Source organism: Rhodococcus sp. B50 (assembly GCF_013602415.1).
Taxonomy (GTDB): Bacteria; Actinomycetota; Actinomycetes; order Mycobacteriales; family Mycobacteriaceae; genus Rhodococcus.
Map to the genome: position 1 here is coordinate 3502302 of NZ_WPAG02000002.1, position 230686 is coordinate 3732987.

At 68.0% G+C, this 230686-nt stretch carries 204 protein-coding genes and 1 tRNA gene (1 of these 205 running past the window's edge); 95 read left to right on the forward strand and 110 right to left on the reverse strand.

Annotated elements, in window-relative coordinates; genetic code table 11:
* Positions 1-200, reverse strand: partial view of a cysteine desulfurase-like protein gene (locus GON09_RS16550; RefSeq protein WP_213932729.1) — the 5' portion only. The gene continues 1000 nt to the left of window position 1, outside the view; 200 of the gene's 1200 nt are visible here — the first part of the coding sequence; its start codon is at positions 198-200; the stop codon falls past the left edge of the window.
* A gap of 147 nt (positions 201-347) precedes the next feature.
* On the opposite strand from GON09_RS16550, the gene GON09_RS16555 reads away from it, so the two are divergent.
* From GON09_RS16555 to glfT1, 3 genes are all read left to right on the forward strand, one after another.
* Complete coding sequence (locus GON09_RS16555) at positions 348-932, forward strand: bacterial proteasome activator family protein (RefSeq protein ID WP_213932730.1); 585 nt, start codon at positions 348-350, stop codon at positions 930-932.
* A gap of 77 nt (positions 933-1009) precedes the next feature.
* A complete protein-coding gene (gene wzt, locus GON09_RS16560; RefSeq protein WP_213934485.1) occupies positions 1010-1861 on the forward strand; it encodes a galactan export ABC transporter ATP-binding subunit Wzt/RfbE in 852 nt (283 codons plus the stop codon).
* Positions 1854-2744: a galactofuranosyltransferase GlfT1 gene (gene glfT1, locus GON09_RS16565; protein ID WP_213932731.1), complete on the forward strand. Its 891-nt coding sequence runs from the start codon at positions 1854-1856 to the stop codon at positions 2742-2744. Before wzt ends, glfT1 begins: the two co-directional genes overlap by 8 nt.
* A gap of 24 nt (positions 2745-2768) precedes the next feature.
* Here the strand turns inward: glfT1 and GON09_RS16570 are convergent, their stop codons facing one another.
* Complete coding sequence (locus GON09_RS16570) at positions 2769-3257, reverse strand: hypothetical protein (protein WP_213932732.1); 489 nt, start codon at positions 3255-3257, stop codon at positions 2769-2771.
* Positions 3254-5713: a molybdopterin oxidoreductase family protein gene (locus GON09_RS16575; RefSeq protein ID WP_213932733.1), complete on the reverse strand. Its 2460-nt coding sequence runs from the start codon at positions 5711-5713 to the stop codon at positions 3254-3256. Before GON09_RS16575 ends, GON09_RS16570 begins: the two co-directional genes overlap by 4 nt.
* Positions 5714-5867: 154 nt before the next feature.
* Between GON09_RS16575 and GON09_RS16580 the strand changes: the two genes are divergently transcribed.
* Positions 5868-7643 carry an AMP-dependent synthetase/ligase gene (locus GON09_RS16580; protein ID WP_213932734.1) on the forward strand — a complete coding sequence of 592 codons (1776 nt, stop codon included), beginning with the start codon at positions 5868-5870 and terminating at the stop codon, positions 7641-7643.
* Between the two features lie 123 nt (positions 7644-7766).
* Positions 7767-8186, forward strand: coding sequence for a DUF732 domain-containing protein (locus tag GON09_RS16585; protein WP_213932735.1), 420 nt, complete (start codon positions 7767-7769; stop codon positions 8184-8186).
* 7 nt (positions 8187-8193) lie between these two features.
* Here GON09_RS16585 and GON09_RS16590 read toward each other — a convergent pair whose 3' ends face one another.
* Entirely contained in the window at positions 8194-10677 is a 2484-nt protein-coding gene (locus GON09_RS16590; RefSeq protein WP_244865537.1) for a response regulator, read from the reverse strand.
* 218 nt (positions 10678-10895) lie between these two features.
* Between GON09_RS16590 and GON09_RS16595 the strand changes: the two genes are divergently transcribed.
* Positions 10896-11240: a spore germination protein GerW family protein gene (locus GON09_RS16595; protein WP_213932736.1), complete on the forward strand. Its 345-nt coding sequence runs from the start codon at positions 10896-10898 to the stop codon at positions 11238-11240.
* 4 nt (positions 11241-11244) lie between these two features.
* On the opposite strand, the gene GON09_RS16600 is transcribed toward GON09_RS16595, so the two are convergent.
* A complete protein-coding gene (locus tag GON09_RS16600) occupies positions 11245-12531 on the reverse strand; it encodes a TerD family protein (protein ID WP_213932737.1) in 1287 nt (428 codons plus the stop codon).
* 104 nt (positions 12532-12635) lie between these two features.
* Between GON09_RS16600 and GON09_RS16605 the strand changes: the two genes are divergently transcribed.
* Positions 12636-14189, forward strand: a complete 1554-nt coding sequence (locus GON09_RS16605; RefSeq protein WP_213932738.1) for a hypothetical protein — start codon at positions 12636-12638, stop codon at positions 14187-14189.
* A gap of 116 nt (positions 14190-14305) precedes the next feature.
* Here GON09_RS16605 and GON09_RS16610 read toward each other — a convergent pair whose 3' ends face one another.
* Together GON09_RS16610 and GON09_RS16615 are read right to left on the reverse strand one after the other, a co-directional pair.
* On the reverse strand, positions 14306-14953 hold the full coding sequence (locus GON09_RS16610) for a trimeric intracellular cation channel family protein (protein WP_213934487.1): 648 nt from the start codon (positions 14951-14953) through the stop codon (positions 14306-14308).
* Between the two features lie 22 nt (positions 14954-14975).
* Positions 14976-16223 (reverse strand): amidohydrolase, encoded by a 1248-nt coding sequence (locus GON09_RS16615; RefSeq protein ID WP_213932739.1) that lies wholly within the window; start codon positions 16221-16223, stop codon positions 14976-14978.
* 188 nt (positions 16224-16411) lie between these two features.
* Here GON09_RS16615 and wzm point away from each other — a divergent pair, with 188 nt between their 5' ends.
* Entirely contained in the window at positions 16412-17260 is an 849-nt protein-coding gene (gene wzm, locus GON09_RS16620; protein ID WP_213932740.1) for a galactan export ABC transporter permease subunit Wzm/RfbD, read from the forward strand.
* On the opposite strand, the gene GON09_RS16625 is transcribed toward wzm, so the two are convergent.
* The 3 genes from GON09_RS16625 to rfbB all read right to left on the reverse strand — a co-directional run bounded on the left by GON09_RS16625 (position 17248) and on the right by rfbB (position 21812).
* Complete coding sequence (locus GON09_RS16625; RefSeq protein WP_213932741.1) at positions 17248-18753, reverse strand: glycosyltransferase family 39 protein; 1506 nt, start codon at positions 18751-18753, stop codon at positions 17248-17250. The two genes, wzm and GON09_RS16625, sit on opposite strands and share 13 nt — an antisense overlap.
* Before the next feature lie 3 nt (positions 18754-18756).
* Positions 18757-20661: a glycosyltransferase gene (locus tag GON09_RS16630; protein ID WP_213932742.1), complete on the reverse strand. Its 1905-nt coding sequence runs from the start codon at positions 20659-20661 to the stop codon at positions 18757-18759.
* Positions 20662-20804: 143 nt separating this feature from the next.
* Positions 20805-21812 (reverse strand): dTDP-glucose 4,6-dehydratase, encoded by a 1008-nt coding sequence (rfbB, locus tag GON09_RS16635; protein ID WP_213932743.1) that lies wholly within the window; start codon positions 21810-21812, stop codon positions 20805-20807.
* 33 nt (positions 21813-21845) lie between these two features.
* Here rfbB and rfbA point away from each other — a divergent pair, with 33 nt between their 5' ends.
* From rfbA to GON09_RS16650, 3 genes are all read left to right on the forward strand, one after another.
* Positions 21846-22721 (forward strand): glucose-1-phosphate thymidylyltransferase RfbA, encoded by an 876-nt coding sequence (rfbA, locus tag GON09_RS16640; RefSeq protein ID WP_213932744.1) that lies wholly within the window; start codon positions 21846-21848, stop codon positions 22719-22721.
* Entirely contained in the window at positions 22722-23303 is a 582-nt protein-coding gene (rfbC, locus tag GON09_RS16645; protein ID WP_213932745.1) for a dTDP-4-dehydrorhamnose 3,5-epimerase, read from the forward strand. It abuts the gene before it with no gap.
* Positions 23304-23395: 92 nt separating this feature from the next.
* The gene (locus GON09_RS16650; RefSeq protein ID WP_213932746.1) at positions 23396-23839 is read left to right on the forward strand and encodes a hypothetical protein; all 444 of its coding nucleotides are present in this window, start codon (positions 23396-23398) and stop codon (positions 23837-23839) included.
* A gap of 47 nt (positions 23840-23886) precedes the next feature.
* On the opposite strand, the gene GON09_RS16655 is transcribed toward GON09_RS16650, so the two are convergent.
* Both GON09_RS16655 and GON09_RS16660 read right to left on the reverse strand, forming a co-directional pair.
* On the reverse strand, positions 23887-24762 hold the full coding sequence (locus tag GON09_RS16655) for a DUF559 domain-containing protein (RefSeq protein ID WP_213932747.1): 876 nt from the start codon (positions 24760-24762) through the stop codon (positions 23887-23889).
* Between the two features lie 94 nt (positions 24763-24856).
* Positions 24857-25369, reverse strand: a complete 513-nt coding sequence (locus GON09_RS16660; protein WP_244866612.1) for a GtrA family protein — start codon at positions 25367-25369, stop codon at positions 24857-24859.
* A gap of 40 nt (positions 25370-25409) precedes the next feature.
* Here GON09_RS16660 and GON09_RS16665 point away from each other — a divergent pair, with 40 nt between their 5' ends.
* Together GON09_RS16665 and GON09_RS16670 are read left to right on the forward strand one after the other, a co-directional pair.
* A complete protein-coding gene (locus GON09_RS16665; protein WP_213932748.1) occupies positions 25410-26834 on the forward strand; it encodes an FAD-binding oxidoreductase in 1425 nt (474 codons plus the stop codon).
* Positions 26834-27595: a decaprenylphospho-beta-D-erythro-pentofuranosid-2-ulose 2-reductase gene (locus GON09_RS16670; protein ID WP_213932749.1), complete on the forward strand. Its 762-nt coding sequence runs from the start codon at positions 26834-26836 to the stop codon at positions 27593-27595. The genes GON09_RS16665 and GON09_RS16670 overlap by 1 nt, the downstream gene beginning before the upstream one ends.
* A 62-nt stretch (positions 27596-27657) precedes the next feature.
* Here GON09_RS16670 and GON09_RS16675 read toward each other — a convergent pair whose 3' ends face one another.
* Entirely contained in the window at positions 27658-27978 is a 321-nt protein-coding gene (locus GON09_RS16675) for a hypothetical protein (protein WP_213932750.1), read from the reverse strand.
* 155 nt (positions 27979-28133) lie between these two features.
* Here GON09_RS16675 and GON09_RS16680 point away from each other — a divergent pair, with 155 nt between their 5' ends.
* The gene (locus GON09_RS16680; RefSeq protein ID WP_213932751.1) at positions 28134-30080 is read left to right on the forward strand and encodes a galactan 5-O-arabinofuranosyltransferase; all 1947 of its coding nucleotides are present in this window, start codon (positions 28134-28136) and stop codon (positions 30078-30080) included.
* On the opposite strand, the gene GON09_RS16685 is transcribed toward GON09_RS16680, so the two are convergent.
* Both GON09_RS16685 and GON09_RS16690 read right to left on the reverse strand, forming a co-directional pair.
* Positions 30055-30495, reverse strand: coding sequence for a DoxX family protein (locus GON09_RS16685; RefSeq protein WP_213932752.1), 441 nt, complete (start codon positions 30493-30495; stop codon positions 30055-30057). The genes GON09_RS16680 and GON09_RS16685 overlap by 26 nt on opposite strands.
* Positions 30496-30584: 89 nt before the next feature.
* Entirely contained in the window at positions 30585-33362 is a 2778-nt protein-coding gene (locus GON09_RS16690; RefSeq protein ID WP_213932753.1) for an FAD-binding and (Fe-S)-binding domain-containing protein, read from the reverse strand.
* Between the two features lie 153 nt (positions 33363-33515).
* Between GON09_RS16690 and GON09_RS16695 the strand changes: the two genes are divergently transcribed.
* The 4 genes from GON09_RS16695 to GON09_RS16710 are packed head-to-tail and all read left to right on the forward strand — an operon-like array spanning position 33516 to position 41351.
* Entirely contained in the window at positions 33516-36812 is a 3297-nt protein-coding gene (locus GON09_RS16695) for an arabinosyltransferase domain-containing protein (protein ID WP_213932754.1), read from the forward strand.
* Between the two features lie 44 nt (positions 36813-36856).
* The gene (locus GON09_RS16700; RefSeq protein ID WP_213932755.1) at positions 36857-40165 is read left to right on the forward strand and encodes an arabinosyltransferase domain-containing protein; all 3309 of its coding nucleotides are present in this window, start codon (positions 36857-36859) and stop codon (positions 40163-40165) included.
* 49 nt (positions 40166-40214) lie between these two features.
* Positions 40215-40649, forward strand: a complete 435-nt coding sequence (locus GON09_RS16705) for a hypothetical protein (RefSeq protein WP_213932756.1) — start codon at positions 40215-40217, stop codon at positions 40647-40649.
* A 60-nt stretch (positions 40650-40709) separates the two neighbouring features.
* Entirely contained in the window at positions 40710-41351 is a 642-nt protein-coding gene (locus tag GON09_RS16710) for a TetR/AcrR family transcriptional regulator (RefSeq protein WP_213932757.1), read from the forward strand.
* A 25-nt stretch (positions 41352-41376) separates the two neighbouring features.
* Here the strand turns inward: GON09_RS16710 and GON09_RS16715 are convergent, their stop codons facing one another.
* The 14 genes from GON09_RS16715 to GON09_RS16780 form a co-directional block, all read right to left on the reverse strand.
* Positions 41377-42918 (reverse strand): acyl-CoA carboxylase subunit beta, encoded by a 1542-nt coding sequence (locus GON09_RS16715; RefSeq protein WP_213932758.1) that lies wholly within the window; start codon positions 42916-42918, stop codon positions 41377-41379.
* A gap of 8 nt (positions 42919-42926) precedes the next feature.
* Positions 42927-47873: a polyketide synthase Pks13 gene (gene pks13 / locus GON09_RS16720; RefSeq protein WP_213934489.1), complete on the reverse strand. Its 4947-nt coding sequence runs from the start codon at positions 47871-47873 to the stop codon at positions 42927-42929.
* 53 nt (positions 47874-47926) lie between these two features.
* Entirely contained in the window at positions 47927-49816 is a 1890-nt protein-coding gene (gene fadD32 / locus GON09_RS16725; RefSeq protein WP_213932759.1) for a long-chain-fatty-acid--AMP ligase FadD32, read from the reverse strand.
* A gap of 684 nt (positions 49817-50500) precedes the next feature.
* Entirely contained in the window at positions 50501-51460 is a 960-nt protein-coding gene (locus tag GON09_RS16730; RefSeq protein ID WP_213932760.1) for a cutinase family protein, read from the reverse strand.
* A gap of 26 nt (positions 51461-51486) precedes the next feature.
* Positions 51487-52047: a DUF732 domain-containing protein gene (locus GON09_RS16735; protein WP_213932761.1), complete on the reverse strand. Its 561-nt coding sequence runs from the start codon at positions 52045-52047 to the stop codon at positions 51487-51489.
* Positions 52048-52179: 132 nt separating this feature from the next.
* Positions 52180-54096 carry an alpha/beta hydrolase-fold protein gene (locus GON09_RS16740; RefSeq protein WP_213932762.1) on the reverse strand — a complete coding sequence of 639 codons (1917 nt, stop codon included), beginning with the start codon at positions 54094-54096 and terminating at the stop codon, positions 52180-52182.
* A gap of 258 nt (positions 54097-54354) precedes the next feature.
* On the reverse strand, positions 54355-55365 hold the full coding sequence (locus tag GON09_RS16745; protein WP_213932763.1) for an alpha/beta hydrolase: 1011 nt from the start codon (positions 55363-55365) through the stop codon (positions 54355-54357).
* 268 nt (positions 55366-55633) lie between these two features.
* Positions 55634-57580, reverse strand: coding sequence for a flagellar motor control protein ZomB (gene zomB / locus GON09_RS16750; protein WP_307854396.1), 1947 nt, complete (start codon positions 57578-57580; stop codon positions 55634-55636).
* A 4-nt stretch (positions 57581-57584) separates the two neighbouring features.
* Positions 57585-58490, reverse strand: a complete 906-nt coding sequence (locus GON09_RS16755; protein WP_213932764.1) for a decaprenyl-phosphate phosphoribosyltransferase — start codon at positions 58488-58490, stop codon at positions 57585-57587.
* A complete protein-coding gene (locus GON09_RS16760; RefSeq protein WP_213932765.1) occupies positions 58487-59020 on the reverse strand; it encodes a phosphatase PAP2 family protein in 534 nt (177 codons plus the stop codon). The genes GON09_RS16755 and GON09_RS16760 overlap by 4 nt, the downstream gene beginning before the upstream one ends.
* A gap of 46 nt (positions 59021-59066) precedes the next feature.
* The gene (locus tag GON09_RS16765; RefSeq protein WP_213934491.1) at positions 59067-60935 is read right to left on the reverse strand and encodes a glycosyltransferase; all 1869 of its coding nucleotides are present in this window, start codon (positions 60933-60935) and stop codon (positions 59067-59069) included.
* 65 nt (positions 60936-61000) lie between these two features.
* Positions 61001-62221, reverse strand: coding sequence for a UDP-galactopyranose mutase (gene glf, locus GON09_RS16770; RefSeq protein ID WP_213932766.1), 1221 nt, complete (start codon positions 62219-62221; stop codon positions 61001-61003).
* Between the two features lie 73 nt (positions 62222-62294).
* On the reverse strand, positions 62295-63050 hold the full coding sequence (locus GON09_RS16775) for a MerR family transcriptional regulator (protein WP_213932767.1): 756 nt from the start codon (positions 63048-63050) through the stop codon (positions 62295-62297).
* Positions 63051-63193: 143 nt separating this feature from the next.
* A complete protein-coding gene (locus GON09_RS16780; protein ID WP_213932768.1) occupies positions 63194-64753 on the reverse strand; it encodes a SpoIID/LytB domain-containing protein in 1560 nt (519 codons plus the stop codon).
* A 273-nt stretch (positions 64754-65026) separates the two neighbouring features.
* Between GON09_RS16780 and GON09_RS16785 the strand changes: the two genes are divergently transcribed.
* Positions 65027-67165 carry an N-acetylmuramoyl-L-alanine amidase gene (locus tag GON09_RS16785; RefSeq protein ID WP_213932769.1) on the forward strand — a complete coding sequence of 713 codons (2139 nt, stop codon included), beginning with the start codon at positions 65027-65029 and terminating at the stop codon, positions 67163-67165.
* 25 nt (positions 67166-67190) lie between these two features.
* Here GON09_RS16785 and GON09_RS16790 read toward each other — a convergent pair whose 3' ends face one another.
* Both GON09_RS16790 and GON09_RS16795 read right to left on the reverse strand, forming a co-directional pair.
* Complete coding sequence (locus tag GON09_RS16790; protein WP_374195334.1) at positions 67191-68054, reverse strand: HAD family hydrolase; 864 nt, start codon at positions 68052-68054, stop codon at positions 67191-67193.
* Positions 68055-68058: 4 nt separating this feature from the next.
* Positions 68059-68901: a lysophospholipid acyltransferase family protein gene (locus tag GON09_RS16795; protein WP_213932770.1), complete on the reverse strand. Its 843-nt coding sequence runs from the start codon at positions 68899-68901 to the stop codon at positions 68059-68061.
* 126 nt (positions 68902-69027) lie between these two features.
* Here GON09_RS16795 and GON09_RS16800 point away from each other — a divergent pair, with 126 nt between their 5' ends.
* Positions 69028-70578 carry an MBL fold metallo-hydrolase gene (locus tag GON09_RS16800; protein WP_213932771.1) on the forward strand — a complete coding sequence of 517 codons (1551 nt, stop codon included), beginning with the start codon at positions 69028-69030 and terminating at the stop codon, positions 70576-70578.
* Between the two features lie 20 nt (positions 70579-70598).
* On the opposite strand, the gene GON09_RS16805 is transcribed toward GON09_RS16800, so the two are convergent.
* On the reverse strand, positions 70599-71774 hold the full coding sequence (locus GON09_RS16805) for an MFS transporter (protein ID WP_374195396.1): 1176 nt from the start codon (positions 71772-71774) through the stop codon (positions 70599-70601).
* Positions 71775-71887: 113 nt separating this feature from the next.
* Here GON09_RS16805 and GON09_RS16810 point away from each other — a divergent pair, with 113 nt between their 5' ends.
* Positions 71888-72388 (forward strand): PaaI family thioesterase, encoded by a 501-nt coding sequence (locus GON09_RS16810; RefSeq protein WP_213932773.1) that lies wholly within the window; start codon positions 71888-71890, stop codon positions 72386-72388.
* Between the two features lie 22 nt (positions 72389-72410).
* Here GON09_RS16810 and GON09_RS16815 read toward each other — a convergent pair whose 3' ends face one another.
* The 4 genes from GON09_RS16815 to GON09_RS16830 all read right to left on the reverse strand — a co-directional run bounded on the left by GON09_RS16815 (position 72411) and on the right by GON09_RS16830 (position 78066).
* On the reverse strand, positions 72411-73757 hold the full coding sequence (locus tag GON09_RS16815; RefSeq protein ID WP_213932774.1) for a glutamate-1-semialdehyde 2,1-aminomutase: 1347 nt from the start codon (positions 73755-73757) through the stop codon (positions 72411-72413).
* A gap of 2 nt (positions 73758-73759) precedes the next feature.
* Positions 73760-75040: a GNAT family N-acetyltransferase gene (locus GON09_RS16820; RefSeq protein ID WP_213932775.1), complete on the reverse strand. Its 1281-nt coding sequence runs from the start codon at positions 75038-75040 to the stop codon at positions 73760-73762.
* On the reverse strand, positions 75027-76595 hold the full coding sequence (locus tag GON09_RS16825; RefSeq protein ID WP_213932776.1) for an oligosaccharide flippase family protein: 1569 nt from the start codon (positions 76593-76595) through the stop codon (positions 75027-75029). The genes GON09_RS16820 and GON09_RS16825 overlap by 14 nt, the downstream gene beginning before the upstream one ends.
* Before the next feature lie 79 nt (positions 76596-76674).
* Positions 76675-78066 (reverse strand): polysaccharide pyruvyl transferase family protein, encoded by a 1392-nt coding sequence (locus GON09_RS16830; RefSeq protein ID WP_213932777.1) that lies wholly within the window; start codon positions 78064-78066, stop codon positions 76675-76677.
* Positions 78067-78274: 208 nt separating this feature from the next.
* Here GON09_RS16830 and GON09_RS16835 point away from each other — a divergent pair, with 208 nt between their 5' ends.
* Genes GON09_RS16835 through GON09_RS16850 form a run of 4 tightly spaced genes read left to right on the forward strand, consistent with a single transcriptional unit; the run spans position 78275 to position 84712 of the window.
* Positions 78275-79780 carry a hypothetical protein gene (locus GON09_RS16835; RefSeq protein ID WP_213932778.1) on the forward strand — a complete coding sequence of 502 codons (1506 nt, stop codon included), beginning with the start codon at positions 78275-78277 and terminating at the stop codon, positions 79778-79780.
* Positions 79777-81282, forward strand: coding sequence for an O-antigen ligase family protein (locus tag GON09_RS16840; RefSeq protein WP_213932779.1), 1506 nt, complete (start codon positions 79777-79779; stop codon positions 81280-81282). The genes GON09_RS16835 and GON09_RS16840 overlap by 4 nt, the downstream gene beginning before the upstream one ends.
* A complete protein-coding gene (locus tag GON09_RS16845; RefSeq protein ID WP_307854397.1) occupies positions 81279-82364 on the forward strand; it encodes a glycosyltransferase family 4 protein in 1086 nt (361 codons plus the stop codon). The genes GON09_RS16840 and GON09_RS16845 overlap by 4 nt, the downstream gene beginning before the upstream one ends.
* Entirely contained in the window at positions 82343-84712 is a 2370-nt protein-coding gene (locus GON09_RS16850; protein ID WP_244865540.1) for a glycosyltransferase, read from the forward strand. Before GON09_RS16845 ends, GON09_RS16850 begins: the two co-directional genes overlap by 22 nt.
* Here GON09_RS16850 and GON09_RS16855 read toward each other — a convergent pair.
* Positions 84690-86027, reverse strand: a complete 1338-nt coding sequence (locus GON09_RS16855) for a putative glycoside hydrolase (RefSeq protein WP_307854398.1) — start codon at positions 86025-86027, stop codon at positions 84690-84692. The genes GON09_RS16850 and GON09_RS16855 overlap by 23 nt on opposite strands.
* Positions 86028-86092: 65 nt before the next feature.
* Positions 86093-87472 carry a phenylacetate--CoA ligase family protein gene (locus tag GON09_RS16860; protein ID WP_213932781.1) on the reverse strand — a complete coding sequence of 460 codons (1380 nt, stop codon included), beginning with the start codon at positions 87470-87472 and terminating at the stop codon, positions 86093-86095.
* A gap of 141 nt (positions 87473-87613) precedes the next feature.
* On the opposite strand from GON09_RS16860, the gene GON09_RS16865 reads away from it, so the two are divergent.
* From GON09_RS16865 to GON09_RS16875, 3 genes are all read left to right on the forward strand, one after another.
* Positions 87614-89737: an alginate lyase family protein gene (locus GON09_RS16865; protein WP_307854399.1), complete on the forward strand. Its 2124-nt coding sequence runs from the start codon at positions 87614-87616 to the stop codon at positions 89735-89737.
* Positions 89738-89762: 25 nt separating this feature from the next.
* Positions 89763-90767, forward strand: a complete 1005-nt coding sequence (locus tag GON09_RS16870; protein ID WP_213932782.1) for a glycosyltransferase family A protein — start codon at positions 89763-89765, stop codon at positions 90765-90767.
* A 71-nt stretch (positions 90768-90838) separates the two neighbouring features.
* Complete coding sequence (locus tag GON09_RS16875) at positions 90839-91438, forward strand: dTDP-4-dehydrorhamnose 3,5-epimerase family protein (RefSeq protein WP_213932783.1); 600 nt, start codon at positions 90839-90841, stop codon at positions 91436-91438.
* Positions 91439-91488: 50 nt separating this feature from the next.
* On the opposite strand, the gene GON09_RS16880 is transcribed toward GON09_RS16875, so the two are convergent.
* Positions 91489-92145 (reverse strand): PIG-L deacetylase family protein, encoded by a 657-nt coding sequence (locus GON09_RS16880; RefSeq protein ID WP_213932784.1) that lies wholly within the window; start codon positions 92143-92145, stop codon positions 91489-91491.
* A 304-nt stretch (positions 92146-92449) separates the two neighbouring features.
* Between GON09_RS16880 and GON09_RS16885 the strand changes: the two genes are divergently transcribed.
* From GON09_RS16885 to wecC, 3 genes are read left to right on the forward strand one after another with little or no spacing between them, the layout of a single operon-like run.
* A complete protein-coding gene (locus GON09_RS16885; protein ID WP_213932785.1) occupies positions 92450-93616 on the forward strand; it encodes a hypothetical protein in 1167 nt (388 codons plus the stop codon).
* A complete protein-coding gene (locus GON09_RS16890) occupies positions 93613-94428 on the forward strand; it encodes a WecB/TagA/CpsF family glycosyltransferase (RefSeq protein ID WP_213932786.1) in 816 nt (271 codons plus the stop codon). Before GON09_RS16885 ends, GON09_RS16890 begins: the two co-directional genes overlap by 4 nt.
* The gene (gene wecC / locus GON09_RS16895) at positions 94421-95677 is read left to right on the forward strand and encodes a UDP-N-acetyl-D-mannosamine dehydrogenase (protein ID WP_213932787.1); all 1257 of its coding nucleotides are present in this window, start codon (positions 94421-94423) and stop codon (positions 95675-95677) included. The genes GON09_RS16890 and wecC overlap by 8 nt, the downstream gene beginning before the upstream one ends.
* 59 nt (positions 95678-95736) lie before the next feature.
* On the opposite strand, the gene wecB is transcribed toward wecC, so the two are convergent.
* The 3 genes from wecB to GON09_RS16910 form a co-directional block, all read right to left on the reverse strand.
* Positions 95737-96894, reverse strand: coding sequence for a non-hydrolyzing UDP-N-acetylglucosamine 2-epimerase (gene wecB / locus GON09_RS16900; protein ID WP_213932788.1), 1158 nt, complete (start codon positions 96892-96894; stop codon positions 95737-95739).
* A 171-nt stretch (positions 96895-97065) separates the two neighbouring features.
* Entirely contained in the window at positions 97066-98328 is a 1263-nt protein-coding gene (gene serS / locus GON09_RS16905) for a serine--tRNA ligase (protein ID WP_213932789.1), read from the reverse strand.
* A gap of 11 nt (positions 98329-98339) precedes the next feature.
* Complete coding sequence (locus tag GON09_RS16910; protein ID WP_213932790.1) at positions 98340-98732, reverse strand: ankyrin repeat domain-containing protein; 393 nt, start codon at positions 98730-98732, stop codon at positions 98340-98342.
* A gap of 36 nt (positions 98733-98768) precedes the next feature.
* On the opposite strand from GON09_RS16910, the gene GON09_RS16915 reads away from it, so the two are divergent.
* Complete coding sequence (locus GON09_RS16915; RefSeq protein ID WP_374195397.1) at positions 98769-99827, forward strand: septum formation family protein; 1059 nt, start codon at positions 98769-98771, stop codon at positions 99825-99827.
* A 13-nt stretch (positions 99828-99840) separates the two neighbouring features.
* Positions 99841-100179 (forward strand): metallopeptidase family protein, encoded by a 339-nt coding sequence (locus GON09_RS16920; protein WP_213934496.1) that lies wholly within the window; start codon positions 99841-99843, stop codon positions 100177-100179.
* Positions 100180-100206: 27 nt separating this feature from the next.
* Here GON09_RS16920 and GON09_RS16925 read toward each other — a convergent pair whose 3' ends face one another.
* From GON09_RS16925 to GON09_RS16965, 9 genes are all read right to left on the reverse strand, one after another.
* Positions 100207-100368, reverse strand: a complete 162-nt coding sequence (locus GON09_RS16925; RefSeq protein ID WP_213932792.1) for a hypothetical protein — start codon at positions 100366-100368, stop codon at positions 100207-100209.
* Positions 100369-100490: 122 nt separating this feature from the next.
* Positions 100491-100778 (reverse strand): putative quinol monooxygenase, encoded by a 288-nt coding sequence (locus tag GON09_RS16930; protein WP_213932793.1) that lies wholly within the window; start codon positions 100776-100778, stop codon positions 100491-100493.
* Positions 100779-100865: 87 nt separating this feature from the next.
* A complete protein-coding gene (locus GON09_RS16935) occupies positions 100866-101294 on the reverse strand; it encodes an NUDIX hydrolase (protein ID WP_307854400.1) in 429 nt (142 codons plus the stop codon).
* 19 nt (positions 101295-101313) lie between these two features.
* Positions 101314-102072: an SDR family NAD(P)-dependent oxidoreductase gene (locus GON09_RS16940; RefSeq protein WP_213932794.1), complete on the reverse strand. Its 759-nt coding sequence runs from the start codon at positions 102070-102072 to the stop codon at positions 101314-101316.
* A 24-nt stretch (positions 102073-102096) separates the two neighbouring features.
* The gene (locus GON09_RS16945; protein WP_213932795.1) at positions 102097-103254 is read right to left on the reverse strand and encodes an acyl-CoA dehydrogenase family protein; all 1158 of its coding nucleotides are present in this window, start codon (positions 103252-103254) and stop codon (positions 102097-102099) included.
* A gap of 8 nt (positions 103255-103262) precedes the next feature.
* Complete coding sequence (locus GON09_RS16950) at positions 103263-104246, reverse strand: NAD(P)H-dependent flavin oxidoreductase (protein ID WP_213932796.1); 984 nt, start codon at positions 104244-104246, stop codon at positions 103263-103265.
* A gap of 38 nt (positions 104247-104284) precedes the next feature.
* Entirely contained in the window at positions 104285-104938 is a 654-nt protein-coding gene (locus tag GON09_RS16955) for a TetR/AcrR family transcriptional regulator (RefSeq protein ID WP_213932797.1), read from the reverse strand.
* A 31-nt stretch (positions 104939-104969) separates the two neighbouring features.
* On the reverse strand, positions 104970-105731 hold the full coding sequence (locus GON09_RS16960; RefSeq protein WP_213932798.1) for a 3-hydroxyacyl-CoA dehydrogenase: 762 nt from the start codon (positions 105729-105731) through the stop codon (positions 104970-104972).
* A 26-nt stretch (positions 105732-105757) separates the two neighbouring features.
* Complete coding sequence (locus GON09_RS16965) at positions 105758-106951, reverse strand: thiolase family protein (RefSeq protein WP_213932799.1); 1194 nt, start codon at positions 106949-106951, stop codon at positions 105758-105760.
* Positions 106952-107122: 171 nt separating this feature from the next.
* On the opposite strand from GON09_RS16965, the gene GON09_RS16970 reads away from it, so the two are divergent.
* Both GON09_RS16970 and GON09_RS16975 read left to right on the forward strand, forming a co-directional pair.
* Complete coding sequence (locus GON09_RS16970) at positions 107123-108100, forward strand: NADPH:quinone oxidoreductase family protein (protein WP_213932800.1); 978 nt, start codon at positions 107123-107125, stop codon at positions 108098-108100.
* A gap of 10 nt (positions 108101-108110) precedes the next feature.
* Entirely contained in the window at positions 108111-108890 is a 780-nt protein-coding gene (locus GON09_RS16975) for an enoyl-CoA hydratase (protein WP_213932801.1), read from the forward strand.
* 60 nt (positions 108891-108950) lie between these two features.
* Here the strand turns inward: GON09_RS16975 and GON09_RS16980 are convergent, their stop codons facing one another.
* Complete coding sequence (locus GON09_RS16980) at positions 108951-109529, reverse strand: TetR/AcrR family transcriptional regulator (RefSeq protein ID WP_213932802.1); 579 nt, start codon at positions 109527-109529, stop codon at positions 108951-108953.
* Between the two features lie 69 nt (positions 109530-109598).
* Between GON09_RS16980 and GON09_RS16985 the strand changes: the two genes are divergently transcribed.
* On the forward strand, positions 109599-110174 hold the full coding sequence (locus GON09_RS16985) for a dihydrofolate reductase family protein (protein WP_213934498.1): 576 nt from the start codon (positions 109599-109601) through the stop codon (positions 110172-110174).
* A gap of 12 nt (positions 110175-110186) precedes the next feature.
* Here GON09_RS16985 and GON09_RS16990 read toward each other — a convergent pair whose 3' ends face one another.
* The 4 genes from GON09_RS16990 to GON09_RS17005 all read right to left on the reverse strand — a co-directional run bounded on the left by GON09_RS16990 (position 110187) and on the right by GON09_RS17005 (position 113223).
* On the reverse strand, positions 110187-110822 hold the full coding sequence (locus GON09_RS16990; protein WP_213932803.1) for a TetR/AcrR family transcriptional regulator: 636 nt from the start codon (positions 110820-110822) through the stop codon (positions 110187-110189).
* 93 nt (positions 110823-110915) lie between these two features.
* Positions 110916-111575, reverse strand: a complete 660-nt coding sequence (locus GON09_RS16995) for a histidine phosphatase family protein (RefSeq protein WP_213932804.1) — start codon at positions 111573-111575, stop codon at positions 110916-110918.
* Between the two features lie 2 nt (positions 111576-111577).
* Complete coding sequence (pheA, locus tag GON09_RS17000; RefSeq protein ID WP_213932805.1) at positions 111578-112504, reverse strand: prephenate dehydratase; 927 nt, start codon at positions 112502-112504, stop codon at positions 111578-111580.
* 56 nt (positions 112505-112560) lie between these two features.
* Positions 112561-113223, reverse strand: a complete 663-nt coding sequence (locus GON09_RS17005) for a hypothetical protein (RefSeq protein WP_213934499.1) — start codon at positions 113221-113223, stop codon at positions 112561-112563.
* A 179-nt stretch (positions 113224-113402) separates the two neighbouring features.
* On the opposite strand from GON09_RS17005, the gene GON09_RS17010 reads away from it, so the two are divergent.
* Together GON09_RS17010 and GON09_RS17015 are read left to right on the forward strand one after the other, a co-directional pair.
* A complete protein-coding gene (locus tag GON09_RS17010) occupies positions 113403-113954 on the forward strand; it encodes a dihydrofolate reductase family protein (protein ID WP_213932806.1) in 552 nt (183 codons plus the stop codon).
* A gap of 89 nt (positions 113955-114043) precedes the next feature.
* Positions 114044-114811, forward strand: coding sequence for a DUF2470 domain-containing protein (locus GON09_RS17015; protein ID WP_213932807.1), 768 nt, complete (start codon positions 114044-114046; stop codon positions 114809-114811).
* 79 nt (positions 114812-114890) lie between these two features.
* Here the strand turns inward: GON09_RS17015 and GON09_RS17020 are convergent, their stop codons facing one another.
* Entirely contained in the window at positions 114891-116192 is a 1302-nt protein-coding gene (locus tag GON09_RS17020; RefSeq protein WP_213932808.1) for an MFS transporter, read from the reverse strand.
* Positions 116193-116383: 191 nt separating this feature from the next.
* On the opposite strand from GON09_RS17020, the gene GON09_RS17025 reads away from it, so the two are divergent.
* From GON09_RS17025 to GON09_RS17035, 3 genes are all read left to right on the forward strand, one after another.
* Positions 116384-117190 carry a CPBP family intramembrane glutamic endopeptidase gene (locus tag GON09_RS17025; RefSeq protein ID WP_213932809.1) on the forward strand — a complete coding sequence of 269 codons (807 nt, stop codon included), beginning with the start codon at positions 116384-116386 and terminating at the stop codon, positions 117188-117190.
* A 163-nt stretch (positions 117191-117353) separates the two neighbouring features.
* Entirely contained in the window at positions 117354-118625 is a 1272-nt protein-coding gene (locus tag GON09_RS17030; RefSeq protein ID WP_441347327.1) for an LCP family protein, read from the forward strand.
* A gap of 126 nt (positions 118626-118751) precedes the next feature.
* On the forward strand, positions 118752-119312 hold the full coding sequence (locus GON09_RS17035; RefSeq protein ID WP_213932810.1) for a ferritin: 561 nt from the start codon (positions 118752-118754) through the stop codon (positions 119310-119312).
* Between the two features lie 99 nt (positions 119313-119411).
* Here GON09_RS17035 and GON09_RS17040 read toward each other — a convergent pair whose 3' ends face one another.
* The 4 genes from GON09_RS17040 to GON09_RS17055 form a co-directional block, all read right to left on the reverse strand.
* The gene (locus GON09_RS17040; protein ID WP_213932811.1) at positions 119412-120329 is read right to left on the reverse strand and encodes a DUF5926 family protein; all 918 of its coding nucleotides are present in this window, start codon (positions 120327-120329) and stop codon (positions 119412-119414) included.
* Positions 120330-120417: 88 nt separating this feature from the next.
* On the reverse strand, positions 120418-121191 hold the full coding sequence (locus tag GON09_RS17045) for a glycerophosphodiester phosphodiesterase (RefSeq protein WP_213932812.1): 774 nt from the start codon (positions 121189-121191) through the stop codon (positions 120418-120420).
* The gene (locus GON09_RS17050; protein WP_213932813.1) at positions 121188-122249 is read right to left on the reverse strand and encodes a DUF4328 domain-containing protein; all 1062 of its coding nucleotides are present in this window, start codon (positions 122247-122249) and stop codon (positions 121188-121190) included. Before GON09_RS17050 ends, GON09_RS17045 begins: the two co-directional genes overlap by 4 nt.
* Positions 122249-122575 (reverse strand): rhodanese-like domain-containing protein, encoded by a 327-nt coding sequence (locus GON09_RS17055; protein WP_213934501.1) that lies wholly within the window; start codon positions 122573-122575, stop codon positions 122249-122251. Before GON09_RS17055 ends, GON09_RS17050 begins: the two co-directional genes overlap by 1 nt.
* 259 nt (positions 122576-122834) lie before the next feature.
* Between GON09_RS17055 and GON09_RS17060 the strand changes: the two genes are divergently transcribed.
* A complete protein-coding gene (locus tag GON09_RS17060) occupies positions 122835-123770 on the forward strand; it encodes an LLM class F420-dependent oxidoreductase (protein ID WP_213932814.1) in 936 nt (311 codons plus the stop codon).
* A gap of 22 nt (positions 123771-123792) precedes the next feature.
* Here the strand turns inward: GON09_RS17060 and GON09_RS17065 are convergent, their stop codons facing one another.
* The 3 genes from GON09_RS17065 to GON09_RS17075 form a co-directional block, all read right to left on the reverse strand.
* A complete protein-coding gene (locus tag GON09_RS17065; RefSeq protein ID WP_244865544.1) occupies positions 123793-124383 on the reverse strand; it encodes an Rv1733c family protein in 591 nt (196 codons plus the stop codon).
* A gap of 141 nt (positions 124384-124524) precedes the next feature.
* Positions 124525-125193 carry a peptide-methionine (S)-S-oxide reductase MsrA gene (gene msrA / locus GON09_RS17070; protein ID WP_213932815.1) on the reverse strand — a complete coding sequence of 223 codons (669 nt, stop codon included), beginning with the start codon at positions 125191-125193 and terminating at the stop codon, positions 124525-124527.
* Between the two features lie 9 nt (positions 125194-125202).
* Positions 125203-126297, reverse strand: coding sequence for an acyltransferase family protein (locus tag GON09_RS17075; protein ID WP_213934503.1), 1095 nt, complete (start codon positions 126295-126297; stop codon positions 125203-125205).
* A gap of 297 nt (positions 126298-126594) precedes the next feature.
* Between GON09_RS17075 and GON09_RS17080 the strand changes: the two genes are divergently transcribed.
* The 7 genes from GON09_RS17080 to GON09_RS17110 all read left to right on the forward strand — a co-directional run bounded on the left by GON09_RS17080 (position 126595) and on the right by GON09_RS17110 (position 132411).
* A complete protein-coding gene (locus GON09_RS17080) occupies positions 126595-127218 on the forward strand; it encodes a superoxide dismutase (protein ID WP_026002841.1) in 624 nt (207 codons plus the stop codon).
* A 170-nt stretch (positions 127219-127388) separates the two neighbouring features.
* Positions 127389-127922, forward strand: coding sequence for a peptidase (locus tag GON09_RS17085; protein ID WP_213932816.1), 534 nt, complete (start codon positions 127389-127391; stop codon positions 127920-127922).
* Positions 127923-128179: 257 nt separating this feature from the next.
* The gene (locus GON09_RS17090) at positions 128180-128884 is read left to right on the forward strand and encodes a TMEM165/GDT1 family protein (protein WP_244865545.1); all 705 of its coding nucleotides are present in this window, start codon (positions 128180-128182) and stop codon (positions 128882-128884) included.
* Positions 128885-128961: 77 nt separating this feature from the next.
* Positions 128962-129459 (forward strand): MarR family winged helix-turn-helix transcriptional regulator, encoded by a 498-nt coding sequence (locus GON09_RS17095; RefSeq protein ID WP_213932817.1) that lies wholly within the window; start codon positions 128962-128964, stop codon positions 129457-129459.
* A complete protein-coding gene (locus tag GON09_RS17100) occupies positions 129456-130703 on the forward strand; it encodes an MFS transporter (RefSeq protein ID WP_213932818.1) in 1248 nt (415 codons plus the stop codon). The genes GON09_RS17095 and GON09_RS17100 overlap by 4 nt, the downstream gene beginning before the upstream one ends.
* A gap of 57 nt (positions 130704-130760) precedes the next feature.
* Positions 130761-131528 carry an SDR family NAD(P)-dependent oxidoreductase gene (locus GON09_RS17105; RefSeq protein ID WP_213932819.1) on the forward strand — a complete coding sequence of 256 codons (768 nt, stop codon included), beginning with the start codon at positions 130761-130763 and terminating at the stop codon, positions 131526-131528.
* A 73-nt stretch (positions 131529-131601) separates the two neighbouring features.
* Complete coding sequence (locus GON09_RS17110; RefSeq protein WP_213932820.1) at positions 131602-132411, forward strand: alpha/beta hydrolase; 810 nt, start codon at positions 131602-131604, stop codon at positions 132409-132411.
* On the opposite strand, the gene GON09_RS17115 is transcribed toward GON09_RS17110, so the two are convergent.
* Together GON09_RS17115 and GON09_RS17120 are read right to left on the reverse strand one after the other, a co-directional pair.
* Positions 132395-133153 (reverse strand): IclR family transcriptional regulator, encoded by a 759-nt coding sequence (locus GON09_RS17115; RefSeq protein WP_213932821.1) that lies wholly within the window; start codon positions 133151-133153, stop codon positions 132395-132397. The two genes, GON09_RS17110 and GON09_RS17115, sit on opposite strands and share 17 nt — an antisense overlap.
* Complete coding sequence (locus GON09_RS17120; RefSeq protein ID WP_213932822.1) at positions 133150-134679, reverse strand: APC family permease; 1530 nt, start codon at positions 134677-134679, stop codon at positions 133150-133152. The genes GON09_RS17115 and GON09_RS17120 overlap by 4 nt, the downstream gene beginning before the upstream one ends.
* A gap of 352 nt (positions 134680-135031) precedes the next feature.
* Between GON09_RS17120 and GON09_RS17125 the strand changes: the two genes are divergently transcribed.
* From GON09_RS17125 to GON09_RS17160, 8 genes are all read left to right on the forward strand, one after another.
* The gene (locus GON09_RS17125) at positions 135032-135613 is read left to right on the forward strand and encodes a MauE/DoxX family redox-associated membrane protein (protein ID WP_213932823.1); all 582 of its coding nucleotides are present in this window, start codon (positions 135032-135034) and stop codon (positions 135611-135613) included.
* A gap of 21 nt (positions 135614-135634) precedes the next feature.
* Positions 135635-136249: a redoxin domain-containing protein gene (locus GON09_RS17130; RefSeq protein WP_213932824.1), complete on the forward strand. Its 615-nt coding sequence runs from the start codon at positions 135635-135637 to the stop codon at positions 136247-136249.
* Between the two features lie 102 nt (positions 136250-136351).
* The gene (locus GON09_RS17135; protein ID WP_213932825.1) at positions 136352-137020 is read left to right on the forward strand and encodes a methylamine dehydrogenase light chain; all 669 of its coding nucleotides are present in this window, start codon (positions 136352-136354) and stop codon (positions 137018-137020) included.
* Positions 137017-138321, forward strand: a complete 1305-nt coding sequence (locus tag GON09_RS17140; RefSeq protein WP_213932826.1) for a hypothetical protein — start codon at positions 137017-137019, stop codon at positions 138319-138321. Before GON09_RS17135 ends, GON09_RS17140 begins: the two co-directional genes overlap by 4 nt.
* Positions 138318-139913, forward strand: a complete 1596-nt coding sequence (locus GON09_RS17145; RefSeq protein ID WP_213932827.1) for a multicopper oxidase family protein — start codon at positions 138318-138320, stop codon at positions 139911-139913. The genes GON09_RS17140 and GON09_RS17145 overlap by 4 nt, the downstream gene beginning before the upstream one ends.
* Before the next feature lie 9 nt (positions 139914-139922).
* The gene (locus GON09_RS17150; RefSeq protein WP_213932828.1) at positions 139923-140264 is read left to right on the forward strand and encodes a cupredoxin domain-containing protein; all 342 of its coding nucleotides are present in this window, start codon (positions 139923-139925) and stop codon (positions 140262-140264) included.
* Positions 140261-140584, forward strand: coding sequence for a cupredoxin domain-containing protein (locus GON09_RS17155; protein ID WP_213932829.1), 324 nt, complete (start codon positions 140261-140263; stop codon positions 140582-140584). The genes GON09_RS17150 and GON09_RS17155 overlap by 4 nt, the downstream gene beginning before the upstream one ends.
* Before the next feature lie 60 nt (positions 140585-140644).
* Entirely contained in the window at positions 140645-141496 is an 852-nt protein-coding gene (locus tag GON09_RS17160) for a methylamine utilization protein (protein WP_213932830.1), read from the forward strand.
* 61 nt (positions 141497-141557) lie between these two features.
* Here GON09_RS17160 and GON09_RS17165 read toward each other — a convergent pair whose 3' ends face one another.
* The gene (locus tag GON09_RS17165) at positions 141558-143135 is read right to left on the reverse strand and encodes a TM0106 family RecB-like putative nuclease (RefSeq protein WP_213934505.1); all 1578 of its coding nucleotides are present in this window, start codon (positions 143133-143135) and stop codon (positions 141558-141560) included.
* A 149-nt stretch (positions 143136-143284) separates the two neighbouring features.
* On the opposite strand from GON09_RS17165, the gene GON09_RS17170 reads away from it, so the two are divergent.
* From GON09_RS17170 to GON09_RS17190, 5 genes are read left to right on the forward strand one after another with little or no spacing between them, the layout of a single operon-like run.
* Positions 143285-143968 carry a DUF6474 family protein gene (locus tag GON09_RS17170; protein WP_213932831.1) on the forward strand — a complete coding sequence of 228 codons (684 nt, stop codon included), beginning with the start codon at positions 143285-143287 and terminating at the stop codon, positions 143966-143968.
* Between the two features lie 25 nt (positions 143969-143993).
* Positions 143994-144485 (forward strand): hypothetical protein, encoded by a 492-nt coding sequence (locus GON09_RS17175; protein WP_213932832.1) that lies wholly within the window; start codon positions 143994-143996, stop codon positions 144483-144485.
* A gap of 34 nt (positions 144486-144519) precedes the next feature.
* Entirely contained in the window at positions 144520-145191 is a 672-nt protein-coding gene (locus GON09_RS17180) for a YcnI family copper-binding membrane protein (protein ID WP_213932833.1), read from the forward strand.
* Positions 145188-145721 carry a copper resistance CopC family protein gene (locus tag GON09_RS17185; RefSeq protein WP_213932834.1) on the forward strand — a complete coding sequence of 178 codons (534 nt, stop codon included), beginning with the start codon at positions 145188-145190 and terminating at the stop codon, positions 145719-145721. The genes GON09_RS17180 and GON09_RS17185 overlap by 4 nt, the downstream gene beginning before the upstream one ends.
* 5 nt (positions 145722-145726) lie before the next feature.
* Positions 145727-146665, forward strand: a complete 939-nt coding sequence (locus GON09_RS17190; protein ID WP_213932835.1) for a copper resistance D family protein — start codon at positions 145727-145729, stop codon at positions 146663-146665.
* 29 nt (positions 146666-146694) lie between these two features.
* On the opposite strand, the gene GON09_RS17195 is transcribed toward GON09_RS17190, so the two are convergent.
* On the reverse strand, positions 146695-147333 hold the full coding sequence (locus GON09_RS17195; protein WP_213932836.1) for a UdgX family uracil-DNA binding protein: 639 nt from the start codon (positions 147331-147333) through the stop codon (positions 146695-146697).
* A gap of 87 nt (positions 147334-147420) precedes the next feature.
* Between GON09_RS17195 and GON09_RS17200 the strand changes: the two genes are divergently transcribed.
* Positions 147421-148233 carry a class I SAM-dependent methyltransferase gene (locus tag GON09_RS17200; RefSeq protein WP_213932837.1) on the forward strand — a complete coding sequence of 271 codons (813 nt, stop codon included), beginning with the start codon at positions 147421-147423 and terminating at the stop codon, positions 148231-148233.
* 65 nt (positions 148234-148298) lie between these two features.
* Here the strand turns inward: GON09_RS17200 and GON09_RS17205 are convergent, their stop codons facing one another.
* From GON09_RS17205 to GON09_RS28740, 5 genes are read right to left on the reverse strand one after another with little or no spacing between them, the layout of a single operon-like run.
* Positions 148299-149051, reverse strand: a complete 753-nt coding sequence (locus GON09_RS17205) for an ABC transporter permease (protein ID WP_213932838.1) — start codon at positions 149049-149051, stop codon at positions 148299-148301.
* Between the two features lie 38 nt (positions 149052-149089).
* Positions 149090-149674 carry an isopentenyl-diphosphate Delta-isomerase gene (gene idi / locus GON09_RS17210; protein WP_213932839.1) on the reverse strand — a complete coding sequence of 195 codons (585 nt, stop codon included), beginning with the start codon at positions 149672-149674 and terminating at the stop codon, positions 149090-149092.
* Between the two features lie 52 nt (positions 149675-149726).
* A complete protein-coding gene (locus GON09_RS17215; RefSeq protein ID WP_213932840.1) occupies positions 149727-150695 on the reverse strand; it encodes a phytoene/squalene synthase family protein in 969 nt (322 codons plus the stop codon).
* Complete coding sequence (gene crtI / locus GON09_RS17220) at positions 150688-152310, reverse strand: phytoene desaturase family protein (protein WP_213932841.1); 1623 nt, start codon at positions 152308-152310, stop codon at positions 150688-150690. The genes GON09_RS17215 and crtI overlap by 8 nt, the downstream gene beginning before the upstream one ends.
* Positions 152307-152438: a hypothetical protein gene (locus GON09_RS28740; RefSeq protein WP_280521630.1), complete on the reverse strand. Its 132-nt coding sequence runs from the start codon at positions 152436-152438 to the stop codon at positions 152307-152309. Before GON09_RS28740 ends, crtI begins: the two co-directional genes overlap by 4 nt.
* A 193-nt stretch (positions 152439-152631) precedes the next feature.
* Here GON09_RS28740 and GON09_RS17225 point away from each other — a divergent pair, with 193 nt between their 5' ends.
* Positions 152632-153405, forward strand: coding sequence for a DUF427 domain-containing protein (locus GON09_RS17225; RefSeq protein WP_213932842.1), 774 nt, complete (start codon positions 152632-152634; stop codon positions 153403-153405).
* Positions 153402-154823 (forward strand): DHA2 family efflux MFS transporter permease subunit, encoded by a 1422-nt coding sequence (locus GON09_RS17230; protein ID WP_213932843.1) that lies wholly within the window; start codon positions 153402-153404, stop codon positions 154821-154823. Before GON09_RS17225 ends, GON09_RS17230 begins: the two co-directional genes overlap by 4 nt.
* Here the strand turns inward: GON09_RS17230 and GON09_RS17235 are convergent.
* Both GON09_RS17235 and GON09_RS17240 read right to left on the reverse strand, forming a co-directional pair.
* Positions 154801-157314 (reverse strand): bifunctional lysylphosphatidylglycerol flippase/synthetase MprF, encoded by a 2514-nt coding sequence (locus GON09_RS17235; protein WP_244865546.1) that lies wholly within the window; start codon positions 157312-157314, stop codon positions 154801-154803. The two genes, GON09_RS17230 and GON09_RS17235, sit on opposite strands and share 23 nt — an antisense overlap.
* On the reverse strand, positions 157281-158600 hold the full coding sequence (locus tag GON09_RS17240) for an alpha/beta hydrolase (RefSeq protein ID WP_213932844.1): 1320 nt from the start codon (positions 158598-158600) through the stop codon (positions 157281-157283). Before GON09_RS17240 ends, GON09_RS17235 begins: the two co-directional genes overlap by 34 nt.
* Positions 158601-158709: 109 nt before the next feature.
* Here GON09_RS17240 and GON09_RS17245 point away from each other — a divergent pair, with 109 nt between their 5' ends.
* Both GON09_RS17245 and GON09_RS17250 read left to right on the forward strand, forming a co-directional pair.
* Complete coding sequence (locus GON09_RS17245; RefSeq protein WP_213932845.1) at positions 158710-159372, forward strand: TetR/AcrR family transcriptional regulator; 663 nt, start codon at positions 158710-158712, stop codon at positions 159370-159372.
* On the forward strand, positions 159369-160934 hold the full coding sequence (locus GON09_RS17250) for an MDR family MFS transporter (RefSeq protein ID WP_213932846.1): 1566 nt from the start codon (positions 159369-159371) through the stop codon (positions 160932-160934). The genes GON09_RS17245 and GON09_RS17250 overlap by 4 nt, the downstream gene beginning before the upstream one ends.
* Here GON09_RS17250 and GON09_RS17255 read toward each other — a convergent pair.
* On the reverse strand, positions 160903-162456 hold the full coding sequence (locus tag GON09_RS17255; protein WP_213932847.1) for a succinic semialdehyde dehydrogenase: 1554 nt from the start codon (positions 162454-162456) through the stop codon (positions 160903-160905). The genes GON09_RS17250 and GON09_RS17255 overlap by 32 nt on opposite strands.
* 66 nt (positions 162457-162522) lie before the next feature.
* Complete coding sequence (locus tag GON09_RS17260; RefSeq protein WP_213932848.1) at positions 162523-163254, reverse strand: GAF and ANTAR domain-containing protein; 732 nt, start codon at positions 163252-163254, stop codon at positions 162523-162525.
* A gap of 134 nt (positions 163255-163388) precedes the next feature.
* Here GON09_RS17260 and GON09_RS17265 point away from each other — a divergent pair, with 134 nt between their 5' ends.
* Positions 163389-164876: an adenylate/guanylate cyclase domain-containing protein gene (locus GON09_RS17265; RefSeq protein ID WP_213932849.1), complete on the forward strand. Its 1488-nt coding sequence runs from the start codon at positions 163389-163391 to the stop codon at positions 164874-164876.
* Positions 164877-164892: 16 nt separating this feature from the next.
* On the opposite strand, the gene GON09_RS17270 is transcribed toward GON09_RS17265, so the two are convergent.
* Complete coding sequence (locus GON09_RS17270) at positions 164893-165519, reverse strand: SRPBCC family protein (RefSeq protein WP_213932850.1); 627 nt, start codon at positions 165517-165519, stop codon at positions 164893-164895.
* Complete coding sequence (locus tag GON09_RS17275; RefSeq protein ID WP_213932851.1) at positions 165516-165899, reverse strand: ArsR/SmtB family transcription factor; 384 nt, start codon at positions 165897-165899, stop codon at positions 165516-165518. The genes GON09_RS17270 and GON09_RS17275 overlap by 4 nt, the downstream gene beginning before the upstream one ends.
* A 68-nt stretch (positions 165900-165967) precedes the next feature.
* Here GON09_RS17275 and GON09_RS17280 point away from each other — a divergent pair, with 68 nt between their 5' ends.
* From GON09_RS17280 to rraA, 3 genes are read left to right on the forward strand one after another with little or no spacing between them, the layout of a single operon-like run.
* The gene (locus GON09_RS17280; protein WP_213932852.1) at positions 165968-167812 is read left to right on the forward strand and encodes an AMP-dependent synthetase/ligase; all 1845 of its coding nucleotides are present in this window, start codon (positions 165968-165970) and stop codon (positions 167810-167812) included.
* An 18-nt stretch (positions 167813-167830) separates the two neighbouring features.
* Positions 167831-168214, forward strand: a complete 384-nt coding sequence (locus GON09_RS17285) for a DUF5313 family protein (protein ID WP_213932853.1) — start codon at positions 167831-167833, stop codon at positions 168212-168214.
* Between the two features lie 47 nt (positions 168215-168261).
* Complete coding sequence (rraA, locus tag GON09_RS17290; protein ID WP_213932854.1) at positions 168262-168750, forward strand: ribonuclease E activity regulator RraA; 489 nt, start codon at positions 168262-168264, stop codon at positions 168748-168750.
* A 24-nt stretch (positions 168751-168774) separates the two neighbouring features.
* Here rraA and GON09_RS17295 read toward each other — a convergent pair whose 3' ends face one another.
* Entirely contained in the window at positions 168775-168996 is a 222-nt protein-coding gene (locus tag GON09_RS17295) for an RNA-binding S4 domain-containing protein (RefSeq protein ID WP_064064212.1), read from the reverse strand.
* 28 nt (positions 168997-169024) lie between these two features.
* Here GON09_RS17295 and GON09_RS17300 point away from each other — a divergent pair, with 28 nt between their 5' ends.
* From GON09_RS17300 to GON09_RS17310, 3 genes are all read left to right on the forward strand, one after another.
* Positions 169025-170380: a cryptochrome/photolyase family protein gene (locus GON09_RS17300; protein WP_213932855.1), complete on the forward strand. Its 1356-nt coding sequence runs from the start codon at positions 169025-169027 to the stop codon at positions 170378-170380.
* Between the two features lie 256 nt (positions 170381-170636).
* Positions 170637-172001 carry a TIGR01777 family oxidoreductase gene (locus tag GON09_RS17305; protein ID WP_213932856.1) on the forward strand — a complete coding sequence of 455 codons (1365 nt, stop codon included), beginning with the start codon at positions 170637-170639 and terminating at the stop codon, positions 171999-172001.
* Complete coding sequence (locus GON09_RS17310; RefSeq protein WP_213932857.1) at positions 171998-173461, forward strand: SDR family oxidoreductase; 1464 nt, start codon at positions 171998-172000, stop codon at positions 173459-173461. The genes GON09_RS17305 and GON09_RS17310 overlap by 4 nt, the downstream gene beginning before the upstream one ends.
* Positions 173462-173607: 146 nt before the next feature.
* On the opposite strand, the gene GON09_RS17315 is transcribed toward GON09_RS17310, so the two are convergent.
* Together GON09_RS17315 and GON09_RS17320 are read right to left on the reverse strand one after the other, a co-directional pair.
* Positions 173608-174198, reverse strand: coding sequence for a lipocalin family protein (locus GON09_RS17315; RefSeq protein WP_213932858.1), 591 nt, complete (start codon positions 174196-174198; stop codon positions 173608-173610).
* Between the two features lie 31 nt (positions 174199-174229).
* The gene (locus GON09_RS17320; protein ID WP_213932859.1) at positions 174230-174886 is read right to left on the reverse strand and encodes a fasciclin domain-containing protein; all 657 of its coding nucleotides are present in this window, start codon (positions 174884-174886) and stop codon (positions 174230-174232) included.
* A gap of 170 nt (positions 174887-175056) precedes the next feature.
* Here GON09_RS17320 and GON09_RS17325 point away from each other — a divergent pair, with 170 nt between their 5' ends.
* From GON09_RS17325 to GON09_RS17340, 4 genes are all read left to right on the forward strand, one after another.
* Positions 175057-175692, forward strand: a complete 636-nt coding sequence (locus GON09_RS17325; protein ID WP_244865547.1) for an alpha/beta hydrolase family protein — start codon at positions 175057-175059, stop codon at positions 175690-175692.
* A complete protein-coding gene (locus GON09_RS17330; RefSeq protein ID WP_213932861.1) occupies positions 175682-176305 on the forward strand; it encodes a DUF1365 family protein in 624 nt (207 codons plus the stop codon). Before GON09_RS17325 ends, GON09_RS17330 begins: the two co-directional genes overlap by 11 nt.
* Positions 176306-176382: 77 nt before the next feature.
* A complete protein-coding gene (locus tag GON09_RS17335) occupies positions 176383-176958 on the forward strand; it encodes a sigma-70 family RNA polymerase sigma factor (RefSeq protein WP_016932294.1) in 576 nt (191 codons plus the stop codon).
* The gene (locus GON09_RS17340) at positions 176948-177754 is read left to right on the forward strand and encodes an anti-sigma factor (RefSeq protein WP_213932862.1); all 807 of its coding nucleotides are present in this window, start codon (positions 176948-176950) and stop codon (positions 177752-177754) included. Before GON09_RS17335 ends, GON09_RS17340 begins: the two co-directional genes overlap by 11 nt.
* Before the next feature lie 22 nt (positions 177755-177776).
* Here the strand turns inward: GON09_RS17340 and GON09_RS17345 are convergent, their stop codons facing one another.
* Entirely contained in the window at positions 177777-178553 is a 777-nt protein-coding gene (locus GON09_RS17345; RefSeq protein WP_213932863.1) for a putative protein N(5)-glutamine methyltransferase, read from the reverse strand.
* A 60-nt stretch (positions 178554-178613) separates the two neighbouring features.
* Positions 178614-179114 carry a MarR family winged helix-turn-helix transcriptional regulator gene (locus tag GON09_RS17350; protein WP_213932864.1) on the reverse strand — a complete coding sequence of 167 codons (501 nt, stop codon included), beginning with the start codon at positions 179112-179114 and terminating at the stop codon, positions 178614-178616.
* Positions 179115-179160: 46 nt separating this feature from the next.
* Here GON09_RS17350 and GON09_RS17355 point away from each other — a divergent pair, with 46 nt between their 5' ends.
* From GON09_RS17355 to GON09_RS17375, 5 genes are all read left to right on the forward strand, one after another.
* The gene (locus GON09_RS17355; protein ID WP_213932865.1) at positions 179161-181275 is read left to right on the forward strand and encodes an MMPL family transporter; all 2115 of its coding nucleotides are present in this window, start codon (positions 179161-179163) and stop codon (positions 181273-181275) included.
* A gap of 131 nt (positions 181276-181406) precedes the next feature.
* Positions 181407-184739, forward strand: coding sequence for a bifunctional lysylphosphatidylglycerol synthetase/lysine--tRNA ligase LysX (gene lysX, locus GON09_RS17360; protein WP_213932866.1), 3333 nt, complete (start codon positions 181407-181409; stop codon positions 184737-184739).
* A gap of 44 nt (positions 184740-184783) precedes the next feature.
* Positions 184784-185389 (forward strand): histidine phosphatase family protein, encoded by a 606-nt coding sequence (locus GON09_RS17365; RefSeq protein ID WP_213932867.1) that lies wholly within the window; start codon positions 184784-184786, stop codon positions 185387-185389.
* A 96-nt stretch (positions 185390-185485) separates the two neighbouring features.
* On the forward strand, positions 185486-186127 hold the full coding sequence (locus GON09_RS17370) for an MSMEG_1061 family FMN-dependent PPOX-type flavoprotein (RefSeq protein ID WP_213932868.1): 642 nt from the start codon (positions 185486-185488) through the stop codon (positions 186125-186127).
* A gap of 46 nt (positions 186128-186173) precedes the next feature.
* Complete coding sequence (locus tag GON09_RS17375) at positions 186174-187085, forward strand: SDR family NAD(P)-dependent oxidoreductase (RefSeq protein WP_213932869.1); 912 nt, start codon at positions 186174-186176, stop codon at positions 187083-187085.
* A 29-nt stretch (positions 187086-187114) separates the two neighbouring features.
* Here GON09_RS17375 and GON09_RS17380 read toward each other — a convergent pair whose 3' ends face one another.
* The 5 genes from GON09_RS17380 to GON09_RS17400 all read right to left on the reverse strand — a co-directional run bounded on the left by GON09_RS17380 (position 187115) and on the right by GON09_RS17400 (position 196010).
* On the reverse strand, positions 187115-187957 hold the full coding sequence (locus GON09_RS17380) for a cutinase family protein (protein ID WP_213932870.1): 843 nt from the start codon (positions 187955-187957) through the stop codon (positions 187115-187117).
* 195 nt (positions 187958-188152) lie between these two features.
* Complete coding sequence (locus tag GON09_RS17385) at positions 188153-188923, reverse strand: hypothetical protein (protein ID WP_244865549.1); 771 nt, start codon at positions 188921-188923, stop codon at positions 188153-188155.
* Between the two features lie 185 nt (positions 188924-189108).
* On the reverse strand, positions 189109-190560 hold the full coding sequence (locus GON09_RS17390; RefSeq protein WP_213932872.1) for a glutamate synthase subunit beta: 1452 nt from the start codon (positions 190558-190560) through the stop codon (positions 189109-189111).
* Positions 190553-195148 carry a glutamate synthase large subunit gene (gene gltB / locus GON09_RS17395; RefSeq protein WP_213932873.1) on the reverse strand — a complete coding sequence of 1532 codons (4596 nt, stop codon included), beginning with the start codon at positions 195146-195148 and terminating at the stop codon, positions 190553-190555. Before gltB ends, GON09_RS17390 begins: the two co-directional genes overlap by 8 nt.
* 301 nt (positions 195149-195449) lie before the next feature.
* Positions 195450-196010, reverse strand: a complete 561-nt coding sequence (locus GON09_RS17400; protein WP_213932874.1) for a TetR/AcrR family transcriptional regulator — start codon at positions 196008-196010, stop codon at positions 195450-195452.
* A 68-nt stretch (positions 196011-196078) separates the two neighbouring features.
* Between GON09_RS17400 and GON09_RS17405 the strand changes: the two genes are divergently transcribed.
* Positions 196079-197122, forward strand: a complete 1044-nt coding sequence (locus tag GON09_RS17405; RefSeq protein ID WP_213932875.1) for an FAD-dependent monooxygenase — start codon at positions 196079-196081, stop codon at positions 197120-197122.
* Positions 197123-197251: 129 nt separating this feature from the next.
* Here GON09_RS17405 and GON09_RS17410 read toward each other — a convergent pair whose 3' ends face one another.
* The 10 genes from GON09_RS17410 to GON09_RS17455 form a co-directional block, all read right to left on the reverse strand.
* A complete protein-coding gene (locus GON09_RS17410) occupies positions 197252-199369 on the reverse strand; it encodes a catalase (protein WP_213932876.1) in 2118 nt (705 codons plus the stop codon).
* 316 nt (positions 199370-199685) lie between these two features.
* Complete coding sequence (locus GON09_RS17415; protein ID WP_213932877.1) at positions 199686-200342, reverse strand: superoxide dismutase family protein; 657 nt, start codon at positions 200340-200342, stop codon at positions 199686-199688.
* Between the two features lie 52 nt (positions 200343-200394).
* Positions 200395-201147 (reverse strand): Clp protease N-terminal domain-containing protein, encoded by a 753-nt coding sequence (locus GON09_RS17420; protein WP_213932878.1) that lies wholly within the window; start codon positions 201145-201147, stop codon positions 200395-200397.
* 56 nt (positions 201148-201203) lie between these two features.
* Positions 201204-202154 carry a DUF7065 domain-containing protein gene (locus tag GON09_RS17425; protein WP_213932879.1) on the reverse strand — a complete coding sequence of 317 codons (951 nt, stop codon included), beginning with the start codon at positions 202152-202154 and terminating at the stop codon, positions 201204-201206.
* Positions 202151-202411 (reverse strand): hypothetical protein, encoded by a 261-nt coding sequence (locus tag GON09_RS17430; RefSeq protein ID WP_213932880.1) that lies wholly within the window; start codon positions 202409-202411, stop codon positions 202151-202153. Before GON09_RS17430 ends, GON09_RS17425 begins: the two co-directional genes overlap by 4 nt.
* Positions 202412-202437: 26 nt before the next feature.
* A complete protein-coding gene (locus GON09_RS17435; protein WP_213932881.1) occupies positions 202438-203625 on the reverse strand; it encodes an amidohydrolase family protein in 1188 nt (395 codons plus the stop codon).
* A 61-nt stretch (positions 203626-203686) separates the two neighbouring features.
* Entirely contained in the window at positions 203687-204904 is a 1218-nt protein-coding gene (locus GON09_RS17440) for a cytochrome P450 (RefSeq protein WP_213932882.1), read from the reverse strand.
* Positions 204905-204996: 92 nt separating this feature from the next.
* Positions 204997-206469, reverse strand: coding sequence for an aldehyde dehydrogenase family protein (locus GON09_RS17445; RefSeq protein ID WP_213932883.1), 1473 nt, complete (start codon positions 206467-206469; stop codon positions 204997-204999).
* Between the two features lie 37 nt (positions 206470-206506).
* The gene (locus GON09_RS17450) at positions 206507-207367 is read right to left on the reverse strand and encodes a mycofactocin-coupled SDR family oxidoreductase (protein ID WP_213932884.1); all 861 of its coding nucleotides are present in this window, start codon (positions 207365-207367) and stop codon (positions 206507-206509) included.
* Positions 207368-207465: 98 nt separating this feature from the next.
* Entirely contained in the window at positions 207466-207654 is a 189-nt protein-coding gene (locus tag GON09_RS17455; RefSeq protein ID WP_213932885.1) for a ferredoxin, read from the reverse strand.
* Between the two features lie 229 nt (positions 207655-207883).
* Between GON09_RS17455 and GON09_RS17460 the strand changes: the two genes are divergently transcribed.
* Positions 207884-208570 (forward strand): TetR/AcrR family transcriptional regulator, encoded by a 687-nt coding sequence (locus GON09_RS17460; protein WP_213932886.1) that lies wholly within the window; start codon positions 207884-207886, stop codon positions 208568-208570.
* 12 nt (positions 208571-208582) lie between these two features.
* On the opposite strand, the gene GON09_RS17465 is transcribed toward GON09_RS17460, so the two are convergent.
* Both GON09_RS17465 and GON09_RS17470 read right to left on the reverse strand, forming a co-directional pair.
* Positions 208583-209812: a CaiB/BaiF CoA transferase family protein gene (locus tag GON09_RS17465; RefSeq protein ID WP_213932887.1), complete on the reverse strand. Its 1230-nt coding sequence runs from the start codon at positions 209810-209812 to the stop codon at positions 208583-208585.
* Between the two features lie 55 nt (positions 209813-209867).
* A complete protein-coding gene (locus GON09_RS17470) occupies positions 209868-211520 on the reverse strand; it encodes a thiolase C-terminal domain-containing protein (RefSeq protein ID WP_213932888.1) in 1653 nt (550 codons plus the stop codon).
* 191 nt (positions 211521-211711) lie between these two features.
* Between GON09_RS17470 and GON09_RS17475 the strand changes: the two genes are divergently transcribed.
* On the forward strand, positions 211712-213079 hold the full coding sequence (locus tag GON09_RS17475; protein ID WP_213932889.1) for a phosphotransferase family protein: 1368 nt from the start codon (positions 211712-211714) through the stop codon (positions 213077-213079).
* A gap of 5 nt (positions 213080-213084) precedes the next feature.
* Positions 213085-213837: a FadR/GntR family transcriptional regulator gene (locus GON09_RS17480; protein WP_213932890.1), complete on the forward strand. Its 753-nt coding sequence runs from the start codon at positions 213085-213087 to the stop codon at positions 213835-213837.
* Here GON09_RS17480 and GON09_RS17485 read toward each other — a convergent pair whose 3' ends face one another.
* Complete coding sequence (locus GON09_RS17485) at positions 213838-215265, reverse strand: wax ester/triacylglycerol synthase domain-containing protein (RefSeq protein ID WP_213934507.1); 1428 nt, start codon at positions 215263-215265, stop codon at positions 213838-213840.
* Between the two features lie 218 nt (positions 215266-215483).
* Between GON09_RS17485 and GON09_RS17490 the strand changes: the two genes are divergently transcribed.
* The 6 genes from GON09_RS17490 (at position 215484) to GON09_RS17515 (ending at position 221700) form a co-directional block, all read left to right on the forward strand.
* Positions 215484-216539: an ABC transporter substrate-binding protein gene (locus GON09_RS17490; protein WP_213932891.1), complete on the forward strand. Its 1056-nt coding sequence runs from the start codon at positions 215484-215486 to the stop codon at positions 216537-216539.
* Between the two features lie 21 nt (positions 216540-216560).
* Positions 216561-217964: an LLM class flavin-dependent oxidoreductase gene (locus tag GON09_RS17495; RefSeq protein WP_213932892.1), complete on the forward strand. Its 1404-nt coding sequence runs from the start codon at positions 216561-216563 to the stop codon at positions 217962-217964.
* Positions 217965-217989: 25 nt separating this feature from the next.
* The gene (locus GON09_RS17500) at positions 217990-218880 is read left to right on the forward strand and encodes an ABC transporter permease (RefSeq protein WP_213932893.1); all 891 of its coding nucleotides are present in this window, start codon (positions 217990-217992) and stop codon (positions 218878-218880) included.
* Positions 218856-219578: an ABC transporter ATP-binding protein gene (locus GON09_RS17505; protein WP_213932894.1), complete on the forward strand. Its 723-nt coding sequence runs from the start codon at positions 218856-218858 to the stop codon at positions 219576-219578. Before GON09_RS17500 ends, GON09_RS17505 begins: the two co-directional genes overlap by 25 nt.
* A gap of 57 nt (positions 219579-219635) precedes the next feature.
* Positions 219636-220352 carry an SOS response-associated peptidase gene (locus GON09_RS17510; protein ID WP_213932895.1) on the forward strand — a complete coding sequence of 239 codons (717 nt, stop codon included), beginning with the start codon at positions 219636-219638 and terminating at the stop codon, positions 220350-220352.
* An 88-nt stretch (positions 220353-220440) separates the two neighbouring features.
* Entirely contained in the window at positions 220441-221700 is a 1260-nt protein-coding gene (locus GON09_RS17515) for a glycosyltransferase 87 family protein (protein ID WP_213932896.1), read from the forward strand.
* Positions 221701-221716: 16 nt separating this feature from the next.
* Here the strand turns inward: GON09_RS17515 and GON09_RS17520 are convergent, their stop codons facing one another.
* The 7 genes from GON09_RS17520 to GON09_RS17550 form a co-directional block, all read right to left on the reverse strand.
* Entirely contained in the window at positions 221717-222715 is a 999-nt protein-coding gene (locus tag GON09_RS17520) for an MDR family oxidoreductase (protein WP_213932897.1), read from the reverse strand.
* Positions 222716-222761: 46 nt separating this feature from the next.
* Positions 222762-225044 carry a heavy metal translocating P-type ATPase gene (locus tag GON09_RS17525; RefSeq protein WP_213932898.1) on the reverse strand — a complete coding sequence of 761 codons (2283 nt, stop codon included), beginning with the start codon at positions 225042-225044 and terminating at the stop codon, positions 222762-222764.
* Between the two features lie 24 nt (positions 225045-225068).
* Complete coding sequence (locus GON09_RS17530) at positions 225069-226031, reverse strand: hypothetical protein (protein WP_213932899.1); 963 nt, start codon at positions 226029-226031, stop codon at positions 225069-225071.
* Positions 226028-226234 (reverse strand): heavy-metal-associated domain-containing protein, encoded by a 207-nt coding sequence (locus GON09_RS17535; protein WP_213932900.1) that lies wholly within the window; start codon positions 226232-226234, stop codon positions 226028-226030. Before GON09_RS17535 ends, GON09_RS17530 begins: the two co-directional genes overlap by 4 nt.
* 40 nt (positions 226235-226274) lie before the next feature.
* On the reverse strand, positions 226275-226631 hold the full coding sequence (locus tag GON09_RS17540; RefSeq protein WP_244865550.1) for a metal-sensitive transcriptional regulator: 357 nt from the start codon (positions 226629-226631) through the stop codon (positions 226275-226277).
* A gap of 254 nt (positions 226632-226885) precedes the next feature.
* Complete coding sequence (locus GON09_RS17545) at positions 226886-227092, reverse strand: hypothetical protein (RefSeq protein WP_006553307.1); 207 nt, start codon at positions 227090-227092, stop codon at positions 226886-226888.
* Positions 227093-227138: 46 nt separating this feature from the next.
* Positions 227139-227780 carry a dihydrofolate reductase family protein gene (locus GON09_RS17550; protein WP_213932901.1) on the reverse strand — a complete coding sequence of 214 codons (642 nt, stop codon included), beginning with the start codon at positions 227778-227780 and terminating at the stop codon, positions 227139-227141.
* A gap of 315 nt (positions 227781-228095) precedes the next feature.
* On the opposite strand from GON09_RS17550, the gene GON09_RS17555 reads away from it, so the two are divergent.
* Positions 228096-228959: a pentapeptide repeat-containing protein gene (locus tag GON09_RS17555; RefSeq protein WP_244865551.1), complete on the forward strand. Its 864-nt coding sequence runs from the start codon at positions 228096-228098 to the stop codon at positions 228957-228959.
* 120 nt (positions 228960-229079) lie between these two features.
* Here GON09_RS17555 and GON09_RS17560 read toward each other — a convergent pair.
* Positions 229080-229162 (reverse strand) — tRNA-Leu (locus GON09_RS17560).
* 202 nt (positions 229163-229364) lie between these two features.
* Here GON09_RS17560 and GON09_RS17565 point away from each other — a divergent pair.
* Positions 229365-230669 (forward strand): DUF3662 and FHA domain-containing protein, encoded by a 1305-nt coding sequence (locus tag GON09_RS17565; RefSeq protein ID WP_213932902.1) that lies wholly within the window; start codon positions 229365-229367, stop codon positions 230667-230669.
* Positions 230670-230686 lie beyond the last annotated feature (17 nt).

Sequence of the window (230686 nt, forward strand, 5' to 3'; positions counted from 1 at the left end):
CGCGCCTCCTCGAGGATCGCGGCGCTGCGACGCGACGACAGGTGCCGTCCCGTGGCCGAGGCGGCCGAGTTCCGGAACGCAGTGGACACGGTGCGTGACACCACGTCGGGGATCTGCATGCCGGCCCGTGGATCGAGATGGATCCAACCGTCGCCGAGCGAGGGGATGAGCCCCCGGATCCGGGCAACGTCGTAAGCCATGGCAGACACTCTAGGTCCCGATGTCAATCGGGACGCGCCGTACCTGCACTCGGTGTTGCCCTCTCGGTAGGCTCGATCGGGTACCCGGCACTCCCGGGACCATCGGGCAACCGGGCACCCCCGGGTGGGAAAGGGAAGAATGGAGTCATGACGCATCCGGACAACGACCAGGTTCTCGTGATCGGCCCCGACGGCCGGCCCATCCGTGTCTCCCGCGAGGAGGCCGCTCGTGTCGAGGTCGACACCGACTCGGAGGCCAAGGCGGACGAGAACGGCGGCGAATCTCTGGCCGACATGGTCGAGCAGCCGGCGAAGGTCATGCGGATCGGCACCATGATCAAGCAGCTCCTCGAGGAAGTGAAGGCCGCGCCGCTCGACGACGCCAGCCGCACCCGGCTCAAGGACATCCACCTCTCCTCCATCCGCGAGCTCGGGCAGGGACTCGCCCCCGACCTGCGTGAGGAACTGGAGCGGCTCGCGCTGCCCTTCGGCGAGGACTCGGTGCCCTCCGATGCCGAACTGCGCATCGCGCAGGCCCAGCTCGTCGGCTGGCTCGAAGGTCTGTTCCACGGGATCCAGACGGCCCTGTTCGCTCAGCAGATGGCGGCCCGCGCCCAGCTCGAGCAGATGCGTCAGGGAGCGCTTCCGCCCGGCGTCGCGCAGGGCGGTCACGGTCACACCGATCAACAGCTTCCCGGTCAGACCCACCCCGGGACCGGCCAGTACCTCTAGTCCCGGCGGGTACGCCCCGGGACTCCGGTATCGCCGCGACGGGTACGCTCGGGTCCCGTGTCAGCGTCTGGAGCAGCATCGTGAGTCGGGTCAGCATCGAAACGCGCGGCGCGTGCGTCGACTTTCCCATCTTCGACGCCAAGACCCGCTCCCTGAAGAAGGCCTTCCTGGGTAAGGCGGGCGGAGCGATCGGCCGCAACAACTCCGACGTGGTGGTCGTCGAGGCTCTGCGCGACATCACGATGTCGCTGAAGGAAGGCGACCGCGTCGGACTCGTCGGCCACAACGGTGCCGGAAAGTCCACCCTGCTGCGCCTGCTCTCGGGGATCTACGAGCCCACGCGCGGCCACGCTCGGGTGAAGGGCCGCGTCGCGCCGGTGTTCGATCTCGGCGTCGGCATGGATCCGGAGATCTCCGGCTACGAGAACATCATCATCCGCGGCATGTTCCTCGGGATGAGCCGCAAGCAGATGCTGGCCAAGGTCGACGAGATCGCCGACTTCACCGAGCTCGGCGATTACCTCAACATGCCGCTGCGCACCTACTCGACCGGCATGCGGGTGCGTGTCGCGCTCGGCGTGGTCACCAGTATCGATCCCGAGATCCTGCTCCTCGACGAAGGCATCGGCGCGGTCGACGCGGAGTTCATGAAGAAGGCGCGGGTGCGTCTGCAGGATCTCGTCGCCCGTTCGGGCATCCTCGTGTTCGCCAGCCATTCCAACGAGTTCCTCGCCCAGCTGTGCGACCAGGCGATGTGGATCGATCACGGACAGATCCGTGAGCAGGGCGACATCGAGCACGTGGTGCGGTCCTACGAGGGCGACGAGGCCGGCGACCACGTGCGCACGATCCTCCACGAGCTCGAGCGCGAGCGGACCGCGAAGTCCGCCCACGACGCCGCCGCCTCGACGGGTTCGAACGGTGGCTGACGAACGGATCATCGGCGTCGTCGTCACACACCGTCGCCGCGAACTGCTGGCCGACTCCCTGAAAGTTCTTGCCTCGCAGTCTCGTCCGCTCGACCATCTCGTGGTGGTCGACAACGGCGACGAGGACGCGGTGCGCGAACTCGTCGACGCGGTGGACCTGCCCACGAGCTATCTCGGCTCGAAGCACAATCTCGGCGGCGCGGGCGGCTTCGCCCTCGGCATCCTGTACGCGCTGTCGCTGGGAGCCGATAGGGTCTGGCTCGCCGACGACGACGGTCGCCCCGAGGGACCGGACGTGCTCGCGACGCTGCTGGACTGCGCGCGGCGCAACGGTCTGGCCGAGGTGTCACCGGTCGTGTGCGACATCGCGCAACCCGACCGCCTCGCCTTCCCGCTGCGCCGGGGCGTCGTGTGGCGGCGGTGGCGGCATGAACTCGGCGACGAGGACCTGCTCCCCGGCATCGCCTCGCTGTTCAACGGTGCGCTCTTCACGACCGCGGCGATCGACGCGGTGGGCGTGCCCGACCTGCGGTTGTTCGTCCGCGGCGACGAAGTCGAGGTGCACCGACGCCTCGTCCGTTCGGGCCTGCCCTTCGGCACCTGCCTGCAGACGGCCTACCTGCATCCCGACGGCGCCGACGAGTTCAAGCCCATCCTCGGCGGCCGGATGCACACGCAGTACCCGGACAACGACACCAAACGCTTCTTCACCTACCGCAACCGTGGCTACCTGTTGTCGCAGCCGGGACTGCGCCGGCTGCTGCCCCAGGAATGGGTGCGGTTCGGCTGGTACTTCCTCGTCACCCGCCGCGACCCGGCCGGGCTGCGCGAGTGGATCCGGTTGCGCAGGCTCGGACGCGAGGAGAAGTTCGAGCGTCCCTGACGCCTCCTCGGATACCCCTGACACTCACGCGGTCACGACGGTCTGGGCGGCGATCTCCTTGAGTTTCGCGTTCGCCCAGCGCAGTTGACGCAGGGTCTGGGGGTGGCAGCGTTCGGAGACGGCGAGCAGTTCGCGGTCGCTCAGGGCCTGTGCCGTCTGGGCGAGGATCTCCCAGTCGAGCGAGACGCCCGCCGCCATGCGGTGCACGGTGCGCAGGTCCCGCAGCAACAGCACGCTCGGCGCATGCCGACGTCCGAGCATCTCGCTGCCCTTCCGTCGCAGCCCGGCCAGCAGCTCGTGTACGTCGCCAGGGTCGTCGTCGAGGTCGAGTCCGTAGTCGTGACCTACACGGGCGAGTTCGCGGACGTGCTGCTGCGACCAGCCGGCGATGTCCCTGGCCACGTGGAAGATCTCGTGGTCGACCTTGTGCCGGTCGGCCGTCCGCAGCAGCTCCCCCGCCAGGTCGTTCTCCGAGCGGTGCAGTTCGCGGATCGCCAGGGACACCTTGTTCATCGCGGGCCTCCGTCGTCGAACATCTCGGTGGTCTCGGCGTCCGGTCCACCCGAGGTGGCGGGGGCGGTCCCGGAAACGGGTGCGGACGCGGTGGTGGTCGGCGCCGCGGAGGGCCCGTCGTCGGCGACGGCGACCCGTTCGACGCGGGCGGCACCTGATTTGAACAGTGGCTGCTTCGAGGCCGGATCCCAATCGGTGAAGGTCAGTTCGTTGGCCGCGCGACCCTCGAGCGCGGGTTCGTGACCGGCGGGGGTGTCCCAGTAGCCGTAGTGGAAGGGCAGGAACAGCACCCCGGTCCTGATCCCACTGATCCGCAGTCGCGCGGTGACGTGACCGCGCGGTGTGTCGATCCGCAACAGGTCTCCCTCCGACCATCCATGCCGCTCGGCATCGCTCTCCGACATCTCGACCCACACCTCCGGTGCGGCGCGCTGCAGTTGTGGGGCGCGGCCCGTCTTCGTGCGGGTGTGGAAGTGGTAGAGCGTGCGGCCGGTGGTGAGCAGGTAGGGATAGTCGTCGGAGACGGTCTCGTGCGGGGGAAGGTACTCACCGGCCTTGATGATCGCCTTGCCGAAGGGGTTCAGTGCCCGGTACTCGGTGGGTTCGACCGGCGCGCCGGTGACCATATCCCGCCCGTAGTTTTCGCAGTAATCCGGTGCGGCCCAGAACTTCTCGTCCTCGTAGAGACGTTCGGTCCCGTCGGGGGCGTCCGTATTGCACGGCCACTGGATCCCGCTTCCACCGCGCAACTTCTCGTAGGTGATGCCCGTGTAGTCACACGGTCGCCCGGCCGTGCACTCCTTCCACGCCTCGAACGCCTCCTCCGGCGTGGACCACTTCACGAGCGGATCGCCGTCCTTGTCCCGCAGGTCGAGCCGGCGCGCGTAGTCGACGAAGATGTCGAGATCGGGCCGGGCCTGCCCGGGCGGTTCGACGGCCTTCTCCGACAGGTGCACGGTCCGATCGGTATTCGTGAACGTCCCGGTCTTCTCACCCCAGGTCGCAGCGGGCAGGACGACGTCGGCGAGCTGCGCGGTCTCCGACAGGAAGATGTCCTGGACTACCAGGAAAAGCCTTTCCTGGGAGAGGATCTCGCGTACACGACGCAGTTCCGGCAGCGACACGGCCGGGTTCGTCCCACTCACGTAGAGGAAGCGGATCGAACCGTCCTCGGCGTACCGCATCATCTGCATCAGATGGGTGGGCGCGGTGTAGTGCGGGATCCGCATCGGGTCGATGTTCCACACGCGCGCGAGGTCTTCGACGTGCGCGTCGTTGGCCCAGTTCCGGAAGGCCGGCAGGTCGCCGTCGGCTCCGCATTCGCGGGTGTTCTGCGCGGTGGGCTGCCCGTTCATCTGCAGGATTCCGCACCCGGGCTTCCCCAGCATGCCGCGTACGAGATGAATGTTGTTCACCTGCACGGCGGCCGCGGTGGCCTGATGGGACTGGTAGAAGCCCTGCAGGACCGTCGAGAGCAGCCGCTTCGCGGTGCCGAGGAGCCGAGCGGTCTCCCGCAGATCCTCGAGCGGGACGTCGCAGATCTCGGCGGCCTTCCCGAGGGAGTAGTCGGTGACCTGGGTGCGCAGTTCGTCGAATCCGACGGTGTGGTTCTCGATGTAGTCCTCGTCGATCCACCCGCGCTGCAGGATCTCGTGCAGCAGCCCGTTCATGAGGACGACATTGGTGCCCGGACGCGGGGCCAGGTGCACCGTCGCGGCCCGCGCGACCGGCGTCCGCCGCGGATCCACACAGATCACCGCCGGGGGATTCGGGCCGGCGAGCCGGTCGAGGATCCGACTCCACGTCACCGTCTGCGTCTCGGCCATGTTGTGTCCGTAGAGCGCGATGACGTCGGCGTGATCGATGTCGGTGTAGGACCCGGGCTGGCCGTCGCATCCGAAGGACTGCTTGAGAGCGGCCGCCGCCGTCGCCGTACACAGGCGGGTGTTGCCGTCCATGTGGTTGGTGCCGATGCCGCCGTGACCGATCAGCGCGAGGGTGTAGTACTCCTCCAGGAACAGCTGGCCGGTGGTGTAGAAGCCGACCGAACTGGGGCCGCGCTCGTCGAGCAAGTGCTTCGTGCGCCCGGCGACGGCATCCATCGCGGTGTCCCAGTCCGTCTCGACGAGCGTGCCGTCGCGCCTGATCAACGGTGTCGTGAGCCGGTCCGCCGAGTGGTTCGCCTGCCAGCCGAACAGGTCCTTCGGGTCGAGCCGACCGTGATTGACCCGATCGACGGCACGTCCTCGTACCCCCACCATGCGCCCGTCCTTGACTGCGATGTCGAGTCCGTCACCGTTGGAATGCAGGATCGTCGCCGACTGCACCCACCTGTCGACGTCGTCCTCGGTCAGCCCCTCGGCGAGAAAGGTGTCGACGCGAGTGGGCCAGCGCCCGCCCGGTCCGTACGGGGTACGCGAGCCCCACGGGTCCGCGATTCGATCCACGGTGGCCATGACACGGCGGTACCCGGGAGGACCGCCGCGGAATCCTCATACGTGTCCCCGCTCCGGAAAAGAGTTCGGTCCTCGAACAACAATCCGGCAAATCCGACCACATGCGTTGCCAGTTCGCCTTACGCTGTCGCCACACTCGACCTCTGGAGTAGTGATGACCCCTCGCACCACCACCCCGTCGACCCTCTGCGAAGCCTTTCAGACCACCGCCGCGGCGTACCCCGACAAGGTCGCGCTGCGCACGCCCGACGACTCGGTCCGCTACACCTGGCGCCAGTACGCGCAGCGCGTCGAGCGCCTTGCCGCGGGGCTCGCCGGTCTCGGAGTGAAGCGCGGCGACACCGTCGGGCTCATGCTCACCAACCGGCCCGAATTCCACCTTCTCGACACCGCCGCACTCCACCTCGGCGCGGTGCCGTTCTCGATCTACAACTCGCTGACTGCCGAGCAGATCACGTACGTACTCGGCAACGCCGGGAACCGGGTGATGATCGCCGAGGAACAGTTCGTTCCCGTCCTGCGGCAGGCGATCGGCGACACGAAGGTCGAGCACCTGGTGTGCATCGACGGCAAACCCGAGGGGACCATGTCCCTCGACGACCTCGAGGCCTCCGCCGAGCCGTCCTTCGACTTCGACGCCGCATGGAAGGCCGTGCAGCCGTCCGACCTGCTGACCCTCATCTACACCTCGGGCACCACGGGTCCGCCGAAGGGTGTCGAACTCACCCACGCCAACCTGCTCGCCGAACTCGAGGCGACGAGTTCGTATCTGCCCACCGGCCCGGACGACCGGATCCTGTCGTATCTGCCCGACGCACACATCGCCAACCGCTGGGGTTCGCACTATTCGAGCTTGTACAGCGGCATGCAGATCACCACACTCGACGATCTCAAGCAGGCCATCACGGTGCTGCCGAGCCTGCGGCCGACACTCTTCGGCGCCGTCCCGCAGGTCTGGTACAAGCTCAAGGCTGCGATCGACAAGACGCTCGCCGAGGAGTCGAGCCCGGTCAAGAAGAAGCTTGCGCTGTGGGCGATCGACGTCGGACGCAAACGCGCCCGGCTGCAGTCCGACGGCAAGCCGGTCCCCCGTACCCTCGAAGTGCAGCACGCGGTCGCCGACAAGCTGGTGCTGTCCGCGATCCGCGGCAAGCTCGGCCTCGACCAGGTCCGCGCCGCCGTCACAGGTGCCGCCGCGATCTCGCCGGAAGTCCTCGAGTTCGTTCTGGCCCTGGGTATCCCGTGCTCCGAGGTATGGGGAATGTCGGAGACCTCGTGCGTGGTCACCATGAACCGGCCGGGCGCCATCCGCATCGGCACAGTCGGCCAGGCCGTGCCCTGCGCGAAGATCAGGATCGCCGAGGACGGCGAGCTGCTCGTCTCCGGCCCGTTGCTCATGAAGGGCTACCGCAACGATCCGGAGAAGACGGCGGACGCAATCGATTCCGATGGTTGGTTGCACACCGGTGATATCGGGGAGATCGACGCGGACGGCTACCTGCGGTTGATCGACCGCAAGAAGGAGATCATCGTCAACGCGGCGGGGAAGAACATGTCTCCCGCCAACATCGAAGGCGCCTTGCGTGCCGCCTGCCCGATGCTGGGCGGTGCCGTCGCCATCGGCAACGACCGTCCCTACAACGTCGCACTGCTCGCGCTCGATCCCGATGCCCTGGCCATTTTCGCCGAACAACACGGCCTCAGCGGCAGCCACGAGGAACTCACGCACCATCCCGTCGTCCTCGAGTCGATCGCGAAATCGGTGGAGGAAGCGAACACCAAGCTGTCGCGGGTCGAGCAGATCAAGAAGTACACGGTACTGCCGACGATCTGGGAACCCTCGGGCGACGAACTGACCCCGACGATGAAGCTCAAGCGCAAGCCCATCGACGCGAAGTACGCGGAGGAGATCGACAAGCTCTACGCGTAGCAGGCCCGATTCGTCACCGCGCTCACGACGAGTACCCCCTGCACGGTCCCGTAGCCGCATGTGCATAATTCACGGGACCGTTCAGGGGGAACGGCGGCTCGACGGAGAGAGAATGCGTTGACGATGCGCACGTTCGTTTCGATCGCCCTCGCGAGCGCGACCGCGCTCGCCCTGGCAGCCTGCGGCGGCAACGGTGGAGCCGAAGGCGGGGAGGACACCTACATCGCCCGTCTCGGAGAGGCGGGGATCGACACCGGCGACCGCGACGCCCTGCTCGCTGTGGGCGAGGAGATCTGCGACCACCTGCGGACGAATGCCGACAGCGCCGACGGGAATGCTTCGGCGACAGATCTGGTCGTCGGCTTCACCGAACCGGCCCGGAAGGCCGGCTACGACCCCCTCGACGCCGTCACCATCAGCATGGCGAGCGTGACGAGCCTCTGCTCGGATGCCCTGGGAGAGGAGACATCCCAGGAGATCCAGAAGCAATGGGACGAGTTCGTGACCGGACGGAACGCCCTGTCGGATTCGCTCGGCGGCTGAGCCCGAGCTATTTCGACGAATTCGTGAGCGAGGCGGTGTAATCACCGACGATCTGCTCGGCGATCTCCCGTACCTTGACGTTGCGGTGCTGGGAGAAGGCGACGAGCTTCTCGAACGCGGTGTCGGCGTCGCACTTGAACGTGGCCATCATCAACCCGACCGCCTTGCTCATCGTCGACCGCGTCTCCAACGCCGTCTTCAACTGGTCGGATTCGCGTTCCCGCGCGGCAAGTAATTGCTCACGCAGCCAGGACAATTCGAGATTGACGCGGATACGGGCGACGAGCTCGCCGGGGTTGAACGGTTTGGTGATGTAGTCGTCGGCGCCGGTGCGCAGCCCACCGATCGTGGCCTCCGTGCCGGCCCGGGCGGTCAGGAGGATGACCGGCAGGCGAGACGTTGCCGGGTCCTTGCGGATCTCCTCGAGAAGCGCCACCCCGTCCCGGCCGGGCAGCATGATGTCGCTCAGGACGAGGTGTGGCGGTTGCGACCGGATTCGCTCGAGCGCGGCGTCGCTGTCCCCCACCGCATCCACGTGCCAGTTCTCACGACGCAGCAACTGCGTCAGGTAGTCGCGCATGTCCGCGTTGTCCTCGATCACGAGGATCTGCGGCAGCTCCTTCTCCTGCCCGGAAGATCCGGCCTCGGCGACGATGTCCCTGTCCCACTGGTGCGCTTCCCCGACGTACAGGGCACTCAGGTCCCCCGGGACGGTTCCGGCCGGGGATTCCGACACCGGACCGAGAACGCGGGGAACAGACACGGTGAAGGTACTGCCGCGCCCGAGCTCGCTGGACACGGTCACACTTCCGCCGAGTGCGTGGACCCAGTCCGAGACGAGGGACAGACCCAGCCCGATGCCCTCCTGACTGCGTCCTCCGACGCTCTCGATGCGATGGAAGCGCTCGAAGATACGACCGAGTTCCGCCTCCGGAATACCGAGGCCGGTATCGGCGACCGTCAGGACCAGTCGATCGTCCTCGACGTCCAGATCCAGATCGATCGACCCGGCCGGGGTGTACTTGACCGCGTTGGAGAGCAGGTTCAGGACGATGTGAGCCCACAGCTGGGGATCGAGCTGGGTCTGCTCGGCCGCAGCCTCGGCGATCCGGCTCCGCAGGTCCAGACCCGCACGGTGCGCCGCATCGGCGAACAGCTCCACACATTCGGCGGTGAGCGCCGCCGGATCGCTCGGTTTCAGGGATTTTCCCGACGGATCGGCTTCGGCACGCGTCACCTCGAGCAACGCGTCGACGAGTCGCCGCAACCGGACCGCAGCGCGCTGCGAGGCCTCCAGTGATTGCCGCTGCGCATCCGTCAGTGCCGGCGCCTCGTCGAGCACGCTCTGCAACGGACCGAGGAGCAGCGTCAACGGTGTGCGGAACTCGTGGCTGATCGACTCGAGGAACCGCGTCTTGGCGGCGTCCAGCGCAGCGAACGCATCGGCCCGGCGACGCTCGGCGTCCATCGCCGACGCATCGCGCAGCAGCCCCGAGATCTTGGTGACGACGAGTTCGACGAAGGTGGCGTAGGCGTCGTCGAACACCCGATACGGGCTCAGCCCCACCGCGAGAACACCGAGTGGGGCATCGTGTCCCGACGCTCTCAGCGGCGCGAGCAGGATGCTGTCGATCGGATGGTCGCCGAGAGCCCGCCGCTGGTCGAGCAGGTCCGGGGAGCGCTCGGCGATGTCGGAGACGACGATCGGCTCGAAGGCCGTGACGGCCTTCGACAGCAATCGATCCTCGTCCGGACCGAGCAGCGCGCCGGAAAAGCCGGGCTTCGTGCCGATCGAGGCGAGCCGCTTCCAGTTCGATTGCGTATCTTCGGGATCCACCACGCGGGCGTCGAGGAAGAGCGCAGCCAGTGGAATGTCCTGCCGGCTCGGAGCGAGCGCGTCCAGCGCGTTCCGGCACGTGTCGATCACCGACATGCCCGAATCGGTGATCGCCACCGTACCCAGGCGGCTCAGAGCCTCCAGGCGACGCTCACCGAGTACCCGTGAGGTCACGTCGGTGGTCGCGACGAAGACCCCCGCGACCTCGCCGGACTCGTCGCGGATCGGGCTGTAGGAGAAGGTCCAGTAGGTCTCCTCCTCGTAACCGTGACGCTGCATGAACAGCAGTTCTTCCTCAGCGAAGGTGGCGGTACCCGCCATCGCCCGCTCTACGCGGGCGCCCACCTCGTCCCACACCTCGTGCCAGCATTCCGGCGCCGGTTGCGCGACCGCCGCGGGGTACTTGTCGCCGAGGACGGGGATGATCGCGTCGTTGAAGATCTGCACCAGCTGCGGCCCCCACCACAGGAGCATCGGCACCTCGGACGGCAATACCGTCCGCACCGCCATGCGCAGTTCCGGCGGCCAGGACTCCACCGGCCCCAGTGGGGTGGCCGACCAGTCGGCCTTCCGGAACCGTTCCAGACTTTCTCCCGGCCCCGCGAACAGGCGTTCCGCCGACCACGTCTCGTCCGACTCGGCTGTCGCCCTCATGCCCCGTCACTCCCATCTCCGGTACTTCCCGCCGCCATTCTCCCCCGATACCGCGTAGGACGACGCCACAAAGAGGACATATGTCCTCCTTCCCCATGGTTCGATCATCGGCGTCTGCGCGCACTGGCCGCGGGAGCCCCCCACGTCTGGTCTCCCTCACTCTCGTCGCCGACAATGGATTCGACCCGGCTTACACGACCGAGCAGGGAGGCACCGGGATGAGCATCGCAGAACTCATGAGCACCGTTCGGGACACCGTGACCGCCGAACGGGTCTTCTCGAAGCCGTTCGAGAAGGACGGAGTCACGGTGATCACCGCCGCGGCGATCTCGGGAGGCGCCGGCGGCGGTGGCGGCTCGTCGGCGGAGGGCGAGAACGGCGAGGGTGGCGGCCTCGGCGTCGGAGCCCGGCCGGCCGGCGCCTACGTCATCAGGGACGGGAAGGTGTCGTGGCGACCGGCCGTCGACGTCAACAGAGTGGTGAGATCGATTGCGGGGGTGGTGATCACTTTCCTGATCACGCGCGCCATCGCCCAACGCAAGCAGGGCGGTAGGCGGCGATAACTTTCTACTTCGGGCACGCCCCGCTGTAGCGGTCCAGACCGAGACCGTTGTTACGCTTCTTGCTGCGACCGGTCGGACCGCCCTTCGGGGCGCGCACCCAGTTGCTCGACGAGTCCAGTCCCGGCATGCGTTCGCTCCCGAACCGGCTGTACCGGGTCTCCCCGTCCACGGTGAGCACGCCGTCCTGCACGTCGATGTGTGCGACGGTCGCCCAGTACGAATTCTTGCCGTTACCGACGTACACGAGGATCTCGTCGGCATCGGGTCCGGGCAGACCGTCGCGCCCGGCGCGGCCGTATCGGATTGCCACACGCGGCTTTCCGAACTTGTCGATCGCGCCCGCGCCGTTGTCGATGCTCTGATAGATGTTGACCAGAAGGTCGCCGTTCTCGTTCGGCAGCACCCGAACCTGTTCGACCGCAGGCCTCTTCCCGTTTCCCGGGCCCTTGCTGTCGCCGTAGTGATGGATGTACGGCCACGTGTCGAGACTCCCACGATGACCGGGATCTCCGCTGATGACGACGTAATCGTTCGTGTGCTCGTTGCGGCAGTAGAAGTAGACGTCGAGATCTCCGCTGCCGTACTTCTTCACGTTGCCGTTGCGGTCGTATGTCGCTCCACGACCGTCCCATTCGAGTCCGACGGTGAGCACCCAGTTCGGATCGCCCTGGGACTTGCGCAGATCGATCCGAGCCGTCTGCGTGGGCGAATCCTTGGTGAGCGAGATCTGCACCTTCTCGAACGAGATCGGCTCCGATGCAGGGGAAGCCTTCGACGCAGGAGCGTTCACCACGGGCTCGTCCGAATCGTCGACGACGATCCCGTGATCGGAGGCGAACGCCGCGAGTCCGTCCTGATAACCCTGACCGACGGCGTCGAGACGCCACCCGCTTCCGCGCCGGTACAGCGCGACCACCTGCAGGACGGTTTCGGTGGTCAGTCCGGGCGGGACGAACTCGAGCGCCTGACCCGGGCCACCGACCTCGACGCTGACACCCGGCACCTCACCGAAGGTGCGTCCTTGCGCTTCGGTGCTCGCGGCGACGAGCACCCGCTGAACATCCGACGGCACCGCGGTCAGGTCGACGGTGACGGAGGTGTCGGAGGTGAGGTGGACGCCCGGCGCCTTCGGGTTGTTGAAGAACACGAAGTCGTCGTCGTTGCGCACGCGGCCGTCGTCAGTGAGCAGGACGGCCATCAGGTCGACCACTCCGTCCACTGCGGAACCGAGCTTCACCTCGTATCGAAGATCGGTGAGATCCGTCTTCGATCCCTTCGCTACCTCGACCATGCAGTCCTCCTGTCCGTGCGAGCGGCAACGAGAAGTCTTCCTCGTTCGCTCCTCCACCATCGCATCCTTTACATTCGAGGCAGTCGGCAACGGGAGTCCCGCGGATGCGACAGGGACAGTGGAGGCGGTGGTGGCCGCTCGCGGCCGGAGCGGCGTTCGTCGTGCTGCTCGCCGCGGCGAACGTGATCCCGACCTGGCCCGGTTTGATCCATCTGATGGCCCTGCCGCCCCTGGACCAGTTCACCGACCTGCGGGTTCTGATGTCGCGGGCGTCGTCGTGGCCGGCCTTCCTGGTCTTGTTCGCTCTGGTGGCCGTAGCCCGGGTCGTGCTCATGGCATGGCTCCTGGGCGGACTCGACGCCCGGCGGCTGCGCTTCGCGGCTCTGTTCTATGCGGTCGCGTTCGGGCCGGTGCTGGTGGCGGCGTGCGCCGACGCGGGGGCATTCGCCGTTCTGTATGCCCGGATGTTCTGGCCCGCCGTCGCCCTCATTGCGATGATGGCGCTCGTCCTCGGACCGGTCCCTTGGCAGGGCCGATTCCGGTTGCGGGAGGCCGGCGCACTGACGTGGCGTCGTGGGCTGCGGATCGAAGTGATGGTGCCGTATTGCGCAGTCGTCGCGACGCTGGGTGTAGTGGCAGACCGGCTTCCCACCCTCACGGTGCCGCTCGTACCGGTCTCGGCCCTCGCGACCGGCCTGGCGATCGCGATGATGGATCGTCCCTCCCTGCGCAGACCGAGGTCGGTCCTGGCCGCGTTCGTCGCGGTGCTCGTCGCCGTGTCGATAACGTTCGTCACGACCCACGAGTCCGACAGGCCCGAACCCGGCCCGCCGCAGCCGGGTTCGCTGATGATCCTGTCCGGGATCAACTCGGCCTCGGGACAGGGCAGGATCCACGCGACGGACGTCCACCGCCTCGGTTACGACTGCGAGCAGGTGTACTACTTCTCGTATGCCGGACCGGGCGTCGGACAGCCGCAGCACGACGCGACCTGCCCGATCCGCACGGGTGCGCCCTACGGGCCGAGCGACACCCAACGTCCGTTCGAAGAGCAGGTCGACCTGTTCGCGCAGCAGGCGTCCGCGCTTCCTCGCCCGCTGACGGTCGCGGCGCATTCGCACGCCGTATGGGTGGTGTGGGAAGCGGTCACAACCGGGCGGGTCGGCGCCGACGTGCTCCTGCTGATCGGACCGTTTCCGAGCACCCCGACCGGCTACCCTCCCCCACATGTGAACGAGCCGGGGCGGGTCGTGGGCGACCTGCTGCGCGCCGCCGTCCCCGTCACCGACCTGTTCCGCCTGCACTTCGATCCCGAGACCCCCGCGGCTCGGGGACTGCTCGGCACCGCGGGGGCGGCCGAATCCATTCTCGCCCGGCCTCTCCCTGTGGGAGTCCGGGCGACGACCCTCCCGTCGGTCACCGACCTACCCCTGGCGAGCGAGTGGCACTTCGACGTCGAACGAAACGGATGCCCGGCCCGGACTGCCCACCCCAACCTTCCGTTGTCACCGGCCTTCGAGGACGCAGCCATCCGCTTCCTGAACAATCGCCCTCCTCCGCCGTGCCCAGCATGGCGGGGGTGGGTCGCGGCGATCGCGCGACCGTTGGGGATGCCCACGGCAGCGGCCACGATGGACCGGTTCACGTACAACCCCTGACACCGGCGCCGAAGCGCGCAGAGCCGAACCGAATCGAACAGTCGGAGCGATTTGACGCCGAGTACGGCGTTGTGTGCGAGAACCCGCCCGAGAATCGACAACCACGTCGGTTTCGATCACACCCGCTTCGGCGGGTCGGGACCGTCGAACCCGCGCGGCCCAGGAGCGTTGAGGTCGTAGCGAACTCCCACCATCCGGATCACGAAGCACAGCGCCGCGGCACCGAGCGCCGCCGGCAGGGTCGCCACGTCGAGACTCTCGCAGACGACGAGGACGGTCGCCGCAACCATCGCGGGGATGGCATAGAGCTCACTGTTCAACACGACCGGCACCCGACGGATCAGCACGTCGCGCAGCGTGCCGCCGCCGACGCCGGTGATCGTGCCGAGGATGATCGCCTGCACCGGACCGAGGCCGAAATCGAGTGCCTTGCCCGCTCCGGTGACGGCGAACAGGCTCAGACCGGCCGCGTCGAACATCGTGATGGGGGTGGCCAGTCGCTCCAGCTTGCGGGCGAAGAAGGCGAGGAGACTCCCCGCCGCGGCGACCGCGAGGTATCGCCAGTCGCTGAACGTCGCGGGTGGCAGGTCGTCGATGAGGATGTCGCGGATGATGCCGCCGCCCAGCGCGGTGATCATTCCGAGCGTCACGACGCCGACGATGTCGATGCGGGTGACGCGGACGGCGGTGAGCGCTCCGTTGAGGGCGAACGCGAACGTACCGAGCAGGTCGAGCACGAGCAGCGCCGTGCTCTGCGTGTTCACGTCCACGCGAGGCCTCCGCTCGTCACGCGTCTTCCAGGAACGTTCGCGCAGCGACGACCAGCGCTGTCGTCCCGGTGTCGAGAGTCGGCTGGATCAACGGGGCGAACGTCGCCGAGTGGTTGACCGGTACATCGTCGGCGATGCGTCCTTCGATTTCGGCCTGCCGGTAGAGATCGGGATCGACGCCACCGATCCCCCAGTAGGTGTAAGGAATGCCGAGGGCACGCGGGATGTCGCTGAAATCCTCGCTCGCCGTCTGCAGCGGAAGTTCGCCGGCGTCGTCCCCGAAGTGATCGGCAAACGCCGCAGCGACCTTCGCGGTGACCACGGGGTCGTTGTCCGTCATCGGGTACTGGTCGAACAGTTCGAACTCGGGGGGTCGCGGCGAGCGGGACGCCTCGCACTCGGCGACGACGATCCGCTTCACGGCGGCGAGAATCGAGCGGCGGGTGTTCTCGTCGTAGGTGCGGATGTTGAGCAGGATCGTCGCCTCGTCCGGGATGACGTTGCTCTTCGTCCCGGCCTGGACACTGCCGACGGTAAGCACCGCCGGCTCGCCGGGCTGTGTCTCGCGGGCGACGATCGTCTGCAGCCTGATGACGATCATGGCGGCGAGCACGACCGGGTCGACGGATGCCTGCGGCATCGACCCGTGCGCGCCTCGGCCGTGGACGGTGATGCGCATGCTGTCGGCGGCCGAGAGGGTCGGGCCGCTGCGCGTACCGACGAGACCGGCGGGAAAGGCGAGCACGTGCTGGCACAGCGCCACGTCGACCTTCCCGGCGATCCGGGCGAGTCCGTCGTCCACCATGCGCCGCGCGCCGTCCGCGACCTCCTCCCCGGGCTGGAACACCGCGACGAGCCTGCCCCTCCACTGCTCGGTGGACCGGGCCAGCAGTTCCACCGCGCCGACCAGGCACGCGACGTGCACGTCGTGCCCGCACGCGTGCATGACAGGAGTCTCGTTACCGTCCGCGTCCGTCGCCGTCGCCGCGCTGGCGTAGTGCAGACCTGTCTTCTCCCGGACAGGCAGTGCGTCCATATCGGCGCGCAGCAGCACACCGGGGCCGTCCCCGTTCTGCAGAACGCCCACCACGCCCGTGCCGCCCACATCGGTGTGCACCTCGCACCCCGCGGCCTGCAATCGTGCGGCCACCTCGGCCGCGGTGCGCGTCTCCTGATGCGACAACTCCGGATGGGCGTGCAGGTCGCGGTAGAAGTTCTCCTGGTCCGCGCGGATCTCGTCCAGACCCTGCAGAGCAAGCGTCATGATGTCTCCCCGGTGGTCGGATCGGTAGTGCCACGGTCCGGATACCGCACCGGACCGCGATCGACACCGGCGTGCAGTTTTCGTCGAGAAAATCGTGCAAGATCGACAGGACCTGCGCATCCGGTGGGAGTCCCGCTCACCCCGCGCCCCGGCAGGTCACATTTCCGCCGCGGGTAGGCTCGGGATCCGTGTCTGATGCCCTCACCGTCGACGATGAACCCATCGAGTCGTCCTCACGCTCGTTCCGGCGTGCGTTCCAGGATCTGCGCGAAGGCTTCAACCACCGCGAACTGTGGTTGCTGCTCGGCTGGCAGGACATCAAGCAGCGCTACCGCCGGTCGGTGCTCGGCCCGTTCTGGATCACGATCGCCACGGGTGTGTCGGCAATCGCGATGGGTGTGCTCTACGGCACGCTGTTCAACCTCGACGTCCCGGAGTTCCTGCCGTACGTCGCACTCGGCTTCATCATCTGGAATCTGATCCAGGGGTCGATCCTCGAGGGCGCGGACGTGTTCATGTCCAACGAGGGCCTGATCAAACAGTTGCCCACCCCGCTGAGCGTGCACGTCTACCGGCTGGTGTGGCGGCAGATGATCCTGTTCGCGCACAATATCGTCATCTACATCGGCATCTTCATCGTCTTCCCACGTCAGCTGCATTGGACGGCGTTGGCGGCGATACCCGGCCTGGCCCTGATCGCGATCAACGCGGTGTGGGTGTCACTGGTGTTCGGCATCCTCGCAACCCGCTACCGCGACATCGCGCCACTGCTCGGCAGCATCGTCCAGCTGCTGTTCTTCATGACGCCGATCATCTGGACCGAGAAGACCCTCGAAGGCACCGGCAACGAGGACCGCGCGCGGATCGCCGAGCTCAACCCGCTGTACCACTTCCTCGACATCGTGCGGACCCCGCTCCTCGGCGGCGACCAGCAGCTCTACCACTGGGTCATCGTCCTGATCATCACCGTCGTCGGCTGGGGTGTGGCTTTGCTCGCGATGCGCAACTACCGGTCGCGCGTCGCCTACTGGGTCTGAGCCGGTTCGAGCCGGATCAACTGCGAGCGGTGGATCGGCTCCCTGTCGGTGATCCGGAAACCGACGGACTCTAGCGCCCGGTAGGTCTCGGTGTCGGTGAACCGGTGGGGGTCGAACCGCCACCACACGTTGTTCGGGTGCAACACCCGGAAGCCGGTCGCGCGCTCGCCGTCGGCGATCACCCATAGCACCTCGCACCGCGCCGCCGCACGCTCGGCGAGCTCCGCCGGCGGGGCGTCGGTCGACCACAAGTCGACACGGTCGACAGCGTCGTATCCGAGCCCCACGTCGTCGAGGCCCTCCACCGCGTCGGGCCGGGCATCGGCAACCGCACGCAGTGAGGTGGGCGCCCACGAGACGCGTGGTTCGAACGCGACGCAGTCGCCGGGTTCGGAACGTTCGACGAGCCGGTCGGCGATCACGCTGTAGTCCATCCCGCCGGGCTTGCCGAACGGCTGTCGCTGCTGCACGTAGGCGGGGGCGACACTGACGGCAACCGCCGTGAACACCACCAGCGCCGACCACCAGCGCGTCGCAACACGGGCTGCGGCCCAGCCTACGAGCAGCACCATCGCGGGAACGGTGAACGAGAGATAGCGGTCGAGGTACATGTTGTCGGCGAGCAGCGAGTACCCGAGCAGCAACGCCATCGGCACGGCGAAGCCCGGTACCGCAAGCCACAGCAGAGTGCGCTCCCCCGGTGCCACGCCGCGACGAGCAGCGACGATCACACCGGCGACGATGATCGCCGCGCACAGCACGGCCGTCCACGGCGCTCGGGGGAACCACTGGTCGAGGGCGATGGTGCGGATGATCGTCGAGTCGAGCGGCGGAATCCACGCGACCTGCTCGGCCTGCGCGTAGGCGAGCAGCACAAACGATGTCGACAAGGCCGCGCCCACACCTGCGGACAGCAGGAACGCGACGCGCCCACGACCACGGACGAGCACGGTGAGAAGATGCGCGACGACGACCGTCGCGGAGTACACGAACATCACCGTCGCGACCGGCAGGACGACGGCGTAGAGCGCCCACCAGCGTCTACGGCCGGTCGTGCAGCCGAACGCGACCAGCAGCGACAACACCGCGACCAGTGCCGCAGCGAACGCATAGGACCGGGCTTCGGTGGCTGCCCAGGTCACCCTCGGCGACAGGGCGAACAGCACCCCGGCAGCGACCGCCACGCGACGGCCCGCCAGCGCCTGGCCGGTCGCAGTGACGGCGGCGGCACCCACCCCGAGCGCGAGCACACCCGGCAGGCGGGCGGTGAACTCGTCGACGCCCACGAGGGAGAACCAGTAGTGCAGCAGAAGGTTGTGGAGGCCGTGTACGGCGTCGATCCGGGTGTGGACGCGGAGCAGCCCCTCGACGGGCCGGTCGGCGCTCGAGATCGTTGCGGCCTCGTCCCACCACAGCGAGGGCACCCACGAGAACGCCCCCGCGACGAGCACGGTCGCAACCCCGATCAGCAGGGGAAGCGACCATGCCCTCACGGTCTACCCGTCGATGCCGTACAGCCGCGCCCAGTTCTCCCGGCTCGTGAGCTTGGGCAGCGCCTCCTGCCAGACCGTCTTCATCCGGGGCGCTTCCTTGCGGAGCTGCCAGCACACCTTCGCGGCCTGCTTCGCGAGGTCGACGGCGGTGTCCTTGTCGCGGTGACGCACCCGCACCGCGTTCTGCGAGGCGTCGGTGACGACGGCCTTGTCGAACAACGACACATGCCACCACGACGCGAAGTGCGCGGGAACGGTGACCGTCCGGCGATCGACCTTGCCGGCGAACTGCTGCACGGCACGCTTGAGCAGCACCAGGCCCTCGCGCTTCTTGTCGGGCTCGAACTCCCACACCGACATCTGCGTATGAGGATCGGATTCCTTGCCCACCTGCGCGGCCGGCAGCGGCTTCGTCTCGGGATACCGGTCGCGCAGGTCGCGCAGTTCCTTCAGCACGGACTGTCCGCCGTCGTAGAGGAAGTCCGGTCCGGCGAGGAAGTCCTCCGCAGCCTTGATGAAAGTCGCGGCAAGACCGTACTGCATCGAGACGATGAGCTCACTGATCTTGCGGAACAGGTACTTCGACATGTCGTTGCCGTCGAAGCGCCCGTAGATGGACGAGACGATCAAACCGTTGCGGATGCTGAAGTAGCGCGCCCAGTCGTCGTAGTCCTTGAGGTAGAAGTCCGCGTGCCACACACCCGCATTGGGCAGGGTGACCGTGGGGTGACCCGCATACCGGGCGCGGATGCCGTATTCGATGTCGTCCCACTGGAAGAACAGCGGGATGGGCAGACCGCAGTCGGCGATGATCTCGGCGGGCAGCAGGCAGGTCCACCAGCCGTTCCAGCCGGCGTCGAAACGCATGTCCTGCTTCTTCTTCACGAGGTCGATGCCCATACGCGCACCCGGAGTCAGTGCGCCGGCGGTGATCTCGTCGAGCACCTCGCGCTCGGCCGAGACGTGCAGGACCTGCGGGTTGCTCAGCGACAGCATCTGGGCGCCGACGATCGTCGGCTGCACCGTCATGTTCGCGAAAGCGTTGAGACGCAATACCGATTCGGGTTCGCACAGGATGTCGTCGTCCATGACGATGACGTTGGCGTGCTCGGCCTTGGCGGACCCGGTGATCTCGTACATGCCACGCGAGAAGCCACCCGCGCCACCGAGATTCGGCTGGGTCAGGTAGATGAGCTTGTCGCCCAGCTTGTCGGCGACCTCGGCGAACGCCGAGCGCGAGCGCACCTGATCGGTGCCCTGGTCGACGATGCACACCGCTTCGATGTCGGCCATCGCCCCGTCGTCCGAAGCGAGGGTGCCCACGGTGACGGTGCAGTCGTCGGCGCGGTTGAACGTGCAGATGACGACGGCAGCGGGTCGCAGGTGCTCGGGTGCGGCAACCGTCCAGCGCGCGTCGGAGACGAGCACCGATCCGTTACTGGCATCGATGGAGAACCACATCGCACCACCGTCGACGAACCGCTCGATGGGGAGTTCGAGGTCGAGTTCACCCGAACCCGACACCGTCTCGACCGTCACGATCCTCTCGCGTCCACGGGCGTCGGACGCCCACACGGTGAACTTCGCGGTACCGGAGCAGCCGTAGGTGAGCTGCAGGTTCACCGTCTTCACGTCGGTCCAGCGCTGCCAGAACGTCGCGGGAAAACGCCCGAAATAGGTGTTGGTGTGGGCGGTCGCGCCGTCGGCGAGCTGCAGCCCGTAACGGTCGGACGCGGCGTCGCCCTTCGTGTGGACGTACATCTTCTCCGGCACGCGCGGCGACAGAGATGCGAAGACGCCGCGCTGAACGATCAGCCGATCACGGCGGACCGGTTCGGTGAGAACCTCGTCCAGCGTGTCCGCATCGTGTCCGATCGTGCTTGTGTCGCCGGCAGCTGCCTGCTCCATCGGGCTACTCCCCGCTCGTGGTCGGTCCGCTGTTTTCGATGCGACAGTAGCAGCGGAAACAGGAGCTCCACGGTTGTGTGCGTCGTGCACCAGTGTTTCGACCCATTCGCGAATTGTGCCGGGATCACCCCGAACGGCGCAGATTATCTGCCCAGAACGCGTTCGGTGCGGCTGTAGGCGGCCTCGGTGGCCCGTTTCTGTGGCGTCCACCACTGCTCGTTGGCGCGGTACCAGTCGATGGTGGCGGCCAGGCCCTCACGGAAGTCGCGGTAGCGGGGCTGCCAGCCCAGTTCGGTGCGCAGGCGGGTCGCATCGATGGCGTACCGCAGGTCGTGGCCGGGGCGGTCGGTGACGAAATCGAACGCGGTCGTGTCCTTGCCGCACAGCTCGAGGACGGTTTCGACGACGGTGCGGTTGTCGGTCTCGCCGTCCGCGCCGATCAGATAGGTCTCGCCGATCTGCCCGCGTTCGATGATCGTCCACACCGCGCTGTTGTGGTCGTCGACGTGGATCCAGTCGCGCACGTTGGCGCCGGTGCCGTACAGCTTCGGTCGCACGCCGGTGAGCACGTTGGTGATCTGGCGGGGGATGAACTTCTCCACGTGCTGGTAGGGGCCGTAGTTGTTGGAGCAGTTGGACAGGGTCGCGCGGACGCCGAACGAACGCACCCAGGCGCGCACCAACAGATCCGAGCCGGCCTTGGTCGACGAGTAGGGACTCGACGGGTTGTAGGCGGTGGCCTCGGTGAACTTGATCGGATCGTTCAGTGGCAGGTCGCCGTAGACCTCGTCGGTGGAGATGTGGTGATAGCGCACGTCGTGCGTGCGGACGGCCTCGAGCAGGGTGAAGGTGCCCACGAGGTTGGTGTGCACGAACGGCGCGGGGTTGGCCAGCGAGTTGTCGTTGTGGGATTCGGCGGCGAAGTGCACCACCAGATCGGTGCCGGCGACGAGCCGGTCGACCAGCTCGGCGTCGGCGATGTCGCCTTCGACGAAGGTGATCTTGTCGGCGACGGGGTCGAGGGAGGCGCGGTTGCCGGCGTAGGTGAGCTTGTCGAGCACGGTGACCTGCGTGTCGGGTCGTTCCCCGACGGTCTGATGGACGAAGTTCGCGCCGATGAAACCGGCACCACCGGTGACGAGCAGCCTCATTGGGGCAAGCCTACTCATGCGAGACTGTCCGACATGCGCGGAATCATCCTCGCGGGTGGGACGGGCTCGCGTCTGCATCCGATCACCCAGGGCGTCAGCAAGCAGCTCGTGCCCGTCTACGACAAGCCGATGATCTACTACCCGCTGTCGACGCTCATGCTCGCCGGGATCCGCGACATCCTCATGATCACCACCCCGCACGACGCCGAACAGTTCCGGTGGTTGCTCGGCGACGGCTCCCAGTTCGGGGTGAACATCACCTACACGATCCAACAGTCGCCCGACGGTTTGGCGCAGGCATTCGTCCTCGGTGCCGACCACATCGGCACCGAGCCGGTCGCATTGATCCTCGGCGACAACATCTTCTACGGCCCCGGCCTCGGCACCCAGCTCAAGCGCTTCGCCCACGTCGACGGCGGTGCGGTGTTCGCGTACCGGGTGTCCGAGCCGTCGGCCTACGGGGTGATCGAGTTCGACTCCACCGGTCGCGCCCTGTCGCTCGAGGAGAAACCCGACGACCCGAAGTCGAATTTCGCGGTGCCGGGGCTGTACTTCTACGACAACGACGTCGTCGAGATCGCCCGAGGATTGAAGCCGTCGGCGCGGGGCGAGCTGGAGATCACCGACGTCAACCGCACCTACCTGGAGGCGGGGAAACTGCAGGTCGAGGTGCTGCCGCGCGGCACCGCCTGGCTCGACACCGGCACCTTCGACTCTCTGCTCGACGCGTCGAACTACGTGCGCACCATCGAACAGCGCCAGGGACTGAAGATCGGCGCGCCCGAGGAGGTCGCGTGGCGCCTCGGGTTCATCGACGACGAACAACTGCGCGCCGCAGCGCAGCCGCTGGTGAAGTCGGGATACGGCAGCTATCTGCTCGATCTGCTCGAACGAGGAAAGGACCGGTAGGTGCAGTACCGCGAGCTCGCGATCGCCGGGGCGTGGGAGGTCACGCCGAAACAGTTCGGCGACGACCGGGGCGTGTTCCTCGAATGGTTCAAGCAGGAGAGTTTCACCGACGCGTCCGGCCGGCCCCTGCAGTTGGCGCAGGCGAACTGCTCGGTCTCCGCCGCCGGGGTGCTACGCGGCATCCACTACGCGGATGTGCCTCCGGGACAGGCGAAGTACGTCACGTGCGTGTCGGGGTCGGTGCTCGACGTCGTCGTCGACCTGCGGGTCGATTCGCCGACCTTCGGGCAGTGGGATTCGGTGCTGCTCGATACGACGGACCGTCGCGCGATCTTCCTGTCCGAGGGCCTCGGTCACGGTTTCCTCGCCCTCGAGGACAACTCGACCGTTGTCTACCTGTGCTCGACGGGCTACAACCCCGACCGCGAGCACGAAGTGCATCCCCTCGATCCGGAGATCGGGATCGATTGGCCCACAACAGGTGCCGATGGGAGTCCGCTCGAATACGAGTTGTCCGCGAAGGACCGGGTGGCACCCACCCTTGCCGATGCCCGCGAAGCGGGCCGTCTCCCGCACGTATAGGGATCAGCCACCGGTTCGTAACATCTTGGGACTCTTGCCGATAGCCAGAGCAGCGCTTCCGCACCGACATACCGAAGAGACAGGATCCGACCGTGAAGTTGAATACCGCCCTCGGACGGGTAGCGAGCGTCGGCGTCGCAGCCGCCGTTACCGCCGGCCTCGCTGTTGCCGGAACTCCCACCGCTTCCGCGGACTCGAACTGGACCACGTTCACCAATACGGTGGGTCTGCACCTCGATACGGGTTCGAGCGGGTATGCCGGCAACGCAACCCCGTTCATCGATGCGCCGGTCGTGCTCCGAACCGACCCCGCCTCTCCCGAACTGCCGTTCTGGATCGGGGGAATCGGATCACCGTTCTGCCCCTGCACCGTGCACTGGCACAACGAGACCACAGGTGAGCGCGGGAAGGTACGTGCCAACAGCACTCTGCTCCCCTCGGAAACGGGTGCCGGGGAGATCTCGGCATACGTCACCATCGACGGCAACGTCAGCGTCACCGCCGTTCGTGGCGTCGCCAACTGGACCGCCCGATAGCAGATCTGGTTGTTCCGACGGCGTTCAGCGCGGTCGGAACAACCAGATCATCGGGTGCGGCCGAGTGCCGCACGGATCCGGCGTACGACGCCGCCCGGGTCCTGCGTCAACATGTGCCAGGTGAATCGCAGAACGTGCCATCCTGCGTTGATCAGGACGTTCTGTCTTTCGATGTCGTGGCGGTGACGGTCTGCGTCGCGATGCCACGCCCATCCGTCGATCTCTATCGCCACCCGTTCGGCCTCGAACGCGACGTCGATCTCGTATCCACAGCTCATCACGTGTGCACGCCAGCCGGTGAGCCCTGCCTGACGTAGCAGCCGATGGAAGATGCGTTCAGCCTGGGAGTGCCCGCCGTCCCGGGCGGTGCACAACAATTTCTCCGCAGCGCGCGACCCACGACGTCCCGGATTCCGGCGGTGGGACCGCTCCAGCAGAGCCAATGACGTGTGTCGTTGAAGTGCTCTATCCATGAGGACGGAACCCTCCTTCAGTTCGACCGCTGCCTCCAACACCGTGAGAGGTACACCTGTGACCCGCAGCCCGCGCACGGTCACGATGTCGTCGGCGGGCAGGTCCCTGCGACGGAGGTGCACATTCCCGTTCCTCACAATCGCCCGCCCGTGTGGGACGGTGACGAAGTAACGGGCGGGAGGCCTGTCGAGGATGCCGTGCCACCACGCGGCGCTCGGACCCCATGCCGTCGCCGCACGTCCCGCGCTGTAGACCGCGGTGCGCAAATGCACCGACGGAGTACGCTCCCGGTCGGCGCGCAGGTAGATACCGGGCGCCAGGGAGACCCATTCGCCGGATCGCACGTAATGGTCGATGATCGCGATGCTCAGTCCGCATCTCACGGCCTGATCTCGGGTGACGACACCGTCCTGCCGGGCCATGATCGCGTGCGCTCGGGAGCGTGACATATCCGGTTCGACGCCACAGGCTTCCGAACGGTTCCCCACCTGTGCGATTTGGTTGGATCAACCGCGCATACCGCCGTCGAACCAACCAAATCGGTCATCGGAGGCGGAAGATCACGACCCGCTGGACGACGAAGTTGATCACCGTCGCGGTGCCCTGGGCGACCACGAAGGCGAAGGGGGTGACCCACCACTCGTCGCCGAGGGATTCGTTGAGTACACGGTTGATGCCGACCTGTGCGGCGAAGGTCACGGCGTACAGGACCACCACGGCAGCGAAACGGACACGACTGGGCGGGGCCTTGAAGGTCCAGCGGCGGTTGATCAGGTAAGCGGTGGTGGTGCCGGCCACGAACGACAGGGCTTTCGCGGCGTCGCGGGTCACACCCAACGCCATGAGCAGGACGTACAGGCCGTAGTCGACGATCGCCGAGAATCCGCCGGTCAGGACGAACCGCGTGAGCTGCGTCTTCAGGTCCAGCGCTTCGTCGGCCGTCGAATCGGTCAACGGCAGTTCGGGAGCCAGTGGGGCGTGGTGCTCCGGCAGCGGCTGCACATGGTCGTGGGATTCCGGCACGCAGACGAGGGTAACGCCCGTGAGGAACAGCATCTTGCCGGGTGACCAGGACACACGGGTAGCCTTTATCCCGATGTCCACGACAGCTACGGAGCAGGCGAGCGAGCCGCTCCCCACCCAGACCCGCACCCTGACCGGCTGGGGGCGCACCGCGCCGACCACCGCAGAGGTGCTGTCCACTCCCGACGTCGAAGTGATCGCGAAGGCCGTTGCGCGAGTCGCGGAAGACAACGAGGCGAAGCCGTCGCACCTGCGTCGCGGTGTGATCGCACGCGGGCTCGGGCGCTCTTACGGCGATCCCGCGCAGAACGCCGGCGGGCTCGTCGTCGATATGACGGCGCTGAACAAGATCCACAGCATCGACCGCGACTCCCGCAAGGTCGTGGTGGACGGTGGCGTGAGCCTCGACCAGCTCATGCGCGCCGCGCTGCCGTTCGGTCTGTGGGTTCCCGTCCTGCCGGGCACACGCCAGGTCACCATCGGTGGTGCGATCGGTGCCGACATCCACGGCAAGAACCACCACAGCGCGGGCAGCTTCGGCAACCATGTGCGGTCCATCGATCTGCTCACCGCCGACGGTCAGGTCCGCACGTGCACGCCCACCGGACGCAATGCGAAGCTGTTCTGGGCGACCGTGGGCGGTATGGGCCTGACAGGCATCATCCTGCGCGCGACCATCGAGATGACCCCCACGGAGACGGCGTACTTCATCGCCGACAGTCGCCGCACCGAGTCGCTCGACGAGACGATCGCCCTGCACAGCGATGGTTCGGAAGCGAACTACGACTACTCCAGCGCGTGGTTCGACGCCATCTCGCCGGAGCCGAAGCTCGGCCGCGCCGCAGTCTCGCGAGGCAACCTCGCGAAGCTCGACCAGCTGCCGAAGAAGCTGCAGAAGGACCCGCTCAAGTTCGACGCGCCGACGTTGCTGACCCTGCCCGACGTGTTCCCGAACGGGCTGGCCAACAAGTTCAACTTCTCGGTGATCGGTGAGCTGTACTACCGGAAGACGAAGAATGCCGACAATCAGGTTCAGAATCTGACGGCGTTCTACCACCCGCTCGACCTGTTCGGGGAGTGGAACCGCGGCTACGGACCCAACGGCTTCCTGCAGTACCAGTTCGTGGTGCCGCCGGAAGCGGTCGAGGAGTTCAAGAAGATCATCCGCGACATCCAGGCGTCGGGACATCACTCGTTCCTCAACGTGTTCAAGCTGTTCGGTGAGGGGAACAAGGCTCCGCTCAGCTTCCCCATCCCCGGCTGGAACATCTGCGTCGACTTCCGGATCAAGCCGGGACTGAACGAGTTCGTGCGCGAGCTCGACAAGCGGGTCCTCGAATTCGGTGGTCGCCTCTACACCGCGAAGGATTCGCGGACAGACGCGGCGACCTTCCACGCCATGTACCCGCGGATCGACGAGTGGTTGAAGGTGCGCCGCTCCGTCGACCCCACGAACGTCTTCGCCTCCGATATGTCCAGAAGGTTGGAACTCCACTGATGATCAATGCCGTCGGCAATCCCCAGACCCTGCTGCTGCTCGGTGGCACCTCCGAGATCGGCCTGGCCATCGTCGAGGAGTACCTGCGCAAGGCACCGGCTCGCGTGATCCTCGCGGCCCTGCCCGGCGACCCGCGCCGTGAGGACGCCGTCGCCCAGGCGAAGACCGCGGGTGCGACGCAGGTCGACCTGATCGACTTCGACGCACTCGACACCGCCAGCCACCCCGCCGTCATCGACCAGGCGTGGAAGGACGGCGACGTCGACATCACGATCGTCGCCTTCGGCCTCGACGCCGACGCCGAGGAGCTGTGGCAGAACCAGAGCAAGGCCGTGCGGGTCGCGGAGGTCAACTACACCGCCGCCGTCTCCGTGGGTGTGCTGGTGGGCGAGAAGATGAAGGCGCAGGGCTTCGGCCGCATCATCGCGATGTCGTCCGTCGCAGGCGAGCGCGTGAAGCGCGCCAACTTCGTCTACGGCTCCACCAAGGCAGGTCTCGACGGCTTCTACCTCGGACTCGGTGAGGCACTGCGGCCGTTCGGTGCGCGCGTGACCGTCGTGCGCCCCGGCCAGGTGCGCACGCAGTTCAGCGCGCACGTCGACGAAGCCCCGCTCACCGTGAACAAGGAAGACGTCGCAAAGCTCGCGGTCGCGGCCTCCGATCGCGGCAAGGAGATCGTCTGGGCGCCGGGAACCTTCCGGTTCGTGATGATCGTGCTGCGCCACCTGCCGCGCGCGATCTTCCGCAAGCTGCCGATCTGACAGTCGTGCACCCCGCTGCCCCGCCGGACCCGATCCGGCGGGGCAGTCGCCTTTTCAGGGGGTTACCTGACGTACCCGGTTCCACTGTGGATCATCCCGGGTGGCCCGTAGCACCAGTGGTTGATCGATCCTTCGTTCACGAAGACACCGTTCACGGTGCCGTCCTGTCCCGCCTCGTTCGTGGCGTAGCCGACACCCGGTGTCCCGAGGACGATGCACTGGTAGGGGTCGACACCGCGGTGGTCGTACAGGCGGCCGTCGATGGGACCGCCGGGCGCACCCGGTTCGATCACCGGATACGCCGAGGCCTGCGCCGCCCCGAAGACGAGAAAAGGTGCCGTCGCGAGTGCCGCAAGTGCCGCACGAACCGCTTTACCTGTCATGATCTGAGCCTTTCGTTCGGATTCCCCGGGCCGTACCGACGGCCCGGTTTCCCGACGCAACTTCCAGAATGAGGGTCGCGACGGGAAAAATGTGGGAGTTTGCGGCTCGGATCGGGCCACCGTTCGCCTCGCGGACGCATCTCTATGCTCGTGGGGTGCTCGTCGACACTCCTGTAGCAGTAGCCCCGTTACGCCGTGCCATCTCGACGCTCGTGCAGTTCGCCTGCGCAGCGCTCATCGCAGCACTCGTCGCGGCGGTGGGACTGTTCGCCTTCGACCGGGTGCAGTGGCCGGCGTTCAATTCGTCGAATGTGACGCAGGCCGTCACCACCGTCATGCAGTTCGCGGCGCTCGCTGCCCTCGGCCTGTCGATCTATCTGCTGCGTCGCCGCAGATGGGTGACGGGTGCGCGCGTGCTGTCGTGGGCGGCACTGTCCGGCCTGGTCACCGCGACTCTCGGAATGCCGCTCGCCGCGACCCGCCTCTACCTGCACGGCATCTCCGTCGACCAGGAGTTCCGCACCCAGTTCCTCACGCGGCTGACGGACAGCGCGGCGCTGCGTGACATGAACTACGCCGACCTGCCGTCGTTCTATCCGGCCGGGTGGTTCTGGGTCGGCGGCCGCGTCGCGAATCTGCTGGGCATGGACGGTTGGGAAGCGTTCAAGCCGTACGCGATCGGTTCGCTGGCGGTCGCAGCGGTCGTCGCACTGGTGCTGTGGTCCGAGCTCGTCCGCTCCGACCTGGCGGTGCTCGCGGCCACGGCGACGACGCTGGTCGTGCTGGCCTACGGCTCGCCGGAGCCGTACGGGGCGGTGATCGCCGTGCTGGTCGCGCCGGCGCTGGTGCTGGCCTGGGGCGCGTTCGCACCCGTGCGCGTTTCTGGTAGTTCCGACTACCGAAAGCGCGCACGGCAGGGCTGGGGTGCCGTCGTGGGCACGGGCCTGTTCCTCGGCATCGCCGCGACCTTCTACACCCTCTATCTCGGCATCGCGGCCTTCGCGGTGACAGTGATGGCCGTCGTCGCGGCGTACCTTGCGCGTCGCGCCGGTGGATCGTGGCGCGCGGCTCTTCCCGTCCTCACGCGTTTCGTAGCGATCGCGGCGATCGCGATGCTTGTGGCCCTGATCGTATGGGCGCCGTTCGTGTTCGAGGTGCTCGGTGGCAACACTCCGTCCGAATCCGGTACCGCGACGCACTATCTCCCAGACGCCGGTGCGCGACTGCCGTTGCCGATGTTCCACATGTCCCTGATCGGACTGCTGTCTCTGTTGGGCACCGTGTGGCTCGTGGGCCGGGCGTCGTCGTCGCATCGGGCGCAGGCGCTCGGCCTCGGCGTGATCGCCGTCTACCTGTGGTACCTGGCGTCGATGGCGGCGACCGCAGTGGGCAACACCCTGCTCGCGTTCCGTCTCGAAGTGATTCTGCTCGTGCTCCTCGCTGCTGCAGGCGCATTCGCCTTCGTCGACTTCTCGCGGTGGATCAGTCTGGCGACCAGCGAGAACCCGCGCGTGCGTAGGGTTCTCGTGGCAGTGGGCGCTCTCGGCGCACTGGCGTTCACCCAGAACATTCCGCAGGTGCTCGCCGGCGAGATCACCGTCGCCTACACCGACACCGACGGGGCCGGTGAACGCGCCGACCAGCGTCCCGCCGGCGCCGCGTCCTACTATGCCGAGGTGGACGACGTCCTGCTGTCGCAGTTGGGCGGCGATCGTGACGACCACGTGGTCCTCACGGCCGACACGTCCTTTCTCGCCTACTACCCGTACTTCGGTTTCCAGGCCCTGACCTCGCACTACGCCAACCCGCTGGCTGAATTCTCCGCGCGCGCGACGGCGATCGAGGAGTGGTCCGAGCTCTCCTCCCCCGACGAACTGCTCGCCGCGTGGGAGGAGCTGCCGTGGCGAGCCCCCGACGCCGTCGTCTTCCGACAGGGCGCCGAGGGTTACACGCTGCGTCTGGCCGAGGACGTCTACCCGAACGATCCCAATGTGCGGCGGTACACGGTGACCTTCCCCAAGGAACTGTTCGACGATCCGCGATTCACCGTGACCGAGGTGGGTCCGTTCGTCGTCGTCACCGCGACGGGCGAACCGGCATGATGCGACGAACTCCGATGTCGCGCAACCACAATCCGCCCCACACCAGAATTCCGGTGTAGATCGGGAACAGGGTCGTGCTGACGATCGGCTGTTCGGTGAGCAGATTCGTCGCGACGGCACCGCCGAGATAGCCGGTGAGGAGTACGGCGCCGAGGATCGCGGTAGGCGGCAGGACGTAGGCGATCAGGCAGACGAGCAGGACGACGCCGAACACTCGGTTGAGGCTCGGGTCGAATCCGAGATCGGCCATCGCTTCCTGCACCTGCGAAACGTTGGCGATGTGGATGATCGAGTCCCACAGCAGGAACAGGACGACGAGACCACTGACGATCAGACCTGCGATGCGGGCGGTGCGTGAGGGCGCCGCGGCGGTGTCGTCGCGGGTGCCGGGGGTGGATGCGGTGAAGGTGTTCATGACGTCCTCCTGGTAGACGGAGCATCGGTGCGGTCGCAGATACCGACCGGAGTCCGCACGAAAACTCATCGCCGACGACCGGCTCGCCGTCAGGGCAGTCGTGAGGCGAGCAACTCGGCCAGGTGGGTTCCGCGCCGCGTCGTGAGATCGTCGAGCTGGGTACGGCACGAGTACCCGTCGGCGAGGATCACCGCATCGTCCGACGCGGCCTCCACCGCCGGGAGCAGCTGGGTCCGCGCGACCGCCACCGACACGTCGTAGTGCCCGCGTTCGACGCCGAAGTTCCCGGCCAGGCCGCAGCATCCGCCGAGCCTCTGCACGTCGGCACCCGCGCGTCGCAGCAGGGCTGCGTCGGCGCCCCACCCCATGACGGCGTGGTGGTGACAGTGGGGTTGCGCGACGATCTGTGTGCCGTCCAACGACGGCGGTTCCCAGTCCGCGAGGAGTTCGGCGAGGGTCGTGGTGCTGTCGGCCACGAGACGAGCAGGTGCGGAACCGAGCAGTTCGACCGCATCGGAGCGCAGGACGGCGGTACAGGACGGCTCGAGCCCGACAATCGGCATGCCGCTGCGGAAGAGCTCGGCGACGGTGCGACCCAGGATCTTTCGTGCCTGGTCGAGCTGACCGGTGGTGATCCACGTCAGTCCGCAACATCGGGGTTCGTCGGTGATGTGCACGCTGTACCCGGCCGCCTCGAGCACGCGCACGGCGGCGGCCCCGATCTCCGGGGTGAAGTACTCGGTGAACGTGTCGACGAACAGCAGCACCGGGTCGCCCGTGCGGGATCGTCGAGGGAGAGTGTCGGCGAACCACTTCCGGAAAGTCCGGGGCGCGAACGTCGGTACACGACGGCGTCGGTCGAGACCGGCGACCGTCAACCCGAGCGGGGCGACACCCGGGACCCGGGCCAGGGCGTTGACAGCGCGTGGCGCACGGGAGGCGATCGCAGCCCACTTCGGCAGTCTGCCGAGGCCGTAATGGCCGGCCGGACGTCGTCGCCCTCGGTAAGTCTGGTGCAGGACTTCGGATTTGAGGGTCGCCATGTCGACCCCGGTCGGACAGTCCGACAGGCATCCCTTGCACGCCAGGCACAGCTCGAGCGCTTCGTGCACCTCCGGCGACTGCCACGACTCGTCGACGAGGTGACCGTTGAGCATCTCCTGCAGCGCCCGGGCACGTCCTCGGGTGGAGTCCTTCTCCTCGCGGGTCGCGAAGAAGGACGGGCACATCACCCCGCCGGTGCCGGTGTTGTCGGCGCGGCACTTGCCGACCCCGGTGCACCGGTGCACGGCCTGCGTGAAGTCGCCGCCGTCCTCGAGATAGCGGAAGGCCAGACCCTCCCGGATCTTCCGGGCCGCCGGGACGCGGAGGTCGGCGTCGACGGGACGCGGGTCGACGAGCACGCCGGGGTTGAGGAGGTTCTCCGGATCGAAGACCGACTTCACGGCCCCGAACAGCGCGAGCGCGTCGGGTGAGTACATCACGGGCAGCAGTTCGCTCCGGGCGCGTCCGTCGCCGTGCTCCCCCGACATCGACCCTCCGTACTCGGCGACGAGTTTGCCGGCCTCGAAGAGAAATTCGCGGAACAGTCCCGGCACCTCGAGGGGGATGTCGAGGCGGATGTGGATGCAGCCGTCGGCGAAGTGCCCGTAGGGATAGCCGGTGACGTCGTATCCGGCGAGCAGTTCCTCGAAGTCGCGGAGATAGTCGCCGACGCGGTGAGCGGGGACGGCGGCGTCCTCCCATCCCGCGTGCGCGGGCAATCCCTTCGGACTTCTCGCCGACAGGCCGGACCCGTCCTCCCGGATACGCCACAGCGCAGCGGCACGCGCCTGATCCTCGACGTGCAGGACGTCGGTGGCAGCGGCGGCCTGAGCGAGTGCGCATGCCCGGTCGCGGACCTCGTCCGCGTCGTCACCGGCCAGTTCGACGAACAGCCATGCCGCACCCGAAGGGAGCGGCGGTACCGCGTCCGGTCCGCGCCGAGCGCGGACGATGTCGACGATCCGCGAGTCGAGCCCTTCGCACGCCGTGGGCCGGAAACCCAGCAGTCCGTGCGCGGCGTTCCCGGCGGCGACGATGTCGGGATAACCGAGCACGACCATCGTGCGGAAGGCGGGATCGACGACCAGCCGCACCGTCGCCTCGGTCGTGATCCCGAGCGTGCCCTCGCTACCGACGAACAGCTTCCGGACGTCGAAACCGTTCTCCGGCAGCAGATGCTCGAGCGCATAACCCGACACCTGCCGGCCGAAGCGGCCGAATTCGGTGCGGATGGTCGCGAGGTCGCGGGCGACGATCTCCCGCAACGGCTCCAGCATCGGATCCTCACCGGGCAGCGACAGGGGGTGGCCGGTGCCGGTGAGTACCTCGAGAGCGACGACGTTGTCGGACGTGCGGCCGTAACCGAGCGCACGCGCCCCGCACGCGTTGTTACCGATCATCCCGCCGATCGTGCACCGGTTGTGAGTGGACGGATCGGGACCGAAGCGCAGACCGTGCGGAGCGGCGGCGCGCTGCAGCTCGGCCTGCACGACACCCGGTTGCACCCGCGCGGTCCGGGTCTCGGGGTCGACGGAGAGAACTCGGTTCAGATGACGCGAGAAGTCGAGGACGACGCCGGGCCCGACAGCGTTGCCCGCGAGCGAGGTGCCGGTGCCGCGGGAGGTGAGGGGAACACCCTCGCGCCGGCACACGTCGAGCGTCGCGGCGACGTCGTCGATCGATCGGGCGCGCACCACCGCCTGCGGCGGAACGCGGTACAGGGAGGCGTCGGACGAGTACAGCGCGCGCGTGGTCGAGTCGTCGCAGACCTCCCCGATGCCCGCCGCGCGCAGAGCGCGCCCGATCGGGGTGGAGGTCTTCATAGACAGCGATGCTAGTGGCGGGGACGCCGTGCCGGAGGTGGTCGGGCAGAACCGCGGAAGTACGCCGGCAGTAGTGCGGCCACCCTGACACCGCAGCGCTCGTGCAGTGGCAGGACCCAGCCCCGTGACGCGACTCGCCTAGCATCGACGCTTGTGCCAGCCGATACCACTTCGCCCGGGAAAACCGATTCGTCCGATCCGACATCGCGGGTCCGCACCGCGCGGATCGTTGCGATCGTGTCGGGGCTGCTCGGGTTCGTGCTGGCGCTGAGCCTGCCCTTCCTGCCGGTCCGTCAGGAGACCGGTGAGCTGCAGTGGCCGCAGAACGGCACCGTCGACAGCGTCGAGGCGCCGCTCGTCACCTACACCCCGCTCACGCTGCGGGTGAGCGTGCCGTGTGCGGCGGCATCGCAACTCGGCTCCGACGGCGGCACCCTCGTCTCGACCATTCCGTCCGGCTCCCCCGACGCCACCGCCGAGGGCCTCGTGATCCGCGCGGTCCCCGGCGAGGATGGTGCCCCCGGCACCATCGAGGCCGTCCTGCGCAACTCTGTGCTCGTCGCGGCGCCTCTGGACACGCCGTGCACCGCGGTGACCGTCGCCTCCAACTCCGAACGCACCGCCGCCGAGATCGTGGGCGCGGACCCGCCGGTCACGGTCGAGCTGGAAGGCGACGAGCGCCCCCAGGTGGTGGGGGTCTTCAGCGAGCTCACCGGCTCTGCGGAGACCTTCGAACCCGACGGCAGCGACTCCGCCGAACGGCTGTCGGTGCGCGCCGAGCTCGACTCGCGGTTCACCTCGACCCCCACGGTCCTCAAACTTCTCGCGATGATCGTGTGTGCGCTCGCGACGCTGGTCTCCCTCGTCGCCCTGCATCGACTCGACGGGATCGACGGGCGCCGCGCGCGCCGGTTCCTGCCGGCCCGCTGGTGGCGGTTCACCCTCGTGGATGCCGTGGTCGTGAGCACTCTGCTGCTCTGGCACATCGTCGGCGCGAACACTTCGGACGACGGCTACATCCTCAACATGGCGCGGGTGTCCGGCGACGCCGGGTACATGGCCAACTACTTCCGCTGGTTCGGTGTGCCCGAGGCGCCGTTCGGCTGGTTCTACGACGTGCTCGTCGTGTTCGCGCAGGTCTCGACGTCGAGCGTGTGGATGCGGCTGCCCACGCTCGTCGCGGCGATTCTGTGCTGGATGGTCATCAGCCGCGAGGTCATCCCCCGGCTCGGTGTCGCCGTAAGGCACAGCCGGGTGTCGTTGTGGACGGCCGGACTGGTCTTCCTCGCCTTCTGGCTCCCCTACAACAACGGCCTGCGCCCGGAGCCGATCATCGCGGTCGGTGCACTGCTGACCTGGTGTTCGGTCGAGCGTGCCGTCGCGACCGGGCGCATGCTGCCCGCCGCGATCGCGGTGCTCGTCGCGGCCTTCTCGCTCGCCGCCGGCCCGACCGGCCTGATCGCGGTGGCCGCGCTCGTGGCGGGGCTGCGCCCCCTGGTGAAGGTGCTGGTCGCGCGCCGATATCTCGTCGGTGTCGTCGCGCCCCTCGCGCCGATCCTCGCGTCGGGCACCGTCGTGCTCATCGCGGTCTTCGCCGACCAGACGCTCGCGTCCGTCCTCGAGGCGACACGCGTGCGCTCGGCCGTCGGCCCGAACGTGCCGTGGTTCGACGAGCGGCTGCGCTGGGACGCGCTGCTCACCGTCTCCCCCGACGGTTCGCTGGCCCGCCGGTTCGGTGTGTTCGTGATGCTGTTGTGCCTGGTCGTGTGCGTCATGCTGATCCTGCGCAAGGGCCGCATCCCGGGCACCGCGATCGGACCGTCGCGGCGCATCCTCGGCATCGTCTTCGCGTCGCTGTTGCTCATGATGCTCACGCCCACGAAGTGGACGCACCATTTCGGTGTGTACGCGGGCCTGGCCGCGTCGGTGGCGGCGCTCGCCGCGATCGGGGTGGGATCCGTCGGTATCCGCTCGGCACGCAACCGGGCGCTGTTCACCGCCGGGGTGCTGTTCGTCCTGGCTATGGCGTTCACCGGCTCGAACGGCTGGTGGTACGTCTCGAGCTACGGCATCCCGTGGTGGGACAAGCCACCGTCGATCTCCGGCTACGCCTTCTCCACGGCACTGCTCGGACTGACGGTGCTCACGCTGCTCCTCGCCGCATGGTTCCACCTGCGCGAGCCGTTCACCACGCCGCGCCCCGACCGCAACGGCAGGGTCCGGGCGCTGGCGTCGGCGCCGCTCACGCTGGTCGCGGCGGCGGTGGTGTTGTTCGAAGTGTTGTCGCTGTTCAAGGGCGCGGTCTCGCAGTACCCGGCCTACTCGATCGCGAAGTCGAACGCGGCGGCGCTCACCGGCGACCACTGCGCGCTCGCCGACGAGGTGCTCGTGGAGACCGACCCGAACGCGACGATGCTGCAGCCCGTCGACGGTGATCCGGGTGAGGCACTGAGCGCGGGCACCGCAGTCGGCTTCACCCCGAACGGAGTGGCGCTCGACCTCACGGCCGACGCGGAGACCACCACGACCGGTGGCGCCAACACGGTCGACAGCGAGGAGGGTGGCACCACCACCTCCACCAGCGCCGGCACCGAGGGCGGACGCACCAGCGACGAGGGCATCAACGGCAGCACCGTGAAGTTGCCGTTCGGACTCGACCCGCAGACCACCCCGGTCCTCGGCAGCTATCGCGCCGGGGTGCAGCAGTCGGCCGAACTCGAATCCGGCTGGTACGCGCTGCCGGAGCGCACCGACGAGACACCGCTGCTGGTCGTGACCGCCGCTGGACGCGTGCGTTATGTCGACCCCGACGGTGTCATCACCCCCGGTCAGGAAGTCCTCCTCGAGTTCGGCACGACATCCGGCGAGGACGTGACACCGCTCGGTTCCGTCGCCCCGATCGACATCGGCCCGTCGCCCTCGTGGCGCAACCTGCGCGTGCCGAGCGACGCGATCCCCGCCGACGCCGACGCCGTCCGGATCGTCGTGAACGACGGTGACCTCTCCTCCGACCAGTGGGTCGCGGTCACCCCGCCGCGTATGCCGCGCATGGAGACCCTCCAGGAGGTCGTCGGATCCGACGCTCCGGTGCTGATCGACTGGTCGGTGGGTCTCGCCTTCCCGTGCCAACGCCCGTTCGGTCACCGCAACGGTGTCGCCGAGGTCCCCGAGTACCGCATCCTGCCCGACCGTGTCGGGGCCGACGCGACGAACGGCTGGCAGGACGACATCGGCGGTGGCCCGCTCGGCTGGATCCCGCTGCTGCTCAACGCCGAGACGGTGCCCACCTATCTCGATCACGACTGGGATCGCGACTGGGGATCGCTCGAGCAGTACCTCCCGATCGATCCGGAGGCCTCCCCCGCGGAGATCGGCACCGACGTGACGACCCGCTCCGGCCTGTGGTCGCCCGGCCGCATCCGTGACGGGGTACCGGTCCTGTTGGAGTAAGGGCGAGTGCCGTCACACCACGTCGCCGGATACCATCGACTCCCGTGCCCGACGACGTGACGACCTCACCCGCGCCCGCTCCGACCGCTCCACGGTCGATGGGCGAGGACCTTCGCACTCGGTACCGGACCGCGCGGCTCGTCGCCGTCGTCGCCGGGCTGCTCGGCATGATCTTGGCGCTGGCCACACCGTTCCTTCCGGTCCGCGTGACCGAGGCGACGATGTCGTGGCCGCAGGACGCAGCGGCGACCGACGTCGAATTGCCGTTGATGTCGCAGGTCCCCCTGCAGTTCCGCGCCACCGTGCCGTGCACCGCCATCGCGGGGATGCCCGCCGAGGGCGGCATGCTGCTCGCGACCGCCCCCACCAGCGGGCAGGACGCCGCGCTCAACGCGATGTTCGTGCGGGTCGGCGCCGAGAACGTCGACGTCCTCGACCGCAACGTGGTGGTCGCGACCGCGCCGCGCGCCGACGTCGAGTCGGGTGCGTGCAGCGAACTGCAGATCTTCTCCGACTCCGAACGCACCACAGCCGAGTTCGTCGGCCTCTCCGACGAGAACGGCAACCCGCGGGCCGGCGAGCTCACCGGCGACCTGCGGCCGCTCGTCGTCGGTGTGTTCAGCGACCTGCCGACCGCCGTTCCCGGCCTCGAGGTCACCGTCGACGTCGACTCCCGATTCACGTCGTCGCCGACACTGGTGAAATCCCTCGCGATGATCCTCGCGGTGCTGTCGACGGCGCTCGCGCTCGGCGCGCTGGCCAAGCTCGACGGCACGGACGGTCGTGGGCACCGCCGGTTCCTGCCGTCCCGTTGGTGGAAGTTCACCGGTGTCGACGTCGTCGTCGTCGTCACGCTCGTCGGCTGGCACTTCTTCGGCGCGAACACCTCCGACGACGGCTACCTGCTCACCATGGCCAGGGCGTCGGAGAACTCCGGCTACATGGCCAACTACTTCCGCTGGTTCGGTGTCCCCGAAGCTCCCTTCGGCTGGTACTACGACGTGCTGGCGGCGTTCGCGAAGATCTCCACGGCCAGCCCGTGGATGCGCATCCCGGCGCTGATCGCCGGAATCCTGTGCTGGATGGTCATCAGCCGTGAGGTGGTGCCGCGTCTCGGCCGGGCCGTGCGGCACAACCGCATCGCGCTGTGGACCGGCGGACTGGTCTTCCTCGCCTTCTGGCTGCCCTACAACAACGGTCTGCGGCCCGAGCCGATCGTCGCGCTCGGTGCGCTGCTCACCTGGTGCTCGATCGAACGCGCCATCGCGACCGGTCGTCTGCTGCCCGCCGCGACGGCGGTGTTCATCGGCGCCTTCACCCTCGCCGCGGCACCGACCGGCCTGATGTGTATCGCCGCGCTCATCGCCGGCATCCGGCCGATGACGCGGATCATCGTGCGCCGCCACCGTGAGGTCGGCACCCTGCCGCTGCTCGCCCCGATCGGCGCGGCCGGCCTGCTCGTGCTCGTCGTGGTGTTCTCCGACCAGACCCTCGCCGCGGTCCTCGAAGCGACCCGCGTGCGCACCATCATCGGCCCCAACGAAGAGTGGTGGAACGACTTCCTCCGCTACTACTACCTGATGGTGCAGACCGTCGACGGGTCGCTGCCGCGCCGCTTCGCGTTCCTCGTGATGCTGTTGTGCCTGTTCACGACACTGTTCGTGCTGCTGCGCCGCCGCCGCATCCCCGGGGTCGCCGTGAGCCCGACCTGGCGTCTGCTCGGCATCGTCTTCGGCACGATCTTCTTCATGATGTTCAACCCCACGAAGTGGACCCACCACTTCGGGGCGTACGCCGGCATCGCCGGATCGCTCGCGACGGTCACCGCCGTCGTGGTCTCCGCGAGCGCGTTGCGGTCGCGCCGCAACCGCACGATCTTCCTTGCCGGACTGCTGTTCATCCTGGCGGTGTCGTTCGCGGGTATCAACGGCTGGTGGTACGTCTCGAGCTACGGCGTGCCGTGGTTCGACAAGACGGTCTCGCTGAGCGGCTACCAGTCGAGCTCGCTGTTCCTGATCCTGTTCGGGCTCGCGCTGGTACTCGTCGCGTGGCAGTACCTCCGCGAGGGATACGCGCCGCCGCCGGAGTCGCCGGAGACGAGGAAGGGCCGCCGGATCCGCGCCCTCGCGGCCGCGCCGCTCACGGTCGTCGCCGCGGCGATGGTGCTGTTCGAGGTGCTGTCGCTGCTCAAGGGTGCGGTGTCGCAGTACCCCGCGTATTCGCTCGCCCGGTCCAACATCGGTGCGGTCGCCGGGCAGACCTGTGGTCTCGCGAACGACGTGCTCGTCGAGGCGGACCCCAACGAGGGACGTCTCGAACCGATCATCGATCCGGGTAATCCCCCGGCGGACGGCGATCCGCTCGCCGGTGCTGCGCCGCGCGGCTTCACTCCCGACGGCGTGCCGTCCGATCTGACCGCCGACTACGTCGAGGTGAAGCCCGGTCAGGGCAACACCGACAACCAGAGCGTCGGCCCCACCTTCGAGACCGGCGCGGGCGGCGGCACCACGGGCGGCTCGGGTGAGCAGACCGTCAACGGCAGCACCGTGCGCCTGCCCTTCGGACTCGACCCGGCCGTCACGCCGGTGCTCGGCAGTTACCAGGACGGCGTGCAGGAACCCGCCTCGCTCACGTCGAGCTGGTACGCCCTGCCGGAGATCACCGACGAGACGCCGCTGGTGATCATCTCCGCGGCCGGTCGCATCTGGTCGTACGACGACACCGGCGCACTGACCTACGGCCAGTCGCTGCTCGTCGAGTACGGCACCCGCCAGGCCGACGGCACTGTCGAGGCGAAGGGCACCTACCTGCCGCGCGACATCGGTCCCGCACCGTCGTGGCGGAACCTGCGCGTGCCGCTCGCCGACCTGCCCGACGACGTCGATGCCGTCCGCATCGTCGCCAACGACCCCAACCTCACCGGCGACCAGTGGCTGGCGTTCACGCCGCCGCGCGTCCCGACCCTCGAGCGGCTCGACGCCCAGCTCGGTTCCGAGCAGCCGCTCCTGCTGGACTGGGCCGTGGGTCTGCAGTTCCCGTGCCAGCGGCCGTTCGACCACTGGGCGGGCGTCGCCGAGATGCCGAACTACCGGGTCCTTCCCGACCGTCCGCTCGCGGTGTCGTCGACCGACACCTGGCAGTCCGCCGACAACGGTGGCCCGCTCGGCTTCGCGGAGGTCCTGGCGCGACCCGAGCAGGTGCCCACCTACCTGGAGAACGACTGGGGTCGCGACTGGGGTTCGGTGGAGCGGTACGTGCGCTTCTACCCCAACGCGCAGCCGGCGGAACTGACCACCACCGAGGTGACGCGGTCGGGTCTGTGGAAGCCCGCGCCGATGCGCGTCTACGAGTGAGGGGTGGGGCGCGAGTAACGGATGTGACGCTCCGGGCGACACGCAGGTCATGACGACCTCGAGGAAGATCGCATTCACGGCCGCCCTGGGCGCGGCTCTCGCGCTCGGCGTGGTCGCCGCTCCCGCGGCGTCCGCGGAGCCCGTCGTGGCCACGACCCTGAGCCCGGTGATCGGCGCGGCCGGTGGTACCGGGTCCGCGGGGTGGGGAGGTCTCCTCGTCAACGAGGGCGTGACCGTCGGTGTGGACCCCGAGCGTCCCGGCTTCTCGCGATTCGGCAGCAGCTTCCAGTGTCCGTGCCTCGTGAACTGGACGAACGTCACCACCGGACAGCGTGGCACCGTCACCCTGCCGATCTACCCGCCTATCCCCTCCGCAGGTTGGGAGTACCCCTGGTTCGAGACCGGGTCCGGACGTATCGAGGCGGTCGTGACGACCACCGACATCACCTTCCTGCCGGGCCGGGGCTCCTGGACGGTTCCCTGAGCACGGCCCCACGACGCCACGCGCTGCGAGAATGCGGTTCCTGCAATCTAGAATGAGCGGGTGACCACCGAGAATTCAGCTGGGTCGACCCTGTCGCCCCGCGCCTCCGAGGCCGTGAAGAGAAGCCTGTCGCCCCGGCAGGAGGCCGCGAGCCGCGACGTCGACACCCTGATCCGGTGCGGACGCGAACTGCTCACCCGGGGCGAACCCGCCCGAGTCGCCGACATCGTGGCCGCCGCGGGACTCTCCAACGACGCTTTCTACCGCTATTTCAAGAGCAAGGGCGATTTCGTCGACGCCGTCGTCGAGGAGGGCGGGCACCGCCTCGTCCGGTATCTGCGTCACAGGATCGACAAGGCCGCCGACCCCGACGACGCCTTGCGCGCCGGCATAGCGGCCGTCCTCAGCCAGGCCGTCGATCCCGAGATCGCCGCCGCCACCCGCAATGTCGTGTCCTCCGCCGGTGGCCGGTCGCACGCACCGAAGGTGCGCGAGGATCTGGAGAAGGCGGTCGCGGAGGTGCTCGCCGTCCCCATCACCGAGCTGGGATCGACCGACCCGCAACGGGATTCGCTCACCACCTCGATCCTCCTGCTCGCGGTGATGGAGCATCTGCTGTGGAGGGAGGCGTCCACCTTCGACGCCGACGCAGAGGTCGAGCAGATCGTCGGATACGCGCGACGGGGCCTGCGCACGTCCTAGTGCACAGGCCCCGTCGGCAACGGCTCTACAGCGGCAGCAGATGGTGCTTCCGCGGGTTCTTGAACACTTCCTTGTCACGAAGAAGGTTCAGCGCCTTGCGGATTTCGAGGCGGGTGGTCGACGGCTCGATCACCGCGTCGACATATCCGCGCTCGGCCGCGATGTACGGCGTCGCGACATGCTCGTTGTAGAAGTTGATGAGCTGCTGGCGAACCGCCGGAGCGTTCTCGCCCGCGGCCTCGATCTGCCGGCGGCCGATCACCGCGACGGCCGATTCGGCACCCATCACGGCGATACGCGCGGTGGGCCACGCGAAGTTGATGTCGGCGCCGAGCTGCTTGGAACCCATCACCGCGTAACCGCCACCGTACGACTTGCGAACCACGACGGTCACCTTCGGCACCGACGCCTCGACGTACGAGAACAGGAACCGGCCGCCACGCTTGATGACGCCGATCTTCTCCTGCTCGACACCGGGCAGGAAGCCCGGGGTGTCGACGACGAACACGAGCGGGATGTCGTAGGCGTCGCACACGCGCACGAAGTGCGCGGCTTTGTCGGCGGCTGCGGCGTCGAGCGCACCCGACAGGTACAGCGGCTGGTTCGCCACGACACCCACGGCACGACCGTCGACACGCGCGTAGCCGGTGATGATGTTCGGCGCGGTCTGCGAGCGGACCTCGAGGAAGTCGCCGTCGTCGAAGATCTTCAGCAGGATGTCGTGCATGTCGTAGCCGGAGTTGTCGGCGTCGGGCATGAACGTGTCGAGTTCGAGATCGTCGGGCGTGATCTCCGATTCGAGACCGGGATTGACGATCGGCGGCTTCTCCTGCGCGTTGGACGGCATGTAGCTCAGGTACCGCCGCACCCACTCGAAGGCGGCCTTCTCGTCGGGCGCGACGTGGTGCACGTTGCCGTACTCGGCCTGCTGACGGGCACCACCGAGCTCCTCGAGGCTCACGCTCTCACCGGTGACCGCCTTGATGACGTCCGGGCCGGTGACGAACATGTGTGAGCCCTCGGTGGCGACCACGACATCGGTGTTGATCGGCGCGTAGACCGCACCACCGGCGCAGTTGCCGACGATCACCGAGATCTGAGGACACAGACCCGACAGCGGCTCGTGACGCTTGCCGATCTCGCCGTACCAGGCGAGCGAGGTGACGGCGTCCTGCACGCGGGCACCACCGGAGTCGTTGATGCCGACGACCGGACAGCCGATCTTGAGCGCGAAGTCGAGGACCGCGGCGACCTTGCGGCCGAACATCTCACCGACGCTGCCGCCGAAGACGGTCTGGTCGTGGGAGAACACCGCGACCGGGCGGCCGTCGACCGTCCCGTGTCCGACGACGACGGCGTCGCCGTACATGGCGTCGTCGCGGCCGGGCGTCTTCATCAGCGCGCCGATCTCGACGAAGCTGCCCCTGTCGAGCAGCATGTCGATTCGCTCGCGGGCGCTCGGGATGCCCTTCTTCGCGCGCTTGGCGACGGCGAGTTCGCCCGCAGGCTCCTTCGCCACCTCCAGCTTCTCGCGCAGCTCGGCCAGCTTCTGTGCCGTGGTGCTCACTTGTTCGTTCAGCTCCTCGAGGCCTCGATGTCGGCCAGCTTGCGGGTCAGGTCTTCCCCCACCTTCGAGATGTACGGTTCGTCGACGATCTGCAGGTGATCGCCGCCGACGTGTACGACCTCGAGATCTTCGACGACCTCGCCCCAACCCCCATCGGGCTGCCGGGTGCCGAAGGCCGGCTCGAGATCGATCGCGTCGTCGTGGTACTTGTCGGCCATGTACAGCACGACCTTGCCGCCGTAGGGCGCGAGTTCCGCGGTCTGAATGGCACGGTTGTCGAGCCACGACGTGCGCTGGTGCTCGATGATGCCGCCGGGAATCTGCGCCCCGCTCAGCTCGAGCAGCCCCATCAGGATGCCGATCTGCTCCTCGTCGCTGCCGGCCTCGGCCAGCAGGTCGTAGGGCAGCGGCGCGTCGATCCCGTAGGTCTTCTTCGCGAACGCCGAGTAACGCTGCCAGCGCTTGCGGATCTCGTCGGGCGTGTCCTCGACCTTCTCACCGGCCATGACCGTGTCGATGAGGCCGACGAGGCGCACGTCCTTACCCTTCTCGCGCAGCAGACGGGCCACCGCGTAAGCGAGGACACCGCCGAGCGACCAGCCGCACAGTACGTACGGTCCGTCGCCCTGGATCTCTTCGATGAGTGGTAGGTACGCCTGGGCGCGGGTGTCGATCGGGCCCTCGGTGCGCTCGAAACCGAACACCGGGGTGTGCGCCGGGAGGCGGCGCAGCAACGGCTCGTATGCGACGGTCGATCCACCCGCGGGGTGGAAGACGAAGACCGGCACGGCGTCCGATCCTTCGACGCGGGGCCGCAGCGTGCGCACCAGTCCGTCGATGCGGTCGGCGGATTCGAGGTGCTGCCGGACGGTCTCGGCGAGCTGTTCGATGGTCGAGGCGGCGAGCACGTCGTCGACGGTGATCTCGCCCTCGGACCGCTCGGTCAGCCGGGCGGCGAGTCGCTCGGCGTCGGCGCGGTCGAGCTTCGGCAGCGGGTTGAAGATGCCCTTGGCCGACCTTCCGGTGATCACCGCCCAGGAGGCGAAGGTCAACCGTTCCGCGGCGTCGCGCGGCGGCACGTCGACTCCGCTCGACTCCTGTTCGGGCTCGGTCGCTGCCGATGCCTCGGCCGTGGTCTGTGCTTCGGCCTCGGCGAGGATCTGTTCGGCCTCGCCCACCGCGGTGGTGTCCTCGACCTGCGGGAGCTCGTCCTGCCCCGCGACCTGCGGGAGCTCGTGCTGTTCAGCAGCGGCGGCCCGTTCGGCTGCCTTCTCGGCGGCCTGCTGCTCGGCGAGCTGCGCGACCTCCTCGCGATTCTCGACGGCGTACCGCAGGTACTTCGCGACGTCGCGCAGACTCGCGTCCTTGACAGCCGACAGCTGCAGCTGGGGGATGTCGAACTCGTACTCGACGCGGTTCTTGATTCGGACGGCCATGAGCGAGTCGAGGCCCAGCTCGATGAGCGGGATCTCGGCCGGCAGGTCCTCGGGCGCGTAGCCCATGGACTCGGCGACGATCAGCCTCAGGCGGTCGTCGAGGGTCTGCGATCCGTTCGGATCCCACTTGTCGCCGAACGACTCGACGACCTCGGGCAGCTCCTCGGCCTGCGCGGCGGGCTTCGCAGCAGCCGCGACGGGTGTGGGCAGCGGCTCTCCGGAGGTGACGACACCCTCGTGGACGAGCGTGAAACCGTCGCCGGTGTTCGCGTGCACCTGCAGCGACGCGCCACCCGGATGCCGGGTGAGCGTCGTGGTGAGGGTGCCGGTCGCGGGGACGTCGGTGTGCGGGATGGACGCGGTGAGCGTGACGTCGGACAGCACCTGCGAGGCCGCCGCGACGAGCAGTTCGGCCGTGTCGGTGACGACGGAGGCCTGCACCTCCCAGACGTAGCGACCGTCGGGCAGGGCGACCCGGGCGCCCGGCACCCGGCCGTTGCCGGAGGTGCCGATGCTGGCGTCGACCCAGTACGGCTTGCGGAGGAAGGCGGTGCGCGGCAGATCGGCGTAGTCGCCTTCCGGCAGCAGGGTCTTCAGGTCGACCGACTGCCCGTGCACGTAGAGCTGCGCGAGGGCGGCGAGGACGCCGAGCGACTCGTCCTCCTTGCGCTTCAGCGTCTGGATGAACTGGCCGTCCTGCACACCGGCGTCGAAGGCCGTCGCCGCAACCGACATGAGCGTCGCGGGGTTGGCGTTGAGCTCGACGAAGGTGGTGTGCCCGTCGGACAGGGCCTGGCGGATCGCCTGCGTGAAGTACACGCTGTGGCGCATGCCCTTGGTCCAGTACTCGACGTCGTGGATGCCGTCGTGACCTGCGCGGTAGAGGGTCTCCTGATCGACCGAGGAGTACAGGTCGACCTTCAGGCGGTGCGGTTCGATACCGGCGAGCTCGGCCGCGAGTTCGCCGAGGATCGGATCGACCTGCGAGGTGTGGCTCGCACCCTTGGTCTGCAGGACCCGGGCGAACTTCTCCTCGGCCTCGGCACGCGCGACGATCGCGTTGACCTGCTCCTGCGGGCCACCGATGACGGTGTGGGTCGGCGCCGCGTAGACGCAGACCTCGAGCTGCGGAAAGTCGGGCAGCACGTCGGTGATCTCGGCGGCGCTGTACTCGACGAGGGCCATGAGACGGATGTCGTCGCCGGTCAGGCCGGACTCGGCCTCACCCATCAGACGCGAGCGTGAGCAGATGACGCGCACGGCGTCCTCGAGCGACAGTCCGCCCGAGATGTAGGCACCGGCGGCCTCACCCATCGAGTGGCCGACGACCGCGGAAGGCTCGGCGCCGTGGTGACGCAGCAGCGCGGCGAGACCGATCTGGATCGTGAAGATGCCGACCTGCGCGGTCTCGACGTCGTAGTCCTGCGCGTCGTCGAGGAACTTCTCCTTCATGGAGTAGCCCGACTCGTCGTAGATCAGCTCGTCGACCTCGTCGACGGCCGCCGCGAAGACCGGGTTCTCGAGGTACAACTGCTTGGCCATCTTGCGGTGCTGGGCACCGAAACCGGACAGCACCCACACCGCGCCCTTGGATGCCGGAGCGTCGGCGGTGAACACGCCCTGTGCGGGCTTGCCGGCGGCAACGGCACGCAGACCGGCGATCGCCTCGCCGTGGTTGCCCGCCACGACGATCGCGCGGGACCGGCCGTGGTTTCGACGCGCGAGCGTGCGGGCGACGTCGGCGAGCGGCGTCGTGCTGCCCTGCTCGGTCTCGAGCCAGTCGGCGAGGTCGGCGGCCGCACGACGGCGACGCGACGGCATCGCGGCCGAAACGGCAAGCAGGACGGGAAGTTCGCGAGCGGTCTCGGCCTGCTCCCCCAGGGTCGCCGGGATCTCTTCGGGCAGCACCTCGACCTCGGCCTCGGAAGCTTCGAAATCGGCGGGGCCGGTGTACTCGCGCACGACGACGTGCGCGTTGGTGCCACCGAAACCGAATCCGGACACGCCCGCGACGGCGCGGCCGGTGTAGCGCGGCCACGTCGCGCCCTCGGGGATGACCTTCAGGTGCGCGGTGTCGAACGGGATGTACGGGTTGGGCGCCGTGTAGTTGAGCGTCGGCGGGAGCCGGTCGTTCTGCATCGCGAGAACGACCTTGATGAGACCGGCCGCACCGGCAGCGGACTCGAGATGACCGAAATTGGTCTTGGCCGACCCGAGCAGGACCGGTTTGTCGTCCTCGCGGCTGCGGCCGACGACACGGCCGAGCGCGTCGGCCTCGATCGGGTCGCCGAGCACCGTGCCGGTGCCGTGCGCCTCGATGTAGTCGACACCGGACGGCAGGATCTGCGCGTCGCGGTAGGCGCGGCGCAATACGTCGACCTGCGCTTCGGGGTTGGGGGCGGCCAGACCGTTGGAACGACCGTCCTGGTTGACAGCCGAACCGGCGATCACCGCGAGGATGTCGTCGCCGTCGCGCTCGGCGTCCTCGAGACGCTTGAGCACCACGAGACCGCCGCCTTCGGCGCGGATCATGCCGTCGGCGTCGGCGGAGAACGCCTTGATGCGGCCGTCGGGGGCCATCACGCCGAGTTCGTCGAAGCCGAGGGTGCCGGCCGGGGCGAGCAGCATGTTGACGCCACCGGCGAGGGCGACGTCGGCTTCGCCGTTGCGCAGCGCGCGCACAGCCTGGTGCACGGCGACCAGCGACGACGAGCACGCCGTGTCGAGCGTGACCGACGGGCCGTGGAAGTCGTAGAAGTACGACACGCGGTTGGCGATGACCGCGGTGGAGGTGCCGGTGAGCGCGTAGGGATGCGCTGCGGACGGGTCGCCGACCGCGAGGAGCATGTAGTCGCTCGCCGAGCTGCCGATGAACACACCGACCGAGCCACCCTTGAGCTCGCTCGGCGGGATGTGCGCGTGCTCGAGCGCCTCCCAGGTCAGCTCCAGCGCGAGACGCTGCTGCGGGTCGACCATCTCGACCTCGCGCGGCGACATCGCGAAGAACTCGGCGTCGAAGCCCTTGACGTCGCCGAGATAGCCGCCCTTGGTGTTGGCGTTACGGATCGACTCCCACACGGCCGGGTCGTTCTCGAACTCCGACCAGCGGCCCTCGGGCAGATCGCTGATGCCGTCGCGTCCGGACGCGAGCAGCTCCCACATCTGTTCGGGGGTGTCGACGTTGCCCGGGAAACGGGTGGACAGGCCGACGATGGCGATGTCCTTCGAACCCGCCACCGCACCGACCGTGTACAGGGCGGAGTCGTCGTCGGCGGGTGCCTCGGGCTCGCCCTCGATGATGCGCGTCGCGAGGGACGCGATCGTCGGGTGCTGGTAGGCGATCGTCGCGTTCAGCGTGACACCGAGGAGCTCCTCGATCTCGCCCGCCATGGCGACTGCGTCCCGGGAGGACAGACCGAACTCCTCCATCGGACGATCGTCCGAGATCTGGGAGACCGGCTGACCGGTCGCGTCGGCGATCCAGTTGCGCAGCCATTCGCGCAGCTGCGCAACCGTCATTTCAGTGTCAGACATCAACCCACCACGCTACCCGGGAAAGAGGACATTCGTTCTTACACGCTGTCCGGGAAGGCCTGCTGCTGGTAACCACCGCGCAGCGTTCCCTCGACATATGCGGTCTTGCACGCCCGCCGCGCGATCTTTCCGCTGGACGTACGGGGGATGGAACCGGCCGGCACGAGCAGCACGTCGCGTGCGGTGACACCGTGCCGGGTGGAGATCGCGGCACGCACCGCGTCGGCGATCGGCTGCGGATCGGCCTTGCCGGCGCCGGGAGCGCGCTCGGCGACGATCACGAGCTGCTCCGAAGAATCGTCGGCGTCGAACTGCAGGCCGGAGGCGTCGTTGTCGAACACCTCGCGGGGCAGCTGGTTGGCCGGAACCGCGAAGGCCGCGACGAAGCCGGGGCGCAGGGCGGAGCTGGCCTCCTGCGCCGAGAACTCGATGTCCTGCGGGTAGTGGTTGCGGCCGTCGACGATCACGAGGTCCTTGACGCGACCGGTGATGTACAGCTCGCCGTCGATGTAGACGCCGTAGTCGCCGGTGCGCAGCCACTTGCTGTCGTCCGGGGTGCCCTCGGCGTGGCTGCCCTCGGGGAGACGCTCGGTGATGCGGTTGTGGAAGGTGTTGTCGGTCTCTTCCTTGCGACCCCAGTAGCCGATGCCCATGTTCTCGCCGTGCAGCCAGATCTCCCCGACGTGCTCGTCGGGCATCTCGGCGCCGCTCTCGGGGTCGACGATCGCGGCCCACTGGCTGCGCGCGACGTAACCGCAGGAGACCTGCGGGATGGCGTTCTCGGCGTCGGGCTCGACGCGCACGATCCGGCCGGCGTTGAGCGCGGCGCGGTCGACGTGGATGACCTTCGCCTCGTCGCTGTGGCGGGTGGAGGAGACGAACAGGGTGGCCTCGGCCATGCCGTAGGACGGCTTGATCGCCGTGCGGGGCAGGCCGTAGGGGCCGAACGCCTCGTTGAACTTGCGCATCGACGCGGTGGTGACCGGCTCGCTGCCGTTGATCAGGCCGATGACGTTGCTCAGGTCGAGTTCTTCACCCGGCTTGGGGACCGCACGGGCCGCGGCGTGCTCGAACGCGAAATTCGGCGCGGCGGCGAAGGTGCCGGCACCGTCGGAGACTGCGGCGAGCTCGCGGATCCAGCGGCTCGGGCGGGCCACGAAGGCACGCGGGCTCATGATGGTGATGTACTTGCCGCCGACCGCGGGGAGGATCACGGTGAGCAGACCCATGTCGTGGAACAGCGGCAGCCAGGTCACGCCACGCGACGACTCGTTCAGCTCGATGGAGTCGGCCATCTGGATGACGTTGGTGAGCACCGACCGGTGGGTGATCTCGACGCCGGCGGGAACCCGGGTCGAACCGGAGGTGTACTGCAGATAGGCGATGTCGTCGGTGCCGATGGGCGGCCGGTTCCAGGACTCGGCGACCGCGTCGGGAATGGCGTCGACGGCGATGACGCGGGGGCGCTGCGCTGCGGGGAGCGGGCGGAAGAACTGCCGCACGCCGGCTGCGGACGAGGTGGCGGTGAGGATCGCGCTGGGTGTGCAGTCGCCCAGAACGGCGTGCAGTCGATCGGTGTGGCCGGGCTCGTCGGGATCGAACAGCGGTACCGCGATGGTGCCGGCATAGATCGCAGCGAAGAAGGACACGACGTAGTCGAGCCCCTGCGGAGCGAGGATCGCGACGCGGTCGCCGGGGGCGGTGACCTGCTGCAGGCGCGCGGCGATGGCTTTGATGCGCACGCCGAACTGGTCCCAGGTCAGCTCGTGTACCTCGCCGTCGCGTTCCCGCGAGTAGTCGATGTACCGGTAGGCGAGGTCGTCACCGTTTGAAGCGAAGTTCTCTTCGAGGTGATCGAGCAGGGTCTGCCCTTGCGGCAGCCTGATCCGCCCGTTCTCATCGATGAACTCTTCGAACCCGACGCTCAATTCCTTCTCCCTGTCGAAGCGATCCCACAACCACTCGACATGGTTGCGCCACTAACTTTTCCTCCGCGCCGGCGGATCGTCGTACCGACACCGCCCCCCACGGCTTCCGGCGGTCCACTCGTCGAACGTGTCCATCGACCCCAGATCACGAATATGTTACAGATCGGCATCACTCGCACCCTTGCAAAGTGCGGTCGCCCGGAGGAACGCTCCCCCTTGCTTACGGGAAACACAAAGATACGACATGGTCGTCTTCACGCACACATTCCGCGCCCGTCGAACGAGAAGAGCGCACGATCCGATTGTGTGCGACGGTTTTTCGGCGCCGACACCGGCCGGCAGTGCTGCCCGTCGCCTGCGTCTGCCCAGGAACGGTGCCCGGATACGTACGACCGACCGACGCGAGAGCTCGTGACAAGGATCATTCCCCGTCGCGGGCCGTCGGTACACCCCCGGAGGGGGCCGGCCGTTCGCCGTGCCGTCGCTGGCACCATGAACCTCTTCTCCTGTGGCAGTCGTCGTGCGCCACGATCCCGGACGGCCGGGCACGCAGCCGAGGGATGAGTCTAAAGGCAGCCCGTCAATCGAGTGTACCGGGTGGTGAGATCGGACACTACCGACGAGTAATATGTGGGAAGGCTCACCTCGAGTGGAACCACCCCGCTCACCGGTGGCGCCGCCGCCTCATTCTTCTGCGGGTTCCGGTGCGCCGTCGATCTTCTCGGCCGCCCAGTTCGCAATCCACTGCGTCGCGGTGGTGCCGTTCTCGTCCACCACATAGGTGTTGTACATCGCGTGGATCGGATTGTTGACGTACTCGAGCAGCCGCGGAGCGGCCGACATCCAATTCGCGGGATTCAGCGCGTTCGGCGGTGCATCGCAGATGCTGTCGGTAGGTGCGCAGATCTGGACGGTGCGGTCGTCGAGCTCCCCGAATCCCCCGGGACGCGCACCGGTCATCGTGATGCCCGGCAGTCGTAGGCCGTCGAGCGACAGTTCGGCGCCCACCCCCGCGACGGGCGCACCGATGTCGGTACCCGACACCCCGTCGCGGCGACCGTCGGCGACGAGCGCGACACCGAGGACCCGATCTGCGGGGACCGGGCCGTTGCCGGCACCGATCTGCGCGGCGACGTCGCCCACGATCACCGCGCCCTGCGAGAAACCGGTGAGCACGTAGGTGGTCAGCGGGCACTCGGCCGAACGTCGCGCCAGGATGTCGGTGGTCGCCGCGAATCCCTCACTGCGACTGTTGTTGTAGGACTGCTGACCGTCCGGCGGGATCGCGACGGGATTCGAGAACTGCGCGACGTACGGCACGGTGTAGACGTCGGCACGCTGGGCGTCGAAACGCTCCTGCAGCGGCCTTGTCACGTTGAGCAGGAGCGAGTACGGGTTGGCGGCCGGAGCGTACGGATCGTCGCCCACTGCGGACTCCCACGTGCCCGGCACGGCGACGACCTGCACATCGGGGCACGAGGCCGGCTGCGACTGCGGCTCCTCCGGCCCCGGTGGCGTGGGAATCGGCGAGGGGATGTCCAATCGCCCTGCGAGCAGATACCAGAGCACCAGCACGATCGCCAGGACGAGCAGCGCCCCTACGACCACGATCCTGCGTCCGCGACGCTGCTTCGTCCTGACCATCTCGTGCTGTCCCCGCGTTCCTGGTTCTAGTTGCAGTACGTCTCGCCGGCGACGGCGATGTAGGTGTCGGCCGTCGAGGAGGCCTGCTCCTCCGACAACTCGACACCACCGGCTGCAGCATCACTACCCACGAGCGCCGTCACGAACACCTTGATCTCCTCCGGCGACCCGCCCTGCGCCTGGGCGCTGCAGATGTAATCGGCGATGTTCACCGCGCCGGTCTCGTCGCTGGGCTCGACTCCCTCCGCACGGAGAGCGTCCAGGAAGGCCTGCGCGCCGGGCGTGGGAGCGGGTGCCGCACCCGTACCGGCTCCCGTGTCGCCTTCGGCGCCGGGCGAGGCCGGGGCCGGGGACGCATCGCTCGTGTCGGTGTCGTCCGTGGTCTCCGTGCCGGCGGCGGTGGGCGTGGACGTTTCGGCCGCGGATGTCGAGGTCGACGTCGAGGTCTCCGTGGTGGCGGACGTCGTCGGCGTGTTCGTCGCCGTGGAGTCGTCGCTTCCGCACGCGGACAGAACGGCCGTGGCAGTCAGTGCCGCGGCGAGTGCGCCGAGGACGCGGGTCGAGCGCGAGCGGGTCCGTGCAGGCATGTGGTGGGGTCCTCACATCCGGATGTCGGTCGAACTAGGTCAGATGCGCCCCAGGCTACAGAGCGGCCCGTGCGGCCGGTGGGAGCGTCCCGCCTCCCCCGGTCGCACGGGCCGGACCCGCTTCGCGGTCTGTTACGGCTGCAGCTTCACCTCGTCGCCGTCGAGCGTGATGAAGCCGTTCTGGAAGTTCTGCTGGACACCCTTGCCGTTCTCGGCCGGGAACTCGTCGCTGATCGGCAGACCCAGACGTCCTTCGGCGCCCTTCTCGGCGAGCCAGGCCTCGAGGATCTTGCCCCGGACCGGCCAGGCGCCGGTGAGCGGACTCCAGTAGACGTGTCCGTGCTGGAACTCGTTGGCACGACCGTCACGCCCCGCGGGCCGCTCGCTGGTCGTCGGGTAGCCCAGGACACCCGTCTCGTAACCGAGCTCGGCGTACTTGCCGAGGATCATGCCCTGCACCGCGTGGGCGCCGGTGCCCTCGCTCCAGTACATGGCGCCGATCTCGAAGCCCTGGACCGCGCCGCGTCCGTCGGGGGTCGCCGCCTCGTCGAGGATCGGATAGCCGAGGGGGCCGCCCTCCCAGCCCTGGTTCTTCCATTCCTCGAAGATCTTGCCGCGGACCGCGTGGGCGCCGTGCTCGGGCGTCCAGTAGACAGCGCCACCCCGGAAGTGGTTGAACCGTCCGCGCCCGTCGGGAGCGACGCGTTCCTCGGTGGTCGGGAAACCGAGCTGCCCGGCCGGACCGCCCATGCCTTGGTAGGCGCCGCCGATCGCACCCGCGACCGGCACGGTCGTGCCTTCGGACGAGAAGACACGCCCGAAGCGGAAGTCCTGCACCGTGCCACCTGCGACGGCGTATTCGGAAGTGAGACAGTCGCCGAGCCAGGCGTTCGCGTTCGCGACGTCGCCGAAGGCGCCGGTCGGAGTGCACTCGGGCTTGTCGACCCCGACACCGAGGGTGTTGGCGAGCTGCGGCCACAGCTGGTGGAGTTCGAACTCCCAGTACTTCCACGTGTGGGTGCCCGACGGCCGGTACACGATCTGGGCGGGGATGCCCTGCTTCTTGAGTTTCGTCGCGAACGCCTGCGAGGTGAGGCGCGAGAGGATCTCGAGGCCCATGCCGGCGTAGTTGGTGCTGACACCGGGGATGCCCGAGGGATCGTCGTACGGCCCGGTGGTGCCGCTGCCGCTCGAGACGTACAGGCTCACACCCTTGAGCTTGTCGGCGAGCAGGTAGGGATCGTGCGACTCCCAGCCGTCGGAGCCGGGCGCACCCCACATCGCCTCGGAGTCGAAACCGCCGGCGTCCTGCATCGCGTAGTGGATGGCCTCGGGCATGCCGAGCGTGGTCGTGGTGAGGATGCCGGACAGCGACGCCGCGAACTGCGCGAAGCCCGGGTTGCGGGCGGGCAGGAACATCGCGGCGGTGCCACCCATCGACAGACCGACGACGCCGCGCTTGTCGGTGGTGCGCCAGTCACGTTCGAGGAGCGGGGGAAGTTCCTTCGTCAGGAAGGTCTCCCACTTGTAGTTCTGCCCGTTGTTCTGGTCGATCCAGTCGGAGTAGAAGCTGGACTGGCCGCCCACCGGGAGGACGACGTTGACGTTCTTGTCGGCGAAGAAGGCCTCCGCGTCGGTCTCGAGCGTCCATCCGTTCTCGTCGTCGCGCGCCCGCATGCCGTCGAGCATGTACACCGAGGGGAACTTCGCGTCGGGCTTGCTGTTCCAGTCGCGCGCGAGCAACAGCTGCACCTGGATCGGCGTCCCCATCGACGGCGAGTCGATCCACAGGGCGACGCGACGGTCGGTGAGCCAGTCGACGCTGCGGACGGTCGCGCCGGCGGTGCTCGTCGGGCCGGACTGGGCGATGAGCGGGTCGGCGGAGGCCACCGAGACGGTGGTCAGGCCCGCAGCGACCGGTGCGACGAGGGCTGCCGCGACCAGTGCGAGCACACGGGATCTGCCGCTCCGCGCACCCGCAATGCGAGCCGCTCTCCTGGCAGGCCCTGTCCGTCGCTCAGCGTGCTCGAGCTCAGTTCGCATCTGCATCGCTCACTTTCTGCGTTGCCGGATTTCCTGCCGTGGGGCGGCTCGGATGGACCGCGACGGCGGCAGTGGCAGGGCGTCCCGGCTGGGTGTGCCGACTCGGGGTACCGGAGTCCCGACTGTTGTTTCTACACCGGCGGCACCCGGAATCGAGGGTGCCGCGCTGTGACAGGTGAGAAAATTGTTGCGGAAAGTTACGACGCCGCCCACTCACCGGATCGGTGAGTGGGCGGCGTCGTTGCTAGCAGTGCGTACCGGAGATCAGAACGCGTTCAGCGCCTCGAGGATCTGCGGACGTGCCTTCCACAGCTGATCCTCCCAGTACTTCCATGCGTGCGTGCCGCGCGCCGGGAAGTCGAAGGTGGCCGGGATGCCGAGCGTGGCCAGCTTGATCTGGAACGCGCGGGTCTGGGCGAGGGACAGAGCCTCGAGAGCCATGCCGTTGGCGGTGTTGTAGTAGCCGACGAAGCCCTGCGGGTTGTCGTGCTCGCCCGGCAGACCGCTGGCGGCCGAGATGTACAGCGACAGGCCCTCCAGCTTCGGAGCGAAGACGAACGGGTCGTTGCGCAGCCAGGCCGGGCTCCACGGCGGGCCCCACATCGAGTCGACGTTGAAGCGGCCGGCGTCGAGCATCGCGACGCGGATGGCCTCACGCATGCCGGGAGCTGACAGGTTCAGGTAGCCGGACAGCGACGACGCGAACTTGAACTGGTCGCGATGGTAGGCGGCGAGCGTCAGAGCAGCGGAGCCACCCATCGACAGGCCGAGGATGCCGTTGTTGTTGCGCGAGACGCCACGGGTGGCGAGGTAATCGGGCAGCTGCTCCGTCAGGAACGTCTCCCACTTGTAGGTGACGTCCTGGCCGTTCAGGTTGGACGGCGCGTACCAGTCGGTGTAGAAGCTCGACTGTCCGCCGACCGGCATGATCAGGCTGACGTTGTCGTTGGAGAACTGCTGCAGGGCGTTCGTCTCCAACGTCCAGGCGTTCACGTCGTCCCGAGCGCGCAGGCCGTCGAGCATGTAGAGAGCCGCATCGCCGCCGCGCGCGGCCCACTGGATCTGGACCTTGATCGGGCCCATGTCGGACTCGACGAAGACCTCTTCGAAGCCCCCTGCGGGCGCGCGGTGCGACACCGGCGCTCCCTGCGCAGGCGCGGCGACCGCGGCGGTGGTTCCGACGAGGCCTGCAGCCACGGGGAGGACCAGAGCTGCGGCGGCGGTGCCGAGCAGTCGCCGGCGAAGGCCCTGCCTCAACCTCGGGACAAAACGCATGAACAATGCTCTCTTTCTCGTCTGCGGCGTCCGCGTTCGCGTCCCCCGGATTCCGGCGAAGACGGCCGCGGAAGGCCGCCCCAAGTCACACTGCGGTCAAAACTGTAAAGGACGACGTGATCTCTGACAAACCCTGGTTTCAACAGCTCTTGGGCACCCCTTGACCCGTAGGTCAAGGCGACGCTGCCGGAAAGTTACCCGTCCGTGATGCGCCGTGATCCTATCGAGACAGCCCTGAGCGGTCCAAGTTGATCTCGGAGTCCGGCCGTCACCCCCGCGGAGGCGGCATCGGCAGATCGCAGCGCTGGATCTCGTATTCGGGCACCCGTTCGATCCGGTACGAGGCGTAGTCGAACGCGTTCCGCAGATTCCGCTTGAACAGTGCCCACGTCAGTTCGGCGCTCGAGGAGTCGATCATCTCCCTGGTCTCGGGGCAGGTCAGCGCGGTCTTCGCCATCGCCACCCAGTCCTCGTCGAGATAACCGGGCAACCACGGATGCACGTCGACCATGCCCGAATCGGCGACCACCCAATCGGGGAACAAGATCTTGTCGTGCCCGATCCGCCCGTCCTCGAGACGCTCGGTGTGCGCGGCGAGCGGGTAGGCCAGACCCATCTGGTCGACGACCCGCACGTCCAACCCGGTGTTCATGCTGGTCATGCCCAGGTTCAGGAAGAAGACCGTGTGCCCGGTGCCACCCGGCGGGATGGGCTCGGGCGGCGGCACCACGTCCCACGCGTCGTAGGACGGAGTGGGCAGCAGCAGACCGCCGTTCGGGGTGTTCGCGATGGCCTCGACCATGGCACGCATGCGCGGGTAGTCGAGATAATCCTCCGCGCGGATCGGATGCAGATGCCCGGTGTTGAGGGCGTAGAACGCGCGCTCGTCGACGATGCCGGAGCGGCCCACCACGGCGCCCTCGGTCATGCCGGTGGTGTTGGCCGCTGCGGCCGTCCACACCACGGTGCCGAGCCACAGCACGGCCAGTACACCCGCGACCTGCGTCGGCCGGTTGTTGCCGATCTCCGCACGGTCCGGGATCCGCAGGGGAACGACCGCAACGGGCAGGAGCAGACAGAACAACGGCGGCAGCAGGACGCGGCCGTGCATGAAGTCGCCGCCCACGCGCAGCGAGTACAGCGCGAGCAACACACCGGAGCCGAGGAACAACACGACGACGGCAGTGGGTGTGCGCAGCAAGTTCTGCGCCCAGGACATCGTGGCCCGCACGTCACGCGGATCGGGGCGGGCCGCAGGGGCGGTGAGACGGGCGGTGTCGCGGCTGGTCGCGAGGACGAGCGCGGCGAGAAGCACGAGGAACAGCAGCGGCAACCACAGCAGATACGGCGAGACGAGGTTGCCGAGATATTCGAGGCCTTGCGACCACTTCGCGCCGCCGGCGTCCTTGGCGACCGCGGTGTTGGGATAGGGCAGCCCGTAGTAACCCATGCGCCAGATCTGGTAGCCGACCGGGATCGCTCCGGCCACCGCGACCATCACGACGCGGATGCGCACGTCGAGGCCGGGCGCGAGGAACAGCATCGCGAGCGTGAGCACCGCGACGAGCGCGAGTTCGGGTCGCACCAGCGGGCCGAGTCCGGCGACGAAGGCCGTGGCGAGGATCTGCCCTGTACCCGGGAGGGGTCCGCTTCCTCCCGGCGCCGGGGTCGCCCACCTGACCATGAGCAGCCACAACAGGCCGAGCCAGCAGATCACCAGGCAGGATTCGAGGCCCGAGGTCGCAAAGTCGCGGGCAGGGGGCACCGCGATGTAGACGAGGACACCGGCGGGCAACAGCAGCACGGTTCCCGAGGCCGCCCGCAGTCGCCACCGGTACAGGCGCGCCGCACCGAACATCGCGAGGACGATCGCGCTCGTCGACAACACGAGCGCGATGGCGAGCACCACGTATTCGAGGCGGATCCCGGTGAGCCATCCACCCGCGTAGACGATGTACGTCCACGCCGTGGAGGTGTTGGCCTCCACACGCTCCCCCGCGTTGAACACCGGTCCGTTGCCGGCGAGGAGGTTGCGCACGGTCCGCAGGACGATGAGCCCGTCATCCGCGATCCAGCGCCGTTCCCATGCCCCCCAGAACATCAGGAGCGCGGAGACGACCACGCCCGCGACGAACGCGCCACGGGCGAGGCGATCATGCCGAACGGGCCGGACCGTACGGGACGGTCCGGCCTCGGTGTCGTCGACGCCGCGCACGACGTCAGAAGAGGTAGACAGCACCGCCGACCACCAGGATCCACACCACTGCGAGCAACTGCAGCACCCGGTCCTTCAGCGCGATCTCCTCGGGTTCGCCGGCTTCACCCCCGTCGACATCCACCGCGTACCGCAGGATCGCGACGACGAACGGGATCATCGAGATCGCGTACCAGTTGGATCCGGCCACGTTGTCCTGCTCGAACGCCCACAGGCCGTAGCAGAGCACCACGGCGGTCGCCGCCACGGTCCAGACGAACCGCAGGTAGGTCTCCGTGTAGTACTCGAGCGACTTGCGGATCTTCGCGCCGGTACGGGTCGCGAGACGCAGTTCCGCGTAGCGCTTGCCCGCCGCCATGAACAGCGAGCCGAACGCCATGATCAGCAGGAACCACTGCGACAGCGGGATCTCGGCGGCCACACCACCTGCGATGGCCCGGATGAGGAATCCGGACGAGACGATGCAGATGTCGAGCACGGCCTGGTGCTTGAGTCCGAAGCAGTACGCCAGCTGGATGCCGATGTACACCGCCATGACGACGGCGAGCTGCCAGTTCGCAAGGAACGACAGCAGGATGGAACCCGTCAGCAGCACCACCGCGATGATGTACGCGAGTCGCACCGGGAGCACACCGGCCGCGATGGGCCGGAACCGCTTGGTGGGATGCGCACGGTCGGCCTCGACGTCCATCGCGTCGTTGACGAGATAGATGCCCGAGGCAGCCATGCAGAAGACGACGAAGGCGAGCGCGACGGGCAGCAGCACGTCGACCTGAGTGACCGAGCCGGCCGCCATCGGCGCCGCGAGCACCAGGACGTTCTTCACCCACTGCCGGGGGCGGACCGCCTTGACGATCCCGGCGCCCAGGCTCTTGGGCGCCTCCTTGACGGGCGCCGGTTCCTCGCTCATCGATCTCCCCACTTCGTCTCTGCCCGCGCCACGACGGCCGCGGACGCCGCACCGAGTGCCGCACCCGCCAGTACATCCGTCGGATAGTGCACGCCCAGCACCAGGCGGGACAGCATCATGGGCGGCACGAGCACCGCCGGAAAGGGTAGCCCGGTGGTGCGGGCGAGCAGCACGGCCGCCGCAGTCGTGGACGTCACATGCGACGACGGGAAGCTCAGCCGGCTCGGCGTGGACACGTTGACCTGCACGGTCGGGTCGACCGGCCGCGGACGGCGCACGACCCGCTTGATCACGACGGACGCCGCGTGGGCACCGAACGCGCCGACCGCCACGCTCGCCCACTTCCGGCGACGGGGACGGTCGACGAGGGCGCCGGCGGCGCCGATCGCGATCCAGCCGAGAGCGTGCTCACCGAAGTGCGACATGCCGCGGGCGATCGTCGTCGCGGCGGGCACGGCACCGGCGGTGGCCTGGACGGTCTGCAGGACCCGTACCTCGGTGTCGGTGCTCCTCCAGTGACGTGCAGCCACACTGTCTGCGACCGTGGACGCAGCTGCTGCGGACGCAGCGCCGCTGTCAGATGCCGATACCGAAGACACGCTCCCACTCCTCCTTGCTGGTCAGGGCGGGAACCGCGTCCCGGTACCGCTTCTTCATCTCGGGGAACCGGCGCGCGAGTTCGCGTCGCAACCGGAGCGCCTCCGTGAGCAGAGCCTGGGCCTGCGCACGGTCGCGCTTACGGTAGACGACGCCCCGACCGTCCGCCGTGGTGACCGTCACGCCGTCGACCTGCGAGAGCAGGAACCACCGCGCGTCGATGGTCGGCACGTTCAGCTGGGGTCGCTCGTGGTGCTCGCGGTTCTCGGGACGCACGTTGTGCAGCACCCCCTTCGCGAGGCGCTTGACCTTCGCGACCGCGCCTTCGGGCAGTCCCACGGCGCCGACCTCGGCGCCGGATGCCATCGGCAGTTCGGTCGACGACGGCAGCACCACCGCGTCGGGGAAGTTCTTCCGCAGCGCGTGCACCTCACCGAGGGCGCGCGGCAGCAGATCGAACAGGTTCTCCGGGCCGGCGAGGAAGTCCTCGATGGCCTTGTTCTGGATCGCGACCGTCGAGTACTCGAGGCACACGAGATGCTTGATCGTGGCCTTGATCGTGTCGAGCACCATGGGCTTGGCGTCGCCGTGCTGGTGCAGCGCGGCCACGACGAGCCGGTTGCGCAGGTGGAAGTACGCCTGCCAGTCGATGGCGTCGTCCTTGTCGCTCCATGCCATGTGCCAGATCGCGGCGCCCGGCATCGTCACCGTGGGGTAGCCGGCCTCGCGTGCCCGCAGGCCGTACTCGGCGTCGTCCCACTTGATGAACAGCGGCAGGGGCTGGCCGATCTCCTCTGCGACGACGCGCGGGATCATGCACATCCACCAGCCGTTGAAGTCGACGTCGATGCGACGGTGCAGGAGCTTCGAGTTCTCCCGGTCGCGCAGCGGCTTGGTGGAGAAGTCGTGGTCGTACTCGACGTTCGGCGCGGCACCCCACATGAAGTTCGAGCGGTGGATGACCTCGCCCATGGTGTGCAGGTGGCTGCGTTCCTGCAGGTTGAGCATCTGCCCGCCGACGAGCATGGGCTTCTTCGCGAACCGCGACAGGGCGAGCGCGCGCAGGATCGAGTCGGGTTCGATCTCGATGTCGTCGTCCATGAACAGGATGTACGGGCTGGAGGTGGTCTTCAGCGCCTCGTACATGATGCGGCTGTAGCCGCCCGAACCACCGAGGTTGCCCTGGTCGTGGATGACCAGACGGTCACCGAAGGGTTCGGCCGCCTCCGCGAAGTCGGCTTCGTCCTTCACCTTGCGGGTGCCCTGGTCGGGGATGATGACGGCGTCGACGACGTCCATCACCAGCGGGTCGGACGCGAGCGCACGCAGCGCCTTCACGCAGTCGGCCGGTCGGTTGAAGGTCGGGATGCCCACCGCGACCGATGCGCGTCCGGGTGCCTCGACGGGTGCGTACCAGCCGGCGGCGTGCAGCGTGACGTCACTGTCGGTCGTCACGTCGAACCACAGCCAGCCGCCGTCCTCGAACGGTCCCAGGTCGGCGTCGATCTCGACGATCGTGTCGGACCCGCGGAACTCGCGTCCGGTGACGTGGATGCGGCTCGAGTCGGCCTTGCTGCGGTACAGGTCGACACGGCCGTGGCCGGTGAGTTCGAGTCGCAGCACCACCGAGCCGAGCGTGCTCCAGCGACGCCAGTAGCTCGCCGGGAAGGCATTGAAGTAGGTGCACAGCGACACCTCGGACTCGGCGCCGATCGCCAGCGTCGTCCGGCTCGTCGCATGGGCGCGACGCGCGTTGGTGGGCGACTCCTCGAGGTAGAGGGTGCGAACGTCGAGGGGTTCGCCCGGTCGCGGCAGGATGATGCGCTGCAGCAGCGACCGGCCGAGCAGTTCGTCCTCGCCGGCGGGGGCACTCCCCGCCCCGGGCTTCGCGGCAGCGGCGTGCTTCGCGGCGCTCACGAGGCGTCCCCGGCGATGGGCGCTCCCGATTCGAAGTGCGGGGCGAGGACGTTGTCGAACATCGACAGCGCACTCGCGATCGCCATGTGCATGTCGAGGTACTGGTAGGTGCCGAGACGACCACCGAAGAGCACCTTGTTCTCGGCCGCTTCCTGCTTCGCGAGAGCGCGGTAGGCGCCTAGCTTCTCGCGGTCCTCGGGGGTGTTGATCGGGTAGTACGGCTCGTCGTCGTTCTCGGCGAAACGCGAGTACTCACGCATGATGACCGTCTTGTCGGCCGGGTAGGTGTCGCGCTCGGGGTGGAAGTGCCGGAACTCGTGGATCCGGGTGTAGGGCACGTCGGCGTCGTTGTAGTTCATGACCGGGGTGCCCTGGAAGTCGCCCGTGGGGAGCACCTCGGTCTCGAAGTCGAGGGTGCGCCATCCGAGGCGGCCCTCGGCGTAGTCGAAGTAGCGGTCGAGCGGGCCGGTGTAGACGACGGGAGCGTCGGGGCTCGCCGCGCGGATCTCGTCGCGCACCTCGAACCAGTCGGTGTCGAGCCGGACCTCGATCCGGTCGTCCTTCGCCATGTTCTCGAGCCACGCCGTGTACCCGGCGACCGGCAGACCCTCGTAGGTGTCGTTGAAATAGCGGTTGTCGAAGGTGTAGCGCACGGGCAGCCGGGTGATGTTGCCGGCGGGCAGCTCCTTCGGGTCGGTCTGCCACTGCTTGGCCGTGTAGTCGCGGACGAACGCCTCGTAGAGGGGGCGGCCGATCAGGGAGATGGCCTTCTCCTCGAGGTTCTTCGCCTCGGCGGTGTCGATCTCGGCGGCCTGTTCCTTGATGAGGGCGCGTGCCTCTTCGGGGCTGAAGTACCGGCCGAAGAACTGAGCCACGAGTCCGAGACCCATCGGGAACTGGTAGGCCTGGCCCTTGTGCATCGCGAAGACGCGGTGCTGGTAGTTCGTGAAGTCGGTGAACTGGTTCACGTAGTCCCACACCCTCTTGTTGGAGGTGTGGAACAGGTGGGCACCGTACTTGTGGATCTCGATCCCGGTTTCCGGCTCGGGCTCGGAGTACGCATTGCCACCGAGATGATGGCGACGCTCGATCACGAGCACTCGCTTGCCGAGCTGCGTGGCCGCGCGCTCGGCGATCGTCAGTCCGAAGAATCCGGAGCCGACGACGATCAGGTCGTACTCACCGGTGGAGGGCTGGGGCGCTGATGCAGCAGTCACGGGAGACCAGGGTATGCGACTCTCGCCCGGAGGTGCCCTCTCGGTCCGGGCGGACCGAGAGGGCGGTCACACCTCACACGTACAGGGTGAGTGCGTCACGGACGAATTCGGCTCCTGCCCTGCTTCCGTAGTTCGCCGCGAAACGCTCGTCCTCGACATACATGTCGGCGAGACCGAGCACGTACTCCCGCGGACTCCCCTCCGGAGTGCCGTATCCCGGGGTGCCCGGGACCGACGACAACCAGGCGACGTGGCGCCGCGCGAGTTCCTGCGCCTCGGGTCCGGCCGGGTCGAGTCCGGCCCGGGCCGCCGCGATCCACTCGCTGTTCAACCGGTCGAGTTGCCTCTTCCAGTCGTCCCGGGCGGTGTCGTCCATGCCTCGCCACCAACGGTCGCCTTCGTCGTAGGCGTCCTTGCCCCACCGTTCGATCACTTCGTCCCGGTACTGCGTGTGGTCGAACCCGTCGAACACTTCGTCTGCCACGAGTTCCTCCCCTCTCTCCGTCTTCGCCAGGGTGGTGCGAACCGCCGCGATTCGGCGCTCCAACTGCCGGCGCTCGTGTTCGAGCAGGTCGAGGTGGGTGCGCAAGGCGCTCGCGGGGTCGTCGTGCCCGGCGAGCACGTCGCGGATGACAGGCAGCGCCAGCCCCAGATCGCGCAGCAACAGGATTCGCTGAAGACGCACGAGAGCGTCCTCGTCGTAGAACCGCATGCCGTTGCTGCCGGTGCGGCTCGGGCGCAGCACCCCCACCTCGCCGTAGTGGCGCAGCGTGCGGCTGGTGACTCCGGCGGCGCGTGCCAGTTGCTGGATCGACCACTCCTGCCGCACCCTGTTCACCTCCTCGTTCCGGCTACGACCAGCGTGCATCGTGACGTTGCGTCAATGTCAACACCCGTCGGCGAGGGGCCGAACGCCGCCGGCCGGTCGCCCAGTGCGGGTGACCGGCCGGTCGTCGGTGGGTGGCCGTCGGGTTACTCGGCGCTACCCGTGCTCGGGAACCAGTCCTTCAAGAAGCTCGCGTCGATCACCTGGGCACCGAGATCCGGTGTCCACACGATCGCGCCGCCGGTGAAGATCCGGAACTTACCGATCTCGTCGGGCAGCATCAGTTCGGGGCCGATGGGCGAGCCGAGCACGCTGTCGACGCCGCCGAGGTCCAGATAGGCCTGCTCGATGGGCGAGGTGCCCGTGCCGCTGCCGAAGGGGTCGGTGCCGACCTCGGGGCCGGGCTCGGGTGCCGGAGTGATCTCCGGGGCGTCCTCGTCGATACCTTCCTTCACGGTGAACCAGTCGGAACGCAGCCCCAGCTTGGTCCGCGCCTCGGCGCCGGTCGTCTCGATGGTGCGGTCGGAGCCGATCACTCGGACCCGGGTCACGCGGCCGCCCTCGGCACCGAGGTTGTTCCGGGCGAGCACCTCGAAGGCCTGCAGGTCGCCGACACCGAACTTGCTGCCGATCTCGGCGGCGGTGAAGGTCTTGGCCCATTCACGGTTCGGGGCGACCTTGTCGCCCTCGTCCTCGACGGGCGGGAAAGTACCGCCGGCCGAGAACCCGCCGGTAGAGGCGGAGAACTCGCTGCGTACGACCTCACCGTCCTTCATCAGGACTGTTCCGCGCGTGGTGCGTACACCGTCGTCGGTGCGCGGATCCTCGACTCCCGACCCGCCGTAGACCTGGCAGTCGGTGGTGTCGCAGGTCTGCCACTTCTCGTGACGCTTCTCGGCGAGTGCATAGGACCGCGCGGCAATGGCCTGCGCCCGCAGGGCCTCGGCGCCACCGGTGTCCGCCCAGCCGGGCAGGGCCTCGGCGGGAACCACGCTGCGCAGATAGTCCTCGACGGGGAGGCGGTTGACGGTGCGCGGAGCGGTGCCGTCGAGCACCACACCGAGCGCGCCGCGGTAGGTCTTGTCGTCCGAGCACATCGTGAGATGTTCGTTCGCGGGCCGGTCCTCGGCGAGGTCGATCGGGTCGACCCACGGCAGGTCGGTGGCGGCCTGCCACAGCACTTCGCCGCTGCACCCCGCGGTGACGACGACATTCGCGCCGCCGTCCGGGGTAGGCGTCAGGTGGGCGGCCTCACCGGGCGCGAGCTGCTTTCCGGCGACGATCATCCCCGTGTCGGAGTAGACGTCGAGGGTGTGGTCGTCGCGGCCGACGAGGCGCACCGCGATCATCGGATCGTCGACCGTGCCGAGCTCGGTTCCGCCGTAGTAGTGGGCGATGATCCGTTCGGCGGTCCATCCGTCCTGGGCGTAGCCGTAGGCACCCCACTGCCCCATTCCGCGGCCGTGGCCGTGGCCGAAGCCGGTGAAGGTGAAGGGCGTGTCGGCCGAGACCGCCTGAACGACACCCGGTGTCGCCTGGTTGTTCTGTACGAGGGCACCCACACCCGCGCCGACGAGCAGTGCGGGGGCCACCCCGATCGCGGCAGCACGAGCGACGGAGGGACGCCATCCGTTGCGCAGCGGCCTGCCGAGAATGATGCGCCGCCTCCGGATCTTGCCTCTGCGCCCGATGGACTGTCGTGACATGACGTTGCTCCCTCGTTGTCGCTTTCGGCGCGAACTCGTGATCCGCGATATCGGACAATTTCGACCGATCCTCAAGCTCAGGTTGAGGCTTAAGGTTTGCTGCGTCTAGTGTGACAAGAGTGACGGAGCTAGGCAACAAATGTCACAGAAGCAACACAAGAATCACGCGTTACAGAACTTTCGTGTTCGATCCGGACTACGAAAGCGACACGTAAGGGACGATCCGAAGTCGGAACCGTCCGCTCGAGCACCAACGACAGGGAGTAGCAAACAGTGCCGCATCGCCGCCCCAAGCCGTCGATCGTCCTGGGTGCCGTCGCCGCCCTGGCCGTCGCGACGCCCTTCGCCGTCTCCGGGCTGACCAGCACCGCTCCCGAGATCCGGCCTGCCAACGACACCGTCGAGGCGGTGGCACCCGATATCGCGGAAGTCGTGCTCGCCTCGGTGCCCGACCTGATCATCCCGCTCGAGGAACTGACCGGTCTCAACCTGCCCGATCTCAGCCTGAAGGAGATCGTCGACGGGCTCCCCCAGATCACCACCGCGCCCGACCCGAACGGCGGGATCGTCCAGCAGGTCGGCGCGACCGTCAAGGAACTCACCCGCGACACCCCGTTCAGCCTCGTCGCCCTCGCGGCCGAGGATGTCGCCGCGACCGACGCGCTCATCCGCGCGCAGCACGACGACGGCAGCTGGGGTCCGTGGACCGCGACCGAACCGATCGAGACGCGTGCCGACGACGCCACCGAGGTAGGGCGGACGGGCACCGAGCCGATCTACGTCGGCGCCACGCGTGCGGTGCAGGTGCTGTTGACGCCGCGCCCCGGCCCCGAACCGAACCTCGCCGGAGCGGAGGCCCCGCCGGCAGCTCCGGCACCCGAAGCCCCCGCAGAGGCTCCCGCACCCGGAGCCCCCGCACCCGAAGCTCCTGCTCCGGAAGCACCGGCCGAGGCCCCGACCCCGGTCGACGAGGCACCGGCGCCGGTCGCCGCAGCCGACGCGCCCGACCTCGGATACGTGCCCGCGTCCTCGTCTCGGCCGCTGCGCGAGAACCCGCTGCAGGCGGCCGCCGAAGCGGTCAGCGCAGTGCTCATCTCGCCCGGCAGCAGCGAGTCGGACGCGCGACTGGAAGACATCGCGAGCCCGCTCGGCAGCTCCGGCCTGAAGGTCATCACCCGGCAGCAGTGGGGCGCCGACGAGTCGATGCGGTGCCAGAACCCGACCTTCGACGACTCGCTCGGAGGTGCGACCGTGCACCACACCGCGGGTAGCAACAACTACTCGAAGGCCGAATCGGCCGAGATCGTGCGCGCGATCTACGCGTACCACGCACGGACGCTCGGCTGGTGCGACATCGGCTACAACACCCTCGTCGACAAGTACGGCCAGATCTTCGAGGGTCGCGCCGGTGGTCTCGAGCGCAACGTGCAGGGCGCCCACTCGGGTGGTTTCAACGAGAACACCCACGGCATCGCGATGATGGGCGACTTCTCGACCCAGGCCCCGCCGCAGGCCGCGGTGGAGTCGGTCGGCAAGTTCCTCGGCTGGCGACTGGCACGGGCGGGGCTCGACCCCAAGGGCCGCACCACCATGTACTCCGAGGGCACGTCGTTCACTCCGTACCCGCGCGGCACGGCGGTCGACCTGCCGATCATCTTCGCGCACCGCGACGTGGGCAACACCAGTTGCCCGGGCGACGCCGGTTACGCGCAGATGGGGAAGATCCGCGACATCGCCGCAGCCACGGCGAAGGGTGGCGGTGGCAGCCCGCAACCGTCGAACCCGCAGCCCTCGAACCCGAAGCCGTCGAACCCGCAGCCCTCGAATCCGTCACCGTCGAACCCGTCGCCGAACGTGCCGGACATCAATGTCGGAGCACTGGCCTCGGGATCGGCCGACACGGCCGAGGGTGTGGTCGACGATCTGATCCGCCTCAGCGGTCACCCGCTGGTCCAGAAGTGGCTCGCCGAAGGCGGCGAACTCGGACGGCTCGGACAGGCGGTGACCTCGATCCTCCCCGCGATCAAGAACGGTTTCGAACGGGTCGATTTCGTCAACGGTGCCATCTACACATCACCGAACGGCGGAACATGGACAGTACTCGGCGAGATCTACAAGGCGTGGGAGAAGAACGGGCTCGACGCTGGTGAGCTGGGGTTGCCCACCAGCGACGAGTACCGGGTGCCGGACGGTTGGCGTTCGGACTTCGAGTTCGGCTCGCTGATCTTCAACGAGGTCACGGGTGTCGTCACGAAGGTGCTGCGCGCCTACGACGACGCCTACGACCAGGCGATGCAGGATCAGCCGGCCGACGTCGCAGGACCCGCACCCGAGGGTGCCCCTGCGCCCGAACCCGGACCCGAACCGGCACCTGCGCCGGAACCGGCACCCGAGCCGGCGCCCGCGGGCTGACCCGCAGCGCACCGGCAGGAACGAGTCACCGCCACCACCGTTCGAGAACGCGGGCCACTCCGTCCTCGACGTTGGTGGCGGTGACTTCGTCTGCGACCGACTTCGCGTCCGGATGCGCGTTCTCCATCGCCACCCCGTGACGCGCCATCGACAGCATCGGGATGTCGTTGGGCATGTCTCCGAAGGCCACGAGAGTCTCATGGGAGACACCCAGCAGCCGCGCCATCTCCTGTAGACCGGACGCCTTCGTGACCCCCGCCGCGGAGATCTCGATCAGTCCGTGGGTCGTCGAATATGTGACGTCGACCAGCCCGTGCAGCTTCGGCACGAGAGCCTCCGCCATCTCCCGGCTGGTCGCGCCGGGGAGCCGGACGAGCAGCTTGATGGCGGGCTCACCGATCACCTCGTGCTCGGCGAGCTCGGTGTTGTCCGGATTCAACCAGGCATGTTCGTATCCGGGAGCGCTGACGAACTGCGGCGTCGCCGCGTCGTGGGCCCGCTCCCCCACTCGCTCCGCAGCCAGACCACACCCCGGAAGCACCGATGACGCCACCTCGGCCAGCCATGCCAGTTCGTCCACCTCGAGCACCGCGGCGCTGAGCACGCGGTCGGCAGCACTGTCGTAGAGCACGGCACCGTTCGCACACACCGCCATCGGCGCGTATCCCAGTTCTTCGACCACCGGTGCGATCCAGCGCGGCGGGCGTCCGGTGGCCAGGACGAAGGGGGTGCCGGAGTCGACCACCGCATGCACCGCGGCGCGGGTCCGATCGGACACCTTCTCGGTGTCGTCGATCAGGGTGCCGTCGACGTCGGTCGCCACCAGACCGGGGCGCGGGGCGTCCGTCTCGTGGTCCCGACGTGGTTCTCGACTCGACTGTGCGTTCACTCCGTCATTGTGCCGAAGTACCGCGCTCGTCGCCCCCTGCGCTGCCGCGCTCGTCGTCTCCTGCGCTGCCGCGCTCGTCGCCGACAGTGCCTTCGCGCTCGGCACGTTCGCGTGCCTTGCGCGCCCGGCGCTCGGCGGCAGCGGCTTCGTCGAGAGCGGTCGCTTCCTCGAGGGTGGGCGCGGACCCGCCGAGGCGGCGAGGCACCCAGTAGGCGCGGGGCTCATGGACGTAACCGTCCTGCACCCTGTGGAGCATCTCCTCCATGGTCGCGTGGAGCTGCGCGGTCATCTCCGCTGCCGGCTCGTACGGCTGGACGGGAGCGCCCACCTCGATGGTGATCGGGGTGTTCGTCCGACCGAGCCGCTTCGGATGACCCTTCGTCCACACCCGCTGCGACCCCCAGATGATCATCGGGATCACCGGGACACCGGCTTCGTTCGCCATCCGCGCCGCGCCGGACCGGAACGCCTTGAGCTCGAAGCTGCGGCTGATCGTCTCCTCCGGGAACACCCCGACGAGCTGCCCGTCACGCAGGGCCTGCACGGCGAGGCGGTAGGACTCGCCGGCGTCGCCGCGGTCGACAGGGATGTGCTTCATCGCGCGCATCAGGGGACCGGAGATCTTGTGGTCGAAGACCTCCTTCTTCGCCATGAAACGGATGTACCGCTTGGTGGCCCGGGCGGGGATCCCCGCGTAGGTGAAATCCATGTAGCCGGTGTGATTGATCGCGATGACCGCACCGCCTGTCGCCGGGATGTTGTGCTCCCCGGTGATGTCGAATTTCAGCCCTTGCGCTGCGAAGAGCGTGCGAGCGACACCGACGATGGTCCGATAGAAGGGTTCCACGCCGGTCAGCCTAGCGGGGTGCCCGGGCCACGCCCACCGGATCCGCCGCCAGGTGCCGACGAACGTGCCGGTTCCGGCTCCCCCTACCCTGGAAGGTACGTAGGTCAGCACGTCAGGAGGCAGAAGGTGCAGATCACCAGTGTCGGACACGCCGGTTTCCACATCCGGACCGAGGCGGGGTCCATCCTGTGCGATCCGTGGGTGACCCCCGCGTATTTCGCGTCGTGGGTGCCGTTCCCCGACAACACGGGTCTCGACTGGGACGCCCTCGGTGACGTCGACTATCTCTACGTCTCGCACCTGCACAAGGATCACTTCGATCCCGACACGCTGAGCAAGCACGTGAACAAGGATGCGACCGTCCTGCTGCCCGACTACCCGGTGCCGGATCTGCGTCGCGAACTCGAGAAGCTCGGCTTCACGAAGTTCTTCGAGACCACCGACTCGGTCAAGCACACGGTGAGTGGTCCCAAGGGCGATCTCGACATCATGATCATCGCGCTGCGCGCGCCGGCCGACGGACCGATCGGCGACTCGGGCCTGGTCGTGTCCGACGGTGAGTCGACCGTGTTCAATATGAACGACGCGCGGCCGATCGACATGGACGTCATGCTCGACGCGTTCGGTCACATCGACATCCACCTGCTGCAGTACTCGGGCGCCATCTGGTACCCGATGGTCTACGACATCCCGAAGAAGACGAAGGCCAACTTCGGTAAGCAGAAGCGCCAGCGCGGCATGGATCGCTGCCGCAGCTACATCGACCAGGTCGACGCGACGTGGATCGTGCCGTCGGCCGGTCCGCCGGTCTTCCTCGACCGCGACCTGCGCGATCTCAACGACGACCACGGCGACGAGGGCAACATCTTCCCCGACCAGCAGGTCTTCCTCGAGCAGCTGCGCATCCACGGTCGCGACGGCGGGCTGCTCATGATCCCGGGTTCGGTGGTGGATCTGAAGGGCAGCGAGCAGATGACGCTCACGCACCCGATCCCCGACGACCAGGTCGAGGCAATCTTCACGAACAAGGCCGCCTACATCGAGGACATGGCACAGCGCTTCGCGCCGGTGATCGCGGCGCTGAAGGCCGGCTGGGCTCCCGCCGAGGGCGAGCCGCTGCTGCCCGCGCTCAAGGCGAAGTTCGAGCCGATCATGGCGCAGTCCGATCTCATCTGCGACGGCATCGGTTACCCGGTGGGCCTGGTGATGGGCGACGAGACCGTGGTGCTCGACTTCCCCAAGCGTGTCGTGCGCGAGCCCATCGATGGAGAAGGCAAGTACCGCTACGGTTTCCGCATCGCACCCGAACTGGTGCGCACGGTCCTGCGTGACGACGAACCCGACTGGGTCAACACGATCTTCCTGTCCACCCGGTTCACCGCGTGGCGCATCGGCGGATACAACGAGTTCCTCTACACCTTCTTCAAATGCCTGACCGACGAGCGCATCGCGTACGCCGACGGCTGGTTCGCCGAAGCACACGACGATTCGGCGTCGATCGAGTTGGGCGGCTACGAGATCCAGCGTCGCTGCCCCCACCTGAAGGCGGATCTGTCCAAGTTCGGTGTCGTCGAGGGCACGACGCTGACCTGCAACCTGCACGGTTGGCAGTGGGATCTCGAGTCGGGCCGGTGCAAGACGTCGAAGGGACACGAGCTGCGCAGCAGCAAGCTGTGATCCGCACCCGATAGAAACCCTCACGATCGATGCCGGGCGGATCGCGCCGGTGGCAACAGCCTCGGCGCGACCATGCCCAGCCCGATCAGTGGAAGCACCGTCACCGCGACCAGCACCGACATCGGCAACCACGGCGAGCCGAGCGCGTAGCCGGCGAAGATCGCGACCGACAGCACCTCGCTCGTCAAGCCGACGACGGACGAGACGGTCGCCCGTGCGCGACCGGACATCGTGTCCTGCAGGCGCGCCTCGGCGACGATCGCCGTATTGTGCAGCGCACCGTAACCCACACCGATTGCCGTGAATCCGGCGATCCCTCCGGCGAGCGCACCCCCTGCGATCAGCGCCGACCCGACCATCACGACGACGCCCATCGTGCGGCCGCTCATCGATGCCGTCCGCCCGGCGGTCGCGGCACCGACCACCTGACCGACCGCAGTCAGTGCGACCAGCACGGGTACGAATCCGGTCTCCGCCCCCGATTCGCGTGCCAGCAGCGCGAAGTACTCGTCGAAGGCGAGGCAGGCGAGCAGGGCCGCCGCGAGGACCACCGATCGTCGCACCGCCCGGTCGGTACGGATCTCGGACGTTCCCGCGCGCAGCGACGACATGTAGCGGGCGAGGACGGTATCGCCGCTTCCGGCGATCTCGTCGGTTTCCTCCACCCTCGGGGCGGCGGGAAGCGTTCCCACGAGCGCGATATCGACGACGGTGATCGCGACCGACACCCAGCCCACGAGTGCATATCCACCGAGTTCGAACAGCGGTGCCGCGGTGAGGATCGCGACGAAGACGCATGTCATCTCGCCCGCGTTGGCGTATCCCATGATTGCCGTGTAGCGGTGTTCGCTACCGCGCGCGGCGAGTTCGTCGTAGACGAGGGCCTCGAAGGTGCCGGATTTCATCGACTCACTGACGCCCCACAGGACGAAGCCGAGCGCGAACCCCCAGTAGCCGGGCCAGATCAGCCATGTCGTGAACGCGGCGGTGAACAACGCGCCGCTGCCGAACAGCAGACCGCGACGGGAGACGGTATCGGCCCAGGCACCCGAGGGCACCTCGGAGACGAAGGCGACGACCGACCACAGGACGAACAGCGACGAGATGGAGCGGGTGTCGAGACCGTGATCCTCGAACAACAGCGCGTACAGGCCGTAGAGCGGCACGAACTCACGGACGGACGCATATGCGACCACCCGCACGGACAGCGAGATCACCGGGTCGGATCAACATCGACGGCGCATGGAACGAGAATGGCACGCCCGGCTCCACATGTCACGCCCTCCACGGTGGGATACGGTCGGTCATCGTGAGCACGGACGAGCAACAACAGCGGCAGCGCACCTACACGTGGGAAGACCCGGCGCCGACGTCGGCGGCCAACCGCGACATGCACGGTCTCGACTTCCTGCGCGGGCTGATCGACGGGACGATCCCGCACCACCCCACCTCCCGCACGCTCGGCTTCACCGTCACCGATGCCGGCGAGGGATTCGCCGAGGTCACCCTCGAGCCGGAAGAGTTCCACGCCAACGCGGTGGGCAGCATCCACGGCGGCGTGCTCGCCACCCTCTTCGATACCGCCATGGGTTTCTGCGTGGCGAGCACCCTCGAGGCCGGGGTCGGCTACACGACCCTCGACCTGCAGGTGCGCTACGTCCGTCCGGTGCAGACCGGCAAGGGTGTCATCCGCGTGCAGGGATTCTGTGAGCACACCGGTCGTCGCACGGCGACCGCGCGCGGCGAGGCCCGCGACTCCGAGGGCCGGCTGCTCGCGACGGGTTCGACAACCTGCCTGATCCTGCGCTGACAACCCCTACGCCGACCGGCCTCTACGGCAGCCTGCGCGGTGCGGCGAACCGGCGGAGTGCCGGAGCCACCGGCCGTCCGCGCAGGAGACCTTCGACGCCACCGGCGTCGATCGCTTTCCGGTACACCACGAGTGCCGCTTCCACTGCGGAGACCGTGAGGTCGATGTCGTCGTCGGTGTGTGCCGCCGACACGACGAACGACTGACCGAGAACTCCTCGGTCGAGCAGTTCGGCGAGGAACAGCGTCCGGTACTCCTGCGAGGGCTTCAGATCGGGTCCACGGGTCGAGAAGACCAGGCACGACGGCCTGCCCTCCACCCGGACGTACTCCTCGAGTTCCATCTCGGCCGAGAGCGCGTTCACCGCGGCGGCGAGTCGTGTGCCGGCGACCTCCATCCGTTCGATCGGCCGCTCGGTCTCGTACGCCCGTACCACTGCGCGGAAGGCCGCGAGCGAGGCCGTTTCCGGTCCGTGCGTGGTCGAGAGCAGGAAGACCCGTTCCGAGTCGGTCCCCAGACCACCGAGTTCCATGTACTCGCGGCGACCCGCGAGTGCGGAGATCGGAAATCCGTTCCCCATCGCCTTTCCCCAGCACGAGAGGTCCGGCCGCACGCCGTAGACCGACTGTGCCCCGCGTTCCGACCAGCGGAAACCGGTGATCATCTCGTCGAGCACCATGAGCGCACCGTGACGATCGCACAGCTGCCGCACACCTTCGAGGAAACCGGGTGCGGGTTCGGCTGTCGCAGTGGCCGCTTCCAGGACGACGCATGCCACCGGGTGCGAGGTGAGGGCCGCCTCGAGCGAGGCGAGATCGTTGTAGCCGAACCGCAGGGTGAGCGAGCGCGCACTCTCCGGGATACCCGAGCTCATCGGTGTGGTGCCGATGAACCAGTCGTCGACGGAGAAGAAGGGGTGGTCGCAGACGGCGATGTGATCGCGGCCGGTGGCAGCGCGCGCGAGACGTACGGCTGCCGTCGTGGCATCCGACCCGTTCTTGGCGAACTTGACCATGTCGGCGCCGGGCACGAGTGACAGGAAGTCCTCGGCCGCTTCGACTTCGAGAAGGGTGGGACGACTGAAGTTGGTTCCGTGCCGGGCCGCGTCGGTGACGGCCTCGACGACCGGGCGGTATCCGTGCCCCAGCGTCACCGAACGAAGACCCATCCCGTATTCGACATAACGGTTTCCGTCGACATCCCACACGTGTGCGCCGTCGCCGTGGACGAGGATCGGCGTCATGTGTTCGGGATACTGGTCCGGTCCCCGGGCGTAGGTGTGGGCACCGCCGGGCACGAGTTCGTGGAGGCGCTGCTGGAGGTGCGCGGACCGTTCGAATTTTCTTGCTGTGGTCGCAGATTCGGTCATCATCATTCTCCCACGGGGGCAGCGTGATCGAGTCGGCACGTTTCGCTGTCGGTACCGGTGTTCGCGACCTTCGCCCACAGGTCGATATCGCGCAGGCGGTCGTCGCGTGTGGTGATGCCACGCATGCGCCCTTCCAGAGCGAACCCCAGGGCCTTCGCGAAGCCTGCCGCTGCCGCATTGCAGGAGTCGACGCCGGTCTGCACCCGTTCGATGTGCAGTACTTCGAAGGCGCGGTCGAGCAGCCAGGCCGCCGCCTGCAGCAGTGCCCGGTGACTGTCGTCGCCGGTCGCGTCGACGCGCAGTGTGGCGTCGTGCCGGACGAGGTCGACCGGCTCGAAACCGACCGTTCCGAGGTGCACACCGTTCTGCTCCACGCGGTATCCGAAGGCGTGTCCCGACCATCCCGCCCACGGTGAGGTCGGTTGCCACACCCCCTCCAGGACACCTCCCTCGTCTTCGCGCCGGCGTCGCCGCAGAGGGGGCGACAGGGCATGAACCGGTCGCAGGATCAGCCCCCCGACGTGGGCGGGTGCCGCCTGCAGCGCCGCTCGCCCGGGCGCGATCCGTTTTGCGGTGCCGAGCACGAAGCGACAGCTGGTGGCGAGGTTTCTCGGTGAGATCCGACGGTCGACCGGCTGTGGAGGGCGGATGACGGGGGCCGTGGGATCGGACCACCTCGCGGTCAGCCCCTCACCGGGCACCCGATCGGCCGTCATGGCGAACAGGATGTGGTCCTTGCGCCGGCCTCCTGCCCCGAACGACTTCTTCATCGTCGCCTCCCGGACGAATCCGATCCGGTCCGCGCCACGGGAGGCCGGAAGATTCTCGACACAGATCGGAGCGGTGAGCCGGTACAGGCCCAGCGTCGTGAAGGCGTGGTCCATCAGGATGGACACGGCAAGGTGTCCGATGACCCGACCACCCACCGCGGAATCCATCCAGATACCCAACTCCGCTGAGCGGCTCACGGAATCGATGCCGAACAGGTTGACCTGCCCCGCGAAGCGTCCGTCCACCTCGATGACGAAGCCGAGCGATCGACGATCCGATCGCAGATGCATGCACTCCTGCACCCATTCGTCCTGGGTGTGCCGCGCCTCCCAGGACAACGGACTCGATGCCCAGAACGGTTCGATGACGGCACGGTCGCGGAGGCGGATCCGACGCCAGTCCCGGTAGTCCGAGAACCGCGGAGGACGGAGCCGGATCACTTCTCCAGTCCGCGCTACCGCGGCGAGTTCTGTCGGTCCCTGTTTCACGGGATGGGTTCTAGGAATCGACATGGCTATCCCTCCTCGTCCTGACAGCGGCTGAGACAAGTCGGCGGACCGTGCCGACCAGTTCGGTCGTGGCGGGTCTCGCGAACACGCCGAGCGCCAGAAGATAGGCGACTGCGAAGACGAGTGCGTCGAGGGCCAGCAGAGCGACGGCGACGAGGGTCGGGTGCGTATCGCTCTGCGCGAGTTGGTGTTCGAACAGCCAGAGCACCACCGTCGCACACGCCGCGGCGGGGAGCGGCGGGAGGATCGCACCGGCGAGTTGGGAGAGCGACACGGGGATGCACCGTCTCGCGAGGGCCATGACGACGATCCCGACGACGATGGCCGTGATCGACACCGACAGCGCGGCTCCGACGAGACCGAAGAGTCCGACGAGGACGAGCAGGAGCACGAGGCCCACCCCGACCTCGGTGAGCGTGTACCAATTCAGCAGACCCGTCCGGCCGCATCCTTTGATGATCTCTTCGCTGACGCAGGTGAACGCCTTGCCGAGGCTGAGACCGGCCAGTGCCACGACCACCGGGCCGGCCCCGCGCCACGGTTCCCCCAGCACGACGACCACGGCGGGAGTACCGGCAGCGATCATCAGCCCGGAGCATGCGGCAGCGCCGATGGTCGCCCACTGCAGGGCACGCAGGTAGGCCGCCACCAGCCGGTCGGGTTCCTTCGCGATCCGGGAGAAGGCAGGAAACAGTGCGACCGAACCGATCTCGATGATCGCCATCGCCGGGATCCGGGCGATCCGCTGGCCGTACCGGAAGAATCCGAGGTCGGACGTGCTCAAACCTCGGCCGACCACCACCGCCTCCGTCGCTGCCTGCACGCGCGAGCCGATCATTCCCAGCACGAGAGGTGCTCCGTACCGGGCCAGTTCACGCCAGAGGGCGAACGAGGCGCGGCCACGACCGGGGCGCCAGTTCGTGATCGTCCAGACCGACACCACCAGGGTGATGTACGAGACGTAGGTACCGGCCACCATGCTCCACACACCCCACCCGAGGGCGGCCGTCGACACCGCGACCGTCGCGTAGCTGACGGCGACGGCGGGGCCGACGATCAGTCGCCTCTTGACGCTGAACTCACGTTGCAGCATGGCTTCCGGCACATTGGCGACCGAGTAGACCAGCAGCACTCCGGATGTCGCAGCGGCGACCAGACCCGCGGTGGTGCTGTCGAAGATCGCACCGATCACCGGTGCGGCTGCGAGCGCGCCGATACTCATGACGATCCCCGCCAGCAGCGTCACGCGGAAGACGGTCTCGGCTGCGTCGGCGACGTCGGTGTCGCGCTGGATGAGTCCCGACCGGAGCCCACCTTCGACGAATGTCCCGAAGAAGGTCGTCAGAACCGTTCCCGCAACGAAGGTTCCGATCTCCGCCGGCGTGAGCAGACGCGCGAGTGCGACGGTCTGTGCGAGGGAGACCATTTCGCAGAAGAGCAGTGCGACGGTCGATGCGCCGGCCACCCGGCCGATCGAGGACATCAGCGATCGCCCGGGCGGGCCGGTATCCACCGCCCGGTCCGCCGGGTCCGTCTCTTCGGGCGTCGTACTGCTCACTCCGTCGATATCCTTCCGGCCTGCACTCTGTTCGACAGCTCCCGAGCTCAGTAGTTCTCGAGCTCAGCGGTTCTCGAGCTCAGTGGTTCTCGACCCGTGCTCGTTCGGTGAGCGCGAAAACGTGTTCGAAGGCCACGTGCCCCAGGCGGATCTGCTCTCGGGCACGGGCACGCAGACGACCGCGAACCTCGTCGGCCTGTCGCCAGGAGGCGCGCATCGCGTCCGCGAGCTTCCTTTCGAGGGCGGGGTCGTCGAGGTGCAGCAGGGTGAGACCGCCGCCGAACACGTCCTCGAGACCGCGGAACTTGTCGTCGTAGTAGCGGGTCGACGAGAGGGCGACCACAGGAATTCCCCGGGATAGTGCGAACACCGCGAGGTGGTAGGCACCGGTGACGAGGACGCGGCATCCCGACACCTGTTCGACGAGTCGTCCGGGCGAGGTGTATCGGGGCAGCGGCTCGGCCACCGACGGGGCTCCACGCACGATGGGCAGTGTCGAACGGCGGTCCTGGGACCGATATTCCGCGATGATCAGCGGTACGAGGGTCGAGGAGTACTCGGTGGCCACGGCCTGCACGACCCTGCGGACGGTGTCGCGGGCACTGTCGGACACGGGTGCGTAGGCGGCCAGGCGCAGGCACACGCCGATGTCCGTCCCGATCCCGGTGTCGCATTCGGTGTAGGCGAGTTCGATCGCGTCGTCGCCGGTGACGAGGACCCGACCCTCCGGTAACCCGGCTCGCTCCAGGATGGCCGGCCCACGAAGGCTCTCCCTCAGGGAGACGAAATCCACGCGCGGCATCACTTCGGCTGCACGCCGCTGGAGTAGCGGGTCGTCGAGCGGACCGAGCCCCTGCCCGACCATGGCGACGGGAACGCCGTGGTCGCAGGCGTGCTCGATCAGATTGAACACGCGATGTGCCTGCGCGAAGTCGGAATCGGTGATGTAGCCGCCGCCGAGTACGAGCAGGAGGGACGCCTTCTCGACGGCGGCGGCGCTCCCGGGATGCACCGGCCGGCGGGCGGCCACCTCACCCGCGGAGACGGGCGCGGCCGCGGCGTGCTCGGAGGGGAAGCGGGTGCGTACGAGGCGCTCGAGCCGTCGGCGGAGACCGCGGGCCTTCTGCGGGAACCAGACCCGGAAACGGACCATCCCGAGAGCGACAGGGCCGACGATGCGCGGTCCCAGTGCGGCGAAGAAGTCCTCCGCGACGGTCGGCTCCGCCCAGGGGTCGGCCGCGAATACGGTGATCCCCTTCGCCGTGGGGTGGTAGGCGCGGAGCAGGAGGGGGACGTCGGTGAGCACGCCGATCTGCGCATCGGGCCATCGGCGGCGCAGGCGCGAGATCGTGACCTCGAGCATCGCCAGGTCGCCGTTGTTGCGAAGCCAATACTCGCTGCTCTCGATGAGAATGCGGACCGGCTCCGCGGCCGGCTCGTCCGAGTGCAGTTCGAAATGATTGTCGATCATCCGATGATCCGATCCTCGATGAGAGAGGGTCCGGGGAGTCCCCGGCGGTGCGGTGAAGCGAAGCATACTCAGAATCAGGCAGGTGCGGGCGATTCGATTCCATAATCCACCAAACATGGGATTTAACAAACTGCAACTCTGTTCTATTGTGTAAAAAGAAACCCTGAGATTGTTTTGTAGCGTCGTCTCCCGAGGACCTGGGGTACCCATGACACACACGACCACCACGACCGGCGCCGATACTCTCGACACGGCGACGACCGTCGGCATCCAACTGCAGCGCATCCGGCACTTCTGGCCCCTCGTCCTTCTCATCACGCTCGGTGCCGTGATCGCGTCGGCCGTGAGCGCCTACACCGCCGAACCGAGTTACACCGGTCGGACCGTTCTGATCGTCTCCTCACCGGGACGTGTCCCCGAGGAGGACGCCGTCATCGTGCGCGGCTATATCGACCTCTTCAACGATCCCGCCTACCAAGCGCGTCTGCGGGATTCGACCGATCTGCCCCCGGGCACGACGTTCGAGGCGCGCACCGCGGCAGCGAGCTCGATGATCTTCGTCGAGGCGACCACCGGTAGCGACGTGGGAGCGAAGGACGCCGCCCTAGCCCTGGCCACGAACTTCCGGTGGGACGTCGACGCCGTGCGGCGCGCCGAGAAGGACGCCTCACTCGATGCGCTCCGCAGCCAGCTGGACGAGCGGCGGCGACTCCTCGCCGAAGGCGCCGATCCCGTCTACACGACCCAACGGATCATCGAACTCGAGACGTTGATCCAGCAGTTGCAGGGTGATTCGACCAACCAGCTCCAGATTCTGCAGCCCGACGCCGGCATCGCGATGTCGGAACCGAGCATGATCCGCAACGTGCTGGTCGGATTCCTCGGCGGCCTCGTCCTCGGCTCCGTCGCCGCGGTTCTCGCAGCCCTGTTCTCCCCCACCCTCGGCACCTCGCACGACGTGCACACGAGGACGGGAGTGAATCCCGTCGTCGAGATCCCCCGCGGTGGAAACCGGCGCAGGGCCCGCGCGCGGCATCTCGGCTTCGTCCGCCTCGCGACCCGCGCCGGGCACCGCCAGGTACCGCGACCGGGGATCCTGGCCGTCGCATCCCCCACCCGGACCCCCGCGACCGGACAGGTGGCACGGGCGATCGCCGAGTTCTGGGCGGGAGAAGGCGAGCGCATCGTCCTGCTCCACGCCGACATGCGCACCGTCACGGTGCAGGAACGCACGGCGGCCGACGATGCCGTCACGGTGCGCACGGCGGTCGTCGAGGACCTCCTCGAGGACCCGGACGTACCGCTGAACCGCGAGCGGTTCACGCAACTCCTGCAGCGACTCCGGGCCGACGCCGACCTCGTGATCGTCGAGGCCCCGCCGCTCACCGAAGACCCGTTCGCCCACTCCGCGTGCGTGGTCAGCGACCGGACCGTACTCGTCCTGGATCGACGTTCGGGGCGGGTCGGGCCCACCCGCGAGGCCGTCGAATTGCTCGCCGACGCGGAACTGCTCGGCGCCGTCCTCGTCGACCCACGAGCAGGCACCGGGCGCTCCCTCTTCCGCCGCACGAAGCGGGGCGAGCCCGTCGCTGCGGTGCGCTACGAACGGATCGACAGCCTCGGTCCCGACACGACACAGATCTCGCCCAACGGACATCATCCCGATCGGGACGCCGCGACGCTGCTGTCCGGCAAGCCGGGTGGAACGCCGTGACCACCGCAGGAGCCGCCCGGCCGGGCATCCGTTCGTCGGGAGCCCGGCTCGGACGCGCTGCCGTGACGGCCGCGGCGGCCGCAGCACTGCTCGCGGCCGCGGGCGTCGCCGCGCTCGTCCTCCCGGGCGAACTCCTCGCGCTGATCCTGCCCGGGGCCGTGGGACTGGCCGTCATCGCCGCAGCGGTCTACCACCCCGCCACTGCGGTGCTCGTGCTGATCGTGGCCATGTTCTTCCGGCTCCCCACGCCCGAGATACCCATGCTCCCGGTGGATCTGTTCGTCTTTCTCTTCGCGGTCGCGCTGGGTTCGTTCGGGTTGTGGATCACGGTGCGTCCCGATCGCTTTCGCCAGCTGAGCATGCTCGAAATCTTCATGGGCCTGTTCGTCCTGTGGAACTTCTGGTCGATGTTCGCCTCCCACCGCTTTCCGGCGGTGGTCCCACTGACCGGTCAGCCCACGTCGGTGTCCCGCTTCATCATCATCGGCACGGTGATCCCCTTCGCCGTGTTCGTCATGGGCCGGCTGGCCTTCGATCGTGAGCGTGCGGTGCGGGGCATGCTCTGGACCGTCACGGGCATCGCGGCGTTCTCGGCGGCCATGAGCATCTTCCAACTCAAGGGCCCGACTGCACTGGTATGGCCGCGCTACATGCTCGAGAACGACCACTGGCCGGGACGCGCCGTGGGCGTCACCAACCAACCCGTGGGCAACGGGACGATCCTCATCTTCGGGTTCATCGCCACGGTCGTCCTGGCCTCGCAGAGATCCGAACCCGTATGGCTCCGGCGACTCGCCTCCCTCATCGCCGTGGCCTGCGCCTACGGCGTCTTCCTGACCTACACGCGCGCGGTGTGGCTGGCGTTCGGGATCGTCGTCCTCGCCGGACTGCTGTGCGCCCGCGGTTTCCGCCGTTTCTTCGCCCTGACGGCCACGGCGATGACCATCGCGGTGGTGCTGAACTGGTCGACCTTCACCAGCGCCGATCGGAAGGCCGGCGGGGTGGGATCGACGAGCGAGATCCACGACCGGCTCAACGCGATGGCGACGGCCGTCTGGGCGATCCGCGAGGAACCCCTGACCGGATGGGGGGTCGCGCGGTTCGTGTCCGTCAACACCTTCTTCCACCGGTCGTGGGGCCCGAGCATCCCCTGGGAAGGCGGGTTCGGTATCGACGCGCACTTCACCGAGATGGGTATCTTCGCCGAACTCGGTGTCGTCGGTGGACTCCTGTGGCTCACTGTGCTCGTGCTGCTCGTCGTGCAACTCGTGCGCGCCTACCGGCGGCTGCCGCCCGGCCGGCTCACCGGACAACCGCTCGCGATCGCGGCGGTCCTCACCGTACTCTGCCTGCTCGTCACCGGGGTCACCGCCGAACTCCGCAATTTCGATGTCACCAACGCGATGGCGCTGCTCATCGCGGGTGTGGCGATCGGATGGTCCGACCGGTTCGTCCCGCGGGACCGGATCCCCGGGAGATCTTCGGAGGAGGTCTCGCCGTGAAGCCGCAGCGGGCACTGTGGGTGTCCACCAGCACGTCGACCCGAGGTGGTGTCGCGTCGTTCGTCCGCACGATGCAGGGCACCGAACTGTGGAGCGACTGGCACATCGAACACATCAGCACCCATCGCAACGGCTCGATACCGCTGCGGATTGCCGCCTTCGCCGTCGGACTGGTCTCGTTCACCTACACGATGATCCGGAAGCGACCCGACGTCGTGCACCTGCACACCGCCTCGTACGGAAGCTTCGCCCGGAAGGCGACGCTGGCATGGATCGCACGCGCCGCCCGCGTTCCGGTGATCCTCCACGTCCACGGCGCCGAGTTCCACCGCTTCTACGCTCTGTGTCCCACACCCGCCCGGGCCGTCATCCGCGCGACGCTCACCGGCGCGGACGCGGTGGTCGCGCTCGGGGAGAAATGGGCGCGTCGTCTCCAGGAGATCGCACCACGCGCACGGATCATCGTCGTTCCCAACGCCGTTCGGCCTCGGACGCCCGTCTCCCAACTGCCGGACGGACAGCCGGTGAGCGTGCTCTTCCTCGGCGAGGTGGGTGAACGCAAGGGCACCTTCGTCCTGCTCGAGGCCTGGACACTCCTCGCGCGGGAAGGGCACGTCTCCGGTGCGCACCTGACGATCGCGGGGGACGGTGCAGTGGACGCAGCCGCACAGCAGGTCGTCGAGCTGGGCATCGCCGACAGCGTGACCATCGCGGGCTGGACCGCGCCCGAGAAGGTTTCGGGTCTGCTCCGGGAAAGCCGCATTCTCGTGCTGCCGTCGCGCAACGAAGGTCAGCCGATGGCGATCCTCGAAGCCATGGCGGCAGGACTGTGTGTGGTGGCCAGTCCGGTCGGCGGGATACCCGATCTCGTCGACAGTGAATCCGGAATCCTCGTCCCACCCGACGATCCGGACGCTCTCGCAACCGCCCTCCGTACAGTCCTCACCGACGACGCGGAACGGGCCCGCCTCGGGGCCGGGGCGTGGCGGCGCGTGTGCACGGATTTCGACGTCGACGTCGTCTCACGGCGTTTCGACGCCCTCTACAGAGAGGTCGGCAGATGTCCCGTCCCCTGCGACTGATGTACGTCGTGCCGGATCTCGGTGTGGGTGGCGCCGAACGTCACGTCACCACCCTGCTCCCTCGGCTGGACGCACAGCGTTTCACGTCGTGCGTCGTCTGCATCGGCGAACCAGGCGCACTGTTCTCCGACCTCGCCGAATCGTCCGTCCCCGCAACGGCCCTGCGCAGGAGCAAGCGGCAGATGGTGCGCGCCGTCGCCGAGTTGGTGCGGGAGATGCGCAGGTTCCGTCCCGACATCGTCGTCACGCGGGGATACAACGCCGAGACCCTGGGACGCGCGGCGGCCTTCCTCTCCCGCGTCCCGCACGTGGTGGTGTGGGTCCACCACTGCGGCGACCCCGAACCCCGCGGCCGGCTCCGACGGCTCGTCGACCGGTGCCTCGATCCGATCACCGACGCCTACTTCGGCGTGGCGGAGGCCCAGCGTGCATTCATGACCGACGACCTCGGCTACCCGCCCGAGAAGATCACCGTCGTGTACAACGGCGTCGACCCGTCCTTGTACGGCACCGCCGACGATCGCAGCGTGCTGCCGGAACTCGGCACGGCCGGGGACGCTCCTATCATCGGCATCGTCGCGGCACTGCGGCCGGAGAAGGACCACGCCTGCTTCCTCCGCGCGGCGCGGCGGGTGGTCGACGTGCGCCCCGACGCCCGATTTCTCGTCATCGGCGACGGCCCGTGCCGCGAGGACCTCGAAACGCTCGTCGACCGCTCGGGGCTGCGCGCGAACGTCGTCTTCACCGGTTCACGCGACGACATCCCCCGGATCCTCCGTGCCCTGGACGTCGTCGTCCTCTCGTCGTACAGCATCGAGTGCTTTCCCATGGCCCTGCTCGAGGCCATGGCGTCCGGGCGACCCGCGGTGTGCACCGCCGTCGGCGGCGTACCCGAGATGCTGGTCGACGGGGTCACCGGAAGGCTCGTCCCGGCCCGTGACGCGCGGGCGCTCGCGGACGGGATGCTCGAGCTGCTCGACGATCCCGAACTGGCCCGCAAGATGGGGCGGGCCGCCCGGGAACGAGTGGAATCGGAATTCACACTCCGGAGAAGCGTCGAGGGCGCCGAGGCTGCCCTCGAAGAAGCGGCACGGTCTCCGCTCGTGCGACCCGCACGGTTTCCGCTCGTGCGACCCGCACGGTTTCCGCTCGTGCGACCCGCACGGCCGACGGAGCGGACGGACCCCATCCGTCTGACGCTCGTACTGGACCAGACGTTCGTCGGGGGCGTCGAGGTCCTCATGCTCGAGGTGTTCCGGCACCTCGATCCGTCGGTCGTGCGTCCCCGCCTGGTGTGCCTGCGCGAAGCCGGCCCGCTCGCCGAGGAATACCGGCGCGCGGGATTCGACGTGGAAGTCGTCCCCCGGTCCGGTCGCTTCGATCCGCGCAGAGTGTCGCGGCTGGTGCGGATACTCCGAGCCGACCGGACCGACGCCGTGCTCGTCACGCATCACCATCACGCGGCGCTGGCACTCGGCAGACTGGCGGCACGATTAGCGGGCACACCCGCGAATCTGGTTGCCGCACACGACATGGACCTGACGAATATCGGGAAGCGGTGCCTTCCCCGGTGGGCGGTGTCCACCCTGTTCCTCTCCGATGCCCTCGTACTGCTGGGACCGCGCCAGGGAGAATATCTGCGCCGCGAGGAGGGCGTCGCTCGCAGACCGTGGTCGCGCACACGAGAAGTGGTCATCACCAACGGCATCGACGTGGCCGATCCACCCACCGAGGAGGATCGTGCCCGCGCCCGATCGGCCCTCGGACTGTCCCACGACGACTTCGCCGTCGGCATCGTCGCGCGGCTGAGCCGACAGAAGGCACACCAGGTGTTGTTCGAGGCGGTACGACTCGCAGCGCACACGCACCCGGAGCTGCGGCTACTGGTCATCGGTGGAGGCGACCGGGAGTGCGAACTACGTTCTCTCGCCTCTGATCTCGGAATATCCGACCGAACCGTGTTCACGGGGGTACGTCGTGATGTCCGGACGCTGCTGCCGGGGCTGGACGTGTCGGCACTGTCGTCGGTTCACGAAGGTGCACCCATCACAGTCATCGAAGCGATGGCCGCCGGCCTTCCGGTGGTGGCCACCGGATGCGGTTGTCTGCCCGACATGGTCGCCGACGGGACGGACGGTTTCCTCGTCCCGGTCGGAGACGCCGCGGCACTTGCCGAGCGGCTGTGCCGGCTGGCCGGCGATCGGCGCCTCGCTCGTCGTCTCGGCGCGAACGGGCGCGAGCGTGCGGAGCGCGAGTACCGGATCTCCCGGACCGCACGCGCGTTCGAGAGCCTACTCACCGATCTGTCGGGCAGGCGGGCGCGGGTCAGTCCGTCCGCAGGAGGATGAGGCCGTCCTGCGGTTCGAGCACGACCTCGTCGGTGACGGTGCCGTCGTTCACGCGCGGATCCTGCGTTCCCTGCAGGTGACGATAGGGCCTGTCCAGATACACCTGTTCGGCGGTCTCCCCGCTGTTGACGAGCACGATTCCGTTCTCGAAGTCTCGGCGGAGGACGGTTCTGCCCGCGTCGCCCTGCAGGCTTGCCTCGGAGACAGGCAGGCCCAGATAGCCGTGGCCGAGTCCCGCTCCGTCCATCTCGTCGTAGTAGGCGGTGCTGCCGTAGTGCAGGAGCATCGGCGCCCAGTAGCCGTCACTCAGGAGCGTGGCCGTGAGGAAGAAGCGGGCACGTCGATAGGTGTCCGCCACGCTCCCCCCGGCCCCCAGGCGGTCGATCGTCATCCACACTCCGGGGAGGCGGTGCCCCTCACCCGCGGTGGTCGCGAGGTAGCGTTCGAGGTCCAGACCCGGATCGCGTTCGGCCATCGGGTCCGCGAAGCTCTCCCAGGCGCGTCCGTCGAGCAGGCCGTCCACCAGGCTGCGGTCGCCGTTCGCGATGATGATCGCGTCGGGCATCCTCTCTCTCATGAGCCGTTCCGCCACGGAGACACCTCGTGCCCACGGCCCGTCGGGACCGTAGATCTGCGAGTCCGGTTCGTCCTCGCCGTCGCCGTCGACGTCCCACGCATCCGCGTCGGCCGAGTAGATCCGATCTCCCCAGACGTCGAGGAGAACACCGTCCCAGACGCCGGTGGACCAGACCTGGTCGACGACCCACTCCGCGGCGTACTCGGCATACATCTTCCCGTCGACTCGCGGCGCCAGGTCGGCAAGGTTGGTCATCGTCGTCCTGGGCCACTCGCTCACCGGTTCCCCGGACGCCGTGGTGGCGACCCATTCCTCGGGGAAGGCACTACTGTTCGGCCCGTCGAATTGCCACAGTGCGTACCGGTCGGCCCAGTATCCCGGTGAGCCCAACGCAGCCGGACGGTCGATGAGGTTTATGTACGCCAGCAGCCGGATACGCGGATTCCGCGACCGCAGGCCCTCGAAGTACGAGGTCGGAACACGATGCGCCCATTCGTGATCGAGAACCACGAGATCGTACCGAGCGAGCTCCTCCATCGGCGGGAGACGATCCTGGTCGAGAAAATAGGTGGCGGTTCTCGGGAAGGTCGGCTCGCCGGTCGCTCCCGGGCCTGTGGGGACACCCGGCACGGACATCACCGCCGTCGATGCCGCGTCCGCGGTGGTGTTGCGCGCGGTCGGCACCGCGCAGGACAACGACGACATCGACACGAGCACGACGAGCAGGATCCGGGACACTGTGCGGCGCTTCGATACCCGGGGTCGAAGGCGGTGTCGGGCGCTCCCGGACACGGGATCCCGCCTCACTCTCCCGGACCCAGGCGATAGCCGGTGAATGCATCCGCCACGGCCGCCGGAACGGCTCGGGCACCTCCGCCCTCCACCACGGCCGATTTGAGCTTGCCGGATGCGGTGCGTGGCACGGCCTCCAGGCTCACCACCCGGAGTTCCTGTCCGGGACCGAACAACCGCTCGACATTGCGTACGTACTGTTGCTCGACGCGTTCGGCGTCGAATCCCACGCCCGGGACCATCCGGATCTCGAACCGTCCGGGGGCGAGTTGTGCGATCTGGGCCTCGCGGACACCCGTGACGTCGTCGATCACGGTCGACGGCAACGGAAGTGGTCTGCCGTCCGCCGCGGTGAAGGCGTCCTCGACCCGTCCGTCGAGTTCCCCGAGGGCGGGGAACGCGCGCCCGCAGGCACACTCACCGGCCGGCGCCGGCCCGACCAGATCACCCGTCCGGTAGCGGAAGATCGGGAAACCCCAGTTGTGCAAGGGCGTTCCGATGATCTCCCACCTGTCCGGGACGCCGGGAACGGGTTCGAGTTCCACGATGCCGTAATCGGGGAAGATGTGCATCGTACCTGCCTCGCACGTGCCTGCCATCGCGACGCGCTCCGTTTGACCGTAGTGGTCGACGATCGGGCCCCGGAAGACCTCACGGATCAGGCCACGCTGGGCGGAGCGCATCGCTTCCGACGACGTGAGGACGGCGCGGACGGGGAGTCGTTCCCCTCGTTCGTACAGCAGTTCCGCGAGCAGGCAGATACTCGAAGGCCAGCCGTCGATCGCGTCGGGACGGAACCTGCGAATGTCCCCCACGATCATCGGCAGATCGTCGGGCGTGAGCCGGTAGCTCGACACCAGCAGTTGCCGTGCGCCAGGGACGATCCGGGTGGGGCTTCCGGGACGATCCGCCGCGAAATCGCTGCTGCCCAGAGTCACCCGGCGCGGCGTGCGCGGCAGTCCGAACCAACTCCACTGCCGCTCGAGCACACGCATCTCGTAGACCGACGAACCCGGCGTCCGGTAGACGGTGACGGCGCGACCGGACGTCCCGCTCGAGTGCGCCTCCCACATTGCCCGCGCGGGGTAGGCGCGGAACATCTCGGGGCGATCCATCAGGTCGGCGCGCCGGAGGACGGGCAGGCGCCGTAGGTCGTCGAGGGTACGGAACGTGCGCGGGTCCACCTTCTCGCGGCGGAACCATTGCCGATAGAAAGGAGAGGCGACGGCCGCCCATCGCGTCATCGCCCGGAGTCGACGCTCCTGGAAGGCACGGATCCCGTCGGGGCCCGCCGTGGCGACCCGGCGGAGTTCGCGGCTCATGGGGACGGCGAGCGGATGCATCCGCCGTGCGCGGTGCTGGACGGCGACGAGTTTCTTCGGAGGCGCCATGGGACCACCTTCGCTTCGGATACGCTCGGCGCTAAACATACCTGTAGTCTGATTAGGCGGCAATCTACATACTCTGATTTTGCTACGGTGGGGCATCCGGTCTGTGCCGATCCCTGTCGATCACCTCGTAACGGAGGTCTCGTGCAACGACTCACCTGGTACGCGCATCGCCTCCGCGCGATGGAAGCCGCCGAGATCGCGTGGCGGGTCCATCGCGTCGTCGGCCGGTGCCTTCCGTCCCGACCGCTCACCGACACGCAACTCGTCGGACCCGACCTCGACTGGCGTGGCGCCCTCGAACGTTTCCGCGTAGCCGAGGGTCGTCCCGTCCTCCTCGGCCCCGAGCGGATCGACGCACTCACCGGAACCGAGCCCGCCGCCGTCACGCTCGCTGCCGCGGATCGGGTGCTCGAACACCGGTTCACCTTCTTCGGTTATCCGGAAGCGGCTCTCGGACCCGAGATCGACTGGAACCACGATCCCGTCGGCGGGATCGAATGGCCGAACCTCCCGTCCCACCGAATCGATCACCGCACCGCACCGGGCGACCCGAAGTGGATCTGGGAATTGAACCGGCTGCAGCACCTTCCGTGGCTTGCGCAGGCCTGGCTCCTGACCCACGACGATCGCTATGCCGCCGAAGCGTTCGACCAGCTGGACTCGTGGATCGCCGGCAATCCCCCGGGGCGGGGCATCGCGTGGCGTGGAGCGTTCGAAGCGGGCATCCGCGCGATCTCGGTGGCCGTCGCGCTGCAGGGACTGCGGTACAGTCCGCGTCTCACCGTCGCCCGGTTCCGCACCGTGGTGTGCATGCTCGCGGAGAGTGCCCGCCGGTGCTGGGCCGAACGCTCGTTGTACAGCTCGTCCAACAATCACCTGATCGGCGAACTCGCGGGCCTGGCCACCGTCGCACTCCTTCTCCCCGATCTGCGGCCGTCGCCGCGGTGGGAGCGCGACGCCGTCACCGCCTTGTGCGCGGAGGCGGACCGGCAGATCCTGCCCGACGGCGGCGGCGCCGAACAGGCCGTGGGCTACCAGGTCTTCACAGCGGAGCTCCTGCTCCTCGTGGCCGAGATGCTCCGGCGGCGTGACTCGTATGCGCCCGTCCTGCTGACGAATGCCGTCACGCGCAGCGCCCGCTATCTCGCGGCGGTGGTCGGAGACCACGACCCGGCACCCCGCTACGGGGACGACGACGAAGGTTTCGCACTGCGTCTCGACCCGTACCCGGTGCGTACCGTCCGTGATCATCTCGGTCTCGTGGGTGCGGTCCTGGGCACACCCGAAGCGATACGGGCCGGCACCCTCCCGCCGGCCGCGGCGTGGCTGGCTCTCCGCACGGAGGCCCGCGCAGACGCACCCACCGGGAGCGAGCCCTTCGGCAGCTTCCACGCCCGCGACGGTGGTCTCGTGGTGCTGCGCTCCGGGCGACGCCGGATCACCATGGACGTCGGGCCCCTCGGGTACCTCTCGATCGCAGCGCACGGCCACGCCGACGCACTCGCGGTCACCCTGAGTGCCGACGGCCGCGAGCTCGTCGGCCATCCGGGCGTGACGAGTTATTACGGCCACCCCGACTGGCGGGCCGCACACCGGGGAACACGGGCCCATCCCACTGCCTCGGTGGACGGGCTCGACCAGTCCGTCATCGGCGGTGCCTTCCTCTGGCGGCAGCACGCGCGAGTACGCACCCACTCCGTGGACATCGCCTCCGGCTTCGTGGACGCCGAGCACGACGGCTACCTCCGCCTCGACGAACCCGTCGTGCACCGCAGGTGGCTCATCGCACCGCCCGACCGCGCCACCGCAGTAGTGGTGGACGTGTTCACCGGCACCGGTCACCACGAGTTCCGCACCGCCTGGCCGCTGCACCCGTCCCTCGACGCCCGGCCCGTCGGCTGCGGCCACCTCGTCCTCAGGGACGGCGCGCCGGTCCTGCAGCTCGCCTACGCGGCCTCTTCGGGGGATCCGATCCGCAGCGAGATCCGGGGCGACACCGATACGAACCTGGGCTGGTGGTCGCATCGGCTCGAATCCCGCGTCCCTGCATGGCTCGTCGGCAGCGTCGTGCACGCGACGCCTCCGGTCGCGCTGGTGACGACCTTGACACCGTGCGGCGCCGACGAGCCGGTGGTCTCGGGACTCGCCGTCGAACTGCACGACGCCGCGATCACCGTCCGATGGCACGACGGGGACGGCACCCACGTCCACACCCTCCTGCCGAGCAACGACCCCGTTCCCCACAACCTGATCCCCACAATCTGATTCGCACAGTCGGAGGAGTTCGAGCATGGAACCGACCTTCAGCTTCCTCACCACCGCCTACCGCACCGAGGATTACGTCGCCGAGACGATCGAATCCGTCTTCGCACAGAAACGGGACGACTGGGAACACGTGATCGTCGACAACGGAATGTCGGACGATATGGCACGCGTGATCGGACGGTATCTGAACGACCCGCGAATCATCCTGGTGAGACAGGAGAATCGAGGCTACGCGGGCGGGATCTCCGCAGCGGCGACGGCGGCACGAGGACGGTACCTGTGTGTCCTCGACAGTGACGATCACCTGATGCCCGGTTTCTGCACGCGGGTCGGCGCCGTGCTCGACTCGCGGCCCGAGATCGACGCCGTCGCGGTGGACGCCCACCTGTTCACCGATTCCGAGGGGCTGCTGCCCACCGGATACATGCGGTCGATCGGGGCGGGCGGGAATCGCCGGGGGCGCGGACGTCTCACGCTGCTCGACGTCCTCGGCGGCGAGGTTCCCTACTACACGGCGGCGGTTCGCCGCGAGGCGTGGTCCGCCGTGAACGCCTACGCCTCGGGCATCGACGACGTCGACGAATCGGTGATCGTCTGGCTGCGCCTCGCCGACCGTTTCGAGGTGCAGATGCTGCCCGACCGGCTCGCCCGGTACCGGCTGCGCGGCGACTCGGACTCGAGGGACGAGGCCACCGTCGCGACCTTCGAACGGCAGTTGATCCGGTCGTTCCAGGCAGGGGCGGCGTTGGCGAAGACCCCCGAGGAGCACGTGGCCCTGGAAGAGACGGTGGGCAGGCTCCGCTACGACCAGGCTCTGCGTCGGGCCCGGTCCGCTTTCCTCCGCAACGATCTGCCCACGGCTCGGATCGCGGCCCGGGACGCCTACACCTACCGGCGCTCGCTGCGCGCTGCCGTCGCGCTCGCGTCCGTCACGGTGGCCCCCGGTCCGATCCGGATGCTGTATCCGGCGAAGCAGCGGCTCGCGAGTGCCGCCGGGCGGGTCGCCGTCCGTCTCAACGCTCCGACCTGATGCGCCTCCCGATCCCGCACATCTTCCGATTCGACACGACTTCCGATCCACAAGTCCGAGGGGGGCCTGCGATGCGTATCGACACCACCGACCTGGCCGGTGTGCTCGTTCTCCGCCCCGAACCGTTCCGCGACGATCGCGGTCTCTTCACCCGCACCTTCGACGCGGCCGAATTCGACGCGTATCTCCAGAGCCGTTCGGATTCGCCGGCGGTCCGGGCTTCGGACTTCGTGCAGGACTCGCAGTCCCGCTCCGCGCGGGGCGTCATCCGGGGCATGCACGGACGGTCCGGAGAGGGGGAGGCCAAGCTGGTGCGCTGCGCGCACGGGGCGATCCACGACGTGCTGGTCGACATCCGCTACGGATCGCCCACTTTCGGCCGGTCGCAGGCGTTCCTGCTCGACGACGTCGAGTTCGCCCACCTCTTCGTACCACCGGGCTTCCTGCACGGCTTCCAGGCCCTGGCCGACGTCACCGACGTGTGTTACCGCATCGACCGGCCGCACGACCCGCGTGAGGATCTTGCGGTGGCACACGACGATCCGGACCTGGCAATCGTCTGGCCGCTCCCGGTGACGACGATCAGCGCGCGTGACGCGGCGGCGGGAAGCTGGAAGGAATTGCTGGCCGGGCTCCCCTCCTCGGAGAACCCGGCCGACGTGTTGTGGTGACCGCCCGGCGGCGCACCCTCGGGCGCACTGTCCGCCACATGCGCTGTCCGTCAGGTGCGCTGTCCGTCGAACCGGACCACCGCCTTCTCCAGGACGAAGGCCTCGGCGTGCGGGTACCGGCACTGCACTCCGCGGAGACGGGAGAGACCGAGGAATGCCTCCTCGTCGAACCAGTCGTGGTCGGTCTGCGAGGGATAGTGCTTGAGCAGCACGCGCGCCTTCTCCGCCGCGACATCCCTGGTGAGCGGGTGGTACACGGCGGTGGCCGGCATGTCCGCCTCCCACTTGAGGATCTCGTAGCCGAGCACCAGATGGTCGCGGAACACCGTCGGCACCATCTCGGCGAGCAATCGATGGTCCTGGTGCGCGTCGGCACGCTGCGGAGCGAACACCACGTCCGGGTCGGTGTGGTAACGGAAGGACTGGAGCGCGATCTTGATTCCCTCCCAATAGCCCGGGGCACGCCCGTCCGGGATGTCCAGCACGCGAACCATCACATCCGCGCCGGGACACAGGGCCCGCAGCGCGTGGTTCTCCTCGATCTCACGTGGGGTATCGCCGCCGGAGAGGACGAAGGCACGGACACGCAGATTCGGACACGCCGTCGACAGGGTCAGCAGCGTGCCGCCGACCCCCATCGCGATGTCGTCGCAGTGGGCGCCGAACAGGGCGACCTCACGGACGTTGCGCGGCATCAACTCGATCATGACTCCCGCACCTCCTCCGTCTTGCGGCCGGGAATGCGCACGGCGGCGGGTGGAAGCACTTTCATGATCAACACCTTGTCTTCGTCGACGGAGGCCAGGCTGACGGTGGACCCCGAAGACGAACGGAGCGGGCCGACATTCGATCGTGAACCCACTAAAACACATTCGAAGTCCGCCAACAAGGCATAAACAAACTCTAGGACTTTTTCTAGCCCATTAGCTATCCTTGCATCAGTTTATTTCCGCCATCCACAGACTTGCGTCCGCTCCACGACGACCGGCATTCGTCCGCGAAGGAGTTCCCATGAATAGTGCGGCAGGACTGCACAAGGACCACGGACCACCGCGGAGCGGTACTCGTCCGGAGACGACCGTGCGCGTCCTCCAGTTGACCGATCTCGCCGTACGCGGCCTCACCCGCATGTACGACGGGGACGGCTTCCCCCAGACGGCACGCGGCGTCAGGACCTCCTTCGGTACCGAACTCCGGCTCGAAGGGCGGAACACGCGCTACGCCTCCATCGCCGCCCTCGGGCTGCACCTGCTGCCCGAACACGTGCAGCGCAGTGTTTTGCACGGGGATACGGCCGTGGAGCTCGCCCGTCGCACCGCGAGCCGGGCTCGCAGCCACCGCGACACCGGTGCCGTCGCTCTCGCGGTGTGGGCCTGCGCCGAGATCACCGGCTCGATCGATGCCGCGCTGTACGCGGATCTCCGCAGCCGGTGCGAGAGCGGCAGCCCCCAGGCGACGGTCGACGCGGCGTGGGCACTCACGGCAGCACTCGCCGCACGCACACAGTTCGATTCCAGCGGTCTCGTGCGGACCCTGACCAGGCGGCTCCTCGCCGCCCAGGGTCCCGGCGGTCTCTTCCCCCACATGATCCCCGTCGGCACGGGCAGCAGACTGCGCCGGCACATCGGGTCCTTCGCCGACCAGGTCTATCCCCTCCAGGCACTCGCCCGGACAGCCGCGGCGACGAACGACGGCGTCGCGCTCGCCGCGGCGAATGCGTGCGCCACACGGATCTGCGCGTTGCAGGGTGAGGCCGGCCAGTGGTGGTGGCACTACGACTCGCGTGGGCACACGGTGGTCGAGCGCTTCCCCGTCTACAGCGTCCACCAGCACGCGATGGCACCGCTCGTGCTGTTCGACCTCGCGGCGGCCGGCGGCGATGATCACACGGCGGCGATCGAACTCGGGATCGACTGGCTCCACAGCCATCCCGAGACACTGGCGGATCTCGTCTGCGAATCCCAGGACGTCGTCTGGCGCAAGGTCGGCCGTCGGGAACCGCGCAAGGCCGCGAGATCGGTGGCCGCCGCGACCACCGCACTGCGCCCGGGCACCGTGCTTACGGGACTCGACCGGCTCCTGCCCGCCGGAGTCGTGGATTACGAATGCCGCCCGTACGAACTCGGCTGGATGCTCTACGCGTGGCTGCCGCGCAACGAACTCGGAGGTACCCGATGACCACCAACTCCACCACCGGCGTCCGCACATCGGCGACCCTGTTCGGGATGCCGCTCGATGCCGTCACGATGGACGAGGCTGTCGCGCGGTGCCGCGATGCCCTCGAGCGCCGCGACCGGATGACCATCGGAGTCGTCAACGCGGCGAAGACCGTTCGTCTGCGCAAGGACACCGCGTTGCGCGAATCCCTGCTCGAGTGCGATCTGCTCCTCGCCGACGGGCAGGCAGTCGTGTGGGCGGGGAATCTCCTGGGATACCCGCTGCCGGAACGCGTCGCCGGGATCGACCTGTTCACCTCGTTGCTCGCCGCGGCCGACGCCGAACACCGCTCCGTCTATCTGCTCGGCGCCGAGCAACAGGTGCTCGACGCGCTCGTGGACGTCCTCACCACGACCTACCCCGGTCTCCGGATCGCCGGCGCCCACCACGGATATTTCGAGGAATCGGAGGAGGAGGCGATCGCCCGGGCGGTCCGCGAGTCCGGCGCGGACATGCTCTTCCTGGGCATGCCGTCACCCCGCAAGGAGAACTTCCTGCGCCGGTGGGAGGACGTGCTGGGCGCCCCGATCCGTCACGGTGTCGGTGGCTCGTTCGACGTCCTCGCCGGGATCACCAAGCGCGCTCCCGAACACTGGCAGCGGGCCGGCATGGAGTGGGCGTACCGCCTCCTCCAGGAACCGCGCCGGATGTGGCGGCGCTATCTGACGACCAATACCGCCTTCTTGATCCTGCTCGCCCGCGAGCGGTTCCGCACCACACCGCCCTACCCGCGTCCCGAGAAGTTCCCGACCCCGAGGAAGCATCATGGCTGACACATTCAGCGGCACCGTGGCCGTCGTCGGACTCGGTTACATCGGACTGCCGACGGCCGTCGTCCTTGCGACCCGCGACATCGACGTCATCGGCGTGGACGTCGATCCCCGTATCGTGTCGGCGGTCTCGCGGGGCGAGGTGCCGTTCGCCGAACCCGATCTCGCGGTGAGCCTGGCCGGCGCCGTGGCCATGGGGACCTTGAGTGCGACCGACACCGTGCCCCTCGCCGACGCATACATCATCGCCGTGCCGACGCCGTTCAACGCCGACCACACCGCCGACCTGTCGTACGTACGACGCGCGACCGAGCAGATCGCCCCGCAACTGCGTGGTGGCGAGATCGTGGTCCTCGAATCGACATCACCGCCCGGGACCACCGAGAACGTCAGTCGATGGCTGTCCGAACTGCGACCCGACCTCCGTCTCCCCCACACCGACGAGGGTCTGCCCGACATCCATATCGCCCACTGTCCCGAACGCGTCCTCCCGGGCCGCATCATGATCGAGATGATCACGAACGACCGTGTGGTCGGCGGGATCACGCCGCTGTGCGCTCAACGCGCCGCGGCCATCTACCGGGTTTTCTGCCAGGGCGAGATCTGCCTGACGGATGCCGCGAGCGCCGAGATGGCGAAACTGGTCGAGAATGCCTACCGCGACATCAACATCGCCTTCGCCAACGAATTGTCTTATGTGTCGGACGAACTCGAACTGGATGTCTGGGAGGTCATCCGTCTCGCGAACCGGCATCCACGGGTGAACATCCTCAGTCCCGGGCCGGGGGTCGGCGGGCACTGCATCGCCGTCGACCCGTGGTTCATCGTCGGTGCGTCGCCGGGTTCGGCGAAACTGATCCGCACCGCGCGGGAGATCAACGATTCCAAGCCGAACTACGTGGCACAGCAGGTTATCGAAACCTGTTCGCGTTTCAAGAATCCCACGGTCGCGTGCCTGGGCCTGACATTCAAGGCCAATGTCGACGACATCCGGGAGAGCCCGGCCCTGCACGTCGTCGAACTCATCGCGAAGGCGCTTCCCGACGTCGAGCTGCTGCTCGCCGATCCGTTCGTGCACGAGGTGCCGGACACTCTCCTCGGGTACGAGAGTGTGCGCACCGCGCGGTGCCGGGAGGCCATCGCCGCTGCGGACATCGTCGTCGAGCTCGTGGACCACGACCAGTTCCGGTCCCTGTCGCGCAGTCTCCTGGCGGGCAAAGTCGTCTACGACACCCGCGGCGTGTGGCGCTGAACCGACGGAGAACGGCCGGTAGGTGTGAGAACACCTACCGGTCGTTCCGCTTCCGGAGTTCAGTAGGAGCGGACCGCCTCGACCGGGGCGAACTCCGCGGGACGGGGTCCGAGGCCGAAGAAGTGCTCGATCGCGTCGACGGAACGCTGCGCCGCGTTCCCGTCCCCGTACGGATTGACCGCGCGGGCCATCTCGTCGTACGCAGTGGGCTGGGTGAGCAGACGGGTGACCCACTCGACGATGAGTTCCTCGTCCGTCCCCACCAGCCGGACAGTGCCCGCCGAGATGGCCTCGGGTCTCTCGGTGGTCTCCCGCATCACCAGGACCGGCTTGCCGAGGCTCGGAGCTTCCTCCTGCACTCCGCCGCTGTCGGTCAGCACGATCGTCGACGCCGCCATCGCGAGGGCGAAGTCGCTGTAGGACAGCGGGTTCGTCACGACCACGTTGTCCAGATCGGCGAGGGGTGGCAGGAGTACCTCCCGCACGATCGGATTGAGGTGCGCCGGCAGGAGGAACGTCAGGTGCGGGAACGCGCGGGCCAGACGGGCGACGGCACGCGCCGACCGGGCCATCGGCTCTCCCCACGACTCGCGCCGGTGCGCCGTGACGAGAACCAGCGGACGCCCGAGCAGGGGCTCGAGATCCGGGTTGTCGAGCGACGGCTTCTGCGAAGTCACTGTGTAGAGCGCGTCGATCACCGTATTGCCCGTGACGACGATGTCGCCGGGATCGATTCCGTCCGTCAACAGGTTGGCGCGGGAGGTGGGGGTGGGGGCCAGGTGCAGCGACGCCAGTTGAGAGGTCAGACGCCGGTTCACCTCCTCCGGGAAGGGGTTGTAACGGTCCCCGGTCCGGAGGCCGGCCTCCAGGTGTACGAGCGGCACCTTGCAGTAGAACGCCGCGAGGGCCGCGGCGAAGCAGGTCGTCGTATCCCCTTGGACGAGAACCGCACTGGGCTCCTCGCGGGCGATCACCTCCGACACCCCGCCGAGAGCCTTGGCCGTGATGGCCTCGAGTCCCTGTCGGTGGGTGAGGATATCGAGGTCGTGGCTCGGTTCGATACCGAACAGGGTGTTGACCTGGTCCAGCATCTCGCGGTGCTGGCCGGTCACTGCGACAACGGGTTCGAGCACTTCCGATCTCTGCAAGGCGGTGACGACCGGCGCCATCTTGATCGCCTCGGGACGAGTTCCGTAGACCACCAAAACCTTCTCCATGGTCCAAGAATAGCGTCGAATAAGGACTTAGGGACTGTTTTTATTCTAGAAACCAACTTCTAGTTGGTTATATTCGGCCGGGCCCATGAGAACGGCTCCCCACCGCGGGTGCGATGAGGAGCCGGAGTCGAAGCGGAGCCGTACCGGTCGACCGGCCGGCCGGTGAACCGGTCAGCCGGCCGGTTCGAGCACCTCGCGTCCCACGAACGGCACGAGGGCCTCGGGCACCTTCACCGAACCGTCGGCCTGCTGGTGGTTCTCGAGCAGCGCGACGAGCCATCGGGTGGTCGCGAGCGTGCCGTTGAGGGTCGCGGCCGTCTGCGGCTTGCCGTTCTCGTCGCGGTACCGGACGTTCAGGCGACGCCCCTGGAAGGTCGTGCAATTCGACGTCGACGTGAGCTCACGGTAGCGCTCCTGCGTGGGCACCCATGCCTCGCAGTCGAACTTGCGGGAGGCCGAGGAACCGAGATCGCCGGCGGCGACGTCGATGACGCGGTACGGCACGTCGATGGCGGCGAGCATCTCGCGCTCCCAAGCCAGCAGACGCTCGTGTTCCGCCGCGGCTTCCTCGGGCCGGCAGTAGACGAACATCTCGACCTTGTCGAACTGGTGCACACGGATGATGCCGCGGGTGTCCTTGCCGTAGCTGCCCGCCTCTCGACGGAAGCACGACGACCAGCCCGCGTACCGCTTCGGGCCCTTCGACAAGTCGAGGATCTCGCCCGAGTGGTAACCCGCGAGCGGCACCTCGGAGGTGCCCACGAGATAGAGGTCGTCCTCCTCGAGCCGGTACACCTCGTCGGCGTGCTGACCGAGGAAGCCGGTGCCCTGCATGACCTCGGGACGCACGAGCACGGGCGGGATCATCATCGTGAACCCGTTCGAGGTGGCCTTCTGCGCGGCGAGCTGCAGCAGACCCAGCTGCAGCAGCGCACCGTAACCGGTGAGGAAGTAGAACCGGGCTCCGGAGACCTTGGCGCCGCGCTCCATGTCGATCAGCCCCAGCGACTCGCCGAGCGCGAGGTGGTCCTTCGGTTCGAAGTCGAAGGTGGGCAACTCGCCGACGGTCTCGAGCGTGACGAAGTCGTCCTCGCCGCCCGCGGGCACGCCGTCCTGCACAACGTTGGAGATCGCGAGGTGCGCGCGATCGAAGGCCTCCTGCGCAGCGTGCTGCTCGGCCTCGAGCTCCTTGACCTTCGCCGCCAGCTCCTTGGCGCCGTCGAGCAGCGCGGGACGTTCCTCGGGGGACGCCTTGCCGACCTTCTTGCCCAGGGCCTTCTGTTCGGCACGTGCATTGTCACCGGCGAGGACCGCGGCGCGACGAGAGGCGTCGGCCTCGAGCAGCACGTCGACGAGGCCCGGGTCCTCCCCCCGCATGCGCTGCGACTCGCGGACGGCATCGGGATTCTCGCGGAGGAACTTGAGGTCGATCACGGAATCGAAGCCTACCGCTGCCAGAGTTCCAGGTAGTCGTCGCGCCCGAACATCGTCGCGGTGTCCTCCGCGGTGGGATGTCCGTGACGCGGGTTCGCACCGGCCTCGGCGAGCACCCGCACGACCGACTCCGCGCCCTTGAAGACCGCACCCGCGAGAGGCGACTGACCGCGGTCGTTGAGCCGGTCGACGTCGGCCCCCCGGTCGACCAGGGCCTGTACGGCCTCGGCGTGTCCGTGATAGGACGCCAACATGAGCAGCGTGTCGCCGGTCTCGTTGGTGAGGTTCACGGGAACCCCGGCATCGACGTATGCGGTGAGTGTCTCGACGTCTCCCTGCCGGGCGGCGTCGAAGGTGTGCTTGGCGATCTCGAGAATCTGCGGATCGATCGGGTCGTCGGCCATGAGCCGAAACTACCTGCGTCCACTCGAACAGGCATGATGGAAGTGATGGCCGAAGACAACAAGCCCAAGCCCGACCGTCGCCCGCCCTCGGCGCGGTTGACTCGACGCGCCCTGGTGCTCGTCGCGGCCGGTGCCGTCCTGGCGGCGATCGCGACGTTCGTCGTCGCGGGGTTCCAGGGCACCGACGGCGGGGACGAGAACGGCGGCGCCGGCATCAGCACCACCGGCGCGGTCGCGGGGGAAGCGTTCGGTACCGCCACCGCCGGCGACTGCCTGAACTGGAGCGCTCTCGACGCGAGCGACCTCGCGAAGGTCGACTGCGCCGAGACGCACCTGTTCGAGGTGGCCGCCGACATCGATCTGAGTCTGTATCCCGGCACCGAGTGGGGACCGGGCTCGCGGTTCCCGTCGGTCACGCGCTTCACCGAGCTTCGCGACGAGCAGTGCGCACCGGCCGCGCTGGACTATCTCGACGGCCGGTTCGACCCGAACGGCAAGTTCAGTATCGGCCTGATCAATCCAGGTGAGGCGGGCTGGGCGGCCGGCGAACGCACCCTGCGGTGCGGCCTGCAGTTCTCGTCGACCACCGGCAACCTGCTGCCGATCAAGGGCCGGGTCGCCGACCAGGACCAGTCGCGCGCGTGGGACGTCGGTGTATGCATCGGCATCAACAACGGTGTGCCCGCCGATCCGGTGGAGTGCTCCAAGCCGCACGCTTTCGAGGTCGTCGCGGTGGTCGACCTGGGCGGACAGTTCCCCGGCGGCCTACCGAGCATCGAGGATCAGGACGGCTACCTCGAGGAGACGTGCACGCGCCTGGTCAACGAGTACCTCGGCAGCCCGGAGGCACTGCGGAACAAGACGCTGACACTGTTCTGGGACAACCTCGACTACGACAGCTGGCTCGCCGGCAGCCGCAAGGTGAACTGCTCGATCGGCAAGCAGGTCGAAGGTGGTGGCTTCTCGTCGATCACCGGCAGCGCCAAGGGCGACATCCTCATCGACGGCCAGCCGCCCGTGCCGCCGCCGCCCGTGCCGGAAGGCCGGTCGTTGCCGACGCCGCTGCCGGGCGCCGTCCCCCTGCCGGGGTCGTGACGTGCCGGTGCACATGGAGGACGAGCACTTCGAGGAGCTCGTCTCGGAAGCACTCGACGAGATCCCCCGCGAACTCGCGCGGGCGATCGACAACGTCGTAGTGCTCGTCGAACCACGCCACGAGGACGAACCGGACCTGCTGGGTCTGTACCAAGGTGTCGCGCTCACCGAGCGCGACAGCCACTATGCGGGATCGCTACCGGACATGATCACGATCTACCGCGACGCGATCCTCGACATCTGCGACAGCGACGACGACGTGGTGCACGAAGTGCTCGTCACGGTCGTCCACGAGATCGCACATTATTTCGGAATCGACGAAGAGCGCCTCCACCAGCTGGGCTGGGGCTGAGGCGCTCTTCGCGATCGGTACCCGGTGCTACTTGTTGCGCGCGGCGGTCGCCTTGTCGAGGCGCGGACCCTTGGCCTTGCGCTGACCGAAGTGCGGGCTGAGCGTCGAGACGACGAACATGATGACGGTTCCGACAACGACGACGGCCACGGTGAGCCACACGACGATGACGCCGAAGAGTTCCAACATGCCCGGTTACCTCCACAGTCGATGTCACTTCGAGGCAGACGGCACACGTCCGCCCCGGGGGTCACCCTACCGTCCGCGTTTCACCGGCTGACGACCGACTCCGCCCGCGCTCCGGTGAAAGCTCAGAGGGTGGTGAAGTGCCCGAGCTTGGGCGCTCCCGCCAGGAGGGGTCCGAGATCGGTGATGGCACCCTCGCCGGCGCGGAACTTGCGGTACGCGGCGTCGTGCTCGGCCGAGCGCCACTTCTCCACGACCACCCAGCGGGCCTCGTTCTTCTGGTCGACGAGGATCTCGATGCCGTCGCATCCGTCGAACTGTCGCGTCTCGTCGAGCACGCGCGTCATGACCTTCTTCGCGTCGTCGAGGGAGTCGGCCTTGAATTCGAGTTCGAGCAGAGCGGTGAGCGCCATGGGAGACCTTCCGTGATGTGCGATGTGACTGCCCTCACCACATTTCCCCATGGATGAGAACTGCGCAACAGCTTGCCGGAAACAGGATTACCGGGACGCCGACGTGAGTGCGGGGAGTACGTGGTGCTCGAGCAGCGGCGCGAGATCGTCGGGCAGCGGAAGGTCCGCCGGATCGAGCCAGCGCGTCTCGGCGATCTCCGCCGCAGCGCCGGCGACCTCCACGAGCGGATGCTCGTACACGGTTCCTTCGAGCCGGTAGCCGGGCTCGTTGGCGGCGTCGGCGTCGAAGACCCCGATCAGACGCAACGAGGAGAGGTCCAGTTCGGCGCCCAGCTCCTCGGCGCACTCGCGAACGGCGGTCTCGGCAGGGGTCTCCCCCGGATCCGGCTTGCCTCCGGGCAGCATGAATCGCGACGTGTTCCGCTTCCGCACGGTGAGCACCTCACCGGCGGCGTTGCGGAGAACGACGGCGCTCACCCGAATCACACGGTCACCGATCACGCGGTCCTGGGTCACCGGACCATCCTAGGACCCGTCAGAACATGCTGTAGCCACCGTCGATGAGCGTGGTGCTGCCCGTCTGGAAGGACGACGCGTCGCCGGCGAGGTAGACCGCGATTCCCTCGAAGTCCTCCGGGGTGCCCCACCGGCCGAGCGGCACGCGGCCGATGACGTTCGAGTTGAAGGCGTCGGACGCCTGCAGCGGACCGGTCATGTCGGTGGCGATCCAGCCCGGCAGCACACTGTTGACCCGGATCCGGTGACGCGCGAACTCGACGGCGCATCCGTTGGCGAGCGCGAGCACCGCGGCCTTGCTCGCCGCATAGGGCTGGTTGCGTCCGGCGCCCTGCAGCGCACCGAGGCTCGACGTGACGATCATCGAACCCCCGGTGCCCTGTTCGACGAGCACGCGTGAGGTCTCCCGCATCGTGAAGAACGCACCGTCGACGTTGGTGGCCATGACCGAGCGGTACCGTTCGGTCGTCGACTCGTGGAACTTCTGCAGCGACGATCCGATTCCGGCGTTGACCACCACGACGTCGAGCCCGCCGAAGTCCTCGACGAGGGCCGCGACACCGTCGGTCACGGCCCGCTCGTCGGAGACGTCCACCGATCGGGTGGCCACACGGCCGGCGAACCTCCCGATGTCCGCCGCCGCGTCCGCGAGTTTGTCCTCGCTTCGACCCCACAGGGTGACGTCGGCCCCGGTGCGGGCGAGACCTCGGGCCATGCCGAGACCGATCCCGGTGGAACCGCCGGTGACGAGAGCGCGCTTGCCTGTGAGGTCGAACATCGAATCCCTCTTCCCGTGAACCGATTACGCGTAGTGTGCAGCGATGTCGCGGCCGATGATCTCCTTCATGATCTCGGTGGTGCCACCGTAGATCGTCTGGATGCGCGCATCGACGTAGGCGCGGCCGATCGGGTACTCCATCATGTAGCCGTACCCGCCGTGCAGCTGCACGCAGCGATCGACGACGCGCTTCTGCAGTTCCGTCGCCCACCACTTGGCCTTCGACGCATCCACCGGCGTGAGCTCCCCGGCGTTGAGGGCGAGCACGCAGCGGTCGACATGCGACTCGGTGATCTCGATCTCGGTGAGCATCTCGGCAAGCACGAAGCGGGTGTTCTGCAGGTCGCCGATGGCCTTGCCGAAGGCCTTGCGCTCGAAGACGTACTGCGCGGTCCACTCGTAGGCGGCCCGCGCCGAGGTGATCGCGCTGACCGCGATACCGATGCGTTCGAGGGGCAGATTCTCCATGAGATGCACGAAGCCACGCCCCTCGGTACCGAGCAGGTTCTCCGCGGGGACGCGGGCGTCCTCGAAGACGAGTTCGGCGGTGTCCTGCGCGGCCAGCCCGACCTTGTGGAGCTTGCGGCCACGGCCGAAGCCGGGAGTGTCGCGTTCGACGACGATGAGCGAGAAGCCCTTCGAGCCCGCGCTCGGGTCGGTGCGGCACACCACGATGACGAGATCGGAGTGGATTCCGTTGGTGATGAACGTCTTCTGGCCGTTGATCACCCATTCGTCACCGTCGCGCACCGCAGTCGCCTTCACGCCCTGCAGGTCGGATCCGGCTCCGGGCTCGGTCATCGCGATCGCGCCGATGCGCTCACCGGTGGCCATCTTCGGCAGCCAGCGGGCCTTCTGCTCCTCCGTGCCGAGGTGCACGATGTACGGGATCGTGATGTCGTCCTGCAGCGAAAGGCCCGCACCGAACGAGGTCGTCCCGGTACGTGCGATCTCCTCCTGCACGACGTGACGGAACCGGTAGTCGGCCACGCCCGAGCCACCGAATTCCTCCGGCGCTCCCAGACCGACGATGCCGGACTTACCGGCGGCGATCCATGCCGAGCGGTCGACGAGCCGCTCTTCTTCCCACTTCTCGTAGTTCGGTTCGATCTCGCGGGCGAGGAATTCGCGCACGGTCTCCCGGTATGCCTCGTGGTCGTCGTCGAAATGGGTGCGTTTCATGGCTTCTCCTAGGCGTTCACGCGCGACATCATGCCGCTCAGACGCTCCGCGATGAGGCTCTCGGCGTCGGCGACGATGCGTTCGACCAAGTCCCCCGCGGTGGGGATGTCGTGGATGATTCCCTGGACGGTGCCGACCGTCCAGATGCCGGCCTCGGGATCGCCGTTCTCGTAGACGAGGCGACCGCGGGCGCCGGCGACGAGTTCACGCACGTCCTCGAACTGTCCACCGCGGTCGAGGATTTCGACGACCTCACGGCTGACGGTGTTGCTCGCCACGCGGGCGGTGTTACGCAGCGGACGGAAGATGAGTTCGGTGTCGGTCTCGTTCGCCGCGACGATCGCTTCCTTGATCTTCTGGTGGATCGGGGACTCGACCGTGCACATGAAGCGGGTGCCCATGTTGATGCCGTCGGCGCCGAGAGCCAGGGCGGCAACGAGACCGCGACCGTCGCCGAAGCCGCCGGAGGCGATCATCGGGATCGTGATCTTCTCGGCCGCGGCAGCGATGAGCACGAGACCGGGGACATCGTCCTCACCGGGATGCCCGGCGCATTCGAAGCCGTCGATGCTGATGCCGTCGACACCGATGTCCTGCGCCTTGACCGCATGCCGGACGCTGGTGCACTTGTGCAGCACCTTGATTCCAGCGGCGTGGAAGTCGGGCAGGTGCGGAGCCGGGTTGGATCCGGCGGTCTCGACGATCTTGACGCCGGAGTCGATGATGACCTGGCGGTACTCCTCGTAGGGCGGCGGAGTGATCGCCGGCAGGATCGTGAGGTTGACGCCGAACGGCTGGTCGGTGAGCTCGCGGGTGCGGGCGATCTCCTTCGCGAGATCCTCGGGTGTCGGCTGCGTCAGTGCAGTGATCATGCCGAGCGCGCCGGCATTGGCGACCGCGGCGACGAGTTCGGCGCGGCCGACCCACTGCATCCCTCCCTGCACGATGGGATGTCGGACGCCGAAGGTTTCGGTGAAGGCGGTGGTCAGCACGGCATGGACTCCTTGCAGTGGAGGGGGTTCGGAGACTCTCAGGCGGTCGGGTGGTGACCGACGATCCGCAACGCGATCACGATGTACCGCTGCGCGACCTGAGCGGGTGTGAGGGGCCCGTCGAGTTGGTACCAGCGGACGATGGATTGGAACATCCCGAGGAGAGCCCGCACGGCCTCCTCGACGTCGTCGACCTCGAACACCTGTTGCTCGACGCCCTCGCGCACCAGGTCGAGCATCATGAGTTCGAGGCGTTTGCGGGTCGCGGCATACGTGCGGCGGTTCTCGGGTGCGATGTGGCGCACTTCCGAGTCCAGGGCCGAACGCTGCGCGCGGTGAGTCATGTTGAGAACGATCGCCTCGACAGCGTTGGAGAATCGGGCGACCGGATCGTCGCCACCGTCCGCGACCGCAGCCGAGACACGGTCGATGAGGTCGAGGACGGCGGCGTCGAGCAGCGTGACGAGAACGGCTTCCTTGTTCTCGTAGTGGTAGTACAGCGCGGGCACCGTCACGCCGACCCGACGGGCCAGGTCGCGGACGGTGGCGCCATGGAAACCGTTCTCGCTGAACGCTTCCAGGGCGTGTTCGAGGATGGGGTCGAGCCCCAGAGGCTGGAACTCGCGCCAGTCCGCGGACTGCACGTCCGCGCGGGGCGCGCCGGATTCCTCGGCCTCGTACGGCAGGGTCATCGACCCCCTCCTCTCACAGTCGGTGCTCGGGTCAGCGCGGAGCCATGCGGATCGCGCCGTCGAGGCGGATGACCTCGCCGTTGAGCATCGGGTTGGAGACGATGTGCGCGGCGAGGGCACCGTACTCGGACGGATCGCCCAGACGCGCGGGGTGCGGCACCTGCTGGCCGAGGGAGTCCTGGGCCTCTTGCGGCAGCGAACCGAGCAACGGGGTCTTGAACAGGCCCGGCGCGATGGTGACGACGCGGATGAGCAGCGACGCGAGGTCGCGGGCGATCGGCAGGGTCATGCCGACGACGCCGCCCTTGGACGCCGAGTAGGCGGCCTGGCCGATCTGGCCGTCGAAGGCCGCAACGGAGGCGGTGTTGATGATCACGCCGCGCTCGCCGTCGATCGGCTCGGTCTTGGCGATCCGCTCGGCGGCCAGGCGGATGACGTTGAACGTGCCGAAGAGGTTGACGTCGACGACCTTCTTGAACGCGTCGAGCGGGAAGGCGCCCTTCTTGCTCACGGTCTTGATCGCGTTGCCGATGCCGGCGCAGTTCACCGCGACCCGCAGCGGGCCGAGCGACTCGGCGACGTCGAGAGCTTCGGTGACGGCGGCCTCGTCGGTGACGTCGGCGGCGACGAAGCGGACGCGGTCGCCGAGCTCCTTGGCGATGGTCTCACCGTTGGACGACGGCAGATCGATGATGACGATCTGCGCACCGTCGTTCAGCAGAGCCTTGACGGTGGCGAGACCGAGGCCGGAGGCACCACCGGTGACGACGGCGACGCTGTCGTTGACGATCATGTTCTTCCCTTCGATGTTGTTGTGACTCAGATACGTTCGATGATGGTGGCGTTGGCCATGCCCGCGCCCTCGCACATGGTCTGCAGGCCGTAGCGTCCGCCGGTGGCCTCGAGGTGGTTGACGAGAGTGGACAGCAGGCGGGTACCCGACGATCCGAGCGCGTGGCCGAGCGCGATCGCACCGCCCCGCGGGTTGAGCTTGGCCGGATCGGCGCCGAATTCGTGTGCCCACGCGAGCGGCACGGGAGCGAAGGCCTCGTTGACCTCGTAAGCGTCGATGTCGTCGATGCTCAGGCCCGCCTTGGCGAGGACCTTCTGCGTCGCGGGGATCGGCGCGGTGAGCATGAAGACCGGGTCGTCGCCGGCGACGGAGAACGAGTGGAAACGCGCCCGTGGCGTGAGGCCGAGCTTGTTCGCCAGTTCCTCGCTCATGATCAGTGCAGCGGAGGCACCGTCGGTGAGCGGCGAGGAGTTGCCGGGGGTGATGATCCACTGCGCCTCGGGGAAGCGGGCGGCATAGTCCTCGGTGTAGAACGAGGGCTTCAGACCGGCAAGACCTTCGGCGGTGGTGGTGGCGCGCACCGTCTCGTCGACGGTGTGCCGGACCTGCTCACCGGCGGCATTCGTCACGTCGATCGGGACGATTTCCTTGTCGAAGAAACCGGCCGCGATGGCCTCGGCAGCGCGCTGGTGCGAGCGCGCCGAGTAGGCGTCGAGCGCGTCGCGGTCGAGCTTCCACTTGGCGGCGATGAGCTCGGCGGAGATGCCCTGGTTGACCAGACCCTCGGGGTAACGAGCGCGGATGCTCGGGCCGTGGGTGTCCTTGCCCATCGACGAGGTGCCCATGGGGATGCGGCTCATCGACTCGACACCGCACGCGATGACCATGTCGTAGGCGCCGGCGATGATGCCCTGCGCGGCGAAGTGCGCGGCCTGCTGGCTCGACCCGCACTGGCGGTCGATGGTGGTCGCGGGCACGGACTCGGGGAATCCGGCGGCGAGCAGCGCGGTGCGCGAGATGTTGAGGGACTGCTCGGAGGCCTGGTTGACGCAACCGCCGATCACGTCGTCGACCTGCGCGGGGTCGATGCCGTTGCGTTCGACGAGGGAGCGGAGGACGTGGGCGAGAAGTTCGACGGGATGAGTGCCGGACAGGGCGCCACCCGGCTTGCCCTTACCGACGGCGGTGCGGACCACGTCGACGATGACAGCGTTGGTCATGACGATCCTTTCGAAGGTGCAGAGTGCGGGCCGGAGACGTTCCCAGCGACGTACTTATCGATCGCTAAAGCTTTATCACGGACTTAGCGCTCGGTCAACGGTCCCGGAGAGCTAGCGCACGCTAAGCGACTCTGATAGTGATTGAGCACGACCCGAGTCGAGGAGACGCCCGTGCGCGCAGCCCAACTGACCGAACACGCCGGCCCCGACGCCGTCCGCGTGACCGACATCCCCGAACCCGAGGCGGGCGACTCGCTCGTCCTCGTCGACCTGCACGCCGCCGGGGTGTCCTTCCCCGATCTGCTGCAGACGACCGGCGGCTACCAGATGGTTCGGCCGCTGCCGTGCGTCCTCGGCGCCGAAGGCGCGGGCATCGTCCGCAGCGCCCCGGAGGACAGTGGCCTCGCCGCCGGACAGCGCGTCGCCGTGCTGTCCATCGCCGGATCGTGGCAGCAGACCGTCGCGCTGCCGCCTGAACTGGTGTTCCCACTGCCCGACAGTGTGTCGCTGACCGCGGGCGCCGGGATGCTCATGAACTACCTCACCGCGCATTTCGCCCTCGACGAGCGCGCTCGGTACCGGGCCGGTGAGACCGTGCTCGTCCACGGCGCGGCGGGTGGCCTCGGAGTGGCGTCGCTGCAGGTCGCGGCGGCGCTCGGGCTCGAGACGATCGCGGTGGTGAGCACCGAGGAGAAGGCCGCGGTGGCCAAGGCCCACCGCGCGACCCACACCGTCCTCGCCGACGGCTTCAAGGACCGCGTCCTCGAACTCACCGGCGGTCGCGGGGTGGACATCGTGCTCGATCCCGTCGGCGGCGACCGGTTCACCGACAGCCTGCGCAGCCTCGCCCCGGGTGGGCGGGCCGTGGTCCTCGGCTTCACCGGCGGTAGCATTCCCACCGTGAAGGTCAATCGCCTTCTGCTGAAAAATATTTCGGTCGTCGGCGCCGGCTGGGGCGAGTACCTCCGCACCGTCCCCGACTACCCGGCGCGGCAGTGGGCCGCGCTCGAACCGCTGCTGCGCGACGGGACGCTCGTCGTGCCCGAACCCACGCTTCACCCCCTCGACGAGGCACCCACCGCGCTGCGTTCGCTCGAGAACCGTTCCGCGACCGGCAAGGTCGCGCTCGACCTGACTTCACGACCCTAGGAGCACAGCCATGACCGATGACCTGCCCGGTGTCGACACGACCGTCGACGACGGCGTCCTGCGCGTCACCCTGAACCGGCCCGCACGAATGAACGCCGTGAAGACCGAGACGCTCGACGCGGTCGCCGAGGCCTTCGAGAAGTACGCCGATGATCCGGCCGTACGCGTCGCGGTGCTCACCGGTGCCGGTCGCGCATTCTGCTCGGGTGCCGACATCGCCGGTCGCGATCTGAGCGCACCCCCGAGCGCCGACACGATCGACGCCGCCAACCGTGCCACCGCGGCGATCCGCGCATTCCCGCGCCCGGTCGTCGGCGCCGTCAACGGTGTGGCCGCAGGTGTCGGCGTATCCCTCGCGCTCGCATGCGATCTCACCGTCGCGAAGGAATCGGGATACTTCCTGCTCGCGTTCACGAAGATCGGGCTGATGCCCGACGGCGGAGCATCCGCACTGATCGCCGCGTCCATCGGACGCGCGCGGGCGTTGAAGATGGCCCTGCTCGCCGAGCGCCTCCCCACCACCGAGGCCCTCGCGGCCGGCCTCATCGCCGAGGTCTGGTCCGACGACGAATTCGACAGTGCAGTAGAAACTCTCGTACAGCGACTCGCCGGCGGCCCGTCGGCCGCCTTCGAGTCGACGAAGAACGCGATCAACGACGCGACGCTCACCGAACTCGACAATGCCTTCGCTCGGGAGCGGAAGGGGCAGCTCGTCCTGCTCGGCAGCGCGGACTTCGCCGAAGGTGTGACGGCCTTCCAGGAGAAGCGCCCCGCGAACTTCCGGCGCTGAGCCGTTGACGATTTCGGTGGAGCCGGCCCCGCTCAGCGGGGCCGGCTCCACCGAGATCTTTCAGGCGTCGTCGGGGATCACGCGTTCGACGGCCGCCCGCACCAACTCGGCGGCACGATGCTCGTCGACGATTCCGGGCAGGGTGAGCCTGTCGAGAACCAGCCAGTTCAGCGCGAGATAGAGCAGCACGACGGCGTCCTCGCCACCCGGCAGGCCGGACAGCCGGTAGTTGGCGATGTTGAAATCCAGGTCGGCGCGCACCCGTTCGGTGAGCAGTGCCTGCAGTTCGGGACGCCGGGTCGCTTCGAGGCGTAGTTCGAGGAGCGCGAGGTAGCCGGCGCGGAACCGCGTGAGCCGATCGACCACCTCCGTCATCAGCCCGATCATGGATTCGCGGGTCTGCGGTCCGTGCGATTGCGCCATGACCTCGTCGGCGGGCAGAAGTCGCTCGTAGTAGCGGTGACCCACCTGGACGAGCAGATCGTCGCGGTTGGCGAAGTAGTTCGACGCCGTACCCGTGGGCACCCCCGCCTCCTTGTCCACCGCACGGAAGGTCAACCCGCGGGCGCCGTCGCGCGCGAGCACCTCGATCGAGGCATCCAACAAGGCCTGTCGCCGTTCCGGATTCGTCCGAACCACTTGACACCACTCCATATGTAGTACTACGTTCAAACCACTTCACTCATAGTACTATGAATGGTGGTCCGCATGCGGAAACTCGTCTACTACGTGGCAGTGACGCTCGACGGTTACATCGCAGGCCCGAACGGGGAGTACGACTTCTATCCGATCTGCGACGACATGGCGGCGGCGATGAGCGCGAGATATCCGGAGGCCGTCCCGACCGCGCTCCGCGAACAGATCGGCATGCCCGTCGACACACCGAACAAGGAATGGGACACGGTGATCATGGGGCGCGGCGCCTACGAACCCGGTCTCTCACTGGGACTCACGAGCCCGTACAGCCACATGCAGCAGTACGTCGTGTCCCGCACTCTCGCGCCGGTCGACGACCCGCAGGTCCGGATTGTCGACACCGATCCCGTCGAGCTGGTCCGCACGCTGAAAGCCGAAGATGGACTGGATATCTGGCTCTGCGGCGGCGGCAACATCGCGGGGCAGCTCGTCGACGAGATCGACCGGCTGGTCTTCAAGAGCTATCCCGTGATCGCGGGCGACGGCATCCCGGCACTGTCCGGCAACTTCGTCCCCACCCCATTCGACGTCACCGCGCGCGAGGAATTCAGCAACGGCACACAGGTCACCTGGTTCGACCGTCACTGACTCCGGATCGTCTCAGGCGCCGACGGTCTTGAGGGCGATACCGACGTACTTCTGTGCGACGGCCTCGGGGCTGAGCGTGCCCTCCGCGTGGTACCAGCGCGGGATCGACTGGCACATGCCGAGCAGGGCACGGGTCGTCTCGGCGGCATCGTCCACGTCGAACACGTCCGCTGCGACGCCCTCCTCGACGATCTGGCGCACCAACTGCTCGACGCCCTTGCGCACCGCGCGGTAGCGCTGGCGGTTCTCGGGGCTCAGATAGCGGGCCTCACCCTCGAGCGCAGCGAGGCGGGCCCGCATCGTCATGCGCAGCACGATCGCCTCGATAACGTTCGACAGCCTGCGTACCGGGTCGCCGTCGGCATCTTCGGCGGCGGCGTGCGCGCGGGAGAGCACATCGCTCGTGGACAGTTCGAGAAGGGCGATGAGCAGCCCTTCCTTGTTCTCGTGGTGGTAGTAGAGCGCCGGAACGGTGACGCCGACGCGACGCGCGATCTCCCGCACCGAGGTGCCGTGGAAGCCGGTCTCGTAGAACGCGTCGAGGGCAGCGGTGAGGATGGGACTCAGCTGCATCGGTTCGAGGATGCGCCAATCCGGGATCGACTCACCGTTGGTGAGGGTGTCGGCCCCGTCGCTCGAAGCACCCATGAAACCGCACCTACCTACCGATCGCTACTTTCACACGGACGCCCCGAGGATACCCGCATGTTTTGCGATCGAAGGATCGGAAGGTGGGCGGTATCACCCCATCGGATCGTCGGCACCGCCGCGGGCGGTGTCGTGGAAGGGCGCGAGGAAGGATCCCCAGCGCACGCATTCCCACCCGCCGGACACCGGCGCCAGCTCGACCGTCTCGGTGTTGGCCAGGTGATTCGTGATGGCGAAACCGGCCGGCACCTTCCCCAGATAGGCCGCCACGAGCCGGATGGCGGCACCGTGGCTGACGACCACCACGTCGCCCGAGCCCGCGTCGAGATAATCGCTGCGCAGCGACTCGAGAACGGGCAGATACCGGTCGAGCACGTCGAGCGCCGATTCACCGCCCGGGACCCGCGCCCGCAGGTCGCCGTTGTGCCATTCCTCATAGACCTTCATGAACAGCTTGTGCGATTCCTCGTCACTGCGGTCCTCGAGTTCCCCGACCTGCACCTCGTGCACGCCCTCGCGGACGCTCGTCTCCAGCGACACCGCGGATCCCGCGTGGTCGGCCGTCTGCCGGGCCCGCAGCGCCTGCGACGCGACGAGCAGCGAGGGCGTCCGCTCGACGAGATTCTTCCCGAGCGTGCGGGCCTGTTCGACGCCGAGCTCGGTGAGCTCCGCTCCGGGAAGTTTCGTATCGAGTCTCCGGGCGACGTTCGCCACCGTCTGGCCGTGCCGGGCCAGGATCAATCTGCCGCTCACCGTCAGTCCTCTCCGCGCCGCAGCCGGTCGAGCCACCGCGCATCCTCGTCGTCCGACACGGGCGGGACACCGTGTTCGGACACAGCGGGCCACGATCCGAGGAACCGCACCTGCGCGAAGCGGTGCAATCCCTGCAGTGCCTCGGCGACCAGCGCGTCGTCGATGTGACCCACACAGTCCAAGTGGAAGAAGTAGGTGCCGTATTCCCTGCGGGTCGGCCGGGATTCGATGCGGGACAGATCGATTCCGCGCGTGGAGAACTCGGTGATCGCGCGCACCAGCGAGCCCGGCTCGTTGGGGAGTTGCAGCACGACCGAGGTGCGGTCGACACCGGTGCGTTTCGGCACCGGCCGCGGCCGGGTGACGAGGACGAAGCGGGTACGGGCGCCCTCGAAGTCGGCGACCTTGTCGGCGAGAACCGACAGGCCGAGCCGCTGCCCGGCGAGTGCGGTGGACACGGCCGCGTCGACCTTTCCGGACACGACGTCCTCGGCCGCTCCGGCGTTGGAGGCGGCGGTCACGACCTCGGCGGCGGGCAGGTGGTCCTCGATCCAGCGCCGCACCTGCGCCGCGGCCACCGGATAGGCGCCGATCGTGCGGACCTGATCGCGGGTGACCCCTTCGCGGGTGACCACCGTGAACGCGATGTCGAGCTCGACCTCGGCGACGATCTGCAGGCGCGGCCCGAGCGCCAGAGCGTCCATGGTGGGCGGCACCGAACCCTCGACCGAACTCTCGATGGGGACGACGGCACCGTCGACCTGCTGGTCCCGCAGGAGTTGCAGGGTAGCCGGTGGGCTGGCGGCCGAGACGCGCTCGACGTCGGCGGACTCGCCGACGAGCACGTCGAGTGCACCGAGGCTCTCGAAGCGGTCGAGAGCCATCTCGGTGAACGTTCCCGTCGGTCCGAAATAGGCGATACGTGGCACGTGTACGAGGTTACGCATCGGCAGTGACCGGAAGGTGGAGTCCGCGTGAACCCGGATCAGCTCCCGGTGAGATCGAGCGCCTCGAGATCCCGGCCGACGCCGTCGGTGTCGTCGACCTCCACGACCAGGAGGATCTCCCGCACCGCGGCGGCCGCCTCGGGGACGAGCCGCCGGAGCCGGCCCACGTCGGGAGTCGCGAGGGCGGCCCGGACATCGAAACCGCTCAGCGCCGCGACGGTGGCGGCGAGCAGGGCGACCACGTCGTCGGTTCCGGTCGCGCGGGCGGCGTAGCCGGTGTCGGCGTGGGCGAGGACGGCGAGGAAGTCGGCGACGGCGTCGGCCCCGCGACCTGCGGTCAGGCCCGGGATGTGGCCCGCCTCGGTGAGCGCGCGGGCAGCGTCGGCGAGCGCGGCGTCGGACACGTGCGGGTACACGACCAGGGGTGCAGGTGCGGTGATCGCGAGAACATCCTCGAGATCCTCGGCCGCACACTCGACCTGATAGCGGACCGGACGCCACCCGGCGGGCGAGGGCAGTTCGGCCGAGGCATCGAGTTCGACGACGAGCTCGCGGGTCGGCGATCCGGTGACGGCAGCGGCCGGGACGATCGGCGGGGCGAGCATGCGGCCGGTCGCGGCGAGAGCGCCGTGCAGGGTGGCGTGCCGGCGGGTGAGCAGTGCGTCGAGTAATCCTCGCGATTCGTCGCGGGACGGCGGCATTCCGAGGGGAAGAGGGATCGGCACCGGTTCAGGCTACCGCCGGGCGAGACGGCACCGGCGTCGCCGTCGAGCCGTACGGCGGTGTCATGGAACCGATGATTTCTGTCGGCTGTGACGGTCATCATGTGCACACCCTCCGCGACGCGGAGGAGCACTCCGACGAACGAGGGAGCATTCCGATGGGCAGGATCCTGGTGCACGAATTCGTGAGTCTCGACGGAGGATACGAGGACCCGAGCTTCACGGCCGACTACGGGTTCCCGGACGACCTCGGTGCGAGCGTGGGCCGCCTCACCGACTCCAGCAAGGCGATTCTGCTCGGACGCAACACATTCCACATGTTCGCCGCGGGCTGGGCCGACCGCACCGCCGAGGACGATCCCGGGGCACCGTTCTTCAACGAGACCCCGAAGTACGTGGTGTCGTCGACACTCGACAACGGCGACGAGTGGAAGAACTCGACGGTTCTCGGACCGTACGATCCGGGTGCGATACGCGACCTGAAGGCCGCAACCGACGGCGACATCTACGTCAGCGGCAGCGGGACGCTCGTCCGCGCGCTCCTCGCCGACGGCCTGGTCGACGAACTTCACCTGCTGATGTACCCCGTGGTGCTCGGTTCGGGTGCGCGCCTGTTCCCCGACGGGGTGGGTCGTCTACCACTCACACTGCTGGGCAGCGAGTCCTTCGGGAACGGCGTCGTGCATCTCACCTACGGACCGGCTGCCTGAACCACCGGCGACGAGGAGATGGGACCACTTGCGACCGCGGTCACAATGACTTAGGTTTGCCTCACCTACATCGAGAAGGAGGGGTTGACATGCAGACCACCACATCCGTCATTCCCGCGCCGACCACGGCCGAACGTGTACGCACAGCGCTCATCCGGGCCGATACGACCCAGCTCGCGATCGACGGATGCGACCCGCTCCCCACCTCCGTCCACCATCTCCTCGACGACGGGCAGGTCGCCGTCGTCGTCGCCGAGGACAGCCTCCCCGTCGCACTCGCCTGGCAGGCCGGAAGCGCCGGAATCCCCGCGATGCTCGAGCTCACCGACCATTCGCCGATCGCACTGCGCAACCCGGTGCGGTCGCTCATCTGGCTCAGCGGCACCCTGCGTCCGGTCGACCATCCCCGCCGGCTCGCCGCCGAGATCGCCGAGATCCTCCCGCATCCCGAACTCCTCGACGTCGGACACCGCTCCGAACTCCTGTGCCTGACTCTCGACTCCGTCGTCGCAGCCGACACCACCGGAGCCGAAGCCGTCGATGTCACCGACGTCCTCGACGCTGCTCCCGACCCCTTTGCGGTACTCGAGACCGGCTGGCTCCAGCACCTCGAACAGGACCACGCCGACATCGTGTGGCAGATCGCGCGACGGATTCCGCCCGCGCATCGCGGCGGACGGATCCGCCCCCTCGGCCTCGACCGCTACGGCCTGCGCCTGCGCGTCGAATCCGAAGGCGACGACCACGACGTGCGCATCCCCTTCCACGAGCCGGTCGACGATCCCGCGGCCCTGAGCCGCGCGCTGCGCCTGCTGGCCGGCTGCCCCTTCCGCAACGGACTGCCGCCGCGGACCTGAGCGGTTCGCTCCGGCACGCGGCGGCAGAGGTGGTCCGGTCGATCTTCCGTGGGGTCGATCGTCCGTAGGAAGGCTCCGATCAGACCTTCTGCAGATCGATACCCTTCGTCTCCTTCATGATCAGCGCCGCGATGCCGGTCGCAACACACAGCGCCATGATGTAGACCCCGAAGACCCAACCGATGTCCCAGCCGGTCAGCAGCTGGTTCAGATAGGGCGCGGTGCCACCGAAGACCGCCACCGAGAAGGAGTACGCGAACCCGATGGCCTGGGTACGCAGGCGGGTCGGGAAGCTCTCCGAGAGGGTGCACGACAGGATCGCGCCCGGGATCGACACGATGAGCAGGGCGAGGGTGGTCGCGACGAGCAGCGTCCACCCGGACGACGTGATCATCGACGTCAACGGGATCTGCAACGCGAACATGAGGACGGCGAAGCCGCCGAGCATGGGACGCCGGCCGATCCGGTCGGAGAGCAGACCCCAGAAGGGCAGCGACACCAGCGCGATCACCTGAGCGATGACGAGCATCCAGTAGGCGGTGTCGGCGTCCATCCCCTTCTGCGTGATCGCGTAGGTCGACACGTACGAGGTCCACGTGTAGTGCGCGGCCGTGACACCCGAGGTCATACCGATCATCAGCAGAATCGCGCGCACGACCACCTTGCGGGGGATGCGCGGTTCGTCGACCCGGGCCTCCTGCTGGTCGAAGACCTCGCTCTCCTCCATGCTGCGTCGCAGGTAGAGGGCGAACAGGGCCAGGAAGAAGCCGAGGAGGAACGGCACGCGCCATCCCCACTCACCCACCGCGCTCTCGGAGAGAGTCGAGGTGACCGCTCCACCGATCGTGTACGCGAGCACGGAACCGCCGAAGATGGCGACGAAGGCGACACTGCCCCACATGCCCCGGCGATGTGCCGGCGCGATCTCACTGACGTACGAGTAGGCGGTCGCCGACTCGCCACCGTGCGCGAAGCCCTGCACCACGCGGGCGAGCAGCAGGAGCAGCGACGCCCACACACCGATCGACGAGTAGGTCGGCATGAGTCCGATGACGAGGCTGCCGCCGGCCATCATGAGCATGGTCGTGACGAGGACGAACTTGCGCCCGCGCTTGTCGGCGATGCGGCCGAACACGATGCCGCCGAGCGGGCGCATCAGGAATCCGACGGCGAAGACCGCGAGCGTGGACAGCAGCGCCGAGACCGGATTGTCGCTGTTGAACATGGCTGCGGCGATGAACGGAGCGAACACCGCGTAGGCGCTCCACTCGTACCACTCCAGGATGTTACCGACGGAGCTGGCGAGAAGAGACTTTTTCTTCGATGCAAGAGTCACCGAAGTTGTTGCAGCGGAATTCTTCTCAGGTGATTCGATGTTCATGTCCCTACTTCCGGGTCGCAGATTTCCCCTCGGCCCACAGGCCCCTATCCGCACCCGAGCGATCGATCGGTCGGGCGTTGTGAAGTGTGATGGGTCACAAGGGTGGCTGTCAAATTGGACACGTCACCCACGAGGGTGGGTCACCTGCCACTGCGAAGGACCCGAGCGCACGGTCCGGCACAATCGCTCCGGTGACGACCCTCCGCGACTGGCTGCGGCCCGCCTCCCGCAACCCCGAGCCGCCCCTCGACCCTGCCGAGCGCCGAGCGCTGTGGATCGAGATCACCATCGTCCTGCTCGTCACCTTCGGCCTGAGCGGGATCTCGTCGATCCTGTCGCTGGCCGAGGCGGCGCTGGCACCGGAACCGCTGTCGGACCAGACGGTGGCCCTGAACACGCCGCGCTCGTCGCAGGGGTTCATCGATCTCGCCCGGCAACTCCTCGGCATCGTGCGATTGCTCGCCTGGGGCGCCCTCGGCCTGTACCTGCTGTGGCGGAGCGGCGTCGGTCCGAGGCTCGCAGGTCTCGCCCGGCCCGGTCTGCGCCGCGATCTGCTGCCCGGCGTGGGTCTGGCCGCGCTGATCGGACTCCCCGGCCTCGCGTTGTACCTGGTGGCGCGCGCCGCCGGCCTGAACCTGACGGTCGCGCCGAGCCTGCTCGAGGACTACTGGTGGCGGTTGCCCACCGAGGTGCTGTGGGCGATCGCCAACTCCGGCGCGGAAGAGATCCTGGTCGTCGCCTATCTCCTCACCCGTCTGCGGCAGCTCGGCTGGTCGGAGAACTCGTCGCTGCTCGCCTCCGCGCTGCTTCGCGGCAGCTATCACCTCTACCAAGGCATCGGCGGCGGGTTCGGCAACGTGGTCATGGGCCTGGTGTTCGGGCGGTACTGGCAGCGAACCGGCCGGTTGTGGCCGCTCGTGATCGCCCACGCTCTCATCGACACCGTCGCCTTCGTCGGCTACCAAGCACTGAGGGGCCACGTCTCCTGGCTGCCCTGAACGTAGAGTTGTCCGGGTGAACGGCGACCCTCGCGACCCTCGGAACCGGCCGCGGCCTCCGCAGGGACCTCCCCCGCAGGGCCCTCCTCCCGGGCGGCCCGCACCTCGCGGTGCCGTGCCGCCGAATCGTTCCGGCGGCGTGCCACCGCGTCGCCCCGACGCCATGCCACCGCGTCGCCCCGACGCCATGCCACCGTCCCCCGAGGGCACTCAGGTTCTCCGGCGCGACGGCCGACCACAGTCACCGCAGGCGTGGTCGCAGGCGCCCGCACCGACCTACCGGCCCGCCCGGACTCCCCGACAGGACCGGCAGCAACCGCCGCCGCAGCAGCAACGCCGCGAGTGGGCCCGGACGCAACGACCCGAACGGTTCGCCGAACCTGCCCCGAACCGGCGACCGCCGCGTGGGAACACACCCCCGCCCGCTCCTCCTCGACGTCCCGCGGCCCCGCCGTCGCGGCCTGCACCGCGACGTCCGCTCGGTGCCCGGCGCATCCTGCGGCGACTGGCGATCGCCGCGGTCGTGCTCGTCGTCGCGATGGGTGCGAGCGTGGTCTACCTCGACGGCAAGCTCGCGCGCGTCGATGCGCTGGCCGACTACGACGGTCGCGTCGGCGACACTCCCGGCACGAACTGGTTGCTCGTCGGCTCCGACAGCCGGGTGGGCCTCACTCCCGAGCAGGAACAAGAACTCGCGACCGGCGGGGAGGTCGGCGCCGACCGCACCGACACCGTCCTGCTCGTCCACATCCCGCCCGGTGGGGGCGCGACGACGATGGTCTCCCTGCCCCGCGACTCCTACGTGAGCGTGCCGGGCTTCGGTCAGGACAAACTCAACGCGTCCTTCGCGCTGGGCGGGCCGCAACTGCTCGTGCAGACGGTCGAGGGCGCCACCGGAGTGCACATCGACCACTACGCCGAGATCGGCTTCGGCGGGTTCGCGTCGATCGTCGACGCGGTCGGCGGGGTAGACATCTGCGTGCCCTACCCGATCGACGACCCGCTCGCCGGGCTCAGGCTCGAAGCCGGATGTCAGGAATTGAACGGACCGCAAGCTCTGGGTTTCGTGCGCACGCGCGCGACCCCGCTCGCCGATCTGGACCGGATGAACAACCAGCGTCTGTTCCTCTCGGCGCTGCTGAGCAAGGCGACGAGCCCCGGCACCTTCCTGAACCCGTTCCGGGCGTGGTCGCTGATGTCCGGTGCGGCCGGGTCGGTGCGGGTCGACGACGGCGACCACCTGTGGAATCTGGCGCGACTCGCGTGGGCGATGCGCGGCGAGACGGTCACCACCACGGTTCCGGTGGGCGGATTCGACGACGTCTACGGCATCGGCAACGTCCTGCTGTGGGACCGTGAGCGTGCCGTTCCGTTCTTCGGAGCGATCTCGGAGGGCGACCCGATTCCGCCCGATCTTCTCGCGCCGGCCCCTTGACACGGCTCCCGGAAGAGATCTCGATCTTGGGCAAGGCTGTCCGAATTTTCCGTAGGGTAGCCGACGCTGTGAAGTCCAAGGGTAGCCAATGCTTGGATGAAAAGCCCGCTGACCTGCATTAATGTCATGATCATGACGACGATGGGCGACATGACCAAGACCAAGTTCCACACCCTGCTGCACGACCAGATCCGCCACGAGTTCACGGCGTCGCATCAGTACATCGCCATCGCGGTCTTCTACGACAACACCGATCTCCCGCAGCTGGCCAAGCACTTCTACGCGCAGGCCGTCGAGGAGCGCAACCACGCCATGATGATCGTCCAGTACTTCCTGGACCGCGACATGGCCGTCGACCTCACGGGAGTCGACGCGGTGCAGTCGATGTTCGAGGAGGCCCGCGAACCGATCGCGCTGGCCCTCGCCCAGGAGAAGAAGGTCACCGAGCAGATCGTCGAACTCGCCCGCACCGCACGCGACGAGGGCGACTATCTCGGCGAGCAGTTCATGCAGTGGTTCCTGCAGGAACAGGTCGAGGAGGTCGCGACGATGACGACCCTGCTGACCGTGGCCGATCGTGCAGGCGCCAATCTCTTCAACCTCGAGGACTTCGTGGCCCGCGAGCTGAATTCGAAGGCGAGCGAGCCGCGGGGCAATGCCCCGCTCGCCGCCGGCGGCGCCATCTGATCGTTTCTCCATCCGGGGGCAGCCCACCCGGAACGACGAAGGCCACCTCCTGCGGGAGGTGGCCTTCGTACTCGTGCCGGAAGGTCGGCGTAGACAGGGTCAGCGCAGGGTGACCTGACGGCTACGCAGACCGTCGCGCGACCGTCGTTCGGCGGCGGTGAGCGGTTCGTCCACAGCCAGGGCCTCGTCGAGACGCTGTCCGAACTCGATGGTCGGGGCGACCCATTCGTCCGGGTGCTTGTCGCGGTCGAGATCGAACACCGGCACCAGCAGGCCGTGGGTACGGAACGAACCGGCGAACCGCGATCCCTCACCGAGGTGCAGGCCACCGGCGGCGTGCACGCGCGACAATGCCGCCATCAGCGCGTCCTCGTCCTCGGGTCGCACCCACCGCAGGTGTGCCTTCTCGCCCGGATCGACCCACCACGCGCCACGGAGGCCGTCGCCCTCGAGCCGCGCCGACGGCAGCACGGCCTCGTTCGCGTGCTTGACGGTGTGTGCGATCTCGGCGCTCGGTTCGACACCCGCCGGGATCCACCAGTCGAAGTCGTTGTGGACGGTGATCGCCGGCACGACCGCCGGGTCGATCAGGTCCGCGAGCGACGGGGTGTCGTCGTCGACATTCGCGACCTGCAGCGACGATCCCGGCTCGGCCGTGTGCGCCCAGTGCAGGGCCGCGGCCAGTTCGCCCGCCGGGTCGGGGCCGAAGCCGGCGGCGAGCTGCAGGCCGACGTACGCGACCGGCGCACCGTCCTCCTCGCGGACCAGTGCCGCCACCCCGCCGGGAAGGATGGTCGCGCCCACGACGCGGCGGCCGTCCTCGGCTGTGGGCAGCTCCGCGAGGGCCGACGGCACGAACTCGCGCAGTGCCACGAGATCGCATTCGAAGGCGAGTCCTTCGAAGGGCCGGGACGTCGCGGCGGTCGCCGCTTCCCGCTCGAGCCGGCGCTGCTCGAGCTTCGCGGCGCGATTGCTGCCGGGCTTGGGTCCGCTGTTTCTCTTGCTCTTCTTGGCCACGGCGCCAACCTACACGCCGGCCTGTGCCGCGATGCCGAGGTCGCGGGTCACACCGCGAGGTCGAGGTAGCGCGGGTCGCGGCGCGTGCTCACCGATCGAAGGCGGCGTCGAGCTGCAGCTTGGTACGGCCCGGGTGGTTCGTGGCGACCCACTCGACACCCAGCTCACGGCACAACTCGACGTCGGCGGGGTCGTCGACGGTCCAGCAGTACGTGGCCCGGCCGGACAGGGCTGCCCGGTCGACGAGGTCGCGGTGCTCGCGCAACGTCGCGATCGACGGCCCCACGGCGGTCGCGCCCACCGTGGTGGCTGCGCTCCCCCGCAGGTAGCGCGAGGTCTCCCCCAGCAGCACGGTGGGCAGCAACGGCGCGGCCCGGCGGATGCGCCAGACGGCACCGGCCGCGAACGACATCACCACCACCCGGGAGAAGTCGGCGGAGGCCGGGGTCGCGAGACCGAATCGGGCGAGCTCGGCGAGCAGTTTGCTCTCGACGAGGCCGCCGTACCGGACGGGATGCTTGGTCTCGACGAAGATCTTCACCGGGACGCTCGTGAAGTCCATGACGAGTTCGAGCAGTTGCCGCAGGGTGAGCAGGTCGGCGGGTTCGCCGGGCCGTCCGTAGTCGAACTGTGCGAGCTCGTCGAGGGTCATCTCGCTGACCACACCGGTGCCGTTCGACGTCCGGTCGATCGTGCGGTCGTGCACGCACACCAGGTGACCGTCGCGGGTGAGCCGCACATCGCATTCGACGCCGTCGGCGCCTTCCTTCAACGCGAGTTCGTACGCCCCGATCGTGTGTTCGGGGAGCGCTGCCGACGCGCCGCGATGCGCGACGACCCGTGGATGCGCACTGCGGGTCACGGCGCCACCGCCTCGGCGCGCTCCTCGTTCTCCACTCGCTCCGCAGATCCGGCGTGCTCTTCCCGAGTGTCGGCGTCGGCGTGCTCCCGTTCGCGGGCGACGGCCGCGGGGACGATCGGTGCGATCGGCGACGAGGCCGGGCCGGTCGCGTGGGTGAACCGGCGCCGGCGCAGCGGCCGTCCCCACAGATCGGCATCGTCGAACAGGCGCAGCACGTGAAGGGTCGCGAGCGCGACGACCGCCCCGAGCGCCGCGAGAACGGCGGTGAACAGGACACCGTCGGCACGGGCCTGCAGCGTGTCGTGCTGACGCCACGCGAGGAGCGCCACGACGAGCACACCGTTGACCACCCACAACACCCACCAGGTGCGGATTGCGCGGAGCAACCGGGGGTCGCGGTCGGCGATCTCGGTCAGGAACAGACCGGGCATCGCCAGGTTGAGGCCGGGAACGACGAGCCCCGCCAGGACGGACAGCGGCGAACGCGAGTCGGCGAGACCGTGCTCGGCGTAGACGCGCCGGCGCAGGTCGATCAGGCGGAGTCCGGACGCGACCGCCGCCGCCAGTGCCACGACCGGACCGACGACCTGGGTCGCCCACACCGCCGCATCCGACACCGCGAGCACGAGCGGGTCGACGAGCCGGGTTCGGTTGAACAGCAGCACCCCGTACCGGACGGCCTCTGCGACCGCCGCGAGACCGAAGACGACGGCGGTACCGACGAGCAGCGTCGGTGCGAGGTCGGCGGCGGTTTCGGCGCGGTCGGGCACCTCGTGGTCGTCGGCCGGGAGCGGATCGAGCAGTCCCCAGCGCGGCATCTCGCGGTAGGACGGTGTCCCGGAATCCGAGCGTTGCTGCGGCCGCGACTTCTGTTCGGTCGCGGGAAGACCACCCGCGGGGCGCGCGACCCAGCGGAAGTTGCGGCGCGAGGGAGGAACCGACCCGTCGGGGGCGACGGGTGAGAGCAGCACACCACGGCAGGCCGGGCACCACTGCCGCGGCTGATAGGTCACGGGCCAGCGATTCTCACAGCGCACACAGATCTGATAGGCCGACATCAATAGATCTTCGCCGGTTCGTCACGCTCGGAGACGAGCGGAAATCCGTGCTTCTGCCATGCCACCATGCCGCCCGCCACCTGGAAGGTGTCGTACCCGAGGCGGGCCAGGTACTCGACCGCTCCGAGGGAGCGGCCGCCCTGCCTGCAGATCACGTAGATCTCGGCGTCGGGGTCGAGTTCCTCGATACGGGCGGGCACGTCGGCGAGCGGAATGTGCAGCGCGCCGGGGGCGTGTCCGAGCTCCCATTCGTCGTCCTCACGGACGTCGAGGAGGACGACCTCGTCGCCGAGTTCGGGTACCAGGTCGACCGACACGGTGGGCACGTCGGAAAAGCTCACGTCTCAATAGTGGCACGCGCCGTGAACCGAGGTGGGTGTGGTCGTACCGATCCGGCTCTGCCGGTGGGACCTGCGGGCTCGCCACCGTGCTCCCCACCAACCCCATCCGCTGGAGTTATCCACAGTTTCCACAGGTTCATCAACAGGTCTATCCATGCATGGACAATCACACTCGAGACATCTCACAGTGGACAGGCGCCACACCGGTACACCACGCCACGTCCGACGCTGAAATGATCGGTTCATGGAATTGCGCATCTTCACCGAACCCCAGCAGGGCGCCACGTACGACGACCTCCTTGCCGTCGCGCAGACCGCGGAACGACTCGGCTACGGCGCGTTCTTCCGCTCCGACCACTATCTCGCCATGAACGCCGAGGGCCTGCCCGGGCCCACGGACGCGTGGATCACCCTTGCGGGTCTGGCCCGCGACACCTCGACGATCCGCCTCGGCACGCTCGTCACCTCGGCGACCTTCCGGTATCCCGGGCCGCTCGCGATCTCCGTCGCGCAGGTCGACGCCATGAGCGGCGGACGCGTCGACTTCGGCTTCGGCGCCGGCTGGTTCGACGAGGAGCACCTCGCCTACGGCATCCCCTTCCCCGAGCTGAAGACGCGGTTCGATCGTCTCGAGGAATATCTCGCGGTCATCACCGGCCTGTGGGACACGCCGGTGGGCGAGACCTTCTCGTACGAGGGCGAGCACGTGCGGATCGAGAAGTCCCCGGCGCTGCCCAAGCCGCACCAGCGTCCCCACCCGCCGATCGTCATGGGCGGCGCGGGCAAGAAGCGCACGCCGGCACTGGCGGCGCGCTACGCCGACGAGTTCAACGTGCCGTTCAAGTCGCTGAACGAGACGAAGGTGCTGTTCGAGCGTGTACGCTCGGCCTGCCGGGAGGCCGGACGCGACCCCGGGGAACTGACCTACTCGAACGCATTCGTGCTGTGCTGCGGCCGGGACGAGGACGAGATCGCGCGTCGTGCGGCACGCATCGGCCGCGAGGTCGACGAGCTGCGTGAGAACGGCCTGGCGGGAACGCCGCAGGAATTGATCGACAAGATCCGCACCTTCGCCGAGGCCGGAACGCAGCGCATCTACCTGCAGGTCCTCGATCTCGCCGACCTCGAGCACCTCGAACTGGTAGCGAGCGAGGTCATGCCCGCGGTGACGGAGCTGTAGCGGAATCGGTGATTCCCGCTGCTCAGTGGCTGCTGGTGGAGCCGAGGAACGCTTCGATGTCCCGGCTCCACTCGCGGCTGCGCCGCACCTCGAGCCGCCAGTGCGCGAGCGCGAACAGTCCGCCCACGGCGGCGGACGAGAACGTCCAGAGCGACACCCCTGACAGCACCGCGGTGAACTTCGCGGCGGAGGGGGTCAGCGGGGGCTGCGTGTATTCGCCGGAGCTCGCATCGACCCAGACGGGGACCTCGCTGCCCGCGGTCGCGAGGCTGTCGACCTGAACGAGGGCGTGACGCGTCTCATCGCCCCAACCCCAGGTCGCGGGGGCGGAGGCGACCTTCACGGTCTCACCCCAGCCGGAGGAATCGCTCAATGCGTCGGCGTCGAGGACTGCCGTCACGCCGACGCGTTCGGCGTTCTGCTTCTCGGAGAGTTCGAGCTGGGAACCCCACATGGTGGCCGAGACCCACACCGCGACGGGGATCAAGAGCGCCATCACGGCGACCATCAGGGTGAAGCAGCGCGCCTCGAGCCGGTCGGTACGACGCACGAGCGGATCCCGCCTGCGCAGACTTCGCCGTGTGCGCCGCAGATACCCCGCTCTGGTCGTCATGTCGGCAAGCCGTCCCTTTCCCCCTCTGGAATGATCCCTTTTTCCAGGATGCGTCCGCTTTCGGGGAAGTTCAAGGAACGTCAACGCATCTCACACTCGCGACGCGAGCGGGGATGTGATGCGCGACACCGCCGGGCGCCGTCAGGCGCCGAGACCCACCGGGCAGCTCACTCCGGTGGCATGTACGGGGCAGTACCCGTTGGGGTTCTTCGCGAGGTACTGCTGGTGGTAGTCCTCGGCGTAGTAGAACTGCGTCAGCGGTGCGATCTCCGTGGTGATTTCCCCGTATCCGGCATCGGCCAGACGCTCACCGAAGGCTTCGGCGGTGGCCTCGGCAACCTCGATCTGTGTCTCGTCGTATGTGTAGATCGCCGACCGGTACTGCGTGCCGTGGTCGTTGCCCTGGCGCATGCCCTGGGTGGGATCGTGGTTCTCCCAGAACTGCTGCAGGATGCGGTCGTACCCGATCACCTTCGGGTCGAAGACGACGAGCACCACCTCGGTGTGCCCGGTCCGGCCGGAGCACACCTCCTCGTAGGTGGGGTTGGGGGTGTAGCCGCCGGAATATCCGGCCGCCGTCGAATGAACGCCGTCGAGCTGCCAGAACTCCTTCTCGGCGCCCCAGAAACAACCCATACCGACGACTGCGGTCTGCAGGCCTTCGGGGAACGGGGGAACGATGCGATTACCGTTGACGTAGTGGGTCTCGGGGACGGGAAGCGGCTCGGCGCGACCGGGGAGTGCGTCCTCGCGCCCCACCATCTGCGACTTCGAACCTGCACGGGCGAGGATCTCGTCGAACCAGGACATGACCCGATGCTACGCGCGTGTCGGAGTGGCAGTCCGTTCGTCGGAGGCGACCTGCTTCGGCGTCAGCCAGCGGTTCTTGATCCACTGCGCGGCCGGGACCTCGACGGAGCGGTACAGCACTTCGGCGACGAGACCGCAGCCGATCAGGAGGAGCACGATCGCCGTGGTCGTGCCGACGATGCCGACGGTGTTCTCGTAGATCCGGTACATCACGAGCGTGTGGGTCAGGTAGATGCAGTAGCTGCGGGTCGCGACCCAGGAGATGACCCGCGAACGCGCGAACCGACCGTCGTACCGCGCGACCAGCACGACCGCCGCGAAGACCACCGTCACCGTCCACAGGTAGCGGCTGCCCGACCAGTAGACGTTGATGTCCGTGGCCATCACGATCACCGCGATCTGCGCAAACAGCGCCGCCAGCAGTGCGCGAAGCGAGATCAGGCCCGCCCAGCCGAAGTACACGATCTGCCCGAGGAACAGGGTCGGCAGGGTCGACGCGATCTTCGACAGGAACGGCACCGTGTACGGCTCGGGCACGTACAGGTTGTAGAGGAGCACGAGCATGCACAGCACGGCACCGAGCATCGGCACCGCCACCGGAGCCGTCCGCAACAGCGACCGTCCCGCCACGCACCACAGGTAGAAGGAGATCTGCGCGGCGAGTGTCCACACCACGCCGAGCACGATCACCTGCGGTTTCAAGAAGAACGCCCCGAGGAAGAAGGACAGGAACGCCTCGGAGACGGACACGGTGGTGTGGCCGCTGAAGGTGCCGTTGATGCCCAGCCACACGAGCACGACCGCGGTCAGGATCGACACCCAGAAGGCCGGCAGGAGCCGCGCGGCCCGGGCGATCAGGAACTTCCCCCGGTCCTGACGGATCGCGGACCGGCTGACGAGCATGCCCGTGAGCATCATGAAGGCCGTCACGCCGACGGACGACAGGTGCTGATTGAGCCCCGCACCCTCGACGAGCACCTCGTACGTGAGGTCGATGCCCCACCAGCCCGTACCGAGGTCGTCGATCAGGTAGAAGGCGATGTGGGAGTAGAGCACGGCCGCGACCGCGACGAACCGGACGACGTCGACGCCCGGGAGGTCCACACGCGGTGCCTCGGCCCCGCGTGTCGGTTCGTTCAGGAAGGGCCGAAACACGCGCCAATGTTAAGGTCCCGTTCACGCGCCGGTTGCCGACGGTCCTATCGTCCGACCGTTTCCCCTGGTGAGAGCTGTTTTCCGGAAGCATCTCCTGCTGCGGGTGCTCTACGACACAATCGGGGTCCGGCCGTGTCCGCATTACGGCGAATGTTGCGGACGGTGTAGTTATGGGTTTGGGTGGAAACCCGAAAAGGTACGGAATAACTGCACGGGCCGGACGGCCCGGTGAAGAAGGGACCCTTCGTGGCTGAATACACACTTCCGGACTTGCCCTACGACTACGCAGCGCTCGAGCCGCACATCTCGGCGAAGATCATGGAGCTGCACCACTCGAAGCACCACGCCACCTACGTCGCCGGTGCGAACACCGCCCTCGAGAAGTTGGCCGAGGCCCGCGACAACGGCACCATGGCGGCGCAGGCGACCAAGCTCGAGAAGGACCTCGCCTTCCACCTGGGTGGTCACACCAACCACTCCGTCTTCTGGAACAACCTCTCCCCGGAGGGTGGCGACAAGCCCGAGGGTGAGCTCGCTGCTGCGATCGACGACGCCTTCGGTTCGTTCGACAAGTTCCGCGATCACTTCTCCGCGAACGCGAACTCCATCCAGGGTTCCGGCTGGTCGATCCTCGCGTGGGATTCGATCGGACAGCGTCTGCTCATCGTCCAGCTGTACGACCAGCAGGGCAACATCCCGATCGGCCTGACCCCGCTGCTCATGCTCGACATGTGGGAGCACGCCTTCTACCTGCAGTACCAGAACGTCAAGGCCGACTACGTCAAGGCCTTCTGGAACATCGTCAACTGGGCCGACGTGCAGGCTCGCTTCGAGCGCGCCCGCACCGCCACCTCCGGTCTGATCGTCTAGTACCGATCGGGCACAGGTCGCGAGACCGACAACGAGGGCGCCGGGACACCGGCGCCCTTCGTCGTCTCGGGGTTCGGATCGTCGGTCCCCTCTGCTGGCACTCGACACCCCTTGTGTGCCAATGGAGAAAACGGGCATTCTCCCCTTACCGACCGAGAGGGAGGAGTGGGATGAACGCCGAGGAACACAGCCGTATCGAGCTGTCCGCATTCCAGTCCGACGGGTCGCTGCGAGGTTTCGTCGTCTCGGGCAGATGGCCCGCGACCACCCGTGAATGGGCCCAGGTGCTGGCGATGACAGTGCGGATCGCGTCGCTGCCGGGGTTGCTGCCCACCTCGACGGTGTTCGGGGTGAAAGAGGAGCTGCCCGAGAACCCCGAACCCGGGACGGTCGGCCTCGTCGTGGCCGAAGGTCCGGTGCTCGGGGAGCGCGCCGTGCAGCCCGGGCGATTCGCGGAGCATCAGCCGCCGGCGCTGATCATGTTGCATCCACCCTCGGAGACGACGCCGTCGTTGCCGGAGAATGCCGGCGCCGCTTCGGGCTGCGTGCTCCTCCCCGGGATCCCGCATCTCGGGCTCGAGCATCGCGCGGCGTGGGTCGAGGCCGAACCGGACGGCACAGTGACGGCGCTGGTCAGCAAGGTGGGAGTCGATCCGGGCAACGATCCCGACACCGCGATTCTGGCCATGCTGCTCGCTTCGTGAGGTCGCCCTGAAGAGGAGAGTTCGGTTCTCCGAAAGTTAGCATTGCCTTTACAGAATTCGGTTTGCCGAGCTAACGTTGTCGCCGACGAAGGGGAGTAGCCCCCAATCGCAGGGTCGACATACTGGCGGCGCCCGACACGGCGACGCCCGGCCCTACGGACCGGAGCACCTTCCGGTGGGCGAGACCTTCGGCCGCTCGACGCACCGTGCGTCCGGCGTCCGGAGGAAGCCCCGTTTCCTCCCTACGAAAGGAGGAAATGCCTGTGTGGTCCGCTCTCGTCCTGTCCTTCGCGGTCATCTTCGTCGCCGAACTCGGCGACAAGTCCCAGCTCATGGCGATGACCTTCGCGCTGCGATATCGCTGGTGGGTCGTCCTGTCCGGGATCCTGTTCGCCACGACCGCGGTCCACCTCGTCTCCGTGGCCGTCGGGCATTATCTGGGTGTCGCGATCCCCGCGACCGCGATCTCGATCGTCGGCGGCATCGCCTTCCTGATCTTCGGCGCGTGGACGCTGCGCGGCGACTCCCTCGACGACGACGAGCAGTCCAAGGCCGGACGCGTCGCGCGGTCCGCCTTCCTCGCGGTGACCTCGGCGTTCTTCCTCGCCGAACTCGGCGACAAGACGATGCTCGCCACCATCACCCTCGCGACCGACAACAACTGGGCCGGGGTGTGGATCGGATCCACGATCGGCATGGTCGCCGCCGACGCGCTGGCCATCATCGCCGGCGCCGTGCTGGGCCGGCACCTTCCCGAGAACGCCATCCGTTTCGGCGCTGCCGCATTGTTCTTCGGCTTCGGTGCGTGGATGCTCGGCGACGGCCTGTTCCCGGAGGCCGATGCCGTAGGACCGATCGCCGGAGCCGTGGCCCTGCTGCTGTCCGTCGGCGCGATCGCGGTGATGCGCCTGCGCGCGCGTCGCGTCGCCGAAGACGAGTCGCCGGCCCTGATGCGGCCCTGATCACCCCTTTCGAACAGTGCGCCCCCTCCGAACAGGAGTATGCTTGCCGATAGGCAAATAAATTCGGAGGTGGTTCCATGTCTGATCTCGAAGGCGCCCCTCGATCCGACACTCCCCCGTTCGACGCGGAAGACGTCCACCGTCTGCGTATCGCGATCGGACGGATCTCCCGCCGCATGGGCATGTTCGCCTCGGAGGAAGGGCTGACGCGCTCGCAGTCGACCCTTCTCACGACCGTCGCCCGCCACGAGACGATCGGAGTCCGCGACCTCGCGGAGATCGAAGGGCTCAACCCCACCATGTGTTCACGCATGGTGGGCAAACTCGAAGACCACGGGTTGCTCACCCGGTCCCCCGACGCCGACGACAAGCGTGTCGTCCGCGTCCACATCACACCCGCCGGTGCCGCCCTGTCCGCGGAACTGCGCGCACGCCGCACCGCCATGTTCGCCCGGCACCTCGCCGACCTGAGCGAACAGCACCTCGACGCTCTGCACGACGCGCTACCCGCCCTCGAGGCCTTGTCGGAACGCGTCGCCGCTTCTCACCCCTCCGTCGAGGGGAGTCGCCTGTGACAGTGCTCGCCGACATCAGAGGACACACTTTCGCGGCCCTGCGCGGGCCCAACTTCCGCCTCTACATCAGTGGCCAGGCGATCTCGCTCATCGGCACGTGGATGCAGACGGTCGCGCAGTCGTGGCTCGTCCTCCAGCTCACCGGTTCCGCGACCGCCATCGGCATCGTGCTCGCACTGCAGACCGTGCCGATGCTGCTGCTCGGCCCCTACGGCGGTGTGGTCGCCGACCGCTCCGACAAACGCCGGCTCATGATCGGGTTGCAGACGCTCATGGGTGTGCAGGCCCTGATCCTGGGACTGCTCGTCGTCACGGACACGATCGAGCTCTGGCACGTGTACGTGCTGGCGGTGGCGCTCGGCCTCAACCAGTGTTTCGAGAATCCCGCGCGACAGTCGTTCATGCTCGAACTCGTGGGTCCGGAAGACCTGCGCAACGCGGTGAGCCTGCAGTCGGTGCTCGCGTCCTGCTCCCGTATGATCGGGCCGGCCGTCGCCGGTGTGGTCATCGCCGCGGGCGGACTCGGCGTGTGCTTCCTGCTCAACGCCGCGAGTTTCGTCGCCGTCGTCACCTCACTGCTCCGGCTCGACGTGTCCAGGCTCCAGCGGTCGCCTGCCGCAGCGCGCGCCAAGGGGCAACTGCGCGAGGGTTTCGCCTACGTCCGGCGCACGTCCGATCTGGCCGTTCCACTGCTGATGATGGCGCTCGTCGGATGTCTGGCATTCGAGTTCCAGGTGGTCCTGCCCGTCCTGGCCGATCACACCTTCGAAGCCGGTGCCGGCGCCTACGGTTTCCTCACCGCGGCGATGGGCGCCGGGTCCGTCGTGGGCGGACTCGCCGTCGCCACCTGGGGGCGGACGGGCACCAAACCGCTCATCGTCACCTCGCTCGCTTTCGGCATCGCCATGGCGGTCGCCGCGGCGGCCCCGAACCTCACCACGTTGATCGTGGTCATGGTGATCGTGGGCGCCCTGAGCGTGACCTTCACGTCCACCACCAACAGTTCGCTGCAGCTCGCTGCCGCACCGACGATGCGCGGCCGGGTGATGGCCCTGTGGTCGGTCGCCTTCCTCGGCTCGACGGCCATCGGCGGGCCCATCGCCGGATGGGTCAGCGAACAGTGGGGCGGCCGGGCCGGACTGCTGCTCGGTGCCGTCGCATGTCTCGTGGCCGCGGCAATGGGAGTCCTCGCACTGCGTCGCCGGACCGCGACCCCCGCAGAACCCGCGGACGTCACCGGTTAGGGTTCGTGACGAACGACACTCATATGCCGTAAGGCTTCGGGACAGGAGATACGAACAGTGGAGATTCAGGGATCCGCCGCACTGGTGACCGGTGCCGCATCCGGTCTCGGCGCCGCAACCGCGCGCCGCCTCGCCGACGCCGGAGCCACCGTCTTCGGCCTCGATCTGCAGCAGTCCATCGAGCGCGTCGGCGATTCCGCCCCCGCGGGCGTCACGCTCCTCGCCACCGATGTAACGAGCGGCGACGAGGTGCAGGCGGCCGTCGATCGCATCGTCGAGTCCGGTGTTCCGTTGCGCATCGTCGTCAACTGCGCCGGGGTCGGCTGGGCCGGCCGCATCCTGTCGAAGAACGGCCCGCACGACCTCGAGCTGTTCCGCACGGTCATCACCGTCAACCTGCTCGGCACGTTCAACGTCATGCGCCTGGCGGCCGACGCGATCTCCAAGACCGAGACGGTCGACGCGTCGGGTCAGCGCGGCGTCGTCGTGAACACCGCGTCGGTGGCGGCATTCGAGGGCCAAATCGGCCAGATCGCGTACTCCGCGTCGAAGGGCGGCGTGCACGGCATGACCGTCCCGGCCGCGCGCGACCTCGCGCAGTTCGGCATCCGCGTCAACACGATCGCCCCCGGTATCGTCGACACCCCGATGCTCGCCGGTGTCACCGAGGAGTACCGCAAGGGCCTCGAGGCCGGCGTGCCGTTCCCGTCGCGGCTCGCGCAGCCCGCCGAGTACGCGCAGCTCGTGCAGATGATCGTCGAGCACGACTACCTCAACGGCGAGACCATCCGCATGGACGGCGCCCTGCGCATGGCGCCGCGCTAGGCGGCTTCGCCGCCCGTGCGCGTTTCCGGTGGTTCCCACTACCGGAAACGCGCACGTGCGCTAGACCGGTCACATGCGGATCGTTCTCGCCGTTCTCCTCGTCGTCGCGCTCGTCGGCGTCGCCGGGTGGGCGCTGCAACGACGCCTGATCTATCTGCCCGACATCTCCACTCCCCCGTCCGCCGCGATCGTCCTGCCGGGTGCCGAGGACGTCGTGCTCAGAACGTCGGACGGTCTCGAGCTCGACGCCTGGTTCGTGCCCGGTCGGAACCCCGAGGGTCCCGGGCATGGATTCACCGTCCTGCTCGCCGCCGGTAACGGGGGCAACCGCCTCGGTCGCGCCGACACCGCCGCCGACCTCGCCGCGGCAGGCTTCTCGACGCTGCTGCTCGACTACCGCGGTTACGGCGGCAACCCCGGCAGCCCCACCGAGGAGGGTCTCGCCGCCGATGCCCGCGCGGCGCTGGATCATCTCCGCTCGCGCGACGACGTCGACCCCGCCCGGGTGCTGTACTTCGGGGAGAGCCTCGGTTGCGCGGTCGTCACCGCACTGGCCGTCGACGAACCTCCGGCCGGGATGCTGCTGCGCTCGCCGTTCACCGATCTCGCCGCCGTCGCCCGGCACCACTATCCGTTCGTGCCCGCCGCCCTGGTGAAGGACGACTTCCCCGTCGCCGGGCTCGTCGCCCGCATCGACGTGCCGATCACGGTCGTGTACGGCACCGCCGACACCATCGTCCCGCCGGCGCAGAGCGCATCGGTCGCCGATGCGGCCCGGCAGTTGTCCGAGCGGGTGGAGCTCGCCGGTCTCGAACACAACGACCCGCCGATGTTCGGCGCGCCCGTGGTGGAGGCGCTGATCCGGCTCACAGCAGGCCTGTGAGCCGCGCCGACCCGTCGACGAGGAACCTCACCAGATCGGGATCGGGCTGCACCCTCGCGGCCGATCCGTGCAGGTACAACCCGCCCACCACGAACGACGACGAATCGCGGACCGGGACGGCCAGCGCTGCCCGCCCCAGCCGGGTCTCCTGGCATTCCTGCGCGTAGCCGAGCGAGACGATGTCGCGCAGTTCCCGTGCCAGCGACTCGCGGTCGCACATCGTGAACTCGGTCAGCCGGCGCAATTCGGCGTCCGGGCACACCCCCGGAACGTGCGCCAGCATCAGCTTCCCGATGGCGTTGGCGTGCAACGATTTCGACAGCGTGGTGATGGCGACGATCTCGTGGTCCGGATCCTGGTCGACGAACCGGAGCCGGCTCCCGGCGAAGGATGCGACGTGCAACCCGAACCGCGTGCACCCCCGAAGGTCCTCCATCACGTCGCGGAGCGACTCCGACGGGGTCGATTCCGTTGCGGCCTGGGCGAGTTCGGCGGTGCGACGACCGAGCGCAAAACCCGACAGGTCGGGAACCCGCACGAGATAGCCGTCCGCGACGAGCAGGTTCAGCATGCGGTAGGCAGTGGCCGGAGGCACTCCGGCGAACGCCGCGATCTCCTTGGCGGTGGTGCCGGGACCGAGCCGTGCCACGGCCTCGAGCATCCCCAGCGCCTTCTGCACCGCATGGGGTTGCCGTCCACCGAAGGGCGTCTCGGAGGACCGGATCGGCACGTGCGCGGTCACATCCGCTCCCCCGACGATTCCGGTTCCGCCGTGCCACCCGTGACGATCCGCGGCCGTCCGTGCTCGTCGAGGACCAGCGTCCCCGCACCCGGCAGCAGATCGGTGGTCTCGACGGTGTCGAAGGCTCCGATCGTCGCAAGACTCTGTGGACGGAGTCGTCGCAGCACCGAGCGCCAGACCGGCCCCGACACCAGGAGGACGACGAGTGCGGCCGGTACGACGAGCAGCGAGTGCACGATGCCGTCGACCGTCGTGGCCGCCAGCAGGCCACCACCGAGCAACGCGACGAACACCGCCGCGCTGCGGGTCCACGCGGTGTCCTCCCCGATGCGGTGCAGAAACCGCAGCGACGCCACCGCGACCAGCGTGTACGCCGCGACCAGCGCGATCTCGACGACGCCGTCGAAGACCGACGAATCCGCGTCCGCGAGCAGGGTGTACAGGCACGCACCCGCGACACTCACCGCGACGAACGCGACCACCGCGGGATAGGGCGTGCGCAGCGTGCCGTGCACCCGGGCCAGGGCGGACGGCAGCACCCGCTCGACACCCATCGAATACAACAGTCGGGATCCCGCTTGTGCGCATCCGAGCGTCGACGCGAACCACGAGCACGCCATGCCCGTTTTCACCGCGAGCACGACCGCCCAGGAGGCACCGGAATCGACACCGTCGAAATACGCTCCGACGATGAGCGATCCGCGTCCGGTCAGCGAGGCGGCGGCCGCGAAGACGAACAGCGCCCCGACGACCAGCGGGGTGACGATCACCGTCCGGCTCACGGTGACCAGCGGCCGACGGGCCTCGGGACCGAAGAACGCCGCGCTCTCGAATCCGGCCATGGACAGGACCGTCATCAACGCCAGGAAGGGCAACAGACTCAGAGGCGAGACCGGCAACTCGGTGGTGGCCGGGCCGCCCGCCGGTGAGACCAGCATGGTCGCGACGATCAATATCAGCGAACACGTTTCGACGACCAGGATGGCGCGGGTGGCGAACCGCACCCCGCGGACCGCGATCAGCGCGACGACCCCGCCGAGCACCGTCGCCGTCACCAGCCACGGCCCTGTCCCCGGAAGATACAGTCCGGCAAGCTCACCGATGTCGAGGACGGTGCGTGCCCCCTGGGCGAGCACAGAGATCGAGATGCCGAGATATCCGACGATGAGTGCCGTGCCCGTCACGAGCGCCGCGCGGGTACCGAGACCCTGGAAGACGAAACTGTAGAGCGAACCCGCCGCTGCCAGGCGTCGCGTGAACTGCGTGATGCACAAGGCGACCAGCACGACGACGCCGGTCGTCGCCGCGATGGTGAGAACACCACCCACTCCCGGATCACTCACGGTCATCCACAGGGCGATGAACACCATGCCGGTGGCGGGAGCGATCGTCGACAGCGACTGCCCGATCAGATCCAGCTGGGACAGTTGCCGGCGGCCGAGCGCATGCAGGGGTGAGCGCACGTGATCCCCGGTGGGTTCCGCGTCCTGCGCGCGGTCGATCGCCGCCCGGAGTGCTGACGTCACGGCCGTGTCCTTTCCCTGGTTTTCCCGGACGGTAATGCCGCTCTGTTACAGCTGCATTACCTGCGCGAACACCGCGTGAGGGCCGAGTGGGAATTCGTTCGGCACCCGGATGCGAGGTACATCACGTCACCGGTTCCCGGGCTCCCCCGCGTGAACGGGAAAGCGCACGTCACCGGTTCCCGAGAGTCGGGAATTCGACCACACGCGTTCTCGTTCGGGGTGTCTCCGTTCGTTTCTCCGGCGTCGCATGCGCGACTCGGGACCACAGCACGATATGTCCATCCCCACCTGCGGGGGATCCGCCGGGAACTCGACGAGGTCCCGAAGCGATACGGAAGGAGTGGTCGCACGCATGCTGTGGGTGCTGATCGCATCGATCGTCGGAGGCACACTGTTGCTTGCCGGCATCCCCAAGACCCGTGACCGCCAGGGTCTGCTGCGCACGGTTCGCGGATACAAGCTGTTGCCCGCACCGCTCGAAAGCGCGGTGTCGTTCGCGCTGCCCTGGACCGAGATCGTGCTCGGCGCGGCCCTGATCACGGGCCTCGCCGGACGATGGGCCGCTGCGGGTGCCGCGTTGCTGTTCGCGTGCTTCTTCGCGGGCCTGACGATCAACCTCCTCCGGGGCCGTCGTGACCTCGATTGTGGCTGTTTCGCATTCGGCGCCCACGACGTCCCGCGGATCGGGTGGTTCCATGCGGTGCGTGCCGGTGTGTTCGTGCTCGTCGCCGCGGGCCTGATCGTCGTTCCTGCCGGCGCCCCGTCGGTCGCCGAACATCTGCTCGCCGTCGCTCTCGCCGCGCTGGTGCTGGTCGTGGTCGTCACCGCGGTGCAGATGCGGTCGATCGTGCATCCGGGCCGCCGCCCGGTCGACGACCACCTGACGAAGGCCTCGATCGAACTCCGTGCCGCCTCGACCCTCTCGCGGTACTGACACATCCGAACGGAGAAATCTGTGAACACCTTCCTCCTGATCGCCGTCATCGTGCTGGCCGTCGCCGTCGCGGCGCTGTTCCTCATGTTGCTCGCCCTCGCCCGCGAGATCGGGCGCGTGCAAGTGCGTCTCGGCCCCCTCGGCGCCCGGATGATGGACACCGGTCCGAAGATCGCCCAGGTCGGCCCGAGCTTCCGCGGCCTGAAGGATCACCTCGGCCGCGAGATCGGCGTGGGTGGTCACCGCGACAAGGCACAGCTGCTGCTGTTCACCGCGCCGTCGTGCTCGACGTGCAAGAGCCTGCTGCCCGGCGTCAAGGCCCTGGCGAAGGCCGAGAAGGACCTCGAGGTCGTCATCATCTCGGACGGCACCCCGGAGGAGCATCGGACCTTCCTCGCCGGTTCGGGCATCGGTGCCGAACTCAGCTACGTCGACGCCCGCGACGTGGGCATCGCCTACCAGGTGGGCACCACGCCCTACGGCGTGATCCTCGACGAGCACGGAAAGATCCAGGCCAAGGGTCTGTGCAATCACATGGCGCAGGTCGAATCCCTCCTCAACGCACTCGAATCCGGTACGCCGTCGCTGCAGCACCTGCACGAGGCAGCCAAGACTCGCGCCGCAGCAGGACTGTGATCTGCGAGCGCCGACCGCGCCGTCGGTACGGGCGGAATCTCATCACCTTCTCGAGATCGGAGTACGTCGTTGGACCTCACACCCTCATCCGGTGAACCGGAGATGCACGAGAACCGATATCCGGTGGACGAAGCCACCGTCAAGGAACAGGCCGAGTGGATGGCCGGTCGCGGCGGGTCGCTCGTCGGCCGGGCCGGACGCAGGATGTCCGAGCGGGTCTCCCGGCGCTCGGTGATCAGCAGGATCGGCCGGTGGACGATGGGTGTTTCCGGTGTGGCACTGATCGGTTCGCTGCCCGTCACCCGCACGGCGCTGGCGCAGGAGCCGCCGGCCCCGGCACCGTCGGCACCCGAACCGCTCGTGCCGGTCTACGACGGCAAGGATCCCGCCGAGTGCGAGTACTGGCGCTGGTGCAACATGGACGGCACCTCGTGCGCGGCCTGCAACGGCGGTGGTGTCACCACGTGTGCGCCGGGAAGCCGTCCCGGAGCGGAGTTCTGGGTGGGTTGCTGCACGCATCCCGACACCGGCAAGACGTATCTGATCGCCTACTACGACTGCTGTGGCGCACCGTCGTGCTCGAACGCGTTCTGCGGTGAGCCGGACATGCAGGCCATCATGTACAACCCGGTATCCGGCAGCTACGACCAGGAGATCATCTGGTGTGTGTCCGACGAATCCCAGTCGTACACCTGCACGATGGCACCGATCATCGGTGAGGACTGCCAGACCCGTCCCGCCGCACGACCGAAGGTGGGCGCCGGATCATGAAGCGCACCTCACGGGCGGTCGCCGCGGCCGTCCCTCTCGCCCTGGCCCTGTCCCTCGCGGCATGTTCGAGCGACGACGACTCCTCGTCCGCCGCGGCGGGCGAGGTCAGCTACCCGACCGTCCCCTACACCACTCCCGGTGAGGGCATCGCCCTCGGCCACGACGACCAGGAGATAGGTGACACCATTCCGGAACCGCTCCACGTCTCGGAGATCCAGCCCGCAAACGAGAACGAATTGCTCGCGGTGATGGGCGGATTCGGCAAGCTCGAGCTCGGCGTCAACATCATCGATCCGGCCACGGGTGTGGCCGCCGGCCGCGTCGTGGTGGGCCCGGGCATCTGGGATCCGGTCATCCACGGCTTCGTCGGCGAGACCACTTCCGACCCTGCGGTTCTCGCCGCGGAGGTGTGGCGTCCACGTGGTTCGCGTGGGGCCGCCGACTTCACCGTCACCACCTACTCCGGCGATCTCCTCGAGCCGGACGAGATCGAACTGCCGGATTACGCCCGCGTGCACTCGCGTCCCGGATCGAATGCGGTCACTTCCGACGGCAAGTACTTCGTGACCTGGGACGACGGTCTCTACGGCGTGCGCGTGGTCGACCTCGAAGCGGGCACGGAGAGCGGCGCGCTGCAGATCATCGGGTGCGGTCCGTTCACCTGGCTCGTCGATCACGAGATCTACAGCGTCTGCGAGGACACCCGCGAACTGATCCACATCTCGATCGACGACTCCGGCGTCCCCACCGAGACGGCACGCACCACAGTGCTGCCCGACGACTTCGTCAGTACCCGCAAGGTCACCTGGGCCGCGGATGCCCGGAAGGGACTGCTGCTCAGCGCGAACGGCGACGTCTTCGTATTCGACTTCTCGAACGGCCTGCCGGACGGCCCGATCGCTCCGATCGGGAATGCCGGTCAGGACAGCGGCCGATTCTCCGAGAGCGTCATCAACAATCCCGGCGATCGGATCGCCGTCGAATACACCGACACCGCGATCCATCCGCACTCCGGCCGCGGCGGTGACGTCGTGAAGATCGACCTGTTCGACGCGACCACCTTCGCGCCGATCCGCACGCTCGATCTCGCGACGCTCGGCTTGACGGACATCGCGTCCATGGCGTTCTCGGTGAACGGGGAGATCCTCTACGTCGTCGGCGCCGGCCCGGAGGTCGACGGCGGGTCGACGCAGAAGATCATCGGTGTGTCCGCGAACAACGGTGAGCAGGTGAGCTCGGTGGACGTCACCGGCACCGTCGACGACATCGGCACCCTGCTGACCCCCCAGGTGATCCGATGACACGACCCGATACCGGGCTCGTGCTCGACCGCCGACGCTTCCTCCGCCTGGGCACCCTCGGCGCCGGGGCGATCGGGCTCGGCGCCCTCGGTTTCGGCGCCGTCGCCTGCAGTTCCGGTACGTCCGGGCAACAGGCGCCGGCAGCCGAACTCGACTACATCCGTCCCACCGATCCCGAGGTGGCCGCGGCCGAAGCGGCCCGCGCCACCTCGGGTGCGACGGCCGCCTTCGCACTCGCTGCGGGTGTCGGGGCCGTGGACCTCGGTGGGCGGATCGTCGACACGTGGACCTACGGCGGAGCCGCCGTCGCACCCGAACTGCGGCTGTCGAAGGGCGACCGCGTGCGGGTGTCGGTGGACAACGGGCTTCCGCAGGAGACCACGCTGCACTGGCACGGGATCCGGATCCGCAACGACATGGACGGTGCGGCACCGGTCACGCAGCAACCGATCGGCGCCGACGGTGGCCGGTTCGAATACGACTTCGTCGCACCCGATCCGGGCACCTATTGGTACCACTCGCACAGCGGACTGCAGGCCGACCGCGGACTGTTCGGGGCCATGATCATCGAGGACCCGAACGACGCGACGGGGGCGGACGCCGACGCGGTGCTCGTGCTCGACGACTGGGTCGACGGGCTGGGCACCACCCCGGATGCGGTGTTGGCAGCTCTTAACCCGCAGGTTGCCGGGCACGGCCACGGGGGGCACGGCGGCGGGGCGCCCGCCGAACATTCGGACGCCGATATCGCTGCGGCGCAGCAGCTCACGTCGGCAGGACACGGGGATTCGGCCGCTCTCGGCGGGATGACCCAGCACGTCGCGTACCCGCTGCACCTGATCAACGGCCGCCCGCCGAACGATCCCGCCTTGGTGGAAGCCGCTGCGGGGCAAAGGCTGCGCCTGCGGATCATCAACGCCGCCGCCGAGACGCCCTACCGCTTCGCCGTCGCCGGACACGAACTGACGGTCGTCGCGGTGGACGGCTTCGACGTGCAACCCACGACCGCCGACACCGTGATCCTCGGGATGGCACAGCGGGTGGACGTGCTCGTCACCGTCCGCTCGGGTGCGTGGCCGGTGGTCGCGAAGGTCGAGGGACGCGACGGCTACGCGTCGACCGTGTTGCGTTCCCACGACGCGGTTCCACTGCCGAACCCCGATGTGGGAGGTGATATTCCGGAACTGAACGGGCGGCTCGTGCCCGAGAGCGAACTGCGGCCGGCCGAAGCGGTGATGCTCGAGAAGCGGGAGGTCGATCGCGACTACCGGGTCGAGCTCATCCAGGCGGGCGACCGCTACGTGTGGGGCATGGCCGGGGCCGACGCCGGTCGTCTGGTGATGAAGGAGGGTGAACGGATCCGGATCACGATGATCAACTCGTCGCCGATGTGGCATCCCATGCACACCCACGGCCACACCTTCGCCGTGCCGAGCTACGGCGGTCTTCGACGCGACACCGTCAACGTGCTTCCGGGGACCGAACTCGCCATAGAGTTCGATGCGGACAATCCGGGCGAGTGGATGTTCCACTGTCACAACGCCTATCACTTCGAGGCAGGAATGACCGCAAATCTGCGGTACATCCGGTGAGGACGAGATATGAAGAAGTTTCTTTCCGCAGCTGCGGGCACGGCGCTCGCGGTGGGACTGCTGACCGGATGCGGCAGTGCGGACGCCGACGAACCCGCGGTCGTCATCGAAGTGACGAACATGTCGTACAGCCCGGCGGAAGTCACCATCGAGAAGGGCCAAACCGTCCGCTGGCACTTCGACGATTCGGGACTGCCGCACGACGTGGCGGGTGACGGACCGCTCGAGGGTGACCTGAAGAGCGAACTGCTCACCGAGGGCACCTACGAGTACACCTTCGACGAGGCCGGCACGTTCACCTACCACTGCACGCCGCATCCCGCGATGGTCGGCACGATCATCGTCGAATGATGCGGATCCGGTGGGGTACGGCCGCGTTCGCGATGCTGGCCGCGACCTCGTGCGCCGGCTCCCCCACCGGGCCGGATGCGGAGATCGTCGTCCGCGACGTGCACTTCGCGCCGGTGGACGTGACCGTACCGGCGGGCGGCACCGTCCGGTGGACGTTCGACGACGGCGGGGTTCTGCACCACGTCGGATCGGAGGGCGAGTTCGACAGCGGCATCACCCCGGACGGGAGCTTCGAACACACCTTCACGACGCCGGGAGTCTACGAGTACCACTGCTCGGTCCACCGGTACATGACCGGAACCGTCACCGTGACCGGTTGACGGACAGCGCCGTCCGCCATCCGGTCGCACCCTCGAGCACCACAGCAAAGGAGCATCCCCATGACGGAAACACTCGTGCGTGAGCCATTGGCCCACCCACCCCTGGGAGTCGACGTACCGGAGATACGCCCGACACTCGAGAACGCCGTCGCGAAGAAGACCCGTGGCGGCCTGATCGCCGGTGCCGCGGCGGTCGGCGCCGCCGTCGGTCTCGTCGCGGCCCCCTCGGGCCCCACGGCCATGACCGCCGCAGTGATCGCCACCGGTGCGGTGACGGCACTGGCCGCCAACTGGTCGACCTGCGGCATGTCGGTGGCCGGTGTGGTCGCCGCACCGAAACAGCCGGGACGTCGCGGGGCGTCGACCCCGGTCCGTCGGCTCGGCTGGCACGCCCTGGGATCGCTCGCCACGGGCATCCCCACCGGCGCACTCCTCGGTGCGCTCGGTGCACTCGTGACCGGGTCGGTGCCGTGGGCGTGGATGCTCGCCACCTGGGGTGTGATCGCGCTGGGTTACGGTCTGCACGAACTGGGCATGATCACCCTGCCGACGCCGATGCGGCGGCAGCAGCTCCCCCGGCATCTGCGGCGCACGATGGCACCGTGGAAGGTGTCGTTGCTGTTCGGCGCGCTCATCGGGCCCGGCTTCATGATCTTCATCCGATCGAGCGCGTACTACCTGCTGGTCCTCGGCGTGATCGCCGCGGGCTCGCCGGTGCTCGGCGCTGCGATGTTCGCGGTCGTGAGCCTCGGCCGGTGCATGCCGAGCGTGCTGGCGATCCTGCACACCCGCCGCGGTGGTTCGATGCCCGGCTTCCTGTCGGCGATGTGTGTCGTCGACCGGCGTGTCCAGACCCTCACGGGCGGTGTGCTCGTCGCCCTGGCGGCCTTCGCATCGGCAGCCCTGGTCTGACGGCTCGTGCGTGGTTCCGGTAGTCCTCACTACCGGAACCACGCACGGGGCGCGGAGCGCCCTACAGATCCTCGAGGTACGGGATGTCGAGCACGGCGCGATCACTCATCCACTCGCGCAGAACCTTCGTGGCGATCACGTCGTCCTCGTTGTATTCGAGCAACCGCACGCGCTGCGCCGGATCGGCCTCGCCCGACATACCCACGGCCTCGCGGTACCAGCTCATCGACGCCTCTCCCCCGGCCTCGGCGTCACGCCAGTGATGTCCGGCGATCGGCGCGATCTTCTTCAGCCCCTTGCCGTTCGGGCACACGAACTGGTCGGTGACGGCCTGGAAGATGTCGACCCACTCGTTCGAGCCGATGAACGCCTTGACCTCGGCGAGTTGCGGCACGCCCGGGAAACCGTGGAAGCGCCGCGCCGACGACAACAACCACTTGTCCTCCGCCGACCGCGAATAGCAGTACGCCGCAAAGGTCTTCCCACGACGTTCGGCGGCGCGACGCTGGTCCGACAACCAGCGCCAGAACTCGGCGAACGAACGCGCCTCGTCGTCGGTCGGTACGGGCTCCCATGTCGCGAACGGGATGTACTCCGACGACGATCCCGCATTGAGCAGCGTTCCCCACAGATATGCGCCGTGCTCGTGGTAGCTCTCCATGTCGATGTCGACCTCGACGTCGGCGCGATGGACGTGCACGTGCCGGTAGCGGCGCACGAGCGGCGCACCGGCGAGCCAGGCCCGCGCCGTGACGATCGCGTCCTCGAACGAACCCTGCGGCCACGCCTCGGGTTCCTCACCGTCCCACCGGGCGAGTCCGTCGATGGTGTGCACGTCGAGTTCACGCAGCACGGCGGCGCGTTGTCCCGGCGCGACCAGCGACACGTCGCGGCTCACCGTGAGTTCGGCACGGCAACGATCCCACCACGGGCAGGTCTTGCACTCGCCGATCTGCGACGGCGAGGTCGGGGTGCGACCCCGGGCGATCTCGAGACGGTCGGCCAGACGGGCGTCGTAGTCGTCGAGGATCGGATCGAGGTCGTGCACGAGGATGCAATCGCCGCCGTACCCGATCGCGCCGGCAACCTTCGCGGGGCTCGCGAGCCCGCGACGCTCGAGCATCCGGTACAGGTGCGCGAGCCGCATCTGGTCGCGCACCTGACTGCGCACCTTGCGGGTCTCGTCCACGGCGGGTGCCCACGAGAACAGATCGGTGGTGAGCGCGCCGCGTCCGGGATCGGTGACCTTGTGGTTGACGACGATCACCGGGATGTACCCGCCGTGCTCGGCGTCGCGCAGCAGGATCTCCGACCGTCCGCGACGGCCGGTGTCGGGTTCGCTCGGCAGGACCGCACCCCAGATCCGGTCGGCACCCGCGCGACACGCATCGAGCGTGCGCTCGGCACGCTGCCACATCGGGCCGTCGGGAGCGACGAGCACCCACCCGTCCGGGTCGGCGTCGAACAGCTTCTGACGGACCGCCTCGCGATGCGCAGCCGCTGCCTCCTGACGTTGCCGCGCACCCGGATTCTCGGGTGCACCTGCGAGTTCGTCGGGGAAGGTGGCATCGAGATAGACCCGGTGGCGGCACCTCGTCAGCGCAGCGGCCTCAAGAGCGACGGCTGTGCGCTGTGACACTCCGCGTTCGGGCCGCGGTAGTTCTCCGGTTGCGTCCACGACATTCCAGGGTATTCCCTGCACAGGCGACGGCTCGCAGCAGCACCGTCACGTTAGGCTGACGCGGGGCGCCGGAGCGTCGTGTCGTACCGAATGGAGGGTGCTGTTCGATGGGGTTGTTCACACGGAAGCGTCGCGCGACTCGCAGGGCGGAAGCGAAGGCGCTGAGGACCAAGGCGAAGCTCGAGGCCAGGCTGGTCGCGAAGAATCGACTCAAGAACGACCGGCGGGCGGCGAAGGCCAGAACGAAGATCGACAAACAGCTCGCGAAGTCGCAGGTCAAACTCGACCAGGAACTCGTGAAGTCGCAGGCCAAGCTCGAGAAGGAACAGATCGCGACGCTCAAGGCGCAGAAGAAGGCCGCCGAGAACCAGGGCCTCACCGCGGCGAAGGTGCGCCGCTATCTCGGCGTTGCACGCCTGCTCGCACCGGTGCTCGTCCCGATCGTCTACCAGGCCGTCACGGCGCTGCGCGGTCAGCTCGACGCTCGACGCGCGCAGCAGCTCGGGGTGCCGATCGACGAGCTGGGCTCGTTCACGGGTCACGGTGCTCGTCTCGGTGCCCGCATCGCGGGGGCGGAGCAGTCGCTCGCGAAGGTCGAGCAGCGCAACCCCAAGGACGCGGAGACGCAGAAGTTCGCCGCCGCGACCCGCGAACGGCTCGCCGACCTGACCGCCGCCGTGCAGACGGCCGAGCAGATGCCGACCGCACGCCGGAAGCCGGCGCACGCGGCGATCGCGTCGGAACTCGACGGCATCGAAGCGGATCTCCTCGCACGCCTCGGCGTGCGCTGACCGAGCAGGATCGAGCACGACAGCAGTGACCAGGTACCCGACCGTTCTCGGCACCACCGCGGGCATCACCACCGCGGTGCTGGCGGTGGCCGCCCACGGCACCGCCGGCGGCGGTGTGCCGACGGGACCGGTCGCGGTACTGCTGGTCGCGGTCGCGGCGATCGTCGGGATCCTCGGCGCGCACCAGCCGGCGCTGCCTTCGCTGGTGCTCCTCGCCGGCGGGCAGGCGGCCACACACGTCACGCTCACCGTGTTGGCTCCGGGCCACGAGCACATGTCGGTGTCCATGCTGGGCGCCCACATGATCGCCGTGGTGGTGTGCGCCGTACTGCTCACCGCCGCGGCCCGCGTGTACGCGGCGTGCGGCACCGTGCTGCGGATCGTGCTGCTGCGCAGTCCCGGTGTCGACGCGCCCGCTGTGCTCGCCCCGACCTCGTCGACCGACCGTCTCGTGTGGGGACGCGCACCCCCCGCCATCTCGAGGAGAGGACCACCGCTCGCCGCGACCGTGTCGTGACGATCGATCCTCTTCCTACGAGAAAGACCCACATATGTTCGAGTTCTCCCGTCGCGTCCTCGTGGGCGCGACGACAACCGCTGCGCTGATGGTGGCGGGCGCCGGCATCGCCTCCGCCCACGTCACCGTCGTCGCACCCGGCGCCGAGCAGGGCGGCTACTCCGTTCTGACCTTCCGGGTCCCCACCGAATCCGAGACCGCCGGTACCACGGCCGTCACCGTGGAACTTCCGGGCCTGCGCTCGGCGCGTACCGAGCCGCTGCCCGGCTGGACGGCGACCGTCGAGAAGGATCCGGAGTCGCAGCTCGCGACCTCCGTGACGTGGACTGCCGAACCGGACGTGCAGGTCGGCCCGGGACAGTTCCAGCAGTTCGTCCTGTCCGTCGGGCCACTGCCCGAGGACGACGAGGTCGCCTTCCCCGCGATCCAGACCTACAGCGACGGCGAGGTCGTGGCGTGGGACGAGATCGCGACCGGCGACGAGGAGCCCGAGCGTCCCGCCCCGAGCCTGACCCTCGCGGCGAACAGCGGCGACGGGCACGGCGGCAGCGGCGACGCGCACGCCACCGACACCGGGCAGACCGCCGCGTCGCCGGAGGACACCACCGACAGCACCGCGCGGTGGCTCGGTGGTATCGGCCTGGTGCTCGGCGCGCTCGGTGCCGCACTCGGCCTCGGCGCCGTGATCCGGGGGCGGCGGGCATGAAGCGCATCCTCGTTCTCCTCGCCGCGCTGATCGCGGCACTGACCCTGTCCGTCGGCTCCGCGGCCGCCCACTCCGTGGTGCTGTCGAGTTCGCCCGAGGACGGCGAGCAGATCGCCGAGTCACCCGACCGGGTGACCGTGACGTTCAACGAGAACCTGCAGGAGCAGTTCGCGGCCCTGACCGTCGTCGGGCCGGACGGCAACCTGTGGTCGAAGAGCGATCCGATCATCGAGGGTGCGACCGCAGCCGTCGAACTCGACGGTCTCGGCCCCGCCGGTGAGTACACGATCGCCTACCGGGTGACCTCCGCCGACGGGCATCCCGTCAGCGGGACCCGCACCTTCACGCTCACCCAGGACGGAACCGGCACGCCCGGTGAGGCGGCGTCCGGTGACACCGCGACCGGCGAGACCGGCGCGGAGTCGGGCGAGAGCGACAGCAGCGGACCTGCCGTGTGGTGGTTCGTCGTCGCAGGTGTCGTCGTGGTCGCCGCAGGTCTCGCCTTGGCGTTGCGCAAGCCGAAGGCCTGACCCGCATGATCCCGGAACGCCGGCAGTGGCTCGTCGTGGCCGCTGCCGGCGTTGCCTTCGGAACCGTCGCGGGCATCGCCGTGGCCGGTTCCCTCGCCCTGCCCGCCCCGTCGAGTTCGGTGCGGGCGATCGGGCTGTGCGTCGGCTCGACCGTGCTCGGACTCGCGGTTCTCGCCGTCATGGTGCAGCGGCAACGTCGGCCCTCGGTCACCCCCCAGACGCTGTGGCGAACGATCGCCGCGCTCGGCGGTGTCTGGCTCGCGCTCGCGAGCATCGACCTCGCCTGGGCCGCATCCACGGCGGCCGACGTTCCTGCCGTGGAACTGGACGTGGGACGGTTCGGGCAGTTCATCGGTACCACCACAGGACGCGTGGATGCGGCGGCATGGGCGAGCATCGTCGTGATCGTCGTCGTCGCCGCGGTGGCGTACCGCCGGTCGGCGTCGTGGTCCACCCTGCCGGTGCTCGTCGCCGCGGCGCTCGCCTTGATCGCCCGCCCCGTTACGGGTCACATGGCGCAGCAGCCATTGGGGTCGCTGTTGAACGCGGTGCACGTGCTCGCAGCAGCGGTGTGGTTCGGGGTGCTCGTGGCGCTGGCCGTGACCGTCCGGGGCCGCGGAGCGTGGGCGGAACTGCTGCCGCGCTACTCGCACCTGGCCCTGCGATGCGTGACGGCGTTGGTGGTGACCGGAGTGATCGACGCGGCGGTGCGGCTCGGTTCCGTCTCGGCTGTGCTGGGCACGGGCTACGGACGCATTGTGCTCGCAAAGGCGATCGTGCTGTGCGCTCTACTGGGGCTCGCGTGGAACTGGCGACGGAACTGGGTGCCCGCTGCGGCCTCCCACCGACTTGCGGAGGAGGAGTCGCTGCGCAACGCCGTCCTCGAGGTGTGCGCGATGTCGGTCGCACTGGGACTCGCAGCCGGGCTCGCCACAACCGGCTGAGCCGTCACAGGGTCACGACGGCCGAGTCGTCACAGGGTTACAGCACGTTCCAGGTCGTGTACGAACGAGCGGAACATGTCGTCGCGCTGGGATTTCGCCCGCAACACCGCCGAGGGATGCACGGTGACGACGACCGCGGGATCGCACGACCCGCACAGTTCCTCGGGCAGATGCAGCACCTCCCCGCGATGTTGCGTGAGCTTGAAATCCTTGCCGAGCAGCGACTGCGCCGCCGTGGCACCGAGACACACCACCACGTCGGGACGAACGGCGTCGAGTTCGGCCTCGAGCCACGGCCGGCACGCGACGACCTGACCACCCGACGGTTTCCTGTGGATCCGCCTGCGGCCGTTGGCGGACCGGTCGAAGCGGAAGTGCTTGACGGCGTTGGTCACGTACACCGTCCCGCGGTCGATGCCCGCGCGTTCGAGTGCCTTGTCGAACAGGTGCCCCGCAGGCCCGACGAACGGTTCTCCCGCGAGGTCTTCCTCGTTGCCCGGTTGTTCGCCGACGAACAGGATGCGCGCGTCTCGTACCCCGGCGCCGAAGACGGTGCGTTCGGCCGCCTTGTAGAGATCGCATCCCCGGCACCCCGCGGACGCTGCGGCGAGGTCGGCGAGGTCGCGGCTGTCGGGTACGTACTGCTGCGCGCCGGGATAGGTCACCATGGCTATCACATACCCGGCTCCACCCCTGCCGCACCAGTCTTGAACGCGAAGACTCTGCACCCCGCGACTTCGGCGCACGATGAGGTCATGACCACTTCCGATGAATCCCCCGAATCCTTCCGCATCCCCATCGAAACAGCGGAGTTCTACGAGTCCGCCTTCGTCCCGGCGTTCTTCGCCCAGTGGGCACCGATCCTCTGCGACGCTGCCGGCGTCGCGCCGGGCCGGCGGGTGCTCGACGTCGGTTGCGGGACCGGGATCGTCACGCGTACCGCCGCCGACCTGGTGGCGCCCGACGGCATCGTGCTCGGCGTGGACCTGAACGAGGCGATGCTGACCGTCGCCCGCCGCGTCCGACCCGACATCGAATTCCGCCAGGGTGACGCCGGTACGCTCCCCTTCCCGGACGAATCCTTCGATACCGTCCTCTGCCAGATGGCACTCATGTTCTTCCCCGACCGTTTCCGGGCGCTCCGGGAGATGGCCCGGGTCGTCGCCGTCGGTGGGACGGTGGCGGTCGTGGTCCCGGGCGCCCTCGACTCCCAACCCGCGTTCGCGCCTTTCGTCCGGATGGCAGCCCGCCACGCCGGCGCCGAGGCCACGTCGCTGCTGAGCACGTATTTCGTGTGCGGCGACATCGAGGAGCTCACAGACCTCGTCGAGTCGGCCGGGCTGCGGGTCACGACTGCTCGCACCCACCCGGGTACCTACCGGGCGTCGTCCGTCGACGCGTTCGTGACCACCGAAGTCGAGAGCACACCGCTGCTCGAGCGGATCTCCGACGACGTGTACGGGCGCATTCGCGCCGGCGCCCACGACGTCCTGGCACCGTTCACGACCTCCGACGGCAGCGTCGAGGCGCCCTTCGAGTGCACCATCGTGGTGGCTCGCCGGCAATGAAACGAGTTCCCGGGGCATCTGCGAAAGGCAGGGCTCTACAGCTCGAATCCTTCCTTCCGTGCGCGTCACACGACCATCACGGGGCGGTACCGCAGGGCGCGACCGAGACCGAGCGCCATCAGCACGGACGTGATCGATGCCGTCGCCATGATCGCGGCGAGCACCACCACCTGGAACCGTCCGGCCTCGACCGGCGACAGTCCGCCGAAGATCGCGCCGACGAAGGCTCCGGGCAGGGTCACCAGACCGGTGGTCCTCGTCTGGTCGGTCGACGGGATCATCGCCGCGTGCACGGCGAAACGCGCGGGTGAGAGGGTCGCCTGCCGCATGGTCGCGCCCAGCGCGAGCCAGCCCTCGACCTCGGACCAGTGGTCGTCGACGGTTTCGTGGAAGCGGCGACCGGCGAGGGTCGCGACCGTCATGGTGTTGCCGATGATGATGCCGCCGAGCGCGAGCGCGTAGCGCGGGGTGGCCTCCACCGCGCCGGTCGCGAAGACGATGCCCGCCGAGACGAGCACGCCGGTCAGCATCGCGGCGGCCGTCGCCCCGCGCACGACGGCGTCGCTCCCGATGCGTCGGCAGGCCGTCCACCACGCGACGGTGAACATCACCACGAGCACCACCGCGACCCAGCGGGCGTCGGTGATGACGCCGGAGAGCACCACGCTGATGAGCGCGAGCTGCACCGCGCCGCGGGCGATGGCGCCGACCGGCGCGAACCGGTGCGGGACCCGGAACGCCCACAGCACCGCCGTCGAGATCGCGGCGAGGGCGAGGACGCCGATGAGCGTGCGGATCAGGACGGACGGGTCGATCACAGGGTCGACGTTAACGACCCCGTTCGCCGGGTGCGGCCCTATCGGCGCTCGGGCGCGGCGTGCGGAAGATCCGCGGCGGACGCCACCGGCCACCGTCGCGGATCGGGACCGAGCGTGCGGAGCTGCTCCACCTGCTCGCGGCACCACACCGATACCTCACGGCGTCCCTCGACGACGTCGTCGGAGAACTCCGTCCAGTCGACCCACTCGGTGTCGTGCACCTCCGACGGCTCGGGAGTGGGCGCCGGCCCGTCGTACAGCACGCGGAAGACGGGACAGATCTCGTTCTCCACGATGCCGTTGTCCATCACCGCCCGGTAGCGGAAGGACGGCAGGACGACCTCGATGTCGTGCACCTCGAGTCCGAGTTCCTGACCCAGCCGACGGCGCACGGCCTCGGTGAGCGGCTCGTCCGGAGCCGGGTGGCCGCAGCAGCTGTTCGTCAGGACACCGGGAAAGGTCGACTTGTCCAGGGCCCGCCGGGTGAGCAGAACGTTTCCGTGGGGATCGAAGACGTACGACGAGAAGGCGAGGTGCAACGGGGTGTCGGTGGTGTGCACCGTCGCCTTCGGCTCGATCCCGACCGCGCGGCCTGCGTCGTCGAGCAGCACGACCTGTTCCATGTGATGTCCTGTTCTGTATTCGTGTCCGAATGCCGGCACGGCCGGGCGGGCGTCACCGGCCGTGCGGCGCGGTGAGCACTCCCAGTCTCGACCGTGTGCGCAGCGAGGTCCAACCGGCCGAGGCCAGCCGCGGTGCGGCCACCGACAGACGCCGGCGACGGGACACGCGGGCGCGCTGGTGGAGTACCCGGTATCCGCTCTCCTCGACCGCCCGCAGAATGTCGCCGTAGAGGACGAAGGCGGTCCGCATCGCGGGACGCACCTTGGGGTCGAGCAGGTCGATGCCCGGTTCGGCCACCCGGTAGATCGAGCGGGTGTGCGCGATCAGGTGCGCCAGGGCGCGTTCGAGCCGCACGTCGCGCTGCCCGGTCCGTCTGCAGTGCCACAGCAGGTCCTCGTCCACGTCGTAGGCGGCGAGCACGTCGGTCGGCAGGTAGATGCGGTCGCGGTCGAGGTCCTCCCCCATGTCGCGGATGAAGTTGGTGAGCTGGAAGGCCTCACCGAGTGCGGCGGCGGGGGCCTCGGCTCGCTCGCGTTCCGTCTCGATCCCCAGGATGGGCAGCATCTGCAGTCCGATGACGGCCGCCGAGCCGTACATATATTCCGACAGTTCGTCCATCGTGCGGTAACGCGAACGGAACAGCTCGGTGCCGGGGATGTCCATCCGCATCGAGCGCAGGAAGGCGTAGTAGTACTCGTGCGGGATGTCGTACCGCTGCGTGGTGTCGACGAGCGCCCGCAACACGAGACCGAACTCGTCGTAGGTCGGTGGCCGGCCGCCGAGCGCATCGGTGAGCCGGCGTTCGAGCGCGTCGAGAACCGGTGCCGCGTCGACCGGTTTCACGTCGACGATGTCGTCGACCATCCGCGCGAAACCGTAGAGCGCATGTACCCCGGCACGCTTGGACGCCGGGAAGATGCGGGTCGCGAGGAAGTAGGTCTTGCCGTGGCGCCGGTTGAGCTCACGGCACAGCTGGTACGCCTCGTGCAGGTCGGGATCGATTGCGTCGAGTTCACCCATGAGTCGTCGCCCCCACTTCCATCGGGATCGACACCGGCGCGGAGCCGGTGGATTCGCTACCTGAGATACGTTCCGCAGCAAGACGTCCCGAGATGATCACGGTCGGGACACCGACTCCGGGCGTGGTGCCCGACCCGGCGAGAACGAGATTGTCGACGCCGGGCACGAGGTTGGGGCGGCGGAAGGGACCGGTCTGACGGAAGAGGTGGGCCGCCGAGAACGGGCTGCCGTCGAGCATCCCCTTGTCCGCCCAGGTCTGCGGGGTGTCGAGATGGTCGATGCGCATGGCACTCGTCAGATTCCGGTAGCCGCGACGCTCGAGGACCTGCTGGATCTCCCGCATGTACGGCCTGCCGAGACGGTCCCAGTCGAGAGGCGCGGACGCGAGATTCGGGCACGGCGCCAGCACCGAGACCGGTTCGCACTCGACACCGCCCCGCACGATCCGCAGGGACGGATCGGTCACGGCGGGTCGCGTGATGAGCAGCGACGGATCGGCCATCAACCGGCCGTGACCGCGCGGCGCCGTGATCCGGGCGAAGGTCTCCGACCACTCGGCACCGAAATCGATGGTGTGGTGGGAATCCGACGGCCAGGCCCGGGTCACGTCGGTGGGCACCGTGCCGTGGAAGACGACGGCGGACGGCGACGCGACCGTCGCGCTCCGGCTGCGTCGGCGTGGCGGTACCCCGGCGCGGAGGAGCAGATCGTCCACCACCGGCAGATCCGCGGTGAGGACGAAGGCGTCGGCGGCGAAGTACCGGCCGTCCGCGGACCGTACGCTCGTCGCGCGGCCGTTTTCGACGCGCAGTTCCGCCACGTCGACCCCGGTGTGCACCGCGCCTCCGTTGCGGATCAAGGCGTCCGTCATCGCGGCGGCGATGGTGGCCATGCCACCCTTCGGGAAGTAGACGCCGAGCGAGGTGTCCATGTGGGCGATGGCACCGTAGACCGCGAGAGCCGTCGCCGGAGCGGTTCCTGCGTACAGCGCCTGGAAGGTGAAGATCCGCCGGAGCCGATCGTCCTTCACGAACGACCCGACGCGTGAGCCGAGGCGACCGAAGCCGCCGAGCCGGACCAGGTTCGCGGTGTCCCGCAGCGCCGACGGTGACGACACGAGGTCGAGCGGCGAGTCGAAGTTCGAGTCGATGTAACGGTCGAACTCCGCGTCGAAGATCGACGCGAGCCAGCGGCGCAGCCTCCGGTATCCGCCGGCTTCGTCGGGGCCGCACACCCGCGCGATCTCGGCGGTCATCTCGTCCGGATCGGCGTACACGTTCAGGGCGGTGCCGTCGGCGAAGCGTGCGTGGTAGCCGGGTGCGAGCGGGGTGAGGGCGAGCGCCGGGGTGGTCGAGTCGAAGGACTCGCCGACGGCGGCGAGCGCATCGGCGATCAGGTCCGGCATCGTCAGCACGCTGGCGCCGTTGTCGATGTCGTAGAGATGCCGGCCGTCCTCGAAGACCGGGTACGTGCCGACGCGACCCCCGACCGTGTTCTCACGCTCGAGGACGGTGACGCGCTTACCGGCTCCGGTGAGATGGAGCGCTGCGGACAACCCCGCGAGGCCCGCCCCCACCACGACGACGGACTCGGCGGGGCCACTGACGGATCTCATGCCTTCCCTCCCTGTGCGCGCGGCGTCGACTGCTCCACGCGGGTGCGCGCTTCCATGAACAACTGGAGAAAACCTACGGACGGATGCGGGTGCCGGTCGTCGTTCTGCCGGGCTTCGGATGGGGGCATGTCGGTGTTCCTCTGGTCGTCGCCGGAGCTGTGCGGACGTACGTATCGGGTTCTTCTCGGTCGGTTCGGGTGACGGCCCTCACGCCGCCTCGCTCCGTATTCGGAGCCGGGCGGCGAGCGGATGGGTCCGGTTCCCGGATCCCTGCCCGGCCGGTTCGGTCCCCTCTTTCGAACGGCGCGATACGGTCGATGTATGGCTGCCCGCAAGACCGCTGTGCTCCGCCGCCCACCGGAGACCGACGACTATCTCTACGAACCCACCGAGCGCCGGATCAGGGGTGAATGGTTCGGCCGGACCGTGGTCGACAGCAGCCGGGCGGTGCTGGTGTGGGCACCGGGCAAGCCCGTCCCGTTCTATGCCTTCCCCCGTGAGGACGTCCGGCTCGATCTGATCTCGGCCTCCCTGTCGCCCAGCCGCTCCCGGCAGGACGTGTGGCAGTGGTACGACATCGTCGTCGGCGACCGGCGGGCCTATTCACCGGTCTGTCAGCTCGACGTCGACGGACTCGACGACCGCCTCGTCTTCCAGTGGTTCCGGTGGGGCGAGACCGGGCCGGGCGAGGACCTCGACGAGGGCGAGCGGTGGTTCGAGGAGGAGACCGAAGTGTTCACCCATCCGCGCGATCCCCATCACCGCGTCGACGCACTGCGCAGCTCGCGCCACGTGCGGGTGACCATCGGTGACGTCGTGGTCGGCGAGACCCGCAACCCCGTGCTCGTGTTCGAGACCGGCCTCCCGACCCGTTACTACCTCCCGCCCGAGGACGTCGACTTCTCGGTGCTCGAGGAGTCGGAGTGGCGAACGAGCTGCCCCTACAAGGGCATCGCCCGGTACTGGTCGTTCTCCGGCACGCCGCCCGCCGACAACGTCGCATGGTCGTATCCCGAACCGTTCCCCGGCATGGAGTTCATCGAGGGATACGTGTGCTTCTACGACGACGCGGCGGAGATCACGGTCGAGGAGTGAGCGCGGCGGCTGCGGGACGCGTCGCCGCTCCGATCCCCGAGCCACGGGCCTGGCGTGCGCTGGCAGCCCTGTGCGTGGGCCTGTTCATCACCCTGCTCGACCAGTCGCTCGTCGCGGTGTCGCTGCCGCGCATCCGCGAGGATCTGGACGCGAGCATCAACCAGGTGGTGTGGGTCTCGGCGGCGTACCTCCTGACCTTCGCGGTGCCGCTGCTCGTCACCGGTCGTCTCGGTGACCGCTTCGGTCAGCGCAACGTCTATCTGGTGGGCATGGCGATCTTCACGGCCGCGGCCTTCGCGTGCTCGATGGCCCCGACGATCGAATGGCTGATCGCGCTGCGCGCGATCCAGGGGCTGGGCGGGTCGCTGATCAACCCGCAGCCGCTGAGCATCATCCACCGGATCTTCGCCCACCACCGGCGGGGTGCGGCCACCGGTGTGTGGAGCGCGGTGGCGAGTTCGGCAGGCCTGTTCGGGCCCGTCATCGGCGGGGTGCTCGTCGGCACCGGCGGATGGCGGTGGGTCTTCTTCGTCTACATCCCGCTGGGTCTGATCTCCTTGGTGATGGTTGCCCGGTACGTGCCGAAACTGCCGACGGGTGCCCGTCGCATCGATGTGCTGAGCGCCGTCGTCTCGCTGATCGCGGTCACCAGTGTGATCTTCTCCCTCCAGCAGGGTCCCGATGTCGGCTGGACCGTGTGGGTATGGGTCGTCCTCGCCGCCGGGATCGTGGCGTTCGGGATGTTCGTGCGCCTCCAGCGCACCGCGGCGGCGCGCGGCACCGAGGCCCTGGCCCCGCTCGAGTTGTTCGCTCACCGCAATTTCACCCTCGGGGTGACCGCCGTGGCCACCCTGGGGTTCACGGTCTACGCCGTCAACCTGCCGATCATGCTCTACCTCCAGGTCGGTCAAGGCCTGTCCGCGCAGCTCGCGGGGCTGATGCTGATCCCGATGGGGGTGATCTCGGTGATCATGGCTCCGCTCGTCGGACGGGTCACCGATCGGGTCGCTCCGGGCCGGATCTCCCGGATCGGTTTCTCCACGATGATCGCGGCGATGGCGCTGTTCGGTGTGGCGATGCACCTCGAAGCGACCGCCGGCTGGCTTCTTGTCCCGATAGTGCTGCTCGGCGTCGCCAACTCGTTGTGCTGGGCCCCGAACTCGACGATCGCCCTGCGCGACCTGCCCGGTGATCTCGTCGGCGCCGGTTCGGGTGTGTACAACACCGCTCGGCAGGTCGGTGCGGTGCTCGGTGCCGCCGCCCTCGGTGCGGTGATGCAGACGGGCGAAGGGACACTGAGTTTCGCCGCTGCGATGGGCAATGCTCTGCTGCTTCCGGTGGTCTTCCTGTTCATGGGCCTGGTCGCCGTCTCCCGTTTCCGGAACACGCCGCGGGTTACCGACGCAACAGGTGCGTGACCAGCCGGCCACCTTCCTCGAGCGACATGTGCGGAAGATAGGCACGACCGACCGCGATCCCGATGGCCGGTAGCGCCGCCGGGTCGGGGAACACCATGTAGAGCGGACGGTAGCGGGGCTGGAACTTCGCCTTGAACGCCAGCAGTGAGCGGAACCCGTAGACCGGTTCGAGAGTGCGGCCGAGCAGATCGAGCAGGGCATCGAAGGCCCCGCGGTCGAGTCCGGACGTACCGTCCACGCTCGCGAGCGGTGCACCCGACAAGCTCAGGAATTCGAGGCCCTCATCTGCGGCGGAACGTGCTGCGGAGGCGATGAGGAATTCCATCGCGGGCCGGAATCCGTCCGAACGTCGGCGCATGAAGTCCAATGTCAGACCCACAGCCTTTCCGTCCCGGTAGACCGGCATCCACGACGTGACGGCATGGACGTGCTCGTTCGCGTCGACCGCGAGCAGCAACCGGACTTCGGGGTCCCGCAGTTCGACGAGTCCTCCGAGTGTGAACCCCATCTCCGGCAGTCCCTTGTCGGCCACCCACTCCTCGGAGATGTCGACGATCTGCTCGGTCACCGACAGCGGCGCGGCGGCGAAGGTCGTCCACTTCGCTTCGATCCCGTCCTTGGCGGCACGGTTCAGCGCGGTGCGTACGTCCTGGAACTTCTTGCCCTTGAAGGCGAGATCCGCGAGATCGACGACGGTCTCCTCGCCCACCTGCAGGCATGTCCAGCCGTGGTCCCGGGCGATCGCAGCGGTGTCCTCACCCACCGAGTACAGGCACGGTGTCCATCCGTTGCCGAGGCAGTAGGCCGCGAACTCGTCCACCGCCCCGGTCAGCGACGAGCGCTCACCGATCGGATCGGCCGTGGTCAGCGCGACACCCGAGTGCACTCGATACGCGACGGCGTGCCGGCCGTCGGCGCTGAACCAGTACCTGTTTCCCGCCCAGGTCGTCATCCACGACATCGGGCCGCCGCCCGGACAGTGCAGGAGTTCTCGCACCCGTTGCTCGTCGCCGAGGTCGACCCCGAGAGGCGCAACGAGGAAGCTGCGCAGCATCAGGGCGCAGAAGGCGACCCAGACGATCACGCCGGTCCACTCGAACAGCAGGGTGGCCACGGTGTCGAGGGGCATGACGGGCGGTTCGACGAGCTGGAGGTAGACCGGTGGAAGGAGCCGCCGAGGTGCGTCGCGGAGCAAGGTGCCGATGCCGGGATCCCGATCGAATCCGTCGGCCGCCAGCGTGCCCACCACCAGGTACGTCACGAGCGCGATGCCTGCGGCCGCCGCGGTCCCGGCCCAGACCCGGCGATAGGTTCCCTGCGGTGCGCGGACATCGAACAGGGTGCGGGTCAGCAGCAACACGGCGAGCACGGTGACCAGAGCGAGCAGCGGTGCGAGTTCCATGGACAGAGAGCTGTGGCGGTGAATTCCGTACAGCAGTGACCGGGCCTCGTCCTGTTCGGTTACGCGGACGATCGTGCTCGCGGCGGCCACCGCGATCAGCACGATATGTCCTCCCACCGAAAGGAACCATGCCGCCCGCCGTCCTCGACGCAACCCTTCGGCACCGATCAGCAGCAGGATCGACGGCAGGAGGTTGGCCACCAGCGGGCCGACTCCCGACAGGCGCAGGGCCTGCTGCCCTTTCCGGCACTCGTCGCGGAGTGCCGGATCGGCGCAGACGTCCACCAGTTCTCGTGGACTGTAGGGAACCTGCTCGAACAATTCGCGTAGCGCGGACAGCGGGCCGATCGAGTGTGGGGAGAACGCAGCGAAGATCGGGCCGAGCACGCTCGCCGCGACGACGAGTGCGACGAGCGTGCGGCGTTCCCGGATGGTGCCGCCGAGCACCGGACGGCGCACACCGCGACCGAAGAGGAGCGGGCCGGCGAGCAACCCGGCCAGCGCGACCGTCACCCTGTTCACGTCTTGCAGGTGCCCGGCGAACAGCGCTGCGGTCACCAGGAACACCAGCAGGAGGGTCCGGATGCGGCGACGCCACAGGGTGCCCATCGCGGTGGTGGACGCGAGCAGGACGCCCAGCACCCAGGCCACCGGGTCCTCGGTGAGGTGGGTGTGCAGTTCCCGCCCCCACAGGTTCGGCACCAGCGAAGCGATCTGGGCCACGAGCAACGCCAGTGCCGCCCCCAGCCCCTGCGAGACGAGAGCGGCGAGCGTGAACCTGCGACTGCCGATGCGACGTTCGACCGGCACCGCGACGGCGAGGATCGCGATACTTCCGAGCACGTACTCACCGAGGCCGGAGGCGAACAACCCCGAGGTCCACAATGTCCACACGTGCCCGTCCGCGATGTTCGGGATTCCGAGCGACACCTCGGATGCCGTCGCGCGCGACGGGCCGCTCCGCGTCGAACCGGTGGCGACCGCCAGGAACCAGAGCAGCACGAGGAGTCCGCACGAGACGGGTGCCCGGAGCACCGCCGCCCCGATGCGGGACGTCAGTTGCCGAGCCCGAGCCGTTGTGCGAGCCATGGCAACTCCTTCTCGAGACCTGCGGACCACAGGGCGAAGCTGTGTGTCCCCGGCAGTTCGGTGAGGTGGACGTCCATCCCCGCCTCCCGAGCCGCCGCGGCGAGTTGTTCCACCCCGGTACGGTATTCGGAATCGTCGAGTCCCACCACGAAAGCACCGGCGGAGTCGGGATACCGGTTGCGTGCGAGCAGTTCGGCAGGATTGTTGCGGGCGAATGCTTCCGCATCGCCGCCGAACACATCCCGGATCGTCGAGGCCCGATCGCCGATGGTGGGCTCGGCCTGTCCCGACATGTCGAGGAAGGTCGGGTAGACGTCGGGGCGGGTGGTGGCGAGTTGCAGTGCGCATGTTCCGCCGTACGACAGTCCGCCGACAGCCCACGCCTTCGGATCGTCGTCGATCTGCACGTTGTCCCGGACCCAGGCCGGCACGTCGACGGCGAGATAGGTTGCCGCGTTGCCGAGATGCGAATCCACGCACAACGGGTTGTCGAATTGGCCTCCGGTACCGTCCGCAAGCACGACGACCGGTGCCAGGCCCCGGTGCTCGGCGGCGTAGGCATCCATGGTCTGTGCGAGACGCCCGCCGACGAGCCAGTCCTCCGGGCTTCCCGGTTGTCCGGCGAGCAGGACCAGCACGGGCAGTTCGGGTCTCGGATCCGAGAAGTATGCGGGCGGGAGGTAGACGCGTGCCTCTCGCGCCCGGAATCCGGAGACCGTCCCGGGAATCGTCACGGACGTGACCGCTCCGGTCGCGGGCAGGTCGGCCGGCGCCGACCAGTTCTCCAACGCTACGGTCCGCGACGCCCGGACGGACGGGTCGTCGAAGGAGATGCTTCGGTAATCGCTGATGCCGAGAGCGGCCCGCACGGTGGGATAGGCGTCGTAGACCGCGTTGATCCGGCCCGCGGCAGCGATCACGACGAGCACCGCCGCCACCACGAGTGCCGCCGCGACGACGGGACGAGTCCGGTCGCGGCCGCGTACGAACCATCGTCCGATCAGGAACGCGACGCCGAGCAGTGCCACCGCCACCCATCCGTAGACCACCCACGGCACACGGTCGGGGAAGGGCTTCCACACCTTCTCGACCAGGAGTGCTGCCCCGGCTGTGAGTGCGACAACCGTGAGCGCCGCGACAGGGACGCCGCGCACGAACCATGAGCGGTGCCTGCGGGCGAGCAGCACCGCCAGACCTGTCACTGCGAGAACGGCGAAGATCGCGACCGCAGGTCGCGTGGTCAGCGGTGCACCCAGCACCGACTCCTCGATCCCGGCCCAGGACATGACGATCAGTATGCGCGACGTCCCGGGGCGACCGGGCTCATGAGAACTTCATTCTCATGAACAATAATTACATTTGCAAATGAGGGAATTTGCGCTACTGTAAAACTTCATGACTGCAGCTACATCGGATGCCGCCCGCGAGGCGACACTCTCCCATCGCGAACGCAAACGCGCACGCACCTGGACCGCGATCCACCTCGCCGCCGCCGATGCTGCAGCACACCATGCCCGCCTGTCCGACATCACCGTCGAGGCCATCACCGAACAGGCGGAGGTCTCGCCGCGCACCTTCTTCAACTACTTCAAGTCGAAGGAGGACGCCGTCCTCGGCCTGTCCTCCCCGGTCATCGACGACGACATCGCCGACGACTTCGACTTCGCGCCGGGCGACGATCCGGTCGAGAAGGTCGCCTTCCTGCTCCTCGCGGTCTTCCGCACCGCGAGTCGGCGTGCGATCGGCTACGACGAGTACATCGCGCTCATGGACCGCCACCCCGAACTCGCGCGCAGACGTTTCCAGCACATCGACGACGTCGAGGCCGTCGTCGCCGAACTCGTCACCACCCGCCTGGCCGCGATTCGACTCGCGGACGGCGCCCTCGCACGGGAGAACGCCGTCGAGGACACCGCCGACATGATCGTCACGGTCGCCGGCGCCCTCATGCGCTCCGCGATGCGCCCGCTGCTCACCACCCCCGGGAAGACGGAGGCGGACGCCGACTCGGTCCTGCACCGCACCTGCCTCCTGTTCCGGGAGGTCACACGACGGTGAACACGTCCTCCCCGGACGAGGACGAAAGAGCCTCGTCCACACCGGAACAGAGCGCTCCCCGCGTCACCTTCGTCTTCGCGGGTCTCATGCTCGCCATGCTGGCCGCATCGCTCAACCAGACCGCCCTGAATCCCGCCCTGCCGACCATCGTCGGCGAACTCCACGGGGTGGACCGGATGCTGTGGGTCATCACCGCCTACATCCTCGCCTCGACGATCATGATGCCCGTCTACGGAAAACTCGGAGATCTCTTCGGCCGCAAGCCACTCCTGCTCATCGCGTTGACGATCTTCGTCGTCGGCTCGACGATCGGCGCTCTCGCCGGCGACATCACGTGGCTCATCGTAGGCCGGGCGGTCCAGGGAGCCGGAGGCGGAGGGCTGATGGTGTTGTCCCAGGCCACGATCGCCGACGTGATTCCCGCCCGTCAGCGAGGCAAGTACCTCGGCATCATGAGCAGCGTCTTCGCCGTGTCGTCGGTGGCCGGGCCGCTGCTCGGCGGATGGTTCACCGAGGGGCCGGGCTGGCGATGGGTGTTCTGGATCAACCTGCCGCTCGGCGCCGTCGCGATCGCGGCGGCGTCGGTCTTCCTGCGACTGCCCCGCGTGTCCGGTTCCGGTCGGCGTATCGACGTCCTCGGCATGGCGGTACTATCCGTCGTCACAACGCTTTTCGTCCTGGTGGCGACCTGGGGTGGCTCGCGGTACGCATGGTCGTCACCGCTGATGGTCGCGCTGATCGCCGGAACCGTGGCGGGTGCGGTGCTGTTCGTCGCCGTGGAACGGCGCGCCGCCGAACCTGTGATCGGCCTGCATCTGTTCCGCGACCGCAACTTCGACGTCGTCACCGCCGCCGGACTCGTCATGAGCGTCGCCCTGTTCGGCGTGGCCGCATACATGCCCACCTACCTCCAGATGGTCGCGGGCACGAGCGCCACCGCCGCCGGCCTGCTGATGCTCCCCATGATGGGCGCACTGTTCCTGACGTCGACACTGGCGGGACGGTTCGTGACGAGAACCGGCCGCTACAAACGGATTCCGATCACCGGATCGGTCTTCGTCGCAGCCGGCCTGGTACTCCTGTCGACCCTCGGGGCCGACACACCGATCTGGGTGCTGTGCTGCTGGTTCGCCGTGCTCGGTGTCGGATTCGGCATGTCGATGCAGCTTCTCGTGCTGGTCGTGCAGAATTCCTTCCCCGTCGAGGAGGTCGGCACCGCGACGGCGGGCAACAACTACTTCCGGCAGATCGGCGCGACCCTCGGTTCCGCCGTCGTCGGCAGCGTGTTCGCCACGCGCCTGGCAGCCGGACTGTCCGGAACCGGCATCGACGATCCCGATTCGCTCGCCCCCGGCGCGGTCCAGGCTCTGTCCGACGCGCTCCGGCAGCCCGTCCTCGAGGCGTACAACGACGCGCTCGTGCCGATCTACCTGTACATCGCGCCGCTCGTGGTGCTCGCGGGGGTCCTGTTGTGTCTCGTCGTCGAGAAACCCCTCGCGACCACCATCGTGCGGAAGAACGATCCGGTCTCTAGCGACCCGGCAGCCACTGCATCGACTTGACGAAGGGGGCGAGCATCTTGGCCCACACCCGCCGCGGGATCCCGCGCGGACCGTCGAGGTTGAGCAGCCGTGTCGTCGCGATCGTCTGTGCCTCGGTGTACTTGTACAGGCCTTCCGCGCCGTGGCGACGGCCCATCCCGGAGATGCCCATGCCACCCATCGGCGCGTCGGTGCTCCCCCACGCCGGTGCGTACCCCTCGTCGACGTTCACCGTGCCGGCACGCACCCGCGCCGCGACGGCCTCGCCCTGTGCCTTCGTCGCGGCCCACACCGAGGCATTGAGTCCGTACTCGGTGTCGTTGGCCTCGCGGATCGCTTCCTCGACGTTCTCCACCGGGTAGATCGACACCACCGGCCCGAACGTCTCGTTCCGGTAGCACTCGGCGTCCTCGGGCACGTCGGTGAGCACCGTGGGTTCGAAGAACAGCGGGCCGAGATCGGGCCGCGCCTTCCCGCCCGCGACGACGGTCGCGCCCTTGGCGACGGCATCCTCGACGTGCCGCGTCACCGTCTTGACCTGGCTTTCGCTGATGAGGCATCCCATCTCGGTGCCGAAGTCGTAGGCGGCACCGAGCGCCATCTCGCGCACTCGCGCACCGAACATCCGGACGAACTCCGGCGCGATGGACTTCTCGACGTAGATCCGCTCGATCGAGATGCACAGCTGCCCGGAATTGGAGAAGCACGCCCGCACCGCAGCGTTCGTGACCTCGCGCAGGTTCACCCCGGCCGTGACGATCATGGGGTTCTTGCCTCCGAGTTCGGCGGAGAACCCGATGAGGCGCCGGCCGGCCTGCTCGGCGAGCAGACGTCCCGTCTCCGACGAACCGGTGAACATCAGGTAGTCGGCATTCTCGACGATCGCGGTGCCCACCACGGTTCCGGGACCGGTGACCACGGCGAAGACGTCGCGGGGAACGCCGGCCTCGTAGAGGAGTTCGACGACGGCGAGAGCACAGTACGGGGTCTGGCTGTCCGGCTTGAGCACCACGCTGTTGCCGGCGAGCAGGGCGGGGATCGCGTCCGACACCGCCAGCGTCATCGGGTAGTTCCACGGCGCGATCACGCCGACGACGCCCTTGGGATGGTGCAGGACGGTGGTCTTCGTCAGCCCCGGCAACATGCCCGTGGCCTTGCGGGGGCGCAGCAGCTTCGGCGCGACGCGCGCGTAGAACCGCGCGGTCATCGAGATGTCGAGCACCTCTTCCTGGGCGGAGACACGGGACTTGCCGGTCTCGGCCTGCGCCATGTCCATGAGCTGCTCGCGCCGGGAGAGCACGAGCTCGCGGTAGCGGTGCATGATCGCGGCGCGCTTGTCCACGGGCAGCTTCGCCCACGCGACCTGCGCCGCGCGGGCCCGCTCGATCGCGGTCTTCGCGTCCTCGGCGGTGCCGACCGGCACGGTGGCCAGCTCCCGGCCGGTGAAGGCCTCGACGACGGGGCGGGTGGTCCGCTCGGCGGCATCGGGGATCGCGATGAGGTCGGCAAGACGCTGGAAGGTCGCAGCGCTCGGAGCTGGCATGATGCACCCCTACCGGTGAGTAGTACTTGCAGTTTCACCAAACCTACCCGGGTGGGGTGTGCGCTGTCACACAGGCGTGGCGTCGAGCCCGGTCTCCCGGTCGTCGCGTCGCTCGGGACCTGCTTCGACGATCCCCTGGGCGACCTCCGCGAGGAGGACGTTGCTGTCCTGTGAGAGCCGGCGCAACAGTTCGAAGGCCGCGACGGCATCGATGCCGAAGCGCTCCATGATCATGCCCTTCGCCTGCCCGATGATGTCGCGGGTCGCCAGGGCGGACGCGAACTGCCCCTGATTACGCGCCGCGCTCATCGCCATCGCGGCGTGGGCTGCCAGGACCTCGGCGGTCGCCTCCCCGAGAGGATCGAACGCGTCAGCTCGGGCGGAGAACATGTTCAGCGCGCCCATGCTCTCCTTGTCGAGATACAGCTGGAACGACAAGGCGCTGAGCACACCCGCGCCCACCGCGGCCTTCGCGAAACGCGGCCAGCGTGTCTCCGTCCGGAGGTCTTCGGAGCGCACGACGAGGTACTTGAAGCTCGCATCGAGGCACGGGCCCTCACCGAACTGTTCCTGGACGTCGTCGAGGTGTTCGGCGAGCTCCGACGTCGCGGCAAGGGAGCGGAAGTGCTTCCCCCCTGTCACGATGAGGATGTCGGCACAATCAGTGCCTTCCACCAGTTCGACCGCGGCCGCGGTCACGCCGCGCAGGGTCTCGTCGAGATCGGACGGGTGGTAGAAACCGCGCGCGAGCTGCGCCATGCGGCGGCCGATATCGCCCGCTTCCGCCGAACGTGTCATAGGAACATCCTCTCTCCCGCAGAACCCGTCACCCGACGGATCCGACGACCGGATCACCCGGCTCCGCGAGTCTTGCACGGCCGCCCCACCTTCGGAACACGACCTCTTCCGTTTTACCCCGTTAAGCTGTACGAGTGGATCCACCGGTCACCCGGTACCTGCCCCGTGACGGTCACAACCTGGCCTACGGGGTGGTCGGCGCAGGTCCCGCCGACGTCGTGTGGTTCTTCGAGGTCCAGATGCACCTGGATCTGCTGTGGACCGATCCCTACATGCACTCGCTCTTCGAACGCCTGGCGACCTACTCACGCGCCGTCTACTTCCAGCGCCGCGGTTTCGGGCTCTCCGATCCCGTCGATCACGTGCCCACCATCGAACAGCAGGCGGAGGACGTCCTCGCCGTCATGGACGCCGAGCAGATCCGGCACGCGACACTCGTCGGGATCCACAGCACGTGCGGACCGCAGGTGCTCGTCGCGGCGACCGCTCCCGAACGTGTCAACGCGTTGATGCTCGTCGCGCCGTACTGCGAACCGCTGCTCGACTACGACCGGCCGCCGCGCGGATGGACGGAACCCGAGGTCATCGAGTTCGTCGAGTCGTGGCGCGCGGCCGTCCGGCACTGGGGTGAGGGACTCACGGTGCCGTTGACCGACTCGCACGTCGACAGTCCCTACAACCGCCGGTTGATGGCCATGCTCGAGCGGTGCTCGGCGTCGCCGAGCACGATGAGCGCGCACCTCGAGGCGAGTCTGCGGATCGACTATTCGCACGCCCTCGGGTCGGTGCAGTGCCCCACGAAGGTGGTGCTGGTGTCCGGGGGTTCGATACCGGTGGCCCCGGCGAGATATCTGGCCGGCCTGGTGCCGCACGGAGAACTGGTGGTCACCCGGCCGTCACCACGCGGCGCCGCGCTCGGCGAAGCGTGGTCACAGGTCCAGACCATGGTCGAGGAACTCGTCCGCGGGTCCGTCCCACCCGTCGACGCCGGCCGTCGTTTCGCGGCGACCCTGTTCACCGACATCGTCGGGTCGACCAAGCTCCTCGCACGCATCGGCGACACGTCCTACCGGGCCCTGCTCGCACGTCACGAACGCGACGTCCGGTTCGCCGTGACCGAAGCGGGCGGGCGGCTGGTGAGCACCGTCGGGGACGGCACCTTCAGCCTGTTCGACGGGCCCGTGGCCGCCGTGCAGTGCGCGGCACGGATCGTCGAGGAGGCGCGCCGTCTCGGGTTCGAGGTGCGTGCCGGGGTGCACGCCGGCACCGTCGAGCCGACCGGCACGGACGTCACGGGCCTCACTGTGCACGTGGGCGCGCGCATCGGCGCCGCGGCCCGCCCCGGGGAAGTGCTCGTCTCGCGCCACGCGCGCGAGCTGACCGGCGGATCGGGACTGCAGTTCGCCGACCGGGGGTCGCGTCGGCTCGCCGGCGTTCCGGGCAAGGTTCACCTCTTCGCCCTGGCTGGCGGGCAGCCGACCCTGCAGGCGCCGCGCAGGCACGTCTCGCTCAACCCCTTCGACCGTGCCGTTCTGCGGGCGGCGCGACGCACACCACAGGTGTTGCGTTCCGCTGCCGCGCATGCGAACGCCCGGCAGCGGCGTCGCTCGGAGGAGAACTGAAGGGCCGGCCGGCTCGTCAGCCGCCCGTGTAGAACGCGCTCGTCCGGTCGGCGGCAGCGCGTGCCTGTTCGGGGTCCTCGCCGGCGGCGATGTCGGCCTCGCACCAGGCTGCGCTGCTGTCGCGAGCGAACTGCAGCCCCTCCTCCGACATCGACCAGGATTCGAATTCCTTCGGGTCCACCGATTCTCCCGATTCGAGGTGCAGGCCGAGTCCGAGAAGTGCCAGGTCCCAGCCGATACCGACCGCACCCGGACCGTACTGCTCCCAGTGCTCGTCGGGACGAGCGATGTGCGAGAGTTCCAGTCGTGCACGGTCTCCCGGTTCGGAGAGGATCGACACCTCGATCCAGCTGACCTGTCCCGCGAATTCCCATGTCGCCGTGAACATCCGCGGCGGCTCGCAGGTGAGAATCTCGCCACCGGCGTTGCCTTCGAGCTGGTACCGGCCACCGACCTCGAGGTCGCCCTCGACAGGCAGGAACCAGCGAGGGATGCGCTGCGGATCGGTGCACGCCTCCCACAGGTCCTCGGCGCTCGTGCGGTAGCTGCGCGAGACCGTGACGACCTTGGCCTCGCGCCCCTCGACGGTGCGGCGCCCGACCGTGCGGCGATTCGTCTCGTTGCTCGTGATCACGTTCTTCATGAGGATCTCCTTCTCTCGTCGGTTCGACGGACCTCGGGCGCGACGGCATCCCGACTCCGCCGCTCGCGCTTGCCGCGCGCGATCTCGGTCTCCAGGGCGTCGAGCGCCGCAAGGACCGGCGGGTGCAGGCCCGCGAGCCAGTTCTCGAGTTCCACGAGGACCGCGGGATCGAGTTCGTAGAAGCGGCGGGTGCCGTCCTTGTGGACGACGGCGAACCGCTGGTCGCGCAGGATCTTGAGATGTTGCGAGACGGCCGGCTGGGAGATCGAGAACTCCCGGCCGATCGCCGCGACGATCTCACCCGCCGTCTGCGCACCGCCCGCGAGCAGTTCGAGAATGCGGCGCCGGACCGGATCTGCGAGGACCTCGAACCCGTGCATGCACCCCACTATATAAGTTTCTACTTATATTGGCCAGAAGCGCGGTCCCGCTCCCTAGACTTCGATATATGACGACAACGACGCGCGTCTCCGAGGAAAAGGTCGACCGAGCGGTCATCGACAACCGGGCCCCCTCCGTCGCCCGTCTGCTGCTCGACCGAGTGTCCACCACCCCCGACGAGGAGGCCTTCCGCTTCCCCGACGGAGCCGGCGGCTGGACGTCGGTCACCTGGGAACAGACCGGAGACCGGGTGCGACTGCTCGCAGCAGGCCTGATCTCCCTGGGCGTCGAATCCGAGGATCGCGTGGCCCTCGCCTCGTCGACTCGGTACGAATGGGTGCTCTCCGACCTCGCCGTCATGTGCGCGGGCGCCGCGACGACCACCGTCTATCCCACCACCCACGCCGACGACGTCGCGTTCATCGTCGCCGACTCCGGCAGCCGGATCGTCATCGCCGAGGACGCGGCGCAGGTCGAGAAGCTCGTGGCTCACCGCGGTGATCTCCCCGAGGTCATGAAGGTCGTCGTCCTCGACGGGCCCGGCGACGGCGACTGGGTGATCGGCTTCGACGAACTCGCCGAGCTCGGCCGCGGCCTGCTCGCCGAGGATTCCGGAACCGTGCTGAACCGGATCCACAGCATCAAGGCCGAGCACCTGGCCACCCTCATCTACACCTCGGGCACCACCGGCAAGCCCAAGGGCGTGCGTCTGCCGCACTCGGCGTGGACCTACGAGGCCGCCGCCATCGATGCGCTGCACATGCTCACCTCCGACGACCTGCAGTATCTGTGGCTGCCGCTGTCGCACGTCTTCGGCAAGGTGCTGCTCACCCTCCCCCTGCAGATCGGCTTCCCCACCGCGGTGGACGGCCGTGTCGACAAGATCGTCGAGAATCTTGCGATCGTTCGCCCGACCTTCATGGGCGCGGCCCCGCGCATCTTCGAGAAGGCGCACGCACGCGTCGAAGGGATGATGGAGGAAGAAGGCGGCGCCAAGAAGAAGATCTTCGACTGGGCCGTGGGCGTGGGCCGGAAGGTGTCGAAGGCACGACAGGCCGGCAGGTCGCCCGGCCTGCTCGACAATCTGCAGCACGGCCTCGCCGACAAGCTGGTCTTCTCCACCGTTCGCGAACGCTTCGGCGGCCGGCTGCGGTTCTTCATCTCCGGTTCGGCGGCACTCAACCCCGACGTCGGCGAATGGTTCGACGCCGTCGGCATCCCCGTCCTCGAGGGTTACGGTCTCACCGAGACCTCGGCGGCGACGTTCGTCAACCGTCCCTACGCCAACCGGATCGGCACGGTGGGCTGGCCCGTCCCGGGCACCGAGGTCCGCATCGCGGAGGACGGTGAGGTGCTCGTTCGCGGCCCCGGTGTGATGACCGGCTACCACAACCGGCCCGAGGCGACCGCGGAGTCGCTCTCCGACGACGGGTGGTTCGGCACCGGGGACATCGGCAGCCTCGACGACGAGGGCTACCTGCGCATCACCGACCGCAAGAAGGACATGTTCAAGACGTCGCAGGGCAAGTACGTCGCTCCGTCGTCGCTGGCAGCGACGTTCAAGGGTATGTGCCCGTATGCGTCGGAGATCGTCGTCTACGGCGAGGGTAAGCCTTACTGCGTGGCGCTCGTGGCGTTGGATCCGGAGTCCGTCGGCGAATGGGCGACCAAGAACGGTGCGGGCGGCTCGTTCGAGGAGATCGCGCGGCACGAGAAGACCCACGAGCTGATCTCCGGGTACATCGACGAGCTGAACCTGCAGATCAACCGATGGGAGCAGATCAAGAAGTTCACGATCATCGAACGCGAACTGTCGGTCGAGTCGGGCGACCTGACGCCGAGCATGAAATTGCGCAGGAAGGTCGTCGTCGACAATTTCGCGGACAGGCTGACCGGCCTCTACGACAAGTGACGTCCTATCCTGGATCTCATGATGAGTAGTGCACGACCGAATTTCCTGCAGCGGATCGGCTACATGTTCGGTCGCACGCTACCGCCCGAGATGCGGGAGTGGGTACGTGACGACGTCCTCGGCCCCGGCGGATCACGCCGGTACCTGCTGCGATGGAACCTGCCCATCGTTCCGCTGCTCCTGCTGTTCCTGTTGATCCCCGGGCCGGTGTGGATCCCGATCGCGATGATGCTGTTGCTGCTGCTGCCGTGGATCTACTTCTCGGTGGCGTTGATGCCCATCTGGCAACGGCATCGGCTCCAGCAGCACGGTCTCGATCCCGACCTGCTCAGCGCGAAGGCACGCGCCCGCGCCGCGCGCGAACGTGAGGACTACGAGCGCCGTTTCGGCCGCGCGTCCTGACCGGACCTCACACCGTACGGGGCACGGCGTCCGCTTATCCTCACACCATGAGTGACGCCACTGCCTTCACAGCCACCGCCGACCTCGCCGACGAGATCGGCCCGGACATCCGCAGCTGCGACACGCAGTTCATCCAGTTCGGCGGCCGCGCCGAGTTCGCCGGCCCCATCACCACCATCCGCTGCTTCCAGGACAACCTGCTCGTCAAGCAGACCCTCTCCGAGCCGGGCAACGGCGGCGTGCTCGTCGTCGACGGCGGCGGCAGCATCCACACCGCGCTCGTCGGCGACATCATCGCCGGACGCGGCGTCGACAACGGCTGGGCCGGGGTCATCGTCAACGGCGCGGTCCGCGACTCCGCGATCCTGCGCACGCTCGACATCGGCATCAAGGCCCTCGGCACCAACCCGCGCAAGAGCACCCAGACGGGTTCGGGTGAGAAGAACGTGCCCGTCGAGATCGGCGGCGTGACCTTCAACCCCGGCGAGATCGTCTACAGCGACTCCGACGGCGTCGTCGTCCGCGACGAGAGCTGATCACCGAGCGCGCGGGTCACCGCATCATTCGTGCGCGACCCGCGCGCTCGCACCGGCGATCTCCACCACGTCGCCCACCTTCAGCTGACGGCCGCGACGCTCCTCCACCTCGCCGTTGACCGACACGAGGCCGTCGGCGATCACTTCCTTGGCTTCTGCACCCGATTCGATAAGGCTCGCGAGCTTGAGGAACTGACCGAGCCGGATCGACTCGTCACGGATCGGTACATCGAATGCGTCGGACATGGCACCCATTGTCCCCGACACTGGATCCATGGCCCGCCCCAGCATCATCTGGTTCCGTCGTGATCTCCGACTGAACGATCTGCCCGCTCTGCTCTCCGCCACCGAGGCCGCCGACGACGTCCTCGCCCTGTTCGTCCTCGACGACACACTGCTCCGCTCCTCCGGGGCGCGGCGTCGCGACTTCCTCATGGGTTGCCTGCGAGCACTCGACCGGGATCTCGGCGGGCGCCTGCTCGTCGTCCGGGGAGACCCCGCGACGGTCGTGCCGGCGGTGGTCGCCGAGTTCGATGCGACCGCGGTCCACATCAGCTCCGATCACGGCCCGTACGGCACGCGACGCGACCGCGCGGTCGCCGACGCTCTCGGCGATGTTCCGTTGGTGGCCACCGGTTCCCCGTATGCCGTCACCCCCGGCCGCGTGACCAAACCCGACGGCACTCCCTACAAGGTGTTCTCGGCCTTCCGACGCGCCTGGAACGACCACGGATGGCACACGCCCGCAGCGACCGGGCCGGACACCGCCGACTGGGTGGACCCGAGCGGCTGCTCCGCACGTGTCCCGATTCCGGACGAGGGTGACGAGCCCACACCGCCCGCCGGTGAAGCAGCCGCGGTGGAACGGTGGCAGGAGTTCCTCGACGACGGTCTCGAGCGGTACGCTACCGACCGCGACCGGCCGGCCTTCGACGGCACCAGCGGACTCTCCCCCTATCTGAAGTTCGGCTGCGTCCATCCGCGGACCCTGTTGCACGATCTGCGGAACCGATCGGACGAAGGCGCCGTTACCTTCCGCAGCGAACTGGCATGGCGCGACTTCTACGCCGACGTCCTGTTCCACCGCCCCGAGACCGCACGCACCAACTACAACAGCGACTTCGACGCCATCACCTACGATTCCGGGCCCGACGCCGATGCCCTGTTCACCGCGTGGTGCGAGGGCCGCACGGGCTTTCCGATCGTGGATGCCGGGATGCGGCAGCTCCTCGCCGAGGGGGTCATGCACAACCGGGTACGGATGATCGTCGCGTCGTTCCTCACGAAGGACCTGCACCTGCCGTGGTGGCGCGGGGCACGGCATTTCATGAAGCATCTTGTGGACGGCGATCTGGCATCCAACCAACACAACTGGCAGTGGACGGCGGGCAGCGGCACCGACGCCGCCCCGTACTTCCGGGTGTTCAACCCGACGCGGCAGGGCGAGAAGTTCGATCCGACGGGTGAATACGTGCGCAGATGGGTACCCGAACTGCGGAGCGTCGACGGCGCCCGTGTGCACAGTCTGCCCGACGGCCCTCCGGTCGGATATCCGGAACCGGTCGTCGATCACGCGCACGAACGTCGTGTGGCTCTGGACAGATACGAGCGAATTCGCTCACCCCGATGAGAAAGACGGCGAAACGACCCATCCGGTCGTATCGGTGCTCCGAACAACTTCTGGACGGACACCGTGTTCGCCGTAGAACCAACGAAAGGACACCCAGTGCGCGCACTCGTCGAAGCCGCTTTCATGGCCATCCACACCCCGCTCGTCGACGCATACACCTTCCTGATCAGCATCCTTCCTGCTTGAGTGGATACGGCGCCGGAGCCCGCTCCGGCGCCGTGACCACCGGGACAGCATCGACAACGGGAGGTAGAGCATGGGGATCGAGTTCTCGAGCGTTGTCGACGCACCGCGCGACGATGTGTTCGACTGGCACGCCCGTCCGGGCGCCATCCTTCGCCTGATCCCACCCTGGCAACCGATGAACGTCGTCGCCGAGGCCGATTCACTCGAGTCCGGCACGGCCGTCCTCGGTCTCCCCGGCGGGCTGCGCTGGATCTCCCGGCACAATCCCGAAGATTACGACCCGCCCGCACGTTTCGTCGACGAACTCTCGCACGACGGCCCGCTGTCGCGCCCCGCCACCGTGATCGGTTCGTGGCGGCACGAACACCGCTTCGACGCCGTCGACGAGTTCCGTACCCGCGTCACCGATCGCGTCGACACACCGATACCGGGCCGTTTCCTCACCCAGACCTTCCGTTACCGCCACCGTCAGCTCGCCGATGATCTTGCGAGCCACCGTTGGTCGCACGCGCAGGGCATCCGGCCGGCGACCGTCGCGGTGACCGGGTCGAGCGGACTCGTGGGCACCGCCCTGACGGCCTTCCTGTCCACGGGCGGATACCGGGTGATCCGGCTCGTCCGCCGACCGTCGCGGCGACCGGACGAACGACACTGGGACCCCCACCATCCGGCGCCCGACCTGCTCGAAGGTGTCGACGCCGTCGTCCATCTGGCGGGTGCCTCGATCGCCGGCCGGTTCACCGACTCGCACAAGGCCGCGATCCGCGACAGCCGGATCGAACCGACACGACGACTCGCCGAACTCGCCGCGAAGACCCCCAACGGCCCCGCGACCTTCGTCTCCGCGTCCGCGATCGGGCTCTACGGGTACGACCGCGGCGACACCCCGCTCGACGAGCGTGCCTCCCGTGGAACGGGTTTCCTCGCCGACGTCGTCACCGACTGGGAGGCCGCCGCGCGTCCCGCGGAAAAGAAGGGCCTGCGGGTGGTGCACGTACGCACCGGCATCGTCCAGACACCCCGCGGCGGCACACTGCAGTTGATGCGGCCGCTGTTCGCGAGCGGTCTCGGAGGCCGGCTCGGCAACGGTCGGCAGTGGTTCTCCTGGATCGACATCGACGACCTCGTCGACGTCTACCACCGCGCGCTCACCGATCCCGCCCTGACCGGGCCGGTGAACGCCGTTGCACCGCAGCCGGTGCGCAACGAGGAGTACACGCGGGTGCTGGCGTCGGTGCTGCACCGTCCCGCGCTGTTGCCCGTACCCGGTTTCGGACCCCGATTGCTGCTCGGCGACGAGGGCGCTCGCGAGGTCGCCCAGGCCGACCAGTTCGTCGTCCCGAAGGCCTTGCTCGACATCGGGTATCGATTCCGGCGTCCCGATCTCGAAGCGTCGCTGCGCCATCAACTCGGCCACATCCTGGAGGAGACGTGAGCGAAACCCGCATCCTCGTCACCGGAGCGACCGGTTACATCGGTGGCCGGCTCGCTCCGCGACTGCTCGAGGCGGGTTACCGCGTACGGGTCTTCGTCCGCAGCCCCGACAAGTTGCACGACGTACCGTGGGCGAGCGACGTCGAGATCACCCGCGGCGACCTCGACGACCCCGAATCCCTGCGTGAGGCCTGCCGCGATATCGATGTCGTGTACTACCTGGTGCATTCGATGGGCGGCCGCGACGAGTTCGTCGATGCGGAGAAACGGGCCGCGCAGAATGTCGCCGACGCCGCACGCAGCAGCGGTGTCTCCCGCATCGTGTACCTCGGCGGTTTGCACCCCGATTCGAGTGAACTCTCGCCACACCTGTACTCACGCGCACAGGTCGGACGCATCCTGATGGAGTCCGGAGTGCCCACACTCGTGCTGCAGGCCGGCGTCGTGATCGGCTCGGGTTCAGCGTCGTTCGAGATGATCCGGCACCTGAGCAATCGACTGCCGGTGATGACGACCCCACGGTGGGTGAACAACCGGATCCAGCCCATCGCTGTACGCGACGTCCTGCACTATCTGGTCGCCGCCGCCGACGCTCCCCTCCCCCGCAGCGGCGCCTACGACATCGGCGGGCCCGACGTCCTGCGGTACGGCGAGATGATGCAGCAGTACGCGGAGGTTGCCGGGCTGACGAAACGACGGATCCTCGTCCTTCCGGTTCTCACACCGAAACTCGCCGGGCTGTGGATCGGTTTCGTCACACCGATTCCCCCTGGTCTCGGTCGCGCGCTCCTCGAATCGCTGTCCACCGACGCGGTGATGGGCAACCACGACATCGACTCGATCATCCCGCCGCCCGAGACAGGCCTGACCGGCTACCGGGACGCCGTCCGGTTGGCTCTCGGCCGCCTCGAACGAGGTGAGGTGGAGACGACGTGGACGAACGCGTCCCCGGTCGGGGCACCCGCCGACCCTCTACCCTCCGACCCGGAGTGGGCCGGCGAGGTCGTCTTCACCGACGAACGGTCGCTCGAGTCCGATTCCCCGCCCGACACGGTGTTCGCCGTCGTGGAGAGTATCGGTGGCGAGAACGGTTGGTACTCCTTCCCGTTGGCATGGACCATCCGCGGTTGGCTCGACCGGTTCGTCGGTGGCGTCGGACTCGACCGAGGACGTCGGCACCCGAAGACGCTGCACACCGGTGACGCCCTGGACTTCTGGCGCGTCGAACGCATCGAGCGCCCGACATTGCTGCGTCTGCGCGCGGAGATGCGGGCACCCGGCGGGGCCTGGCTCGAGTGGCGGGTCGAACCCCTGGAGTCGGGTCGTTCGCGAGTGCACCAGCGCGCGATCTTCTTCCCGCGCGGACTCGCGGGACGGCTCTACTGGTACGCGCTGGTTCCCTTCCACGGCATCATCTTCCGCGGGATGCTCGAGAACATCGCGGGCACCGCCGGCCGCTAGAGCGATCCGCTACGTTGTTCGCCATCCGCTGCGGTAATTTTGCTGTAGCGGATAGCGAATTCGTGAGCGGATGCCCCGAGACGACGAATCGGGGTGGTGTGCGGATCTTCCTCGGAATCCGCACCCCACCCCGATCGCCCCGAGAGTTACACGGTGCAGAGCGGTTTGATCTCCTGCAGTCCCTCGGTGGTGGGCGAGGTGAGCATCAGGCACGAGTTGTAGCCGCTCGCCTCGACGACACCCCGGATCTCGCGCCACGCGTCGGCACTGACGACGGGCGAGCGCGACAGGACGAATCCGGAGATGCGTGTCGGGTCACCGACGAATGCCCACGAGTAATCGTCCGCAAGATACGTGACGATGTAGTTGCTCGGGCCGTCGAGCGAATCCTGGAACGGCACACCGGGAAACGACACGTGCAGCGAGGCAGTGTCGTTCACGCGGGCGTTCCCGACGATCCCGCGACGATCCCCGGTGATCGTGGTGCACGAGTTCTCCACGCGCACATTGCGTTCGTCGAGCAATGTGTAGAACGCGGTCGTGTCGCGCACGCAATCGATGTTGTAGGGAGCGGGATTGGCGGCGAGCTGATACCACTGTCCCACATACCGATTCACGTCCAGCTCCGGAACCGGCGCGAGAGGCGCTGCGGCGGCGGGCGTGACGAACAGGAGCGCGCCTGCGGCGGCGATGAACGCCGCCGCAAGCCCCCGAACGCCGTGTCGGGACCAACGCATATCTTCTACCTTTCCGCCGACCGGGTGGTGGTTACTGGGGCTGGAGGACGCCGTCGATCAGGTACACGGTGGCGTTCTCGGTCTCGATACCGCCGCAGATGACGTTGGCGTCGTTGACCATCAGCATGTCGCCCTCACCGGAGACCTCGACGGTGCCGCCCTGAACGGTGGTCTGCGTACCGACGACATCGGCCGGGGCCAGCTCACCCGGAACCACGTGGTAGGTGAGAATATCGGTGAGCAGGGCCGAATCGGTCTGGAGGGTCTGGACCGTCTCGGGCGGCAGGGCCGCGAACGCATCGTCGACCGGTGCGAAGACGGTGAACTCGCCGCCGTTGAGAGTCTCGACCAGGTTCACGTCGGGATTGAGCTGCCCGGAGACGGCCTGCGTGAGAGTGGTCAGGATCGGAACATTTCCGGCAGCTTCGGCGACCGGCTGGTTCGCGAGTTCCTCGACGGAGGAGGGCCCGCTCGGATTCGCGGCGACGTAGTCGGCACACCCCGGGCCGACCGGACCGGCGGCAGGAGCCGCGGTTCCGGTTGCAGCCGTGGTGGTTTCCTGCATGGTCTCCATGGTGGTGGTGTCGGTGGTGTCCGTGCCCGAATCATCCGAACACGCCGCGACACCCAGCAGGGACATCGCGCCGATTCCGACGGCGGCCAGGCTCTTGCGCGCAGTGATGTTCATGACTGTGGTTCCCTTCGTAGGCCGTGACCGGAGACGGCCACGTCGATCAGGTGTGTCACCGGTCATTCGATCCTCGGGGCGGTGCGGATGGGTCGTGATCGAAAGAATTTTTTCCGGATCGGTATCCGCCCGGAACCCATCCGCATCGTGGTCCGCTCCGAATGCAGGTCATGGACAACGTCGAGGCTCCCCGACCGGCTCACGTACTCGTGCTGCCCGGTGGGCGTCCGGTCGGCACCACACCGCCCCGCCGGTGGCAGATGTCGCAGATGCGCATGCGTCTGTTCGCCGACGCACTGCGCCTACGGCTGGGCAAGTACGACATCGCGGTCGATCTCGTCGACTATCGGTATTGCGGATGGAACGGCGATCACATGAGCCCGGTCCGCGACGGTCTGCGGGCGATCGAGTCGGTGACGCGGCGCCGTGGGGATGTCCGGCTCGGGCTGGTCGGGCACGCGATGGGCGCGCGGGCGATCGCACATCTCGCGGCCCAGCACGGCGTGGAGTCCCTCGTCGCCCTTGCGCCGTGGTGGCCGGCCGACGACGCCGATCTGATTCCTGCCGGTCGGCACCTGCTGGTCGCGCACGGCACGGAGGACACCCGGACCGACCCCCGGATGGCCCAGAGCCAGGCGATGGCGGCGGGAGACCGGGGTGTGCACGCGCGGTGGCGGCCCCTGCCCGGAGCCGGACATTTCCTCCTCACCGACCCTCGGTGGTGGGCCGACACCACGGCCGATTTCCTCACGTGCACACTGTCGGGGAAACCGACCACGTGCCCCGGAGACGACCATGCATCCTGACCTTCCCCGCGCAGTCGCGATGATCGGTGACGACGTCGAGTTCCCGGGTGGCCGGGTCGTGGTCACGCCGGCGATCTACCGCACCTTCGTGCGCCACGCGCGGGGATCGTCCGAGCGCCCCTCGCTCGAGTATCGCGGCTTCAGCTGGGTCATGGACGTCGACGAGACGCCGTCGTCACCGTGGTGGCTGCGCATGCTGACGCGGTTCGATCCGTGGGACCACTTCGTCGCGAGCGATTCCGATACCTTCCGCGGACGCGTCGAGGACCACCTCGTCGCCGACGGGGTGAGGGTGCCGGGAGGACGGATCACGGCGCTGCTGAACATCCGGCGTCTCGGTCGCGGATCGGATCCGCTGAATCTGTTCTGGTGCCACGATCCGAGCGGCTCGCTGGCCTGCGTCGTCGCGGAGATCCATACACGCCGGGGCGGACGACACTGCTACACGCTCCGCTCGGACGAGATCGACATCATCACCCGCGCCGGCGACATGTTCGCCCTCTCGGTCGCCCTGCGGCGGCCCGGCGTGCCCATGTTCACCGCGACCGTCAGTGGCGAACGGATGCCCGCCGACCTTGCGACGGTCCTCCGTGCTCGGATGTGGATGGGGTGACGCTCGTGGTCGACACGGTTGCCTTGAGCGGAGGGAAGGTCCCGGCTAGGCTTTCCCCCGATGAGCGGACTGAGCCGATGACCGGCGTCGGAGGCCACACCGATACCCTCGGCGCACTGCTCGAGCGGGTGGCCCGGCAAGACCCCACGGCGTTCGCCGAACTGTACGACGCGACGCGTTCCCGAGTCTTCGGCATGGTGCTGCGGGTCCTCCGGGATCCCGGCTACAGCGAGGAGACCACGCAGGAGGTCTACCTCCAGGTGTGGAGGTCGGCGGACAAGTACGACCCGCATCAGGGTTCCGCACTGTCGTGGATCATCACGCTCGCCCATCGGCGGGCCGTCGACCGGGTCCGCAGTGAACAGTCCGGAGCCGACCGCGAGGCGCACTACGGTTCGACGAACGTCGACGCGGCCTTCGACTCGGTGAGCGAGGAGGTCGCGCAGCGCGACGACCGCCGCCGGGTGAACGAGTGTCTGGGTTCGCTCACCGAACTGCAGCGACGCTCGGTCGAGCTCGCCTACTACAGAGGCTTTACCTACACCGAAGTGGCAGAAGAACTTTCGTCTCCGTTGCCGACCGTCAAGTCGCGCATCCGGGACGGCCTGAAACGACTGAAGAATTGTCTGGGGGTGACCGTCGATGGCGAATGAGGCGAACGACTCCTCGCGCGATCTGCTCGACATGGCACCCGGTTTCGCATTGGATGCCGTTACGCCCGGCGAGCGCCAGGAGATCGCCGAGCAACTCGCGGAAGCCGATCCGGAGGTGGTCGCGCGATTCACCGCCGAGGTCCGCGAGATCCACGAGACTCTCGCGGCGATGTCGGCCGGCACCGCGACCGAGCCGCCGGCCGAGCTCAGGATGCGACTGCTCGATCTGGTCCACGCCGAGCTCACCGCGAAGACTCCCGTCGAAGAACCCGGGCCATCGGGAGCGACCGAGGCACCGGAGACGGTGGAAGACGACGTCCTTCCTCCGCCGGTGTCCCTCGACGACCGTCGCCGGGCCCGCCGCCGGAATTTCCTGCTCGCCGCGGCCGCTGCGGTGATCGTCGCGGTGGGCGGTGTCGTGGTGGCCGGTCAGTGGTCGGCACCGTCCGGGCCGGCCACGAGCGAGCGGGTGTTCGCGGCCGAGGACGTACAGACCTCGTCGGGTTCGCTCGAGGGCGGCGGCACCGCGACCGTGGTGTTCTCCAAGGAGGAGGACGCGGGCGTGCTGGTGATGAACAACGTCGCCCCACCGGCCGAGGGCAGTGTCTATCAGATGTGGCTGGTCGGCCCCGAGGGCATGGAACCGGCGGGCACGATGACGCCCGACGATGTCGCGCCGTCCACGACGGCGGTGCTCGAGGACATCTCCGGCGCTACCGCGCTCGCCTTCAGCGTCGAGCCGACGGGCGGGTCGACCCAGCCGACCGCGATCTTCGCCCAGCTCCCGCTGGACTGACATGTCCGCGGCAGCGATCACGTCATCGGCGGGTGCCGATGACGACCGTCGCCTCGAATTCCTCGGAACTTCGTGCGATCGGGTCGAGTCCGGCGTGAGCGATGAGGTTCTCCAGCACGGGTGCCTGCGCCGCCGCCGATTCGACGAGCAGCGACCCGCCGACGGTGAGCCATCGGATCGCGTCCGCGACGAGTCGGCGATGGACGTCCAGACCGTCGGGTCCGCCGTCCAGCGCGCGACGCGGCTCGCTGCAGCGAGCCTCCCGCGGCATCGATCCGATCGCCCCGGACGGCACGTAGGGCGCGTTGGCGACGAGTACATCGACGCGACCGCGCAGCGCCGCGGGCAGGGCGTCGAACAGGTCGCCGTCGAACACCCTGTGGGACGGCAGGTTCAGACGCGCGCAGGCCGTGGCGACGGGATCGATGTCGGCCGCGTAGACCTCGGATGCCTCCACTGCGGTGGCGAGCGCGGAGCCGACCGCGCCGCACCCGCAACACATGTCGACGATCACGGCCCCGGGTCGCGCGAGTTCGATCGCGCAGTCCACCAGGTACTCGGTGCGTCGACGAGGGACGAACACCCCGGGCCGCACCGCGATGCGCCTGCCGTGGAAGAAGACGTGTTCCAGCACGTGTTCGAGGGGTTCGCCGGACACCCGCCGCGCGACCAGCCGCTCCAGATCCGAGGGCGTGCGAGCGGCTTCCAGGAGGAGTTGCGCCTCCTCCTCCGCGAACACGCAACCGGCTGCTCGCAATGCGGACACGACGTCGGCGTGGGTCCGGTGGGCGGAGACCATGCGGCACCCTACCGCGCGCTCATCCGGCAAATCTCTCCGTTTTCCGGGGCGGGGGCCGGCTCACACCCCGTGAAGGGGTGGGATCTCCCGGTCATGGGTATTCCGCGGGCTGTCACGAGGAGCGCTGTGGGAACGAACGATCTCGAGCAGGAGCCTGCGCAGGGTCGCCGGGTCCGAGACCGCGACCGGAGAGTCGCCACCGGTCGCGTCGTCGCGCTCGAGTTCGATCACACGCCGGTAGGCGTCCACGCCCGACGGGGTGATCTCCACCCGCATGCGGCGCTCGTCCTCCGGGTCGATCGCGCGCGTGACGAAACCGCCACGGACGAGATGATCGACGGTCCGGCTCATGGTCTGGTCGGTCACCCGGCACGCGCGCGCCATCTGTCGTTGCGACAACGGCGCGTGGGCCACCGCGTGCAGGGCGATCACCCCCGCGTGGGTCAGCCCTCGTCGTCGCAACGACTGTTCCCAGGCCTGCTCGACGAGCCTGGCCGCGGTGGACAGCAGGCGTCCGGTGGGCCACTCGTCGAGGTCGTCTTCACCCCCATCGTTCAGCACGCTGAATAATCTAGTGTCGACATATCCGTTCACGCCAGGAGGAATCTTGAGCACTGCTACCGCGCCCCCACGTAGAACCGGCCGATGGCGGTGGCTGCTACCCGCCCTGTTGCTCATCGCGTGGCTCGTGGCCGCCGGCGGCGGCGGCCCGTTCGCCGGCAAGCTCAGCGAAGTGGCATCGACCGATGCGAGTTCGTTCCTCCCCGCGTCCGCGGAATCGACGCGCGCCGACGAGCTGTACGCGCAGTTCAACGAGAGCGAGTTCATCCCCGCGATCGTCGTCGCCGAGCGCGAGGGCGGAATCACCGACCAGGATCTCGCCTTCCTCGCCACCGAATCCGCCGGCCCGCCCCCGATCCCGTCGGAGGACGGTGAAGCGGCGCAGATGATCGTGCCGCTCGACGCCTCCGGGGAGGTCCAGGACGCCGTCGAAGAACTCCGGACCTCGCTCGAGGGTGCACCGGACGGCCTGACCGTCTACGTCACCGGGCCCGCCGGCCAGGCCGCCGACCTGTCGTCGGCCTTCGGTGGGATCGACGGACTGCTGCTGCTCGTCGCGGGCGGTGTCGTCCTCGTGATCCTGGTGGTGGTCTACCGCAGCCCGATCCTGCCGTTCGTCGTCATCATCTCGGCGTTGTTCGCACTCGCGCTCGCGAGCCTGCTCGTCTACGTGCTCGCCGATGCCGGAACGATCGCGCTCAACGGCCAGAGCCAGGGCATCATGTTCATCCTGGTGTTCGGTGCCGCCACCGACTACGCGCTGCTGCTGGTCTCCCGGTACCGCGAGGAGCTGCGACTGCAGCAGGACAAGTACGCCGCGATGCGCAGCGCGCTCCGCGGCTCGATCGAACCGATCGCAGCCTCGGCCGGCACCGTCATCCTCGGCGTGCTGTGCCTGCTGCTGTCGGACCTGAACTCCAACCGCGGTCTCGGTCCCGTCGCCGCTATCGGCATCGCCACGTCGTTCCTCGCATCGGTGACCTTCCTGCCCGCCGCCCTCGTATTGCTCGGCCGCGTGGCGTTCTGGCCCACCCGCCCGGTCTACGACGCGAATGCCGATGCGGAGGACATGCAGAAGTCCCACAAGCTGTGGGGCCGGGTCGCTGCCTTCGTCGGGTCGAAGCCGCGCCCGATCTGGATCGTGTGCAGCCTCGTCCTCGTCGCCTTCGCACTGCTGGCACCGCAGTTCAAGGCGAGCGGTGTCGCATCGTCGGATCTGTTCCTGCTGCAAACCGATTCGAAGTCCGGCCAGGAGGTGCTCGGTGAGCACTTCGACGCCGGCACCGGTTCGCCCAGCATCGTCGTCGCCCGCGCGGGCGCGCTCGACGGTGTCGTCCAGGCGGCCGAGGGTGTCGAGGGCGTGACGACCGTCCAGCCCGTCCCCGGTCCCGACGGAGCGCCGCGCGTGATCGACGGGCTCGTCGCGGTGCAGGCCACGCTGTCGGATCCGGCCGATTCCCTCGCCGCCGAGGAGACCGTCGAACGCATCCGCGAGGCAGTGCGCACCGTGCCCGACGCCGAGGCTCTCGTCGGTGGTCCGACCGCCGTCGATCTCGATACGAAGGACACCGCGACCCGCGACCGCACCGTCATCATCCCGGCCGTGACGCTCGTGGTGCTGCTCGTGCTCATCGTGCTGTTGCGTGCGCTCGTCGCGCCGATTCTGCTGATGCTCACCGTGATCGTGTCGTTCGCGGCGACGCTCGGTGTGTCGTCGCTGCTGTTCAACCACGTCTTCGGGTTCCCCGGCGCCGACCCGGTCGTGCCGCTGTTCGGATTCGTCTTCCTCGTGGCGCTGGGCATCGACTACAACATCTTCCTCATGACCCGTGTCCGTGAGGAGACGAAGAAGGTCGGCACTCGGGCGGGCACGCTGCGGGCCCTGACCGTCACCGGCGGTGTCATCACGTCCGCCGGCGTGGTGCTCGCGGCGACATTCTCGGCGCTGGCGGTGATCCCGCTGCTGTTCCTGGCCCAGCTGGCGTTCATCGTCGCCTTCGGTGTCCTGCTCGATGCTCTACTCGTGCGGTCGCTGGTGGTGCCGGCCCTGTCGATCGACATCGGCAAGAAGATCTGGTGGCCGAGCACGCTCGCCCGCACCGAGCCGTCCGAGCCGGATCCGACCGAGGACGTGGCCACCGCAGGAGCATCGCGCTCATGAACGCACAGGCTGTGTGCCGCTCCTGACAGGTCCGTAGCTGCACGAACGACGGCCGCGGGACAGGATGTGTGATCCGGTCCCGCGGCCGTTCGTCCCACGGCTGCCGCGTTTGCCCGTTACCGTCTTGTTCCATGTCTGCGGATTCCACCGCTCCTGTCGAGCGCCCGCGTCCGGCGGAGGACGCCCGACCACCCTCCCGGCCGTCGCTGACCGACCGCATCGGCGGACGTCTGTCCGCCGTACCGCACATCGTCGGCCTGATACTGGGCATCTACGCGTTCGTGGTGGCGCTGTGGTCGATCTCCCCGACCCTGCGCTACTGGATCCACATTCCTCGCGAGTACATCGACGAGTACTACTTCGACGCTCCCGATACGAGCCTGTCGTTCGCTCTGGTCATCGGTCTGCTCGCCGGTGCGATCGCCGGCCGCAAACGCATCGCGTGGTGGATCCTGACGATCTACCTCGGCGGGTTCACCATCACGAATCTCGTGATGAGCATCGTCGAGCGCGATCCGAACCACCTCGTCGCATTGGTCGTCCACCTGGTGCTGGTCGCGGTACTGCTGCTGTCCTATCCCGAGTTCTACACACGGGTGCGGCGCGGAAACGTCTGGGCCGCACTCGGTGTGCTCGTGGGCGGTCTGGTCGTCGCGACGCTGATCGGCTGGGGACTGGTGGAACTGTTCCCCGGCAGCCTGCCCGCTCCCGACCGGTTCCTGTGGGCGCTCAACCGTGTCACCGCACTGACGTTCATCGACAACGACCAGTTCGGCGGCCGGCCGAACGGATTGGTCAACACGCTGCTCGGCCTGCTCGGCGCGCTCGCCGTCCTCGCGGCCGCCGTAGTCCTGTTCCGGTCACAGCGAGCGAGCAACGCGCTCACCGGCAGCGACGAGTCCGCCATCCGCGGCCTGCTCGCCCACAGCGACGATTCGCTGGGCTACTTCGCGACCCGCCGCGACAAGGCCGTCGTGTTCGCACCCAGCGGGAAGGCCGCGGTGACCTACCGCGTCGAACTCGGGGTGTGCCTCGCGAGCGGTGATCCGATCGGCAATCCCGAGGCGTGGCAGCACGCGATCGAGGAATGGCTCGACCTCGCACGCGCCTACGGATGGACACCCGCGGTGATGGGAGCGAGCGAGGACGGTGCGACCGCCTACCACCGTGCGGGCCTGAACGCGCTGCAACTCGGCGACGAAGCCGTCCTGCACACCCGCGACTTCAGTCTCGCCGGACGCGACATGCGGCCCGTGCGGCAGGCCGTCAACCGTGCCCGCAAACACGGTGTGACCGCACGGATCATGCGCCACCGCGAGCTGTCACCCATCGAGCTGTCGGCCGCGATCCAACGCGCCGAGGCCTGGCGCGACACCGAGAACGAGCGCGGATTCTCGATGGCCCTCGGCCGGCTCGGCGATCCGCTCGACGGCGACTGTCTGCTCGTCGAAGCGTTCTCGGAGGGCAAGGTCGTCGCGATGCTCTCGCTCGTGCCGTGGGGAGCGGACGGGGCGTCGCTCGACCTCATGCGCCGCGACCCACAGGCCCCCAACGGGGTCGTCGAACTCATGGTGTCCGAACTCGCCTCACGTGGCGCCGAATTCGACGTCGAGCGGATCTCGCTGAACTTCGCGGTCTTCCGATCGGTGTTCGAGGAGGGCGCGAGGATCGGTGCCGGCCCGATCCTGCGGTTGTGGCGGTCGATCCTGCTGTTCTTCTCCCGCTGGTGGCAGCTCGAGGCGCTGTACCGGTCCAACGTCAAGTATCACCCCGAGTGGGTACCGCGCTTCCTGTGTTTCCGCGACAACCGGCTCATCCCGCGGGTCGCGCTCGCCTCGGCGATCGCCGAGGGTTTCCTCACCCTTCCCACCTTCGGCCGCCGGAACACCCGGCAACACACGGGAACACATTCGGCGTTCCCCGAGGACCAGGAAGTCGCGGCCGCACTGCACGACGACGGCAGCGCACCCGACAGCAAGCTCGGCGACGGTACACCGGTCGCCGCGCACGGGCGCCGCCGTCCCGAGCAGGTCCGGATACGTATGGACACCCTGCAGCGGATCGTCGAGCACGGGGTCGACCCCTATCCGGTTGCGCATCCTCCGACCCACACCGCTGACGAGGCTCGGGTCGCGAAGTCCGGCACCGCCGTGACCGTGGCGGGACGGCTCCTGCGCATCCGCAACTTCGGCGGTGTGCTGTTCGCGGTGCTGCGCGACTGGTCGGGCGACATCCAGATTCTCGTCGACCGGCAACGTGTTGCCGGGCAACGCTTCCTGTTCGACCTCGGCGATCTCGTCGAGGTCTCCGGGGAGATGGGACGCAGCCGCACCGGGGAGATCTCGGTGCTCGCCGATTCGTGGCGCATCGACGGCAAGTGCCTGCACCCACTACCCGACAAGTACCACGGCCTCGTCGATCCCGAAGCCCGCGTGCGGCAGCGCTATCTGCATCTCGCGGTCGACCGCGGGGCACGTGAGCATCTCGCGGCGCGCAGCGCGGTGGTCCGATCGTTGCGCGACGAACTGCAGGCCCGTGGCTATCTCGAGGTCGAGACCCCTATCCTGCAGTCGGTACACGGCGGTGCGAACGCGGCACCGTTCGTCACCCACATCAATGCCTACGACGCCGACCTGTACCTGCGGATCGCCCCGGAGCTGTATCTGAAACGACTATGCGTCGCCGGCATGGCGAAGGTCTTCGAGATCGGCCGCGTGTTCCGCAACGAGGGTGCGGATTTCAAGCACAACCCGGAGTTCACGATCCTCGAGGCATACGAGGCGCACAGCGACTATGAGAAGATGCGGGTCGTCGCGCGCGAACTGATCCAGGCGGCGGCACGGGCAGCGCACGGACGCGAGATCATCCTGCGGCCCGGGCCCGACGGCACCCCGGTCGAGATCGACATCTCCGGCGAGTGGCCTGTCGAGACCTTCCACGACGCGATCTCCGAGGCGCTCGGGACGTTCGTCGACGCGCAGACTCCCGTCGAGGTCCTGCGACGCCTGTGCGACGAGCACGGGATCCCCTACAACCCTGCCTGGGATGCCGGTGCCACCGCGCAGGAGATGTACGAGCACCTCGTGGAATCGAAGACGACCTTCCCCACCTTCTACACCGACTTCCCGACCTCGGTGTCGCCGCTGACGCGGCCGCATCCCCGCAAGCCGGGTGTCGCCGCGAAGTGGGATCTGGTGGCGTGGGGTGTCGAGCTGGGGACCGCCTACAGCGAACTCACCGACCCCCTCGACCAGCGTGCCCGCCTCACCGAGCAGTCGCTGCTCGCCGCGGGCGGTGACGAGGAGGCGATGGAGCTCGACGAGGAGTTCCTCGAAGCACTCGAGTACGCGATGCCTCCCACCGGCGGTCTCGGCATGGGTGTCGACCGGATCGTGATGCTCGTACTCGGCGGCAGCATCCGCGAGTCGCTGGCGTTTCCCTTCACGAGGCCGAGGCGCTCCTGACGGGTGGTTTCACGTGAAACCGGGGCACCTGGCATCGTGAGGTCGTGCAGCTACTCCTGATCCGTCACGCCGAGCCGAACAACGCCCGCGCCGAGACCGGCGTCGCCGACCCGCCGCTCACCGAGTCCGGTCGCCTCCAGGCTTCACGGTTGCCGGACGCGCTGTCGCCCTACAACATCACGCGGTTGTTCTCGAGCCCGCAATTGCGGGCCCTGCAGACCGCGGAACCCGTCGCCGAACGCCGCGGCCTCGACGTGGAGACGAGGGAGGACATCGCCGAGTACGACTACGGGCACGACCACTACTTCACCATCGATGCCGCGAAGGACGTCGCACCCGCCGCGTACAAGCGCATCCTGGCAGGTCACCTGCCCGACTTCGTCGACGCGGACGATTTCCGCACCCGCGTGCTGCGAGGGATCGACGACGTGGTGGACACGTCCGACCATTCCGAGACCGTGGCGCTGTTCGTCCACGGCGGGGTGGTGAACATCGTGCTGCAGCACCTGCTCGACCTGCCCCGGCCGCTGATGTTCCCCATCGAGTACGCGTCGGTGACCCGCATCCTCGTCTCACGCAGCGGTGCGCGCCGCGTCGCCTCGATCAACGAGACGGGACACGTGCGCGACACCCTGCGGGTCCGAGCGTGACGGTTCGACGCGCAATGTCCTGAACAGGCAGGACCAGAACGCCGACGTGATCTTCCCGTGCAGGATTGATACGGTCACCGCCGGAGGTGGCACCGGATGGATGCGGACAGGATCGACGAGCTCGTACAGGGCGGTATACGGACACAGGACGAACTCGAGGCCGTCCTGGGCATTCCGCACCCGGCGATCGTCGACAAGGCACGACCCCACTTGACCCCGCTGATCAGGCATTTCCTGTCGCTGGCACGGTTCTTCACGATCGCCACGGCCGACGCCGTCGGCAACTGCGACTGCTCTCCGCGCGGTGATCTCGAGTCGGCGGTACTCGTGCTCGACGACCACACCATCGCGCTGCCCGACCGGCCCGGCAACCGCCGCGCCGATTCCTACCGGAACATTCTCGAGAACCCTCACGTCGGGCTGCTGTTCTTCGTCCCCGGCGACGAGGAGGTGCTGCGGATCAACGGCCGCGCCACCCTCTCGACCGACCCGGACCTGCTCGAGAAACTGTCGCTGCAGAACAAGCCGGCGCAGCTGGCCGTGATCGTGCAGATCGACGAGGTCTTCCTGCACTGCGCCCGGGCACTGCTCCGCGCCAAGCTGTGGGATCCGTCGACCTTTCCCGACCGCGCGGCGGTGCCCTCGATGCGCGACATGCACGCCGAACTCCACTCCATCGAGATTCCGGCCGACGCCGAGCCGGGCAAGCGCGAGCTCTATCGCGAGTTCCTGTACTGACCTCTCTTGTACTGACCACCCGCGGTGAATGCGTCACGATGGTGGAGTGACCTCTCGGACCGCGCAGATTCGCCGCTGGCGCGCCGGCGCTGCACTACGCAGCCGTCTGCGCGACCTGACCGGCACCCTCGTCGTCGTCACCGGCGGCGGTAGCGGGATCGGACGGGCCGCCGCCCTGGCCTTCGCCGCCGAGGGCGCCATCGTGGTCGTCGCCGACAAGGATCTCGACAGTGCCCATGAGACGGTGGCGCTCGTGAACGTCCCGGCCCCCGGCTCCGGGGGCTCGGAGGCCGTCTTCGGCGGCGGCGCTCACGCCTACGAACTCGACGTCTCCGACGAACATCAGGTCCGGGAGTTCGCTCAGACCGTCCGCGAGCGGCACGGCGTCGCGGACGTGCTCGTCAACAACGCAGGCATCGGTGTCATCGGCGCGTTCGCCGACACCCCGCAGAGCGTTTTCGAGCACGTGATGGACGTGAACTTCTGGGGCGTGGTGTACGGCTGCCGCGCCTTCGCGGAACAGATGACCGAACGTGGCGCCGGCGGGCACATCGTCAACGTCTCGTCGGCGGCGGCGTTCATGCCGCAACGCAATCTCGCCGCCTACTCGACGAGCAAGGCCGGGGTGTTCATGCTGTCGGAGTGCCTGCGCGCCGAGTTGCTCGAACACGGCATCGGAGTGACCGTGGTGTGCCCCGACCTGGTCGACACCAACCTCGTCCGGGCGACCGAGTACGTCGCGCCGAACCGGGATATGCGGGCCGCGCGTCGCACCCGCACGCTCGCGATGTACCGGCGCCTGCACATCGCGCCGGAGAAGGTGGCCAAGGAGATCGTCGGAGCGGTCCGTCACAACCGGCCCGTGGTGACGGTCGCTCCGGGCGCGAAGATCCGCAAGTGGCTGATGCGCTTCGCGCCCCGTGTCATGCGTGTCGGCGCCCGATTCGACATCGACTGACTGTGCGAAGTCGACAGGGCGGGCGGTGGTCAGGCCTTCGAGGCGATCCAGTCGCGCAGCCACCGCGTGGCCGTGGTTCCGCGATCGTCGACCACATAGTTCGAATAGTCCTGGTGGATCTGCGACTCGTAGAAGGTGCGGATCTTCGTCTCGCGCAGCTCGTTCGCCTCGGGCGTGAGCTGTAGTTGCAGCATCGGGATGCCGCCGGCGGTCATGACGTCGTTGTAGAGGGTGGTCGCCTCGTCGCGGTAGTTCTCGAGCTGTTCGAACGGACTTCCCGCCGAGATGGCGAGGAAGCCGGCCAGTCGCGTGACGAAGTCCTCCGGCGGAGTCGAGCAGTAGAGGTCGCCCACCGCACAGATGGTGCGCACATTGGGCGTTACGAATCCGAAGCCTCCCGCACGGGCGCCTCCCGCACCGGTGCCGGCGACGGGCGGGCCGACGAACGGGTCGAGTTCGGAGCGACGCGGGTCTGACAGCAGGCCCACCGCGACGAGGCGGTGCGGACCGACCACCCCCAGGCCGGTGCCGATCTCGGCGGCGAGATCGCCTGCGGCGTCGGCACCCTGGCTGTATCCGACGAGGGCGAAGTTGGTGAGTGGGCACCGCTCGGCCGTCGCCGCGATGATGCCGCGGGCATTGTCGACCGCGCGGTTGCGGGAGGCTGCGTACACGTCGCCCTCCCAGGGGAAGGCCGTGGCCGGATACGTGACGTAGTCGACGCGGGACCCGGCGGGAAGCCCGGACGTGACCTGAGCGAGCATGCCGTTTCCGCGAGCAGGGTCGGGAGTGTCGGAGGTCTCCCAGGTTCCCGGCACCGCGATCACATTCAACGTCGGACAGCCCGGCGGATTCGCTTGCGCCGCAGGCATTGCCACGAATACTGATGCGCACGCCGCCACCGCGGCCACCGTTGCCGCCCACACTCTTCTCATAGCCATGTCCCCGCCCCGCTACTGTCCTGGTGCCGTGTCCTCCCCGGCAGTATCGAGTAGAAGAATGACATACTCGTGAACTGGATGTGATGGATCCGAGTCCGGAACGTTGTGGTGACGGTTCGAGCGGTGTCAGCCGCGGACGACGGTCACCTGTCCCCCGCCGATGTTCGTCACGAAGACGTTGCCCGTCCCGTAGTCGATCGCGGTCCCCGGCACGGGACGCTCGACCACGCTCCCACCGGCGGTCGGCGTAGGCTCCGCGACGACGATGTCGGGCCCGAAGAGGTTTGTCACGTAGATGTTTCCGCTGAACGGATCGGTGATCACCGCGCCCGGCGGAGGCGGCGGGGGTGCCGGAAGTTCCGCCGGCGCGACTGCACGGTCGACGACCGTGACGCCTCCCGTCCCGAGGTTGGTGACGAACACGCCGTCGGATCCCGCGTCGAGGAGCATCTCCGGCATCCCGGGAATCGGCGCCGGTGCGGGAGCTGCGGCGGGCTCGGGCGTGACCTCCGTGCGGTGAACCGTGACCGCACCGGTACCGACATTGGTGACCGCGACGTTGCCGAGGCCGCCGTCGACCCGCATCTCGACGAGCGCGGTGGAGACCTCCGTGCGGCCAGGGACGCGTCCCTCGGGGTGCGTGACGGTCACCGCGCCGGGACCGACGTTGGTGATGCACGCATTGCCGGCGCCGCCCTGCAGACCGAGGAGCCGGGGGCCGTCGAAGCCGAACACCGGTGGGACAGGCTCGGCTCCGTCGACCGAGACCAGGCCGCCGCCGTTCCGGATGCATGCGTCCGCAGGGCCGGCGGCCGCTGCAGGAGCCGCCGCGACGGCGGCCACGACGGCACCCGCACCCATCACGACCGTTGCCAGTGCACGTCTCGTAGCCGTCATGCGCAGAACCATAACGGTTGCGGCGCCCGGCGACACGGAAATGTCACAAGCGCAGCGCGCCCGGCGATGCCGAAGGCGACTTCGGTGGATCCACCCCCGGAAAACGGGGCTGGATCCCCCCGAATCGTGAATACGAGCAGTGGAGCGCTACGACGCTGGAGCGCTCAGCCGGCACAATCCAGCGCTCAGCGCTGCGGCACAGTGCTGGTCGTGATCGGCACCGGCAGTGCCGACTCGCCCTCGAGGAAGCTGTCCACCGCAGCGGCGCACGCGCGACCCTCGGCGATCGCCCAGACGATGAGCGACTGTCCGCGTCCCATGTCGCCGGCGACGAAGACACCGTCGACGTTGGTGGCCCACTCCGTCGAGCGGGCGACGTTGCCGCGCTGGTCGAAGTCGACACCGAGATCGGTGAGCAGACCCGGCTTCTCGGCGCCCGTGAAACCCATCGCGAGCAGCACCAGATCGGCCTCGAGCTCGAAGTCGCTTCCTTCGACCTTCTGGAAGCGACCGTCGACCATCTTCACCTCGTGCGCCTTCAGCGCGGTGACCTTGCCGTCCTTGCCGAGGAATTCCTCGGTGTTGACGGAGAAGACACGCTCGCCGCCCTCCTCGTGAGCCGAGGAGACGCGGTACATCAGCGGATAGGTCGGCCACGGGGTCGAGTCGGCACGCTGCTCCGGCGGACGCGGCATGATCTCGAACTGGTGGACGCTGGCCGCACCCTGACGATGCGAGGTGCCGAGGCAGTCGGCACCGGTGTCGCCACCGCCGATGATGACGACCTTCTTGCCCTCGGCCGTGATGGTCGGGGCGGGCAGGTCGCCGAGCTGCACGCGGTTGGCGATCGGCAGGAACTCCATCGCCTGGTGGATGCCGTCGAGTTCGCGGCCGGGGATCGGCAGATCACGGGCGACGGTCGCGCCACCGGCGAGCACCACCGCGTCGAACTGCTCGCGCAGTTCGTCGGCGGTGATGTCGACACCGACGTTCACGCCCGGCTTGAAGACGGTGCCCTCGGCCTCCATCTGTGCGAGACGGCGGTCGATGAAGTGCTTCTCCATCTTGAACTCGGGGATGCCGTAGCGGAGCAGACCGCCGATACGGTCGGCCCGCTCGAACACCGTCACCGAGTGGCCGGCACGTGTGAGCTGCTGTGCCGCAGCCAGTCCCGCAGGACCGGAACCCACAACCGCGACCTTGCGGCCGGTGAGCCGCGACGGCGGGACCGGCTTGACGCGACCCTCGTCGAAGGCCTTCTCGATCAGCTCGACCTCGACCTGCTTGATGGTCACCGGGTCCTGGTTGATACCGAGCACGCACGACGCCTCGCAGGGCGCCGGGCAGAGCCGGCCGGTGAACTCGGGGAAGTTGTTCGTCGCGTGGAGACGCTCGATGCCGTCCTCCCACTTGCCCTTGTAGGCGAGGTCGTTCCACTCGGGGATGAGATTTCCGAGCGGGCAACCGTTGTGGCAGAAGGGAATACCGCAGTCCATACAGCGGCTCGCCTGGGTCTGGAGGGTCTCGAGCGGGAACGGCTCGTAGACCTCCTTCCAGTCGAGGAGTCGCAGCGGGACGGGCCGGCGAACCGGGGTCTCGCGGGAACCGTGCTTGAGGAAACCGGTGGGATCAGCCACGAGCTGCCTCCATGATCGCCTCGTCCACGTTCGCACCACGGATGGTGGCGTCCTTGATAGCCATGAGTACCTTCTTGTAATCGCGAGGCATGACCTTCGCGAAGTGGCTGACCTGTTGTGACCAGTCGGCCAGGATGCGGGCTGCAACCTCGGAGCCCGTTTCGTCACGATGCCGTTCGACGGCGCCCTTGAGCCAGGCGAAGTCCTCACCCGCGAGATCCTCGAGGTCGACCAGCTCGGTGTTCAGGTTGTTCTCGAAGTCCTTGTCCGGGTTGTACACGAACGCGACACCACCGGACATGCCCGCACCGAAGTTGCGGCCGGTCTTGCCGAGGATGACGACCTTGCCACCCGTCATGTACTCGCAGCCGTGGTCGCCGACGCCTTCGACGACGGCCGTGGCTCCGGAATTGCGGACCGCGAAGCGCTCACCTGCGATGCCGCGGATGAGGACCTCACCGGCCGTGGCACCGAACAGGATCACGTTGCCGGCGATGATGTTGTCCTCGGGCACGAAGCCCTCGGCGGCGTTGTGCGGCGGGCGCACGATGATGCGGCCACCCGACAGGCCCTTGCCGACGAAGTCGTTCGCGTCGCCGTTGAGCCGCATCGTGATGCCGCGCGGGACGAACGCACCGAAGCTGTTGCCGGCCGAACCCGTGAAGGTGATGTCGATCGTGTTGTCCGGCAACCCTTCCGCACCGTACTTCTTGGTGAGCTCGTGGCCGAGCATCGTGCCGACGGTGCGGTTGACGTTGGTGATCGGGGTGTCGAACGAGACCGCCGTACCCGACTCCAGAGCCGGCTGCGCCTTTGCGATCAGCTCGTTGTCGAGCGCCTTGTCCAGGGCGTGGTACTGCTCCTTGGTGCAGTACATGTCCTGCTCGCCGAAGATCGGGGAGGTGACCTTCTCGAGCAGCGGCGACAGATCGAGCTTCGACGCGCGGTAGTGCTCGACGGCCTTGCGGGTGTCGAGGACGTCCACCTGACCGATGGCCTCGTCGAGGCTGCGGAAGCCGAGTTCGGCGAGGTACTCACGCACCTCTTCGGCGATATACAGCATGAAGTTCTCGACGAACTCGGGCTTGCCGGTGAACCGCTTGCGCAGCACCGGGTTCTGCGTCGCGACACCCACGGGGCAGGTGTCGAGATGGCACACGCGCATCATGATGCAGCCCGAGACCACCAGCGGTGCGGTCGCGAAACCGAACTCCTCGGCACCGAGGAGCGCGGCGACGATCACGTCGCGGCCCGTCTTCATCTGGCCGTCGACCTGCACGACGATGCGGTCGCGCAGGCCGTTGAGCATCAGCGTCTGCTGGGTCTCGGCGAGACCGATCTCCCAGGGAGCACCCGCGTGCTTGAGGGAGGTCAGCGGCGACGCGCCGGTGCCACCGTCGTGACCGGAGATGAGCACGACGTCGGCGTGTGCCTTCGACACACCCGCGGCGACCGTGCCGACACCGAGCTCGGAGACCAGCTTCACGTGGATGCGGGCCTGCGGGTTGGCGTTCTTCAGGTCGTGGATCAGCTGCGCGAGATCCTCGATCGAGTAGATGTCGTGGTGCGGCGGCGGCGAGATCAGGCCGACGCCCGGCGTCGAGCCGCGCACCTCGGCGACCCACGGGTACACCTTGTGCGGCGGGAGCTGACCGCCCTCACCCGGCTTCGCGCCCTGCGCCATCTTGATCTGGATGTCGGTGCAGTTGGTCAGATAGTGCGCGGTGACACCGAAACGACCCGAGGCGACCTGCTTGATCGCCGAGCGCCGCCAGTCGCCGTTCTCGTCCGGGGTGAAACGACTGGGATGCTCGCCGCCCTCACCGGAGTTCGAGCGGCCGCCGAGACGGTTCATCGCGATCGCGAGGGTCTCGTGCGCTTCGGCCGAGATGGAGCCGTAGCTCATCGCACCGGTGGAGAAGCGCTTGACGATCTCGCTCGCCGGCTCGACCTCGTCGAGCGGCACCGGCGGACGCACGCCCTCCTTGAACTCGAACAGACCGCGCAGCGACGCGAGCCGCTCCGACTGGTCGTCGACGAGCTTCGTGTACTCCTTGAAGATCGAGTACTGGCCGGTGCGGGTCGCGTGCTGGAGCTTGAACACCGTGTCCGGGTTGAACAGGTGGTACTCGCCCTCGCGTCGCCACTGGTACTCGCCGCCCACCTCGAGCTCGCGGTGCGCGCGCTCGGACTGACGGTCGAGGAAGGCCGTGCGGTGGCGGGCCGCGACGTCCGCGGCGATCTCGTCGAGACCCACGCCGCCGAGCTGCGACTGCAGACCGGTGAAGTACTCGTCGACGAGTTCCTGCGACAGGCCGATGACCTGGAACAGCTGCGCACCCGTGTAGGAGGCGAGCGTGGAGATGCCCATCTTGGACATCACCTTGAGCACGCCCTTCGAGGCCGCCTTGATGTAGTTGGCGATGGCCTTGTCGAGGGTCGTGCCCTCGGGCAGGTCGCCGTTCTGCAGCAGCTCGTCGATGCTCTCGAACGCCATGTACGGGTTGACCACCGCCGCACCGAAACCGCACAGGGCGGCGATGTGGTGGACCTCGCGGGCGTCGCCGGCCTCGACGAGCAGACCGACCTGGGTGCGGGTCTTCTCGCGGACGAGGTGGTGGTGCACCGCGGAGGTGAGCAGCAGCGACGGGATCGGTGCCAGCTTCTCGTCGGATTCGCGGTCGGACAGCACGATCAGGCGTGCGCCCTTCTCGATGGCCTGCGAGACCTGCTCGCGGATCGACGTGAGTGCGCGACGCAGACCCTCACCGCCCTCCGCGACCGGGTACAGGCCGCGGATGATGACGCTGTTGAAGCCGGGGAACTGCTTCTCGTCGTTGACGTGGATGAGCTTCTGCAGGTCGTCGTTGTCGATGACCGGCGCACCGATGAGGATCTGCCGGCAGGACGCCTCGGTGGGGTTCAGCAGGTCGCCCTCGGGGCCGAGCATGCCGCCCATGCTGGTGACGATCTCCTCGCGGATCGCGTCGAGCGGCGGGTTGGTCACCTGGGCGAACAGCTGCGAGAAGAAGTCGAACAGCTGACGCGGACGCGACGACAGCACGGCGATGGGCGTGTCGGTGCCCATCGAGCCGAGCGCCTCGGCGCCGGATGCGGCCATCGGCTTGACGAGCAGGTCCACCTCTTCACGGGTGTAACCGAACACCTGCTGACGCAGCACCACACGCTCGTGCGACATGTAGGTGTACTTGCTCTCGGGCAGATCTTCGAGGCGGGTCACGCCGCCTGCGACCCACTCCTCGTAGGGATGCTCGGCGGCGAGCTCGCGCTTGATCTCCTCGTCCTCGACGATGCGACCCTTGGCCGTATCGACGAGGAACATGCGGCCCGGCTGCAGGCGGCGCTTGCTGACGATCTTCTCGGTGGGGATGTCGAGCACACCCACCTCCGAAGCCATGACGACGAGGCCGTCGTCGGTGACCCAGGCACGCGAGGGGCGCAGACCGTTGCGGTCGAGCACCGCGCCGATGACGGTGCCGTCGGTGAAGCACACCGAGGCCGGTCCGTCCCACGGCTCCATGAGGGCCGCGTGGTACTCGTAGAACGCGCGGCGGGCCGGATCCATCGAGTCGTGGCGCTCCCACGCCTCGGGGATCATCATGAGCACGGCGTGCGGCAGGCTGCGGCCACCGAGGTGCAGCAGTTCGAGCACCTCGTCGAAACGTGCGGTGTCGGACGCGCCCGGTGTGCAGACCGGGAAGATCTTCTCGAGCTTGTCGCGGCCACCGAAGACCTCGGTGTCGATGAGTGCCTCACGGGCACGCATCCAGTTGGCATTGCCGGTGACGGTGTTGATCTCACCGTTGTGCGCAACGCGACGGAAAGGATGCGCGAGCGGCCACGACGGGAACGTGTTGGTGGAGAAGCGCGAGTGCACGAGGCCGAGGGCCGAGACGACGCGCTCGTCCTGCAGGTCGCGGTAGAAGCCCTTCATCTGGGGCGTGGTGAGCATGCCCTTGTAGACGAAGGTCGACGCCGACAGGCTCGGGAAGTAGACGGTCTCGCTGCCGGGACCGTCCTCACCCGCGCCGTGGTGGCCGAGCTCGTGCTCGGTGCGCTTGCGCACGACGTACGCGCGGCGCTCGAGTTCGAGGCCGGTCAGCGCGCGGGCGCCGGAGGCGATGAAGATCTGCCGGAAGGTGGGCATGGCGTCCTGGGCCATGGAACCCAGCTCGGACTCGTCGATCGGCACCTCGCGCCAGCCGAGCACCTCGAGCCCCTCTTCCGCGACGATGCGGTCGACCTCGGCGGCTGCGGCGTCGGCCTTGGTCGCGTCCTTGGGCAGGAACGCGATACCGGTCGCGTACGCGCCTTCGGCGGGAAGATCGAAGTCGACGACCTCACGGAAGTAGGCGTCGGGGACCTGGATCAGGATGCCGGCGCCGTCGCCGGTGTTCTGCTCCGCTCCCGCTGCACCGCGGTGTTCGAGATTCACCAGGGCGGTGATCGCCTTCTCCACGATGTCGCGACTGCGACGACCGTGCATGTCGACGACGAACGCGACGCCACAGGAGTCGTGCTCGTTCGCCGGGTGGTAGAGCCCTCGAGGCCCGGGAAGATGAGTCATACCTAGCCTTCGTTGATGCGATAGCACCGACGACCAGCAGCGCTGATGGCCATCTACTGCCGTAGACGGGTATCGGCCGGGTGCCCGATACCTTCGACATCGCCAGTATCCGCTCATCCGCGACGGTGCGGGTGCCTTTTTCGGCAGCGCGAGCGTGGACCCGGCGACCGGTGGGACGTCGTGGTCCCACCGTCTTCGAATTGAACGATATGCCAGGTATCGGGGGGTAACGCAAGCAAGCCTGCCCTATTTTCCCGCCGACCTGCGGAAACGCGGCCGTAACGCGCCGGAAGCGCGGTCGTCACGCTGCGGTGGCGAGAAGAGTCCGGACGAGCCGGGCGACACCGTCGCGCGGATCCGGTTCGTCGTCGCGTGACGTGCAGCGATGCAGGATCAGTCCGTCCAGGTAGTCGATGAGAACTCGCGCGGCCGTGGCGGAATCGCTCACACCGAGGCCCGCGAGCACGGTTCCGATCCATCCGCGCAGTTCACTGCGGCGGATCTCGACCCCGGCCCGCAGTTCGGGTGTCGCCATCGCCTCGACGAACATCGCGAGACGTGCGCGGGTTCGCACGAGATCGTCTCCCGTCGCGAACATCACATAACCGTGCACCAGATCCTCGAGTGCACGGGCGTCGCCCGGCATCGCCGCGCCGATCGCCGAGATCTGGACCCGATCCTGCTCGAGCAGCCTGTCGAGTACACCTTCGACGAGGGCCTGACGGGTGCGGAAGTAGTTGGAGGTGGAACCGGCGGGCACGCTCGCGACCGCGTCGACGCGGCGGTGGGTGAGAGCCCGCAGCCCCTCGGTGCCCACCAGGGTGATCGCTGCGTCGACGACCAGGGTGCGTTTGTCGGTCACGCGCTCGATCCTACGACCCTCACTACAGAAGTAGTGACTGTCCACTACACATGTAGTACGGTGGCGGCATGGCCACGCGACACGGCAAAGCAGCAGTAGTCGGCGGCGGGATCGGCGGACTCACCGCCGCCAATGCACTCGTCCGGCGCGGCTGGCACGTCGACGTCTTCGAACGTGCACCGTCGCTCCCCGAGACCGGCACTGCGCTCGGCATGTGGGCCGAAGCCCGAGACGCCCTGACGACCGCGGGTCGCGGTTCCGGCCTCGGCGGGCAGGTGGAGAAGCTCGGCGTGCTGCAGGACGGCGCGGCCTTCCTGCGATGGGACGGCTCGGCGATCGGACGCATCCGCAGCATGACGCGACCCGTCGTCCTGCTCTCACGGCCGAAACTTCTCACGATCCTGGCCGAGGGCCTGCCGTCCGGTCTCGTACGGTTCGGAGCCCCGGCCCCCGAGTTGTCCGATCTCTCCTCCTACGACGTCGTCGTCGCGGCGGACGGCATCAACAGCGCGGTGCGCGACCGGCTGTTCGGGCCCTCCTATCGTCCCGTGTACACCGGCTACTCCGCGTGGCGCGGCTGGGCGCCGGGTACCGCGTCGACGACGAGCGAGTCGTGGGGGCCGGGCGCGCTGTTCGGCATCACTCCGCGCGACGGGGACCTCACCAACTGGTTCGCGGCCGTGCGCGCTCCGGCCGGTGGAGCGGGAAGCGTCGACGAACTACGCGAGCGCTACCGCGACTGGCATCCGGCCGTGCGCGACGTGCTCGTACGGATCGACCCCGCCGAGGTCCTGCATCACGACCTGTACGAGTCCGCCCCGTTGCCGTCCTTCGTCCATGGCACGGTCGCGCTGATCGGCGACGCGGCCCACGCGATGGCGCCCAACCTCGGTCGCGGGGCATGCGAGGCGATGATCGATGCCGCGACACTCGCGGTACTGCTGTCCGAGCACTCGGTACCGGAGGCGTTGAAGCGATACGACCGTGCTCGGCGCCGCCGCACCCAGCGGTTCGTGCGTGCATCCCGCGCCCTCGCCCGCGTGGCGACCGCGCGCCGGTTCACGGCGCTGCGCGACCCGTTCGTGGGCATCACCGCGCGATGCGCCCGATGACCCGATTCATGGCTTGACCTGGGCGTAAATAACAACTGGCCGCAGCGATGAAAATCAGCTGCGGCCAGAGGTAACGAAAGAATAACTTGGGGCACCCGAACTTCGGAAGGCAAGTTCAGGTGAGGTCTGTCACACGGTGTCTCGTTCCCACACGCGGTGGGTACCCAGCAGCTCCAGCACCTGCGCAACGGCCGTTTCCGGCCCGTCCACGATCTCGACACCGGGTGCCTTCAGCTCTTCCAGCGCCGCTGCACCGGCCCCCCACGCTGCCAGTGCCTTGTGGTGGCGGAACATCTCGTCGACGAGGATCCGGACTCTCGTGTCGGGCACGGTGGTCGCCATGATCACCGCGTCGAACTCGATCGACCGGGCCGTGAGGAAGGTGCGCGAGATCGGAACGACTCCTCCGAGCATCCCGCCGTGCGGAGCAACCACGAGCGGCACGCAGTCGGCCGCATCCACGGCCTGCACGGCCGCGAGGACCTGATCGACGTCGGTGGTGTCGTCGGCGACGATGCCGATCAGCCGACCCTGCACGGGCCACGTCTTGCCGACCTGTGCCAGCGCGGGGCTCTGCGGGAGATCGGAGACCTCGACGGCCGGCTTCGGGGCCGGCAGACCGAGACCGGCGGCCACCTTCTCGCACAGCCCCGTGTCGATGTTCGCCAGGATCTGCAGCTGCCGTTCCTTGATCGTCTGCTCGTAGCACTTGCCCAGCTCGAATGTGTAGGCGTAGGCGACGTGGTCCTGCTCGATATCCGACAGGCTCAGGTAGAACTGGCGGGCCTGCGTGTAGTGATCGTCGAACGACCGGGAGACCTCGCGTTCCTTCTTCGCCGCCGGTACCTCCACCGGCAGGTCGACGAAGGCACCCTCGGTGACTCCGGCCATGAACGGGCATCCCGCGTCGAGGGAGTTCGGCTTGTACGGAGCGACGCCCGTGTGGACGGCGTGCTGGTGGAAGCCGTCGCGGAACATGTCGTTGACCGGAGCGTGCGGACGGTTGATCGGGATGTGCCCGAAGTTCGGCCCGCCGAGCCGCGTCAGCTGGGTGTCGAGGTAGGAGAACAGGCGGCCCTGCAGCAGCGGATCGTCGGTGACGTCGATGCCCGGGACGAGATGGCCCGGATGGAAGGCGACCTGTTCGGTCTCGGCGAAGAAGTTGGTGGGATTGGCGTTGAGGACCATCGTGCCGATGATCTGCACGGGTGCGAGTTCCTCGGGAACGATCTTGGTGGGATCGAGCAGATCGATCCCCTCGAAGATCTGCTCCGGGGTGTCGGGGAAGACCTGCACGCCGAGATCCCATTCGGGGTAGGCGCCGGCCTCGATCGCGTCGGCGAGGTCGCGGCGGTGGAAGTCGGGATCGAAACCGTTGATGAGCTGGGCTTCCTCCCACACCAGCGAGTGCACGCCGAGTCGCGGCTTCCAGTGGAACTTGACCAGTGCGGTGTCACCCTCGGCATTGACCACGCGGAAGGTGTGGACGCCGAAGCCCTCCATCATCCGGTAGGAACGGGGGATGCCGCGGTCGGACATGTTCCACAGCGTGTGGGCCGTGGCCTCGGTGTGGAGCGAGACGAAGTCCCAGAAGGTGTCGTGGGCACTCTGCGCCTGCGGGATCTCCCGATCCGGATGCGGCTTGGCCGCGTGGACCACATCGGGGAACTTGATGGCGTCCTGGATGAAGAAGACCGGGATGTTGTTGCCGACGAGGTCGAAGGTGCCTTCCTCGGTGTAGAACTTCGTCGCGAAGCCACGGGTGTCGCGCACCGTGTCGGCCGAACCGCGGGAACCGAGCACCGTCGAGAACCGCACGAACACCTTTGTCTCGACGTCCTTCTGGAGGAAGTGGGCGCGCGTGATCGAACTCGCGGCACCCGTCGCGCGGAAGACGCCGTGGGCACCGGCGCCGCGGGCATGCACCACGCGCTCCGGGATACGTTCGTGGTCGAAGTGGGTGATCTTCTCGCGGAAGTGATGGTCCTGCAACAGGATCGGGCCGCGACGACCGGCCTTGAGGGAATGGTCGGTATCCGTCAGCCGAGCACCTTGAGCCGTCGTCAGGTACTCCCCCTGCTGGGCACGACCGCGCGGCAGATCCGCGGGAGTGCCGGTGGCCGTCCTGACCTCGGGCTCCGCCTGATCGGGCTTGGGCGCGGGCGGCGTCGTGGGCGTCGTGGGTTCCTCCACGGGCGGCACGGTGGACGAGGGAACACCGGGGATCTTGGGGGCGTCAGCGGACATACGGAACTCCGATTCGTGTGCTGTCGTCAGGGGCTGGACACGTCTTCCCCACGACTACCCGGGAGAACCGAGGTCAAACGCGGTCAGCGAATTCCGTCCCACCGTGTCCGCAGATCCGCTTCGTCGTCGACGGTCGTACCGCGTACTCGTCCACCGATGGTGTCGACGACGAATTTCATCCACGCTCCTCCCTCGTGACCCCCGGGCGTCAGCAGGGCACGAAAGCCGTTCGCTCAGGTACCCATTCGCCACACGAGAACGGTCCGGCGGGTGGACTTCACCCGCCGGACCGCCGGGGTGGACGGTCGCGTCCGGATCAGAAGTCGTCGTCGATGCAGGCGAGCCGGTCGCCGGCCTGTCCGGCCTCACCCGGAGCGGTCATGGTGTGCTGTGCGTGGAGCACCACCGAGTTGGCCTCGTCGTCGCGGAACTCCCAGTCGACGGTGGTGGACGCCTCGGCGTTGCCCTGCGCGTCGGTGGTGATGTCGAGCCAGATCTCGTTCTGCGGATTGGCGTAGGCGGGGTCGGTCGAGGGAGATTCGGGGTTCGCCGCGGGGTCGACCTGGTTCTGGTAGTGCGGCCCCGAATCGGATGGGTTCGGCCCGCACGGCCGGGTGTGGACGTGCGCCCCGAAGTCCCGATCGGGTTGCAGACCCATCACCCTGAGCGTGACGGTGGTCCGGCCGTCCTCCTCCTCGGATTCGACGTCGAAGGTCGCGCCGACCGGCACGGCCGCCTCGTCGTAGGTGAAGGCGTTGTCGTCGTCGCCTCCCTCGTTCGGAAGACCGAAGGCGTCGCCGCTCATTCCGGGCAGCGGCGTGGGCATGGCATCGGTGGTGGTGGTCGTGAGGGAGGTGGGTGGGGTCTCGACGGTGGTCTCGGTATCGGTGGACGAGTCGTCGCTGCTGCACCCCGTGGCCACGAGCGTGGCCACGGAGAAGCCCGCGACGAGACATGCCTGGCGTGTGTTCATGACTTCGACGTACCCCGAGGACGCCGTCCGCGAACCTGCCCGTGTTTGTCGCCTAGTCCTGTCTCCCGGTCTTCTGTTCCTCGGCCTTCTCGGCCTCGACGATCGCGGCGAGTTCCTCCGCGACCTTCTTCTCCACGGCGTTCTTGCTCACCCCGGCACCGGCCAGCACACCGTCACCGTTCTCGAGTTCGAGCAGCGCGAGGAGGATGTGCTCCGTTCCGATGTAGTTGTGTCCGAGTCGCAGAGCTTCGCGGAAGGTCAGTTCGAGAGCCTTGCGGGCTCCGGCGTCGTACGGAACGAGTTCGGGAACGTCGCCGGCCGCTTCGGGGAGCGCCGCTTCGGCGGCCGCGCGCAGGGCCGCGAAGTCCACGCCCTGGGCGGCGAGTGCGCGTGCGGCAAGCGACTCGGTGTCGACGAGCAGGCCGAGCAGCAGATGGACGGGTGTGATCTCGGGACTGCCGGTGGCGCGTGCTTCGTTCATCGACGCCATCACAGTGTTCTGCGCGCGCGGTGTGAACCGCGAGAAACCCTGTTGAGGGTCGAGGTCGTTGTCGCTCTTCGACACGAATCGCTTCTGGGCGGCCTGCTTGGACACGCCCATGCTCTGCCCGATCTCGGACCACGACTTGCCGGACCGCCGGGCCTGGTCGACGAAGTGACCGATCAGGTGATCGGCGACCTCGCCGAGGTGATCGGCCGCGATGACGGCGTCGGACAGTTGCTCGAGGGGATCGTCGTGGACCTTCTTGATCGCGTCGATGAGGTCGTCGAGCCGGATGGGGTGGGACGGCCGAATGGGTTCCATGCGTCAACTCTAAGTTGACGAATGGAACCCGTCAACCATTGGTTGACGGCTGATTCTCAGTCGGGCCGCACCGCAGCCCGAAACTCCTTGATCGGCCAGACGTCCTGGTCCTCTCCGTAGACGATGCGGCCGTCCACGTCGAACTCGAGCAGAGTGTTGATGCAGAGGTTCGTCGAACCCGGCAGGATCAGGCGGCTCCGCGCCCGACCACTCACGGTGATCTCGTCACCTGCCTCGTCGACCACCGTGAGATCCAGCGAATCGATCCATCCCCGCTCGGGATCGCGACCGGCCTTCCGATGCCCGCCACGCACCGCGACGACGTCCTCTCCCCGGCGCACATATCCCGAATGGATGTCGTCGCTGACGTCGGTGGGCGCCGAATAGGTGAGCAGGCTCAGGTGCGGATCGGCCAGCCACGTGTAACCGACACGGCGGTACCCGCGTTCTGTCCGCGGCCCCCACGAACGGTCGCGCATCGCGTAACAGTCGACATCGATCCGTTCGCCGTCGAGCACCACGGTTCCGGTGACTCGCCCCGTCTGGTCGTAGTGCGACGCCGACGGATACGGCGGTGACCCACTGCGCAACGGCACCGGCCGCTCGAGTCCAGTGAAGTGCAGGTCGGCGGTGATGCGGTCGCGATCGTCGTAGCGGACCGAGTACTCCATGCCCGGTTCGACGACCGTGATCGTCGCGCCCGTGGGGCTCGTCAGCACGCCGTTCTCGAACGTGGGGGGCTTGAGATGCGAGAACCCTTCGAAGAAGGGCACATTCCACGGCTCGCTACCGGTGTGGTCCCACAACCACAGTCCCCCGCCGGTCGTGCCGGCGTTGGCCCGGACACTCACGTACACCCAGGCGCCGATGTTGCGCTCCGGCACGAAGAACGAGAACCAGAAGGTCTCCGTCTCGTAGAAGTTGCCGGAGACCTCGTGCAGACCGTCGTCCTGGACCGTGAATCCACCGTCTGTCGTGGATCCTTCGGCAACAGCGGGATCCGTCATTCCGGAAGTCCTCTCAACGGGGCCGGACGGCCCTCACCGCGCACGCGATCGCGCACGGCGATCATCGCGGCGAGTCTGCGCTCCATGTCTTCCCGCGCCATCATGATGTCGTCTCCCCCTTCACCCCGGTCGAGCCTCGCGAGCCGTTCGCGTTCGGCCTCGATTTCCTCGTCGAGGAGAGAGCCCGCCAGATCGCGGGTCAGCAGATCCTGATCGGCCCAGTCGTCCTCCGGGATCTGCGTGATCGGTTCCTCCATGTCGGATTCCTTCTCGTCGGGCCGGATCACGCACGCGGAAAGTTGAACAACCCCCGTGCGTTGAGTTCGACGATCTTGTGGACGTCCTCGTCGGGCACGAGGCGCATCTGTTCCTGCACCACCTTGCGGCTGTTGGGCCAGTTCGAATCGGAGTGCGGGTAGTCGCCCTCCCACGTGATGTTGTCGATCCCGACGGCCTCGCGGTTGTCGACACCGAACTGGTCGTCGATGAAACAGCCGTAGATGTGCTTCGCGAACAATTCCGACGGCCGGACGCTCTGGTTGATGTTCTGGTAGAAGCGGTGCTTCTGCCAGGTCTGATCCATCCGCTCGAGCATGTAGGGAACCCACCCGATCCCGCCTTCGGAGAGCATGAACTTCAGGCCCGGATGCTTGTGGAAGACCGGCGAGAACAGCAGGTCGGCGGTCGCGTACATCGAGTTGCAGCCGAAGAGCGCGATCATCACCGCCATCGGCGCTTCGGGAGCGGTGATCGGTGCCTGACCCGACGTGCCGAAGTGCACGCACAGCGGTTGTCCTGTCTCCTCCACCGCCGAGAACAGTGGATCCCAGTGATCGGTGTGGAAGGACGGCAATCCGAGCGGGACGGGGTTCTCCACGAACGAGATGGCGCGCGAACCCTTCGCCGCGGTGCGGTGCACCTCCTCGACCGCCTCCTCCACCGACCACAGCGGCAGGATCGTCAACGGGATCAGGCGGTCGGGCGCGGTAGGGCACCACTCGTCGAGGATGTAGTCGTTCCACGCCTGCACGCAGAGCAACGCCAGTTCCTTGTCCTGCCCCTCGAGGAAGACCGTGCCGGCGAAGCGGGGGAAGGACGGGAACGACAGGGTGGCCTGCACACCGTCGATGTCCATGTCCTGCACACGGGATCTCGGGTCGTAACAACCCGGCAGCATCTCGTCGTACCGGGTGGGTTCGATGCCGTACTCCTCGGGCTTCTTGCCCGCCACGGCGTTGAGGCCGATGTACGGGTAGATGCGGCCCTCGTACTCCCACACCTGCGCGATCTTGGTCGCGCTGTCGAGTGCGCGGTCGCCGTCGCCGACGTGGATGGCCCTCGGCAGTTCCTTCTCGACGATTTTCGGGCCGGCCTCGAGGAACTTCGACGGCAACCGATCCGACCACAGCGCCGGGTGCTCGATCAGATGATCGTCGGTGGAGATCAAATGCATATGGTCCTGCAATGGCATTACGTCCTCCTGGATGTGCGGTGGATCGTCGTCGGCGACGCGGACAGCTCGCGACCGGAGCTCAGGCCCGGTCCCATTCGATCGGCAGCGAGGTGAGACCGAGCTGGCCGCCGGTCTCGGTGAGCTCGACATCCGGCACGAGGCGGTACTCCGGAATCCTCTTGTGCCACTCCTCCAGAGCGATACGCAGTTCGCGGCGCGCGAGGTGGGATCCGAGGCAGCGGTGCGGGCCGGCACCGAACGCGATGTGATTGTTCGGCGAACGTTCGATGTCGACCTCCGCCGCGTCGTCGAACGCCTCCTCGTCGCGGGTCGCGCCGCTCAGCGGGAAGTTCACCATGTCGCCGGCCTTCAGCGGCACACCCTCGAGTTCGGTGTCGTGCATGACCTTCCGGGCGGGTACGACGATTGCGTAGGCGCGGAGGAACTCCTCGACCGCACCCGGGATGAGCGACGGGTCCTCGACGATGCGCGCCCGATCCTCCGGATGCGACGCCAGGTGGTAGAACGCCCACCCCAGTGTCGCTGCCACCGTGTCGAGTCCGGCCATGAACATCAGTAGGCAGAACGAGAGCAGATCCTCGTCCTTCACGGGCGCACCGTCGATCTCGAAGGTCAGCGCCTTGCTGACGATGTCGTCCTTGGGCTCGACGCGTCGCTCGGCGATGATCGACGCGAACCGCCCCATCACGGCCTGCATCGCAGCGAGCTGTTTCTGCCCGCGGGCTTCGACGTCGTCGTCGCTCCCGTGCAGAATCGCGTGTTCCCATTCCATGAACTGGTCGAGTTCCTCGACCGGCATGCCCATGAGCTCGAGGAAGATGGTCGCGGGGAACACCTGTGCGAACTCGCGCATGAAGTCCACCTGGTTGCCCGACCGCGACGCGATGTCGTCGGCCAGCCCGGCTGCGCACTCACGGATATGCGGTTCGAGCGACTCCACCCACTTGGGCGAGAACAACGGGCCGAGCTGGCGCCGCCACTGGTGGTGCTCGTCGCCGTCGAGCATCTCCGGGATCCACTTGAAAGCCGGGTTCGGGTCGAGTGGGGTGACGACACTGTTCGAGAAGGTGTCGGGCCGCTGGAGCAGGTCGAGGATGCCCTCGTAGTTCACCACCGAGTAGAAACCGGGACCGAATTCGTTTCGGTAGACAGCGGATTCGCTGCGCAGCTCGTCGTACTTCTCGAACCACGTGCCGGCCTTCTGCAGTTCGGTGTAGTTGAAATTGTGGACAGGGCAACCGGAGATGGCAGCTCGGTCGGATTCGGCTCGGGTCATGTCAGATCCTTACGAAGAGAAAATGCGAGTGGGCTCAGCCGCCGCCGGCGGCGCTCCATGTCCTCAGCCGCCGGTGGCGGCGCTCCATGTCCTCAGCCGCCGGTGGCGGCACTCCATGTGACGGCCTTGGTTTCCAGGTACTCGTCGAGTCCGGCTGCGCCCCATTCGCGTCCGAGTCCCGACTGCTTGTATCCGCCGAACGGCACGTGCGGGGTCACTCCCCCGCCACCTCCGTTGATCGACACGAAACCGGTGCGGATGCGCTTGGCGATGCCGTAGGCGCGCGCCGGATCGGCGGCGAACACGCTTCCCCCGAGACCGAATTCGCTCTCGTTGGCCAGACGGACGGCGTGATCGTCGTCGTCGAACGGGATGATGACACCGACCGGGCCGAAGAACTCCTTCTGCGCGATATCCATCGAGTTGTCGACGTCGACGAACAGGGTCGGTTCGACGAAGTAGCCCTTGTCGAGTCCGACGGGGCGACCTCCACCGAAGGCGATCTTCGCGCCCTCCTCGACCCCACGGGCGATGAGCCTCTCGACCTTGGTGCGCTGCGCCTCGCTGATCAGCGGGCCCATCATCACGCTCGGATCGGCGGGATCGCCGACCGTGATGGTCCCCAGTCCCGCGGTCACGTAGGCGACAAGTTCGTCGTAGCGGGAACGGTGCACGAGGGTGCGGGTGAACAGCGAGCATCCCTGCCCGGAGTGGGTGACCATGTTGCCGATCACCGATTCGGCGACCTTCGCCAGGTCGGCGTCCTCGCAGATGATGTTGGCCGATTTGCCGCCGAGTTCGAGGACGACCTTCTTCAGGGTGGGGGCGGCCTGTTCGTAGACCGCGCGGCCGACCGTGTCGGATCCGGTGAAGCTCACCAGGTCGACGTCGCGACTGGTCGTGAGTTCGCGACCGGCCTCGGTGTCGCCGGTGACGATGTTGAGCACGCCCGGCGGGAGTCCGGCCTCCTCGGCGATCGTGCCGAGGATCAGCGCCTCGAGAGGCGTCGTGGGTGCCGGCTTGAGGACCGCGGTGCATCCGGCGGCCAACGCAGGCGCGACCTTCATGATGTTGAGGAAGAGCGGGAAGTTGTACGCCGAGATCAGCGCCGCGACACCGGCAGCCTCACGCAGGACGACGCCCTGACCGATCCCCTGCCCGATGGTGGGGAGCACGGGCTTCTCGAAATCGAAGGACGGCAGAATGCGTTCGGCCATGTCGCGGAAGTGCTGCAGCGGAATGCCCACCTGGAGGTATTCGGCCAGCGCCCGGGTGGAACCCGCTTCGGCGATGCTCAGATCGACCAGCTCGGCACGGCGTTTGTCGAGGGCGTCGGCCATGCGCAGCATCACCTGCGCGCGTTCGCGCGGGCTCATGTGCGGCCACGGACCTTCGTCGAACGCGCGTCTGGCCGCGGCGATCGCCCGGCGGACGTCGGTGACGGTGGCCTGCGGGGCGCGGCCGACGAGTTCGCCGTTGGCGGGGTTGAAGACGTCGAGGATCTCGCCGCCGTCGCTGTCCACCCAGACTCCGTCGATGAACAGCTGGGAAAAGTCGTGTGTCACAGGATTCTCCGTACTGAGCAGGAACTGCGTGCGCAGTTCAGAAGGCCGGGGTGGCGGGACGGTTGCGCACGTAGCCGCCCGCATCGACACGCATTTGCATGCCCGTGATGTACCGCGACTCGTCGGAGAGCAGGAACAGCACCGTGTCGGTGACGTCCTCGGGTTCGACGTAGGGAACGTTCATCACGCTCATGACGGGGAAGACCGGCAGGGCGTCCTCGAGGGTGGGCGACTCGAGATCGGGCCGGAACTGCCGGTACATGACCTCGCTGTTGAGCATGTCGGTGTTGCAGTTCGTCGGATGAACCGCGTTGACACGGATCTTCCTCTGCCCCAGCACGACCGACAGGTCGTTGACGAACGACGAGATCATTCGCTTGGCGAGTGAGTAGCCGAGCCCGCCCGTGCCGTTGGTGGGATTGTCTGTGGCTCCGGGGAGCAGAGCCGCGAGGCTACCGGTGGCCACGATCGAGCCGCCGTCGGCGAGATGGGGAAGACTCGCTTCGACCGCGTTGACGACGCCGACGAAGTCGACGGTGAACGCGTCCATGAAGGCCTGCGGATCGTCGGTTCCCAAGGGGCAGATGCCCGCCTGCGCGACCACGCCGTCGAGCCGGCCGAACTCCTCGACGCCCCGCTGCACGGCGTCGAACAGGGCCTGCCGGTCGCGGACGTCGGCGACGGTGGTCAGCAGGGTGCCGCCGGCCTCCTCGACGAGGCGGGTGGTCTCGGTGAGATCTTCCGGTGAGGCCAGGGGGTAGGCGTTGGTCTTGATGTTGTCGCAGAGGTCGACGCCGATGATCTTCGCGCCTTCACGCGCGAGGCGCACTGCGTGAGTGCGTCCCTGACCGCGGGCGACGCCGGTGACGAAGACGACTTTGTCCTGCAAACGGCCCATGAGGGGTGTCCTTTGCTTCGGATCCGGTGGGAGGGGAGGTCGGGAAGGAAACGGACGAGATCGATTGCGATGCAGACTGCTTACGCGGTCGACACATGTCAGCGGAGGCTGATGGCCCGTTCGGGGCACGCGGCGATGCCGGCGAGCACGGCAGCGTCGACGGGTTCGGAAACCTCACGGTCGAGCGGCAACGCGTATCCGTTGTCGTCGATGTCGAAGACGTCGGGGGCGGCTTCCCAGCAACGCGCATGGCCGGAGCATTTTCCGGTGTCGATCGTAAGTCTCATGAAGCCCTGCTTTCGACGTGGACGAAAGAGACGAAGTACTGACGGTCGCGGCAGATCATGAGACCGAATCCCCCGATCGGTCTCACTGCCTGAGACTCATTGGACACACCGTAGCAACATCGAACCCGTAAGTCGAGACCTGGATCACACTTTTTACCAAGTTTACTATGTGGCGGATCACCTGCTCCGGACGAGTTGCGGCGTCCACCGTTAGGGTGAGGTGGTGGCGATGGACGACTCCGTGACGACCGGCGAGATGAGCCTGCGAGAGCGCCTCGTTCGCGCCGCCGACGAGGAGATCCGGCACCGCGGCACCGTCTCCGTGAGCATGACCGCGATCGCCGAACGCGCAGGCGTCTCCCGCGCGACGGCCTTCCGGCAACTCGGCGGCGCTCAGGAGATGATCGTCCAGGTGGGGTTGCTCCGCGCCGAACGCCATATCGAGCGCGCACTCGAACGCTCGGCCGGCCAGGGCGACATCTTCGCGAAGATGGAAGACACGATGGCCTACAATGCCCGGGAATTGCCCGAGGATCCGGTGATCGTCGCTCTCATGGCGCAGCATTCGGCCTCCGCACGGCATCCAGACATCCTCGCCGTCACCTCGGCGGTCTCCGAGCCCCTGCTCCGGACCGGCCAGGAGGCGGGACTCATCCGCACCGACATCCCGTTGGCCGAACTGCTCGAATACCTCATCGAGCAGACCTTTCTCGCGGCCGAGGACCCCAAGCGGTCCGACGAGGCCGCGCGACTGCGCTTCCGCAGATATGTCGTCCCCGCGCTGCGTCCCCAGCCCTCCGAGGACGGTGGCGACGCCGCGCGGGACGAACTCGAGAAGGCGCTCGCGGCGGCGATCGATGCGCTCGGCGCCGCGAACCGCGCGGTACGGACGTTGCGGCGCGACGCTGCCGAGTGATCGTGAGCCGGATTACGTGACGGCACCGGCTATCTTGAGTTCGATGAGCTTGTCGTCGTCGAATCCGAGTTCACGAAGGATGTCGTCGGTGTGTTCGGCGAACTGGGGCGCCCGGGTCATCCGTACAGGGGCGTTGTCGAACTTCACCGGGCTGGCCACGAGCTTCTGCGGTGTGCCGTCGGCATCGGTCACCTCCACGATCCGCCCGTTCGCCACGAGCGCTTCGTCGTGGCCGAGATCCCAGCCGTCCTGCACCGGCGCCCACTGCCCGGTCAGGGACGCGAACACCTCGAGCCAGTGGTCGTAGTCGCGTTGCGCGATCGCCTCGGCGAACCATCCTCCGATCTCCTCGGCATGCTGGAAGATCGCTTCCATCGACGCGAAGCGCTCGTCGTCGACGAGGTGCTCGAGACCGAGAGCGGTGACGAATTCGTTCCAGTAGCGCGTGGGCTGGAGCATCGAGAACTGCAGCCAGCGTCCGTCGGCGGTGCGATACGAGCCGCTGAGAGGATTGCCGGGCGCTGCCGTCGTGCGTCGGATCTTCGGCAGCGGCCCACCCGTGAACAGCGAGAGGTTGACGGAGAACTGGGTGGCCCAGGCGCCCACCGCGAGCAGCGACACGTCGACCTCCGACGGTTCGCCGGTGCGTTCCCGTCCGGCGATCGCGGCGGCGATCCCGCCCGCGATGGTCATGCCTCCGATGTTGTCGCCGTATGCACCGGACGGCATGAACGCCATGTGCTCGGCATCGGGTGGCATGACACCGTCGGCGCTTCCGCCGCGCGCCCAGAAGGCCGTCGCGTCGTAGGCACCCTTGTCGGCGTCGGGACCCTCGGTGCCGAAACCGCTTCCGGTGACGTAGATGATCTCCGGATTGATCGCCCGGACGTCCTCGAGGGTGATCGAGAGCTTGGCCCGGGGACCGGGTAGGTAGTTCGTCAGGAAGACGTCGCTGCGCCGGATCAGCTCCTCGAGGACGGGGCGTGCCTCGGGGATGGCGAGATCGATCCCGATGCTGCGTTTGCTGCGGTTGGGACCTTCCATGATCGGCGCGAACGACGAGCCCGCCCTGCCCGCGTCGAGTCCGAGCACACGGACGAGTCCGCGCTGGGCGTCGCCGTTCTCGGCGTGCTCGACCTTCACGATGTCGGCTCCCCAGTCGGCGAGCACCGCGCCGGCGGCGGGAACGAAAGTGAACTGTGCGACCTCGAGAATGCGGATGCCCTCCAAGGGACGGTCCATGACGACTCCTGACCTGGTCGGTTACGGATGTTCGGGTGAGCGGGGACGTTCTTCGCTATCGGGTCCGGAGGAGCATCGCGCCCGACGGCACGCCGCCGCCGGCGGTGACGACGGCGACCCTCGCGTCGGCGACCTGCGCCCCGGGAGCCTGGCCTCTCAGCTGCAGCACCGCTTCACGGACGAAGCCGTAGCCGTGGGTGCGACCGGCCGACAACTGACCGCCGTGGGGGTTGAGGGGTAGCACGCCGTCGACGGAGATGCCCTTGCCGCCGTCGACGAAGTCGGCGGCACCTCCGAATTCGCAGAAGCCGAGACCTTCGAGCCACGACAGCGCGTTGAACGTGAAGCCGTCGTACAGCAGGGCCACGTCGACGTCGTCGGGTCGTAGATCCGTGCGACTCCACAGGTGCGCGGCCGGGCCGAGCGACTGCGGGAGGTGGGTGAGCGTGCCCTGGTCCCAGGACAGGTTCTCCGTGATCTGCGTACCGACGGCCTCGACGAGTACGGGTTCGTGCCGCAGATCGGCGGCGGCGTCGACCGCGGAGACGACGACTGCGACCGCCCCGTCGACGGGGACGTCGCAGTCGTACAGCCCGAAGGGAGTCGAGACGACGCGGGCGGAGAGATAGTCGTCGATTGTGATCGGATCTCGGTACACCGCTTCGGGATTGGACGAGGCATTGCCGCGGGCCGTGACCGCGATCGCCCCGAGGGCGTCCTTGGCGTCGCCGTAGCGGTGGAAATAATGCGACGCCTGGCACGCGATCCAGTTGGCTGCGGAGACCGCGCCGAAGGGATGTCGGAACTCGAGCATGCCCGTGGCCTTGCCGCTCCCGACCGACCACTTCCCGGCCTTCACCAGTTCCGAGTGGGTCGACTCCCACACGGTGCGGAAGCACAGCACGTGACGACACAGACCGGATGCGACGGCGAGCATCGCCGCGACGATCGACCCGTTCTGCCCCGGCAGGTCGCCGCCACCGTTCACCCATACCGGCCGGATGCGAAGCGCCTGTTCGACCGGCATGATGCCGCCCTCGGAGATCCCTCCGGGGGCCGCGCCGGGATAGGTGGACAGGCCGTCGATGTCGGCGAGCGTCAGTCCGGCGTCCTCGACCGCGCGCAGGCACGCGTCGACGGTGAGCGTCAGCGGGTCCACCATGAGCCGCCGGCCGACCGCGGACTGCCCCACACCGGTGAGCGCGACCCGGTCCTCGAACTTCTCGGCGGAGACCGGGATCCGGAGATGCGTGCGCACGTCCTCGGGTTCCGGCATCGGACCGGGCTCGTCGCCGGCCTCGGGGTCGGGTCGGAACAGCGGCAACCAGATGTCGTCGGCTGCTTGTTCGAAGACGACCCGCACGCGATCACCCACTGCGACGTTGCCGGGCTCGCATCCGACGATGTTCGTGGTGAGGCGGACGCCCGGGTCCTCCTCCAGTGCGACGATCGCGATGACGTAAGGCGGTGGGAGATCCGATAGCCACTGCTGCGCATTGACCGTCACGCCGACGACGACGGCGCGTCCCGAGACGGGTTGCAGCGAGATGTCGCGGGAGGTGCACTCCGAGCACAGCACCGCGGTGGGGTGCATGAGCTTTCCGCAGGCGTCGCACTGCGCGACCCTCAGGACACCGTCGGCCCCGGAGGCCCAGAACGCGGCGGTCGTCGGGGTGGGTTGAGGCAACGGTCTCCGGGACGCTCCCACTGTTCACCTTCTCTGTCCGATCACCAAGTTAGACAACTTGGGGACGGATGCTAGCACCGACTATGACACACGTCACCATTCACCTCGGAGCTCACGGGAAACCGCGACGAACACTACCCAGAGCTCGATGAGATATATAACCTAGTGCACAACCATCGGGGTGACAGCGCACGAAGGAGCAGGGTACGAACATGACCGAGAACCGAGGCGCACTCGAACCCGCCCTGCTGCGATGGGTGTCGGACACGGCCGGCGGAACCATCGTGGAGATCGACCGGCGACCCGGCGGCGGCCGGCGCGAGGCCTGGATCGTGGACGTCGAGACCGACGACGGCACGATCCTCCCCCTCTTCCTGCGCTATGACCGCCTCGATCCGACACAGCGCGGAGACCCGTTCACCCTGCATCGCGAAGCCCGCTTCTACCGCGCGTTCGAGGATTCCCCGGTGCCGGTGCCCCGCATCGTCGGCGTCCACCCCACCGAGCAGGCGATCCTGTCCGAACGAGTTCCCGGGCAGGCCTGGTTCTCCCGGATCCGCGACGAGGGCGAACGCGTCTCGGTGGCTTCCGATTTCATGCGTATCCTGGCCGAGATGCACCGCGTGGATCCGCACCGGCTGCAACTGCCCGGCCAACATCCGGAAGCGGGCCTGCGAGCGCTGGTCGCGCACGAGATCGACACCTGGGAGACCGTCTACCGCGACGCCGGCGGAAAAGCCGATCCGCTGGTCGAACTCGCGCTGACCTGGGTGAAGCGCACCATCCCGGACGTCGACGGCCCCGTCGTCATCGTCCAGGGCGACACCGGACCGGGGAACTTCCTCTACGAGGACGGCAGGGTCACCGCTGTCCTCGATCTCGAACTCGGGCATCTCGGCGACCCGCACGACGACCTCGCCTGGGTCACCACCCGCGCGGTGCAGGAACCGTTCACCGACATCCACGAGCGCTTCGCCGACTACGAGCGTGCCTCCGGAACCACCGTCGACCTCGATCGGGTGCGCTACTACCGAGTGCTCGCGGAGCTGCGCATCGTGATCCTCGGCCAGGGCGGTTCCGTCCACCCGGATCCGTTGTCCGAGGTGGGAAATGCGCTGGCCTACGGGCTTCTGCACCGTCGCCTGCTCGTCGAGGCCCTCGCCGACGTGCTCGGCATCGACCTCGACACGCCGGGCGACGTCGAGGCCGAATCGACCGAGCGCGAATGGCTCTACGACGCTGCCCTCGAACAGATCCGGCACATCATCGTGCCGCGCAGCGAGGACGCCTTCGTCATCCAGCGCAGCAAGGGGCTCGCCCGCATCCTGAAGTATCTCCGTGACGCCGACCGGTACGCCGATCGCATCACCGAACGCGATCTGGCCGATCTCGAATCCGCCCTCGGGTCGCGGCCCGACACCGTCGTCGACGGCACCACAGTGCTGGTCGAACGGCATCTGGCCGGTGAGATCCCCATGGGCGACGTCCTGACCGTGTTCGCCCGCCAGATCGCGGGTCGCACCCAGCAGTTGCGTTCGGCCATGGGCGTTCTCGCCGATCGACACTTCGACGCCCTGTAGGCACCGTGGAGACCCGAGCGATCCGCAGCCCGAAGGCCGCGGAAGTGGTGGCGCGGACGCTGCGCCGGATGGTCGTCGACGGCGATCTCGTCGACGGCGACCACCTGCCGCACGAGGCAGAACTCATGGAGCACTTCGCGATCAGCCGGCCCACCCTGCGCGAGGCCGTCCGGGTACTCGAGGCCGAACGGCTCGTCGAGGTGCGGCGCGGCTCGCGGGCGGGAGCGCGGGTGCGGGTGCCCGGTTCGGAGGTCGTCGCACGACCGGCGTCGCTGTTGCTCGAATTGTCCGGGGCCACAGTTGCCGATGTCTTCGATGCTCTCGAGGCGGTGGAACCTCCCGCCGCACGTCTCCTCGCGCTCACCGGCACCGAGGCGGCGTTCGACGAACTCGAGCGCTTCGTCGACGAGGAGATCCCCGCGGCGTTCACGACCCGCGATCTCGGTGTGGCGTCCGCGCAGTTCCACCTCCGGATGGTGCAACTGTCCGGGAACGCGACGCTGGCGCTGATCGCCGGGATGCTGCACGAGATCTTCGCCCGGCACACCGGCGACGTGGCGCGCGAACGCATGTCGCTCGCGAATTCCGATGCGGCAGAGAACTTCATGTTGCTCGTGCGGTCGCTGCGACGCCTGATCCGCCTGCTGCGCGCCCGCGACGGCGACGGTGCGTTCGCGCACTGGCAGCGGCACGTGCATGCCTCCCGGCTGCTCACCCTCGAGGGTGCCGGCATACCGGTGCGCGACCTCCTCGATTGATCAGGCGCGCGAGGTCGGCGCAGCGGACATCGTGGCTTCGATGCGTGGACCCTCGCCGCCCACGGCGAGCACGTCACCGAATCCCTCCACCATCGACTCGACGAGGACGGACAGGTCGGGAACGGCTGCGGAGTCGGCGTTGATGCCGATGCAGCAGTGCGTGGTGTGCGACATCAGCGTGATGTTGACCGCCGAGCCGATGGTGGGCGCGAACGGGTAGTACCTCAGCACCTCCGCCCCGGCCATGTACAGCGGAATCGGCGAACCGGGGACGTTCGACGCGAGAAAGTCGATGTGCTTGAGGATCCCCCCCAGAACACCGGCCGGGAGCACATTCAGCACACCCGCGATGGCGGACGAGAGCGGCACGGCCGGTTCATCGCGCCAGGAACGGACGGTCCGGTCCACCCGGTGCATCAACGCGACGGGTTCGGCGATGTCGAGGGGAAGCGCGAACCGGGCCAGCGTGATCTTGTTCCCTCCGATCGCGTCGCCCTCCCGCCGGAGACTGATCGGCAGTGTCGTCATCAGCTCGGCGACCTGCGTCCCGTGCCGCGCGTGATAGTGCCTCAGCCCCAGCAATATTCCGGCGAGGAAGGCGTCGTTGAGAGAGGAGTCCGCTGTTCGTCCGGCCCGCCGTAGTGCGTCGAGCGGCAGGTCGAGGGCGGCGACCTCACGAACCGTGCTGCGGTCGATCATCACCGGGGAACGCGTCGTGAACACCGGCTGCACGAAGCGGGCCGTCGACCCGGCCGTGTCCACGACGGTGCGCAGCGCCGCGACGGGATTCGTCAGCGACCTCAGACCGGAGCGCACGAGCCACGGCGCACCCCGGCCCGCCACATCCCCGGCCGTCGAGAGGTACCAGCCCACGGAGTCGGCGAGGTTCGATGCCGGGGCCGGGGCGGGCGGAGTCTCCTGCAACGGCCCACGGTCGGTGCCGTCGCGTTCGAAGTCGACCATCTCGTTCGCGATCTGGATACCACCGATGCCGTCGGTGAGCGCATGGTGCACCTTGAGGACGATCGCGGCACGACCGTCGTCGAGGCCGTCGACGATCGTCGCCTCCCACAGGGGACGGTCCTTGTCGAACGCCGACATCGCCGCGGCGCGCACGAGCGGGAGCACGGCGTCCAGTCCCCCGGGATGTGGGAGGGCGATCCGCCGCAGATGCCAGGACAGGTCGAAATCGGGATCGTCCACCCATCGCGGTGGGGTCCGTCCGAACGGGGATTCGGCGAGCTTGCGGCGGAAACTCGGCACCGCACGTGTTCCGCGTTCCATCATCCGGACGAAGCGCTCGTGGTCCGGCGACCGGTCGAGCAACGCGACCGCGACGATCGTGGATCGCAGGACGGGATCGGACTCCATCCGCCAGGACATCAGATCCGCCTGCGACATCCGCCGATCATCCGCGCTCATGCGCATCTCCCTCCCGGCCACCGGTTCTCCCTCGCACGGTAACCGCCACGGAGCACGGATATCGGCGATATCGCCGCACGAGCAGGCCCGATGCACGGGAAGGAGACCCTTTCACTCACGCTGACGCAAACCCTGGTCCCCCGGCGACGGATCGCCCAGGATCGGTGACGTCCTCGACTCCGTCGAAGATCGTTCCCCCATTTGCCAGAACCGTGAGGAAGTCCATGCCCCGTCTACGTCGTGCCGGATCGACAGCCATCATCGCGCTCCTTCTGACCGCGGTCGCGGCATGTAGCTCCGGCTCCTCGGGCGAGGGCCTCGGTTCCGACAGCGCGCTGCCCACCGAGATCCCCGCGGGCACCAAGCTCGTCATCGCCGACCAGGGCGAGCGCCAGCAGATCCCTCTCGAGGCCTCCGGACAGCTCGACACAGTGCCGTTCGAGTACGAGTTCGCGAACTTCCAGGGAGCCCCCTCGATCCTCGAGGCGTTCCGCGCCGACGCCGTCGACGTCGCGTGGGCCGGTGAGATCATGACCGTCCAGTCCCTCGTCGCCGGCGACGACGTGCAGGTCGTCGCAGCCATCCGGACGAACAACGGGCTCAACATGGGCATCGCGCCGAACGCCTCGGACATCGAGTCCCTCGCGGATCTGAAGGGCAAGCGGATCGGCTACGCCGAGGGCACCTCGCAGCAGGCCTTCGTGCTCCGCGGCCTCGACAAGGCCGGTCTCTCGGTCGACGACGTGAACCTCGTCCCGATGTCGCTGCCCGACTTTCCGGACGCACTGCGCTCCAATCAGATCGACGCCGCTCCGATGAGCGAGCCGGTCTTCTCCCGGTACATGCAGACCCCGGGCGCGACGTCGCTGCCGCGTCCCGAGATCGAGGACCTCAGCGAAGGCATCTCGTACCTCTACTCGAGCAAGAAGGCCTTGTCCGACCCGGCCACGGCCGCAGCCGTCCGCGCTTACGTCACCGCCTACATCAAGGCGATCGACTGGGCCAACGACAACCGCGACGCGTACATCGACGCCTACTTCGTCGAGAGTCAGGGCCTGACGGTCGAGGACGGCGAGCGCATCCTCGACACTGCCGGGATCAGCACGTTCCCGCATCTCGACGAGGAACTCATCGCGATCCAGCAGCACACCATCGACGTGATCGATGCCGCCGGCGAACTGCCCAAGCCCGTCGATGCCGCCGACGCCTTCGACCTGCGCTTCGACGAGGTCGTCACCGCCGCAGTGGCCGAGATCGGCGCGTCCCACACCCGTAGCTGACCTTCCGAGGGGAATCCGAAGATGACGAACCGCCAGCTCAACCTCAACGCCTTCATCTATCCCACCGGCCACCACGAGGCCTCGTGGCGCCATCCCGGCAGCGTGCCCGAACGTCTCTACGACGTCACCTACTTCCAGGAACTCGCTCGCCTCGCGGAGGACGCGAAGCTCGACGCGGTCTTCTTCGCCGACGGCCCGGCCCTGCGCACCGAGGTGAAGTATCGGCCCGACTACGGCCTCGAGCCGATCACCACGCTGGTCGCCATGGCCACGGTCACCACGCACCTCGGGCTGATCGCCACCGCATCGACCACCTACTACGAGCCCTACAACCTCGCGCGTCTGTTCTCCTCGCTCGACCACATCTCCGGTGGCCGCGCCGCCTGGAACATCGTCACCACCGCGACCGACGCCGCAGCAGCGAACTTCGGACTCACGGAACATCCCGACGTGCACGAGCGGTACGCCCGGGCACGCGAATTCGTCGACGCCGCAGTGAAGTTGTGGGATTCGTGGGAGGACGACGCACTCGTCGTCGACAAGGCCGCCGGCGTCTACGCCGATCCCGGCAAGATCCACCGCACCGACGTCGACGGTGACTACGTCAAGGTGCGCGGCCCGTTCGGTTCGGCCCGCTCCCCGCAGGGTCGCCCGGTCCTCGTACAGGCCGGGTCCTCCAACGACGGACGCGATTTCGCATCCACCTACGCCGAGGCGATCTTCACCGCGCATCAGCGCATCGAGGACGCCCAAGCCTTCTACACCGATATCAAGGCCCGTGCAGCGGCATTCGGCCGCAACCCGGATCACGTGAAGATCCTGCCCGGCCTGAGTCCCTTCATCGGCGCGAGCGAAGCCGAGGCGAAGGCTCTGCAGCGCGAGTTCAACGAACTGACCATCACCGAATACGGACTCGGCCAGCTTCAGAAGATGGGACGCATCGACGTCTCCCGGCTCGAACTGGACGAGAAGGTGCCCGTCGAACTGTTCGCCGGTGCCGGCGACATCACCGACAACGACAACAGCCGCCGTCTGGTCTTCGCGAAGATCGTCGAACGTGAGCAGCCCACCCTGCGCGAGTTGCTGCACAAGCTTGCGGGGGCGCGCGGCCACAACGTCGTCGCGGGCACTCCGGTGCAGATCGCCGACATCATCGAGGAGTGGTTCACCCACGGCGCCGCGGACGGCTTCAACATCATGCCGCCGCAGTACCCGCAGGGCCTCGAGGCGTTCACCTCCCAGGTTGTGCCGATCCTGCAGGAGCGAGGCCTGTTCCGCACCGAGTACACCGGAACCACGCTGCGCGACCACTACGGCCTGCCGCGTCCGGCGAGCCAGTACGCACACGAACTCGCCCTGTCCGGTGCCACCGACGATTTCGTACCGGCTGGTACCACCCGCGAATTCGTCCCGTCCGGCGTCTGACCGAACCGACGAAAGGACTGGAGCCATGAGCGTCTCCGCCGTCGAACCCCGGCGTTTCGGCAGTGGCCTGGCCGGTGACGCCGACACCGACCAGAAGCCCGATCACGGCGCGACGCCCGACCTGTCGCCCCGCACGACCCGCAGCCGCCTCGCCCCCGGCAAGCCGATCAAGTTCGGCCTGGCGATCGGACCGGCGCTGCTGCTGGCAGTGTGGATCATCACCTCGGCCACCGGGGTGCTCGATCCGAAAACCCTTTCGGCGCCGTGGACGGTGATCACCACCGCCTGGGAGCTGATCGGCGACGGACGGTTGCAGTCGAACCTGTGGACCTCCGTCCAGCGCGCCCTGATCGGCGGGGTCATCGGCGTCGCCCTCGGCCTGGTGCTCGCGCTGGCCGCCGGCCTGTCGCGTATCGGCGAGGCGCTGATCGACGGTCCGGTGCAGATCAAGCGCTCCATTCCCACCCTGGCGCTGATGCCGCTGGCGATCCTGTGGTTCGGCATCGGCGAGGAGATGAAGATCCTGCTCATCGCCCTGTCGGTATTCGTCCCCGTCTACATCAACACCTATGCGGCATTGCGCGGCATCGACTCCCGCTATGTGGAGCTGGCCGAGACGCTGGATCTGTCCCGCGCCCAGTTCATCCGGCGCATCGCCCTGCCGGGGGCGCTGCCCGGCTTCTTCACCGGCCTGCGCCTGGCGGTGACCATCTCGTGGCTGGCCCTGGTGGTCGTGGAGCAGGTCAACGCCTCGAGCGGTATCGGTTACCTGATGTACCAGGCCCGCAACTACGGCCTGACCGAGATCATCATCGTCGGATTGGTGGTCTACGCGATCCTCGGATTCGGCAGCGACCTGCTGGTCCGTGCGGCAGAGAGGAAGGCGCTGGCATGGCGCAGGACGATCGGCAGCTGACCGTACGCACCCGGGGTCTGAGCCGCGGTTTCGACGGACGGGCGGTGCTGAACCACATCGATCTCGAGATCGCCCCCGGCGAGTTCGTGGCGCTGCTCGGCCGCAGCGGCTCGGGTAAGAGCACCCTGCTGCGCGCCCTGGCCGAACTCGACCACGGTGTGCCCGGCTCGGGCACCCTCGAGGTTCCGAAGAAGCGGGCGGTGGTCTTCCAGGACTCGCGACTGCTGCCCTGGGCGCGGGTGCTCGACAACGTCGTCCTCGGCCTCGACGGCGACGACGCCGCCGAACGCGGCCGCACCGCGCTGGCGGAGGTCGGGCTCGCCGGACGCGAGAAGGCCTGGCCCACCGAACTGTCCGGCGGTGAGCAACAGCGCGTGTCGCTCGCGCGGTCGCTGGTGCGCGAACCCGAACTGCTGCTCGCCGACGAGCCGTTCGGTGCCCTCGACGCACTGACGAAGATCAAGATGCACGGCCTGCTGCAGGAATTGTGCGCCAAGCATCGGCCCGCGGTGCTGCTCGTCACCCACGACGTCGACGAGGCGATCGCGCTCGCCGACCGCGTGCTCGTGCTCGATCACGGCTCGTTCGCCGTCGAGCTGACCATCGACCTGCCGCACCCGCGGGCCGATCACGTCGTCGAGACGGCCGAGTACCGGCGCGTCCTGCTCGAAGCGCTGGGGGTCGAGGTCTCCGTCTGAGCGATCGATGCGAGAGAATCGACTCGTCGCTCCGGAATCGCCGACGGGAGATGCATCGTGTGTGGACGTTATGCCAGCACCAGTACCCGCGGAGATCTGCTCGCGGCCTACGACGCCGTCGAGACCGTGGGTGAGGAACTGCCCCCGTCGTACAACATCGCCCCCACCCAGCGCGTGAACGTCGTGCTCGAACGGGCGCCGCGCGAGGAACCGGACGCCGAGCCGGTGCGCATGGTGTCCTCGCAGGTCAAGTGGGGGTTGGTGCCGTTCTGGGCGAAGGACCCGAAGATCGGGTCCCGCATGATCAACGCCCGTTCCGAGACGATCACGCAGAAGCCCGCCTTCAAGGCGGCCGCAGCGCGGCGGCGGTGCGTGCTGCCGGCCGACGGTTACTACGAGTGGATGAAGAGCGAGGACGGGAAGAAGATCCCGTTCTTCCTGCACGCGGACGGACCGATCTCGATGGCCGGGCTCTACGAGCTGTGGCCGAACCCGGAGCTACCGGAGGACGATCCCGACCGCTGGTTGTGGACGTGCACCGTGCTGACCCGTCCGGCGACCGACGCCGCCGGGCACATTCACGAACGGTCGCCGGTGATCCTCCCCGCCACTTTCGTCGATCCGTGGCTCGATCCCGAGTTGAACGACCGGGACGACGTCGACGCTCTTCTGAATTCGATTCCCGAACCCCGCCTCGAACCGTACGAGGTGAGCACGGCGGTCAATTCACCGCGAAACAACAATCCCGACCTGCTGCGACCTGTCGATTCGTGAAATTCCGGTCGTATGTCGTCGAATTCCGACCGTATGTCGTTCCCCACGTCGAGCAGGAACGATTATCGAAATTGACTAAAGTTGCCGGGTGCGACATTCACGGCAGAATCCGATCGGCCCGACGACGCCCCCGTTCCTCACCGGAAACCGCGGCACCACCATCGCGGTGATCGCGTCGCTCGTCTCGGTCGGTGTGCTCGTCGCGATCCTCACCAGGAGCGAACTCATCGACTTCCTGGTCTACCGGATGGGCGCCCGAGTCCTGCTCGACGGCGACGACATCTACGGACAGATGCCTCCGGTGACCGACGACTTCGCGTTGCCGTTCACCTACCCACCGCTGTCGGCGATGCTGTTCGCTCCCCTGGCGCTGATCCCCGTGACGCTCGGCAAGATCGTCTTCACCCTGGTCTCCGTCGCGGCACTCGTCGTCACGCTGCGGGTCGTGCTGGACCGGCTCCGTCCGGACTTCGAGGCCCGGACGGCGTGGATCGTCACGACGGTCGCGGTGGCCGGCGCGCTGGTGCTCGAGCCCGTGCGCGAGACGATCTCGTTCGGGCAGATCAACCTCGTCCTGATGGCGCTGGTCGCCCTCGACGTCCTGGCGAAGAACCCGAAATGGCCGCGCGGATTGCTGATCGGGCTGGCCGCCGCCGTCAAGCTCACGCCCATCGCCTTCCTACTGCTGTTCCTGCTGCGACGCGATCGGCGGACCAGCGCCACCATCCTCGCGTCGACCCTCGGATTCACCGCGCTCGCCTTCGCCGTGATGCCCACGACCTCCGCGAAGTACTGGATGGACACCTTGCCCGACACCGGCCGGATCGGAGCGTCGTACTTCGCCACCAATCAATCCTTCAAGGCGGTCGTCTCCCGCTTCGGACCGCCCGAACTGGTGGGCTCGGTGCTGTGGCTGATCGCCGTCGCGGTGATGCTGCTGGTCGCGGTGGTGGCCATCCGGCGTGCCCTCGAACAGGGCGATCTCATGCTCGCCCTGTTCGCGAATGCGACGGCCGTGCTGTTGGCGTCGCCGGTGTCGTGGTCGCACCACTGGGTGTGGATCGCACCGGCGCTGCTGACGCTGTCGCTCGCCGCGTGGCGCGCAACCGATCCACAGAAACTCGCGGCGATCGCAGCGGGTGTCGCACTCGTCTTCGCGATCGGCCCGCACCACCTGTTCCCCACGGGTGGCGACCTCGAACTCGAGTGGGCGGCGTGGCAGCACCTGTTCGGCACGCTCTACGTGACGGTCGGGTTCGGGTTCCTGCTCTGGCTCACCTTCGGTCGTCTCCCCGGTCCGGAAGCCGTGGCGCCGGAACCGCTTCCGGACGCGGAGACGTCGAAGTAGTCCCCCGAGCGGCCCGTCAGGCGGTGACGTCGACGACCACCCGGCCACGCACCTTGCCCGCCAGGATCTCCTCGGCGAGTCGCGGGACGTCCGAGAGCGGTTCGACCCTCGACAGCGAATTCAGGGTGCTCACAGGGAGATCACGGGCGAGACGGTCCCACGCCGACCGGCGGAGTTGCGCCGGTGCCATCACCGAGTCGACGCCCAGCAACGCGACGCCGCGCAGGATGTGCGGCAGCACCGTCGCATCCGGCATCGACGGCGATTCGGTGAGACCGCATGCGGCGACCGCACCGCCGTACCGGATCTGCGACAGCACGTTCACGAGCGTCGAACCACCCACCGCGTCCACGGCGGCATCCCAGCGTTCCTTGCCGAGGGGCCGGCCTTTGCCCTGCAGTTCCGCACGGTCGACGAACGACGACGCACCGAGTTCGCTCAGGAAGTCGTGGGTTTCGGGCCGGCCGGTCGCCGCGACCACCGTGTGGCCCGCGGCGGCGGCGAGCGCGACGGCGATCGACCCGACGCCACCTGCCGCGCCGGTGACGAGCACCTCCGCGTCCGACGCGATTCCGTACCGTTCGAGCGCGTCGAGACACAGCGCGGAGGTGTATCCGGCGGTGCCGATCGCCATGGCGTCACGCGTGGAGAACGCGTCGGGGATGCGCACGAGCCATTCGGGCTTCACCCGCTGACGCCGGGTGTATCCGCCCGATTGCGTCTCGGACAGACCCCATCCGTCGACGACGACACGGTCGCCGGGCTTCCAGTCGGGATTGCGGCTGTCGAGGACGGTGCCGGCCAGGTCGGCTCCGGCGACCAGCGGGGTGCGTCGCGCCATCTTCTGCGGTCCCGCGATCACGAGACCGTCCTTGTAGTTCAGCGACGAGTACTCGACCTCGACGAGAACATCGTGGTCGGGAAGGTCGTTGTCGGTCAGTTCGCGGAACTGTGCCACCTGGCCGTCGTCGGTGTCGTCGACGACCAGGGCACGGAAGGAGGACGGCTGTGTCATGGATCCGATCCTGACAGGCCGTCCTCCTCGCTGCAGCCGAAAGCGGTCAGGCCGCGTGTGCCCGGAACCGTCGCAGCCGCAGGCTGTTGGAAACCACGAAGACCGACGAGAACGCCATCGCGGCACCGGCAAGCATCGGGTTGAGCAGGCCCGCGGCCGCCAGCGGCAGTGCCGCGACGTTGTACGCGAACGCCCAGAACAGGTTGCCCTTGATCGTCGTCAACGTGCGGCGCGACAACCGGATGGCGTCGACCGCGACCATCAGGTCGCCGCGGACCAACGTCAGGTCGCTCGCCTCGATCGCGACATCGGTGCCGGTGCCCATCGCCAAACCCAGATCGGCCCGGGCGAGTGCCGCGGCGTCGTTGACGCCGTCGCCGACCATCGCGACCACCGCGCCCTCACGCTGGAGTCGCTCGACGACGTCGACCTTGTCGGTGGGCAGCACGTCGGCGATCACGTCGGTCTCGTCGATGCCGACCTCGGCGGCCACGGTGTGCGCGACGGCGGCGTTGTCGCCGGTGAGCAGGATCGGGCGCAGACCGAGCTCCCGCAGTTCGGCGATCGCCTGCGCGGAGGTCGGCTTGACCGCATCCGCCACGACGACGATGCCGCGAGCCTTTCCGTCCCAGCCGACGGCAATCGCTGTGCCACCGGACTTCTGGGCCCGCTCGAACGCCTGCTGCAGACCGTCGGAGAGATGCTGCGACCAATCGGCCAGCAACTTCGGGCGCCCCACCAGCACGGCACGGCTCGTGCCTCCGTCGACGAGCACTCCCTGGACGCCGAGGCCCTCGACGTTCGTGAAGTCCTCGACCGCGGGCAGGCTCCCGAACCTTTCTGTGGCCGCGTCGCTCACAGCGCGCGCAATCGGGTGTTCCGAGGCCGACTCGAGTGCCCCGGCGTACCGCAGTACCTCGTCGGCATTCTCACCGTCGTCGGCGACGACCTCGCGCAAGGTCATCCGCCCCGTGGTGACCGTGCCGGTCTTGTCGAGGACCACCGTGTCGACCGAGCGGGTCGACTCGAGGACCTCCGGTCCCTTGATCAGGATGCCGAGCTGGGCACCGCGTCCGGTGCCGACCATCAGAGCCGTCGGCGTGGCCAGGCCGAGGGCACACGGGCAGGCGATGATCAGCACCGCGACCGCTGCGGTGAAGGCCGCTGCGGGTCCGTTGCCGGTGCCGAGCCAGAAACCGAGTGTGCCGGCGGCGATCAGGAGGACGATCGGCACGAAGATGCCGGAGATCCGGTCGGCCAGGCGTTGCACCTGGGCCTTGCCGTTCTGGGCATCCTCCACCAGCTTCGCCATCTGCGCGAGCTGCGTGTCGGACCCGACGCGGGTCGCGCGCACCACCAGCCGTCCACCGACGTCGACCGTTCCACCGGCGACGCTGTCGCCCACGCCGACCTCGACGGGAACCGATTCTCCGGTCAGCATCGACGCATCGACAGCGGACGTGCCCCGTTCGATCACACCGTCGGTGGCGATCTTCTCGCCCGGACGCACGACGAACAGATCACCTACCGCCAACTGCTCCACCGGAACCCGAGTCTCGGTGACCCCGTCCGGTCCGAGGACCGCGACGTCCTTGGCCCCGAGTTCGAGCAGGGCGCGCAGGGCGGCGCCGGCGCGTCGCTTCGACCGTTGCTCGAAGTAGCGCCCGGCAAGGATGAACGTCGTGACGCCGGCCGCCGCTTCGAGATAGATGTTGCCGCTGCCGTCGCCCCTTGCGATGGTGAACTCGAAGGGGTGGACCATCCCCGGCTCGCCGGCCGTGCCCCAGAACAGGGCGTAGATCGACCATCCCAGGGCAGCAAGGGTTCCCAGCGACACGAGGGTGTCCATGGTGGACGTACCGTGGCGCAGGTTGATCCACGCCGCCCGGTGGAAGGGCCAGGCACCCCATACCACCACCGGTGCGGCGAGGGTGAGCGAGAGCCACTGCCAGTTGGTGAACTGCAGGGCCGGGATCATCGCCATCGCGATCACCGGCACCGTCAGGATCGCCGAGACGACGAGCCTGTGACGAAGCGGCGCAACGAGATCGGGCTCGGAGATCTCATCGGCTCGCTCTGCTGTCTCCGCGGGCGGCGGAGGCAGTGCGGCACCGTATCCGGCCTGCTCGACGACCGTGACGAGATCCTCGGGGGCCACGTCGTCGGAGTAGGTGACTTTCGCCTTCTCGGTGGCGTAGTTGACGGTCGCGGTGACGCCGTCGAGCTTGTTCAGCTTGCGTTCGATGCGATTGGCGCACGACGCGCAGGTCATGCCGGTGATGGCGAGCTCGATCGATTCGGCGGCGACCGGCTGACTCTGCGTGGTCATGTGTGTCTCCTCGAAAGTGGGCCGTCAGCGGCCGGAATGACTGTGACCGACCGGCGCGGAGGGTTCCTCGTGCGTGTCTCCGGCGCCGTCGGCGGTGAGCGCGAAAGCGGCGGTACGGACCACTCCGTCGTGCTGGAAGTCGAGATAGAGGTGGTAGGTACCGGCACTCGGGACGGCGGTGTGGAAGACGACCTCGGGGCCGGGTCGTGTGGCGCCGTCGCCGGGTGTCCCGTCCGGGTGGACGTGGAGATAGGCGAGGTCGCCGCCGCGCAATGCGACGAGGTGTCCGTAGGCACCGAGATAGGGCTGCAGGTCGGTGACCGGTTGTCCGTCCTTGCTCACGGTGAGGGTGAGCAGTGCGTCGGTACCCGACGACAGGTCGCCATCCAGGGTGACCTCGTAGTCGTCGACGGTTGCGGTGCGATTGTCGGATCGCGGTGCAGTAGGACGGAATCCGCCTGCCACCGTGAGATCGGCGCCCAGCGTGAGCGCGTCGCCCCCGGTAGGCGTGAAATCGGTGAAGACCCGCCACGTACCGGGTGTGAGATCGACGTCGACGGACCAGATGCCGGTGTTCTCGTCGAGCACGGGATGGAGGTGCTGGAAACCGGTGAAGTCGCGGCGCACGGCGATCAGGTGCAGATCCTTCTCGTGCGTGACGTCGAAGTCGGTCACCGGTGTGCCGTCGGGACCGTTGATCGCGAATGTCAGGTTCCTGCCCTCGCCGGAATCGACATTCGTCTCGGCGAGCGCGAGGGAATAACCGTTCCGGTACGTCATCAGACCTCCCGGGGTCTCTTCCACAACAGGTGTTTCCGCTGAACTGCCGGTCGCGGCGGCATCGCCGTGCCCGGCGTCGTGAGCACTCGCGGCCGGATCCTCGGTCTGCTCCTCCACCGGGCCGACGGTCGCGCCGACGAGCAGCGCGATACCGAAGACCGCGGCTACGGCGGCGACGAAGCCGCTGAGCTTGGCCGGGGTGTTCATGCGAGGCTGTAGCCGGCCCCCTCGACGGCGGCCGCGACGGCAGCCTCGTCGAGGGACTCGGCGCTCGTGACGGTGACGGCACCGGTGGCCAGGTCGACCTCGACGTTCTCGACGCCGGGGATCTCCTGAACCTCTTCGGTGACCGACGCGACGCAGTGCCCGCAGGTCATGCCGGTGACGGTGTAGGTGCTGGTCTCGCTCATGGGTACTCCTCGGCGGTAGGTCGTGAACGGGTGGGGACGATCAGGAACGGACGAGTCGCGCGATGGCGTCACCGGCTTCCTTCAGCTTGAGGTCGGCCTCGTCGCCACCGGCGCGCACAGCACCGGCCACGCAGTGCGCCATGTGCTCGTCGAGCAGACCGAGCGCGACGGCCTCGAGCGCCTTCTTCATCGCCGCGATCTGCGTGAGGATGTCGATGCAGTACTTCTCTTCCTCGACCATCCGCTGCAGACCACGGGCCTGCCCCTCGATGCGACGCAGCCGTTTGAGGTAGTCGGCCTTGGTGTTGTTGGCGATGTAGCTGTGCTGATGCGCGTCGTCGTGCGCGGCGGCATCGACGTTCTGGGCCTGCGCGGTCTCGCTGGTGGTGTTCGGCATCGGAGTCGTCCTTGTCGGTGCGCTCGGTGATCGTCCTGACAGATACCATACCCCCCTAGGGTATGTAGGGCAACCGCCGTGCCGGCAATGCATCTACGCAGGTAGGGGACGTAATGTCACAACGAACAAAAAGGGTCGGCCCCGCATCTCCGAGAATGCGGGGCCGATCGGAAGAAGGTCGGACGGGTCGCGGACGACCCACCCGAGCACCTCAGGGGGTGGTCGAGCACCTCGTCACGTGCTCGTCACGGAAGTCACGGCACATGCATCATCTTCCCGGCGAGAGTGAACAACCGGCGGGAGAGCCGGATGACGGGAATGCCCAGCGGAATCAGCAGGATCGTCACGCACAGCACCGCACCCAGGAGCATCACCACCGCGGCGACGATCCCCAGGACGGTGCCGAGCAGGGCGGTGAGAAGTCCGAGCACGACATCCAGTAGGCCACTCAGAGCACGCATGACGACCTCCTACCCCCATTCCCCATTATGCGCCGGTCACGGGTGTTCACTTCCTCCAGAACAGCTGATGCTTCACTCCGCTCGTGCTGGGCACGACCTCGAGGTGGAAACGATCCCGAAGCTCGTCCGGGGATTCCCAGAGCTTCAGACCGGCGCCGTACCGCACCGGCGACACCACCACGTGCATGGTGTCGACCAGATCTGCGTCGAGGAACTGCCGGATGGTGGAGACGCCACCTCCGAGACGGACGTCCTTGCCCTGCGCGGCGGCGCGGGCCTGTTCGAGCACCGCGGCAGGTTCGTCGTTCACGAAGTGGAAGGTGGTGTCGGCGAGCGTGAAGGACGGGCGTTCGTGGTGGGTCAGAACGAACACCGGGGTGCGGAAGGGTGGCTCGTCGCCCCACCAGCCCTGCCACTCGTGGTCCGTCCAGGGTCCACGCTGGGGTCCGAACTTGTTGCGTCCCATGATCTCCGCACCGATGTTGCAGGAGAAATCCCGGATGAAGTAGTCGTCGAGTCCACGGCTTCCGCCGGGCTCGGTGCGCAGGTTCCAACTCGCCGTGGCTCCGGCCCACTCGAACATCGGGCTCGGATCCAGGCCGAAGGGACTCTCGAAACTCTGGTCCTTCCCCGCGCCGATACCGTCGCTCGACACGGTGAAGTTCTGTACTCGCAGCAACTGGCCCACTCTCTTCTCCTCACATCCCGATCACACCGGTACGAAGAGGGAGACCTCGTGAACCGTGCGAACTCATCGGACCGTGCTCGGCTCACGGAGAGGTTCGGGGACAGCCGTCCGGCCCGCTGACACCGCGCGTGCCGACTGGTAACTTCGCATCCAGTGATCAGCACCGTGTATCCGTGAGACAGACGTCCCGCACCATCCGTGAACCGCGCCTGCGGGCGGCGGTGATTTCATGTGCCTCGAGAGGGAACCCACCCCAGGGTTCCCCGATCCCGTCGTGCAGTCCTTCATGCATCGGAATCGACTCTCGGAGTTCACATGTTCACCCCATCGCTTCACTCGTCCCCGTCACCGACCGTCCATCGAGCCGACCTTCGGGGCGATTGCAGCCGCTGCTTCGCACTGTGTTGCACGGCTTTCGGATTCGCCAGTTCTTCGGACTTCGCCGAGGACAAGCCCGCCGGGTCGTCGTGCCGGCATCTCGATGCGCGCTTCGCGTGCACCATCCATGAGACGCTGCCGTCCCGCGGCTTCCGCGGTTGCACGGTCTTCGACTGCTTCGGTGCGGGACAGGCCGTCTCCCAGCAGTTGTTCGCCGGCGTGAGTTGGCGGGATCGACCACACACCCGTGACCGCATGTTCTCGGCATTCACTGTTATGAAGGAGCTGCACGAGATGATGTGGCATCTGCTCGAGGCCCAGGATCGCACCTACGATCCGGAGAGCTCGGACGACGCTCGGGAGCTGGTCGAATCCCTTGCCTCCCTCACTCGCCGGGGCGTAGACGAACTCGAGTCCCTCGACATCGGCGAGATACGCGCATCCGTTCGACCGGTCCTGATGGAGGTCGGTGCGGAAGTCCGGGCTTCGTACTTCGCCGACGACGGGCAGACGAATCCGGATCTGGTCCCGGGCGCAGATCTCGCCGGTACCGATCTGCGTGGCCACCGGTTGTGCGGCGCCGACCTGCGGAATGCACTGCTGATCGGCGCCGACCTCCGGGGATGCGACCTCGCCGGGGCAGATCTGCTCGGCGCGGACCTACGAGGTGCGCGGGTACAGGACGCCGACCTGTCCTTCGCCCTGTATCTCACCGGGCCGCAACTCGCCGCCGCTCGCGGCAACCGACGCACCCGAGTCCCTGCGGACGTGCCGGTACCGCGGAGTTGGCTCGACGAATGACGGGTTCGGGAGGGCGTGGCGAGGAGTACCTCGGTATCGGGATCGAGCAAACGAAAACGAGGTCACGATCTCCGAAGAGTTCGTGACCTCGTTCTGTGCAGTTCGTGGAACTGCCCACTGTGGGCGAAGGGGGACTTGAACCCCCACGTCCCGAAGGACACTGGCACCTGAAGCCAGCGCGTCTGCCATTCCGCCACTCGCCCGAGCAACGCCGAAAACAGTAACACACACCGGAGCGAAACAACTATTCGGCTGGTCAGGCGGCTGCAAGCGCCGCTGACTCGATTGCTGAGCACATCCGTCGGAGACGTGCCGCATACCGCAGGGTCGAATCCGGGGAAAAATGGATACCATGCAGTGACGAGATCTGCATTGCGACACGCTGAGTACGGAAAGGGGGTCGCCATGGGCATCGCCCAGCGCTTCGAGCGCAAACTACAGGCCGCGATCGGCGACGCTTTCGCCCGCGTGTTCGGCGGCGGCGTCGTGCCCCAGGAAGTCGAGGCGGCGCTGCAGCAGGAGGCGACGGACGGCGTCCGACAACTCGATCGGGGCCACATGCTCGCCCCCAATCATTACGTCATCACGATCAGCGAATCCGATCACGACGCCCTGGCAGCGGATCGGGACTTGACTGTGAAGGCATTCTCCCGTCACCTTGAGGACTTCATCCGAGAACAGGGATGGCAGACATACGGTGAGATCCAAGTCGTCTTCGAGTCGTCGTCGGCACTGCACACCGGGCAGTTCCGGACTCGCGGCTCGGTTGATCCCGATGCGGGGCGCTCAGCGACGCGTGCTCCGTCACCGCGGAACCCACAGAACCGCCCACCCGTGACCTCTGAACCAGGAGCTGGCCCAATGACGCAGAACCCCGGCTACGACCCCAGCCGTGACCCCGCCGAGGCGGAGCCGCAGTACGCACGCAACGGTCACGCGCACGTCGGCCAGGAGCAGCGCTACAACCAGGGCTACGGCAACGCCGGTTACGACCAGGCCCAGGGCGGCTACGACCAGCAGGCTTACGGCCAGGCCTACAGCGAACAGGACTACCAGCAGGGCGGCTACAGCCAGCAGGGCGGCTACGACCAGCAGGGTGGCTACGACCAGCAGGCCTACGGTGCCCAGGACGCCCAGCCCCAGGCGTACAGCCAGGACTACGGCCAGCAGGCGTACGGCCAGCAGGGCGGCTACGACCAGCAGGGTTACGCGCAGCCCGGTTACGACCAGGCTTACCAGGATCAGGGCTACCAGCAGGGTGGCTACGACCAGCAGGCCTACGGTCAGCAGAGCTACGCACAGCCGGGTTACGACCAGCAGTACGGCGCGCAGCAGGGCTACGACCAGGGTTACGCTGCCCCGGCGCCCGGCTACGACCAGGGCTACCAGCAGGGCGGCTACCAGTCGCCGGCCGCGGGTCGTGTGCTGACCGCGACCCTGCAGCTCGAGGACGGCAGCGGCCGCTACTACCAGCTCCGCGAGGGCAGCAACATCATCGGGCGCGGCCAGGACGCCCAGTTCCGCCTCCCCGACACCGGCGTCTCGCGTCGCCACATCGACATCCGCTGGGACGGCCAGGTCGCGATGCTCTCCGATCTCGGTTCGACGAACGGCACAACGGTCAACGGCGCCTCCGTTCAGGACTGGCAGCTCGCCGATGGTGACGTGATTCGCGCCGGGCACTCCGAGATCCTCGTGCGCATCCTCTGATCAGCCGGTATCGAAGG

Bases quoted from the DNA above. Each gene is read 5' to 3' on its own strand.
- GON09_RS17495 (WP_213932892.1), top strand. From the start codon at position 216,561: ATGACGAACCGCCAGCTCAACCTCAACGCCTTCATCTATCCCACCGGC.
- GON09_RS17235 (WP_244865546.1), bottom strand. From the start codon at position 157,314: ATGGCTCGCACAACGGCTCGGGCTCGGCAACTGACGTCCCGCATCGGG.
- GON09_RS17270 (WP_213932850.1), bottom strand. From the start codon at position 165,519: ATGAAGAACGTGATCACGAGCAACGAGACGAATCGCCGCACGGTCGGG.
- rraA (WP_213932854.1), top strand. From the start codon at position 168,262: ATGAGTGACGCCACTGCCTTCACAGCCACCGCCGACCTCGCCGACGAG.
- GON09_RS16885 (WP_213932785.1), top strand. From the start codon at position 92,450: ATGAATAGTGCGGCAGGACTGCACAAGGACCACGGACCACCGCGGAGC.
- GON09_RS16945 (WP_213932795.1), bottom strand. From the start codon at position 103,254: ATGAAACGCACCCATTTCGACGACGACCACGAGGCATACCGGGAGACC.
- GON09_RS17125 (WP_213932823.1), top strand. From the start codon at position 135,032: ATGCTGTGGGTGCTGATCGCATCGATCGTCGGAGGCACACTGTTGCTT.
- GON09_RS17275 (WP_213932851.1), bottom strand. From the start codon at position 165,899: ATGCACGGGTTCGAGGTCCTCGCAGATCCGGTCCGGCGCCGCATTCTC.
- GON09_RS17065 (WP_244865544.1), bottom strand. From the start codon at position 124,383: ATGACGACCAGAGCGGGGTATCTGCGGCGCACACGGCGAAGTCTGCGC.
- GON09_RS17085 (WP_213932816.1), top strand. From the start codon at position 127,389: ATGAACGCCGAGGAACACAGCCGTATCGAGCTGTCCGCATTCCAGTCC.
- GON09_RS16555 (WP_213932730.1), top strand. From the start codon at position 348: ATGACGCATCCGGACAACGACCAGGTTCTCGTGATCGGCCCCGACGGC.
- GON09_RS17315 (WP_213932858.1), bottom strand. From the start codon at position 174,198: ATGCGTTGGTCCCGACACGGCGTTCGGGGGCTTGCGGCGGCGTTCATC.
- GON09_RS17155 (WP_213932829.1), top strand. From the start codon at position 140,261: ATGATGCGGATCCGGTGGGGTACGGCCGCGTTCGCGATGCTGGCCGCG.
- GON09_RS17035 (WP_213932810.1), top strand. From the start codon at position 118,752: ATGATCATGACGACGATGGGCGACATGACCAAGACCAAGTTCCACACC.
- GON09_RS16755 (WP_213932764.1), bottom strand. From the start codon at position 58,490: ATGAGCGAGGAACCGGCGCCCGTCAAGGAGGCGCCCAAGAGCCTGGGC.
- GON09_RS16655 (WP_213932747.1), bottom strand. From the start codon at position 24,762: ATGTCACGCTCCCGAGCGCACGCGATCATGGCCCGGCAGGACGGTGTC.
- GON09_RS17295 (WP_064064212.1), bottom strand. From the start codon at position 168,996: ATGTCCGACGCATTCGATGTACCGATCCGTGACGAGTCGATCCGGCTC.
- pks13 (WP_213934489.1), bottom strand. From the start codon at position 47,873: ATGACGGTTGCGCAGCTGCGCGAATGGCTGCGCAACTGGATCGCCGAC.
- GON09_RS17520 (WP_213932897.1), bottom strand. From the start codon at position 222,715: ATGACACAGCCGTCCTCCTTCCGTGCCCTGGTCGTCGACGACACCGAC.
- GON09_RS17330 (WP_213932861.1), top strand. From the start codon at position 175,682: ATGCATCCTGACCTTCCCCGCGCAGTCGCGATGATCGGTGACGACGTC.
- GON09_RS16615 (WP_213932739.1), bottom strand. From the start codon at position 16,223: ATGACGCTTGCTCTGCAGGGTCTGGACGAGATCCGCGCGGACCAGGAG.
- GON09_RS16670 (WP_213932749.1), top strand. From the start codon at position 26,834: ATGATCAATGCCGTCGGCAATCCCCAGACCCTGCTGCTGCTCGGTGGC.
- GON09_RS17005 (WP_213934499.1), bottom strand. From the start codon at position 113,223: ATGCCGCCGTCCCGCGACGAATCGCGAGGATTACTCGACGCACTGCTC.
- GON09_RS17050 (WP_213932813.1), bottom strand. From the start codon at position 122,249: ATGTCGGCCTATCAGATCTGTGTGCGCTGTGAGAATCGCTGGCCCGTG.
- GON09_RS17170 (WP_213932831.1), top strand. From the start codon at position 143,285: ATGGGGTTGTTCACACGGAAGCGTCGCGCGACTCGCAGGGCGGAAGCG.
- GON09_RS17300 (WP_213932855.1), top strand. From the start codon at position 169,025: ATGGCCCGCCCCAGCATCATCTGGTTCCGTCGTGATCTCCGACTGAAC.
- GON09_RS16925 (WP_213932792.1), bottom strand. From the start codon at position 100,368: ATGTTGGAACTCTTCGGCGTCATCGTCGTGTGGCTCACCGTGGCCGTC.
- lysX (WP_213932866.1), top strand. From the start codon at position 181,407: ATGTCTGCGGATTCCACCGCTCCTGTCGAGCGCCCGCGTCCGGCGGAG.
- rfbB (WP_213932743.1), bottom strand. From the start codon at position 21,812: ATGAGGCTGCTCGTCACCGGTGGTGCCGGTTTCATCGGCGCGAACTTC.
- GON09_RS16690 (WP_213932753.1), bottom strand. From the start codon at position 33,362: ATGAAGACCTCCACCCCGATCGGGCGCGCTCTGCGCGCGGCGGGCATC.
- wecB (WP_213932788.1), bottom strand. From the start codon at position 96,894: ATGGAGAAGGTTTTGGTGGTCTACGGAACTCGTCCCGAGGCGATCAAG.
- GON09_RS17450 (WP_213932884.1), bottom strand. From the start codon at position 207,367: ATGGGCCGTTTGCAGGACAAAGTCGTCTTCGTCACCGGCGTCGCCCGC.
- GON09_RS16930 (WP_213932793.1), bottom strand. From the start codon at position 100,778: ATGGCGCTCACCGCTCTGCTCGAACTCGAATTCAAGGCCGACTCCCTC.
- GON09_RS16870 (WP_213932782.1), top strand. From the start codon at position 89,763: ATGGAACCGACCTTCAGCTTCCTCACCACCGCCTACCGCACCGAGGAT.
- GON09_RS16880 (WP_213932784.1), bottom strand. From the start codon at position 92,145: ATGATCGAGTTGATGCCGCGCAACGTCCGTGAGGTCGCCCTGTTCGGC.
- GON09_RS17345 (WP_213932863.1), bottom strand. From the start codon at position 178,553: ATGGTCTCCGCCCACCGGACCCACGCCGACGTCGTGTCCGCATTGCGA.
- GON09_RS16595 (WP_213932736.1), top strand. From the start codon at position 10,896: ATGAGCATCGCAGAACTCATGAGCACCGTTCGGGACACCGTGACCGCC.
- GON09_RS16735 (WP_213932761.1), bottom strand. From the start codon at position 52,047: ATGCCTGCACGGACCCGCTCGCGCTCGACCCGCGTCCTCGGCGCACTC.
- GON09_RS17020 (WP_213932808.1), bottom strand. From the start codon at position 116,192: ATGAACATCGAATCACCTGAGAAGAATTCCGCTGCAACAACTTCGGTG.
- GON09_RS16685 (WP_213932752.1), bottom strand. From the start codon at position 30,495: ATGAACACCTTCACCGCATCCACCCCCGGCACCCGCGACGACACCGCC.
- GON09_RS17340 (WP_213932862.1), top strand. From the start codon at position 176,948: ATGGCGAATGAGGCGAACGACTCCTCGCGCGATCTGCTCGACATGGCA.
- GON09_RS17145 (WP_213932827.1), top strand. From the start codon at position 138,318: ATGACACGACCCGATACCGGGCTCGTGCTCGACCGCCGACGCTTCCTC.
- GON09_RS16745 (WP_213932763.1), bottom strand. From the start codon at position 55,365: ATGCGTTTTGTCCCGAGGTTGAGGCAGGGCCTTCGCCGGCGACTGCTC.
- GON09_RS16730 (WP_213932760.1), bottom strand. From the start codon at position 51,460: ATGGTCAGGACGAAGCAGCGTCGCGGACGCAGGATCGTGGTCGTAGGG.
- GON09_RS16920 (WP_213934496.1), top strand. From the start codon at position 99,841: ATGGAGGACGAGCACTTCGAGGAGCTCGTCTCGGAAGCACTCGACGAG.
- GON09_RS17255 (WP_213932847.1), bottom strand. From the start codon at position 162,456: ATGCCAGCTCCGAGCGCTGCGACCTTCCAGCGTCTTGCCGACCTCATC.
- GON09_RS16570 (WP_213932732.1), bottom strand. From the start codon at position 3,257: ATGAACAAGGTGTCCCTGGCGATCCGCGAACTGCACCGCTCGGAGAAC.
- crtI (WP_213932841.1), bottom strand. From the start codon at position 152,310: ATGAGATCCGTCAGTGGCCCCGCCGAGTCCGTCGTCGTGGTGGGGGCG.
- GON09_RS16740 (WP_213932762.1), bottom strand. From the start codon at position 54,096: ATGCAGATGCGAACTGAGCTCGAGCACGCTGAGCGACGGACAGGGCCT.
- GON09_RS17565 (WP_213932902.1), top strand. From the start codon at position 229,365: ATGGGCATCGCCCAGCGCTTCGAGCGCAAACTACAGGCCGCGATCGGC.
- GON09_RS17090 (WP_244865545.1), top strand. From the start codon at position 128,180: ATGCCTGTGTGGTCCGCTCTCGTCCTGTCCTTCGCGGTCATCTTCGTC.
- GON09_RS17455 (WP_213932885.1), bottom strand. From the start codon at position 207,654: ATGAGACTTACGATCGACACCGGAAAATGCTCCGGCCATGCGCGTTGC.
- GON09_RS16830 (WP_213932777.1), bottom strand. From the start codon at position 78,066: ATGATCGACAATCATTTCGAACTGCACTCGGACGAGCCGGCCGCGGAG.
- GON09_RS17030 (WP_441347327.1), top strand. From the start codon at position 117,354: ATGCCACCGCGTCGCCCCGACGCCATGCCACCGTCCCCCGAGGGCACT.
- GON09_RS17180 (WP_213932833.1), top strand. From the start codon at position 144,520: ATGTTCGAGTTCTCCCGTCGCGTCCTCGTGGGCGCGACGACAACCGCT.
- GON09_RS16875 (WP_213932783.1), top strand. From the start codon at position 90,839: ATGCGTATCGACACCACCGACCTGGCCGGTGTGCTCGTTCTCCGCCCC.
- GON09_RS17440 (WP_213932882.1), bottom strand. From the start codon at position 204,904: ATGACCCGAGCCGAATCCGACCGAGCTGCCATCTCCGGTTGCCCTGTC.
- GON09_RS17430 (WP_213932880.1), bottom strand. From the start codon at position 202,411: ATGGAGGAACCGATCACGCAGATCCCGGAGGACGACTGGGCCGATCAG.
- GON09_RS17485 (WP_213934507.1), bottom strand. From the start codon at position 215,265: ATGCGCATGAGCGCGGATGATCGGCGGATGTCGCAGGCGGATCTGATG.
- GON09_RS17325 (WP_244865547.1), top strand. From the start codon at position 175,057: ATGGACAACGTCGAGGCTCCCCGACCGGCTCACGTACTCGTGCTGCCC.
- GON09_RS16835 (WP_213932778.1), top strand. From the start codon at position 78,275: ATGACACACACGACCACCACGACCGGCGCCGATACTCTCGACACGGCG.
- GON09_RS17435 (WP_213932881.1), bottom strand. From the start codon at position 203,625: ATGCCATTGCAGGACCATATGCATTTGATCTCCACCGACGATCATCTG.
- GON09_RS17245 (WP_213932845.1), top strand. From the start codon at position 158,710: ATGACTGCAGCTACATCGGATGCCGCCCGCGAGGCGACACTCTCCCAT.
- GON09_RS16965 (WP_213932799.1), bottom strand. From the start codon at position 106,951: ATGACCAACGCTGTCATCGTCGACGTGGTCCGCACCGCCGTCGGTAAG.
- GON09_RS16590 (WP_244865537.1), bottom strand. From the start codon at position 10,677: ATGAGGGCGACAGCCGAGTCGGACGAGACGTGGTCGGCGGAACGCCTG.
- GON09_RS16985 (WP_213934498.1), top strand. From the start codon at position 109,599: ATGCGGAAACTCGTCTACTACGTGGCAGTGACGCTCGACGGTTACATC.
- GON09_RS17150 (WP_213932828.1), top strand. From the start codon at position 139,923: ATGAAGAAGTTTCTTTCCGCAGCTGCGGGCACGGCGCTCGCGGTGGGA.
- GON09_RS16600 (WP_213932737.1), bottom strand. From the start codon at position 12,531: ATGGTCGAGGTAGCGAAGGGATCGAAGACGGATCTCACCGATCTTCGA.
- GON09_RS16580 (WP_213932734.1), top strand. From the start codon at position 5,868: ATGACCCCTCGCACCACCACCCCGTCGACCCTCTGCGAAGCCTTTCAG.
- GON09_RS17555 (WP_244865551.1), top strand. From the start codon at position 228,096: ATGTTCACCCCATCGCTTCACTCGTCCCCGTCACCGACCGTCCATCGA.
- GON09_RS17200 (WP_213932837.1), top strand. From the start codon at position 147,421: ATGACCACTTCCGATGAATCCCCCGAATCCTTCCGCATCCCCATCGAA.
- GON09_RS16815 (WP_213932774.1), bottom strand. From the start codon at position 73,757: ATGACCGAATCTGCGACCACAGCAAGAAAATTCGAACGGTCCGCGCAC.
- GON09_RS16975 (WP_213932801.1), top strand. From the start codon at position 108,111: ATGACCGATGACCTGCCCGGTGTCGACACGACCGTCGACGACGGCGTC.
- GON09_RS17190 (WP_213932835.1), top strand. From the start codon at position 145,727: ATGATCCCGGAACGCCGGCAGTGGCTCGTCGTGGCCGCTGCCGGCGTT.
- GON09_RS16850 (WP_244865540.1), top strand. From the start codon at position 82,343: ATGTCCCGTCCCCTGCGACTGATGTACGTCGTGCCGGATCTCGGTGTG.
- GON09_RS16665 (WP_213932748.1), top strand. From the start codon at position 25,410: ATGTCCACGACAGCTACGGAGCAGGCGAGCGAGCCGCTCCCCACCCAG.
- GON09_RS17160 (WP_213932830.1), top strand. From the start codon at position 140,645: ATGACGGAAACACTCGTGCGTGAGCCATTGGCCCACCCACCCCTGGGA.
- GON09_RS17305 (WP_213932856.1), top strand. From the start codon at position 170,637: ATGGGGATCGAGTTCTCGAGCGTTGTCGACGCACCGCGCGACGATGTG.
- GON09_RS17260 (WP_213932848.1), bottom strand. From the start codon at position 163,254: ATGACACGTTCGGCGGAAGCGGGCGATATCGGCCGCCGCATGGCGCAG.
- GON09_RS17370 (WP_213932868.1), top strand. From the start codon at position 185,486: ATGGATGCGGACAGGATCGACGAGCTCGTACAGGGCGGTATACGGACA.
- GON09_RS17545 (WP_006553307.1), bottom strand. From the start codon at position 227,092: ATGCGTGCTCTGAGTGGCCTACTGGATGTCGTGCTCGGACTTCTCACC.
- GON09_RS17280 (WP_213932852.1), top strand. From the start codon at position 165,968: ATGACGACAACGACGCGCGTCTCCGAGGAAAAGGTCGACCGAGCGGTC.
- GON09_RS16660 (WP_244866612.1), bottom strand. From the start codon at position 25,369: ATGCTGTTCCTCACGGGCGTTACCCTCGTCTGCGTGCCGGAATCCCAC.
- GON09_RS17415 (WP_213932877.1), bottom strand. From the start codon at position 200,342: ATGAACACACGCCAGGCATGTCTCGTCGCGGGCTTCTCCGTGGCCACG.
- GON09_RS16960 (WP_213932798.1), bottom strand. From the start codon at position 105,731: ATGATCGTCAACGACAGCGTCGCCGTCGTCACCGGTGGTGCCTCCGGC.
- GON09_RS17420 (WP_213932878.1), bottom strand. From the start codon at position 201,147: ATGGAACCCATTCGGCCGTCCCACCCCATCCGGCTCGACGACCTCATC.
- msrA (WP_213932815.1), bottom strand. From the start codon at position 125,193: ATGTCCTGGTTCGACGAGATCCTCGCCCGTGCAGGTTCGAAGTCGCAG.
- GON09_RS17135 (WP_213932825.1), top strand. From the start codon at position 136,352: ATGCACGAGAACCGATATCCGGTGGACGAAGCCACCGTCAAGGAACAG.
- GON09_RS17500 (WP_213932893.1), top strand. From the start codon at position 217,990: ATGAGCGTCTCCGCCGTCGAACCCCGGCGTTTCGGCAGTGGCCTGGCC.
- GON09_RS17540 (WP_244865550.1), bottom strand. From the start codon at position 226,631: ATGCCGAACACCACCAGCGAGACCGCGCAGGCCCAGAACGTCGATGCC.
- GON09_RS17095 (WP_213932817.1), top strand. From the start codon at position 128,962: ATGTCTGATCTCGAAGGCGCCCCTCGATCCGACACTCCCCCGTTCGAC.
- rfbA (WP_213932744.1), top strand. From the start codon at position 21,846: ATGCGCGGAATCATCCTCGCGGGTGGGACGGGCTCGCGTCTGCATCCG.
- GON09_RS17225 (WP_213932842.1), top strand. From the start codon at position 152,632: ATGGCTGCCCGCAAGACCGCTGTGCTCCGCCGCCCACCGGAGACCGAC.
- GON09_RS17475 (WP_213932889.1), top strand. From the start codon at position 211,712: ATGACCGAGAACCGAGGCGCACTCGAACCCGCCCTGCTGCGATGGGTG.
- GON09_RS17015 (WP_213932807.1), top strand. From the start codon at position 114,044: ATGCAGACCACCACATCCGTCATTCCCGCGCCGACCACGGCCGAACGT.
- GON09_RS16915 (WP_374195397.1), top strand. From the start codon at position 98,769: ATGGAAGTGATGGCCGAAGACAACAAGCCCAAGCCCGACCGTCGCCCG.
- GON09_RS17535 (WP_213932900.1), bottom strand. From the start codon at position 226,234: ATGAGCGAGACCAGCACCTACACCGTCACCGGCATGACCTGCGGGCAC.
- GON09_RS17405 (WP_213932875.1), top strand. From the start codon at position 196,079: ATGGCCACGCGACACGGCAAAGCAGCAGTAGTCGGCGGCGGGATCGGC.
- GON09_RS16955 (WP_213932797.1), bottom strand. From the start codon at position 104,938: ATGACCCTGCCGTACGAGGCCGAGGAATCCGGCGCGCCCCGCGCGGAC.
- GON09_RS17530 (WP_213932899.1), bottom strand. From the start codon at position 226,031: ATGAACACCCCGGCCAAGCTCAGCGGCTTCGTCGCCGCCGTAGCCGCG.
- GON09_RS16780 (WP_213932768.1), bottom strand. From the start codon at position 64,753: ATGTCACGACAGTCCATCGGGCGCAGAGGCAAGATCCGGAGGCGGCGC.
- wecC (WP_213932787.1), top strand. From the start codon at position 94,421: ATGGCTGACACATTCAGCGGCACCGTGGCCGTCGTCGGACTCGGTTAC.
- GON09_RS17195 (WP_213932836.1), bottom strand. From the start codon at position 147,333: ATGGTGACCTATCCCGGCGCGCAGCAGTACGTACCCGACAGCCGCGAC.
- GON09_RS17410 (WP_213932876.1), bottom strand. From the start codon at position 199,369: ATGTCCGCTGACGCCCCCAAGATCCCCGGTGTTCCCTCGTCCACCGTG.
- GON09_RS16705 (WP_213932756.1), top strand. From the start codon at position 40,215: ATGACGACCTCGAGGAAGATCGCATTCACGGCCGCCCTGGGCGCGGCT.
- GON09_RS16940 (WP_213932794.1), bottom strand. From the start codon at position 102,072: ATGTTCGACCTCACAGGCAAGCGCGCTCTCGTCACCGGCGGTTCCACC.
- GON09_RS17110 (WP_213932820.1), top strand. From the start codon at position 131,602: ATGCGGATCGTTCTCGCCGTTCTCCTCGTCGTCGCGCTCGTCGGCGTC.
- GON09_RS16585 (WP_213932735.1), top strand. From the start codon at position 7,767: ATGCGCACGTTCGTTTCGATCGCCCTCGCGAGCGCGACCGCGCTCGCC.
- GON09_RS17010 (WP_213932806.1), top strand. From the start codon at position 113,403: ATGGGCAGGATCCTGGTGCACGAATTCGTGAGTCTCGACGGAGGATAC.
- gltB (WP_213932873.1), bottom strand. From the start codon at position 195,148: ATGACTCATCTTCCCGGGCCTCGAGGGCTCTACCACCCGGCGAACGAG.
- GON09_RS16605 (WP_213932738.1), top strand. From the start codon at position 12,636: ATGCGACAGGGACAGTGGAGGCGGTGGTGGCCGCTCGCGGCCGGAGCG.
- GON09_RS28740 (WP_280521630.1), bottom strand. From the start codon at position 152,438: ATGCCCCCATCCGAAGCCCGGCAGAACGACGACCGGCACCCGCATCCG.
- GON09_RS17460 (WP_213932886.1), top strand. From the start codon at position 207,884: ATGGACGACTCCGTGACGACCGGCGAGATGAGCCTGCGAGAGCGCCTC.
- GON09_RS17185 (WP_213932834.1), top strand. From the start codon at position 145,188: ATGAAGCGCATCCTCGTTCTCCTCGCCGCGCTGATCGCGGCACTGACC.
- GON09_RS17335 (WP_016932294.1), top strand. From the start codon at position 176,383: ATGACCGGCGTCGGAGGCCACACCGATACCCTCGGCGCACTGCTCGAG.
- GON09_RS17320 (WP_213932859.1), bottom strand. From the start codon at position 174,886: ATGAACATCACTGCGCGCAAGAGCCTGGCCGCCGTCGGAATCGGCGCG.
- GON09_RS17490 (WP_213932891.1), top strand. From the start codon at position 215,484: ATGCCCCGTCTACGTCGTGCCGGATCGACAGCCATCATCGCGCTCCTT.
- GON09_RS16675 (WP_213932750.1), bottom strand. From the start codon at position 27,978: ATGACAGGTAAAGCGGTTCGTGCGGCACTTGCGGCACTCGCGACGGCA.
- GON09_RS17425 (WP_213932879.1), bottom strand. From the start codon at position 202,154: ATGACGGATCCCGCTGTTGCCGAAGGATCCACGACAGACGGTGGATTC.
- GON09_RS17385 (WP_244865549.1), bottom strand. From the start codon at position 188,923: ATGACGGCTACGAGACGTGCACTGGCAACGGTCGTGATGGGTGCGGGT.
- GON09_RS17525 (WP_213932898.1), bottom strand. From the start codon at position 225,044: ATGACCACGCAGAGTCAGCCGGTCGCCGCCGAATCGATCGAGCTCGCC.
- GON09_RS17215 (WP_213932840.1), bottom strand. From the start codon at position 150,695: ATGGGTGAACTCGACGCAATCGATCCCGACCTGCACGAGGCGTACCAG.
- GON09_RS17505 (WP_213932894.1), top strand. From the start codon at position 218,856: ATGGCGCAGGACGATCGGCAGCTGACCGTACGCACCCGGGGTCTGAGC.
- GON09_RS16890 (WP_213932786.1), top strand. From the start codon at position 93,613: ATGACCACCAACTCCACCACCGGCGTCCGCACATCGGCGACCCTGTTC.
- GON09_RS16910 (WP_213932790.1), bottom strand. From the start codon at position 98,732: ATGGCCGACGACCCGATCGATCCGCAGATTCTCGAGATCGCCAAGCAC.
- GON09_RS17060 (WP_213932814.1), top strand. From the start codon at position 122,835: ATGGAATTGCGCATCTTCACCGAACCCCAGCAGGGCGCCACGTACGAC.
- GON09_RS17465 (WP_213932887.1), bottom strand. From the start codon at position 209,812: ATGGACCGTCCCTTGGAGGGCATCCGCATTCTCGAGGTCGCACAGTTC.
- GON09_RS16860 (WP_213932781.1), bottom strand. From the start codon at position 87,472: ATGGCGCCTCCGAAGAAACTCGTCGCCGTCCAGCACCGCGCACGGCGG.
- GON09_RS17140 (WP_213932826.1), top strand. From the start codon at position 137,017: ATGAAGCGCACCTCACGGGCGGTCGCCGCGGCCGTCCCTCTCGCCCTG.
- GON09_RS17380 (WP_213932870.1), bottom strand. From the start codon at position 187,957: ATGCCTGCGGCGCAAGCGAATCCGCCGGGCTGTCCGACGTTGAATGTG.
- idi (WP_213932839.1), bottom strand. From the start codon at position 149,674: ATGGAACAGGTCGTGCTGCTCGACGACGCAGGCCGCGCGGTCGGGATC.
- GON09_RS17285 (WP_213932853.1), top strand. From the start codon at position 167,831: ATGATGAGTAGTGCACGACCGAATTTCCTGCAGCGGATCGGCTACATG.
- GON09_RS16630 (WP_213932742.1), bottom strand. From the start codon at position 20,661: ATGGAGCAGGCAGCTGCCGGCGACACAAGCACGATCGGACACGATGCG.
- GON09_RS16575 (WP_213932733.1), bottom strand. From the start codon at position 5,713: ATGGCCACCGTGGATCGAATCGCGGACCCGTGGGGCTCGCGTACCCCG.
- GON09_RS16820 (WP_213932775.1), bottom strand. From the start codon at position 75,040: ATGTCGATTCCTAGAACCCATCCCGTGAAACAGGGACCGACAGAACTC.
- GON09_RS16990 (WP_213932803.1), bottom strand. From the start codon at position 110,822: ATGGGTGCTTCGAGCGACGGGGCCGACACCCTCACCAACGGTGAGTCG.
- GON09_RS17240 (WP_213932844.1), bottom strand. From the start codon at position 158,600: ATGTCCTGGGCCGGGATCGAGGAGTCGGTGCTGGGTGCACCGCTGACC.